Raw genomic sequence first — 229,464 nt, 5'->3', positions numbered from 1 at the left:
GCTCGTCGGCCCAGTCGAATACGGGAGCGTCGGAGACATGATCGCTGTAGAAGCGCACGCGCACGTCGTCGCGCGCGATGCCGTTGCCCTCGACCCATGCACGAATCGCGCGCAGCTTGGCCGCGCCGTAGCAATTCTCGCCATGGATGCGCGGCAGGACATGGCCGTCCTCGCGCCCGACGCTCTCGGTGGCGATCACCGCGTCGAAGCCGAGCAGATCGGCGATCTCCTGCGCATAGAAGCGATAGGAGGCGGTCGCGAGGATCAGCATCCGTCCCTCGGCGCGGTCGGCCTCGATCCGGTCGCGCGCGCCGTCGAGCAGCCCGGTGGCGACCGTCGCCTGCGCGAATCGGCGCGCGGTGTCGGCCAGCCGCTCGCCCGGCACCGCGCGGCCGAGGATCAGCCGCTGGGTCATTTCCTTCAACCGGTCGCGGCCATAGAGTTTGAGCGCATAGCCCGCCACCGCCGCGCCGGCGATCGGCAGCAACAGCAGCGCGCCGCGTCCCCGCTCGCGCGCGGCATGGCGCAGGAAGGGCGTCCACGTCGCGACGCGGGTAATGGTCTTGTCCATATCATAGATGGCGAGATTGCGGTGTCGCATGGGCGAAGCGCGTACCATCTTGCCGCGACGCCGCAAATCGCCGATGGATGGCGGTGATGAGCGCTTCCGCCGATTTTTCGCACGTCCGAACCGATGGCGGGCAGGCGCTTCGCTTCTCGGGCGACCTGTCTCTCGCGCATATCGGCGACCTGCCCGACCGGCTTGGTGCCGTGGAGGAGAAGGTCGACCGGATCGACCTGTCGGGGATCGACCGGATCGATACGGTGGGCGCGTGGGTGATCCACCGCTTCGCCCGCGACCGCGATGTCCGGATCGAGGGGTTGAGCTCCGACAGCCAGCATCTGTTCGATCAGGTGGCGGCGGCCGACGATCCGGTGGTGCGCAAGGAAAAGCCGTCCAGCCCGCCGGTGCGCGTGCTGGAGGAAATCGGCGAGGCGGTGTCGGGCAGCGGGCGGCAGATGCTCGGGCTGCTGGGGTTCATGGGGGCGACGGTCCTCGCCTTCATCAACGTCGTGCGCAATCCCAAGCGGTTCCGCTTCAACGCGACGGTGCAGCGCTTCGAGGTGGTCGGCGTCTCGGCGCTGGGCATCATCGGGCTGATGAGCTTCCTGATCGGTATGGTCATCGCGCAGCAGGGCGCGGTGCAGCTCCGCCAGTTCGGTGCGGAGGTGTTCACGATCAACCTGATCGGGCGGCTGACCTTCCGCGAGCTGGGCGTGCTGATGACCGCGATCATGGTCGCGGGGCGATCGGGGTCGGCGTTCGCCGCGCAGCTCGGCACGATGAAGCTGACCGAGGAGATCGACGCGATGCGCACGATCGGCGTGTCGCCGATGGAGGCGCTGGTGCTGCCGCGCGTGATCGCGGCGATCGTGATGATGCTGCTGCTCGGCTTCTATGCGTCGATCATCGCGATCATCGGCGGCGGGCTGTTGAGCTGGGCGCAGCTCGGCATTCCGCCGATCACCTTCGTCACCCGCATCCGCGAGGTCGTGCCGATCACCGACCTGTATATCGGGCTCATCAAGGCCCCGGTGTTCGGCGCGATCATCGGCATGGCGGGGTGTTTCCACGGCATGCAGGTGGAAAGCGACGCCGAACAGGTCGGCAGCCGGACGACGGCGGCGGTGGTGCAGGCGATCTTCCTCGTCATCGTGCTCGACGCCTTTTTCGCGATCTTCTTCGCATGGATCGGATGGATATGAGCGACACCGACTCGATCATCCGCGTGCGCGGCTTGAAAAACCAGTTCGGCGATCAGGTGATCCACGAGAACCTCGACCTCGACGTGCGGCGCGGCGAAATCCTCGGCGTGGTCGGCGGGTCGGGCACCGGCAAGTCGGTGCTGATGCGATCGATCATCGGGTTGCAAACGCCGAGTGCCGGCAGCATCGACGTGTTCGGCGAGACCACGATTGGCCGCGAGGAAACCGAGGCGGTCGAGATCCGCAAGAAATGGGGCGTGCTGTTCCAAGGCGGCGCGTTGTTCTCGACATTGACCGTCGCCGAGAATGTGCAGGTGCCGCTCAAGGAATTCTACCCCAAGCTGAAACCAGCGCTGCTCGACGAGATCGCCGGGTACAAGGTCGTGATGACCGGGCTGCCCGCCAATGCCGGGCCGAAATATCCGAGCGAACTGTCGGGCGGCATGAAGAAGCGCGCGGGGCTCGCGCGTGCGCTGGCGCTCGACCCGCAGTTGCTGTTTCTGGACGAGCCAACGGCGGGGCTCGATCCGATCGGCGCGGCGGCGTTCGACGAGTTGACCGCGTCGCTCCAGAAGACGCTGGGGCTGACCGTCTTTCTCATCACCCATGACCTCGACACGCTGCATGCTATCTGTGACCGGGTGGCGGTGCTGGCCGACAAGCGGGTGATCGCGGTCGGCACGATCGACGAGCTGCTGGCGCTGGATCATCCGTGGATCCAGGAATATTTCAACGGACCCCGTGGCCGTGCCGCGACCGATGCGCAGGAGCGCATCGCGCGCTCGGCCCCCCAACATGACGAGGCCGGCGTGACGCTGGCCAAGCCCCAAGCCCAGAGGCGCTGATGGAAACCCGGTCGAACCATGTCCTCGTCGGCGCCGTGGTGCTGATCCTGCTCGCCATGCTGGCGCTGTTCACCGTGTGGCTCGCGCGGGTCGGCGGCGGCAGCGAGAAGGAATATGACGTCTTCTTCAAGCAAGCCGTCGACGGACTGGCCAAGGGATCGCCGGTGTCGTTCTCGGGCGTGCCGTCGGGCCAGGTCGAGGACATCGCGCTGTGGCCCAAGGACCCGCAGTTCGTGCGCGTGCGGATCAAGGTGAAGGACGAGACGCCGGTCCTGCTCGGCACGACCGCGACGATCATCGGCAGCTTCACCGGCGTGTCGACGATCACGCTCGACGGCGCGGTCAAGGGTGCGCCGCCGATCCAGTGCCCCGAGGTGAACCCCGAACAGTCGTGCCCGATGGGCGTGCCGGTGATTCCGCCCAAGGCGGGCGGCGTCGCCGCGCTGCTGAGTTCGGCGCCGCAGTTGCTGGAGCGCGTCACGACGCTGACCGAGCGGCTGGCCGACGTGCTGTCCGACCGCAACCAGAATTCGATCGCCGCGATCCTCGACAGCACCAACCGGCTGACCGACGCGCTGGCCGATCGCGGGCCGGAAATCGCAGCGACGCTGGCCGAGACGCGAGTCGCGATCCAGCGCGCCGGCGTCGCCTCGCAGCAGATCGGCGAGCTGGCGGCGACCACCAACGGCGTGCTGGCGAACGACATCCAGCCGACGATCCAGCAGTTGAACCGCACCATCGCCAGCGCGCAACGGAGCGCGGAGACGCTCAATTCGGCGATCGGCGACGCGCAGCCGGGGTTGAAGGCGTTCAGCAAGCAGACCGTGCCGCAGGTGAACCAGTTGGTCGGCGATCTGCGCGCGATGACCAGCGCGCTCGCCTCGGTCGCCGAGAAGGTCGATCAGGGCGGGGCGACCGCGCTGGTCGGCCGGTCGAAGCTGCCCGATTACGAGCCCAAGAAGTGAGAGACGCCATGAAGAAGCTGTCGGTCCTGCTCCTCCTGCCGCTCGCCGCCTGCATCCGCTTCGGCGCCGAACCGCCCGCCGCATTGCTGACGCTGGCCCCGGCCACCGCGATTCCGGCCGGGCAGACCCAGTCGTCGGCAGGAACGAAGTCGATCACGGTGCAGGTGCCGGTGGTGCCGCAGGAGCTGGCGGTGACGCGGGTGCCGGTGCAGTCGAGCGACACCAGCATCGCCTATGTCAAGGAAGCGCAATGGGTCGAACCGCCGGCGCGGCTGTTCGCGCGGCTGCTGTCCGACACGCTTACCGCGCGCAGCGGGATGGTGGTGCTGAGCCCGCGGCAGGGCTTCACCGATCCCGGCGCGCAACTGTCGGGTGAACTCCGCGAATTTGGCATCGATGCGACGCGCAGCGAGGCGGTGGTGACGTTCGATGCCACGCTCCAGCGGGTGGGTGCGACGACGTTCGAGAAGCGCCGCTTCACCGCGCGCGTACCGGTGGCGGCGATCGATGCGACCACGGTCGGCCCGGCGATCAACCAGGCGGCGAACACGGTGGCGGCGGCGGTGGCCGACTGGGCGCGATAGGACCTGTTTGCCCTCTCCCCGGACCAGGGAGAGGGATACCGGAGCTTGCCAGCTTGCTGGCTGGCGCAGGTTGGGAGCGGGGCGAAGCGAGCCAGAGGCTCGCGCGCTCGCTATCGCGAGCGCCAACCCCTCTCCCGGCTCCGACTAGAGCCGATCGACATTCACGCTCCGATCGTCACCCCGGACTTGGTCCGGGGTCCACCGCCGGGCGATCGGTGTGCTTTGAGGCTCTATCGACGGCGTTTGCGGCCCGGTGGACCCCGGAACCAGTCCGGGGTGACGATACGGAAGGCCTTTTTAACCAAGAGCGGCACCGCGAATAGCCGAATGTCGACCGGTCCCAGGCCTTTGCTCGCGCAAAGACCAAGTCTGCGCATCCCTCTCCCCCTTTCGGGGGCGAGGAAGCGAATGTCTTCACGCAACCCGATCGCCGTTGAAGGCGTTGCGCTATCGCAACAATCCCGGCCGTTCGCGGGCGGTCCTTCAAGCTGAAACGGAAACTGCATGGCGATCGTCCGGCACCGCATCGAACGCGGTGGCTTTATCGTGTTCCTGGCCCTCATCACGATCGCGCTGCTGGCGGTCGTCTACAGCTTTCTCGGCGCGTTGCTGTGGGCGGGGTTGGCGGCGCTGCTGTTCCAGGGGTTGTTCCGGTGGCTGCTCGTCCGCTTTCCGGGGCGGCGCAATCTGGCCGCCGCGCTGACGCTGCTCATCATCACCGTCGCGGTGGTGCTGCCCGCGCTCGTCATCGCCAGCATGGTCGTCGAGCAGTCGGCCGGCGTCTATACCCAGATTCGCGGCGGGCAGATCAACTTCGCGACCTATTTCGAACAGGTTCACAACGCCCTGCCCGAGCGGATTCGCGGCTGGCTCGACAGCGCGGGCTTCGGCAGCCTCGAACGCATCCAGACCCGACTGTCGCAGGCGGTGAGCAGCAGCGCCAGTTCGCTGACGCAGCGGGCCTTTTCGATCGGGGCCAATGCCGCCTCGTTCCTGCTGTCGTTCGGCGTCGGGCTGTACGCCACCTTCTTCCTGTTGCGCGACGCCGACCGGATCGGACCGGCGATCGTCCGCACCCTGCCGCTGGAAACGGATGTCGCGCAGCGGCTGGCGCACAAGTTCGTCGCGGTGGTGCGTGCGACAATCAAGGGATCGGGCGTCGTCGCGCTGGTGCAGGGCGCGTTGGGCGCGATCACCTTCTGGATCGTCGGCCTGCCCGCCGCACTGCTGTGGGGCGTCATCATGGTCTTCGCCGCATTGCTGCCGGCGATCGGCCCGGCGATCGTCTGGGGACCGGTCGCGATCTATCTGCTGGCGACCGGCGCGGTGTGGCAGGGCGCGGTGGTGATCGCGTCGGGGGTGCTGGTGATCGGGCTGGCCGACAATATCCTGCGCCCGATGCTGGTCGGGCGCGATACCGGCATTCCCGACTGGATGGTGCTGGTGACGACGCTGGGCGGGATCGACCTGCTGGGGCTGTCGGGGATCGTCGTCGGGCCGGTGGCGGGCGCGCTGTTCATTACCGGGTGGGGGATATTGGCCGAGCAGCGCGGGGTCGCGGCGGAGCGGGACGAGGAGTCGGAGGGTACGGCCAGCGACGCGGGCTAAGCCCGCGTCGTCGGTCGGCGCTTCTCGCGCCGCCGGCCGCGCGCGCCTCGTGCGGCTTGGTGCAGTTACCTGCACCTCGCCCGGCGCGCGTTACCCACTATTCCTCAATGCCGTAGCAATCGCATTGATCGAAAGCAGAATGCCCTCCCCGATCCGCGCATCGTCCTCGCCCGCGCGGTGGCGCTTGAGCAGTTCGATCTGGAGCAGATTGAGCGGTTCGATATAGGGCGTGCGCAGCCGGATCGACGCTTCGAGCGCCGGGCTTTTTTCCAGCAACCGCGTCTGACGGGTGGTCGACAGCAGGCCGTCATGCGTCGCCTGCCAGCCGCCCTGGATCCGCCCGAAGATCGTCTCGCTCAGGGCCTTGTCCTCGACCAGCCCGGCGTAGCGCGCCGCGACGTCCATGTCGGACTTGGCGAGCACCATCTCCATATTCGCCAGCGTCGCGGCAAACAGCGGCCATGCACTGGCCATTTCGCGCAGCAGCCCCTTGTCCTCGAACGATTGCAGCGCCGCGCCGACGCCGTACCAACCCGGCAACATGATCCGCGCCTGCGCCCAACTGAACACCCACGGAATCGCGCGCAAATCCTCGATCGCGTCCGATTTCTTGCGGCTGGCGGGGCGCGATCCGATCTTGAGGCCGGCGATCTCGGCGATCGGCGTTGCCTGGCGGAAGAAGCGGGTAAAGCCGTCGGTGCCATAGACGAGGTCGCGGTACGCGCGGAACGCGGTGTCCGACAGCGTGTCCATCGCGCGGGCGAAGCGGGTCGCATCGGCTTGCGCAAGCAGTTCGGGTTCGAGGCTGGCGAGCAATGTCGCCGAGGTCATCGCCTCCAGATTGGTGACGGCACTCTCGCGCGTGCCGTATTTGGCGGCGATCACCTCGCCCTGTTCGGTGATGCGGATGCGGCCCTGCACCGTGTCGTGCGGCTGCGCGCGGATCGCGGCGAACGACGATCCGCCGCCGCGCCCCACCGCACCGCCGCGCCCGTGAAACAACTGCATGCCGATACCCGCTTCCTCGAACACCGGCGCCAGCGCGGTCGACCCCTTCGACAATTGCCATGTAGAGGTCAGATAGCCGCCGTCCTTGTTCGAATCGGAATAGCCGATCATCACTTCCTGATGGCCACGCGCGCGCGCGATCGCCGCGACCTCGGGCAGCGCCAGCCACCGGGTCATGATCGCCGGGGCGGCCTCCAGATCGGCGACCGTCTCGAACAGCGGGATCGCCATGATATGCGCCTGCGGATCGTCGCCCGGCACGTACAGCCCGCTTTCCTTCATCAGCAGATGCACTTCGAGCAGATCGGACACCGACTGCGCCATCGACACGATGTAGTGGCGGATGCACGCGCGGCCGTAGCGCTGGTGCGCTTCCGCCGCCGCCTTCAGGATCGCCAGTTCGGACGCGGTCTGCTCCGAATAGTCGGCATAGGGGCTGACGAGCGGGCGCGGGCTTTCCAGTTCGCGGCGCAGCAGCGCGACGCGCGCATCCTCGTCGAGCGCGACATAGTCCGCCTCGACGCCGGCGACCTTGAGCAGTTCGGCCACGACGCCTTCGTGGATCACGCTGTTCTGGCGCATGTCGAGCGTGGCGAGATGAAAGCCGAACGTTTCGACCGCGCGGATCAGCCGGCCGAGCGCGCCGCCGGTCGACAACGGGCCATTGCCCTCCTGCACCAGCCCGCGCGCCAGCGTCGCCAGATCGGCGCGGAACGCCGAGGGGTCGGGATAGGGTTCGCCGGTCAGATTGCCGGGACGCGGCGCGGGCTTGCCGGTCAGCGAGGCGTGGGTCGCGGCGAGCCGGGCATAGATGCCGCTGATCGCGCGGCGGAACGGTTCGTCGGCGCGCGACAGGGCATCGTCGCCGCTCTTGTCGGCCAGACCGGCGATCGCCGTATCGACCGCGACATGCTCGGTCGAGATCGACAGTTCGGCGCCGAGGCTGTGCAACTGATCGAGATAATAGCCGAGCACCGCTTCGGCCGCCTTGGCCAGTGCCAGCCGGAGCGCGGCGGCATCGACGAACGGATTGCCGTCGCGGTCGCCGCCGATCCAGCTCCCCGGTTTCAGGAACGACGGCGGCCGTTCGCCCAGCACACGTTCCCATCGCGCGTAGAGCGCGGGGAGCGTGGGGAGGAACACGTCGCGCAGATAGCTGAGCGCGGTTTCGACCTCGTCCGCCACGTACAGCCGCTCGCGGCGCAGCACGCGGGTCTGCCACAGCAGCGCGATCTGGCGCAGGATCGCCTCGTCCACCCGGTCGCCCTCGGGCGTTTCGTCATGGCCCTGATCCTTCAGCAGCATCAGGTCGGCGATGCGGTTCTTGTGATCGATCATCGACTTGCGCCGCACCTCGGTCGGGTGCGCGGTCAGCACGGGGGCGATCAGCGCATGGTCGAGCAGCGCCAGCACCGCCGCCCGGTCGATCCCCTCGGCTTTCAGCTTCTCGATCGCGGTGGCGACGTCGGCCCCCGGCTCGGCGGCGATCCCCTGCCGGTCCTCGGCCAGATTGGCGAGCATCGAGAACAGCATGAACCCGCGCACGAAGGCGATGGTGTCGTCCAGCCCGAGGTTGTCGAGGCCGAGATCGATCGCATCCGCGCCCGCCACGCCGCGATGCCGGTCGACCGAGGTCGAGCGGATATGCTCGATCCGCTTGAACAGCGCCTCCCCGCCATAGGTGCGGATGACATCGCCGAGCAGCCGGCCGAGAAAGCGGATGTCGGGATTGTTCGTGATGGGGGGCAGAGTCGTCATGGGCACACTTGCTGCAATGCGGCAGGGTGCGGGTCAAGGGAGGACGCGACGCCGCTGTCCAAAGTTGCGCTTGGCTGGTAGGGCGGCGGGGCTGCACCGGGTCAGCGAAACGAGGAACGAGCGATGACGACGATACCGATGCTCGCCTGGTGGCAAATCTGGGCCGATGCCGCGCAGACGGGCATGCGCTTCTGGGAGACGATGGCGGCCTCCGCCGTGGTGATCGACAAGCGGATGCCGATGATCGACGCGGGAATGCGCAACCCGTTCACCGCCGACCATGTCGAATTGAGCGGCATGGTGACGGAAAAGACGCAGGCGTTCGCCAAGGCGGGCGAATCACTGGCCAAGGACATGGCGGCGATGCAGGGGCTGTGGATGCAGACGATGCAGGATATGTGGCAGGCCGGGACCAGCCAGCGCCTGCCCTCCGCCCGCCAGATGGCGGCGCGCGGCGACCGGGCAATGCGCCTGACCGACAGCATGATCGGCGCGGGTGGCCGCGCGCTGGCCCCGATCCACGCGAAGGCGACCGCCAACGCGAAGCGGCTGGGCAAGCGCTGACACCCAATCGTCGTCCCCGCTCGCGCGGGGACGACGATAGCGATCACACGTCGAGGTTGGCGACGTTCAGCGCGTTTTCCTGAATGAAGTCGCGGCGCGGTTCGACCACGTCGCCCATCAGCCGGGTAAAGATCTCGTCGGCGACGTCGGCCTGTTCGATCGCGACGCGCAGCATCGAGCGGTTCGACGGGTCGAGCGTGGTTTCCCACAATTGCTCGGCGTTCATCTCGCCCAGCCCCTTGTAGCGCTGGATCGACAGGCCCTTGCGCCCCGCCGCCAGGATCGCGTCGAGCAACTGGCTCGGCCGGGCGACCATCGTCTCGCCCTTCTGCGCGACCGCCGGAATCTCGCCTTCCTCGGTTTCGGCAAGGGGATCGGCGGAGGCGGCGCTGCGCGCGCTCACCAGCCGCGAGACGCCGGCGTAGCTCGCCGCTTCCTCGCCGGCCAGCGTGTGGAGCTTGCGCCCCTCCGCCGACAGCAGGAACGCCGGTTCGATCGCATGGGTGTCGGTGACGCCGCGCCAGCGCCGCTGGAACTGCAATCCGCCGTCCTCGGTCACGCGCGCGGTCCACGTCGCCTCGGTATCGGTGCGGCCGATGCGCGATACGGCGTCGTCGAGCCGCGTCTGGCGGTCAGCGTTCGAAATCTGCGGGTCGAGCACGCCGGCCAGTGCCAGCACCTCGACGATGCCCATGTCGTAGCGCCGGGGGACGTAGCGCATCAGCGTGCGCATTCGCCGGGCGTGGCCGAGCAGGCCCTTGAGATCATCGCCGCTGCGCGCGCCCGCCGGACTTTCCAGCACATGCGCCGCAACGCCCGCCTCGACCAGATATTCGTCGAGCGCGTTGTCGTCCTTGAGGTACACTTCCGAGCGACCCTTGGTGGCCTTATACAGCGGCGGCTGAGCGATATAGAGATGCCCTGCCTCGATGATCTCGGGCATCTGGCGGTAGAAGAACGTCAGTAGCAGCGTGCGGATGTGCGCGCCGTCGACGTCGGCGTCGGTCATTATGACGATCTTGTGGTAGCGCAGCTTGTCGAGGTTGAAGTCGTCGCGGATGCCGGTGCCGAGCGCGGTGATGATCGTCCCGATCTCGCGGCTGGCGAGCATCCGGTCGAAACGGGCGCGCTCGACGTTCAGGATCTTGCCGCGCAAGGGGAGGATCGCCTGGAAATGGCGGTCGCGGCCCTGCTTGGCCGAACCGCCGGCCGAATCACCCTCGACGAAGAACAGTTCGGACTTGGCGGGATCGCGCTCCTGACAGTCGGCCAGCTTGCCGGGGAGCGAGGCGATGTCCATCGCCCCCTTGCGCCGGGTCAGCTCGCGCGCCTTCTTGGCGGCCTCGCGCGCCGCCGCCGCGTCGATCACCTTCATGATGATCGCCTTGGCGTTCGCCGGATTTTCCTGGAGATACTCGGCCAGCTTGTCGGCCATCAGCGCTTCCAAGGGCTGGCGCACTTCGGACGACACCAGCTTGTCCTTGGTCTGCGACGAGAATTTCGGGTCGGGCAGCTTGACCGAGACGATCGCGGTCAGCCCCTCGCGCATGTCGTCGCCGGTCAGCGACACCTTTTCCTTCTTCAACATGCCCGACTTGTCGGCATAGTTGTTGAGCGTGCGCGTCAGCGCGGCGCGGAACGCCGCCATGTGGGTGCCGCCATCGCGCTGGGGGATGTTGTTGGTGAACGCGAGGACGTTTTCGTAATAGCTGTCGTTCCATTCCAGCGCGACGTCGATGCCGACATCGTCGCGGAAGCCGTGGATCGCGATCGGATCGGGCATCAGCGGGTTCTTGGTGCGATCGAGATACTTCACGAACGCGGCGATTCCGCCCTCGTAGAACAGCTCCACCTCGCGCGGTTCCTCATGGCGCGCATCGACCAGCACCAGCCGGACGCCCGAATTGAGGAACGCCAGTTCGCGGAACCGGTGTTCGAGCTTGTCGAAATCGAATTCGAGGATCTTGAACGTGTCGGGCGACGGCAGGAAGGTGACGCGGGTGCCGCGCTTGTCCGACGGGCCGACGACCTTGAGCGGCGCTTCGGCATCGCCGCGGCGGAAGCGCATGTAATGCTCCTGCCCGTCGCGCCAGATCGTGAGGTCGAGGAAATCGCTGAGTGCGTTCACCACCGACACGCCGACGCCATGGAGGCCGCCCGATACCTTGTAGGCGTTGTCGTCGTTGGTATTCTCGAACTTTCCGCCGGCGTGGAGCTGGGTCATGATGACCTCGGCCGCCGACACGCCTTCCTCGGTGTGGATGCCGGTGGGGATGCCGCGACCGTTATCCTCGACCGAGACGGAGCCATCGGCGTTCAGCGTGATGAGGATGCGGTCGCAATGTCCGGCCAGCGCCTCGTCGATCGCGTTGTCGCTCACCTCGAACACCATATGGTGGAGGCCCGAGCCGTCGTCGGTATCGCCGATATACATGCCGGGACGCTTGCGGACCGCGTCCAGCCCCTTCAACACCTTGATCGAGTCCGCGCCGTAATCGTTCTGATTGGGGTTCGTTGCCATAGCAATCCTATAGGGTTGCGGTGGGCCAAACTAAAGCAAAACCCGCATGGCATACGGATCGTATCGGTATGGAGCGAGCGATGCCCACCCCCCTCGTCATTCCCGCGAAGGCGGGAATCCATACCCGCCGACGTTCGTGCCGGAATCGCAACGGTGGCGCATATGGACTCCCGCCTTCGCGGGAGTGACGGACAGGGCCTGTCTACCGCCCCCAACCATGAACGCCAGCTAACAGGTGCATTCAGTATCGGCTCAAGCGAATCGGTGCATACCCCAGATCACAGACGGACTTCCCCACCGGGATGTATCGCCGTCGCCAGATTTTGAGGGAGAAGACCCATGTTCAAGAAGCTGACGCTCGCCGCTGCCGCGCTTGCCACGGTCGCCACCGCCGCCGCCCCCACCGCCGCTTCGGCGCAGAACTGGCGCGGGGACCGCTACGAGCGGGAATATCGTGGGGATCGCGGCTATCGCGAATATCGCGGCGACCGCGGGTATTACAACGACCGCAACTATCGCTCGCGTCAGCGCGGCTGCGAGAACGGCGACGGCGGTACGGTGATCGGTGCGATCGCCGGCGGCCTGCTCGGCAACCAGATCGGTGGCAACGGCAACCGCCTGCTCGGCACGATCCTTGGTGGTGGCGCGGGTGCGCTGGCCGGCCGGGCGATCGACAAGTCGGACGCACCGCGCGGCTGCCGCCGCTGAAAAAGCTTCGCTTCTCCCCCGGTAGCGTAACGGGGCGGAGCAAGATCGGGCCGGTTCCTTCACGGGAGCCGGCCCTTTTCGCGTGCGCCGACGACAAGCGACCGTCTTGCCCACAAGCCTCTGACCCAGGCGGATAATCTGATCGAAGTGCGGGGCCGACCGACCGGTCCGGCGGGGAGATCGACGTTGACAGCGTACGACAAAAGAATTAAACAAACCAAGTTTAATAAATAAAGCGCCACGGAATGAATGGCGCACTTACGGGAGGGTTGGATGCGTTACGCTTCGTCGCCGCTGGTTCGTTCGTTGCTGTCGGGTGCGGCATCGATCACCGTATTGGGCCTCGCCGTTCCGGCCGCCGCGCAGACCCCGACCGGCACCACCCCCGATGCCCCGGCGACCCAGACCGATGGCGCGGGCGACGAAATCGTCGTCACCGGCATCCGCGCGTCGCAGGCACGATCGATCGAGGTGAAGCGCAACGCTGACAGCGTGGTCGACGCGATCAGCGCGCAGGACATCGGCAAGCTGCCCGACGTCACCATCTCCGATTCGCTCCAGCGCATCCCCGGCGTCCAGATCCGCCGCGACGCGGGCGAAGGCGCCGCCGTCAACATCCGCGGGCTGCCGCAGGTCACGACGCTGCTGAACGGCGAGCAGTTCCTCGGCGCCAATTCGGTCACGACGGTCCAGCCGAACTTCACCGACATCCCCTCGCAGCTCTTTTCGGGCGCGACGGTGTTCAAGTCGCCGACCGCCTCGCTGCAACAGGCCGGCCTGTCGGGCACGGTCGACCTGCTGACCCGCCGGCCGATGGATCTGAAGCGGGGGCTGACGATGTCGGCGGCGGTCGAGGGCCAATATGGCGACAAGACCGAGAAGTGGAGCCCGTCGGCCAACGGCCTCATCGCCTATCATGGCGAGCGGTTCGGCGTGCTGGTGTCGGCGGCGTACAGCGACCTGACGCTCGGCAACAGCTTCCGCGGCATTCAGGATTACGGCGTCGCGCTCAACAATGAACGGGGCAGCGATCCGGTGCTGAACCGCGACGGTTCGGTCACGCCCGCCAACCCCGGCAACTTCGCGGTCGGCAACAACGGCGTCAGCCGGGGCCGGCCGATCCGCAATTCGGCCGGCAATCTGCTCGGCTATGACGTGAACGGCGACGGCGACGTCAACGACGCCTTCATCACGCCGCAGTCGCACACCGCATGGAACCGCATCACCAACCGCGAGCGTTTCGGCGCCAACGCCTCGCTCCAGTTCGAGATCAGCGACGCGCTGAAGCTGACCGCCGACGGCTTCTACACGCGCCAGACGCAGTATGACCGCACCGCCGGCTTCCAGTTCCAGAACGTCGACTGGCTGTCGTCGCCGTTCCTGCCGACCAAGTCGCGCGATACCGGCGCGGTCGTGGGCGGCTACAACGTCAACACGGTGCAGCAATATACCTACAGCCTGCCGAGCTTCGACAGCTATTCGGAAACCTTCCGCACGAAGAGCGAGTCGCAGAACTACAATCTGCAGCTCGACTGGCAGCCGAGCGACCAGTTCAAGGGCACTGTTCGCGGCATCTATGGCAAGGCGTCGCGCAAGCGCGATCAGGCCTATACCCAGTTCAGCCTGACCAACGGGTCGCAATGGGCGTATAACGGCGTCGGCAACTATCCCGCCTCGATCGGCGGCGACGTGCGCTTCAACCCGACCGGCTATCAGATCTACAGCCAGACCGCGACCGTCGACTATTCGAGCGGCGCGCCGGTGTTCGGCTTCTCGCCCGCGTTTCTGGCGCAGGCGGCCGATCCGTCGCGCTATGGCCTCAAGACGATCTCGTCGGAGGGCAACCAGTATCAGAACGGCGACCTGTGGGCGGTGCGCGCCGATGGCGAATATACCTCGGACGGCGGTGTCCGCGTCGCGTTCGGCGCGCGCTATGGCGAGCGCAGCGTCGACCAGTTCACCTTCGACCGTGTCTCGCCCTTCTATGCCGGCAACCGCGACAATGCCGCCAATCCGGCGGGCGGCTGCCTCGTCAAGTGGAAGGCGTTCGACGTCAACCTGACCGACGACAAGTGCCGCGTGCGCGACGCGCAGGGCAATGCCTATACCGCCGGCTATACCCGGCAGGCGACCAACGCGATCTTCGACGGCCTCATCAAGCAATACGCCCTGCCCGCCGGCGGCACGCCCGCGCTCTATGCGCTCGATCCCAAGGCGATGGACGACAGCGAGGCGTGGCAGAACAAATTCTACCCCGGCAGCCAGAATCTGGTGAACCCGGCGGATTCGTTCACGGTCAACGTCTCGCAGATCTCGGGCTATGGCCAGGTGTCGGGCGAAGGCGTGCTGCTGGGCCTGCCGTTCCGCGCGAACGGTGGCCTGCAGGTCGTCAACACCCGGCTGAACGTGCGCCAGAACATCGTCGGCGCGCCGCAGCCTTACGGCGTATCGGGCGTCGATGCCGGTGACGTCGTGACCAAGCGCGAGTTCACCGACTTCCTGCCGGCGTTCAACGTCGCGTTCGACCTGACGGACAAGCTGCGCGCGCGCGCCGCCTTCTCCAAGACGATGACGGTGCTCGACTTCCTGCAATGGGGCGGCGGTCTGAACGTCAACTATGCGATCAACACGCAGGTGAACCCGGCGCGGTTCGAGGCGCGGACCGCCGATTCGCGCGGCAACCCGAACCTGAACCCGTGGCGCGCGACCAATGCCGAGGCGAGCCTCGAATATTACACCGGTCGCTCCAGCCTCGTCGCGGTCGGCGCGTTCTACATCGCGGTCGACAGCTTCATCACCACCACCACCGAATTGCGCAGCGACATTCCCGACAACGACGGCGTGATCCGGCGGCAGGTCGTCACCAACACGCTGGCGCAGGGCGAAGGCGGCACGCTCAAGGGCATCGAAGCCTCGGCGCGGCAGTCGCTGGCGGATTATGGCGTGAACGGCCTGTTCGGCGGGTTCGGCGTCGACGCCAACTACACGCTGTCGCTGGGCGATGCCGGCCGCGTCGATCTGGCGGGCAACAACCAGCCGTTCCAGGACAACAGCAAGCATCAGGTGAACGCCGCGCTGTGGTTCGAGCAATACGGGTTGCAGGCGCGCGTCGCCTATAACTATCGCTCGAAGCGGCTCGCCTCGTCCAACTATGGCGGCATCCAGGGGCTGGCGCAGTATCAGCAGCCGACCAACTATCTCGACGCCTCGATCAGCTATGACGTGACGCCGAACTTCAGCCTCTATGGCCAGGCATCGAACCTGACCGGCGAGACGGAACGGTTCTACCTCACGTGGCAGGACCAGGTGTTCAACGAGAACATCTTCGAGCGTCGCTTCATCGCCGGCGTCCGCGCGAAGTTCTGAGGGTCGGAGAGGCGGGTCGGCAGCCTTCGATCCCGCCCAACCTCCCTCATTCCGTCACCCCAGCGCAGGCTGGGGTCTCTATGGGGCGGGTGCCGCGGTTCTCCCCACAGAGACCCCAGCCTGCGCTGGGGTGACGGAGGAGGAGAGGTCGGGCAAGGATCAGAAACCGGGCGTCATCGTCCGCCAAGCCACGAGCGACACAGGGAGGAACCGACGATGCCACACGAACCGGTGCGTTCGATCGTGATCGTCGGCGGGGGAACCGCCGGGTGGATGGCCGCGACCTATTGCGCGCGGCGGCTGGCGCACCTCAAGCTGACGATCACCGTCGTCGAAAGTTCGGCGATCGGCACGGTCGGCGTCGGCGAGGCGACGGTGCCCGCGATCCGCGACTTCCTGCGCGCGATCGATCTCGATGAAAGCGACGTGCTGCGCGAAACCGAGGGCACGATCAAATACGGCATCCGCTTCGACGGGTGGCGCGAGGACGGGCACCGGTTCTTCCATCCCTTCGGCCTGTACGGTGTGGGATCGGGCGGGGTCGCGTTCCATCAATACTGGCTGAAGCTGAACGCGGCTGGACAGGCCGGGCCGCTGGCCGACTATTGCCTTGCCACGCAACTGGCGCGGCATGGCCGGTTTCTGCCACCGGCCGACCAGCCGGCGAACGATCTCGGCGTGTTCGACTTCGCGCTGCATTTCGATGCGGCGAAGTTCGCGGTGCTGCTGCGCCGCCTCGCGCTCACCAATGGCGTGACGCATATCGATGCGCGGATCGACCATGTCGCGCGCGACGGCGAAACGGGGTTGCTGCAAGCGGTGACGCTGGCCGACGGACGAGAGATCGCGGGCGACCTGTGGATCGACTGTTCGGGGTTTCGCAGCCTGTTGCTGGGCGACGCGATGGGCGTGCCCTATGTCGACTGGCGCCACTGGCTGCCGTGCGACCGGGCGGTGGCGATCCCGTGCGTCGCCGCGCCGGGCGATCCGCTACCCTATACCATCGCCACCGCGCGCAGTGCCGGGTGGCAATGGCGCATCCCGCTGCGCCACCGCACCGGCAACGGCTATGTCTATTGTTCGGATCATCTGTCCGACGACGAGGCCGAGGCGACGCTGCTCGGCACGCTGGAGGGCGAGCCGCTGGCCGCCCCCAACCGGCTGCGGTTCACGACCGGGCATCGCGCGCGGTTCTGGGACGGCAATGTCGTCGGCTTGGGGCTGGCGTCGGGGTTTCTCGAACCGCTCGAATCGACCAGCATCTCGCTGATCCAGTCGGGGCTGGAGCGTTTCGTCGCGCTGTTTCCCGATCGCGGGTTCGATCCGCGCCTGGCGGCGACCTACAACCGGCAATCGGTGCTGGAGTTCGAACGGCTGCGCGACTTCCTGTTCCTGCATTACTGGTCGAACCGGCGTGACGGCGAACCCTTTTGGGACCGGATGCGCGGCATCGAGCCGCCCGAGGGGCTGCAAGTGAAGATCGACGCATGGCGAAGCGGGGGAGAGTTTGTGCGCTACGAGTGGGACACGTTTCAGGATCATAGCTGGCTGAGCATGTATGCCGGCTTCGGCGACCTGCCCGCGCGGCATTCGCCGCTGGCCGACCAGTGCGAGACGGCCGATCTAGCCGGCACCTTCGCGCGGATGCGCGAGGCGATCGGCCGGACGCTGGCCCTGAGCGAACCGCATGGCGACTTTCTGCGCCGGAGCGTCGGCGCATGAGCGGCGCGACCCACACCCGCGCGGTCGTCGCGATGAGCCTCGGCGGCCTTCTCTTCGGGTTCGACACCGCCGTCATCTCGGGCGTCACCGATGCGTTGCGCGCGGAATATCTGCTGTCGCCGGGTGGCCTTGGCCTCGCGGTGTCGGCGGCGCTGTGGGGCACGCTGGTCGGCGCGTTGTTCAGCGGGGCCCCGGGCGACCGGTTCGGCAGCCTGGCCGTGCTGCGCGTCATCGGGCTGCTCTATGTCGTCTCGGCGGTCGGCTGCGCGGTTGCCACCTCGCTGCCGGCGTTCATCGCGTTTCGCGTCCTCGGTGGGCTGGCGATCGGGGCGTCGTCGGTGCTGGTCCCGGTCTATATCGCCGAGATCAGCCCGCCGGAGCGGCGCGGGCTGCTGGTCGGGCTGTTCCAGTTCAATATCGTGCTGGGTATCCTGATCGCGTATCTGAGCAATTATCTGGTCGCGCAGATCGCCTCGGCCGATGTCGCATGGCGGTGGAAGCTGGGCGTGGCGGCGGTGCCCGCCGCGCTGTTCCTCGTGCTGCTCACCGGCCTGCCGCAAAGCCCGCGCTGGCTGACCGCGCGCGGACGGGCGGCCGAGGCGAAGCGTGCCGCCGATCGCCTCGGCCTCGCGACGATCCCGGTGGTCGAGAGCGGCGGGACCGGGCGGCTCGACTGGCGGGTCCACCGGATGCCGATCCTACTCGCAATCGCCATCGGGCTGTTCAACCAGCTCTCGGGGATCAATGCGATCCTCTATTATCTGAACGACATCTTTGCCGCCGCCGGCTTTACCGGCGTGTCGGGCGATGTGCAGGCGATCGCGATCGGCGTCGCCAATCTGGTCGCGACGATCATCGGCATGACCATCATCGACCGGGTCGGGCGCAAGCCGCTGCTGATCGGCGGCGGGCTGGTGACGGCGGTGGCGCTGGCGGGCGTCGCGCTGGTCTATGCCGGGGCGGCCCCGGCCAGCCTGTTGCTGCCGTTGCTGATCCTGTTCATCGCCGCCTTCGCCATGTCGCAAGGTGCGGTGATCTGGGTGTATCTGAGCGAGATTTTCCCGACCGACGTGCGCGCGCGCGGACAGGCGATCGGCAGCGCCACCCACTGGGTCGCCAATGCCGTGCTGTCGTTCGCCTTTCCGCTGATCGCCGAATGGAGCCGGCCACTGCCTTTCTGGACCTTTGCGGCGGCGATGCTGGTGCAGGCGGTGATGGTGTGGCGGCTGTTCCCCGAAACACGCGGGCGCGATCTCGAAGCGATCAGCGCCGAATTGACCAACAAGAGGATTTCGGCATGACGATCGTGCGCAAACGGGCCGCGCTATTGCTGGCGGGCGTCGCATGGGGCGGCGCGGCGATCGCGCAGGTGCCGGTGAACGGCGGGCCGTACAACGCCAGTTTCCTCGACGGCGGGATCGGCATCGAACGCCCGGTCGAGGGTGGCGAGAGCGTTGCCGCCGCCGGCGCGCCGTACAGCATGACCGCATGGGTCCGCGCCGGCGAACGCCAGTCGGGCGAGATGCCGCTGATCGCGCTGGGCGATACGCGCGTGCTGGCGCTGGTCGACGGGCGGCTGGTGCTGCGCGACGGAAGCGCCGCGCTGGCCGGGCCGCAGGTGAGTGCCGGACGCTGGACGCAGGTCGCCGCCGTGTCGGACGGAAGCCGCGCCACGCTGTATGTCGATGGTCGCCGGGTCGCCGCCGGGGCGCTGGCGTCCGCCGCGACGACTCCGGTGATCCACATCGCGCGCGCGGTGCCGGGCAAGCCGCATTTCGGGGGTACGCTGGTCGGTGCGACGCTGCACGGCCGCGCGCTGCCCGCCGCCGAGATCGCCGCCCTGCCCCGCCCCGACTTCGCCAACGTGCAACTGTGGCAGGTGGGCGTGCAATGGCCGTTCCAGAAACAGGCGAACATCGGCCTGACCCAGCAGCAGGACCCGTGGACGCTGCCGCAGACGCACGGCGATGCGTACACCGCGCCGGTTGCCAAACCGGTGCCGACCGCCCCCACGGTCCAGCCGACCGCGCCGGGCCGCTGGCAGTTGAACGGCTGGCAACTGGCCGCCGCGCTTGAGGTGGCCGGCGACGGCGCGGCGCTGTCGCGGCCGGGCAGCCCCAATGGCACATGGCGCGCGGCAACGGTGCCGGGGACGGTGCTTCAGACGCTGGTCGATCGCGGGGTCTATCCCGATCCCTATTACGGCCTCAACAACCTCAGGATTCCCGAGAGCCTCGCGCGGCAGGATTACTGGTATCGCACCCGCTTCACCGTGCCGGCGGAGGCGGCGGGCAGGAAGCTGACGATCGTGTTCGGCGGCATCAACTATGCCGCCGACATCTGGGCCAATGGCGTGAAGCTCGGCCAGACGCGCGGTGCGTTCATTCGCGGCCAATATGATCTGGTGCCGGTGGCGGGCGAGAATGTGATCGCGGTGAAGGTATCGCCGCCGCCGCATCCGGGCATCCCGCACGAACAATCGGTCAAGGGCGGCGTCGGCGAGAATGGCGGGCAACTGGCGATCGACGGCCCGACCTTCGTCGCGACCGAGGGGTGGGACTGGATCCCCGGCATCCGCGACCGCAATACCGGGCTGTGGCGACCGGTCGAGCTGGTGGCGCACGGAAGCGTCCGCATTCTCGACCCGCAGGTCGTGACCGACCTGCCGCTGCCGCGTACCGACAGTGCCGACGTCTATGTGACGGTGCCGATCGACAATGCCGGCCCCGCCGGACAGGTCACGGTGAAGGTCGCGTTCGAGGGGGTCGCGGTCGAGCGGACCGTGACCGCGCCGACGGGCAAAAGCGAGGTGCGCTTCACGCCGGCCGACTTCCCCGCGCTGCGCGTCGCCAATCCGAAACTGTGGTGGCCGAACGGCTATGGCGCGCCGAACCTGTACCGCGCGACCTATCAGGTAAGCGATGCGGGCGGCGTGTCGGATAGCAAGACCGGCCGCTTCGGCATTCGCGAGGTCAGCTACGACCTGTCGCTGTTCGATGCCGCCGGCAAGCTGCGCCGCGTCAACGTGCAGACCACCGACGGCGGGCTGGCCGGGCAGAAACTGATCGACGTGCGGCACGAGGCGATCAAGCAGTCGCCGACCGGCTGGGCGGAATCGCTCACCCCGGCGGGCGAAACCTCGCGCGCGGTTACGGCGATCACCGAGACGCTGCCCGAACCGCATCTGACCATCCGGGTGAACGGCGTGAAGATCGCCGCGCGCGGCGGCAACTGGGGGATGGACGATGCGATGAAGCGGGTGAGCTACGACTGGCTCGCCCCCTTCTTCCGCCTCCAGCGCGAGGCGAACATGAACGTCATCCGCAACTGGATGGGCACCAATACCGAGGCGGAATTCTACGATCTCGCCGACGAGAACGGCATGATGATCCTCAACGACTTCTGGCAATCGACGCAGAATTTCCAGATCGAGCCCGATGATTCCTCGCTGTTCCTCGCCAATGCGCGCGACACGATCGCGCGCTATCGCAACCATCCATCGATCATCCTGTGGTTCGGGCGGAACGAGGGCGTGCCCACCCCTGCGCTCAATCAGGGGCTGGACGATGCCGTGTTCCAGCTCGACGGCACGCGCTGGTTCACCGGATCGTCGAACGTCGTGAATTTGCAGGGGTCGGGACCGTACAACTACCGCGCGCCGGTCGGCTATTTCACCGACCTTGCCACCGGTTTTTCGGTCGAGACGGGGACGCCGTCGCTGTCGACCGCCGAATCGATCGCCGCGTATGTGCCCGCCGCCGATCGCTGGCCGCTGGGCGATGTGCTGGCCTATCACGACTGGCATTTCGCCGGGAACGGCGACACGAAAACGTTCATGCAGACGCTGTCGACGATGTTCGGGCCGGGGAAGGATTTCGCCGATTTCGAGCGCAAGGCGCAGATGATGAACCTCGAAACGCACAAGGCGATGTACGAAGGGTTTCTCGGCCATCTGTGGACCAAGAACAGTGGGCGGCTGTTGTGGATGACGCATCCGGCATGGCCGTCGAATGCGTGGCAGATCTATTCGTGGGATTACGACACCCACGCCGCCTATTACGGGGCGAAGAAGGCGGCCGAGCCGATCCACGTCCAGTTGAACCTGCCGGGCAACGAACTGGTGGTGCTGAACACGACGCAGGCCGACCGGCGTGGGCTGACCGCTAGCGTGCGAGTGGTGGGGCTCGACAATGCCGAGTTGTTCACCCGGTCGGACAAGGTCGATGCGCTGGCCAACCGGGCGACACCGCTGGCGGCGGTTCCGCTCGATGCGCTGTTCGCCACGCGGCCGATGGTGCTCGTCAGCCTGAAGCTGACCGATGCGTCGGGGCGGCTGGTGTCGGAGAATTTCTACTGGCGCGCGCGCGATACCGCCTCCTATCAGGCGCTCAACGGCCTTGCCCCGGCGACGATCGCATCGACGATGACCGCGCCGGTGGTCGACGGCAGCGACCGCGCGGTGACGGTGACGCTCGCCAATACCGGGACGGTGCCCGCGCTCAACGCCAAGCTGACGCTGATCGGCGCTTCGGGCAAGCGCATCCTGCCCGCCTTCTACAGCGACAATTACGTCGCGCTGCTGCCCGGCGAACGCAAGACGATCACCATCCGCTATCCCGCCAGCATCGTGACCCGGCCGAGCGTGACGCTGCGCGGGTGGAATGTGGGCGAAGCGACGGTCGGGCGATAGGCGCTACTCGTCGCCCGGCCGCACGGTGACGCTGCGACCGGGACGGCGGCCGTCGCTGCTGCGGGTGCGCAGCTCGACCGGCCCTGACACCGCGACCGGGCCGGTGTAGCGCTGCCACGCGCCGGCACCGGCACGATATTCGATCGTCGTGCCGGGGAACTCGCTCAGCGCTTCCAGCCGGCCGGCGGTGATCCGCGCGCCCGGCGGGGCGAGGCGATAGGCGACCCCTGCCCGGTCGAGCTGGCCCAGCGCCACGCCGACCCGCCCGGCAAAACCGCGCCATTCGCTCAGCAGCACGCCCCGGTCGACCCGCGCGTCGCCCAGCGCATAGGTCGCGCCCGGCACATAGGCCGGCTCCCATGGCGCCGCGCTCCATGCGCGTTCGGCGAGCGACAGCAGGCGCGGGAAGAGCATGTACTCGACCTGCGTGTCGGTGCGCAGCGTCTCGCTCCACAATTGCGCCTGTAGCCCGGCGATGGCGCGGCCCTGCGCCAGCGGGATCGTGTCGGCGACCGGGGTCGGCCGGGCGAGATTGTCGGGGATCAGCGCGCCGTTGGCCGGGAGGTTGCCGGGCATGAAGCCGAACACCTGCAACGGATCGACCCCGCGCGATGCCCAGTCATAGCCGCCCTCGTCGGGGTCGGGAGCATAGGGCATGTCGAAATAGGCGAGGTCGGGGACCGACAGGACGATGTCCCAGCCGCGATTGGCCTGGCCATGCGCCTCGGCGATGGCACCGGTGTGGACGCCGCTCCAGATGTTCGACTGGACGCGCGGCGGCATCGCGGCGGCATCGGTATGGCCCATGCCGTCGCTCCAGCCCGCCGCGCTGATCCCGCGTCTGGCGAGGCCGGCCGACACGCGCTCGATGAAATAGGCGCCGAGTTGCTTGGGTTCGAGCTTGCGCGCGGCCATAATCGTCCGGCACGCGGGCGACCGCGACCATGCGCCCGCCGTCTCGTCCGCGCCGATGTGATAGGTTTTGAGCGGCATCCCCGCCTTCGCATGAAGCGCGGCCATCTCGTCGAGCACGGTGTCGAGGAAGCGGTAGGTGCCTTCGATACACACGTTCAGCGTGTTGTCGTCATAGTTCTGGATGCTGCGATAGGCGGTGGTGTCGCCCGGTTCGACCAGCCGGTAGCGTTCGGCCCCGGCGCGGTCGCCCGCCGCCTGCAACCGGCGATGGCGGACCTCCATCGCCCGGATCGCCGCGCGCGAGTGGCCGGGCATGTCGAACGACGGGATCACCTCTATCCCGCGCGCCTTCGCGGCGGCGAGGATCGTCAGATAGTCGGCTTGGCTCAGATAGCCGTTGGTCGCAGCCCGCCGGTCGGGATCGGCGCCCAGTTGCGGTTGCAGGCAGGTCGTCTCGGTCGCGTCGAAACAGCGATAGGCACCGACGTCGGTCAGTTCGGGCAGCGCGCGGATCTGCATCCGCCAGCCTTCGTCGTCGCCCAGATGCAGGTGCAGCTTGTTGAGCTTGTAGGCCGCCATCTGCTCGATCAGCTTTTCCACCTCGGCACGGCTGTGGAAGTTGCGCGCCAGGTCGATATGCAACCCGCGAAAGGGGTAGCGCGGGGCGTCCTCGATGATGAGCGGGCGTAGGCGACCGCGTTCCTGCGCCGCCTGTTGCGCCAGCGAGCGCAGCGCGTGGCGCGCGCCGTCGGCATCGGCGGCGTCGATCGCGATGCGACCTTCGCCGATCGACAGGCGATAGCCCTCGGGCTTCAGCCCGGCCTTGCGGGTGATGACCACGGGCACGCCCCGCCCCTTGGCATAGGGCAGCGCGTCGAGCGCGGCGCGCAGATCGGCCATGGCGATGCCGCTGGCGGTCATGCGGATGCCGCCGGTCAGGTCGGTGATCGCCCCCGTGCCCCGCACCGCGCTGACCGGCTTGGGCAGCACGACCACGTCGGGCGCGGTCGCGGCACCACGTTCGGCATAGCGGGCATAGGCGCGCGGCGGGGTGAGCCAGCGGGTGCGATCCTCGGCCGACACTTGCGCCAGCTTCGCCTCGTCGGTCATCGGCGCGACGAAGGGCAGCGTTTCGAGGCCGGTGTCGGGATCGATCCGCGCGCGGGTCGCGGCAATGACGCGCGGGGCCGCTCCGGCCACCACCAGATGCGCGTTGGGCATGCCGTGCGCGCGCGACAGATAACGGCCAAGACCGATGATGCCGATGCGATAGGTCTTGCCCGGCTCCAGCCGGCGACCGGGTTTCAGCGTCAGCGCGTTCAGATCGCCATTGACCAGCCGCCAGTCGAAATCCTCGCTGTCGATGCCGATGACCCGGCTGACGAAACCGAAGCGCAGTTCGGGGGCGGCGACCGCCGGGGGCAGGTCGGCGGGGATCGTCAGCGTGATTTCCGAGCGGAAGCAGGCGGCCACCCCGGCCGGACAGGGGGTGAGGCCATTGTCGAGGATCGCGAAGCGATAGCCCATCGTGCCCGCCAGCCGGTCGAGCGCGGCCTGCGCGGGGGTCTGCGCCGAAGCGGGCAGCGCCGTGCCGAGTGCCAGTGCGAGGAGCAGTCGCCGCATGTCGTTCCTTTGCCAGAAAAGTCGAGCGCAGGGTCTGTCAGGGGAGGACGCCATGGTCAATCGCATGGCCGATGGCGTTTGTCCGTGCCGGCTGTACCATGGCCGCCATGGCCATCGATCCCGCTCCCGCCGCCCGCGCGCCCCGGCTCGTCTCGCTCGACGTGCTGCGCGGGCTGACCGTGATGGGGATGATCCTCGTCAACGCCACGGCGGGCATGTTCTATGGCGCGAAGGCCAGCGTCTTTCCGCTGCTGCTGCATGCGTCGTGGGACGGACTGACGATCGCCGACGCGGTGTTTCCAGCGTTCCTGATGATGGTCGGCGTCGCGATCCCGATGGCGGCGCGCGCGCCCGGCGGAAGCGGGCTCGATCGCGACACCGCGCGGCGGATCGGCGGGCGGACGGCGCGGCTGTTCGCAATCGGCTGGCTGTTGTCTAACTTCTACTGGCTGATGGATTTCGACTCGGGCGCCTGGCGGCTGTGGGGCGTGCTGCAACGGATCGCGCTGGTGTATGGCGCATGCGCGCTGCTGTTCTGGACGTGTAAGCCGCGCGTTCGGCTGGCGATCCTCGTCGCCATCCTGCTGCTCTACTGGCCGGTCGCGTTGCTGCCCGCGCTCGACGGGCTGCCGAACGACATACTGCTGCGCGGCCATAATTTCGTGGCCTCGGTCGACCGGGTGCTGCTGGGCGCGGGCGGGCACAATTACGTGCAGGGGCCGGATGGCTATGATCCCGAAGGGCTGCTCGGCACGCTGCCGGCGATCGCCCATGGCCTGATCGGCGTCGCGATCGGCGAGTGGCTGCTGGCACGCCGGGGCACGCGCGCTACCTTGCCGTTGCTGCTGGCGGGTGCGGGGATGCTGGCGGCCGGGCTGGCATGGAGCACCGCTTTCCCGATCATCAAGGACATCTGGTCGAGCAGCTTCGTGCTCGTCACCTGCGGGCTGACGACGATCGCGCTGGCGCTGCTCCACGCGCTGCTCGATCACCGCGCCGGGGCGGCGGAGCGCTGGCCGTGGCGCATCGCGCTCGCCTTCGGATCGAACGCGATCGCCGCCTATGTGCTGCATATGGTGACGGGGGGGCTGCTCAATTGGGACCTGTTGCTCGCGCCGTACGGCGTGGCGCTCGCCGTCCTGCCGCCGATGGTCGCCGCGCTGGTGCCGGTGCTGCTCTACATGGCGCTGCTCTGGGCGGCGATGGCGTGGCTGCGGCGGCAGGGGTGGTTCGTCAAGGTGTGACCACGCCCAGGCAACCCATCGGCGTGACGGCCGTTTCGTACGGGACCGGACATATTCCGGTGGGAAACGACCAACGGGAGACGGGTGGATTCATGGGAACGGACCTTACGATCGTTCGCCCGCAGGCCGTGACCACGCGCCGGATCGATAGTGCCAACATGCTGCTGCGGTCGCTATCGTCCGGCGATCAGGCGCTGCTCACGCCGCATCTCGAACGCGGATCGTTCGCCATGGGCGACACGCTGATCGAAGCGGGCAAGCCGATCGAGCGGGTGTATTTCCCCGAAGCGGGGATCGCCGCCGTGCTCGATACGCTGGGCGGCGACGGGCAATATGCCATCGGGCTGGTCGGGGCCGAGGGCTTCGTCGGCTGGCCGTTGCTGCTGGGCGAGGAACGGTCGTGCCATCAGATCGTGCTGCGCGCCGAACCCGCCACCGCACTGTCGATCGGCGCGGGGCATCTGCGCGACGCGGTGGGGCAGAGCGATACGTTGCGCGATGCGTTGCTGCGCTTCGTGCAGGTGTTCTTCGTGCAGATGAGCCGGACGGTGGTGTCGTCGCTCGCCCATCCGGTCGAACGGCGGCTGGCGCGGTGGATATTGCTGTACCACGACCGGGTGCGCGACGACGACATCCGCATGACCCACGACGAATTCCGCCTGATGCTGGGGGTACGGCGCAGCAGCATCACCGACGCGCTCCACCGGCTGGAGGAACAGCTTGCGATCCGCGCAGTGCGCGGGCGGGTGATCGTGCGCGACCGCGACCGCTTGCTGGCGATGGCGTCGGACACCTATGGCCCGGCCGAACACACCTATGACCGGCTGGTCCGCCCCGCCGGCTGAGCGCCACCATCGACGGACAGTGCGATCTCGAACGCCGCGCCGGTAGCCGATGGAACCAGCTCGATCGACGCGCCCGCCGCCGACAGCAACGACCGGGCGATCGGCAGGCCGAGACCGGTGCCACCGCTTGCCCGGCGGCTGGTGAAGAAGGGTTCGAAGATGCGGTCGCGGTCGCCCGGCGGAATGCCGGGGCCGTCGTCGCCGTAGCGCAGCACCGCCTCGTTCGCGGTAAGCGTCGCGGCGGTCGCGCCCGCCTGCCGGCTGTTGTCGAGCAGGATGCGCAGCACCGCCGCCAGCGTCTCGCCATCGATCGGCACGGTGGCACCGGCGGTGAGCGTGATCGGCAGATGTCCGTCCTCAAGGCCACCGACGATCTTCCGCAGGTCGCAACGTCCGGCCCGCCCGCTCGCCATGTCGGCGCGTGCCAGTTCGAGCAGCCGCCCGACCAGCCGGTCGAGCCGCTGCGTATCGGCACCGGCATTGGCGAGGAACCGGTCGCGTTCGGCCGGGGTCATCTCGTGCTCGCCGAGCAGTTCCAGCGCGCCGCGAATGCCGGTCAGCGGCGTCTTGAATTCGTGGCTCATCGCGGCGGCGAAATCGCGCAGATAGCGCGCGCGGGTGTCGATCCGCGCCGCCATCGTCGCGAAATGGGCATAAAGTTCGCGGATTTCGATCGCGGCGGTGGCGGGGGCTTCGGGGATTTGCGTCTCGCCGTTCGCCACCCGTTCGGTCGCGCGGGTCAGGTCGCGGATCGGGCGGGCGATGCCACGCGACAACAGGCCGGCGAGCAGCAGCAGCGTGCAGAAGATCGCGACGATCCCGACGAGAATCTTGCCGCGATCCTGATACAGACCGACGAACAACCCGCGCGGCGAGCGCGACAGCATCACCATGCCGACCACGCGGCCGTCCACCATCACCGGGCGGACGTGATGCACCCGGATCGCCACCGCGCGGCTGACCCATTCGAGCGGCGAGGACGAGCCCTCGTTCCAGCGCAGCCGCAGCGTCGTCGTCACCCGGCCGCGCCGCGCACGGCGCACCTCGTCCAGCGCAGCATAGCTTTGCCCGACGTCGCGCCCGCCAGCCACCACGACACCGTTGGCATCGAGCAGCCGCATCCCTGACAGCGTCACCGCCGCCGCATCGCGCAGCACCGGGGCGAGTGCGGCCCCGATCGCCGCCGCGCGGGGCTCGGCCGGGGCGGCGGGCGCGGCGCGGGGCAGCGCCGGCAGCACCGGATCGGTCCTGAGGTCGATGCGCGGCGGTTCGGGCGCGGGCGCGCGCGGCGGCGGCACACGATTGTCCCATGCCGCGCGATAGACCGACGCCAGCACCGCGCCCTGCGCGATCAGCTCAGCCTCGGTCTGCTGGACCAGCGTGTTTTCATACACACGCAGGCCGAGCGCGGCGACGCCGGGCAGGGCCGCCACGAACACGAAGGTCGCCAGCAGGATCGCGCGGATCGACAGCGCCGGCCAATAGCGCTTGGCGACCCGCTTGATGGCGGCGATCAGCCGCATTTTCCGATGCGATAGCCGACGCCAGCGCGCGTCTCGACCAGATCGTCCAGCCCGGCGCGGGCGAATTTGGCGCGCAGGTTGCGGATATGGCTGTCGATCGTGCGGTCGGTCATCGCGAAGCCGGGGCCATGCAGCCGGTCGATGATCGCGTCGCGGCTGAACACCTTCGACGGCAGGCTGACGAGCAGGGCGAGCAACTGGAACTCGGTCGCGGTGGTGGCGACCGGCGTGTCGTCGACCCGCGCTTCCCACGCATCGCCGTCGAGCCGCAACCGGCCCTGGCGCAGCACGCTGGCGGGCAGCGGCGGTGGAGCGGGTACGCCGCGCTTCAGGATCGCGCCGACACGCGCCACCACCTCGCGCGGGGAGAAGGGCTTCACGACATAATCGTCGCCGCCGATCTCGATGCCGACGATCCGGTCGACGGCATCGTCGCGCGACGACAGGAACAGGATCGGGAGATGCGCGAGCGTGCCCCCCGATCCGCGCAACCGGCGGCACAGGTCCAGCCCGTCGAGCCGGGGCATGTTGATGTCGAGGATCATCAGGTCGGGGACGGCGCGCCCGACCGCCGCGAACGCCGCCTCGCCATCCTCCGCCTCGCTGACGCGCATCCCCGCCTTGCCGAGCGCGAAGGACAGCAGGTCGCGGATATGCGGATCGTCGTCGACGACAAGGACGTGGTGGGTCATCGTGTACATTGCTGGCGCTTTCGTCGGGGTCACGTCAACCATCCTGCTCGACGGTCATCACCGCCAGCCATGGGCCGGGGCTTCGTCCGGTGAGCGCGGGCCAGTACCAGCCGGGCACGTCGGCATGGACCTGACCGTCGCTCGCGCGGATATGGTCGCAGACGGTCAGGCCCTTGCCATCGCGGGTGGCGCGGAAGCAGGAGGCATGGCCGCCGGGCACGGTTCGCATCGGCAGCGGATCGATCGCATAGCCCAGCGCCGCGAAACAATCGCGCGGCGGGTGGAGCAGCCGCGTCGCGCGGGCGACCTGTCGCAGCACGATCTGGCGGCGGCCGTCGCTGAACCGCGCGACATGGCCGGGAAAGTTGCGGGCGAGCAGCGCGTCGCCCGGCCCGGCGGGCAGGGGGTGGAGCTGCCTGCCCTCATACACCGCCGGCCATGGGGCCAGCGGCGGCCGGTCGACTGGCCGGGCGGGGAGCAGCGGTGCGGTGGCGGCGAAGGCTGCGGCGGCGATCACCGCCAGCCGGGGGATCAGCGCCATGCGACCACCCTCCCCCGCGCGAGTAACGCCACCGCGCCGCCGGCGACGATCGCGAAGGCGGCGAGGCCGATCGCCTCATGCGCCACCGGCCCGCCGATGGCGGTCACGAAGCCGGCTTCGAGGTAGAACAGGCTCGCCGCGCGCAGGGCATTGCCGACGACCGCGACGATGACGGTCGCGGCGAGCAGCAGGGCGAAGCGCGCCGGGGGCATCCGCTGGATCACCCCCGCCGCACACGCCAGCACCAGCAGCGCCCACAGCATCCGCACCCCACTGCACGGCCCGTCGAACAGGAGTTGCTTCCCCTGCCACTGGAGCGCGACACCCTCCAGCGACACGTCGATGCCGTTGCCGCGCAGCAGCCACGTGGTCAGCACCGCCGATATGCGGCGCAGCGGCCCGGCGACCAGCACGTCGAGCGTCGGCAGCATCGGCACGCCGAGCAGCGCGAGCAGCATCGGCGGCCAGCGCCATGCCCCGAGTGCGCACCAGCCGAATGCGGCGACCAGCACGATGATCTCCAGCAGCGTGATCCCGCTGACCGCCGCGCCGCCGAGCGCCAGCAGCGCGACCGTCAGTCCGGTGGACGAAACGCCGTGACCGGCGCGCAGCAAGGCCCAACCCAGCACCGCGAGCAGCGCCAGCGTCGTCGCCAGCCCGGCCCCGTCGGCGCGCCCGGCAAGCTGGACCAGCGCGTGCCATCCCGCCCCGGCGACGATCGCCGCCGCGATCCGCGCCGGGATCATGCCGCCACCGCCCGCCGCTGCCGCCGCCACAACCATAGCGCGGCGAGCGCGGTCAGGATCAGCAGCGCCCAGGTTTCGGGTTCGGGCACGGTCGGCACCGCGTCCGAATCGGGCACCGGCAGGTCGCCGTCCTTATACTCCTTGTCGGTTTCGAGGACGACCGCGCCGCTGACCGGGGTCACGATATTCAGCCGGTGGGCGAGCCGGATCGCGGTTTCGCGCGACTTCGCCGGCGCCTCGCCCTCGCCCGCAAGCTGGTCGGCGGCCCACAGGCGGACGAGGTGCGCCGATCCGGTCGCGGCACCGGGCGACGTTGCCGCGCGTTCGACCTGCCAGCCGGGACCGCTGGCGAGCAGCGCGCGCAGATCGGCGACCGGATCGCCGCCCGGCGTCGGCAGCCGGGCGCTGTCGAACCAGCGTTCGCCGGGCACCACCAGCGCGCGGCCAGCCACCGCCTGATAGCGCACGAGGCGCGGCAGCGCGGGCAGCCGGTCGAGCGCCTGCTCCAGCGCGGGTTCGGTCGCGGTGAAGCGGACCGGCTGCGCGCCGTGCAGCCACAGGATCGTCGCATCGCCGCGCGGCATCGCCCGCAACGCCTGCGCCAGCGCCGCGCGATCATCCTGACCGCCGACCGGGCGGATCGCGGCGAGCGCATCGCGGACGCGGGCCGCCTGCGCCGGCGACCATGGCGCGGGGGCGACGGTCGCGGGCGTGTCGGCCGCCGTCACCATGCCGACGATCCGGCCGGGGGTGATCGCGTCCAGTGCCTTGCCGAGCACGGGGAGCGTGGCGGCCATGTCCGCCGATCCGTCGACGACCAGCATCAGCGGCCCCTGCCCCATCGCACCGCGCTCGATCCGCTGTTCAACCGCGATCGGCCCCGCCTTGCCGACCGCCGCGACGGTCGCGGTGGTGCGGCGCGGCGCGGCGATCTGTGGCAGCGTCAGGCGATGGTGCCCGCCCGTCAACGCGCCATCGCCGAGGTTCGCGCGGACCGGCCGGCCGCCCTCGACCCACAGCGCATGGACCAGCGCGGCGTCGGTGTCGAAATTGCGCTCGACGATGCGCGGCAGCGCCAGCGTGCGCGCGCCGTCGGCGGCGATGGCAAACGGTGCGGTGACGCCGATCCGCAGCTTCATCGTCGCGTTCGGCGGCACCGGAAACGCCTGTACCAGCAGCCGCTGCGCGCCGTCGGTCGTCACCAGCAACGGATCGCGCGAGACACTGACGACTCTTTGATAGGCCGCCTTCACCGCGCCGCGCCCGGCGATGCTCGCCTCGCGCGGTTCGCCGTTCACCCACAGCGTCGCGCGCGAGACGACCGCACCCTCGGGCAGCGCCAGCGTGAAGCGTGCCTCCTGCTGCCGCGCGCCCTTGTTGACGAGATCGATCGTCCATTCGAGATAGGCGAGGCTGTCGCGCTCGTTGACCGATCCATCGATCCGCGACTGGCCAAGCGACAGGCCGGGCACCCGCCCGCCGACATCCTCCCCGCCGCGATCCTCGTCCCATGCGAACCGGTTGTCGCGCCGCGCTGGCCGGGGGACAGCGTTGAACGCCTGTCCGGTCACGCGGTAATAGAGTTCGCGCGCATCGCCGGTGCTGGTGAACGCGTTCCCGAACAGCCCGGTCCGCGAACGGAAGATCAGTCCGCCGACGATACTCGCCGGACGGGTGGAGTCGCCATAGGCCTGTCGCAGCAACAGGTCGCTGTCGCCCATCCGCCGCATCAGCGCGATCGCGTCCGCCCGCTCCGCTCCGCCGCGTTCATAACGATCGAGCGCCACCTGGGTCATCGTCGCCGGCAGATCGGCCAGCACCAGCGCGGCGAGACCCAGCAGCGCGCCGCCCGTCATCGGTCGCCATGCCCGCCGCCCGCCGGCCAGCCATAGCGTCCAGCGCGCAGCATGGATCAGCGCCACGACCGGCGCGAACGGCAACAGCCCGACGCCCATGAACACGATCCCGACCAGCGCGAACGGCAGCAGCGGCAGGAAGATCAGCGCATAGCTCGCCGCGATCACGCTGGCGGCGGTGCCGGCGACGATCAGCCATGATGGCGCTGGCGCATCGGAACGCATTGCCCGCCATAGCAGCACATTGACGATCGGCACCGTCGCGACCATCGCGACATGGCCGGGTGTCGGCAGCGGATCGAAGAACGCCCCCGCGCACAGGCCCGTGATCCATTCGATGACGATGACGACCGTCGGAAAGACCGTGGCGGCGATCAGCGCGAACGTGCCGGGCGGATTCGGTTGGCGATAGGACATGGCGATCGGCTCCCTGAAGTGGCGCCGGTGTGGACCGGTGCGATCGAGTGCCGATGACCGCCGCTCGCAGCGCCGGCGAAAATCCGATGCAGTTTCGGTGCAGACGGGGTCCGGCCTGACCAATTTCTCAATACGGCTTGCTTCGGTCTGACAATCTGCACATAATGGTCATAAATACCATAATGTGGGAGTTAAGGATGCGCTCATGGTTTGCAGCATCGGTCGCCGTCCTTGCACTGGCGTCCCCGGCATCGGCGCATGACACCTCCAGCGTGGTCGCGTCGGGCCGTGCGACCTATAATCTCAATCCCGGCTGGCGGACGATCACCGGCGATCCGGCCGGGGCGCAGGCCGCCGGTTTCGACGATCGCGCCTGGGGCCGTGCCACGCTGCCGCATGCGTTCAACGAACGCGAAGCCTTTGCCCGCGACATCAAGGACCTGTCGACCAGCATCAACTGGTATCGCAAGAGGATCACGCTGCCCAAAGGCGCGCAGGCGGGCAAGGCGTTCCTGGAATTCGAAGGCGTGCGGCAGGCGGCCGAGGTGTGGGTGAACGGACGTGCCGTCGTGCTATCCGAACATGGCGCGATGGCGTTCGGCGCGGACATCACCGCCGCGCTCAAGCCCGGCGAGAACGTCATCGCGGTGCGTGTCGACAGCGACTGGCGCTACAAGGAACGCGCGACGCACAGCGGCTTCCAGTGGAACGACCGCAACTTCAACGTGAACTACGGCGGGATCACCAAGAACGTCCGGCTGCACCTGACCCCTGCGACCTATCAGACGCTGCCGCTGTTCTCGGCGCTGGGCACCACCGGGCAATATGTCTGGGCCGACGCCTTCGACATCGCCGCGCGTACCGCGACGATCCATGCCGAGACGCAGGTCCGCAACGAAGCGACGCGCGCCCGCACGATCGGCTACCGGGTCGAGGTACGCGACGCCACCGGGCGGGTGGTCGCGCGGTTCGATGGCGGCGGCGCGACGCTGGCCCCGGGCGAGACGCGGACGCTCACCGCCGACAAGCGGCTGAGCGGGCTCAACTTCTGGAGCTGGGGCTATGGCTATCGCTACCGCGTCACCACCAGCCTGACCGAAGGCGGCAAGGTGATCGACGCGGTCGACACGCTCACCGGGTTCCGCTCGACGCAGTTCGGCGACGGGATGGTCCGGTTGAACGGGCGGGTGATGCAGGTGCATGGCTATGCCCAGCGCACGTCGAACGAATGGCCAGCGGTCGGCGTGTCGATCCCGCCGTGGATCAGCGACTTCTCCAACGCGCTGATGGTAGAGAGCGGCGGCAACATGGTCCGCTGGATGCACATCACCCCGTCGAAACAGGATATAGAAAGCGCCGACCGCGTCGGGTTGCCACAGGCGATGCCGGCGGGTGACGCCGAGCATGACGTCGAGGGTCGCCGCTGGGACCAGCGCAAGGAATTGATGCGCGACGCGATCATCTACAACCGCAACAACCCGTCGATCCTGTTCTACGAAAGCGGCAACGAGAGCATCAGCGAGGCGCATATGGCCGAGATGAAGGCGATCCGCGACCGGTATGACCCGCAAGGCGGCCGCGCGATCGGATCGCGCGAGATGCTTGACAGCACCACCGCCGAATATGGCGGCGAGATGCTGTACCTGAACAAGAGCGCGAAGCATCCGATGTGGGCGATGGAATACAGCCGCGACGAGGGTGCGCGGCTGTATCAGGACGATTTCACCGCGCCGTTCCACAAGGATGCGCCCGACTATAACCGCAACCAGGACAGCCATGCGATCGAGGATGTCCGCCGCTGGTATGATTACTACCGCATCCGCCCCGGCACCGGACGGCGGGTGAGTTCGGGCGGGGTCAACATCATCTGGTCCGACAGCAACACCCATTATCGCGGCGACAACAACTATCGCCGATCGGGCGAGGTCGATGCGATGCGCCTGCCCAAGCAGGGATATTATGCGCACCGGGTGATGTGGAACGGCTGGGTCGATCCCGAGGCCCCGGCGACGCATGTCATCGGCCACTGGAATTACGCGGCGGGCACGACCAAGCCGGTCAGCGTGGTGTCGAACGGTGCGGCGGTCGAGCTGTTCCTGAACGGCCGTTCGCTGGGGCAAGGCACGCGCTCCAGCGGGTTCCTGTTCCAGTGGCCCGCCGTGGCGTGGGCTCCGGGAACGTTGCGCGCGGTCGCGACCGGGGCCGACGGCCGCCGCTCGGAACATGTCGTCGAGACGGTCGGCGCGCCGGTCGCGCTGCGGCTGACGCCCAGAACCGGCCCGCGCGGCTTCGTGATGGACGGTGCCGACCTCGCGCTGGTCGATGTCGAGGTGGTCGATGCCAAGGGCCGCCGCGTGCCGACCGCCAACGACAAGGTCGCCTTCGCGCTCGATGGCCCGGCCGAATGGCGCGGCGGCATCGCGCAGGGTGACAGCTCGGGCAAGCCGCGTGCGACACAGGCGGTACAGGGCGACGTCATTCCCGGCACCACGCCCACCGCCGGCACCGCGCGGGGCGAGGACAATTACATCCTGTCGCGCACGCTGCCGGTCGAGGCCGGGGTCAACCGCGTGCTGCTGCGTGCCGGGGACCGCCGGGGCACGGTGCGGCTGACCGCCAGCGCGCCGGGGCTGAAACCCGCGACGATCGCCATCCCGACCGTCGCCGCCGCCGCGACGCCGGGCGGCCTGTCGCGCAGCTTCGCGGCGGCGGCGCAACCCGGCCTGCTGACGCGCGGGCCGACCCCGGCGGGCGAATCCTACCGCGTCACCCGGTCGACCGTGGTGCCGGTGCGGGTCGTCGCCGGATCGAACCCCGCCGATGCCGCCCGGACGTTCGACGACAACGAACTGTCGCGCTGGATCAGCGACGGGCGGGCCGACAGCGCATGGATCGAGTATGATTTCGGTCGCGAAGTGAGCTTGAGCGAGATCGAGCTGAAGCTGGTCGGCTGGCGGTCGCGCGCCTATCCGCTCGCTATCACGCTCGACGGGCGCGAGGTATGGCGCGGCGAGACCGAACGCCAGCTCGGCTATGCCGCCGTCGCCTTCGCGCCGGCGTGCGGGCGGGTGTTGCGCATCACCCAGACCGGACCGGTGCAGGACCGCGACGCCTTTGGCAAGATCGTCGAGCTGGCCACCGCGCGGCAGGCGGGCGACACCGGGGCCGACGCGGTGCCCCCCGGCTTCCGCCTCGCGATCGTCGAGGCCGATTTCCACGGGCCGGTGGCGGCACGGTAAGGTTTGATCCATCCATCCTGAAACAGGCGTCATCCCAGCGAAGGCTGGGATCTCCGGCTGATGGCACACGACAGGAGCCGCTTGAGGCCCCAGCCTTCGCTGGGGCGACGATTCTGTTCGGATGGATCAACCCCCGAGGCTTGCGTCGGGATCGGCGGGTCGGCTACAGCGCGATCATTCGCAAGGACCCGGTGAAATTCCGGGTGGCTATTCCGGCCGCCGATCCGCCGGACAACATGCACATCCAACCGATCCTGCGCGCTCCACCCATGGGCGCCATGTGCCTTGTTGTGGATTTCACATGCCGCTTATTTCCAGAACCTATCGCCGTCAGTGGTTCACCGACGGCGCCGCCGCCCGCCGTGACGTGCTGGCCGGCATCGTCGTCGCGCTGGCGCTGATCCCCGAGGCGATCGGCTTTTCGATCATCGCCGGGGTCGATCCGGCGGTCGGCCTCTATGCCTCGGTCGCGATCGCCATCGTCATTTCGCTGATCGGCGGGCGGCCCGGCATGATCTCGGCAGCGACCGCCGCCGTCGCGGTGCTCATCGGCCCGCTGGTGCGCGATCACGGCGTCGCCTATCTCTTTGCCGCGACGATCCTGATGGGGGTGATCCAGATCGCCGCCGGGCTGCTGCGGCTCGACCTCGTCATGCAGTTCGTGTCGCGCTCGGTCATTACCGGCTTCGTCAACGCGCTGGCGATCCTGATCTTCCTCGCGCAGCTCCCGCAACTGACCGGGGTGACGTGGCACAGCTATGCGCTGGTCGCCGGGGGCCTTGCGATCATCTACCTGTTCCCGCGCGTGACGAAGGCGGTGCCATCGCCGCTGGTCGCGATCCTCGTGCTGAGCGCGATCAGCATCGGCCTTGCGCTGCCGGTCAACACCGTCGGCGACATGGGCCGCCTGCCCGACGGGCTGCCAGGCCTTGCGCTTCCGCAAGTGCCGCTGACGTTCGAGACGCTGCGGATCATCCTGCCCTATTCGCTGACCATGGCCGCCGTCGGGCTGCTCGAATCGCTGCTGACCGCGCAGATCGTCGACGACATGACCGATAGCGACAGCGACAAACGGCGCGAATGCGCGGGCCAGGGCGGTGCGAATATCGTCGCCGCGCTGTTCGGCGGGATGGGCGGCTGCGCGATGATCGGCCAGTCGGTCATCAACGTGACGTCGGGCGGGCGCAGCCGGCTGTCGACCTTTGTCGCGGGCGGATTCCTGCTCGTTCTGCTGACGCTGCTCGGGCCGTTCGTCGGCCGGATGCCGATGCCCGCGCTGGTCGCGGTGATGGTGATGGTGTCGATCGGCACGTTTAGCTGGAACTCGATCGCCAACCTGCGGCGGCATCCGGCGACTTCGTCGATTGTGATGTTGACGACGGTCGTGGTCGTCGTCGCGACACGCGACCTGTCGCTGGGCGTGCTGGCGGGCGTGCTGCTGTCGGGCATCTTCTTTGCCGGCAAGGTGCAGCGGATGTTCGCGGTGGAGCGCAGCATGGACGACGGCGTCACCTACCGCGTGACCGGCGAGATTTTTTTCGCCTCGGTCGATCGCTTCACCCGTGCGTTCCGACCGGAGGGTGCGACGACGGTGACGATCGACGTGTCGGGCGCGCATTTCTGGGACATTTCGGGCGTCGGCGCGCTCGACAAGATCGTCGCCCGGTTGCGCCGCGATGGCGCCGTGGTGGACGTCATCGGCTACAACCGCGCCAGCGCCGCGCTGGTCGACCGGTTCGCGCTGCACGACAAGACCGGGGTGGAGCTGGGGGTGGTGCCGCATTGAGCGGCACGCCCCCTCAACTCCGCCGGATCAACGCCCGCGCCAGCCGGCGGTCCTCCAGCGAATAATAGAGCCAGATCGCCCCGTCCGCGACCACGACCGATGCCGCGAACGCGATGTCGGTCGCGCTGCGATCGTCGACCGGCGGCGGGGTGACGAGTGGCTGGAGCCCGCGGGCGACGACACGGCTATAATCGGCGTCGAACGCGACCCAGCCGATCCGCCAGCGCGCGTCGCGCGTGGCACCATTGTAGAACATCACCGGACATGCCGGATCGTCGGTCAGCAGCGGCCCGGTCGACAGATGCCAGTCGTCCCAACTGTCCGCGCGCGGCAGGAACGGTGTCGGCTGTTCCTCCCAAGGCCCGGCGACATCGGCACCGACTGCCATGCCCACCCGCGATGCCTCGTCGGCGGCATATTCGTAGAACAGCCGCCAGCGCCCGTCGGGCGTGCGGTCGATCGTCGCTTCCTTGGTATTGCCCTCCGACTTGGACGAGGCGAGCGCGACGCCGCTCTTGACCAGCCGGTCGAGCGACGGACCGGTCGCATAGGACAGTTCGCCATGCGCGTGATCGGCGAGCACGCCCGAATAATAGACGACATAGCCGTCGTCGCGGCGGACGACCGTCGGGTCCTCTACGCCGCCCGCGTCATGCTCGTCGGGGCCGGGCACGATCGACGGCGTGTCCGCCATGGTGAAGCGCACCCCGTCGTCGCTCCACCCCGCCCAGATCACGCCGGTATCGGTGAGCGGCGCGCCGGGTGGCACGACCGCGCGGACCATGATGCCGTAGCGACCGTCGGGCTCGCGCCAGACATAGGGGCTCATCAGGTCGCGCGCCGCCAGTTCGGGCGGGCCGTCGAGGGTGACAGACTCGATCGCCCGGACATTGAAGTCGAGCGGCAGCCCGGTGTCGACAACGCCGGTCATGCGCCGATCGCCTGCATCAGCGACAGTCCGCCGTCGATCACGATCCGCGCGCCGGTGATATAGCGCGCCTTGTCTGAGGCGAGGAACACGGCGAGATCGGCCACCTCTTCGGGCGCACCGGCGCGGCCCAGCGGAATGTTGTGTTCCAGCGTCCGGCGGTAGGTCTCATCTGCCTGCGCCCGTGCGTTCATCGGCGTCAGGATCATGCCCGGCTCGATCGCGTTCACGCGGATGCGGCGCGGCGCTTCCTCGATCGCCAGCGTCTCGATCAGGTTGGTCAGCCCGCCCTTCGCCGCGCAATAATCCGCCCCGCCGGCGCGCACCGCATAGGCATGGATCGACGAGATGTGCAGGATCACCGCGTCGCCCGCCTCGCCCCGCCCGGTCAGGAACCGGCGCGAGGTGAGGAACGCGCCGGTCAGGTCGGTGTCGAGCAACCGCCGCCACTGGGCCAGCGTCATGTCGCGGACGTTGACCCCGGTCATGTTCAGCCCGGCGGAATTGACCAGTACGTCGGCCGGCCCCCATTGCCGCTCGACCGTGGCGAAGGCGGCATCGACCGACGCTTCATCGTCGACATGCGCCTGCACGGTGATCGCCTCGCCGCCCGCCGCGCGTACCGCGTCGGCGCTGTGCCCGGCGGCGGTGGCATCGGCGTAATAGAGCACCGCCACCCGTGCGCCGGTCGCCCCGAAGGCTGCGGCGCAGGCAGCACCGATGCCCGATTCGGCACCCGTCACGATGATCGTCCGGCCCGTCACATGCCACCTCCCGCAGTCGTTCGGGGGGTGCAACGACCGGCGGGGCGATTGGCTTCACGCCGGGTCGCCGGTCCGGCGATTATCTGACCGGCTGATCCTTCGTCCGCCGCACCCCGCCGCGCACCGCCGCGATCAGCGCCTTGGCGTCATAGGGTTTGGCGAGCACCACCGCGTTCGGTTCGCGCTGCACCGCGCCCGGATCGCCGGTGGCGAACACCACCAGCGCGTCGGGGCGGACGCTGCGCGCGCGTGTCGCCAGCTCACGGCCCGATGCGCCGGGCAGGTTGACGTCGGTGATGAGCACGTCGACCGGCGCGGTCTGGAGCGCCATCAGCGCTTCCTCGGCGCTCGCCGCTTCCAGCACCACGAACCCTGCGTCCTTCAGCATGTCGGCGGTGTTCGTGCGGATCAGATCGTCGTCCTCGACCAGCAGCGCGGTCTGGCGCAGGCTCGGCGGAGTCGTCACCGCGACCGGCGGGTTGGGTTCGGGCGCGGTGCGGGTCGCGACGCCACGCTGTTGCTGGTTGGCCAGCACATGGCGGAATTTGCGCGCCAGCGCCTCGCGCGTGTACGGCTTCGACAACAGCTCGACGCCCTTGTCGAGCCGCCCGCCATGGACGATCGAATTCTCGGTATAGCCGCTGGTGAACAGCACCGCGATATTGGGCAGCCGCTCGCGCGCCTTGCGCGCCATTTCCGGGCTCTTGAGCGGTCCGGGCATCACCACGTCGGTGAACAGCAGGTCGATCGGCACCCCGCTTTCGATCACCGCCAGTCCGCTGGTCGCATCGGCGGCCTTCAGCACGCGGTAGCCAAGGTCGCCCAACAGCGCGACGACGGTCGCGCGGACCTCCTCGTCGTCCTCGACCACCAGCACCGTCTCGGTCCCGCCACGCACCGGCCCGGTATCGACCGCGACCTCGACATCCTCGGACTCCATCGCGCGCGGCAGGTAGAGCTTGATCGTCGTGCCGTGGCCGATCTCCGAATAGATCTTCACATGCCCGCCCGATTGCTTGACGAAGCCGTACACCATCGACAGCCCGAGGCCCGACCCCTTGCCTTCCGCCTTGGTCGAGAAGAACGGTTCGAACACTTTGGCGACGATGTCCGGGGACATCCCGCTGCCGGTGTCGGTGACGGCCAGCATGACATATTGCCCCGGCACCACTTCCTCGTGCGTGCGGGCATAGGCATCGTCGAGGTGCGCGTTCGACAGTTCGATCGTCAGCCGGCCCTGCCCCTCCATCGCGTCGCGCGCGTTGATCGCGAGGTTCAGGAGCGCATTCTCGATCTGGCCGGGATCGATGAAGGTGTTCCAAAGGCCGCCGGCGAACACCGTCTCGATCTCTACGCCCTCACCGATCGCGCGGCGCAGCATGTCGTCCATCCCCTGCACGAAGCGGGTGACGTTGACGACCTTGGGCTCCAGCGCCTGCCTGCGCCCGAACGCGAGCAACTGGCTGGCGAGCTTCGCCCCGCGCGAGACGCCGGCCATCGCATTGGCGACACGGCGCTCGGCACGTTCGTTGCCCGCCACGTCGCGCCCTAGCAGTTGCAGGTTGCCGCCGATCACCTGCAACAGATTGTTGAAATCATGCGCAACGCCGCCGGTCAGCTTGCCGACCGTCTCCATCTTCTGCGACTGCGCCAGCTTCGCCTCGGCCTGACGCCGCTCGGCGATCTCGGCAATCACGCGGGTTTCGAGGGTTTCGTTGAGGCTGCGCAGTTGCTCCTCGGCACGTTCGCGGTGCCGCACCTGTCGCGCCAGGCTTTCGGCCTGATCGCGCAGCGCCGCTTCGGCCGCGCGCTGGTGCGAAATGTCGGTGTGAACGCCGACCCATTCGACGATGCGGCCATCATCGTCGAGGATCGGCAGCCCCCGGATCGCACAGGTGCGCCATTCGCCGTCGTGGCGCCGCACGCGATGTTCGTGGACGAACATGCCGCGGCTCGCCACCGCCGCGTTCCACGCGACGACGGTCGCCGCCGCGTCGTCGGGATGCACCGCCGCCGACCAGCCGAACCCCTGATACTCGTCGAACGACTGACCGGTCAGCGCGCCCCAGCCGGGCTGTTCGCCGAGCATCCGCCCGTCGGCGCTGTTGGTCCACAACACGCCGTGAACCGCCTCCATCGCGGTGCGGAACCGGCGGTCGCTCGCGCGAACTTCGGCTTCGCGCCCGGCACGGTCGGTGATGTCGATGCCGAGGATATAGACGCCGCTCGTCACCCCATCGGCGCCGGTCGCGGGAACGTAGCGGATTTCCGCCCGGCGCGGCCCCGCTTCCCGGTGATGCAGCGTGGTTTCGGCGACGATCGCCCGGCCGCCCAGCGCCGCGTCAATGTCCGCGCGCCGGTCGACATAGGCCGCCTCGCCGATCACGTCGCGGATGTGGCGGCCGACGATCGCTTCGGGCGACGTGCCGAACCATTCCTGATAGCGGGCATTGGCGAAGCGATAGCGATGGTCGGCACCGACATAGGCGACCAGCATCGGCATCGCATCGGCGATGCCGCGCAGTTCGGCCTCGCTCGCCGCCAGCCGCGCCTCGATCGCCACGCGCTCGCTATGGTCGACGATCGTACACAGCACCCCGCCCGCCACGCCGTTCGCGTCATGCACCGGGGTGTAATAGAGGTCGAGGAACAGCGTTTCCGGCCCGTCGCCGCGCTCCAGCACGATCGGCTGGTCGTGGAACGACTGGACTTCGCCGCGCAGACCGGCGGCGAGGATCGGACGGTTCCAGTCCCAGACTTCGGGCAGCGCCTCGGCGACCGGGGTGCCCAGCGCCAGCGGATGGCGATCGCCGATGATCGCGCGATAGGCGTCGTTGTAGAACAGGATATGGTCGCTGCCCCACATCAATACCTTGGCGACCGGCGAATTGACGATGTTGGCGATCGTCGCGCGCATTTCGTGCGACCAGCCATCGGGCGTGCCGAGCGGCGACTGGCTCCAGTCGCGACGGCGGATCAGCGCGCCGCACTCGCCGCCCGCCGCCGGCCAGCCCGGCGTCAGCGGACGTGCCGCCGCCCCCGTCGCGTCGCGCAGCGCGCACAGGCCGGCGCGGACCACCTCGCTGGTGTTGGCATAGTCGCCGGTCGCCATGCGCTCGACGATGAACTGTTTCAGTTCGGGCGTCAGCGAAACGTTGGAGGTCAGGCGTCCGGTCATGACCGCTATTTCGATCGCTGCATATTCCATGTCAACAAGCGACCCGATTCGCCACGCCGGAGCGACCGGGCGCAGCACCTTGCCGATCGTCGCCTTTGGCCACCGGCCATGGTTTCGGACGGGCGATCATCCCGCGAGCCGCCGTGCGCCCTCGTCCTCCATGCCCAGCATCCGCCGGATCTCGCTTTCGGGCACCGGCCGGCTGAAATAATAGCCCTGGATATGGGTGCAGCCCTGTTCGCGCAGGATGTCGAGCTGGCCGGCGTTCTCGACGCCCTCGGCGGTCGTCTCCATGCCCAGCGCCTCGGCCAGCGTCGTGATCGACTTGATGATCGCGGTGGCCCCGTCGCCGTCGAGCAGGTCGAGGATGAAGCTGCGGTCGATCTTGATCTTGTCGAACGGAAAGGCGCGCAGATAGCTGAGCGAGGAATAGCCGGTGCCGAAATCGTCGAGCGCGACGCGCACGCCCAGCGCGCGCAGGCTGTGCAGCGAGGCCAGCGTCGATTTGGGATTGTCGATGAACAGGCTCTCGGTGATCTCCAGCTCCAGCCGCTGCGGGGCGAGGCCGCTTTCGGACAGCGCCTGGAGGATGACGGCGGCGAGGCCCGGATTGCGGAACTGGACCGGCGATACGTTCACCGCGACCCGCACGTCGTCGGGCCAGCGCCGCGCCGCGCGACACGCCTCGCGGATCACCCATTCGCCGATCGGCACGATCAGCCCGGTATCCTCGGCCAGCGGGATGAAGTCGACCGGCGACACTTGCCCACGCACCGGATGGTTCCAGCGCAACAGCGCCTCGAACGCGCAGACGCGGGTTTCGGACAGGTTGAACAGCGGCTGGAACATCAGCGACAACTGCCCCTCGGCGATCGCGTCGTGGAGGTCGAGCTCCATCTGCCGGCGCTTGCGCGCCTCGGCATCCATCGTCGCCTCGAAGAAACGATAGCCGCCGCGCCCGTCGTGCTTGGCGCGGTAGAGCGCCAGATCGGCGTTCTTCGCCAGCGTCACCGCATCCTCGCCGTCGACGCCGAGGATCGCGATGCCGATGCTGGTGCCCGGCACGATGCGGTGGCCGTTGACGATGCACGGTTCGGCCACCACCCGCGTCAGTTCATGCGCCACCCGGTCGAGCGAGCGCTGCGCATCGTCGAGCACGATCGCGAATTCGTCGCCGCCGAGCCGCGCGACGAAGCCGTCGGGCGCGAACCGGCTGAGCCGGCCGGCGATCTCGCACAGCAGCGCATCGCCCGTCGGATGGCCGAGCGTGTCGTTGACGACCTTGAACTGGTCGAGATCGAGACAGAACAGCGCCTGTCGCCGCTCCGGGTGCGGACGGGCGATCACCATGGTCAGATGGTCGCGCAGCAGGACGCGGTTCGCCAGGCCGGTCAGATGGTCGTGCAGCGCCATATGGGTGATCTGGCGCTCGCGTTCGCCGATGTCGTCGACCATGCGGTTGAAGCTGGCGGCGAGCGTGCCGAGTTCGTCCCGCGTGGTGACGGCGACCTGGGTATAATCGCCACGCGCCACCCGCCGCGCGGCATCATCGAGCGCGATGATCGGCCGGGTGATCCGCCGCGCCAGCATGACGCTGCCGATACCGGCGATGACGACGCCGACCGCGCCGCAACCGATCAGCAGCCACAGCAGCGGCCGATATGCCGCCAGCGCGTCGGTGATGCTGTATCGCAGCAGCAGCACCTGCGGCTCGCCGTCGACGAACGAGGCGATCGGCGATGCCTGCACCAGCATCCGCTTGCCGTCGATGTCGCGTTCTACCACCGCGCCGCCGCGCTGCGCGGGGTCGAGCGTCGCGGCGGGGACGATATGCGGCGCAAGGTCGATCGAGGACAGCCGCGCCAGCCGGGCCATCTCCCGCCCGTCGAGCGCGTTGCCGAACACGACCCAGCCGATCGTGACCGGTGCCTTGACCGCCGCGGCGGCGGCGTTGAACCGGGCGTCGCCGATGCGCAGCACGCCGCGCGTCCGCCCGCCGTCGAGCGCGGCGAACAGATCGTCGGCGTCGCGCGGCGACATGCGTCCGCGATAGCCGACGACCGCTCCGTCCGCGCCGACGAAGAATGCCTGGTCGAGCCGCAGGCGGCTGCGCAGCGAATCAAGCGCCGAGACGATCGTCGGCGCGTCGCCGGTTGCCGCCGCGCTGCGAAAGCCGAAGTCGCCCGCCAGCACGGTGCCCGCATCGCCAAGCTGGGCGTAGCGCATCGCCGTCACCCGGTCGAACACCTTGGCGCTGGCGACCATTTCGTTGCGGATCATACCCTCGGCGGTATTGCCGATCCCCGCCTTCACCCCGATCAGGATCAACACGACCGCCAGCGCGAACAGCGCGCCATAGAAGACCGCCAGCTTGGCCGAGAGCGACCCGCGGACGAGCGCAACGACGCGCGGCAGGGACGGGCGCGGCACGGTCGTTACCGGAGCGCGACGGTGATGCGTTTGGCGGTGTCGCCGCTGGCCGGAACGTCGAGCGGGAAGCTGACCTCGCCCAGCTTCGCCTTGAGCCGGGGGTGCCATATCGTCAGCGTCGCCCGCCCGCCGGTGACGCCCGCGATCGACGTATCGCCCGCCGCCGCCGTCTTGCCCGCGAACGGGGTGTCGACCACGCGGATGAAGCCCGACATCGCATCGTGAATGTTGCAGCCGAGCGCGACCGTGCCCGGCGTGGTGAACAGGTAGCTGCGGCTCTGATCCCGTCCGAACAGCTTCAGTTCGAACTTCGCCGCGCGCGAGAAGCTGTAGACGTGATGGCGCACCTTGTCCTGGTTGGGAAAGGTGACGGTCGCGCCGACCGGCACGATCAGCGTGCCGGGATTGAAGGCGATGCCGCGCTGGACCATCGTGCTGGGCCAGGGAAACCGGATCGGCCCGGCCGGAACGCCCGCCGCCGGATGGATGGTGACGACCGCATCGGGCACCGGCTGCCCGGCGGCATCGACGACACGGACCGCGACGGTTCCGGCAACGGCGGGAAGCGGCACGAGGAAGGCAGCCATGGCGGCGGTAGCAGCGAGTTTCATGGACCCAATATGCGTGGAATCCATCAACCTCCGGTTAAGACCACGCTGATTCGCCCGCACGCCGGTTAGCCGGATATTTACCGGCGCGCTTCTACCCTTGGGGAATGACGAGCATCTCCCGGAATGAACTTTGCGCAATTTGCGTAATGACGGTCGCCCTGCCGGCACAGGCGCAAACCGTCGGCGAACCCGGCAAGCTGCTGCTGACCAACGGGATCAGCACGATCGAGGGATCGGCGGGCGGCGGGTTGACGCCATGGGCGGTCATCGCCGGCAATGCGACGAAAGACACGATCGGCGGGCAGGCGGGCGTCACCATCGCCGCGCTGCCCGATTACGACGTCACCGTCCTGTCGGGGGCGATCGGCGCGTGGGACCGGATCGAGCTGTCGTTCGCACGCCAGATTCTCGACACGAACAAGGTCGGCGGTGCACTCGGCCTCGGCAATGATTTCAAGTTCGATCAGGACATCTATGGCCTGAAGGTCCGCGTGGCGGGCGATGCCGTCTATGGATCGCCATGGATGCCCGCCGTCGCGGTCGGCGCACAGTATAAGAAAAGCCTCGATGCGGCCGTCGTCCGCGCGGTCGGCGCGCGCGAGGCCGAAGGCGTGGATTATTATGCCAGCGCGACGAAGCTGTTCCTGAACTGGTCAGTGCTCGCCAATGCGACGGTGCGCGCGACGAAGGCGAACCAGAACGGGCTGCTCGGCCATGGCGGCGCGCTTGGTGACAGCTACCGGGTGCAGGTCGAGGGATCGCTCGCCTATCAACTGTCGCGCCGGCTGGTCGTCGGTGCCGAATATCGCAGCAAGCCCAGCAACCTGGCGATCGCGCGCGAGGACGACTGGGCCGATGCCTTCGCCGCCTATGGCATCAACCGCCACCTGACCGCGACGATCGCCTATGCCGATCTGGGATCGGTCGCGACGTTCGAGAAGCAGCGCGGCGTCCTGTTCCAGCTTCAGGGCAGTTTCTAGACCGGATCGACATTCGGTCGGAGCGCCAACATTATTGCTCCCCTCCCTGAGAAGGGAGGGGAGAAACCGAACATTCGCTCGAATGTCGATCCAGTCCCTCCCACCTCTACCGGACCTCGTCATCATGATCCTTGCCGCCCTCCTCCTCACCCTGTCACCGGTGGCGCAGGACCATCCGCCCGCCCATGCGATGCCCGGCGAAGAACCGGTCGAGCCGTACAAGGTGGACGCCGCGAACGCCGGCGCGACGCCCTTTGCCGGCGAGGGCATGGCGCGCGCGTTCCACGGACAGCCGGGTATCCGCCGGATCGTCGACCGCTTCGTCGCGACGAACTTCGCCGACCGGCACATCGGCGAGGTCTTCGCCAACCACGATCAGGTCCGCTTGAAACGGACGCTGTTCGAGCATTTCTGCTACATCCTGAACGCCGGATGCAGCTACACCGGGCGCGACATGCTGAACGCGCACAAGACCATGGGCGTGCAGCAGGGCGACATGAACCGGCTGGTCGAGAACCTTCAGGCGGCGATGGGTGCCGAGGGCGTGGCCTTCGCCGCGCAGAACCGGTTCCTCGCCAAGCTCGCGCCGATGCGGCACGACATCGTCGAGCGGTAACGCCCGCCGCCGCCAGGACTCATCCGGCCGGGATCGACGCCCCGATCGCATGTGCCGGCACGGCGGGACCCAGACCGGCGGTGGCGAGCAGCGCGAAGGTGGCGAGCCAGTGGCTGCCCATGTAATCATCGTCGAGATGCGGCAGGCTGGCGGCGAGGTGCCGGTCGGCGACCGCGTTCAGCCGGTCCTCCAATGGGTGTCCCACAGCGATGGCGCGCCAGCACCATGCGCGGCTGAGGTTCAGCCCGTCGAGATGGGCGATCTTGCCGTCGCTGCGGTCGGACACGGTGACGGGATGGAACAGCGTCGCCGGCTCGCCGCGATCGAGATCGGGCAGGAAGGCGGCGAACCATGTCGCGAACGCCGGCTCGGGCAGGACGCGGCGCATCAGCAGCGCCTCGGTCAGCGCCGACGACAGGAAATCGTCGCCCGATGGCTCCCATGCCTGACACCCCCGGTCGCCGAGGAACCACGCCTGCGCCCGCTCGTCGATCAGCGCGACCAAGGCGGCGTCGCGGGTCATCGCCCAGTCGCGCGCCAGCACCAGCGCGAAGGCGGTGTTGAAATGGGTGCCGGTGCGGATCGGATAGGTGAGCTTCGGCAGGAAGTCCCGGAACCGCGCGGCGAACGCTTGCGCCAGCGGGGCCAGCGCCTCACCCCACGGCGCGTCGTGGCGGCACGCCTCGGCATGGAGCGCCAGCAGCCACGCCCAGCCATAGGGGCGTTCGAACCCGGCGGCGAACGGCTGGTCGAGCCGGGCGCGCTCGCCCGCCACCCGCTCCGGGATCAGCATCATGTCGGCGCGGGTGGCGATGGCGGCGGCTTCGGGCAGGTCGGGGAACAGGCGGCGGATCGTCAGCAACTGCCACCAACCATGGACGCAGCTATGCCAGTCGAAGCTGCCGTGGAAGATCGGGTGAAGGTCGATCGGCGGGCGCACGTCCTGCGGCCCGGCCAGCACCTGATCGAGCTTGTAGGGATATTGCTGGTCGATGTGGCCGAGCGTGATCCGGGCGAAACGGCCGGCGAGGTCCGGGGTCAGCGTCCTCATGTCAGCACCCACCACAACAGCATGATATTGAAGAGCAGCAGCGGCAGCGCGGTCGCCGCCTGCGCGCGGATCACGCCGTAGCGGTCGCTGAGGTCGAGCAGGGCGGCGGGCACGATGTTGAAGTTCGCCGCCATCGGCGTCAGCAACGTGCCGCAGAAGCCGGCGAGCATGCCGATCGCGGCGACCGGCGCGGGATCGCCGCCATAGTGGCGGACCAGCAGCGGAATGCCGACCGCCGCCGCCATCACCGGAAAGGCGGCGAAGGCATTGCCCATCACGATGGTGAACAACGCCATGCCGAGGCCATAGGCGACGACCGCGCCGAACACGCTACCTGCCGGGATCGCCCCGCCGATCAGCCCGCCGACCACATCGCCGACCCCGGCGAGCGCGAACACCGCGCCGAGGCTGGCGAGCAGTTGCGGCATCACCGCCGCCCAGCCGATCTCGTCGAGCAGGCGGCGACCCGAGCGCAGCCCGGCGAGCGGCGTCGCGCGCAGCGCCAGCCAGCATAAAGCGAGCGCGACGAGAACCCCCGCCGCCAGCGCGACCAGCGTCGCCTGTTTCGGATCGACCAGCGCCGGCACCTGTTTGAACAACACCGTGCCGCCCAGTGCCGCCGCCGGAATGACCAGCGCCAGCGCAAGCAGCGGGCCTTTGGGGGTCGCCGGTTCGACGCTTTCGCCGCGCCGCATCCGCCCCGACGCGGCGGTCGCGACGAGGGCGAGGACGAGGACGCCGTTGCCGATGTCGCCGATCCGGTCGCCCGCGAAGAACGAGAGGCCAAGCAGCGCGTGGAACAGCGCATTGGCGAAGCGCCGGTCGATAATCCCGAGGATCGCGCAGCCGGCGAAGAAACTGCCGGCGACGAGATAGACGAAGCCGAGGCCGATCATCGCTTCGCCCCCGCCAGCCGCCGGTCGAGCAGCCAGAGCCGCAGACCATGGATGAGGAAGGCGGCGATGGCGATCGGGATCGCCCAGACCGACAGGTGGAACGGCTCAATGGCGATGCCATAGCCTTCGAGCACGCCCTTCATCAGCAGGATCGATCCGATCGCGATGAAAATATCCTCGCCGAAGAACAGCCCGATATTGTCGGTCGCCGCCGCCAGTGCGCGGATCTTTTCGGGATCGGCGGTGCCCTGCCCCCCCGCCGCCGCTTCGGCCATCGGTGCCACCAGCGGGCGGACGGTCTGCGCATGGCCGGCGATGGCGGTGAGGCCGAGCGCGGCCGACAATTGCCGGAACAGCAGATAGCCGGCGAGCAGCCGCCCGACGGTCAGCCCCTTCAGACCGAGTACCAGCGAGCGGGCGCGCGCCTGAAGCCCGGCGCGTTCGAGCAGGCCGATCACCGGCAGCACCATGTAGATCGCGGTGACGTAGCGCGTTTCGTTGAACGCATGGCCGAAGCGGGCGAGGACCGCTAGCGGATCGAGCCCGGCGGCAAGGCCGGTGACGGCGGCGGCGACGACGATGACCAGCAGCGGGTTAAAGCGCAGCAGGAAACCGAGCGCGATGACCGCGACGCCCGACAGGACCAGCATCAGCGATCCTCCACTGGACGAGTGCCGTAGCCGCCGCCGCCCGGCGTCTCGATCACGAACACGTCGCCCACGCCCATGTCGGCCGAGGCGACCGCGCCGAGGCGCTCGACACGGCCATCGGCGCGTTCGATGCTATTGGCGCCGACCGCGCCGTCACCGCCGCCGGCCATGCCGAACGGCGCGATGCTGCGATGGTTCGACAGGATGTTGGCGCGCATCGCCGCGCGGAACCGCACCCGCCGCGTCGTGCCGTTGCCGCCGGCCCAAGCGCCGTCGCCGCCCGATCCGTGGCGGATCGCGAATTGTTCGATCAGGACCGGGAAGCGCGTCTCCAGCACTTCGGGATCGGTCAGGCGGCTGTTGGTCATGTGCGTCTGCACCGCGCTCGCGCCGACGAACCCGGGGCCGGCGCCGGCACCGCCGGCGATCGTCTCGTAATATTGGCGATCGGCATCGCCGAAGGTGAAGTTGTTCATCGTCCCCTGACTGGCGGCCATTGCGCCCAGCGCGCCCATCAGCGCGTCGGTGACGACCTGGCTGGTTTCGACGTTCCCGGCGACGACCGCCGCCGGGAAGCGCGGGTTGAGCATCGATCCTTGCGGAACGATCAGCGTCACCGGCCGCAGGAACCCGTCGTTGAGCGGCGCATCCTCGCCGACGAGGGTGCGCAGGACATAGAGCACCGCCGCGCGAGTCACCGCCAGCGGGGCGTTGGTGTTGCCCGGCCGCTGCGCGCTGCTGCCGGTGAAGTCGACGGTGAGCGCGCCTGCGCCCTTGTCGACGCGCACCGCCACCCGCACCACCGCGCCATCGTCGGTCGCATAGGCGAATTGGCCGTCGCCCAGTGTGCGGATCAGCCGGCGCGCCAGCGTCTCGGCATGGGTCTGGACATGCTCCATATAGGCGGTGACGACCGCCAGCCCCTGTTCGGCGACCAGCCGGGCAAGCCCCGCCGCGCCGCGCGCGCATGCGGCGAGCTGCGCTGCCAGATCGGCCATGTTCTGGTCGATGTTGCGCGCCGGATGCGGACCGCTTGCGAACAGCGCGCGCAATTCAGGCTCACGCAGCCGCCCGTCGGCGACGACCAGCACGTCGTCGAACACCACGCCTTCCTCGGCGATGGTGCGGCTGTCGGCGGGCATCGATCCGGGGCTGGTCCCGCCGACATCGGCATGATGGCCGCGCGCCGCGACGAAGAAGGTGGGCGCGTCGCCACCATCGGCGAACACCGGCTGGACCAAGGTGATGTCGGGCAGGTGCGTTCCGCCGCGATAGGGATCGTTCACCGCATAGGCGTCGCCCGGTCGCATGCCCCGCCCGTCGCTGCTGCGCGCGGCGATCAGGTGGCGGACGCAATCGCCCATGCTGCCCAGATGCACCGGAATATGCGGCGCGTTGGCGACGAGATGGCCGTGCGCGTCGAAGATCGCGCAGGAAAAATCGAGCCGTTCGCGGATGTTGACCGATGCGGCGCTGCGCTGGAGCGCCGAGCCCATCTCCTCGGCCAGCCCCATGAACAGCCCGGCGAAGATGGCGAGACGGACCGGATCGACGCCGGCATCGCCGCTGGCCTGCGCGCGGGGCGCGGCGCGGTTCAGCCGCAGCGTGCCGTCGTCCAGCACCACCGCGCGCCAGCCCGGCTGAACCGCGAGCGTCGAGGTGGCGTCGACGATCAGCGCCGGGCCGTCGACGCTTTGTCCGGCGCTGAGCGCCTCGCGCCGGTGCAGCGGGGTGGCATGGCGCGCGCCGGCCATCGCTACCTCGACCGTCTCGGGTGCCTGTCCGGTCGCCGTCACCGTCGCGGCGGCGAGCGGCGTGGTGGGCAGCACCGCCTCGACCTGGAGCCGCTCGACGATCAGCATGTCGTCGCCGTCGAAGCCGAAGCGGTCGCGGTGCGCCGCCGTGAAGGCCGCCGCCATCACCGTGTCGTCGGCCAGCCCCACGTCGATCCCCTGATCGGTGCGGGCATAGCGCAGCGTCGCGCTCGCCTCGACACGCGCCCCGTCGCCAAGGTCGGCGCGGGCGGCGACGACGAGATCGTCCAGCAACGCGCGCCAGTCTCCAGCAAGCGGCAGCCCTACGCTGCGCTGGCGCACGCTCCGCCGGTCGGCTAGCGCGATGCCCCATGCCGACAGGACGCCGGCCAGCGGATGGACCAGCACTTCGGTCATGCCCAGCGCATCGGCGACGAGGCAGGCGTGCTGCCCGCCCGCCCCGCCGAAGCTCATCAGCGCATAGGTCGCGGGGTCGTGGCCGCGAGCGACCGACACCGCCTTGATCGCACCGGCCATGTTGGCGACCGCGATCGCGACCAGCCCTTCGGCAGCGGCATCGCGCCCCGGCCGGGTGCCGGTCGCCGTCGCGACCTCGTCCAGCAGCGTATCGAGCCGGGCAATGGCGACGTCGCGGTCGAGCGGCTGGTCGCGTGCCGGGCCGAACACCGCCGGGAAATGCGCGGGCACGATCCGGCCGAGCACGAGGTTGCAGTCGGTGACGGTCAGCGGCCCGCCGCGCCGGTAGCAGGCGGGGCCGGGATCGGCCCCGGCCGATTCGGGGCCGACGACGAAGCGCCCACCATCGAACCGGCAGATCGAACCGCCGCCCGCCGCCACCGTATCGATCCGCAGCATCGGTGCCGAGACGCGGACGCCGCCGATCACCGCCTCTTGCCGCCGCTCGAAGCTGCCCGCCCACAGCGACACGTCGGTCGAGGTGCCGCCCATGTCGAACCCGATCACGCGCGCCGCCCCGGCGTTGGTCGCCGCCGCCGCCATGCCGACGATCCCGCCGGCGGGGCCGGAGAGCAGCGCGTCCTTGCCGCTGACCGCCGCCGCATCGGCCAGCCCGCCCGACGACTGCATGAACAGCGGCGCGCCGCCAAACGCCGCCGTCAGTCCGTCGACATAGCGACGCAGCACTGGCGACAGATAGGCATCGGCGACCGTGGTATCGCCGCGCGCGACCAGCCGGATCAATGGCGCGGCGCGGTGACTGGCCGAAATCCAGGTGAAGCCGATGCGCCGCGCCAGATCGACCAGCGCCGCCTCGTGCGCCGGATGCCGCCAGCCGTGCATCAGGACGATCGCGACGCTGCGCAGCCCGTCGGCATGGGCTTGGGTCAACGCCGCTTCGGCCGCCGCCAGATCGAGCGGGCGTATGACTGCGCCATCGACATCGACCCGTTCGTCGACCTCGACCACCCGCCCGGCCAGTGGCGCCGGCCGGACGATCGCGCGCGCGAAAATATCGGGCCGGTCCTGATAGCCGATCGCCAGCGCGTCGCCGAAACCGCGGGTGATGACCAGCACCGTCGGTTCGCCGCGCCGTTCGAGCAGCGCGTTGGTGGCGACGGTGGTGCCGATCCGCACGTCGATCGCCGGCAACGGCCCCTTGGGCGTACCCGACAGCCGCCGCACCGCCTCGACCGCCGCATCGTCGTAGCGGCCGGGATCGACCGACAGCAGCTTGGCGACGGCGATGCGCCCGTCGGCATATTCGGCGACGACATCGGTGAACGTCCCCCCGCGATCGATGGCGATACGGCGAAGCGGCGACCGATGGTCCTCAGGGGCTGGCATGGCCGATGTATTGCACCTGCGAACAGGGTTGTCGATCGAGCTTTGGCGGACTACCCCGCGACCGTCACACCTTCGTTATCCGCAGCGCGATGTAAGGTTTGCCGGGCAGGGCGATGCTCGGCCGGGCGGGGTCGTGGACGTCGTATTCGTCGCGCTGGACCATGCGGAACACGCCGTCCACCGGGGTGATCGTCATGTTCCAGGTGTCGAGGATGTCGATGCGGTAGTTGGGGTGCGGATCGGCCGCGCGGGTGGGCAGCGCGACGTCCCAGCGGGTCGGCCGGCTGCTGCCGAAATATTTGAGATACCAGGTGAAGTCCCGCCCGCCGAGATGATAGTCCCAGAATTGCTGGATCGGATCGATCCCCGGCGACGGAACGCTCGCGAGAATGCGGTTCAGGAACGCCAGCCGGGGCGGACTCGTCCCGCGCAGGCTGCCCCCCTGCCCCAGCCACGACTGGTCGGGATTGCCGGTGTCGGTGAACACCTCGCCATGCCCGACATAGGCGCCGCCGAGCGTGCCCCACCAGAACCGCTCGACCAGTTGCTCGCCGGTCAGCCGCGCCCAGCGCTTGTCGGAATTGCCCTCGTAGATCACCTCGTCGAAGATCACCGCCTTCTGCGCGAAATTGCGGTGCGGATGGACGCGCCCGTCGTCGAGCACCGCCGCGCCGTGCTGGATGCTGGCATGGGTGATCCACGGCTTGCGGTGATCGTAATAGACGTTGAGTTGATGGATCGAGCGCAGCCGGTCGTGCGGATCGGCGGCGACCAGCACCGCGAACAGATGATCCCAGTCGGCGACCGTCTTGTCCTCGACGATGTCATATTCATTGGCCATCGCCCACCAGACGTGGCGAAACGCCCCGAACCGCGCCGCGACGTAGCGGACATAGCGTTCGTCGTCCGACCGCCGCATCGCCGAATAGCCGCGCCGCTTATCATAGGGGTGGAACAGGATGACGTCGGCCTCGATCCCCAGCTCGCCCAGCCGGCGGAGGCGATCCTCGAACCGGCGGAAATAGGCGGGATCGAACCGGGCGGGGTCCCAGTCGCGCGGGGCACCGCCGGTCCGCACGAACGGGTCGGTCGCGACCGATGCGACATTGGGGAATACGCACATGCGGATCTTGTTGAACGGTCCGACCTTCAGCGTCGCCAGCGTGCGCGCGCATTGCGCGTCGGATTGCAGCGCCCATGAATAGGCGGTCGTCCCCACCGGGCGGTAGGGCGTACCGTCGGCATGGACGAAATGATAACCGTCGCGCGTCATCCGCACCGGGCCATGGTTGCCAGGCGACGGCGGCACGCTGTCCACCGCGCCGCTTCGCCCGTCGAGCGCGGCGACGTTGCTCGCCGTCGTCCATGTCCATCGCCCGAGCGACGGCGGGCTGAAACGGATGCGGTAGGTGCCGTCGCCGTCGTAGAAGCCGGGCACGACAATGCGCGTCGTGCCCAGCGTGAAGATCGCCGCCAGCGTCACGTCGTCGAACGGATTGCCGCCCGCCGGGCCATCCAGCACGATCTCATGCAGGCCCCAGCGCTCGACCCGCGCGGTGGCGCTCGCCGCTGCGGCGGGGGTCAGCGCGGCGGCCGCCGCTGCCGCGCCGCCGCCCAATATGGTCCTTCGCGAAACCGTCACCATCGCTCTCCAATTGCACCGCAGCCCATAATATCATATGTCGTCATATGATTATAGAACCGGAGGGAGCGGGAATGGAAGGCGCAATCGCGGAGGGGATCGGTTCCGACCGAAACGACTGGAAGAACACGATTCTCGCCGGGCTGGCCAACTATATCGATGCCGGATCGATCGTCGCCGGGTCGGCCGCGCTCGCGCTGTGGATGCAGGCCTATGACCTCAGCCCCGGTTTCGTCGGGCTGATCGGCGCGTTCGGGCCGAACGCGATTTCCGCCGGGATCGGCGCGTTCGTCGGCGGGCGGCTGTGCGACCTGTTCGGGCGCAAGACGATCTACCAATATGACATGCTGTTCTACGCCTTCGGCATGTTGTGGCTGATCTTCGCGATGAATGCGTGGATGGTACTGATCGGCTTTTTTCTGGTCGGGCTAGCGGTGGGCGCGGACATTCCGGCGTCGTGGTCGCTGATCGCCGAAACCGCACCCAAGGGGGCGCGCGGCAAGCACAGCGGCGTGGCGCAGGTGCTGTGGTATCTGGGGCCGGTCGTCGTGCTGCTGATGTTCCTCGCGCTCGAACCGCTCGGGCTGCTCGGCGCGCGGATCGTGTTCGCGCATCTCGCCATCCTCGCGGTCGCGCTGACCTTCCTGCGATCGCGGATGAAGGAATCGCAACGCTGGCTGGATGCGCAGGCGGACAAGGCACCGGCGGCCGGCGCGGCGGCGCAGCCCGCCCGCTTACGCGATCTGATGAAAATGCAGTGGATCGCGCCGATGGCGTTCCTGACCGGCATGTACGGCATGTGGAACCTGTGGGCGGGCACCAACGGTTTCTTCTTTCCCTACATCCTGCGCACCGTCGGCAACCAGAGCCAGGCGATGGCGGTGGCAGTGCAGTCGTTCAGCTTCCTGCTTGGCATGTTGTCGATCTGGCTGATCTTCATGCGGCTGGCCGACCGGGTCAACCAGCGCACGCTGTTTCTGGTATCGGCCATCGTCCAGGTGATCGGCATGTCGTTGCTGGCGATCTTTCCGCTGACGCTGTCGATGGCGCTGGTCCATGTGATGCTGATGAGCATCGGCCAGGGGTTCGGCGCGCAATCCTTCTTCCAGTTGTGGAGCGCGGAGATGTTCCCCACACTGCTGCGATCGACGGCGCAGGGGCTGATGTTCGGGATCGTACGGATCGTGCTGGGCATCTTCAGCTTCTTCGTGCCGCTGCTGACCGCGACCGGGTTCCAGACGCTGGCATGGATCCTGACCGGGTTCCTGGTCCTGAGCGGGCTAATCGGCTACCTCGGCGCACCGCGCAACGAGGGCAAATCATTGGACGAACTCGAAGCGGACATGGATGTCGCCCCGATCGAGGGGCGGACGGCGTAGGGCGGCCTGCCGGACAGGGCGGATGCCCGGTCCGGCACCAAGATCACCCGGCGCGTTCGATCGCGCCGGCCCAGCCGGCCCGCATCGCCGCCCGTGCCGCCGCGTCGATCGCGGGTGCGAACACCTGTTCGGGCACCAGCCGCAGGTCGGTGCCGTCCAGTCCCATCGCCCCGGCCGCCATCCGCGCCGCGCCCAGCGCGCTGGCCTCGGCGGCATGCGGGCGGACGATCGACCGGCCGGTCAGGTCGGCCAGGATCTGCGCCAGCAACGGGTTCTTCGCCGCGCCGCCATCGACCGACACGGTCGCACACGGCCGGCCGAGATCGGCCTCCATCGCCGCCAGCACGTCGGCGATCTGCAAGGCGATCGCGTCGAGCGTCGCGCGGGCGACATGCGCCGGGCGGGTCGCCAGCGTCATGCCGCCGATCAGCCCGCGCGCCTGCGGCCGCCAGTGCGGCGCGCCCAGCCCGGCGAGCGCGGGCACGAACGTCACCCCGCCGGCATCGGGCACGCTCGCCGCCAAGGCTGTCAGTGCGGCTTCGTCGACCAGCCCGAGCAATGTCGTAGCGAACGCCGCCGCCTGTCCCGACACCGAGATATTGCCTTCGAGCGCATGGCGGACGACCCCGCCCCGGCTCCACGCGATCGTGCCGGACAGGCCGTGCGCCGAGCGCACCCGGCCGTCGGTCGGCGTCATCAGCGAACTGCCAGTGCCGATCGTGGCCTTCACCCCGCCGCCCGGGGTTTCGATCCCGTGCGCGAACAGCGCGGCATGGCTGTCGCCGATCATCGCACGGATCGGGGTTCCCGGTGGCAGCGCGGTGATGCCCGGCGCGACGGTGCCGAACGCGGCATCCGACGACAGCACCTGCGGCAGCATGGCGAGCGGCACGTCGAAGATCGCCGCAAGGTCCTCGTCCCAGCACAGCCGGTCGAGATCGAACAACTGGGTGCGCGACGCATTGCTGTGGTCGGTCGCATGGACCGCGCCGTCGGTCAGATTCCACAACAGCCAGCTATCGATCGTGCCGCAGCGCAGTTCGCCGCGCGCCGCGCGGTCGCGCGCGCCGGGCATGGCGTCGAGCAGCCCGGCGATCTTGGCGGCGGGGAACAACGGGTCGAGGCTGAGCCCGGTGCGCGCCAGCACCAGCGGTTCGTGGCCCTGCGCGCGAAGTTCGGCCAGCCGCCCGGCCGATCGCTGGCATTGCCACAACACCGCCGGGCTCAGCGCCTGTCCGGTAGCCGCGTCCCAGAGCACCACCGTTTCGCGCTGGTTGGCGATGGCGACCGCCGCGACCCGCACGTCGGGCGCGGAGGCGACCAGCTCGCCGATCAGCGCGGCGACCGCTTCCCAGATGTCGGACGCCGATTGTTCGGCCCAGCCCGGCCGGGGATAGGTAACGCGCATCGCCCGCGACCGCGACCGCACCACCGTGCCGTCGGTGGCGACCAGCAGCGCCTTGGTATTAGTCGTCCCCTGATCGATCGCGAGGATGACCGGGCGGCTCATCGCGCCGCCCGCTGCCCGAGCACGTCGCGCACCGCCGCGGCGATCCCGCTGGCGGTCAGACCGAAGCGTTCCATCAGCCAGTCGGCCGATCCGGTCGGCAGGAAGCCGGGAAAGCCCAGCATTCGCATCGGCACCGGGGCATGGCGCGCGCACCATTCGGCGACCGCCCCGCCCAGCCCGCCGTGCGCCAGCCCTTCCTCGGCGGTCACGATCGCGCCGGTCGTCGCCGCTGCGGCCAGCGCGGCGGCATCGATCGGCGAGACGGTGGCCATGTTGACGACGCGCGCCGCGATCCCCTCGCCCGCCAGCGTCGCGGCGGCGGCGAGCGCGCGGTGGACCAGCGTCCCGCTGGCGACGATCGCCACGTCGCCCCCGTCGCGCAGCGTCTCGGCCCGGCCGATCGCGAAGGGGGTGTCGTCGCGCTCGAGCGCGGGCACCGGCATCCGGCTGATCCGGATATAGACCGGGCCGTCGTGCGCGGCGGCGGCGCGGATCGCGGCATCGGTCTGCCACGGATCGGCGGGGACGATCACCGTCAGCTTGTCGATCGCGCGCAGCCACGCCACGTCCTCGATACTGTGATGCGTCGCGCCCAGTTCGCCATAGGCGACGCCGCTGGAGATGCCGCACAGCTTGACGTTGGCCTGGCTGTAGCCGCAGTCGACCTTGATCTGCTCCATCGCCCGCGCGGTCAGGAAACATCCCGCCCCGCTGACGAACGGCACCTTGCCGCCATTGGCCAGCCCCGCGCCGACGCTGACCATATTCTGTTCGGCGATGCCGACGTTGACGAGCCGGTCGGGGAAACGGTCGCGGAATTTGCCGAGCTTCGACGATCCGACCGAGTCGTTGACGACCGCAACGATGCGATCGTCGGTAGTCGCCATGTCCTCCAGCGCAGCGACATAGGCGTCGCGGCAGTCGAACATACCTTGGGGCGCGGACGCGGCGGCGCTCACGACGCCATCTCCGCTTCCAGTTCGCGGATCGCCTGGGCATATTGCGCGGCATTCGGCACGCCGTGATGCCAGCCGGCCTGATCGCGCATGAAACTGACGCCATGTCCCTTGGCGGTATCGGCGATGATGCACCGCGGCCGGTCGCGTGGGCGCGCCGCCGCGTCGAACGCCGCCAGCAGCGCGCCCGCGTCATGCCCGTCGACGCCGACGACCTCCCAGCCGAACGCGCGCCATTTGTCGGCCAACGGTTCGAGCGCGTTGGTATCCTCGGTCCGCGCGCCTTGTTGCAGGCGATTGCGATCGACCACCACGGTCAGCTTGCCCAGCCCCCGGTGCCCGGCCAGCATCGCCGCCTCCCACATGCTGCCTTCCTGCAATTCGCCATCGCCGGTGAGCGCGAAGACGCGGTAATCAGCGCGATCGATCTGTCCGGCGATGGCGATGCCCACCGCGACCGGAAAGCCGTGGCCGAGCGGCCCGGTGTTGGTTTCGACGCCGGGCAGATACACCCGGTTGGGATGCCCGTTCAGCCGCGATTCCGGCTGGAGATAGGTGTCGAGTTCGCTTTCCGGGAAGAAGCCCCGCGCCGCCAGCGCCGAATAAAGCGCGCCAGTGCAATGCCCCTTGCTCATCACGAACCGGTCGCGGTTCGGATCGTCGGGACGGGCGGGGTCGATCCGCAATATGTCGAAATACAGCGCGGCGAGAATGTCGGTCGCCGACAGGTCGCCGCCGGGATGCCCCTGCCCCGCCCCGACGATCATCGCCAGCAGCCGCCGACGCATCCAGTTGGCCCTGGCGCGCACCCGATCGGCGCGCGCGGCGAAATCCTCATTGCCTGCGGCGGACATATTATTCATATGACGTCTTATATGTGATTATCGGCGGGACGCAATCGCGTCGCGTGGCGAAAATTCGCGAGAGGATCGATCGATGGGCAAGCAACGCTATGGCGCCGGCATCTGGCATTTCGCCACCTACGTCGATCGCTACGCCACCGATGGCTATGGCGAGACGCGCTCGCTGATCGACATGATCGATCTGGCCGGGCAGGTCGACGATCTGTCGGTGGTCGACATCAACTATCCCTTCGCCGATCCCGGCCTGTCGCTGTCGCAGGTCGACGAAGCGCTGGCGCGCAACGGACTGTCGGTGATCGGCATCACCCCCGAAATCTACACGCGCCAGTTCGCGCGCGGCGCGTTCACCAATCCCGATCCGGGCATCCGCCGCCTCGCCAACGAGATGTGCAACGAGGCCGCCCGCGTCGTCCGCCATTTCGGCGCGGACTATGTGAAGCTGTGGCCGGGGCAGGACGGGTGGGACTATCCGTTCCAGGTCGACCACCGCGAGTTGTGGCGGATGAGCGTCGAGGGCGTGGCCGAACTGGCGGGACAGAACCCCGACCTGAAATTCGTCATCGAATACAAGCCGCGCGAGCCGCGCGTCCACATGAGCTACGACAGCGTCGCGCGCACCCTGCTGGGTATCGAGCGGATGGGCCTGCCCAATGTCGGCATCCTGCTCGATTTCGGCCATTCGCTGTACGGCGGCGAGAGCCCGGCCGACGCGGCGCAACTGGCGATCGACCATGGCCGGCTGTTCGGGATGGACGTGAACGACAATCTGCGCGGGTGGGACGACGATCTGATCGCCGGGTCGATCCACCCGATCGAGCTGTTCGAATTCTTCTACACGCTGCGCAAGAACGGGTGGGAGGGCGTCTGGCAGCTCGACCAGTTCCCGTTCCGCGAGGACAGCGTCGCCGCCGCCAATTCGGCGATCGGCTTCCTGAAGACGGTGGAGCGCGCGCTCGACAAGCTGGACTTTGCTGCGATGCAGGCGGCGCAGGACCGGCAGGACGCGGTGGCCGCGCTCAATCTGGCGCGGCAGGCATTGTTCAGCTCCTACTGATGACGATCCTCCCGACCGGAGCCGCCGCATGCGCTTGAGCGTCGTCGACCTTCGTGCCGAAGCTATCGTCGATCCGATCGGCCTGCACGTCGTCGCTCCACGCCTGTCGTGGCGGATCGAGGGCGACGGCCACGGCATCGTCCAGGCGCGCTACCGCATCCGCGCCGAAGCGGACGGGGCCGTCGTGTGGGACAGCGGCGACATCGCGTCCGATGCCGGTTTCGCCATCGCCTATGGCGGCCCGCCGCTTCGCCCCCGGCGACGGGTGTCGTGGTCGGTCGAGATCGCCACGATCGACGGGCGCACGGCATGCTCCCCGCCGGCATGGTTCGAGGCGGGCCTGTTCGACACATGGCGCGCCGACTGGATCGAGGCGGAGGACGAAATCGCCGCCGCCGACCGCGCGGCGGGCATGGCATGGGTGTGGAGCGACACCGCGCTCGACCCGCGCCCGCACGGCTTCCGCCTCGACCTCATCGTCCCGCCCGACGTGGTGCATGCCGAGCTATGGGTCGCCGGCAAGGATCATCTGCGTGGCGTGTGGGTCGATGGCGTGGCCGCAGCGCTCGACCAGCCATGGGGATATGACAGTCCGCTGCCGTTCTGGGGATCGCTCGCTCCCGTCGTGGCGATGCTGCGTCCCGGCCGGGCCAGCATCTGCGTCGCGGTCGACGCCGATGTCACCGGCTTCTTCCCGGTCGATGGCGGTGCGTTCGCCAGCCTGATCCGCCTGCACCACGCCGACGGCCGCATCGAGCGCATCGTCAGCGGCCCCGACTGGCGGGTGCTGCCCGATCCGCCGGCGGGGTGGCGGGACGCGGCATTCGACGCGGGCGACTGGCCCCGCGCGGTGCCGAGCGGATCGAACGCCCGCAACGATCCGCGCCCGGCCGAACCCGCGATGCTGCTGCGCCACGACTTCGTCGCGCGCGGCGGGATCGTCGCCGCGCGCCTATATGCGACCGCGCTCGGCAGCCATATCGCGACGATCAACGGGCAACGGGTGTCGGACGCGATCCTCTCCCCCGAAATCAGCGTCGCCGATGCCCATGTCTTCTACGAGAGCGTCGACGTTACCGCGCTGATCGTACCGGGCGACAACGCCATCGGACTGACGGTCGGCGACGGATGGTATGCCAGCCCGTTCGGCTGGCGGATCGAACGCTATGCGTTCGGCCCCGCCCCGCGCCGGGTGCGCGCCGAACTGCACATCGATTACGCCGATGGCACCACGCAGCGGATCTTGACCGGTCCCGGCTGGCGCATCGCCCCCTCCCCGATCGTGCGGTCGGAAATCTACGACGGCGAGACGGTCGACGCGCGCCGGACGATCACGGGATGGGATCATGCCGGGTTCGACGATTCGGGCTGGGCCACCGCCGCCATCGGCACCGCGCCGGATGCCGCGCTGCTGCCGCTCGTCTCGCCGCCGCTGCGCGCGGTGGAGGAACGACGCGCGGTGAGCGTCGCCGAGCCGGTGCCGGGCCGGTTCGTGTTCGATTTCGGGCAGAATTTCTCGGGCTGGGTACGGATCGCCGCCAAAGGCGCGGCAGGCACGACGATCACCGCGCGGTTCGCCGAACTGCTCGGCGACGACGGCACGGTCGACATGGCCAATCTGCGCCTCGCCCGCGCGACCGACCGGTTCATTCTGGCGGGGACCGGGGCGCGCGAACGCTTCGAACCCTCGTTCACCTATCACGGCTTCCGCTATGTCGAGGTCGAGGGCTATCCGGGCGTACCGGCTGTGGAGGATGTCGTCGGCATCGTCGTCCACAGCGATTGCCGCATCACCGGCGCGATGCGCTTCGCCGATGCGCCGCTGTTGCAGACGATCTGGCACAACGCGCTGTGGAGCCAGCGGTCGAACTTCTTCGCCGTGCCGACCGATTGCCCGCAGCGCGACGAACGCATGGGGTGGATGGGCGATATTCAGGTGTTCCTCGACGCCGCGGCGTTCAACATGGAGGTTGCCCCCTTCCTGCGCCGCTTCCTGATCGACGTCCGCGCCGCCCAGCGCGCCGACGGCGGCTATCCCATCGTCGTGCCGCAGCCGCAGTCCTACCCGCACGTCGTCACCGCCGGGTGGAGCGAAGCGGGCGTGATCCTGCCGTATCAACTGTGGCAGCGCTACGGCGACACGGCGGTCATCGACGAGAACTGGACGGCGATGACACGGTGGATGGCGCATGTCGCCGCCGCCAACCCTGATGGCGTGTGGCGTCACGATCGCGGGCTCGATCTCGGCGACTGGCTGTCGGTCGACGCGGTGAAGCCCGACGACGAGACGACGCCGCGCGGGCTGTGCGCCACCGCCTATTGGGCATGGACCGCCGATCTGATGGCGGCGATGGCCGACGCGACCGGGCGGCACGCCGAGGCGGCGGACTATCGCGCGCTGCGCCGGCGGGTGGGCGCTGCGTTCGCCGCCGAATATGGCGGCCAGGGCGGCAGGGTCGGCAACGGTAGCCAGACCGGGCAGGTGCTGGCGCTGCACATGGGGCTGGTGCCGCCGGAGCGGCGCGCCGCCGCCGCGCGCGTGCTGGCCGACGATATTCGCGCACGGGGCATGACGCTGTCGACCGGGTTTCTCGGCACGCCCTATCTGCTCGACGTGCTGGCCGATGCCGGGCTGCTGGCCGAAGTCGAGGCGCTGTTGCTCCAGACCGGCTATCCGGGCTGGGGCTATATGGCGGCGCAGGGTGCGACCAGCGTGTGGGAGCGGTGGAACGGCGATACCGGCGACATCGCGATGAACAGCTACAATCATTACGCCTTCGGCGCGGTGGTCGGCTTCTTCTATCGCCGGCTCGCCGGGATCGCGCCCGCCGCGCCGGGGTTCCGCCGGATCGCGGTGCGGCCGCTGTGGCTGCCGGGGATCGGCCGGGTCGAGGCCCGCTATGATTCCTGCGTCGGGCGAATCGCGACGCGGACGCAGGGCGACGCCGACGGGCTCACCGCGCTGGCGCTTTCCGTTCCGGCCAACGCCACCGCCGAGGTCGAACTGCCGATGCGCCGCATGTGGCGCGAGGGCGGCCGCGCGCTGCGCGACCATCCCGCCATCCACGACCTGCGCGAAACCGATGACGTGGTGCGGTTCGGCATCGGATCGGGCGACTGGACCTTCGCGATCGACGATTGACGATCGCGGATACACTAGTTAAACATCATACGTCTTATGATATAGGAGAGGCAGGGTGGTCACGCTGTTCGGCGAGACGATGTCGCGGCGGACGCTGGCGACCCGGACCGGGGCATTGTCGCAGTTTGCCGGCGTGCGGCTGTCGACGCTGGGCGACGGGGTGGAGCGCGGTATCCGCCAGCTCGAATTCCGGACCGGCACCGGGCTGCGCTTCACCGTGCTGGTCGACCGGGCGATGGACATCGCCGAGTGCGAACACGCCGGGCGCGCGGTGGGGTGGCATTCGCCTTCCGGGTTCCGCCACCCCGGCCTGCACGACTATGAGGGCGAGGGCGGGCTCGGCTGGTTCCGGTCGATGTCGGGGCTGAACATCACCTGCGGCCTCGACCACACGCTGTTCATGCACGACGATCCGGCCGGCCATTATCATTACGGCCCCCGCACCAAGGTGTCGTCGTCGCTCCACGGCCGCATCGGCACGATCCCGGCGCGACTGACCGGTTACGGCGAGCGCTGGGACGGCGACGACTGCGTGTTGTGGGCCGAAGGCGTGGTGCAGCAATCGACGGTGTTCGGCGAGGACTTGCACCTGATCCGCCGGATCGAGGCCGATGTCGGCGGGGACGAGATCCGGCTGCACGACCGCGTGGTCAACCACGGTTTCTATCGCACGCCGCACATGTATTGCTATCATATCAACGTTGGCCATCCGGTGCTGGCGCAGGGCGCGCGCTATGTCGCGCCGATCCGCGACGTGATCTGGGCAGCGCACGCCGACCAGTATGACGCGCAAGGGGTGGGCTATCGCACCGCCCCCGCCCCGATCGCCGATTTCCACGAACAGGTGTGGCAGCACGACATGGCCGTCGATTCCCAAGGCCGGGTCAACGTCGCGCTAGTCAACGAGGCGATCGGCTTCGGCTTCGAGGTGGAGACGCTGAAGGCCCAGTTCCCGGCGATGTACCAGTGGCAGAATTTCCACGCCGGCCATTATGCGCTGGGCATCGAGCCATCGACCAACCACGTCATGGGCAAGGATTTCGCGCGTGATCGCGGCGAGCTGATCGAACTGGAACATGGGCAAGAGCGGCGGTACGACACCGTGCTGCGGCTGCTGCCCGATGCTGCGGCGGTGGCAGGTGCCGTCGCCCGCATCGAAGCGGTCGCGCGCCAGCCGGACGAAGAATACCCACAGCCCAGCGGCATCTTCCCGCCGATCGAGGGGCGATCGTGATCGGTCGCACCATTCTCTATACCGGCGCGGCGGGCGGGCTGGGGCTCGACACGACCTTGCTGCTGATGCGGCGCGGGGCGACCGTGATCGCGATCGACAATGATCCCGCCAAGGTCGCGAAGCTGCGCGATGCGGCAAGCGCCGTCGACACCGGGCGGCTGGTGGTATCGACCGTCGACCTGTCCGATCTCGCCGGCTTGCGCGCCGAGCTGAACCGGTTGATCGCCGAGTTGGGCGGTATCGACGTGGTGGTCAACAACGCCGCCGTCTATCCGTCGAAACCGTTCGAGGACTATTCGATCGAGGAGCATCAGTTCGTCCAGCGGGTGAACGTCGATGCCGGGATCGTCGCGGTACAGGCGGCGCTGCCGGGGATGCGCGCGCGCGGTTTCGGGCGGATCGTCAACATCGCCAGCATCACCATTTCGGGCGGCTGGGCGAACCTGTCGCCCTATGTCGCGTCGAAGGGTGCGCTGGTTGGGTTGACGCGGGCATGGGCGCGCGAGTTCGGCCCGTATGGCGTCACCGTCAACGCGATCGCGCCCGGTGCCTTTCCGACCGATGCCGAGGCGATCCACCCCGACCCGGACGGGTACAACCGCATGGTGCTCGACGCGCAGGCGATCAAGCGGCGCGGGACCGCCGCCGACATCGCCGCGGCCATCGCCTTTTTCGCCGCCGACGAGGCGAGTTTCATCACCGGCCAGACGCTGCACGTCAACGGCGGCTGGGTCATGGCCTGAAGGACCGATCCTATGACTATCCTGAAGGGCATCCGCGTGCTCGACTGTTCGATCGCGATGGCCGGGCCGTTCGCGGCGCAGCGGCTGGGCGATCTGGGCGCCGATGTGGTGAAGGTCGAACCGACTTCGGGCGAATGGCAGCGTCATGCCTCGGCCGGCGGGGCGACCGGCAACCTCATCAACGTGTCGTTCCTGTCGCTCAACCGCAACAAGCGCTCGTTCGCGGTCGATCTGAAGGCGGCGGAGGGCAAGGCGCTGCTGCTCGAAATGGTCAAGACCGCCGACGTGTTCCTCCAGAACTATCGCCCCGGCGTCGCCGAACGGCTGGGCGTCGACTATGCCACGCTGTCGGCGATCAACCCGCGGCTGATCTATGTCTCGATGTCGGGCTATGGCGAGGACGGGCCGTATCGCAGCTATCCCGGACAGGACCTGTTGTTGCAGGGCATGTCGGGCGCGATGCTGTCGGCCGGGGCGGAGGGCGAGCCGCCGACCCCCGCCGGGCAATATCTGGTCGATGCCGTCACCGCCTATTCGGCGTTCGAAGGCGCGCTGGCCGCGCTGTTCCACCGCGAGCGCACCGGTGAGGGGCAGTTGGTGCAGATCAACATGCTCGACGCGATCACCACCATCCAGATGCAGGAACTGTCGGTGTTCACCATCGGCAACAAGCCGCAGACCCGCTCGGCCGAAGCCCATGCCCACAGCTATATCCGCGCGCCGTACGGCGTCTTCGCGACCAGCGACGGCTATATCACGCTGGCGATGGCCCCGCTCAGGAAACTGGGCGCGTTGCTCGGCGATCCGTTCTTCGCCGACCTCGACGACGAACGCGATAGCTGGACGCACCGCGATGCGATCTTCGCGCGGGTCAAGGCGGCGCTGCCGTCGGCGACCAGCGCCGAATGGCTCGAACGGTTCCGCGCGGTCGATATTTGGGCGGGGCCGGTCTATGGCTATGCCGATCTGGTCGACGATCCGCAGATCCGCCACAACGGCACCTTCGTCGAATATGACCACCCAACCGAAGGGCGGGTCAAGACGCCGGGCTTCCCGATCCGCTTTTCGAAAACCCCCTCCACGATCGCACGCGGCGCGCCGCTGGTGGGCGAGCACAGCCGCGAGGTGCTGGGCGAGCTGGGGCTGGATGGCGCGGCGATCAACCGGCTGATCGAATCCGGCGTCGTGCGGCAGCACGCATGAGCGTTCGCGGCCTGACCTGGGACCATCCGCGCGGCTACAACGCGCTGGCGGCGGCGGGCGGCACGCTGATCGCATGGGACAAGCACCCACTGGAGGGGTTCGAGTCGCGCTCCATCGCCGAGCAGTGCGCAGCGTATGATCTGGTGGTGCTCGACCATCCGCATGTCGGCGAGGCGGTCGCGGCCGATTGTCTGATCCCGCTGGAATCGCTGTTCGCCGCCGACGAACTGGCGGCATGGGGGCAGGCGGCGATCGGGCCGTCGCTGGCCAGCTATCGCTATGCCGGGCGGCACTGGGCGCTGCCGCTTGATGCAGCGACGCAGGTCATGGCGATCCGTACCGATATGACCGAACCGGTGCCGGCGACCTGGGCGGCGGTGGTCGCGCTGGCCGAGCGGGTCCCGGTCGCGCTGTCGCTGGCCGGACCGCATGCCGCGCTGACGTTCCAGTCGATCTGCGGCGCGCTGGCCGACGCGCCGACGCGACCGGGCGACCGGTTCGTCGACCGCGCGCTCGCCCGTGAGGCGTGGGCGCTGATGGCGCGGCTGACCGGCGATGCGACTCGTGCGGCGGCGGCGATGAACCCGATCGCGCTGCTCGAAGCGATGGCGGCGGGCGACGGTCCGGCGCTGTGTCCGCTGATCTACGGCTATGTGAACTATGCCGCCGCCGGGCAGGTCCGCTATGCCGACGCGCCGACGGCCAAGCGCATCGGATCGACGCTGGGCGGCACCGGCATCGCCGTGTCGCGCCGTGCGAAGGTCACGCCCGAGCTGCTCGACCATCTGCGCTGGCTGCTGTCCGACGCCGCGCAACGCGGTTTCATTCCGGCGCATGACGGGCAGCCGTCGTTCCGTTCGGCATGGACCGATCCGGCGGTCGATGCCGCCGTGCGCGGATTCTATGGCGCGACCCGCGCGACGATCGAGGCGGCGCTGATCCGTCCGCGCCACGACCATGCCATCGCGTTCCAGACGGCGGCATCGGCGGCGATCCGCGACGGGTTGCTGCGCGACCTGACGGCCGACGCGGTGCTCGACACGGTCGATGCGGCGTATTCCCGATACCACCTGCCCGGAGCGGAAACATGACCGACGAGCTGCGCTTCACCATCGCCGACCGCGTCGCGACGATCGTGATCGACCGGCCGCACAAGCTGAACGCGATGACCCCGGCGATGGCCGAGGCGCTGGTCGCGGCGGTCGGCGAGTGCAACCGGTCCGACGCGGTACGCGCGGTGGTGGTGACGGGGGCGGGCGAAAAGGCGTTCAGCGCGGGATCGGACATCACCACGCTCGACGGCTATGCGACGCCATGGGATTTCCGCAACCGTGCCGATTATTGCGACGCGCTGCGCGCCTGTCGCAAGCCGGTGATCGCGGCGGTCAACGGCTATGCGCTGGGCGGCGGGCTGGAAACCGCGATGGCGTGCGACATCCGCATCGCATCGACCAACGCCCGCTTCGCCGCGCCCGAGATCAAGCTAGGCTGGATCGGCGGGGGCGGCATGGCGGCGGGGCTCGCCTATGCCGCCGGGCCGTCGAACGCGGCGATGCTGCTGCTGACCGGCGACATGATCGATGCCGATCGCGCGCTGGCATGGGGGCTGGTGAGCGAGGTCGTCGCCCCCGACCGTCTGATGGCACGCGCCTGTGAGATCGCGGGCGTCATAGCATCACGCGCGCCGATCGCCGCCGAAACCGCCAAGCTGAACCTGCGCGCCGCCTTCTCCATGCCGTGGGACAAGGCGATCGAATATGAACGCGACCTCCAGGCGATCTGTTTCGCGACCGACGACGCACGCGAAGGCCGCGCCGCCTTCGCCGAACGGCGCGCCCCCGAGTTCCGGCGACGCTGAGAGGGCTGGTTTGAAAATGCGTCGGAACGCATTTTGCGTTGCCGGCCCGCTCTCCCGCCCGTCCACCCAATCAGGATACGCTGTGGGTGGATGGGCGGGGGAGCGGGCCGGCACCGCCTCGAAATTCGCTCTACCGCGAATTTTCAAATAGGCTCCACGCGATGACCGGATCACTCGAACGGCTGGAAGCCAGGGTTCGCGACTGGCGCGCGCGAGAGCCGCTGGTCCTCGGCCTGTGCGGTGCGCAGGGATCGGGCAAGTCGACGCTGGCCGCCGCGCTGGCCGGGCGGCTGGCGGCGGACGGCTGGCGCGTCGCCATCCTGTCGCTCGACGACCTGTATCTGGGCGGAGAAGCACGCGCCGCGCTCGCCCGCACCATCCATCCGCTGCTGCGCACGCGCGGCGTGCCGCTGACGCATGACGTGGCGCACGGCATCGCGGTGATCGACGCGATCCGCGCCGGACACAGCGTGCCCCTGCCCCGGTTCAACAAGGCGCGCGACGAACCCGAACCGGTGGAATGCTGGCCGATAGCACCAGCGAAGCTCGACCTGCTGATCTTCGAGGGATGGTGCGTCGGCGCGCGACCGCAAGGGTCGGCCGCGCTGGCCGAACCGGTCAACACGCTGGAGCGCGACGAGGATGCGCAGGGTCGCTGGCGTCGCGCGGTCGATGCGGCGCTGGCGCACGATTATGCCGCGTTGTTCGCGCGGATCGACCGGCTGGTGCTGCTCGCCGCGCCGGGGTTCGAGATCGTGGCGGACTGGCGCGCCGAACAGGAGGAAACACTGCGCCGCCGGCTGATCGCGCAAGGCCGCCCCACGGATGGGCTGATGGACCGCGCGGGCGTCGCGCGGTTCGTCGCACACTACGAACGGCTCACGCGCTGGATCCTGCACGAGATGCCGGCGCGGGCCGACCTTGTCCTGCCGCTCGACCGGCAACGTGGATTGTCGGGGTAAAAAACGGCCGCCGGGCCGGTCGGGCACGCAGCGGCCGAGGAGGAAACCGGGGGGAACCGGTTACGTCGGAACGATCAGCGCCGCACCCCGGCACGCGCGATCACCGCCTGCGCTTCGGCCGGCCAGTCGCTGTCGGGCACGAGGATGTTGTCGCGCGCGACATTGCCGATCTCGCTCAGCCAGCGGCCGCCGGTCGTGCTGGAAGTATGCCAGTTGCCGGTCGCGAGATTGTCGGTCGAGATGCGCCGCCGGAACATCTTGCCGGCGGTGTTGATGTTCAACCATTTGCCGCGCGTCTCGACGACGTTGCCGGTCACGGCGAAATGCTTGCTGCCTTCGTCGAGATAGATGGCGATCTTGCCGGCGATGTCGAAGATGTGGTTGCCGCGCACGATCGCGTTCGGGTTGGCCGACAGATTGTAGATCGCGCCGCCATCCATGAACCATGTCTTCACACCATGGATGCGGTTGTTCTCGACCAGCGTGTCGCGCAGCGTCGTCGGCGTCGCATAGCGGACGTTGTGGACATAGCCCTTCTGGTTCTCGTCGTAGTTCGGGTTGCCGCCGACGTCGTTATAGCCCCAGCCCCAGCCGACCGCGATGCCGTCGTACGGCGCGTCGCTGACGTCGTTGTGGGCGATGCACGCGCCGCTGACATAGGTCGTCAGGATCGCGGCATTGTCCTTGTAATCCTTGCTGACCGAGGCGACGACATTGTCCTCGATCACCAGATCGCGGTTGATGAGCGCGGGGTCGCCGGGATGATGCGCGTCGACGCGCACCCCGCCGGCCATGATCGCGCTGCCCGACACGACCGCGAAATGGTTGCGCGCCACCCGGATACGCGCGGTGGCAAGGCCCGTGCCGCTCAGGTTCGCGGTGGCATCGTTGCCAATGCCCAGCGCGACCTGGCCGATCTGGGTGAAGCGATTGCCCTCGAACGTCACGTCTCGCGCGGCGGCGACCTGGACGGCGGCGGGCATCTGGTGCCATTTCTGCCGCATCGATTCGAATTCGACGCAGCCCCAGCCGCAGCTCTGCCACGCATCCTTCGGCCGGATCGGCGACAGGTCGGACAGGAACGCCCCGCTCTGCTGATTGGCATAGCCGGTGGCGCGCGACGGCCCCATCCAGCTCGTGTACGAAAAGCGCAGGCCCCTGAACCCCAGCCGTTCGACCGGCGCGGCGGGCGTACCGGCGATCGACACCAGCGCTTCGAGCCGGGGCAGCACGACCTTCAACCGGGCGATGTCATCGTCCTGCGCGATCCGCAGGTACAGCTTGCCCGCCTGCGGATCGAGAAACCATTGATAGGGCTTGGCATGCCAGTCGTTGGCCTTGCCGATGAATTCCAGCGCGTTGACGAGGAACAGGCGCGAATCCGCCGGAAAGATCGGCTGGGTGATCGTGTCATAGCCCCAGCTATTATTGTCCCACGCCGGCTGTTGCATCGTCACGCGACGCCCGGCGATCGACTGCACCGGCGAATAGCGGTCGGTGAAGAAGCCGGTCGCCTCCACCTCCATCCGGTCGGGCCGCTTCACGGCGGCGACATAGGCCAGATCGGGGCTGACGATGTCGAATCCGGTCGCCGAGAACGCCACGTCGCGCGCCTTGATCTCGATCCACGGCCGCTCGGCGAGCTGATCGTCGACCCATAGCTGGCGCGCATCCAGCCCCTTGGGCACATCGGCGACCCAGATGCGGCGCTCGGCATCGTGCAGGCGAAACCCGCGCACCGCCATGCCGCCCGACAGCACCGGCCGCGCGCCGTCCGCCGCACGCCATTCGACGCGGTGCCCCGCCCGCCCGCCATCGGCGGCGGTGAAGCGCAGCGGCTGGTCAAGCAGATAGGTCCCGTCGGCGAGCACGACCGTCACGTCGCCACCGGCGCTGGCGGCGCGGACCAGCGCCTGCGCGCGGTCGAGCGACCGCACCGGGCGGGTCGCGCTGCCGCTCGCGCGGTCGTTGCCGTCGGGCGCGACATGGATCACCGCCTGCGCCAGCGCGCTGGCGCTCGCCAGCAGGCCCGTGAGCGCCAGCGTGACGCATGCCGCCGTACGGCGGCGCGGTCGGGGGGCACCAGCGTTCATTGTTCCTGCTCCTGAAAGGCGGCGTTGCTTCCCACCTCTATACATATGATGTCTTATGTTTAGACAGGTTGCAAGACTGTGTTTTACCCGGAGAAGTCTCAGTGATCCCATCGCCCGTCACCGTCGACCGCCGGTTCGTCCTGTCCGCCGCCTGTGCGACGCTGCTGGCCGCCGGCCTTGCCGATCAGGCGCAGGCGGTTGCCGCCGGCGTGGTGGAGGATGTCCGCCGCCACGGCGCGCGCGGCAACGGCACCACGATCGACAGCCCGGCGATCAACCGCGCGATCGCCGCCGCCGCGCGGCGCGGCGGCGGGACCGTCGTGGTGCCCGCCGGGCGCTATCTGTGCTTCACGCTGCGGCTGTGCGACAATATCGCGCTGGTCCTGTCGGCGGGCGCGACGATCGTCGCCGCCGATCCCGCCGTTCACGGCGCGCACTACGACCCGCCCGAAAATTATCTGGAGGAACAGTTTCAGGATTTCGGCATCACCCATGTCCACAACAGCCTGATCCGGGGCGACGGGCTGAACAACGTCGCGATCCTCGGCCCCGGCATGATTTACGGACCGGGACTGGACCGGGAAGGCCCCGGCGACCGCTGGCACGGCCGCGCCGGGTTCCGCTCGGCCGCCGCCCTCGGCGTATCGCCGCGCGACGTGGCGCTACGCGATCCGGCGGAACGCCACGCGGTCGGCCGCGCGAACAAGGCGATCGGCCTGATGCGCTGCCACGGCGTCCGCCTCGACGGGTTCACCATCCTTCAGGGCGGGCATTTCGCGGTCATCGCGCACGGCTGCACCAATATGCAGATCACCGGGCTGGTGATCGATACCGACCGCGACGGCATCGACATCGATGCCTGCCGCGACGTGCGCATCCTGAACTGCACGGTGAATGCACCCAAGGATGATGCGATCGTCCTCAAGAGCAGTTACGCGCTGGGCCGCGCGGTGCCGTGCGAGGATATTCTGATCTCGGGCTGCAAGACCAGCGGCCATGCGATGGGGTCGCTGCTCGACGGCAGCTATCGCCGCTCGGATTATCGATCGCCCGATGGCCTCGGCGTGCTGGGGCGGATCAAGCTGGGCACCGAGAGCAACGGCGGCTTTCGCGGCGTGCGGATCAGCGACTGTATCTGCACCAACAGCCGGGGAATATTGATGGGCATCGTCGATGGCGGAACGCTGGAGGATGTGACGGTATCGGGCATCGTCCTGCGCGATCCGGTCAACCACCCGCTGTTCGTCCATCACGCGGCGCGGATGCGGGGCCCGCGCGGCACCCCGGTCGGTCGCGTCCGCCGCATCCGGTTCGAGGATATCAGCGTATCGGGTGCGGACCCGCGCTTCGCCTGCGGCGTCGAGGGGATCGCCGACGCCCCGGTCGAGGACGTGACGTTTCGCGGGCTGGACATCGCCACCCGCGGCGGCGGCACCGCCGACGACGCCCGGCGAACCCCGCCCTATCGTCGCGAAACCAGCCTTGAGGTCAGCTATCTCGGCACCCTGCCCGCCGCCGGCCTCTATGCCCGCCATGCCCGGCGGCTGACGATCCGCGAGATCACGCTGCGCACCGACCTGCCCGACCAGCGCCCGGTGATCGCGCTGCGTCAGGTGGCAGGGGCGAATATCGACGGCGTCGCCTCGCCGATGCGACGCGATGCCGTGGTCAACGCCCTCGACAGCCGGAACGTCGCGCTGGGCGACAGCATGACGTTCGACGATCGATCCTGAGCAACCCATCCCCGTCCCGGCACCGGCCGGGACGGGGATACGGATCAGAAGCGCACCCGCACACCCGCCGAGACGCGGCGGCCGGTCTGGCGATATTCCTTCGTGCGGTTCTCGCTCACCGAATAGATGAATTCCTTGGCGCTGTTCAGGTTGATCGCATCGGCGAACACCGTGAAGTGCGATCCGACGTCATAGGACAGGCTGAGGTCGAGCTGGCCATAGGCATCGAAATACTCCGGCTCGCCGTTGCGGCCCGAGGCGACCTGCAGGAAATTGTCGCGATAGGTATAGGCCGCCCGCGCGGAAATGCCGTATTTCTCGTAGAAGCCGACGAGGCTGTACGAATATTTGGACAGCCCCTCCAGCCCGAACGATACGTTGGCGACGGTGTTGGTATAGTTCGCGTCGGACTCGGTATAGTTGAAGCTCGTCTGCACGCCCAGTCCGTCGAACGGTGCCGGCAGCCAGTTGTCGAACGACTGGCGATAGCCGACCTCGAACCCCTTGACCTTGGCGCCGTTGCCATTGCCCGGCACCGTCACCTGGAACGATACCTGGTCGACCACCTGCGCCGTCGTCACCAGCGTCACGAATGATTCGATGTCCTTGTAGAACACGGCGGCGTTCAGCAGCGAATTGGGGGCGAAATACCATTCCGCGCCCAGTTCGGCCTGCTTGGCGCGGAACGGTTGCAGGTCGGGGTTGCCGCGACGGATCGTCTCGTTGCCCGGGTTCGTCTGGATCGTCTGGCGCGGCGACAGGTCGGACAGCGTCGGGCGGGTGATGACCTTGGACGCCGCGAAGCGCAGCAGCAGCCGTTCGGTCAGCGACAGGCGGGCGTTGATCGACGGCAGCCAGTCGTCATACTTGCCGCGGAAGCCGACCGGGACGACCGGCGACACGGTGATGATGTTCTGTCCTGCGCCGTTGGGCCGCGCGCTCAGCACGGTGCGCGACGCGCCGGTCGAGGTATAATCGGTATTCTCGTAGCGCAGCCCGACGTTGATCGCGAGCGGCATGTCGCCGATCCGCGTGTCGAGCGCCCCCATGACATAGCCGATGCGCACCTTCTCATCGACCACCGACGATGCGGCGGGGGAGAAAACCGCCGGGTTGAACGTGCGGCCATCCTCGGCGGCGAACCGGTCGATCGTCTGCACCAGCTCGCGCGGGTTGTAGATCAGCCAGTCGCGGATGATGTCGCCGCCCTCGCCCTTGAAGAAATTGCGGTTCGTCGGCTGGAACAGCGATTGCGGCAGCATGCGGTTGGAGTCGCAATAGGCGCATTGTTCGGCGAACGAGGTTTCGTCGGCGGTGATCGTCTTGATCCGGCTCTGCGCCAGTGCGCCGACCGACAGCGTGAACGGCCCGTTACCCGGCTTCCAGTCGACGTCGGCGCGATATTCCTCGATCTCGTCGTCGATGTCGGACCCGCCGCCCCAGATATAGTAATGCGCGGTGATCCCCTGCGGATTGGTCGCGGCATTGGCATAGGTCGGGCTGCTGAACGCATATTGATAGATCGGGCTGCCACCCCGCCGGTCGAACGACAGGTTGACGTTCTTGCGCCGGATGGTGGTGAACAGATTGTTCTCCTTGCCCCGGCGGCGCGCGTCGGACAGCGATCCGTCGAGCCGGACGCGCAGGGCGTCGGTCGGCTTCCAGTCGACGTTGATGCCGAACTGGTCGGTGGTCACGTCGCGGTCGTCATACTGGATGATCTGGTCGACGAAGCCGCCGGTGTAGCGCTGGAACACCGCCTCGCCGCCTTCGACCACCTGTTCGGCAAGGATGCCACCGGCGAAGTCATAGGCGAGGCCGGTCTGCTGCTCGACGAAGCGCGCCTTGGAATACAGGCCGTCGATCGTGACGGTGAACTTGTCGCTCGGCCGCATCTGCACCGATGCGTTGACGCCCCAGCGGGTCAGTTCGCGTTCGAAGAAGAACGGCGACAGGTTCGAGGGCATCGACACCCGCGAGAAGGGCGCGACACCCGCGCCGATCCGGCCACCGCGCACCCCCGCCAGATTATAATAGGAATCGGTGCTGGAGCGGCGGACATGGCCCGCGCCGATCGTGAATTCGTCGATCCGGTTTTCCTGCTTGGAATAGACGCCGGCCAGCGCCACGCCGAAGGTGCCGGCATCGTTCTTCCAACTGCCGACCGCCGACACTTCGGGATTATAGGTGTCGGCCAGTTCCGAATACATGCCGCCGGCCGATCCGGCGAACTTGAAGCCGCGCTTGCCGTCCAGCGGGCGCAGCGTGCGCACGTCGACCGTCGCGCCGATCGACGCGCCGTTGATGTTGGCCTGCGGCGATTTGTAGACGTCGGCGCCCGAGATGATCTCGGACGGCAGCACGTCGAACGAGAATTCGCGGCCGTTGTTGTCGGTGGCAAGCGTGCGGCCGTTGACGGTGACGGCGTTGAACTTCGGCCCGAAGCCGCGGACGGTGACAAACCGCCCTTCACCGCGATTGCGCTCGATCGTGACGCCGCTGACGCGCTGGAGCGATTCGGCGACGTTGTTATCGGGCAGCTTGCCCAGGTCTTCGGCGACGATCGAATCGACCACGCCCACCGAATTGCGCTTGATGTCGATGGCGGCACGCTCGGCGGCGCGGATGCCGGTGACGACGATGTCCTCGGGCTGGCTGGTTTCGCCATCACCGGCGGGGCTGGCGACGGGCACCGGATCGACGGTCTGCGCAGCGGCGGTGCCACCCAGAACGAGCGCGCTGAGCGCCGGAGCCGCCAACAGGCAGGTACGCAAACGACGGGCCGATAACGCCATGATAACCCTCTCCCTTTTTTCTTTGCCCGCTTTGACCACGAAATAGCATCAGTGTCAAATGATGATAATACGTATTACCTTTAGCGGACCGACTTGATGGGGAGGACGCACAATGCCGATCCGAACACGAACAGGATCGCGGCGATGAAGATGGTGCGGTAATCGCCGCCGGTCAGCCCGAGCAGCGTAGCGGCCATCACCGGGCTGATGATCTGCGGAATGTTGACGGCGGTGGTCAGCACGCCGAGGTCGCGCCCCTCGTCGCCCAGCGCGCTTTGCGGCAGCACCTGTGTCATCAGCGCGATGTCGATCGACATGAACATGCCGTAGCCGACCCCGATGACGGCGGCGTAGATCCACATGCCGGTCATCGACGGCAAGGCGAGCGGCGCGACCATCGCGCAGCCCATGATGAGGCTGCCGAGGATCACGAACGGCTTGCGCCGCTGCATCCGGTCCGACAGCCACCCCGACAGCAGCGACGACGCGACCAGACAGACCAGCGTGACGATCGCCATGTTGGCGATGGCGATGTTCGATTCACCATCGCCCAGCCGGATATAGTCGCGCAGGATATAGAGCAGATAGGCCGCGACCCCCTGATACCCCATGTAGATCGTGAACCGGCTGAGAAACGCCCAGGCAAAGTCGGGGTGTTTGGCCGGGCTGATCCAGAAGCCGCGCAGGAATTCGCCCCAGCGGATCGGGCGGTGCGGCGCGCGCGCGCTTGACGGTTCGCGATTGAGCAGGACGAACGCCAGCCCGGATACCGCCACGGCGGCGGCGAACAGGCCGTACGCCAGCACCGCCTGCCCCGCGAGATAGCCCGCGACGACCGTGCCGGCGGTCAGTCCCGCCGTCATCCCTGCGCCAACGATGCCTGACACATTGCCGCGCCCTTCGGGAGCGAAGCGGTCGGCGATCAGCGTCGTCATCGCCGGCTGCATCGCATTATAGGCGACGGCGGCCATCACCCACAGCACGATCAGCGACCAGAAGCTGGTCATCAGCGACACGCCGAACAGCGCCAGCGATCCGAACAGCGATCCGATCGCGATCCACGGCGCGCGCCGGCCCCAGCGGCTGCGCGTCCGGTCGGACAGTGCGCCCGCGATCGGCGTCGCCAGCGTCGAGAAGATCGAGGTGACGGCGAACAGCAGCGCGAGGTTGTTCGCCTTGTTCCCTGCGTCCAGTTCCGCGATCTGGTTGGGCAGCAGGACGCCGAGGACGCCGCTGTACAGCGCCATCAACAGGAAGAAATTGACCATCAGCGAAAGCTGCAACCGGCGCCGCGCGCCGCCGGTGACATAGGCAGATGGCGGCGGGGCCGACGGCGCGACCGGCAAGGTCAACGAACCATCTCCGTATCGGGGACCAGCCGCAGTCCGGCCTCGCGCGGGCGGCGGTGCGGGCCGCCGTTGGCGCTCCAGCTCCCGTCGGCCCGGTCGCGCGCAATCCGTGCCTCGTCGACGACGATGCCGAGGCCGGGCCGGTCGCCCAGCACGATGCCGCCGTCGGCGATGTCCTGATCGATGTCGAGGCCGGCGGGCCATTGCAGGTCCTGCACCTCGATCCCGATCATGTTCGGCACCGCCGCCGCCGCATGGGCGATTGGGTTGCCATCATAGCCGACCGGCGACACCGGCAGGTCGCGGACATGCGCGGCGATGGCGACGCGCTGGAAATGGGTGATCCCCCACACGCTACCCGCCTGCACCACATCGACCGCGCGCGCATCGAGCAGCGGCGCGAACTGTTCCAGCCCGGTCAGATTCTCGCCGGTCGCCACCGCGCAGCGCGCCGCGCGCGACACCGCGGCCAGCCCGTGCGTATCCCAGCGGCGCACCGGTTCCTCGATCCACGTCAGGTCGATGCCGGCCGCCTCGATCTCGGCCAGATGGCGGACCGCCTGCTTGCAGTTCCAGCTTTCGTTGACGTCGAGCATCAGCGCGGGCGCGACGCTGTTGCCGGCCATGATCGTGCGGACGTGCTTCAACCGGCGAATATCGCGCGCGAGGTTGCGGCCGCCCTTGATCTTGGCGGCACTGAACCCGCGTTCGGCGAAGCGCGCGTACAGCGCGGCGAACCCGTCGTCGTCCAGCCCATAGCACAGCCCCGAGGCGTAGCCGCGCACGAACCGGTCGGCAGCACCCAAGGTGCGCCACAGCGCCTCGTCCGCCATCTTCGCCTTCAGGTCCCACAACGCCATGTCGATCGCGGCGACCGCGCCATAGGTCAGCCCGGCATGGCCGCTCTTGAACACGTGCGAGAGCATGCTGTCGTACAGCGCGGGCGCGGCGCGCGGGTCCTGCCCCTCCACTGCGCCGAACACGCGGGCGATGTCGGCATGCTGGCCCAGCCCCACCCCCTCCAGCCCGCCATCGGTTTCGAGGATCAGGATCGGCACGTCGGTGACGCCGGATGCGACCACGCCGTTCACATCGCCGACCGGGCGTCCCCAATCATGCGAAGTGACAAGGCTGCGATAGCCGGTTACTTTCATCCACGCCCTCCCCCAAGCCGACAGACCGACCTGTGGCAGACAAACATATTACGTATTATCTTTGAGCTTGGCAAGGCGTTGACGAAGCCGTGCCGGCCGGGCCACCTGTGCCATCCTGTCCACTCCATTGTGCAACGAGACGCGACACCCATGACCGACATCCTGCCTGCGGAATCGCTGCGTATCCGCCGTCGCCCCCGTCTTGCCGAAGCGGTGGTCGAGGATCTGGTGAAGGCGATCGTGACCGAAACCTATCCGGCCGGCACCGCGCTGCCGCCCGAGGGCATGCTGGGCGAGATGTACGGCGTCAGCCGCACGGTGATCCGCGAAGCGACAATGGCGCTGACCGAAAAGGGGCTGGTGGTATCGCAACAGGGTCGCGGCACGATCGTCCGCGATTCCGGCGCATGGGGGATGCTCGACCCGATGATCCTCGGCGCACTGTTCCAGCGGGAGGACGGACTGGCCTATCTCGACAATCTGTCGGAGATCCGCTCGCTGCTCGAAGGAGCGATGGCCGCCAAGGCCGCCGCACGCCGCACGCCCGAGGCGATCGAGGAACTGACCGGACAGATGGCCAAGCTGGAACGGCTGATCCCGCACCCGGCCGCCTATGTCCACGAGGACGTGGCGTTCCACGACATCGTGATGCGGATTTCGGGCGACAAGCTGAGCAAGGCGGTGATCGACGGCGTCCAGGCCGAGGCGCTGCGCAACCATGGCTACAGCGGCAAGCTGAACGTCGAGCATGTCCGCGAAACCCATGCCGCGCACGAGGCGATCTATGACGCGATCGTGCGCGGCGATGCCGAGGGGGCGTCGCGGGCGATGCGCGATCATATCGAAACGTCGTGGGCCCGCCGCCGTGCCGCGCGCAAGCCGCGCCGTTGAAATTGAAGGGGTCGTAATGCGCATCTTCGACTCGCACGTGCATTTCTGGCGGATCGGCGGTCCGGGGCAAAGCTGGCCCGATGCCGGTTGGCCGGCTCTGTACCGCGATTTCCTGCCCCCCGATCTGCATGCCGAGGCGACCGGGCTGGAACTGACCGGCTGCGTGCTGGTCCAGTCGCAGCCGGACGATCGCGATACCGACTGGATGCTGAGCCTCGACGATCGGTCGATCCGGGGCATCGTCGGCTGGGTCGACCTGTCGGCGGAGGATGCGCCGGAGCGGATCGCCACCCTCGCCCGCGATCCCCGGCTGCGCGGAGTGCGGCCGATGTTGCAGGGGATCGCCGATTCCGAATGGATGTTGCGCGCGGACCTTTCCCCCGCGATCGAGGCGATGATCGCGCACGGCCTGCGCTTCGACGCGCTGGTCGAGCCGCGCCATCTGCCTGTGCTTCACCGGTTCGTGACCCGCTGGCCCGCGCTGTCGATCGTCATCGACCATGGCGCGAAGCCATATGCGGCGCGGGGCGAACTCGATCCGTGGCGCGCCGACATCGCCGCGCTTTCGACGTTGCCGAACCTGTGGTGCAAGCTGTCGGGTCTGCGCACCGAACAGGCGGCGGGACAGCCTCACGCCGCGCTGCGTCCCTATGTGTCACATCTGGTGGCGTGTTTCGGCGACCGGCTGATGTGGGGCAGCGACTGGCCGGTGCTGCGCCATGCCGGCGACCGCTATACCGACTGGATCGCCGCGACGATCGACCTGATCGGCCCGACCACGCCCGACCGGATCGCAAGACTGTTCGAGGGAGCCGCACGCGAGTTTTACGCCATTGACGTATGACGTATGATGTTCTTTAGCGGACGGAACGTCGGTTGGAGCGCATCATGGTCGATTTCGGTACGATGGGGCCCTTGGGGTTCGGCGCGGCGTCGATCGGCAATCTGTATCGCGCGGTCGCCGATGGTGATGCGGATGCGACGCTGCGCACCGCATGGGATGCCGGGCTGCGCTACATCGACACCGCGCCGCATTACGGCTTCGGCCTGAGCGAGAAGCGCGTCGGCGATGCGTTGGCCGACCTCGACCCGCAAGCGCGGGCGATCGTCTCGACCAAGGTCGGACGGCGGCTCGATCCGGTGGCGCCGGGCACCGACCTGTCGGTGGCGCGTCAGGCGTTCGTGACGCCCGAACCGTTCGAAAGCGTGTTCGACTACAGCTATGACGCGGTGATGCGATCCTATGATGACAGCCGGATACGGCTGCGGCGCGACCGGATCGACATCCTCTATGTCCATGATCTGGGTGCGATGGCGCATGGCAGCGATCACCCCCGCCGCTTCGCCGAGTTCATGGAGGGCGGATACCGCGCGCTGCGCGAACTGCGCGACGGTGGCGCGGTGGGCGCGATCGGGCTGGGCGTCAACGAAACGCGGGTGTGCGAGGAGGTGCTGGCGGTCGGCGAGATCGACGTGGTGCTGCTCGCCGGGCGCTACACCCTGCTCGAACAGGACGCGCTCGAAACCTTCCTGCCATTGTGCGAGGCGCGCGACGTAAAGGTGGTGCTGGGCGGTCCGTATAATTCCGGCATTCTCGCCAAGGGCGTGCGCCACGGCGGCGAGGTCCATTACGATTACCAGCCCGCCCCACCTGAGATCATCGCGCGTGTCGGCGCGATCGAGGATCTGTGCGTGGCGCATGGCGTGCCGCTGGCCGCCGCCGCGCTGCAACTGCCGCTGGCGCACGCTCAGGTCGTGTCGGTCATCCCCGGCATGGCCAGCCCGCAGCAGGTGACGCAGGCCGCCGCGCTGATCGACATCGCGATCCCGCCCGCGCTGTGGCGCGACCTGAAGGACCATGGCCTGATCCGGGCCGACACCCCCGTTCCTCTGTAACGAAAGACCCCATCCGATGCGCCTTGCAGGCAAGACCGCCGTCATCACCGCCGCCGCCCAGGGCATCGGCCGCGCCGCCGCCGAACTGTTCGCCGCCGAAGGCGCGCGGGTGATCGCCGCCGACATCAACGCCGACGCGCTCGCCACGCTGACGGGGTGCGAGACGGTGACACTCGACCTGCGCGACGCGGCGGCGATCGCCGCGTTCGGCGAACGGGTGGGCGCGGTCGACATCCTGTTCAACTGCGCGGGGTTCGTCCATGCCGGCACGATCCTGACGACCGACGAGGCGGATTTCGACGTCTCGTTCGATCTGAACGTCCGCTCGGCCTATCGCATGATCCGCGCCTTCCTGCCGGCGATGATCGCGCAAGGGAGCGGATCGATCGTCAACATGGCGTCGGTGGCGGGATCGATCATCGCGGTGCCCAACCGCTTCGTCTATGGCGCGTCGAAGGCGGCGGTGATCGGCCTCACCAAATCGGTCGCGCAGGATTTCGTCGGACAGGGCATCCGCTGCAACGCGATCTGCCCCGGCACGGTGCAGTCGCCGTCGCTCGACGAGCGGCTGGCCGCCACCGGCGACGCCGACAAGGCGCGCGCCGAGTTCGTCGCGCGGCAACCGATGGGCCGCATCGGCGCCGCGCGCGAGATCGCCGAACTGGCGCTGTATCTCGCCAGCGACGCATCGTCCTATACCACCGGCACCGCGCAGGTGATCGACGGCGGCTGGACCAACGCATGACGACGCGTATCTGCCTCGCGCTCGACCTTGTCGATGATGCCGCGCTGATCGCCGAATATGAACACTGGCACCGGGTCGGCAACACCGACCCGGCGGTGACGCGGTCGATCCGTGCTGCCGGAATCGCCGACATGCAGATCTGGCGCGCGGGCAACCGGCTGTTCATGATGATCGAGGCGGACGAACGCTACGACCCGGCGGCAAAGGCTGCCGCCGATGCCGCCAATCCGGCGGTCGTCGCCTGGGTCGCAAAGATGCTGCGCTTTCAGCAGCCGATCCCGGCGGCCGGCCCCGATGGTACGTGGTTTCCGATGGACCGCATCTTCGCGCTGGGCGACCATCCGGCGAACTGACGGGGAGGAGCAGCGGCCCCTCCCCGGCCCTACCGCGCGACGACGTCGATCGCCGAGACGATCGCCTCACCCACCACCCCGGTGAACTCCAGCGACAATCGTCCGCCGACCGATCTGGCCGGCAGCACCACCGTCGTCGCCCGCAGCCCGCCCTCGGCACGGGCCGCCACGTCGATCCGCTCGATCGCACCGCCGCCGGCCTTGACCGTGAACACGCGCTTGCCCGGTGCCGTCTCGACCGGATCGAACAGGTGCAGCGTCACGTGGTAGCGTCCGTCGGGCAGCGGCAGCGCGTAGCGGAACGCCTTGCCCGCGCGCCAACTGGCGTACAGTCGGGGTTCGGCCGCGCCGGCGACGACCTTCGCCGGCTTGCGGGTCTGATCGGCGGCATAGAGTTCGCGCTGATAGGGGTTGAGCGTGTGGCCCAGCCCGCCAGCGAAGAAATCGTCCGATCCGTAGCGGGTGCCATCGGCCAGCGTCACCCCCTCCAGCGTGCCGGTACGGACGTGGATCGCGCGCGCGGGGCCGCCGTAGCGCAGCGTCATGGCGTCGCGCTGTCCCCCCGCCGTCGCGACCACCGCATTCTCGCCTGGCGACAGCCGCACGTCCGGCCACCGGCACACGCTGTCACCGCACGTCGCGCTGCCGATCGAGCGGCCGTTGACGGTGAGATCGGCGCGCGCGGCGTTGGAATAGGCGCGGATCTCGACCACCGGATAGGCGCGGTCGACATAGCGCCGCCCCGCCAGATACAGCACCGGGGCCTTGCTCCATGCCGCCTTGTAGAACCAATAGGCGTCCTTCCTCACCGCCCGATCGAACGTCACCAGCCCCTTGGTGTTGATGTCGGTGCTGTCGCCTTCCTCGCGCAGATCGCTGGTCGCGTCGAACATCTGCCAGACCCAGGTGCCCCACAGGAAGTCGAGCGGTTTCAGTCCTTTCCACGACAGTTCGTGGACGACCGCCTGCACCTCCTCGGCCTGCGGGCGGTAGATGCTTTCGATCCTGCCGCCATCGACATTGTCGGTGTGCTGGGTGATCGCGCCGCCCGCGCCATATTCGCCGACGCCGACCGGCAGCGTCGGATTCTCGCGGTGATAGCCGCGCATCACCTCGCCCAGCCGCGTGGCATCCGCCACCTGGCCCGACCCATACCAGCCATAATAGAGATTATAGGCGACCGTATCGGCGGTTCCGGCGGTACGATCGCGCCCGTCGTCGGCTTCGCCGGGCAACACCTCGCAACAGGCGGCGATAGTGGTCGGCCGCGACGGGTCCTCACGCTTGGCCACCGCGTCCAGCGCGCGCATCAACGGTCGCGCATTCGACGGGGTCAGGCCCTTCGACGCCCAGTTGGTGATCTCGTTGCCGATCGACCAGACCCCGACCGAGGGATGATTATAGTTCTGCCGGATCAGCTCGACCATCTGCGCCTCGGCGCTGGCCTTCATCGCCGGGGGCGTATCGGCCACGCCGGGGACCGAGGCGAGGTTCACCAGCCCCAGTTCGGCCCACAGCACCATGCCGTTGCGATCCGCCAGTTCGTAGAACGGCGTGGCATGGTTGTAATGCGCCAGCCGCACCGAATTGGCCCCCAGTTCCTCGATCAGCGCCATGTCCTGCGCATGGTCGGCGGTACTCAGGGCCCAGCCCTTCTCCTGCCGGTCCTGATGCCGGTTGACGCCGCGCAGCCGCAGCGGCGTGCCGTTCAGCAGGAACCCCCGGTTCGGATCGACCGCAACGGTTCGTAGCCCCAGCGGCTGTTCGACCCGGTCGGCCACGCCCCGCCCGGCGAGTTCGACGACCATCCGGTAGAGATAGGGGTCGGCGATGCCGTTCCAGCGGCGCGGGTTCGCGACGGTCAGCGTCATGCGCTGCTCGCTATCCGCGCCGCGCGTCAGCCGCACCCGTCGTTCGTCGCGGGCCACCGTTCGCCCGGCGGCATCGACGATGCTGGTCCGCAGCGTCACCGCGCCCGACCGGCCGTCGTTGCGCAGGCGCGTGCGCACCGCCACCCGCGCCGCGCCATCGTCGAGCGTCACGACGCTGCCATAGACGCCCGGCCCGCCATGATCGAGCAGATCGACATGCACCGGATCGGTCACGATCAGCGACACCGGGCGATACAGCCCGCCATACATGAAGAAATCGCCCGAGATGGGCACGATGAACTCGGTCGTGCTGTCACGCTCCGGCTTGGAATTGTCGACCTTCACCGCGAGCATGTTCTCGCCTGGGCGCAGCGCGTCGGTCGCATCGACGCGGAAGCGGCTGAACGCGCCTTCATGCCGCCCCAGCTTGCGGCCGTTGAGCCAGACATCGGCGATGATGCTGGCGGCATCGAACTGAAGATAGACGCGCTTGCCCGTCGTTCCGGCTGGGGGCGTGAAACGCAGGCGATACCAGCCGATGCCGCGCGTGGTGTTCGCATCGGCGCGGCGGGTGAGCGCATAATTGCCGACGCGGTTCCACGTATGCGGCACTGCCACCCGCTCCCAGCCCGCATCGTCGTGATCGCGCGCGGTCGCATCGCCCGGCACGTCGCCTAGATGGAACCGCCAGCCGTCACTCAGCGACGTCTCGGTCCGCGCGAACGCCGCGGCGGGCAGCCCCGCCATCAGCAGCAGCATCGCGACCATCAACCACCGCCCCGGCATCATCTTCTCCAGTCCTGCACGTCATTTGACGTATGACGTATTATGACTTAATTGCCTAAAGCTATCGAGTTGGCAAGTAAACGGCCGATGGTTGCCGGATCGCGAAAAAGGGGAACGTCCACGTGAAGCTGTGTCGCTATGGCAGCCCGAATGCCGAAAAACCCGGTATCGTCGATGCCGACGGCCGTATCCGCGACCTGTCGGGCGTGGTCGCCGACCTCGCCGGCGAGGTACTATCCCCCGCCTCGCTGGCACGGCTTGCCGCGATCGATCCGGCCACGCTGCCGCTGGCGACGGGCGATCTGCGCTACGGGCCACCCGTCGCGGGCACGCGCAAGTTCGTGGCGATCGGGCTGAACTATGCCGATCATGCCGCCGAATCGAACCTGCCGATCCCCGACGAACCCGTCGTGTTCAGCAAATGGGTGAACTGCATTCAGGGGCCGAACGACCCGGTCGTTATCCCGAAGGAATCGCAGAAGACCGACTGGGAAGTCGAACTGGGCGTCGTGATCGGCAGCCACGCCAGCCATGTGTCCGAAGCCGATGCGCTGGCCCATGTCGCGGGATATTGCGTCGTCAACGACGTGTCCGAACGGCATTGGCAGGTCGAACGCGGCCCGACGTGGGACAAGGGCAAGGGCTTTCCGACGTTCGGCCCGGTCGGGCCATGGCTGGTGACGCCGGACGAGGCGGGCGATCCGCAAGGCCTGTCGATGTGGCTGTCGGTCAACGACCGGCCGATGCAGAACGGGTCGAGCGCGACGATGATCTTCACCGTGGCGCAGATCATCGCCTATCTCTCGCAGTTCATGACGCTGGAACCCGGCGACATCATCACCACCGGCACGCCCCCCGGCGTCGGCCTCGGCCAGAAGCCCGACCCCTGGTATCTGAAGCCCGGCGACGTGGTGACGCTGGGCATCGAACGGCTGGGCGAGCAGCGACAGGATTTCGTCGCGTGGCAGGCCCCTGCCCCCCGCCTTCCCTGACAGTCCGCCTGGAGACGCCGCCATGCCCGCACGCCGTAGCCTGTTGCGAACCTTGGCGGGTGCCGTACCGCTCGTCGCCTTGCCGGGAAACGCGCTGGGACGGCACCGCCGGACGGTCGACATCCGCGATCACGGCGCGGTCGGCGATGGCCGGACGCTGAACACCGCCGCGATCCAGCGCGCGATCGATGCCTGCGCGCAGGGCGGCGGCGGCATGATCGCGATACCGGCGGGCGTGTTCGTCAGCGGATCGATCCTCCTGCGCCCCGGCGTGGGCATGGAACTGCGGCGCGGCGCGGTGCTGAAGGGGTCGGCGTCGCTGGCCGATTATCCGCTGGTACTGCGCCGCTTCGCCGAAGCCTGGCCCGAACCGCTGCGCCTCGCGCTGGTCAACGCGACGGGCAACCACGGCCTGCGCATCCTCGGCCCCGGCACGCTCGACGGACAGGGCGACCCGTTCTGGCGGAGCTTCTTTACCATGCCCGACGAATATGTCGGCAAGGCCAAGGTGCAATATCACTTGCCCCAGCTCTGCTCGATCGAGGATTGCGACGACGTGCTGGTCAGCGGCGTGACCTTTCGCGATCCCGCCTTCTGGAACCTCCACCTCTATCGCTGCCGCCGGGCGGTGGTCGAGGATTGCGGGTTCGAGGTGCCGCATGTGATCCGCGCGCCGAGCAGCGACGGCGTCGACATCGATAGCTGTCAGGACGTGATCGTTCGCCGCTGCCGCTTCTCGGTCGACGATGATTGCATCGCGCTGAAAGGAACGCAGGGCGCCGGTGCCGCCGCCCATGCCGAAGCGCCGCCGGTCGAACGCATCCATATTCACGACTGCGTCTTCGAACATGGTCTGGGCTGCGTCACCTATGGCAGCAACGCGACGGTGGTGCGCGACGTGCGCGTCGAACGGATCACCAATGTCGGCGACATGCCGACGATCCGCTTCAAGGTCCGCCCCGACACGCCGGGGCAGGTATATGAGAAGCTGCGGGTGAAAGGCGTGCGACTGGCCGAGGCACCGACTTCGGTCAGCCGCTGGCACAATGGCGAGGTGTTCCATGGCACCGACATTCCCAATTTCAGCGTCAACGATCCCGCGATCGGCCTGATCGTCAACGCCCGCCTGACCCATGGGACGAAGGTCGCGCCCCGGCAGCCGGGTGCGATCATCCGCGACATCGTGATCGAGGACGTGCGCGGCACCACGCGCGGCTTCGGCACGATCTCGGGCAATCCGACGACCGCGATCAGCGACGTCCTGTTACGCGACATCGACGTCCGGCTGACCGACCCCGATCGATCCGCGCTGGTCGCACGCGATACGCGGAACGTTCGCATGGAGAACGTGCGGGTGAATGGCGAACCGGGCAGGACCGTGCGGGAGGACGACGGACGTTGATCGGGCGGGCTTTCTTCGGACCGAAGCTCGTCAGGCGGCAGTCGGCGCGTTTCAGGACCGCGCACCGCCCTTCGCCCCGATCACCGCGCCGTCCGTAACGTGATGCGGATCAGCTCGGACGGCACGCCGAGCCTAAGCGCGAAGCCCGGCCACAAGGGGGGGCCGTTGTTCACGTACAGGGTCATGCCGCCCACCGCATAGCGACCGGACACGAAGCCGTTGTTGGCCGGGGCGGAAAGATCGGCCACGGTCACAACGGCCAGTCGCGCCTCGTATCTTTACTGCAGGTGTATCGAAATATGCGATTCTATTATTTGTTATAGCTGGCGCAGGTCTGTCGGAAACGACCGTTTTCGTTAGTTCCGTAAGAATCTGGGTTGCTTGAGGCAATTGACGATTATCTATACGCTTTGCAGCAATTGATGGACTTGGGAGGTCGACGTGGCGGGTGGGCGTAAAAAAGGGCAAGCGGCAGCATTGCCAGCTATGTCAGATGCAGCGCTAGCTGACCTTGAAGTTATCAAAGGCAGGGGTGTCCACGCGGTTTGCTTCTTCAATAACAAGGGCGGGGTAGGAAAAACAACGCTTGTCGCAAATCTTGCTGCTCAACTTGCTATTGGTGCAAATAGTAAAGTTCTAGTCATTGATGCTGACCCACAGTGTAACTTAACTCAATATGTCTTGGACGATGAAGAATTTATAAAGGCTTACGAAACTGAAGAAACGGATAGTATATACAGTGTTATACATCCTCTTTCAATTGGTAAAGGGTATCAAGAAACCCTTCCAATAAGAAGCGTAGGTAACTTTGGGTTTGATATTGTAATAGGCGATCCGCGTCTTGCGCTTAAGGAAGACTTGTTGGCGCAAGATTGGCGAGACGCAAAGGCGGGCGGCACTCGTGGATTGAGGACCACTCTCCTATTTACCGATTTAATTGAGAGAGCAAAGGACTACGATTTTATCATTTTTGATATGGGCCCTTCGCTAGGCGCTATCAATCGCTCTATCTTATTGTCAGTTGATAGCTTTGTAATACCAATGTCTATCGATATTTTCTCTCTTTGGGCCATTCGTAATATAGGCTCGGCCCTGAAAGTTTGGCGTAAAGAGCTTGACGTAGGCATGCAGCTTGCCGAAGATCCAAAAGAAATAGAGTTCTACAAAAGGAAGAACCTTCGCTTGGTCGGCTATGTAACCCAACAACACAAGGAAAAAGTAACTGATGGCGCTGTTCGTGTTGTTGAAGCATACGAGGTTATACGTCGAAAATTGCCCGAAGAAGTATCTCATAATCTAAATCAATTTATAGCAAAGACCGAAATCGAACCTCACCTCGGAGATATTAAGCACCTTGGCAGCTTGGCTCCCAAATCCCAGACGCTGCATACGCCTATGACAATGGTTGCACTAAGCGGTAGCTATACTTCGCTAAGGAAACGTGCGCGCGAAATTTATGCAGATATTGGTGAGCGATTTCTTGCAAATTTAGCCAAATATTGAAGATGAAGGTTATGGTGACCTTCAACCGAGACCTTGTCGACGATTGCGCGCGACGAAAAGTTATTGTGTTTGTCGGGTCAGGCGTGTCCGCAGGTGTAAAAACCCGCAGCGGCCAACATATGCGCGATTGGGAAGGCTTTTTGCGTCATGCTGCGGGCCTAATTAATTCAACTATTGACAAAAAAATTGTGGAAGAGCTTCTCCTTTCCAAAGACTATATAATGGCATGTGAGATAATAAAATCTTCTCTAGACGAAAATTCATGGAATAATTTGGTCTATGAAGAATTTTCTAAAGTAGGATTAGTTTCCGATCTTCATAAATCGATTGCATCGCTAGATCAGCGCATAACACTTACTACAAATTTTGACAAACTTCTTGAAAGCACGTTTCAAGATGCATCGACTGGTACGCACTATCCGATAACTATTTCAAATTTATCAGAAGAAGTATTTCATATCCTTAGGGACGACAAAAAATATATTATCAAGATACACGGTACGGTTGATAGTCCAACATCGATGATATTTGCTAAGACAGATTACGCTAAAAAGGCGTTCTCAAATTGGGCGTATAGCGAGTTTATCGGCACTCTTCTAGTATCGTACACATTCTTATTTGTCGGGTTCTCCATGAACGACCCTGCCATATCACTTCTAGTGGAGCGTTATGCACAAAAATTTCCCAACGCACGCCCACACTATATTTTACAACCAAGTCCAATAAATTCTCGATTTCGAGATGTCTCTAAGAATCTTAGAAAACTCTACGTTATTGAATACGACCCCATCGACAATCACAAGAATTTAGCACTTACTATTGATGCGCTGGCAGAAGTTACTGTTGCTCGTCGAAGAGAGATACTTGCGGAAGAGCTTCGCGCAATGCGATAGAAATTTCGTCTTCGCTGGATGGTACTCATCGGCATTAGTTCGAAGCCGGTAGTTTAAAACGCCCTAACATTTGCAATTCCAGTCATCGGCTCTTCGTCTTTTTGTCGACTGCAAGCTTCGATGGCTTTGCGTGCCTTGTACGCTGCGTCGTCCTTGTCCGACTCATAGTCGGTCTGTACGTCGTAAAACGACCGAAGGTCAGGAAAGGCAGGGCATGATTCGGCCATACGAGGGCTTGCAATGCCAAACTGCACGTTGGCGGCTTTATTGGTTCTGAAACCAGCGGATCGAAAAAATCAATACAGCTCAATGCCTTAGGCAAAAAACTGGCGGAGACGGAGGGATTCGAACCCTCGGTAGGAGTAATCCCCCTACGGCGGTTTAGCAAACCGCTGGTTTCAGCCACTCACCCACGTCTCCCAAGGGGCTATGCCAAGCCTTGGAGTGCGGGCCTATAACGAGGGAATGCCCGGCGATCAACCACAACGTTGCTCGTAATTCGCACACCGCCGGCCGCGCGTTCATTGCGGGGCAAGGGCGAGGCGGCCTATCGTGCGGCATCGGGTTCCGCGTGGGGAGAATGGACAGATGCAACGGGTGATCGGGTGGCTGTTGCCGCTCATGGTGCTGGCGGCACCGGCGCAGGCGCAGGTGCGCACGGTCGACCCGAACGATGCGATCGACGGCGATCTCGCCCCCGCTCCCGTCCCGCCGACGCAACCGCGCGACGTGCCGCCCGCCTATACGCCCGAGCCGGTGCAGCAGGCCGAGCCGCCGACCACCACTCCGCCGAGCAGCACCGCGACCAGTGCTGCGGGCGACACGTTCGAACGCGACGACCTGATCGGCGCAGCCGAGGGTGTGTTCGGGCGCGGCGCCGAGGGGCTGGCCGGGATCATCGAGAATATCCTGAAGGATCAGGGCAAGCCCAACGCCTATATCGCCGGGCGCGAGGCGGCGGGCGCGTTCGTCGTCGGCCTGCGCTATGGCTCGGGCGTGATGAACCACAAGGTGGAGGGGCAGCGCACCGTCTACTGGACCGGGCCGTCGGTCGGCTTCGATGTCGGCGGCGATGCGACCAAGGTCTTCGTGCTGGTCTACAACCTGTACGACTCGCAGGAACTCTACCGCCGTTTCCCCGCCGCCGAGGGGCGTGCCTATTTCGTCGGCGGTTTTTCGGCCAGCTATCTGCGGCGCGGCGACATAGTGATGATCCCGGTGCGGCTGGGCGTCGGCTGGCGGCTGGGCGCGAACGTCGGGTATATGCGGTTCAGCGAGAAACAGCGGTGGCTGCCGTTCTAGGCGCAGCGCGGCAGGCCACTGCCTGACTCGACTCGCGCCAGCCCGGCCGGCGGGCGTAGCCCGGTCGACGACGCGGGCTTCGCCCGCGGCGCTGGGTAGGTTCCCCCCCACCCAGCGCCGCACCCCATCACCCGAACGCGGTCGACTCGAACCGCACCGGCTGACCCTGCGCCTCGCCGACCAGTTGCGCTTCCCACATCGCGGTCCGCCCGCGCACGATCGTGCCCACCGGCCGCCCGGTCAGCGTATCGCCGGTGAACGGCGACCAGCCCGATCGCGACGCCAGCCATGATTCCTCGACGGTCCAGCGCGACTTGAGATCGACGACGGTCAGATCGGCGTCATAGCCGAACGCGATCCGCCCCTTGCCGACCAGCCCGAAGATACGCTGCGCGCCGGCACTGGTCAGGTCGATCAGCCGCGGCATCGTCAGCCGCCCCTCCGCCACATGGTTGAGCAGCAGCGGCAACAGCGTCTGCACGCCCGGCATGCCGCTGGGCGATGCCGGATAGCGCTTGGCCTTTTCCTCGACGGTGTGCGGCGCATGGTCCGAACCGATCACGTCGGGCACACCCTGGGTCAGCCAGTGCCACAGCCCGTCGCGATGCGCGCCCGAGCGGATCGGCGGGTTCATCTGAGCATAGGTGCCAAGCCGCGGATAGGCCTCCTCGCCGGCCAGCGTCAGATGCTGCGGCGTGACCTCGCACGAGGCGATGTCCTTGTTCGCGCCGAGCAGTTCCAGTTCGGCCGGGGTGGTGACGTGCAGGACATGGACCCGCCGACCCGCCTCACGCGCGAGGCGCAGGATGCGCCGCGTCGCGATCAGCGCGCTCTCGTCGTCGCGCCAGACGGGGTGTGACGACGGATCGCCGCTCACCCGCTCGCCCTCGCGCGCGATCATCCGCGTCTCGTCCTCGGCATGGATCGCCACGCGCCGCCGGCCATGGCGCAGCACGCGCAGCAGGTCGGCATCCTCGGACACCAGCAGGTCGCCGGTCGACGATCCCATGAAGATCTTGACCCCGGCGGTGCCGGGCAGGCGCTCCAGTTCGGCCAGATGATCGGCGTTGCGCGCGGTCGCCCCGACGTAGAAGGCGTGGTCGCACCACATCCGGCCCTGCGCGCGGGCCAGCTTGTCGTTGATCGCTTCCGCATTGTCGGTGTTCGGCTTGGTGTTCGGCATTTCGAACACCGCGGTCACGCCGCCCATTACCGCCGCGACCGATCCGGTGGCGAGGTCCTCCTTGTGGACCAGCCCCGGCTCGCGGAAATGCACCTGCGTGTCGATCACGCCGGGCAGGATGTCGAGCCCGGTGCAATCGATCGTCTCGCCCGCGTCGCCGGCCACGCCGATGCCGGCGATCCGTCCGTCGGTGATGCCGATGTCGACCCGCGCCGGTCCGCCGGGAAGGTGGACCGTGCCACCGGTGAGCTTGGTATCGAAGGTCGCCAACGCTGCCGCCTCTTGTCGCTGGGGGGTGGGGCCTCCTACCTCGTCCCCATGACGCTGACCACCCCCGGAACCTGGCTTGCCGATCGCGCCGTGCTGCGCATCGGCGGCACCGATGCACGCGATTTCCTGCAAGGGCTCGTCACGCACGATCTCGCCCTGCTCGCGCCCGACCGGCCGTTATGGGCGGCATTGCTGACGCCGCAGGGCAAGGCGCTGTTCGATTTCATCCTGTGGGCAGACGGCAGCGACGTACTGATCGATGCCGAGGCCGATGCCATCGACGCGATCGCCAAACGCCTCACCGTCTATCGCCTGCGCCGCGCGGTCACGATCGCGCGGGAAGATACCGGCGTTCACTGGTCGGCGGAAGGAACGCAAGGGCTGCCCGATCCCCGCCTGCCGGAGCTTGGCCGCCGCTGGCTGGCACCGCCCGGCGAACCGGCGACCGGCTGGCACGAACACCGACTGCGCCTCGGCATCGTTGAGGGCCGCGCCGAGTTCGGCGATGGCCAAACGCTCTGGCTGGAGTGCAACGCCGCCGAACTGAACGGGGTCAGCTTCACCAAGGGCTGCTATGTCGGACAGGAGAATACCGCGCGAATGCACTATCGCTCGACGGTCAACCGCCGGCTGGTGGTGGTGCCGACCGACACCGCCGGTCCGCGCACCCGCCTGCTCCACGCCGACCTCGGGCTGGCGGTCGAACATCGCCGGGTCGATGATCTTGGCGATACGCTCCGCCCGGCATGGCTGGCGGCCGCCTTGGCCGGCGATCCCGCCTAGGGCCGATCGACATTTCGCATTTCCGACCAATCTTCGTCATTTCCGACCGAGACTGCCGCTCCTTTCGTCACCCCGGACTTGTCCCGGGGTCCACGGCTCGGCAATCGCTACGCCTTGAGCCTTGATTCACCGCATGTGCGGCCAGGTGGACCCCGGAACGAGTCCGGGGGGACGACGCGCGAAGGAAGGTCGATCGGCCCTAAAACAGTTCGTCGAGCAATAGATGGAACGTCAGCCGGTCGGTGTCCGGCTCGGCGATGCCATAGGCCGCGAACATCCGCTCCTGTAGACCGGGTCCGAACTCGCCGAGGCAGTTGAACAGGATCGCAAGGTCCTGATAGCGATCCGCCACCCCGGCCCGCGCCACGTCGATGCAGCCGACCACCGCCCCGCCCTGCACCAGCAGATTGTCGAGCGAGAAATCGCCATGCGTCACCACCGCATCGGGGTCGAGCGGCAACAGCGCCCGCATCGCCGCCCACACCTGCCCCGCCGACCAGCCGAGCCGCTCGTCGTCGAAATCCTCTTCGTCGACCTGGCCCGCGTCGATCCGTGCCCGCGCCGCCGCCATCCGCCGCTGATGGTCGCTCGCGAACGGGCAGGACGCGACCGGGATCGCATGCAGCCGCCGCAGGAACGCCACCAGCGCGTCGACCAGCGCCGCGTCCGGCCGTCGCGACAACGCCTGATACGCCGTTTCGCCCGGCAGCGCCGTCGTCAGCAGCCACGCCGCATCGTCCGCCCCGACGAAGCGGACCACGGCCGGCACCGGCATCCGTCCGGCCAGCCAGCGCAGCCGGATCATCTCGTCGGCGATGTCGTCGGCGACCGGTCCGGTGCCGTGTTTGAGGAACAGGTCAGCCGCCCCCGGCCGACCATGTAGCCGGTACACCGCCCCGCCCGATTCCCCGACCAGATCGCGCGCCCAGTCATATCCCGCCACTGCTTCGGCGATACCGGGCGGCACGTCCACCGGTGCGCAGGGGGTTTCGCGATCCATCCTCCGCTCCGCTACATCCGACACAAACGAAAAGGGAGGCCGGTTGCCCGACCTCCCTCTTTGCGAATGCTATTTTCCCGAAGGAAAGTAGAATTACATGCCCGGACCGTAGGTGATTTCCACGCGACGGTTCTGCAGCTCGCGGACGCCATCGGCAGTCTCGACGCGCGGACGGCCTTCGCCGAACGCTTCGGTCGAGATGTTCGACGCGCCGACGCCACGGCCTTCCATGTACGCACGGACCGAGTCCGCACGACGCTGCGAAAGACCGACGTTGTACGAAGCCGAGCCCGACTTGTCGGCGTGGCCGGCAAGCATGACGCGCGCATTGCCGCACGACTGGTAGTTCGAGATGGCGTTGTCGAGAATGCCAGCCGCTTCCGGCGTGACGTCCGACTTGTCCCATTCGAAGAACACGATGTACGGTCCCGGCGTGCAGACGGTTTCGACGACCGGGGGAGCGGGTTCCGGTGCCGGCGGCGGCGGAGCAACGGGCTCTGGCGGCAGCGGCGGCGGAACCGGGGTCGGCGCGCCGAAGTTGAAGGTCAGGCCACCCAGCAGGCTGTGCGACCGGAAACGACCGTCGTAACCGACGCCACGAACGTTCACGATGCGAACGTCTTCGGCGTTGAAGAAACGATACTTCAGCGAAACGTCGACGTTCTCGCTCAGCGGCGCGCGGATGCCCGCAATCGCCTGCCATGCGAAGACCGTGTCCGAGTCGTCGAGCGCCGAGAAGCGGTTCGAGACGCGATAGTCGTGCGCCTTGACGCGCGCGACACCGGCACCACCGCCGACGAAGCCGCTGATCGCGTCATCGTCACCGAAGTCGAGCATGGCGTTCGCCATGAACGACAGCGCCGAGGTGCGGCCACCGCCGCTGTAGGTGCCGGCAGGCACCGCAGTCGTCGGGCCGGTCGCGACCGAACCGGTGGTCCGGATCTCGTCGACGGTCGCGCTGCGATAGCTGACTTCAGCTTCAACGCGGAGCGCACCGAAGTCGTAACCGACCTGGCCGCCAACGTCATAGCCATAGTCGCTGTCGATGGTGGTAACGCCACCAGCCGGAGCAGTAAGATCGTAATCGATGTCTTCGACGATCATTGCGCCGCCTTCCACACCCACATACCACGCGTTGTCGCGGGCGAGGGCGGGAGTTGCGAGCGCAGTGGTCGCGAGCGCCAATGTGACGGCAAGCTTCCGCATTCTAGTCCCCTTTCACAGTTGTCCTACGGACAGCGCAAACCAAGTACCGAAGCGTTGGTTGCCGCGCAAGCGCACAAAAATCGCGGTGTTGCACAAACGACACGATTTCACCGGCCAATCAGGCCGTGATCGCGGAGTGCCGTCAGTACCGTATCGAGGGTGGCGCGGGCTTCGACATCCCGCACGTTTCCGCCATTCGCCCCCGGAATCGCCGGCCGCTGCGCCCCCACCACGGCGGTTCCCTCGACCATCAGCCGCCGGGCATGAAGCTCGCCGATCCGCCACTGCGCCCCGCGGAACACCACGGTCGTTTCGCCACCGGCCCACCACAAGGCCATGCCCTCGCGTGGGGCAACGAAGCGCCAGCCGCCCGCCGTCATCCCCGCGACCCGGCGCGCGCTTCCCGCCCACGCGCCGACCGGCGCATCGCCCACGATCCAGCATTGTCCGGGCTGCGCGGTGGCCGGGGGCGTGTCTTCGCCGACCCCCTCGATACCGCCGTGCAACAGCAGGTCGATGCACGTCAGCGCCTCGTTATGCGTCATTTCCTTTTGCGCCTGCGAACTGTGCAACAGCGGCAGCGCAAGCCGTGCGGTCCGGTCGGTCATCATGGTATCTCCGGCAGAAAGGGAAGGATCATCGGTCGCGACGCGCCATGCGTGCCGATCTGGCGCACCATGATTTGCGCCGCCGCGCCCGGCACCGGCAGGGTGACGGCGGGCATCGCGACCTCGATCGTCTCGCCACGGCCATCGGCGTGCGCGATCGTCACAAGATACGCCTCGCGTTCCTCGCCCAGCGGCAGGTCGATCGAATCGCGCCACCCCGCCACACCCCGCGCCCGCCGGACCCAGCGGACGGCCAGCACGCCACCCACCCGGTCGATCCGGCCATGCACCGGTGCCGGCGGCACCAACGCGCGGCCGTCGGGTACGATCGCCGTCTCGGCCACGTCGTCGGGGGCGATTCCACTCGCCATCGCGCGGATCGCCCGCCCGACCCTCGGCGGCGGATCGTCGATCGCGCGCAGCGTCGCCGGATCGAGCAGCACGAAGCCCTCGCCCGGACCATGGCTCCCCATCGCCCAGTCGCTCCCCTGCCGCCCGCGCCACAGCAGCGACAATCGCCAGCGTGCCGCACCCATGCGCCGCGCCCGGCCGAACTGGACGATCTCGTCACCGATCAATGCGGCATTGGCCCCCTGGTCCAGCGCCGCCGCATCGGCATCGGCCAGCGTCATCGCATCGTGCAGCAGCACGACATCGATCTCGCTCGTCCGGTCCTCGATCGCCGCCGTGCCCGGTCCCAGCACGCCCGGCACCGTGCCGATCGTCCCCGCCGCCGCCGTCATGCCGATCTCGCGCCACCCTGTCGCATCGTCGCCGGCCAGCAACGTCGCCCGCCGCCAGCCGGGTGCCGTCCCCGCCGCGACCGCCATCACCTGCAGCGTATCGCCCGCGCCCGGCACCTCGATCAGCCGCAACCGGGTGTCGCCCGGCAGCACGTCGGCGGCCAGCACCGGCGCGCCGTCCGCCGCCACCGGCCCCGGCGCGGCGAACGGGATCGGCACCAGATCGGCGGTTATGCCGTCCGCCTCGATCGCGACACGGCGGACGCGCCACCGCCCGTCCTCGCCGGCGATCGTCACCCGCTCGCCCGGGCGCAGGTCGATCGCGTCCCAGCCGAGCATCAGCGTCCGCCCCTCGCCCCCGCTGGCCAGCCGCGCCGCGACCATCCCCGCCAGCGCCGCCGCGTCACCGGCCTGCATCGCAGCGGGCAGCGCGATCCGCTCGGTCGCCCGCGCGCCCGGCGTCCGCACCTGCTGCACTCCTGTCTGATAATCGCGCGCACTGTCGTGATAGGCGACCACGACATCGCGCGGCTCGACCGGAGCCCGCCGCCGGCTGGGCGCACCCGCCCCCGGCGACACCGTCCGCGCCGGCCCCGCCCCGAAACACAGGTCCAGCCCGCCGCCGCCGGCCGCATACCAGCCGCCGATCGGATCTATCAGCGCCGCCACCGCATCGCCGACGCTGGTCCCCTCGGCGGCGAACCCGCCCAGCACCGGCCCCGCCTGCCCGCCGATCACCCCGTCGCTCAACACGCCCGCGATCGTGCCGACCGCGACCGGCGCGGCATCGGCGATCACCTCGAAGGTCAGCGAGGGGATGCGATTGCCGAAATCGGCCAGCGCCAACTCCTCGAACACCACATAGGCGATGCCGCGATAGGCCGGCGCGCTGCCCACCCCCACGACGCTCGCGATCAGCGGATCGGGCATCTGCGCCTCGTCGCCCGGATACCAGCGAAACCCGGTGCGGCTCTTCCAGTCGCCCGCCGCCCCGCGCAGCAGCTTGCCCTCGGCCCAGATGCGCCCCACCCCCCGGATCGAACGCGCCGACAATGCGACGGCGAACGACGCCGAATAGCTGTACTGCGTCGTCCGCCCGCCGGTCTTGCTGCCGGTCGTCGCCGCCGATTCGCGCAGGTCGGTCGCCCAGATCACCGTGCCCGCCACCCGCATCGTCCCGAACAGCTTCGGGATCGCGCTGCCATAGCTTGACGTCTGTACCCTGAGTTCGGTCAGCCGCGGCCCCTCGCGCCGCTTGCCGCCGAACAGCGCGGCATCGATCGTCCGCCCGGCCACCGCCCCCAGCGCCCGGCCGACCGGCCCACCGACCGCTCCGCCCAGCGTCGTCAGCACCACACTCGCCATCAGCCCGCTTCCTCCATCCGCCACACCCCGATCACCGGCCACGGCGGCACGCCCGGCCGCTCGACCACCCGGCGCGCCACGCCGTCGGCGTGGATGATCCCGAGCTCGCTCACGATCGCCAGATGCAACTGCCCCGGCGCGCTCGCCAGCAGCAGCACGTCGCCCGGCCGTGCCTCCCCGACCGCGACGAACCCCGCCGCCGCCAGCGCATCGCCCGCCCGCGCCGCATCGCCACACCGCGCCGGATAACCTCGCGGCACCGCCCGCCCGGTCGCCCAGCCGACCAGCCCGACACAGTCGAACCCGCCCTCCACCGACCGCCCCTGCACCCGGAACCGCGCCCCGATCGCCGCACGCGCCCGCGCCACCACCGCGCTCATGCGCCGGGATAGCGCGTCAGCAGGTCGATGCCCGGCAGATGCGGCTCGCCCCGGAAATTGGCGACATTGCCGAACCGGTCGCGACACGTGGCGAGCGTCCCGTCGCACCCCTCGCCCACCTCGACCAGCGCGCCCGCCCCCTCGAACGCCGGCACCCGCACCAGCACCACGCCAGTGGCATCCCCGACGACGATCCGCTCGGCCAGCCCGCCGTTCGCCCCGCCGATCCAGCGCAGCCGCCCGCCGGCACAGCCCACCCCGCCGCCCGCCAGCACCAGCCGGTTGCCCGCCTGCGCGCTCACCCGCACCACCCTGCGTCGCTCCGCCATCGGTACCCGGCACCGCGCATCGCCCAGCGTCGCGCGACATCCCGGCGACGTCGTCTCGACCACCGCCCGGTCGAGCGCCACCTCCACCCCCAGCAATTCGGCGGTGAAGCCGCCCCGCGCCGTCGCCACGCTGCCGATCCGCCCCCCGGCGACCGGCGTCGCCACCTCCGCGCTCCAGTCCCACGCGAACACGCTGATCCGCGCCCCGTCATAGCGCCCGGCCAGCAGGTCGCGCTCCGCCACCGCCCGGTGGCTCAGTGCCCCGCCCACCTCCAGCGCCGGGGCGCCCGCCGTATCGTCGCGCACAATCGCCGAGGGCATCATCCCCGGCGCGGCACGATAGGTCAGCCCCGCCACCACCAGATCGCGGTCATGCGCGGTCAACCCGATCGTGACGCCATCGACCCGCTCGATCCGCCAGCACCACGCCAGCGTCACCAGCCTGTCCCCACTCATGGTTCGCGCAGCTCGATCAGCGGCACGCTCACCGCCTCGGCCGCGCCATGTGTGGTCCGCGCCACCTGCAACCGGTCCTCGGCGAAGCGCACCGGCACATCGAAGCCGAAGCCGGCCGCCACGCCCACGCCCGGCCCCGGCGCGACATCGAGCAGCACGAAGCCCCCGGCCTCCACACTGAACCCCTGCGTCTCGACCCCGCCGACGCTCACCCGGACGCTGCCCGCCACCGGCCGGGTGATCCGCCGCACCATCGCGCCATAGCGTTTGACGAGCGGATACCGTGTCGTCGCCCCGTCGCCTACTCCCAGCGCCACGTCGCGCGGCCCCACCGGATCGCCGGTCGCGTGATCGAACGGGTCCTGCAACCGGAACCCCCGCGCCGGCCCCAGCCGTGCACGAAAGAACGCCAGCAACACCGCCACATCCTCCTGCGACCGCACCCCCGGCGCCACGTCATAGCGGGTGCGCGGTTCGGCCCAGCCGATGCCGCGCACCTCCGCCCCGCCCGCCCCGGCCGCGATCGCGGTCTGCGTTTCGGGGATCACCTCCGCCTGCGCGCCCAGCGCCAGCGGAAAGCGCACATCGTCGAACGCCTCCACGCCATCCTCCTCGTCGAACCACACCAATCCGTCGCGCAGCACCTGCGGCAGCGCCCACAGGAACACGCCGGCCACCCCGCGCGCCCTTGCCCGCTGCGCTGCCGCCACGATCGCCGTCCATTGCTCCCGGTCCTCGCCCCGCAGCACGAACCCGGCAAAATATTGCTGTTCGCCGACCGGATAGCCCAGCCTTGCCTCGGCCGCCGCGACCGCCCGCACGCTCGCCCCGACATTGCCGGTCGCCGCCCAGTCGTAATCCTCCAGTTGCAGCACATCGAACGCCGGCCGCGCCCACCCCACCGGCAGGTTCGCGCGCTTCACCTGTGGCGCGGCGGGATCGAGAATGGTCGGCAGATAGGCGAGCAGCAGCACCTGCACCGCCCCCGCCGCGCGCGCCGCCTGCCCCAGCGCGGCGGTCGACGCCGCCAGCAGCGCCCCCGCCCGGTCGAGCAGCTCGCGCCGGGCGGCATCCAGGTCCCCGCGCACATCGTCGATCACCACCGGATCGCCGCCCAGCGCGACCTTCGCCGCCGCATCGTACAGGCAAATGCGATGGCCGGGCGTCACCCACCACCACGGCTCGCCCACCTGAAACTTCGGCACCAACCCCGCCACCACCGCGATACCGACGAACGCCCGCGCCACCGCCTGCAAATACGCCATCGCCCCCGGATGCGCCGGCGACAGCAGCGTCGACGGCGGCACCCACCCGGTCAGCGCGGGCGACCCGTCGCTCGCGCGCTGCTTCCAGTCGCCCCAGCAATGCGCGTCGAACAGTTCGTAGCTGAGCGACCAGATGACGCCGTACCCCAGCGCCAGTGCCCGCGCCGCGAAGTCACGATGCCACGCCGCGCACGCCGCGTTCAGCACCCCGCCGGCCAGCGACACGAACAACCCGCCGCCCGCGCGCTCGAGCCGGAAATAATGGCTCATGCCGACATAATGGACGATGTCGCCGCGATACCCCAGCCGCAGCGCATTGTGCAGCAACCGCGCTGGCGTCAGGTGATAGCTGTCGTCATAGCCGCTACAGATGCCCAGCCCATGTTCGGGCACAACCACATCGCCCACCGCCAACACCGATCCCGGCCCCTCGCAGCGCAGGTCCGACAGCTCGACCCACCCCTCGGCCGGTGCCGCCAGCGGCGCGTCGCCCGCGTCATAGCCCGGCGGCACCAGCGACACGAACATCCGGTCGACATCACCCGCCCACACCGGATCGGCCTCCCCCGGCAGCAGGAACCCGCCCTCGACCCTCGCGAAGTCGATGGCGACCACCGCATCCTCCGGGTCGCCGACCGCATAGTTCCACAACCGCACATACCACGCGCGCGGCGCACCGCTCGCGTCGCGTCCCTCGATCGTCAGCACCGGGCCATGCACCACATCCAGCGGCCGCACCCCGCCCGACCGCCACCGGAACGACAGACGGCACCCACGAAAATTGCGATCGGTCGCATAGCGCAGCAACGGATGATCGTGCTTGTCCTCCGCCGCCCAGATCAGCCCGGCCAGATCGTCGCGCCGATAGAAGACGCAATCGACCCGCAGCGCATCCGCCGCCGTCGTCACCACCGACGCCATCATCGGCCGGGGAAAATCGACCGTCCAGTACGCCGCATCGAACCGGGTCAGTACGCCCGCCTCCTGGTCTGTGCGTTCGCTCGCCAGCCAATGGCCCATCTCACGCCTCCATCAGCGCGGCGCGCACCGCGCGCGCGACCTGCCGCCCCGACTGGCGCAGCGCCTGCGCCTCCTGCCCCGGTGGGCCGGTTATCGTGATCGCCACCCGCACCGCGCGCGCCTCACCCGCGCCTGCCGGCATCACCTGCCCGCTGCTGGTCGGCACGAACAGTTCGGGGCCACGCTCGCCGACCCAATAGGGCCGCTGCGGACTGACCGGACCGCCGGTCGCCCGCCCCGGCGCACCGCCGATCAACTGGCCGAGCAACCCGATCAGTCCCCCCGCCCCGCCGCCGCCCGGCGTCCCCGACCCCAGCACGGCGGCGGCCGCGATCTCGCCCAGCACTTTCAGCGCCACATCGCGCAGGTCGTCGAACCCCAGCCTGCCGGTACGGATCGCCCGCGCCAGCGTCGTTTCGATCGCCCGCCCCGCCCGGTCGACCCCGGCAGAAAACGGTCCGTCCAGATTGCCCTGCATCGCCGCCACATCGGCGGCGAAGCCTGCGGTATCGGCGCGCACGCGCACGATCAGCCGTTCGATTTCCTCATCCATCGGGAAAACGCTCCTTCAATTTGGTGATCGTCGCCCGGTCGCACGGCGTCGGCGCATCGCCGGCCACCGCCCGCACCAGCGCCGCCAATTCGGCGGGAGTCGCGGCCCAGAAGGCGTCGGGCGACCAGCCGAACGCCACCCCCGCCAGCCCGGCGGCCCGCGCCGCCCCCTCGGCGAAACTCATCGCCCGCCCAGTATCTGCCCGATCAGCACTTTGAGCGCCGGGGTCGCCGCCGCGATGCCCGCCGCCGTCACCCCCTCGGCAAAGGCATCGCGGTCGACCGGCGGCGGATCGCGCAGGCAATGCCACAGCAGCGCGACCAGCTCGGCGATGCCGATCCGCCCCGCCGCCGCCCGCTCGACCAGCGCCAGCAGCGACCCCACCTCCGCCTCGGCGGCGACCAGCGCGGCGAAGCTCGGCCGCAGCACCAGCGTCTCGCCGCACACGCGCAACGACGCCTCGCCGCGCACCGGATTGGCGGCCATGGTCATGCCGCCACCACCGCGCCCGAGGATTCGAGCGCCAGCGTATAGCTGCGCTCGCCATTGTAATCGCCGGCATAGTCCAGCCGGGTGACGAGGAACCGCCCGGTCATCATCTCGCCGCCCTCGAACGTCAGCCGGTAATCGTCGATCCGCCCGACAAGCGCGCTGCCCCGGATGCGCACCTCGGCCGCAGCCCCGGTGAACACCCCCGCCGCCGACACGCTGACCGACCGCACCCCCGCGCCCGCCAGCAAGTCGCGCCACCCGCCCGAATCCTTGGACGTCACCGCCACCGCCTCGCCGTTGATGCTCAACTGCGTCGTCCGCATCCCCGCCACCGTCGTATAGACGACCGGCAACGCCCCGTTCCCGACTTTGAGCAGGAACGCGCTTCCCTTCTCCACCGCCATGTCATTCTCCTGAAAAGCCGCAGGCCCCCGCCTGCCATTGTCATCGGCAAGGCCACACCACCCGCCCCACCCACTTCGTCATCCCGGCGAAGGCCGGGATCCACCGTCCCGCACATTCCCCAACACCGGCTCGTGCTGAACCATCGACACCAGCCCTCACCGGGATCACTAAGGAGCAAACCGCACCCTCACCCCGCCAGCATCCGCACCCGAAACTCGGCGACCGCGACCCAGCGCCCCTCCCCCTCGCGCGCCAGCCGGCCGCGCAGGAATACCAGCGACGCCACCCGCCACCCCGCCAACTCGGCCGGCGCGCCCAGCACCGCCGCCTCCACCCGCGCCGCCAGGTCGCGCAGCCGTTCGGGCCGCTCGCCCGTATCGAACGCCTGCACCACCACCCGCCCCTCGCGCCCGGCGGCATCCTTGGTGCCCCAGTCGCTCAGCGCCGGCGTATCGATCAGCACATAGGGCCGGAGCCCGCGCACCGGCGGCGCATCGAACACCGCCACCTCGGGGATCGCCGCGCGCACCCGCGCCACCAGCATCGCCTGCATCAACGTGGCGGCGATCATCGCCCCCACTCCGCCACCTGCGCGAACGCCGGATCGGTGATCGACCGCCGCGCCAGCCCCCGCCCCGACAGCACCACCGCATCCCCCTCTACCGCCACTTCGACCCCCGCCACCGCTCCAGCGCGCGCCGCCACCCGCTCGCGCACCGCCGCCGCCCGCGCCGCACCGGCCACGCGCCCCCGTTCGGCGAGCGCCCTCATCGCCGCGCGCTCCCGATCCGCATCCGCCGCCACGGCCGCCACAGCGCCCCCACCGCCGCCGGCGGGGCCAGATCGCGCCCGCGCGCCTCGATCAGATGCGCGGCCAGCAACACCACCCCCTGCGCCACCGCCGCCGGCAGCCCCGCCCAGTCCTCCGCCAGCCCCGCCACGAAGCGCACCTCGCCCGCCGCAGTCATCCGCACCCATCCGGTGCCGGTCGCATCGATGTCCACCGCCGCCACCGCGCCGCCGCCGGTGATCGATCGCACCGGCTGCACCGGCAGCGCGCGCCACTCGCCCGCCGCCGCCATCGCCGCGACATGCTCGCGCACGATCAGCGCCTGTCCGGTGAACCCCTCGGCCAGCGCCAGCGCGGCGGCGGCCACTCCCTCGATCACCCCATCCTCGTCGCGCGCCACGATGCGCAGATACCCGCGCGCCGCCTCGCGCACCTCGGCGACCACCGCCGCCGGCAAAGGTGCCGTCATGTCCGTCTCCTGTTGTTCGATCCGCTCACGCGGATGGTGGCGGTGCCGGCCCGCTCCCCCTCCCCGCCACCCATTCAGGATACTTGCGTGGGTGGCGGGGAGGGGGAGCGGGCCGGCACCGCCCTCACATCACGACACCGCGAACTTCATCAGCTTGATCGCCTCCGAATTGATGACCGCGCCGCCGACCCGCCGGGTCGCGTAGAAATGGACGAACGGCTTGTTCGAATACGGATCGCGCAGCACCTGCGTCTCGGCCCGCTCGGCGATCAGATAGCCCGCCTTGAAGTTGCCGAACGCGATCGCGGAATTGCCCGCCGCGATGTCGGGCATGTCCTCCGCCTCGACGACCGGATAGCCGAGCAGCGTGTCGGGCCGCCCCTCAATCAGCCCCGGCACCCACAGGAACGCGCCGTCCGCCGTCTTGAACTTGCGGATGCGCGCCGCCGTCTGCGCGTTCATCACCCAGCACGCCCCCTGCCGGTACGGCCGCCGCAGCAGGTGGACGAGGTCGATCAGCCGGTTTTCCGGCTCGGTCCCGAAATCGGCTGCGGCCCCGCTCGCCAGATACTGCATCGTCCCGAACGCCCGCGTCGCATCGCCCACCGCGCTGGTCGGATAGCTCAGGAACCCCTTGGGCCGCGCGACCCCGTTGCCGCTGACGAACGCCTGCCCCTCGGCACGGGCGAACTCGCTCGCGATCTCGCCGGCCAGCCAGCCCTCGACGTCGAACGCCGCATCGTCGAGCATCGCCTGGCTCGCCGCCGGATTGGCGTACAGCTCGCCCATCGGCGGCACGATCTCGTTGAAGGTCGGCGTCGCCGTCTCCGGCCGCGCCGCCGTCTCCCCCGCCCAGCCCGACGGCGTACCGCCGTTCGTCACCAGCTTGCGGTATCCCGCACCTCCCACCTGCACCACCTGCGCGATGCTACGGATCGGGCTGGCCGACTTCAGCGTCGATTCGATCAGCTCGTCGATCGCCTCGGGCACCGCATGGCCCCCCGCCGCGTCGCTGGCGCTCGACAACGCCTTCGTCTCGACCGTCGTCCCGGCCCGCACGAACGCGGCGAAACCGCTGCTCACGTTCGCCCCGCTCAGCAGCGGCCGGTTGCCCGGTGCCGCGACGCCCGAAAGTCCGCCCGTCATTCCCTCGATCGTCATATGCCCGTCCCCATGAAAAAGGGCGCCGCAACCGCGACGCCCGTCCAGAAAATTGATGCCCGGCCGAAGCTCACCCGTCCTCGACGGCATGGATCCGCGCCAGCGGCTGCATCGGCTGCGCGACGAGGCTGATCTCGACCAGCTCGGCCCGCGCGATCACCCGCCGCACCCCCTGCCGCACCCGCAGCGCGCGATAGCCGAACGACAGCCCCGTGATCGCCCCGGCCTTCACCAGCCGCGCCGGTTCGTCCGCCGCGATGCGCGCGACGATCCTCACCCCGCGCGCATCCTCGCCGATCCACTCGACCGTCCCGATCGGTGTCCCACAATGCTGCCACAGCAGCGGCACCCGCCCGCCCGCCACCAGCGCGCCGGGCAGCAGCACGTCGCCGCCGCGGTCGGCATGGTGAAACACCGCCGCATAGCCCGCGAACCTCACCGCCCCCATCGCGGCCAGTCCGTCTCGACCGCGATCCCCACCAGCACCAGCGCCACCAGCATCCGCACCACCCAGCCGAACGCCGCGCGCACTGCCGAGCGCCTCGCATCGCGCCACGCCGCCAGCAGGTCGCGCAGTTCCTTCACATCGCCCGCCGCGCCGGCATCGGACAGCCCGATCCGCGCCATCGCCCGCGTCGCCCCCAGTTCGCCCGCCGCCTCCGCCAGCCCGCGCAGCGTCAGCAGGTCGGCGCCATCCTCCGCCGCCTGTCCCATCAGCCGCGCCAGCACCATCTCGTCGTCCATCACTTGCCTCCCCGTGGCCCTCGCCCTAGCCAGACGCGGTGAAACCCCGCCTGCGCATCATCGCCGCCGCCTTCGCCGCCGCACTCCTCGCCTTCGTGTTCGCGCTGCCGATCCTGAAGGCCGACCGCTGCGCCGAACGCGGATTGACCTTCGACCGCAGCACCTTGCGCTGCCGCTAGGCCGGATCGACGTTCGGCAAAGTGCCCTCAGTCTCCTCCCCTCCCTGACTAGGGAGGGGCTGGGGGTGGGTCGGCCGGTTGTGGAACGCTTGCGTTTCCTCTCGGGCCAACCCACCCCCGCCCCCTCCCTAGTCAGGGAGGGGAGGTGCCGGCCCGCTCCCCGGCACCCCATCCGCCGTCCGGCTGCTCAGTCGAACCCCAGCATCCCGCGCTTCTCGGCATCGCTCAGGAAATTCGCCGCCGCGACCTGCCGCCACAACCGCTCGCGCTCCTCGGCCAGCACCGGCACCCGGTTGAGATCGATCGCCAGCGTCACCTCGCCCAGCCACGGCGTGAGGCCCTGCGCCACCGCGCCCAATATCCGCTCGCCCATCGGCACGATCGCCTGCCGCCACAGCGCGCGGTTCGCCTCGCGGTAATTGGCATAGGCATTGTCGCCCGGCAGCCCGAGCAGCATCGGCGGCACGCCGAACGCCAGCGCGATCTCGCGCGCAGCCTGCGCCTTCAGCCCGACGAAATCCATGTCGGCGGGCGACAGGCTCATCGCCTGCCACTTCAACCCGCCGTCGAGCAGCATCGGCCGCCCGGCGTTCGGCGCGCCGGCGAAACTGTCGTCGATCTCGGCGCGCAGCCGGGCATATTGATCCGCCGACAGCACGCCGCCGTCGCCCGGATCATGCACCAGCGCGCCCGACGGCCGCGCGGCATTGTCGAGCAGCGCCTTGTTCCACTTCGCCGCCGCATTGTGGACCGCCACCGCGCCCGCCGCCGCGCTCAGGCATCCGAGGCCATAATGATCGTCGGCGGGATGGAACGCGCGGATATGGATCAGCGCCGGCCGCCCCGCGCCGTCCTCCGCCGCGATCCGCGTCACCCGCTCGCCCACCCGGTAACGATAGGCGACCGGCCACCCGCTCGCATCCGCCTCCACCGAAACCCGCTCGGGCCGCAGCGCATAGAGTTCGCCGACACCCCCCGCCCCGTCCTCGATCACCTGGACATAGGCGTTGCCGTGCAGCAGCAGATGCGCCGCCGCCGTCTCCAGAAACTCCTGCCCCGCCGATCGTGCGCCGACCAGCGCCACCGCCGCCGGCGTCCCCGCGATCGGTGCGGCGGCCAGCCCCTCGGCGACCGTCCGCACCGCGCGCTGCGCGACCGCATTGCCGATATAGCCCTCGCGAAGCCGCCCCGCATAATCCTGCGGCCACTGCCCCGCCGCCGGCCCCGCCCCCTCACGCCACGCGACCGCCCCCGCGCCCCCGCGCGCCAGCACCGGACGCGACCCGTCGCGCCCGGACCTGCGTCCGAACCATTTCATGCCCTGTCTCCCGAAACGAAAAAGGCCCCGCATCGGCGGGGCCTCGTGAAGCCAACCAGTCCATCGTCGGACCATCCCTGCCCTCTCCCCTGACAAGGGGAGAGGGATACCGAAGCTTGCCAGCTTTGCTGGCTAGCGCAGATTTATAGAGGGGTCGGGGAGCCACAGGCTCGCGCGAGCGCACCAGCATGACCATCGCGGACTATCCAGCTCCGGGTTTATTCCTGTCGCGGCTGGTCGCCCTGTCCGGGTGCTGGCCGACATCCGAACTGCCGGATTTCCTTAACCTGCATCCACGCGGCAAAGCGCGCCATGAGCCGGGCCTCGGCACCCCGCATCAATTCGATCTGCTGGTCGCGGGATATGCGCACCGCCACCCGGTCCGTACCGTCAACCATCCGCACGAATGCTTGTCCGTTGCATCGACCGGCGCAGATCATCGCCGATCGCACGCCAATCGGAGGAGGCACTCCCGGCGTCGATCGCACGCCACGTCCGACCCATTCCCGGCACGGCGATGATCTGCGCCATCCCATTCAACAGCGATTTTGCCACAGGTGGCGATCGATACTGGTTCATGCCCCATGTCCTTGGCCGTGTGTCATGAGGATGCGGGACAGGCCGCATATCCGCCGATCCCGTCCACAACGACATTTCACCGATCATCGACCCGCCGGCTACCCGGTTCCACCGAAACGGACCCAATTTCGCCCGCCACCCCCTCGTCGTCCCCGCGCAGGCGGGGACCCATATGCGCCAACGTTCCGGCTTACCCGCACCGTCGGCGTCAATGGATTCCCGCCTTCGCGGGAATGACGGGAGAATCGGTGACGCTCCCCCCTCACAACACCCTAACGCTCGCCATCCCCTTCGCCGCCAGCATCAGCTCCCACAGCGCCCACACCAGCGCATCCGCCCGGTCGGGCGAACGCCCCGGCCCCGCATACCCGCCACCGCGCACCAGACCGCACAGCTCGTCCTCCAGCGCGGGGAACATGCCGACGTGGAACGCCTTGCCCAGCTCGTACAGCGCCATCACCGGCTCGGCCCGCGCCACCTTGCCGCGCGAGGCATGAACCAGCATCACCGGCAACACCGTATCGGCGGCGCGCAGCACGCTTTCGACCATCGCCCCGCCCTGGTTGGACTCCGCCACCACCCGGTCGGCACCGTGCCGTGCGGCGCACGCCGCCACCGCGCGCGCCCAGCCCTCGGGGCTGGCCCCCACCACGCTCGCATCCTCCAGCACATAGGCGCGCCCGTCGGTGCCCAGCATCGCCGCGACGATCCCGCACGCATCGCGGCCGATTCCCGCGGGGGGATCGACCCCCACCACCACCCGCGCGACCGGCGGCGCCTCCGCCACCCGCTGCCGGTCGAGCAGGTCGCGACTCCACAACGCGCCCTCGGCCTCGTCGATCAGCTCGCCGTCCATCTCCTGCCGGCCCATCCGCGTGCCGGCATAGCTCGCCTCGATCTGCTCCATGAAGAACGCCGGCAGATGCGCGTTGTCGTGCGTCCGTCCGGTCGTCACCACCACCTTCTTCATCCGCCGGATACGCTTGAGCAGCGGGATCGCCCTCGGCGTCGTCGTCACCAGCGTCTGCGGCCGCTCGCCGAGTCTCAGGCCCAGCATCAGATTGTCCCATGTCGCCTCGGGCTTGCGCCATTTGGTCAGCTCGTCGCACCACGCGATGTGATGCGCGGGGCCGCGCAGGGCATCGGGCGTCTCGGCGGAAAAGACCTGCGCCTCCGCGCCCGATCCGAACTCGACGACCCCGCGCGACGGCCACCAGCGGACATTGCCGTAATGCCGCCCGACCGCCATCAACCCCGCCTCGCCGCGCACCATCACGCTTTCCACGTCATGCCGCGTCGCCCCGACCAGCGCGATGCGCAACGCCCCGTCCTCGACCGCGCGGGTGCAGACCCATTCCGCTCCCGCCCGCGTCTTGCCGAAGCCGCGCCCCGCCTGGATCAGCCACACGCTCCAGTCGGTATCGGCCAGCGACTGGCCGCGATGGGCATATAGTCCCCAGCGCGTCGCCAGCTCGCGCCGCTGGCTGGGCTGCAGCCTGAGCAGGAAACGGTCGAGCGCGGCGTCGTCCATCCGCGACAGCAGCGCGAGTTCGGCATCGACCCCGCTCACGTCCGCCCCTCGAACTTCTGGCGCAGGCTGCGCAACCGCTTCTTGAGCATCGCATCGGTTTCGGCCTGCGTCGCGCGATACTGGGTGTCGCGCTGCCCCAGATTCTCGTTCTTCAACATCCGGCGATGCCGGTCGAGCAGGGCCAGCGCCTGATCGAACGTCACCGGCCCGGCGATCACCCGATCGGGATCGCCCACCGCCACCTCGTCCAGCGGGTTGAGCGCGCGGTGGAGCAATTCCCCCTCCAGCCGGTCGTATCCGGCGAGCAGCGCCATGCGCCACTGGTCGGCGAACGCCGGGTCGCGCCGCCGCAGCGAATAGAGGCTCGCCTGCGACAGCCCCACCGCCTCGCACGCCGCGCGCACGTTGCAGGTGGCGCTGACATGATCCAGAAACGCCTCGCGCCGCGCCTGCGTCCAGCCATGCCCCACCCGCTGCCGCTGCACCGGCCGCCGGTTGGCCCCGGTCAATCGTTCGTCCGCCATGTCCGCCCCCCAGACGCGCGTCGGGGCCGGCAGCACCCCCGTGCCCGGCCCCGACCCGCAATTCCCAATGTTCCTGTTTTGTGCCATATCAGCGTTGCGATGTCAAGCAGGATTATCCCATCTGGTTCGTTTCGCTGGCGGCATGGTATCCGGCGGCCGGCGACCCCATATACGATCCATCGCTGGCAAGTCGGTCCCGTAGGCGCCAGCGGCCGGGAGACGCACGCGCTTCCGCTTACGCTGCCGGAGCGTCGCTGATGGACCTCAATGATCTGCTACATTCGCACCAGGTCGCGCAGATGCGCGCGACCCGTGCCACCTCGCCCGAAGCCGCCCATTCGCATCGCGGCATGGTGCGCGGCTACGAACATCGCATCTCGGTGATGCGCGCGCTGCTCGGCGCCTCGGGACGGATGGTGAGCGCATGACCGAGTCGACCACGCCTGAATCGGCCGCTCCCGAATCGGCCACCCCCGAGCAGCCCGCCGTCGATACGGCCAAGCCGCGCTCGAAACAGTTTCGCCGCGCCTACACCACCGTGCGCCTGACCCCAGATCAGGCGACGCGGCAGGGTCAGGTCGCGACCAGCGCCTTCCATCATTTCGGCGGCCGCGACGCGGCGATGGCCTTCCTCAACGCGCATGACGAGACGCTCGGCGGCCGCCCGCTCGACCTCGCCATCGCCAGCCCCGACGGCCTCGCCGCGGTCGAAGCGGCAATGCAGGCACGGGTCGCCGCGTAACGACTATCCGGCGGGGCCGCGTTACAGCCCCGCCAGCATCGCGCTCCACGCCGCGACTTCGTCGTCATGCTGGCGGGTGATCGTGAGCGGCCCGGCGATACCGGTGTCGGGATCGACCTCGATCGCCCCTTCCCATGTCACCGTGGCATTGCCGGCGATCGTCACCATGCCGTCGGCATCGGCGCGCGCACGCACCATGCCGCCGGCATTGAAGACACTGGTTTCGACCCCCCAGCCGATCCGCCCGGTCCGCGCGGCGGCATGGGTCGACGCCGCCATCGCGCTGCCGCAACTGTCGGTCAGCCCGACGCCGCGCTCATAGGTCCGCACGAACAGCGCGGGCGCATGCCCCACCTCGCGCAGTTCGACGAAGCTGACATTGGCCCGCGCCGGGATCAGCGCCGGCCCCGCCTCGCACCAGTCGCCCAGCCGGACCAGCTCGTCCTCGTCGACCGCCTCGACGAAGGTGACGAGGTGCGGATTGGGCATCGCCACCGCCGTGAAGCTCCGCGCGCTCGGCAACCCCGGAATCGGCATGTCGACGAACGGCGCGGTCTGCTGCGTCGTCAGCCCGACCTCGCCTGGGTTCAGCGACACCGGCCCGGCGCGCGTCTCGATCGTGGCGACACCCGGTGCGATCTCGGCCACGATCCGCGCCCCGGCATCGCTCTGCTTCAACCGCACCCGCCCCTCGCGTGTCCCCGTCAACGCAAACCCCAGCCGCGCGGTACAGCGCAACCCGTTCAGACATGTCTCCGCCTCCGACCCATCGGGATTGAACATCCGCATCCCGAAAATATGCGAATTATCTGAATGAGTTAGCAATAAAAGCCCATCCCCGCCGACATCGCCCGACCGGTCGGCCAGCGCCCGCGCCACCCGCGCCCATTGCGTATCGTCGAGCGCGATCCCGCGCGCATCGATCAGCGGGAAGTCGTTGCCAGACCCATGGGTGTGGACGAAGGAGAAACGCATGTGGCCGCAATCCCGAACAAGGAGGTTGCGCGCCATATCGCGCCTGCCCCGCCGCAGCGAAAGAGCCGAAAGCGTAAATATGGGCGACATGGCGCGCCGCGCTGTGCCACTATCGCCGGATTGTGAGCGAACTGCTGTCCCTACTGCTGCTAGTGCTGGTGGCCGTTCTCGGTGTGGCGCTGCTGCGCCTGTCGCGCCGCGTCGCCTTGCTCGAAGCGAAGCTCGGCCTCGCCCCCGCGCCGGTCGTCCTGCCCGAGCCGCTGCCGCGCCCCGCCCCCGCCGCCCGCCCCGAACCGCGCATCGAATGGCCCGCGCCGCCGCGTCCCAAGCGCCCCCGCCCCTCGATCGATCTCGAAACGCTGGTCGGCGCGCGGTTGCCGGTGTGGATCGGCGGCCTCGCGCTGGTCGTCGCCGGCATCTTCCTCGTCCGCCTGTCGATCGAGGCGGGCTGGCTGACCCCCGCCGTCCGCACCCTGTTCGCCGCCGGCTTCGCGCTGCTGCTGCTGGCCGGGGCGGAAGGTGCCCGCCGCCTGCCCGCCACCCGCGGCGATCCGCGTGTCGGGCAGGTGCTGGCCGGCGCGGGCATCGCCTCGGCCTATGCCACGCTCTATCTCGCCGCCGCGCTCTATCATCTCGTCAGTCCGCTGACCGGCTTCGTCGTGATGCTCGGCGTCACCGCGCTCGGCCTGTTCCTTGCCCTGCGCCACGGCCCGCCGACCGCCGTCATGGCGCTGATCGGCGGGTTCGCCGCGCCCCTCGTCGCGGGCTATGACGCGGCGGGGATCGGCCCGTTGCTCGTCTATCTCGGCCTGTTCGTCGCCGGGCTGCTCGGCCTCGCCAGCGTGCGCGGCTGGGCATGGCTTGCCGTCACCACGCTCGTCACCGGCTTCGGCTGGTCGGCGCTGCTGATCGCGCTGCTCCCGACTAGCGATCTCGCCGCGCTGGGGCTGTTCGTCGTCGCGCTGGGCATCGGCGGCGCGCTGGCGGCACCGCGCACCGGCGTCACCCATCGCCTGCTGCGCGCCGCGCCGGTGGTGGTCGCGCTGGTCCAGTTGCTGGCCCTCGCCCCCGCGCTCGATTTCTCGGCGCTGGCGTGGGGCTTCTACCTCGTCCTCGCCGCCGCCGCGCTATTTCTGGGCCACCGCGACGGCGCGCTGCTCCCCGCCGGGCTGGCTGCCGCGATCCTCGTCACGCTACTGGTCGCCGCCGGGCTGGCGGCGGGCAGTACGACCACCCCGGTCGCGCTGCCTGTCGCGATCCTGCTGTTCGCCCTGAGCGGGGGCGCGCTGTCGCGCCGCTCGGCGCAGTGGGTGATGATCGCGCTGGTCGGCGGCATCGGCCCGCTGCTCGCCGCGCAACTGGTCGACCCCGGCCTGCTGCCGCCGATCGGCTGGGCCGCCGCATGGGGCCTGCTCGGCGCGGCCGGCGCGCTGCTCGGGCAGCAGCACCGTGACCGGAGGGATGCGGGCGATCTGGGGCTGGTCGGCGGCATCACCACCGCCGCGCTCGGCCTCGCGCTCGCGCTCGCCAATCTCGTGCCGCCCGCCTTCGCCGCGCTCGCGCCGCTCGCCGCGCTCGCGCTGCTGGCGGCGGCGCTGCCGCAGGATCGTGGCGCGCTCGCCCGGCTGGCGGCGCTCCCCGCGCTGGCGCTGCTCGCGCTGATCGCGCCGACGCTGACCGCGATCGGCCACACCATCGCGCTGGCGATCCTGTACGAAGCGCTGCCCTACACCACCCTGCCGCACGCCAGCGACGCGCTGGCCCACGCGCTGCTCCCCGCGCTCGCGCTGCTCGGCCTCGCCCGCTGGCGGCGCGGCCTGTTCGGCCCGGTCGCCGCGCCGATCCTCGCCGCCGCCACGGCCATCGCGATCCTCGGCGGCTATGTCCTGCTCAAACAGCCGCTCGCCATCGCCACCTTGCCCCGCTTCGTCGGCCTCGGCTTCGTCGAGCGCGCCGCGATCACCGACCTTGCGCTGGTCGCCGGCTGGCTGCTGTGGAACCGCATCCCGACGCTGGCACGCGCACTCGTCGCGCTGGCGCTCGCCCGGCTGGTCTGGTTCGACCTGATCGGCCTCAACCCGGCCTGGATCGAACAGGCGGTCGGCCCGCTTCCGCTGTTCAACGCCGCCACCCTCCACCTTGGCCTCTTCGCGCTGATACTATGGCGGCTCCCCGGCCTGCCGCAGCGTCACCTCGCCGCCGCCGCGCTCACCCTGCTGGCGGTCCTCGCCACCATCCGTCAGACGACGCATGGCACGCGCATCACCGGCCCGGTGACGTCGGGCGAGAACTGGGGCTATTCGGCGGCGATGCTCGCCCTCGCCATCCTGTGGCTGTGGCAGGGGGTGACGCGCGACCGGCGCGAGTTGCGCCGCTTCGGCCTGACATTGCTCACCCTCACCACGCTCAAGGTCTTCCTGATTGATGCAGCCGCACTCGGCGGCATCTGGCGGATCGTCTCGTTCCTCGGATTGGGTCTCGCACTGATTGCGATCGGTTGGGGCTATCGCCGCTTCCTCACCCCAGCCGATAATGCGCCGCCAGCCGATCCAGCGCCAGCGTCAGCACCAGCCGCCCCGATCTGATCGGCCAGCCCAGCGCCTTTTCCGCCGCCGGCAGCCCCTCGCCCGCGCACACCGTCCGCCACAGGATGTCCGACAGCCCCGGCCCGACCGCCGCGATCGCCGCATCGAACCGCGCCTTCGCCGCCAACTGCCCGCCCGACGGATCGGCCGGCACCCCCTTGGCCCCGCGCGGCGCGCCGTCCCAGCGCATCGTTACCCGGGGGCCGAGCGATGCCGCCTCATAGGTTTCGCGCAACCGCTCCCCCGCATCATATTGCCGCGTATCGACCAGCCCGCGCGCCTTCAGCCAATCGAGCGGCGATTCGCGCAGATTCACCTGCACCCGCCGCCCGCCCGGCGTGTCCGTCACCCGTCCCGCCTCCAGCCGCCGCTCGACCAACTCCCGCATAGACCCGCTCCTTCGTCGTTGCCGCGAACCCTTGCCACGACGCCGAAGCTGTAGGACAGCACTACAAACCAGATAGGTTGGAGAGACACCGCCATGATAACCGCGATCCGCGAGGTCCGCCGTGCGCGGCGGCTGACGCTGGAAGAGGTCGCCGCACGTTGCGTGCCGCCCACCACCGCGCAGACGATCGGCCGGCTGGAGACGGGCACCCGCACCGTCTCGGTCGGCTGGCTCAACCGCATCGCGCTGGCGCTGGAGGTGGAGGCGGCTGATCTCGTCCGCCTGCCCGACCGCGCCGACATCGCCGTCGCCGCGATCCTGGACGCCGCCGGCGTCACCGCGCCGCGCCGGCAGGCCAGCGTCGTGCCGCCACGCCCCGACGGCGATCTGGTGGCGGTGGTCGTCGATCAGGCATCGGGCGACTATCGCAGCGGCGATACACTGTGGTGCCGCCGCCTCGCCCCGCCGGCCTTCGCGCAGGCGCTGGGCCGCGATGTGCTGGTGCCGATGCCGGCGGGCAGCTTCCTGTTCGGCCGGCTGCTCGGCCTCGACCCCGACCGGCTGACCGTCCTGCCGATCGGCACCGGCGCGCTCCATGTTCTGGCCGTCACGCCATGGCTGGCGGTCGCCGAGCAACTGGTGCGAAAGCTGTGATTTTTGGGTGAAGCGTCGTGACGCTGTGGCACGGCCGTGGTAGCGCATGCGCCATGCCTGTTTCGGCCGCTGCCTCCGCCCGCGAAATCCTGACGAACCTTCACGACGTGATGGCGTCGCGAAGTCCGGCGCAGGCCAAACTCAACTCGGTCGTCCGCATTATCGCCGAAGCGCTCGATAGCGAGGTCTGCTCGATCTACCTGCTGCGCGAGGGGCTGCTCGAACTCTTCGCCACCGTGGGGCTGGCGCAGGAGGCGGTCCACGTCACCAAACTGGCGACCGGCGAGGGGCTCGTCGGCACCATCGTCGCCAATGTCGAGACGCTCAATCTGGCCGAAGCCGCGACCCATCCCGACTTCGCCTACCGGCCGGAGACGGGCGAGGACAAATATCACAGCTTCGCCGGCGTGCCGATCATCCGCCGCGAACGTGCCGTCGGCGTGCTGGCGGTGCAGCATGCCGATCCGCGCCGCTATGCCGATGTCGAGATCGAGGCGCTCCAGACCGTCGCGATGGTCCTGTCTGAACTCATCGCCAACGCCGACCTGATCGACCCGACCGGCGGCACCCCCACGCGTCCGCAGGCGACCGGTGCGATGCGGGTCGACGGGTTCAAGCTGGTCGAGGGCATGGCCTCGGGCGTCGCGGTGTTCCACCAGCCGCGCATCGTCATCGAACACACCGTCGCCGAGGATACCGAGGCCGAGCGCCACCGCGTCTATGCCGCGTTCGACAAGATGCGCGACCAGATCGAACGCATGTCGAACCAAGCCGAATTCGGCGTCGGCGGCGAACATGACGAGGTCCTCGCGACCTACAAGATGTTCGCCTATGACGAAGGCTGGGCGCGGCGCATCAACGAGGCGATCGACAGCGGCCTGACCGCCGAGGCGGCGATCGAGCGCGTCCAGCAACGCACCCGGATGCGGATGCGCGAGATCAAGGACCCGCTCCTCGCCGACCGGATGCACGACCTTGAGGACCTGTCCAACCGGTTGCTGCGCATCGTCTCGGGACAACTGGGCACCGCCGCGCAGATGGGCCTGCGGCAGGACACCATCCTGCTCGCGCGCAACCTGGGTCCCGCCGAACTGCTCGAATACGACCGCCGCCGGCTGAAGGGCGTCGTGCTGGAGGAGGGGTCGCTCACCGCGCATGTCGTCATCGTCGCGCGGGCGATGGGCGTGCCGGTGCTGGGGCGCGTGCGCGACATCAAGCGGCTGATCGCGGAAGGGGATCGCCTGCTGCTCAACTCGGTCGAGGATTTGCTCGTCATCCGCCCGACCCCGGCGATGGAGGAAGCGTTCGAGGCGCGGCTGGCGCTGACGCAGAAGCGCCGCGCCGCCTTCGCCGCGATGAAGGGCGAACCGCCGGTCACGAAGGACGGTCACCGCATCACGATGATGGTGAACGCAGGGCTTCGCGACGACGTGGCGGCGCTCGACCTGACCGGCGCGGACGGCATCGGCCTGTTCCGCACCGAATTCCAGTTCCTCGTGTCCGCCACCCTGCCGCAGCGCGAACGCCAGCAGCGGCTCTACCGCGACGTGCTGGAGGTCGCGGGCGACCGCCCGGTCGTGTTCCGCACCGTCGACATCGGCGGCGACAAGGCGCTGCCCTATCTCGACCACGCCGATGGCCATGTCGAGGAGAACCCGGCGATGGGCTGGCGCGCGCTGCGGCTCGCGCTCGCCCGCGAAGGATTGATGAAGGCGCAGGCGCGCGCATTGATCGAGGCGGCGTCGGGCCGCACGCTCAACGTCATGTTCCCGATGGTGTCCGAACCCTGGGAGTTCGAGGAAGCCCGCACCATCTTCGAGGCGCAGCGCGACTGGCTGCGCGAACGCGGCCGCACGCCGCCGACCGACATCCGCTACGGCGCGATGCTGGAGGTGCCGGCGCTGGCCGACGTGCTCGATTTCCTGTGGCCGAACCTCGACTTCCTGTCGATCGGCACCAACGACCTGACGCAGTTCCTGTTCGCCGCCGATCGCGCCGATCCCCGGCTCGCGGTACGCTACGACTGGCTGTCGCCCGCCATCCTGCGCTTCCTGCGCCGGGTGACGCGCGAGGCGCATGCGGCGGGCAAGCCGGTGGCGGTGTGTGGCGAGATGGGCGGACGGCCGCTCGAAGCCATGGCGCTGATCGCGATCGGTATCGACCGGCTGTCGATCACCCCGGCGGCGGTCGGCCCGGTCAAGGCGATGATCCGCTCGCTCGATCGTGCGGCGGCGATGGCGCAGGTCGAATCGCTGCTGGCTACCCCCTCGCGCTCGCTGCGGGAGCCGCTGGAGGAATGGGCGCGGGCGAACGGTGTCGAATTGAACTGATCGCAAGGCGGTTTGCCGCGCTGCGGCGTTGACACCCGCCGCCGCCTATCCGAAACCGCGTGACAGGTCGAAAGGCGGAAGGTCCGCCGTGGAAGGAGTATCGATGACGGACGGCGAGGGCACCACCGGCACGCCGCGAACGGCGGGCATGATGCTGCGCCAGGCGCGGGAGGCGCAGGGGCTGACCCTGTCCGACATCGCACAGCGCACCCGCATTCCGCTGCGCCACCTCGAAGCGGTCGAGGACGGCAAGTTCCAGGCATTGCCGTCGATCACCTATGCGATGGGCTTCGGCCGGTCCTATGCCCGCGCGGTCGGCGTCGACGAGACGGAGGTGGCGCGCGCGCTGCGGGCCGAACTGGCGATCAGCTATCAGCGGCCCGAACCCCTGCAGGACCTCGAACCGATCGGCGAGCGGCGCGGCCCCTCGATGGGCGTGACCGCGATCGGCGCGGCGGTGGCGATCGTGCTGCTGCTGATCGTCGGGGTCTATTTCGGCACCTCGCTGCTGCGCCGCGACGATCCCGTCACCGCGCCGGCCGCGACCGTCGCCGCCGATCTCGGCATGCTGCCCCCCACCCCGACGCCGGGCGCCGCGCCCGTCGCCGGTGGCGCGACCCCGGCCGCCGTGCCGGCGGGCAGCGGTGGACAGGTGGCGCTCACCGCGACCGGGTCGGTGTGGATTCGCGTGTTCGACGATGGCGGCACCATCACCAACCGCGAACTCAAAGCCGGCGAGCGCTACGACGTGCCGATGACCGCGAAGAACCCGCAGATTCGCACCGGCCGTCCCGATCTGTTGACGGTCACGCTCAACGGGTCGAACATCGCGCCGCTCGGCACCGCCGAACGCGCGATCACCGTCGGGGTCAGCGCCGATGCGCTGCGCGCGCGCGGCACCGCCACGCCGACCCCGACACCGGCGGGTTAAGCGTGGCGACAGGGTGGAGGCCACAGGATAAAGCAATGAAGCATCAACGCCCTGTTCCCATGCGCACGGCTCCCATGCGCGCGCTTGCCGCCCTGCCGTTCCTCGCGCTCGTGCTGAGCGTGCCCGCCGCCGCGCAGCAGACCCAGCTCGACGGCCGCGTCAACAAGCTGGAGCGCGAGATGCGCGCGGTGCAGCGCAAGGTGTTCCCCGGCGGCGCGCCCAACCAGGTCGAACCGCAGATCACCGCGCCGACGCAAACGCTCGACATCCCCGGCACCCCGACCAGCGGCCCCCTCGCGACGCTGGAGGCGCGGCTGAGCGCGCTCGAATCGCAGCAGCAGACGCTCACCAACCAGATCGAACAGGCGCAGTACAAGCAGCGCCAGCTGGAAGAACAGTTCATCGCCTATCGCCGGACGACTGACCAGCGCCTCACCGCGCTGGAAAGCAACGGCGCGACCGTGACCCCGGCCACGCCCGGCGCGATCGCGGCGGCGGGCGACACCAGCGTCAGCCCGCCGGTCGTGCGCGGCCCCGGCAACGGCGGCGGCATGCTGGGCGGCACCCGCCCGGCCACGCCGCGCCCGACGACCCCGGCCGCCGCCGCCCCCGTGGCAACCGATCCGGCCCGCGCCGCGCGCATCGCCGCGATTGAAAAGCCCGCTTCGGGCGACGTGGCGGAGGATGGCTATCTCTACGGCTTCCGCCTGTGGAGCGCGAAACTGTATCCCGAAGCGATCGCCGCGCTGAAACCGGTGGTCGACAAATATCCGCAGCATCGCCGCGCCAGCTATGCCCAGAACCTGATCGGTCGATCCTATCTCGACGACGGCAAGCCCTCGCTCGCCTCGATCGCCTTCTACGACAATTACAAGAAGATGCCCGACGGCGAACGCGCGCCCGACAGCCTGTTCTATCTGGCCGACGCGCTCATCAAGCTGAAGAAGACCAAGGAAGCCTGCGACGTCTATGGCGAGCTGGGCGAGGTCTATGGCGACAAGATCTCGCCGCAGATGAAGGCCGATGTCGTGAAGGGTCGCGCGGCTGCCAAATGCGCTGCCTGATCCGGCCGGGCGGTTCGCGCGCGATCTGATCGCGCTCGCCGCCGCGCCTACCCCTGACCGGCCATTGGCCATTGCCGTATCGGGTGGCCCCGATTCGATGGCGCTGCTCCGACTCGCGGCGATCGCCTTTCCGGCCAGCGTCATCGCCGCGACCGTCGACCACCGCCTGCGCGCGGCGGCGGCGGACGAGGCGGCGATGGTCGCCGGCTGGTGCCGGGCGCAGGACATTCCCCACGCAACCCTCGCCCCCGCGACCCCACCCTCGGGAGCCAGTATCCAGGCACAAGCGCGCCACGTCCGCTACGCGCTGCTCGGGCGTTGGGCGCTGACCGCCGGGGCATGCGCGCTCGCCACCGCGCACCACGCCGACGATCAGGCCGAAACCTTCCTGATGCGCGCAGCACGCGCCTCCGGCCCGGCGGGCCTTGCCGGCATCCGCCCGCGCTGGGACTTCAATCCCGATCGCTGGGCAGCCATGGCCCCACCCCGACCGTACCCCCGCGCAGGCGGGGGTCCAGAGTCCGACAGACCGGACGTAAGCGCGATACACCCTGGCCCCCTGCCTGCGCGGGGGTACGATCGTCCAATCCGCCTCCCCATCGTCCGTCCGCTGCTCGGCTGGCGCCGCCACGACCTGCGCACCATCGCCGCCGCCCTGCCGTTTGTCGACGATCCGTCGAACACCGATCCCCGCCATGATCGCACCGCCGTGCGCGCGCTGCTGGCGACCGGCGCGTTCGACCCCGCGGCACTTGCCGCCGCCGCCGCGCATTGCCGCGAGGTCGATGCCGCACTTGGCGAAACCATCGACTGGCTCTGGCGCACCCGCCGCCTGCCCGCCGATCCGGGCGAAGTCCGGCTCGATCCCACCGACCTGCCACGCGAGTTGTGCCGCCGCCTCGCCCGTCGCGCGATCAGCGCGGTTCGCGCCAATGGCCCGTGCGAGGGCCGCTGGTCCGATTCGGCCAATATCGAGCCGTTGCTCGACGCGCTGACCGCGCACAAACCAGCAACGCAAGCTGGGGTTTTCGTCACGCCGCAAGCCGACGGCTGGCACTTCCGCCCCGCTCCGCCGCGACGATCAGTCTGATCGGCTTTGTTCCATTGCCATTAACTTGCGGCAGCCTATCTTGGTGGCACTGAGAGGTATCACTTCGGCATGAACGATAACGACAAGCAGAACGGCCCCGACGGTGGCGGTGGCGGCAATCCGTGGATGAAGAGCCTGCTGATCTGGGTCGGCATCCTCGTCTCGCTCGCGATGTTCGTGACGCTGTTCGACGGGCGATCGGCGCAGACGCAGGGACAGGTCGTTCCCTATTCGACCTTCTTGGACAAGGTCGACGAGGGTTCGGTGCGCGAGGTCAACATTGCGCCGAACACGATCACCGGCATCTACACCAATGACGAGAAGTTCCGCACCAACGCGCTGAACGATCCCAATCTGATCGAGCGGCTGCGGACCAAGAACGTCACGATGAACGCGCGCCCCGAAGAGGGTCCGAACATCTGGCTCGTCATGCTGTACCAGTCGCTGCCGTTCCTGCTGTTCCTCGGCATCGCCTTCTTCGTTCTGCGCCAGATGCAGAAGGGCGGCGGCGGCGGCGGCGCGATGGGCTTCGGCAAGTCGCGTGCGCGCATGCTCACCCAGAAGGAAGGCAAGGTCACGTTCGACGATGTCGCCGGCATCGACGAGGCGCGCGCCGAGCTGACCGAGATCGTCGACTTCCTGAAGGACCCGACCAAGTTCGCCCGGCTGGGCGGCAAGATCCCGAAGGGCGCGCTGCTGGTCGGTTCGCCCGGCACCGGCAAAACGCTGCTCGCCCGTGCCATCGCGGGCGAGGCGGGCGTGCCGTTCTTCACCATCTCCGGCTCGGACTTCGTCGAGATGTTCGTCGGCGTCGGCGCGTCGCGTGTCCGCGACATGTTCGAACAGGCCAAGAAGAGCGCGCCCTGCATCGTCTTCATCGACGAAATCGACGCGGTCGGCCGTCATCGAGGTGCAGGTCTGGGCAATGGCAATGACGAGCGCGAACAGACGCTGAACCAGTTGCTGGTCGAAATGGACGGGTTCGAGGCGAACGAGGGCATTATCATCGTCGCGGCGACCAACCGCCCCGACGTGCTCGACCCCGCGCTGCTGCGTCCCGGCCGCTTCGACCGGCAGGTCGTGGTGCCGCGCCCCGACATCGAGGGGCGGATCAAGATCCTGCAGGTCCATATGAAGAAGGTGCCGCTGGCCCCCGACGTTGACCCGCGCGTCATCGCGCGCGGTACGCCCGGCTTCTCGGGCGCGGACCTCGCCAACCTCGTCAACGAAGCGGCGCTGACGGCAGCGCGCAAGGGCAAGCGCCTCGTCGCGAATCAGGAGTTCGAGGAGGCGAAGGACAAGGTCATGATGGGTGCCGAGCGGCGCTCGATGGTGATGACCGACGATGAAAAGCGGATGACCGCCTATCACGAAGCCGGCCATGCCATCGTCTCGCTGCACGAACCCGCGTCGGACCCGATCCACAAGGCGACGATCATCCCGCGCGGCCGTGCGCTCGGCATGGTGATGCGCCTGCCCGAACGCGATTCGTACAGCTATCACCGCGACAAGATGTACGCGAACCTCTCGGTCGCGATGGGCGGCCGCATCGCCGAGGAGATCATCTTCGGCTATGACAAGGTATCGTCGGGCGCCTCGGGCGACATCCAGCAGGCGACCGGCCTCGCGCGCGACATGGTGACGCGCTGGGGTATGTCCGACGCGGTCGGCCCGGTCGAATATGGCGAGCCGCAGGGTGAGAGCTTCCTCGGCTATTCGGCATCGGCCCCGTCGCGCATGTCGAACAAGACCGCCGAACTGATCGACAGCGAGATCAAGCGCATCGTCGAAGGCGGCCTGTCGCGCGCACGCCAGTTGCTGACCGACCATGTCGACCAGCTCCACCTGCTGGCAGGCGCGCTGCTCGAATATGAAACGCTGTCGGGCGACGAGATCAAGCGCCTGATCGCGGGCGAGACCATCGACCGCGACATCGGCACGCCCACCACCCCGCTGTCGGCGGGCGGCACCTCGATCCCCAAGACCCGCCGCCCGCGCGGTCCCTTCGGATCGCCGACGCCGCAGGGGGCGTAAGCCCTCCATTACGGGATGCCGCGTGACCGTGCCGGCGCGCGGCATTCCGTCGCACGGGACGAACCCTTTTCGTCAGTAGTACTGGAACCATGCCGATGCGCCGGTTTGTTGTTGCCGCGGTATTATGCAACCTGATGCCCGGCATTGCCGATGCAATGACGGTTAGCGAGTTTCTGGCAAAGACAAGGGCGTTAAAGGCGGAGGGCATGTTGGCGATGTTCTCGTCCGACGCCACTCTGCTCAAGCGGGAGATCGGCGGTATCGCGGCGGAATATCGCGCGAAGCGGCTGGCCGACAAGGCAGGCGGACGACCACCACATAGTTGCCCGCCCGATCATGCGAAAATGAGCGGCGACACATTGCTCGCCGCGCTGGAACAAATTCCGCGCGCGCAACAAGACGTGAGCCTCAAGGACGGGTTCGCGGCGACGATGCATCGCCTGTATCCCTGCGCCCGCTGAAACCGGTCGACCAAACTGACAGCGCGAGAACGAATGTACGCCCCGGTGCGGGGCATCATCCTGGGCGTCTCGCACACTTTCCTCCGTCCTCTGGCAGAACGACACCCTGTTCGCCATGGCACGTGGCACCGCCCTATCGCACCGATCACCGCGCGGAAACCCCGCCCGCGAAGACGGACATCGTCGTCCGCCCCTTGACAACCGCCCGCCCAACCGTGTGACATTGTAACGTCATGTCGGCGTCGGGAGTCCCTATGCGCATCCGTACCCTGTTATTCGCCTGCACCCTATTGGCCGTCACCACGACCGGTCCGGCCCAGACCGCGCCCGGCCCCGACATCTGGCCGCGCAGCGGTGACATTCCCGCGAAGTTCACGCCCCCCACCGACAAGTACAATTATGTCCGGCGCGAGGTGATGATCCCGATGCGCGACGGGGTGAAGCTGCACACCGTCATCATGATCCCGAAGGGCGCGGCGAACGCGCCGATTCTGCTCACCCGCACGCCCTACAACGCCTCGGGCCGGGTCGCGCGCAGCGACAGCACCGATTATGTCGCCGCGCTGCCGCAGGGCGACGAGGTGTTCACCCGCGCCGGCTATATCCGCGTGTTCCAGGACATTCGCGGCAAATACGGCTCGGAGGGCGAGTATGTCGTCACCCGTCCGGTGCGCGGCCCCCTGAACCCCACCACCACCGATCACGTCACCGACGCATACGACACGATCGACTGGCTGGTGAACAAGGCGAACCTGCCCGAAAGCAACGGCCGCGTCGGCATGCTGGGGTCGTCGTACGAAGGGTTCACCGTCGTCATGGCGCTGCTCAACCCACACCCCGCCTTGAAGGTCGCCGCGCCCGAAAGCCCGATGATCGACGGCTGGATGGGCGACGACTGGTTCCATTACGGCGCGTTCCGCCTGGCGAACATCGGCTGGATCGGCAGCCAGACGGGATACAAGGGCCCGGGCGCATCGCCGCCATCGACGACCTATGACGATTACGACCAGTTCCGGCAGGTCGGATCGGCCAACGACTGGGCCAGGGCGTCGGGCTATGCGCAACTGCCCTTCTGGCAGCGCTTCGTCGCCCATCCGGCCTATGACGCCTATTGGCAGGGACAGGCGCTCGACAAGCTGCTCGCCGCCAATCCGTCGAACGTGCCGACGATGTGGGAACAGGGGCTGTGGGATCAGGAGGACATGTACGGCGCGATCACCGCATGGGAAGCGCTGAAGGCCAGGGGCAAGGGCGGCAACAACTTCCTCGTCATGGGACCGTGGCGGCACAGCGGCGCGAACTATGACGGGTCGTCGCTCGGCGATCTGAAGTTCAACGGCGATACCGCGCTGCAATGGCGCGAGAAATATCTGTTCCCGTTCTTCGACCAGTATCTGCGCGACGGCCGCCCGGCGTTCACCCCGCCGCAGGCGCTGATCTACAACACCGGCGAGAATCACTGGGACGAACTGGCGCAGTGGCCGCTCGCCTGCGACAAGGGCTGCGCCGCGCCGATGAAGCCGATCTATCTGGGTGCCGATGGCGATCTCGGCTTTGCCCCCGCGCCGGCGGGTGGTGACAGCTATGTGTCCGATCCGGCCAAGCCCGTCCCGCATCTCTCGCGCCCGGTGAACTTCGACGATGGCCGGTGGAAGGCATGGCTGGTCAGCGACCAGCGCCATGTCGACGGCCGCACCGACGTGATGACCTATCAGACGCCGGTGCTGACGAAAGCCGTGAAAGTCGCGGGTGCGCCGATCGCCGATCTGTTCGCCAGGACCACCGGCACCGATGGCGATTTCGTGGTGAAGGTGATCGACGTGTACCCCGATGTGGTGCCGGGCGAACCGGCCAAGGGCGGCTATCAACTGCCGATCGCGCTCGACATTTTCCGTGGCCGCTACCGCAACGATGTCGCCAAGCCCTCGGCAATCCCGGCCAACAAGACGCAGCGCTACCGCTTCCGCCTGCCGACGGTGAACCATGTGTTCCAGCCGGGGCACCGGATCATGGTGCAGGTGCAGTCGTCGCTGTTCCCGCTCTATGATCGCAACCCGCAGACCTATGTCCCCAACATCTTCACCGCGCCGAAATCGGCGTACAAAAAGGCGACGGTGACGATCGAACGCGGCGGCGCGACGCCGAGCGCGGTGTGGCTGCCGGTGGTGCCGACCAACTGACCTTCGCTTCCTGAACGGAAGCCGTCGGGGGCGGGTCGGGTTGCGATGGCCGCACCGCTCGCCCCGCCCCCGCCGTCACCCCGGACTGGTTCCGGGGGGACGAAGCGTGCGCGACGACCGTTCGGGACCCCCCAAACCCTTCTGTCCTACAGCCATTCGTTCCTGATACGTTCTCCACTCAACGAGGAGAACGACCATGACCATCGACCGACTGATCGACGAGGTGATCGACCGCGAGGGTGGCTATAGCGACCATCCCGCCGATCGCGGCGGTGCGACCCGCTATGGGATCACCGAGCGCATCGCCCGCGCCGAAGGCTATGCCGGCGACATGCGCCATTTCCCCCGCGCGCAGGCGGTCCAGCTCTACCGCCGCCGCTACTGGCTCGCACCCGGCTTCGACCAGGTGGCGAAGCGTGCGCCGCTGCTCGCCGCCGAGTTGTTCGATACCGGCGTCAACATGGGGCCGACGGTCGCGGCGGGCTTCCTGCAACGCACGTTGAACGCGCTCAACCGGGGTGCGCGCGACTGGGCGGACGTGACGCTCGACAGCACGATCGGCACGCGCACGCTCGCCGCGCTCGACGCGATGCTGGCCAGCCGTGACCCGGCGGCCGAAGCGGTGTTGGTCAAGGCGATCAACGCCTTGCAGGGCGAACGCTACCTCCGCCTCGCCGAAACGCGGCCCGCCAACGAAGCCTTTCTCTACGGCTGGCTGGCCCAGCGCATAGGCTGACAAGTGTAAACTTTGTAAACTTTGAACTCACAGGAGCCCATGATGCTGCCGACCCTGATCGCGCCGATCGCCAGCCTGCTCGACAAGCTGATCCCCGACCCACAGGCACGCAACGCCGCCAAGCTCGAACTCCTTCGCCTCGAATCGACCCGCGATCTGGATGCGACCCGCGCCCAGCTTCAGGCGATCGTGGCGGAGGCGCAGTCGACCGACCGCTGGACCGCCCGCGCGCGGCCGGGCTTCCTCTATGTGATGTACGCGCTGCTGCTGTGGTCGATCCCGATGGGTCTGCTCGCCGCGATCGAGCCGCATCTGGCGGAGTCGGTCGCGCGCGGCATGACCGCCTATCTGCGCGGCATCCCGGAGGAACTCTACGCGCTCTTCGGCACCGGCTATCTCGGCTACACCGCCGCGCGGGCATGGGGGAAGGCCAAGGGCGTGGAGAAATAATACGCCATGCACGTTTGACTTATACTTGGCCTAAACCAACCGCCGTGCCATATACACGGCAACAACCAGCGGAGGGTGTATGCGCGTCGCTTCTGATGCCGTTTTGAACCGTGCCGCACGCTTGCGTGAAAGCGGCGACTCTTGGTTGATGCTGACCAGAACCGAAAATACCCGCAAGGATGGCCTTGCCTTTTTCCGGGGTGCGCGTTCGGTACAATCGTCGCAATCTGGCGGCAAAAAGTAACGATCGACAGGCCGGATGCTCGAATCCGGCCTGTTACTGTTTTTCCTCGTACCTGGCCTGCTCGCCTATTGCGCCCTGTACGGCACATTCCATTCTGACAAATCGATAGCGCCCGAGCCACCACAGGCGTCCTCGGTCGAAACGATAACGATTATCCTGCTGTCATCGGCTCTCATTCACGCCGTTTTCGCAGGTCTTCTGCACATCAACGCGGTCGCCTGTCGCAGCCTGCCTTGCCCGATCCCGGTACCGACCGGTTTGCTTGATCCCTATGCCGCCGCGTTCAATGCGATGGATGGTGGCAAGGCCAGTGGAGACGCGGTCGGTGGGCTGATCGCCATTGCGCTGCTGCAAGGGGCGTTGTGCTACTGGGGCGTCCGGCGCTGGCTCAACTACCGGGCACGCGCGGATCGCCTTCCAGCATGGATCTATGGCTGGGCGACCGATATTGCCAATGCGGCAGACAACGACGACAGGTTGATCCTTGCTTACGTGATGACCACCCACGACATCGATCAGAAGGCGATTACCTATGTTGGGGTCCTCTACGATCTGGTGCTCAAGGCCGATGGATGTATCACTCGCCTGACCCTGTGGGATTGCGAGCGTTATCTGGCCGACCTGGCGGTACCGGTGGACCGACCGACGCTACCCGAACCCCTGTCGCGCTTTCCGTTTCTGATGCTGGAAGCTTCACATATTCGGAATGTGGCATTCGAGATCCTCGACGTATCGGGTACACCACCCTCGACGGATTGAAGCGACGTAGCGCCTCCCCATATCGCGCCCCATGAGCAAAGAGACGGTGTGGCACGGCACCACGATTGTATCCGTGCGTCGCGGCGGTCGTGTGGTGATCGCGGGGGATGGGCAGGTTTCGGCCGGACAGACGGTCATGAAACCCAATGCGAGGAAGGTCCGCCCGCTGGGCGACGGCAAGGTCATCGCCGGCTTCGCCGGGGCGACCGCCGATGCCTTCACCCTGTTCGAACGGCTGGAGGCCAAGCTGGAGCGGCATCAGGGCCAGTTGCTACGCGCGGCGGTGGAACTGGCCAAGGACTGGCGGACCGACAAGTTCCTGCGCAACCTCGAAGCGATGCTGATCGTCGCCGACAAGGACGTGACCCTGGTGGTGACGGGCAACGGCGACGTGCTCGAACCCGAAGCCGGGATCGCCGCGATCGGATCGGGCGGGAACTTCGCGCTCGCCGCCGCCCGCGCGCTGTCCGACTATGAAGGCGATGCGGAGAAGGTCGCGCGCAAGGCACTCGCGATCGCCGCCGAACTGTGCGTCTACACCAACGACCGCGTGACTCTCGAAGCGCTCGACAGCGCCAACTGAACCGGACAGTCTATGAACGACCAGCTTACCCCCAAGGCCATCGTCGCCGCCCTCGACGCGCACATCATCGGGCAGCATGATGCCAAGCGCGCGGTCGCCGTGGCGCTGCGCAACCGCTGGCGTCGCCAGCAGCTCTCGCCCGATCTGCGCGACGAGGTGTCGCCGAAGAACATCCTGATGATCGGGCCGACCGGTTGCGGCAAGACCGAGATCAGCCGCCGCCTCGCCAAACTGGCCGACGCCCCGTTCGTCAAGGTGGAAGCGACCAAGTTCACCGAGGTCGGCTATGTCGGCCGCGACGTCGAACAGATCGCGCGCGATCTGGTCGAGGAAGCGATCCGGCTGGAGCGCGAGCGTCGCCGCGTGGCGGTGAAGGACAAGGCCGAGGAAGCTGCGATGGCCCGGCTACTCGACGCGCTGACCGGCAAGGGCGCGAGCGAAGCGACCCGCGAGGCGTTCCGCCAGCGCTTCCGCGACGGGCATATGGACGACAAGGAGGTCGAGATCGAACTCGACGCCCAACCGCAGATGCCGTTCGAGGTGCCCGGGGCCGCGCCGCAGATGATCGACCTGTCGGCGATGATGGGCAAGGCGTTCGGGCAGGGCCAGCAGAAGCGCCGCAAGCTGACCGTGCGTGCCGCATGGGACAAGCTGGTCGAGGAAGAGGCCGACAAGCGGCTCGACCAGGACGAGGTCAGCCGCGTCGCGCTGGCTGATGCCGAGGCGAACGGCATCGTGTTCCTCGACGAGATCGACAAGATCGCGGTCAGCGACGGACGCGGCGGCGGATCGATCAGCCGCGAAGGCGTGCAGCGCGACCTGCTGCCGCTGATCGAGGGGACGACTGTCGCCACCAAATACGGTCCGATGAAGACCGACCATGTCCTCTTCATCGCATCGGGCGCGTTCCATGTGGCCAAGCCCAGCGACCTGCTGCCCGAGCTTCAGGGGCGGCTGCCGATCCGGGTCGAGCTGAAGGGGTTGAACGAGGCCGATTTCATCGCGATCCTGTCGGACACCAAGGCATCGCTGCCCGCGCAATATCGCGCGCTGCTGGCGACCGAATCGGTCGATGTGACCTTCACCGACGACGGCATCGCGGCCGTCGCCCGCATCGCGGCGGAGGTGAATGCCGAGATCGAGAATATCGGCGCGCGCCGGTTGCAGACGGTGATGGAAAAGCTGCTGGAGGAAATCAGCTTCGATGCCGAGGACCGCGCCGGCCATGCGGTGACGATCGACGCCGCCTATGTCGACAAGCAACTGGCGAGCATCGCGCGTAACACCGACCTCAGCCGCTACGTGTTGTAGGCGTCGTGCCGTCCGTCCGGGCTGTCCCGGACGGACGGCAGGCGGTTAACTCGCCTTGTCGTAGGGCACGAAGGTGCCGAAGGTGCAGTCACCCGACGGGATCTGCGATCCCCGGTCGATCAGCCGGAAGCGATCGTTGCGGCACACCTGCGCGCCGTACAGGATCGACACCACGATCTGGTCGTCGCGCAGGAACGGGCAACGGTCGCGCACCTGCGTCCGCCACAATCGCTTGCCGTTCTGGCGATAGACGAGCGAGTCGCCGATCACCTGCGGCCCGTCGATGAAGCCGGTCGGGATGCAGTCCTGCGCCGCGCCGGGCGTCCGCCCCGCCAGCGCGCTGGCAAGCAGCCGGTCGCCGCGCGCTTCGGTTTCCGCCTGCTGCTGCGGGGTCGCGCACGCCCCCAGCATCAACGCCGCTGCCGTCCATGCCAATCGCTTCATGCCGCTTCTCCTGAACCCGCTGACATCAAAACGCATCCTTGGCCGATCGGTGCCGTGCCAGTTCCTCGACCGTTCCCGCGCGCAGGAACGGGTTGGTCGCCCGTTCGGCACCGATCGTCGTTGGCACCGTCGCCTCGCCCCGCTCACGCATCGCACCGACCGCCACCAGCCGCTCGGCGATCGCGGCATTGTCCGGCTCGGCATGCACGGCGTAGCGCGCGTTCGACAGCGTATATTCGTGGCCGCAATACACCCGCGTATCGGCGGGCAGGTCGGCATAGCGCCGCATATTGCCGAACATCTCGGCCGCCGTCCCCTCGAACAACCGGCCGCACCCCATCGCGAACAGCGTGTCGCCGGTGAAGATCACCGCCTCCTCGGCGAAATGGAACGCGACATGCCCCGCGGTATGGCCGGGCACCGCCCACACCTGCGCCTGGTGATCCCCGACGAACAGCATCGCGCCTTCGCCGACGCCATCGTCCATGTCGGCGATCTTGGCGCGCTCCGCCTCCGGCCCGGTGATCCGCGCACTCGTCGCGGCTTTCAGCGCGGCATTGCCGCCGACATGATCGGCGTGCCAGTGCGTGTTCCAGATCGCGGTGATCGTCCACCCCCGCGCCGCCGCCGTATCGACCAGCGGCTGCGCCTCGCCCGGATCGATCGCCACCGTCGCGCCGCTCGCATTGTCATGGACCAGCCATGCGTAATTGTCGGAGAGGACGGGGACCGCCACGATCTCCATCACCATGTTCCCGTGTTCGCCATCGACGCCCATGGTTCGGCGGGCGGCAGCGATCCGTCCTGCAACAGCTCGATCGAGATGCCGTCGGGCGTCTTCACGAACGCCATATGCCCATCGCGCGGAGGACGGTTGATCGTCACCCCGGCATCGGCCAGCCGCTGGCAGGTGGCGTAAATATCGTCGACGCGGAACGCCAGATGCCCGAAATTGCGCCCGCCGGCATACGCCTCCGCGTCCCAGTTATGGGTCAGCTCGACCTCGGCGACACCTTCCTGCCCAGGCGCAGCGAGGAAGATCAGCGTGAAGCGGCCCTTCTCGCTTGTCGTGCGGCGTATCTCCTTGAGGCCCAGCAGGTCGAAGAAGGCGATGGTCGCGTCCGGGTCGCTGACGCGGATCATGGTGTGGAGATAGCGGGTCATGGGCGGCTCCGTTGCAGGTCGCGTCCGCATATCGGCACGATCAACCGCCCCCGCAACTCACGCCGGTGGCAGCGTATCCAGCGCGGCATCGGCCGCATTCGCCTGCGGGCTGCCCGGCGCCAGCCGCGCCACCGCCTCGAACGCCGCGCGTGCCGCCTTGGTATCGCCCGACAGGCCGGCGATATTGCCCGCCTCCAACTGGACCGACGGATCGTCGCCCGACCGGCGCACCGCCTCGGCGATGTCGGTCCGCGCGCGCGGCAAGTCGTTCATCCGCCGCGCCAGTGTCGCCGAGAGCAGCCACGCCAGCGGATCGGCGGGCGCGTCCTTCAACGCCCGGTCGAGATCGGCCCGCGCCCCGGCCATATCCCCCGCCGCGACCCGCACCCGCGCCCGGTCGAGCTGCGCCTCGCCCCGCGCCAGCCCGGTCAACGTGCCGGTCGCCAGCGCCGCGTCGAGCGCGCGGCCCGCAGCCGCCGTATCGTTATCGGCCAGCCGGGCATTGCCCGCCTGCGCCCAATAATTGGCGGCGCGCGGGTCCTTGGCGACCTCCGCCTCCTTCGCCGCCTGCTCGAACGCCTCGGCCGCCGCACTCCAGCGCTGCCGCGACGCATAGCTCATGCCGAGGCACTGGCGCGCAAGGAAGCCGCCGCCGACCAGCCGCCATTGCCCGGCGATCCGCTCGCCCTCCTCCGGGTTACCGGTCGCGGCGTCGACGCAGGCTTCATAGCGCGCCTCGGGTGTCGGCGCGGCCGGGCGCGGCGGCCCGGCAGCGGTGGTGGTCTGGGCGACGATCAGGGCGGCAAGCAACAGGGTCAAAGCACATCCTCGATGGCGCGCAGGATCAGCGCGATGTCCGATTCGCGCGACAGGCGGTGGTCGCCATCCTTGACGAGCCAGGTCTGCACATTCGCTGAACGCAGCCGGCTGGCGAGATGCACCGTCCGCTCCCATGGCACATCGGCATCGCGCTGCCCCTGCACCAGTCGTACCGGGCCATCGATCGGCAGTTCGCCATGCATCACCCGATTGGCCTCGCCCGACGACCAGAAGGCGCGGGTGAACACCGTAGGCGCATCGGCATAGGGCGATGGCCGCTCGATCCGCCCCTGCGTCAGCAGCGTCATCTTCTCCGCCTGGGTAAAGCCCCAGTCGGTGAAGTCGGGCGCGGGCGCGATGCCGACCAGCCCGGCGATCCGCTCGGGCCGCGCCCGCGCGGCGAGCAGCGCGATCCACCCGCCCATCGACGATCCGACCAGCACTACCGGCCCTGCGATCACCTCATCGATCATCGCCAGCGCATCGTCGCGCCAACCGGCGAGCGTCTGGTCCTCGAACTCGCCGGGGCTGTCACCGCAACCGGCATAGTCGAAGCGCAGGAACGCGCGGCCCTGCGCCTTCGCCCATGCCTCGATCGCCAGCGCCTTCGTGCCGGTCATGTCGGAGGCATAGCCCGGCAGGAACAGGATCGTCGGACCGGTGCCGGGGGTGTGGCGATAGGCGAGCGGGCGGGAATCGGTCATGGGGCCGGATCATGCCATGCGGGTCAGTGTGGGGGAAGGGTTGGCGGGCAGAAGCTCGCCGCCTGCGCTACCGTCACCCCGGACCTGTTCCGGGGTCCACCGGGACGCTCACGATGCTGCCGGATCGGGAACGCTACCGCCTGTCGGGTAGGGCGTTCTGGGTGGGGTGGTTCGCTTCCCAAGGCGACGACGGCAAAGCCGCCGTGCGGGTCGGTGTGGGGAAAGGGTTGGCGGGCGCAAGCTCGCCGCCTGCGCTACCGTCACCCCGGACCTGTTCCGGGGCCCACCGGGCCGCTCACGATGCTGCCGGATCGGGAACGCTACCGCCTGTCAGGTAGGGCGTTCTGTGTGGGGTGGTTCGCTTCCCAAGGCGACGACGGCAAAGCCGCCGTCGGTCGGGGGCAGTTTGCCCCCGCCGGCCGTGCCGGACGATCCGTGCCTTGCCGCGCTTCGCCCGGCTTGGCGCGGACCGGCGGGGAAGCTTGCTTCCCCGCCTTCGTCCGTCAGTACATGTGCTGCCCGCCGTTGATGCTCAGCGTCGATCCGGTGACGAACCCGCCCTCTTCCGAACACAGGAACGCCACGCCGCGCGCGATTTCGCTCGCCTGGCCGAGCCGGCCGACCGGAATCTTGGCAACGATCTTTTCCAGCACGTCGGCCGGCACCGCCGCCACCATGTCGGTGTCGATATAGCCCGGCGCGATCGCGTTCACGGTCACGCCGAACCGCGCGCCTTCCTGCGCCAGCGCCTTGGTGAAGCCGTGGATGCCCGACTTGGCGGCGGCATAGTTGACCTGGCCATACTGGCCCGCCTGACCGTTGATCGAACCGATGTTGACGATCCGGCCCCATTTGCGGTCACGCATGCCGGGGAAGGTCGCCTTGGCGAGATTGAAGCACCCGCCGAGGTTGGTGCGGATCACGTCGTCCCACATCTCGTAGCTCATCTTGAGCAGCGTGCCGTCGCGGGTGATGCCCGCGTTGTTGACGACGATGTCGACCGGGCCGAGCGCTTCCTCGATCGCCTTGACGCCCGCCTGCGTCGCTTCGAAATCGCCCACGTCGAACTTGAACGCGGCGATACCGGTGCGCTCGGTGAACGCCTTCGCCTTTTCGTCGTTACCCGCATAATTGGCGGCGACGGTGACGCCCATTTCCTGCAGCGCAAGGCTGATCGCCTCGCCGATGCCGCGCGTGCCGCCGGTGACGATCGCTACCCGTGCCATGCATTCTCTCCCAAATGTTTCGTCCCTGCTAGGCGGGGTCGATCCATCCCGCAAGTTCGCGTGCGATGATGTTGCGCAACATTTTATTGCCGTGCGGCTCGGCATTCAGGCAAGGAAGATAGGCGAAATCCGTGCCGCCCGCTTCCACGAAGCCTTCCTTGCCCCGGATCGCCAGTTCCTCCAGCGTCTCCAGACAGTCCGCCGAAAAGCCCGGCGCGAAGATCGCGACGCGGCGCTTGCCCGCCTTCGCCAGCTCGACCAGCGTCTCGTCGGTCGCCGGCCCCAGCCACTTGGCCGGACCGAAGCGTGACTGGAACGCGATCGTGAGCGGCCGGCCCAGCGCCTCGGACACCAGCCGCGCGGTTTTCTGGCAATGACAATGATAGGGGTCGCCCAGTTGCAGCGTGCGTTTGGGCATGCCGTGAAAGCTGGCGACGATCGTGTCCGGCTCGAAATCGAGCTTCGCCAGGTCCTCGCCAAGCGTCGTGGCGAGCGCGTTGATATAGGCCGGATCGTCGTAATAGGGCGGCAGCGTGCGGATCGCCGGTTGCCAGCGCAGGCCGGACAGATGCGCGAACGCCTTGTCGTTGGCGGTCGCCGTCGTCGCTGCGCAATATTGCGGGTAGAGCGGGGCGAGCAGGATACGGTCGCATCCCTGTTCGCGCAGCGAATCGATCCGGCTGGCGATCGACGGATTGCCGTAGCGCATCGCCCAGTCGATCACGACGCCCTCGCCGAACGCGCCCTGCATCGCCTCCGACTGCGCGCGGGTGATCGCGGCGAGCGGCGACCCACGGTCGCTCCACACCTGTTGGTAGGCATGCGCCGACTTCTTCGGCCGGGTGTTCAGGATGATCCCGCGCAGGATCGGCTGCCACGCGATCGCCGGAAGCTCGACGACGCGGCGATCGGACAGGAATTCGGCGAGGTAGCGCTTCACCGAGCGTGGCGAAGGATCGTCGGGCGTGCCGAGGTTCATCAACAGCACGCCGATGCGGCGGGGCGGGATCGCGGGGTGATTCGTCGGACGGTCCATGGCGCGGTGTAACGCGCGAAGGGCGGGGTCGGGGCAAGCGGTTTCGGTTTTCACGCGAAGGCGCGAAGACGCGGAGGATATAAAGACGAAGTTTTTCGCGCAGAGGCGCAGAGGCGCGGAGGGGATGCGTTCGCGGGACGGTTAACCGCGAAGCGGCCGTCTCGCTTCTTGGAAGCGTGGGCAGGCGTCTACCGGTCGCGAGCGGTTTCCATCAGCGCCCCCTCTCTGCGCTTCTGCGCCTCTGCGCGAACCCATTTCTTCTTCGCGTCTTCGCGCCTTCGCGTGAACCAGAACCGCAAACTACCCCAGCAACGGCAACGACCGATACCGCCGCCCCGTCGCCGCATACAGCGCGTTGGCGATCGCCGGGGCCACTACCGGCACCGCCAGTTCGCTTACCCCACCCGGATCGGCATCCGATTCGACCAGCTCGATCAGCATTTCCGGGCTGTCGGCCAATCGCGGCAGGTTCAGCCCGCCGAAGCCGCGCACATCGGGCAGGTTCGCGGTGAAGCCGGTCGCCGCCCCCGTCGCCATCGCCATCCCGAACAGCAGCCCGCCCTCGATCTGCTGGCGCACCAGATCGGGGTTCACGATCCGCCCGCAATCGACCGCCGCGACCAGCCGGTCGACCTTCACCCGCCCGCCCTCGACCCGCGCCTCGGCAAGACAGGCGATCGCCGATCCGCGCATCCGGTGGCAGGCGATGCCCTGCGCGCTGCCCGGCACCCCGCCCTGCCAGCCGCCCATCGTCGCGACGCTCGACAGGCAGCGGGCCAGCGCCACGTCGCCGCCAAGCATCGCGATGCGGAACGAATGCGCCTCGACCCCGGCAAATCCGGCAAGCTCGTCGAGGAAACATTCGGTGAAGAACGCGGTGTAGCTATGCGCGCCCGATCGCCACCAGCCGGCGGGTAGCCCCAGTTCGGCCGGATGATGATCGACTGCGACATTGGCGATGCCATAGGGCGGCACCGCGCCATCGGTCGCCAGCGCATCGCCATGATCGCCGGGCAGCGCCATGCCGATCGACGCGGCGACATCGCCGCCCAGCAACCGGCGGGCGAGGTCGCGCCCGGTGCGCGGCGCGGCGATCCGCGCCTGCCACCCAGCGATCCGCCCGCCACGCGCCAGCCGCGCCGTCATCCTTGCGGCGGCGGGGGTGCGATACTGGTCGGCAAGACAATCCTCGCCGCGCGACCACGTCAATTGCACCGGCCGGTCGAGCCGCCGCGCCAGCACCGCCACCTGTTCGGCGACGCGGGTGTCGAGGTTCGCGCCGAACGATCCCCCGGCGATCGTCGGGTGCAGCATCACGCGGTTCTCGGCCACCCCGATCGCGCGGGCGGCGGCGGCACGGGCCAGCGTCGGCGCCTGCGTCGGGAGCCACAGCGTCAGCGTGCCGTCGCGCCATACCGCCGTGGCGCTGGTCGGCTCGATCGCGGCGTGGAGCGCGGCGCGCACCCGGTAGGTCGCGGTCTGCGTCCGGGCACCTGCGAAGGCAGCGTCGATGTCACCGCCGGCATGGACCCGCGCACCCTCGACCGCCAGCGCACCGTCGAGCGCGGCGGCGATCGAGGCGTCGTCGATCAGCCCATGCGTCTCGAACCGGGGGGCCATCGCGTCGAGTGCGCGATTGGCCGCCCACCATGTCGTCGCCACCGCCGCGACCCAGCCGGGGTTCTCGACCACCGCGACCATGCCGGGCAGGCGCTCGACCGCCGCCTTGTCGACCGCGATCCGCCGGGTATCGCCGATCGGCCCCTGCCGGACCGAGGCGAAGACCATGCCCGCCAACCGAATATCGCCGGCAAAGGTCGCGCGCCCGTCGACCTTCGCTGGCGCGTCGAGCCGGGGGAGCGGCTGGCCGAGCAGCCGCTTTTCCTCGCCGGTGCGAAACGGCAGTTCCCCGCCCGGCAGGCTTTCGCCCGCCGCCGCCTCGGCCAGCGCGCCGAAGCGCTGGCGCTGCTCGCCCATCACGACGAAGCCGTCCGCCGTGCCGCAACTGCGCCAGTCGCCGCCCCAGCCGCGTGCCGCCGCCTTGCACAACAACACCCGCGCCGCCGCACCCGCTTCGCGTAAGGGCCCCTCGAACCGGCGGATCGAGGTCGATCCGCCGGTCAGCATCAGCGTGTTGCGCTCGGCATAGGCGGTGCGCGTCGCTTCGGGGAGCAGCGCCAGCGCGTCGCCGAACAGGATGCCGGCGGCCAGCGGATTGGCATAGAGCGGGTTGATCGGCGCCGCCTCCACCGCGACGGTGCGCCAGTCGGCGCCCAGTTCATCCGCGACGATCTGCGGCAGCGCGGTATAGACGCCCTGACCATGTTCGGCCTGCGGCACCGCCACCGTCACCTGCCCGTCCGCGCCGATCTTGAGGTACGGTCCGAACACCGTCTCCCCCTCGGCCGCCGCGAGGTTCACCCCGTAGCGGCGCGGCCACACCCCCCATGCCACGATCAGCCCGACCCCCGCACCGCCACCGATCAGTAGCGTGCGGCGGGTGAGCGTGGGGTTGGGCGGCACCGACATGACCCCGGCCCTATCAGATCGTCCGGCGACCGGGGAGGGGTGAGTAACAATGGTTTCCTCCCGCATCCAACCCCGATACTACGCCTGCGACACAGCCGGAGCCTGCCCCTTGATCCTTTCCACCCTCGCCGCCGCCGCCGGCGACATCGGCATGGCCGCGGGCCATATTCGCTATGCCGACCTCGGCATCGGTCCGGTCGCGCTCGACCTCGGCTTCTTCCAGCTCAAATGGTATTCGCTGGCCTATATCGCCGGCATCCTCGTCGGTTGGTGGTATCTGCTCAAGCTGCTCGACCAGCCGGGCGCGCCGATGGCGAGGCGGCATGCCGACGATTTCGTGTTCTACGCGACGCTCGGCATCATTCTGGGCGGACGGCTGGGCTATGCGATCTTCTATGCGCCCGAGATGTTCCTCGATCCGATCAAGATCCTGCGGCTGTGGGACGGCGGCATGTCGTTCCACGGCGGGGTCATCGGCACGATGATCGGCATCATCCTGCTGGCGCGCAAACATGGCCTCAACTGGCTGCGCGTGCATGACTATGTCGCCTGCTGCACGCCGTTCGGGCTGTTCTTCGGCCGGCTCGCCAATTTCGTGAACGGCGAATTGTGGGGCCGGCCCAGCGACGTGCCATGGGCGATCGTGTTCCCGCGCACCGTCGCCGGCGGGATCGATCCGGCGCGCCACCCCAGCCAGTTGTACGAGGCGGGGCTGGAGGGCCTCGTCCTGTTCGCAGTGCTGTGGTTCATGTTCTGGAAGACCGATGCGCGCTATCAGCCGGGCAAGCTCGTCGGCACGTTCCTGCTCGGCTACGGCCTGTCGCGCTTCTTCGTCGAATTCTGGCGCGAGCCCGACGCCCAGCTCGTCGAATTCGCGCAATCGACCGGCCTGCACATGGGCCAGTGGCTGACGCTGCCGATGCTGGCTGGCGGCATCTATCTGATCGCCACCGCCAAGCGCCGCCGCGTCCGCGTCGAGCCGATCGCGGGGACGGAGAGCGTCGCTTGAGCGAGACCGACGGTGCGCTGCCCGATCGGCTGGCGCGGGCGATCACGTTGGCCGGGCCGGTCAGCCTCGCCCAGTTCATGGGTGCGGCCAACGCGCATTATTACGCGACGCGCGATCCGTTGGGCGCGAACGGCGATTTCACCACTGCGCCCGAAATCAGCCAGATGTTCGGCGAGCTGATCGGCCTGTCGCTCGCCGACCAGTGGGATCGCGCCGCCCGCCCGGCGGCGCACTATGTCGAGCTGGGGCCGGGACGCGGCACGCTTGCCGCCGATGCGCTGCGCGCGATGGCGGCGGCCGGTTGCAAGCCTCCGGTGCAGTTCGTCGAAACGTCGCCGACGCTGCGCGCCGAACAGGCGAAACGGGTGCCGCACGCCGAATGGGCGTTCGATTTGGTCGGCGTGGCCGACGACGGCGCGCTGCTAGTCGTCGCCAATGAATTCTTCGACGCGCTGCCGATCCGGCAACTGGTCAAAACGCCCGAGGGGTGGCGCGAGCGGCTGGTGGCGTGTCAGGATACGTTGTTCCTGCCGATCGTCGGCACGCGCGGCTTCGACCCGATCATCCCGCCGCACCTGCGCGAAGCCCCCATCGGATCGGTGCTCGAAACCGCCCCCGCCGCCGTCGCCATTATGCGCCAGTTGGCCAAGCGGATCGTCGCGCAGGGCGGCTGCGCGATCATCATCGACTATGGCTATAGCGGCCCGGCGATCGGCGACACGTTGCAGGCGGTGCGCGGCCACGGCTTCGTCAATCCCTATGACGATCCCGGCGAGCAGGACCTGACCGCGCATGTCGACTTCGCGACGCTGGCCGAAGCCGCGCGGGCCGAGGATGCCGTCGCCTATGGCCCGGCCGAACAGGGCGCGTTGCTCACCGCGCTCGGCATCGACGCGCGGGTGCAGGCGCTGTCGGCGAAATCGCCCGAACGCGCCGACGGCTTGCGCGCCGACCGCGACCGGCTGGTCGAAGGGGATCAGATGGGCAGTCTGTTCAAGGCGATCGCGATCACCTCGCCCGGCTGGCCAGTTCCGGCGGGGTTCGCATGACGCCGGTGCTGCGCCCCGCGACCATCGACGACGCCGATCGGCTGGCGGCGATCGGGCGCGACACCTTCGTCGAGACGTTCGGCACCCTCTATCGCCCCGACGACCTCGCCGCCTTCCTGACCAGCCACACGCCCGAAAGCTGGGCGGGCGAACTGGCCGACCCGCGCTTCCGCATCCTGCTGGCGATGGCCGGAGACGATACGGCCGGCTATGCCAAGCTCGGGCCGCGCTCGTTGCCGTTCGAGCCGCGGGGAACGCCGATCGAACTGCGCCAATTCTATATCCGCCGCGAATGGCACGGCAGCGGCCTTGCCGCGCGGATGATGGAAGCGGTGCTGGCAACCGCGCGGGCGAGCGGCGCGGACGAACTCTATCTCTCGGTCTTTATCGACAACCACCGCGCCCGGCGCTTCTACGAACGCTATGGCTTCGTTCGGGTCGGGAGCTATGCCTTCATGGTCGGCACCCATGCCGATGAGGATCATGTGATGCGGCTGGTGCTATGAACGATGTCGAGGTGATCCGCGCCCGGATGCTGGGCGGCGTGGCGCACGGTTTCCTCGGCCGGCGGGGCGGCGTGTCGCAGGGGCTGGTATCGGGGCTGAACGTGGGGCTGGGGTCGGCCGACGATCCGGCAGCGGTGGCGGCGAACCGCGCGCGGGCGGTCGACGCCGTGCTGCCCGGCGCGGCGCTGTGCGGGCTGTACCAGACCCATTCCGCCTCGGTCGTCCGCGTGCTGACCGCCTATGGCGACGACCGGCGACCCGAAGGCGACGCGCTCGTCACCGACCGGCCGGACATCCTGCTCGGCATCGTCACCGCCGATTGCGCGCCGGTGCTGTTCGCCGATGTCGAGGCGGGCATCGTCGGCGCGGCGCATGCCGGGTGGAAGGGCGCGCTGAACGGCATCACCGACGCGACGATCGCGCAGATGGTGACGCTGGGCGCGCGGCCCGACCGCATCGTCGCCGCGATCGGCCCGTGCATCGCGCGGGCGAGCTACGAGGTCGACCTCGCCTTCGCCGAACGCTTCTGCGCCACCGATCCCGCCAACGAACGCTTCTTCGCCGAGAACCGGCCGGGCCACGCCCGCTTCGACCTCGAAGCCTATGCCGCGCACCGGCTGGCGATGGCGGGCGTGCGCCGGGTCGAGGCGATGGGACTCGACACCTATGGCGACCCCGACCGCTTCTTCAGCTTCCGCCGCGCGACGCATCGCGGCGAGCCGGATTACGGGCGGCAATTGTCGATGATCGGGCTTTCCGCCTGAACCGTCATTCCGGCGAAGGCCGGAATCCATTGTGTCGGGCGGCGGCGATCGGTCGCTATCGTCTCCCCATCCATGGATTCCGGCTTCCGCCGGGATGACGGATCGATCAGGCGGCCCGATTTGGTTTCCAACGAAACTACCGCTAGGCTCGCGTAAAAATACGGAGAGACTCGAAATGACCGACGAAACCGAAGCCGACCTGACCGGCGTACCGCCGCGCCGTCGTCCGAAGCCGACGGTCGACACGATCGGTGGCCGTCGCCTCAAACCCGCGACGCTGATGATGGGCCATGGCTATGATCCGGTACTGTCCGAAGGGTCGCTCAAACCGCCGATCTTCGCGACCTCGACCTATGTCTTTCCGAGTGCGGCGGCGGGCAAGCGCCATTTCGAGGGCGTGACCGGCAAGCGTCCCGGCGGGGCCGAAGGCCTCGTCTATTCGCGCTTCAACGGACCCAATCAGGAAATCCTCGAAGACCGGCTGGGTGTGTGGGAAGCAGCCGAGGACGCGCTGGTCTTTTCCAGCGGCATGTCGGCGATCGCCACGCTGTTCCTGTCGATGGTCCAGCCGGGCGACACGATCATCCATTCGGGGCCGCTCTATGCCGCGACCGAGACGTTGATCGGTCGCGTGCTGGGCCGCTTCGGCGTCCGGTATCTCGACTTCCCCGCCGGCGCGACGCAGGACAAGATCGAAGGTGTGTTGCGCAAGGCCGAGGGCCGCGTGCCGTTGATCTATCTCGAAAGCCCGGCCAACCCCACCAACGCGCTGGTCGATATTGAAGCCGTGGCCGCCGCCCGCGACGCGGTGTTCGGCGATCACGCCGCCGACACGCCGATCGCGATCGACAATACCTTCCTCGGCCCGCTGTGGCAGCAGCCGCTCCGGCACGGTGCCGATCTGGTCGTCTATTCGCTCACCAAATATGCCGGCGGGCATAGCGATCTGGTGGCTGGCGGCGTGCTCGGCTCCAAGGAGCACATCAACACCATCCGCTCGATGCGCAACACCATCGGCACGATCTGCGACCCCAATACCGCATGGATGCTGCTGCGCAGCCTAGAGACGCTGGAGCTGCGCATGAGCCGCGCGGGCGAGAATGCGGAAAAGGTCTGCGCCTTCCTGCGCGATCACCCGAAGGTCGAGCGGGTCGGCTATCTCGGCTTCCTCAAGGACGCCCAGGGCATGGAGCGGCAGGCCGACATCTACGCGCGCCACTGCACCGGCGGCGGATCGACCTTCTCGCTGTATCTCAAGGGCGGCGAGCGGGAAGCCTTTGCCTTCCTCGACGCGCTGACCATCGCCAAGCTGGCGGTCAGTCTGGGCGGCACCGAAACGCTGGCGAGCCATCCCGCCGGCATGACCCACCTGTCGGTGCCCGACGCACGCAAGGCGGCGCTCGGCATCACCGACAATCTGGTGCGCATCTCGATCGGCGTCGAGGATGCCGATGACCTTATCGCCGATTTCGAACAGGCGCTCGACGCGGTCTAGGGTGCGTCATGGATCGGGGGTGACGCTCAACCTCCCCCGATCCCGTCGATCACCTTTCCGGTCCCACCACAATCGGCGCACTCGCCGTCGTCGATCGTGTCGGCGGAGGCGGCGTCACCGGGATTGATCGGTTCGGCTATCGACTCTGTCCTTGTGGCGGCGCGACAATGGTCGACAGAAGGCCAAGGCTCCGGCATGACGGCTCGCCTTATGGCCCCGCGTTTTGCTTTCACCGTCACCGCCACCTCGGGCCGCGCCCGCACCGGCACCATCGCCATGCAGCGCGGGGACATCCGCACGCCCGCGTTCATGCCGGTCGGCACCGCCGCCACCGTCAAGGCGGTGAAACCGCAGGACGTGCGCGCGAGCGGGGCCGACATCCTGCTCGGCAACACCTATCACCTGATGCTGCGCCCCAGCGCCGAACGGGTCGCGCGGCTGGGCGGCCTTCACGCCTTCATGGGCTGGGACCGGCCGATCCTGACCGACAGCGGCGGCTATCAGGTGATGAGCCTGTCCGAACTGACTAAACGCTCGGAAGACGGCGTCGAATTCAAGAGCCACCTCGACGGCACCCGCCACCTGATGAGTCCCGAGCGATCGATGGAGATCCAGCGGCTGCTCGGCTCCGACATCGTCATGGCGTTCGACGAACTGGTCCCGACGACATCGACCCGCGAGGTGCAGGCCAAGGCGATGGAACGCTCGATGCGCTGGGCACGCCGCAGCCGCGCCGGTTTCGATGCGGGCGAAGCGCATGCCTCGCGCGCCGCTCTGTTCGGCATCCAGCAGGGCGCGCTCGACGAAGGCTTGCGGAAAGCTTCGGCCGACGCGCTGATCGACATCGGCTTCGACGGCTATGCGGTCGGCGGCCTTGCGGTCGGCGAGGGGCAGGAAGCGATGTTCGGCGTGCTCGACTATGCGCCGGGCCAGTTGCCGGTGGACAAGCCCCGTTATCTGATGGGCGTGGGCAAGCCCGACGACATCGTCGGCGCGGTCGAACGCGGCATCGACATGTTCGACTGCGTGCTCCCTACCCGCTCGGGCCGCACCGGACAGGCGTTCACCCGCGGCGGACCGATCAACATCCGCAACGCCAAGTTCGCCGAGGATACGGGACCGCTCGATCCAGCCTGCGCCTGCCCCACCTGCGGCAATTTCAGTCGTGCCTATCTCCATCATCTGGTGCGCGCGGGCGAGATTCTCGGCGCGATGCTGATGACCGAGCACAATCTGTATTTCTATCAGGCGCTGATGGCCGATCTGCGCGCCGCGATCGCGAACGACACGCTGGCCGCCTTCGCCACCGATTTCCGGGCACGCTACGCCGCACAGAAGCGTTGAGCCCCAAACCAGAGGGAGAGGACCCCATGACCGACAAGCCCGAACTGAACGAGATCGCCGCCGCCGCGCGCGATGCCAAGCGTGCCGCCGATGCCACCGCCAATGCCAAGACCCCGGCCCGCCCGTCGCACTGGCCGCTGGTGCCGATCGGCGTCGGGCTCGGCATCGGATCGGCGGCGCTGGCGGCCGCGCTGCTCTATGCCAATGCCGGGCGCAAGAAGGGCTGAGGGAAACATCCCTTCCCGCCGGTGGTGGCGGGGAGGCATAGTCGTTGACACCTCCCTGCGCCGCGCGCCACACCTCCGGGCATCGTTTCCGCCCGGAGAATTGCCCCCATGCGTCTCGGCCTCGTGCTGCTGCTCTCGACCGCCTGTCTTGCCCCCGCCCATGCGCGGCAGGCGGCTGCCCCCGTAGCGGCGAGCGCCACCGTGCCGCCGATCGCCTATACCGAACGCACGCTGGCCAACGGGTTGCGCGTCTATGCCATCCGCGACACGTCCAGCGCCAACGTGTCGGTACAGGTGTGGTATGACGTCGGATCGAAGGACGATCCCGCCGGGCGCTCCGGTTTTGCGCATATGTTCGAACATCTTATGTTCAAGGCGACGCGCAATCTCGTTCCCGAGCAGCTCGACCGGCTGACCGAGGATGTCGGGGGGTACAACAACGCCTCGACCGCCGATGACTATACCAATTATTTCGAGGTAGTGCCGGCCAACCACCTGCAACGGCTGTTGTTCGCCGAGGCCGACCGGATGGCGACGCTGGTCGTCGATCCCAAGACCTTCGCATCGGAACGCGAGGTCGTGAAGGAGGAATTGCGCAGCCGCATCCTCGCCCAGCCGTACGGCAAGCTGTTCGGCCTATATTACCCGATGCTGTCGTACAGCTGGCACCCCTATGCGCGGCCGGGCATCGGGTCGATCGCCGATCTGGATGCGGCGACGATCGACGACATTCGCGCGTTCCACGCGACCTATTACCGGCCCGACAATGCGGTGCTGGTGGTCGCGGGCAATTTCGATCCGGCGCAACTCGACCGCTGGGTCGACCAGTATTTCGCGCCCATCGCCAAACCCGCCCGCCCGATCCCGCGCGTGACCGTGCCCGAGCCGGTGCGCGAGCGGGCCGTCAGCAAGACCGTCTATGAAGCCAATACGCCGCTCCCCGCCGTCCTCATCAGCTATCCGATCCCGCCCGCCAGTCACCCCGATCAGGCGGCGCTGGCAGTGCTGACCACGATTCTTTCGGGCGGCGACAATTCGCGGCTGCACCAGAGCCTCGTCTACCGCGACCAGATCGCGCAGGACGTCGGCGTCTTTGCCGAGGACAAGCAGGGACCGGGCACGCTGGCACTCTATGCCATCCTCGCGGGCGGCAAGAAGGTCGAGGATGGCGAGGCGGCGCTGCGCCGCGAGATCGCCAAGCTCGTCGCCACGCCCCCCAGCGCCGCCGAGTTGAGCGAGGCGAAGAACGAGATCACCACCGCCGCGCTGCTCGAACGCGAGACGGCGGAGGGCAAGGCATCGGCGCTGGCGCAGGGCGTGATCGTCGAGCGTGATCCGCAGGCGGCGGACAAGTCGCTCGCCGCCATCGCCCGCGTGACCCCGGCCGATGTCCAGCGCGTCGCCCGCACCTGGCTGGCCGACAACCGGTCGGCGGCGATCCGTTACCTGCCCGACAGCGCCAAGCCGGCGACCGCGACCAGCGATACGATCGCCATCGCCGACACCGTCGTCACCGCGCCGCTGGCCGTGCCCGCCGGCATCGCCATCCATACCCCCGCGCCCGAAGGCCAGCGCGTCCAGCCGCCCGCCCCCGCCGCGCCGGTCGCGGTTGCCATTCCGGTGCCGGTCGAACGCCGGCTGGCCAACGGCCTGCGGGTCGTGGTGGTCGAGAAGCGCGGACTGCCGATCGTCACCGCCGCGCTGGTGGCGCAAGGGGGGTCATCGAGTGACGGCGATGCCAGGGCCGGCACCGCCGAACTCGCCGCCGGGCTGCTGACGCAGGGCACCACCACCCGGTCGGCGACCGAGATCGCGCGCGCGATCGAATCGCTCGGCGGCAGTATTTCGAGCGGTGCCGGCTGGGATTCGCAGAGCGTGACGCTGACCGTCGGGTCGGCGCAGGCCGCCCCCGCGCTCGGCATTCTCGCCGATGTCGCGCGCAACCCGGCGTTCGCGCAAGCCGAGATCGACCGGCTGCGCACCCGCACGATCGATGGCGTCAGTGTCGCGCTGACCGATCCGGGGCAGTTGTCCAGCCTGATCGCCGACCGCGTCACCTTCGCCTCGGGCTATGGCCATCCGGCCAGCGGCACGCCCGCGACGCTCAAGGCGATCACCCGTGCCGACGTGACCGCCGCCTATCGCGCGACATGGGTTCCGGCGCAGACCACGCTGGTGCTGGTCGGCGATCTGACCGCCGATCAGGGTGCCACGCTGGCGCAGCAGTTGTTCGGCGACTGGCGCGCCGCGCCTGGCACCGCCACGCCGCCCGCGCCGCAAGCGGCCCCGCCCGCCCCACGGGTGATTGTGGTCGACATGCCCGGTGCCGGACAGGCGGGCGTCGTCGTCTCGCGGCCAGGGATCGCGCGCAGCGACGCGGCGTATTTCCCCGCCGCCGTCGCCAATGCGACGCTGGGCGTGGGCTTCTCGTCGCGGCTCAACCAGGAAATCCGCATCAAGCGCGGCCTCGCCTATGGTGCCCGCTCCGCACTCGACGCGCGCAAGCTGGGCGGGGCGGTGAGTGCCGCCACGCAGACCAAGAACCCGTCGGCCCCCGACGTGGTGAAGATCATCACCGATGAGATGAAGCGGCTGGGGGCCGAACCCGCGCCGGCGGCCGAACTGACGACGCGCAAGGCGGTGCTGGCGGGTAATTTCGGCCGTACCGTCGAGCGGACCAGCGGCATCGCCGGCACCATCGCCACCTATGTCGCCGACGGCGTGCCGCTGGCGCGGATCGCGACCTTCCTCCCCTGGATCGAGGCGGTCGACCCGGCGGCGGTGCAACAGGTCGCGGGCCGGATCATGGACCCCAAGGCGGCGAGCATCGTCGTGGTGGGCGACGCCAAGCAATTCCTCGCACCGCTGCGCGCCGCCTATCCGGGACTGGTGGTGATCCCGGCGGCGTCGGTCGATCTGGCCCGGCCCGATCTGGGGGTGAAGTAAGGGAATATTGGTCGTCCCGGCGCGGGCCGGGACGACGCAGCCAAGGTGATACGCAATGGACCCGCATCTCTGGCTGGGTTTCGCCGCCGCGTCGTTCGTGATGGGCGTGATCCCCGGTCCCGGCGTCGCGAGCATCATCGGCTTCGCGTTCACGTCGGGGCGGGCTACCGCGCTGGCATCGGTCGCGGGCATGGCGGTCGGCAACCTGATCGCGATGAGCGTGTCGCTGGCCGGCGCGGGGGTGATCCTCGGCACCTCGGCGGTCGCCTTCACGATCCTCAAATGGATCGGGGCCGCCTATCTGATCGGCATCGGGCTGATCGCGATCCTGCGCAGCGGCGACGACGGCGACCCGGCCCGGCCGCCGCGCACCGTCACGCCGCGCGCGGCGTTCCTCACCAATGTCGCGGTCGGCACCTTCCATCCCAAGACGATCCTGTTCTTCGTCGCCTTCGCCGCGCAGTTCATCCGTGCCGACCAGCCGTTCGTGCCGCAGGCGGCGATCCTGATCGCGACCTTCGTCGGGATCGCCGGGGCGACCGATAGTTGCTATGCGCTGGCGGCGTCGCACGCCTCGGGATTGATCCGCCGTACGAGCGTCCGTCGCTGGACCCGGCGGGCGGGCGGTGGCGCGGTGATGAGTGCGGGGGTGGCGATGGCGCTGTTGCAGCGCTGACGGCGAACGATGGTCGCTACCGCATCGGTGCGGATGCCGGTGGCGACGCCCCCTCAGTCATGAACCATGGCGTCGGGCCATTGTCATAGGGTGGCGCGGGGTAGAGCCAGCGCAGCGCTTCCTCGGCGGCACGGTGATAGACGGTGGCGTGCGTCGCATCGGTACGGTGGTCGGCGTAGCGCAGCGTGACCATGCCGGGCGGCAGCGACGCCAGCGCCGCGCGCAGCCGGTCGATGCCGTCCAGCATCGTCCCGCCTTCGTCGGCATGGGCAAGGAACAGGCGGACCTTCGCCGCCCGTGCCAGCCACGTCGCCAGCGCCGGATCGCGCAGCGCCCGGCGATCGTCCCACCACAGGCTGGGGCTGACCGCGATGTAATCACCGAACAACGCCGGTTGGGTCAGCAGCGTGTCGACGACGAACAGCCCGGCCAGAGATTCTCCCATCAGCGCGCGCCTGCCGCTGGTGCGATAGCGTCGTTCGACGAAAGGGATGACCTCGCGTTCGAGGAAGCGGCGGAAGCGCGAGGCGCCGCCACTTGCCGGAAAGGCCGACCGATAGCGCGAATCGACCGGCGGCGGGGTCAGTTCGGCGCGCCGATCGCGGGTCTGGATGCCGACGACGATGAACGGCCCGAACGTCCAGCTCAGCGAGGCAAGGCTGGCCAGCCCCGCGACATGGGGAAAGTCCTGATCGCGCGCACCGTCGAGTAGATAGACGACCGGGTAGCGGGTAGCGGATTTCGCATAGCCTTCGGGCAGCCAGACGTTCAGCTCGCGCTGGTCGCCCAGCACGGTCGAATCGATCCTGTGGCTGGTGCCGATCGCGATCGGCGTGCCTGCCGGGGTGGGTCGGGCCATGGCGATACCGGGCAGCAGGAGCAGGAGGGTCAGGATTGCCAGTATTGGTCGCATCGCGACGATCCTGTCAGGCCATGCGGCCAATACAAGCCACGATCGTCCCATGACGGCACGGTGCGAAAGGCAGGGGAGCCTTGGGTCGCGCGATCGGTTACAGCGCGCACCATGGGTGTTCTGGCGAATCTTCCCCGGCGGACGAAGCTGATCGGCGGCATCGCCATGCTGCTGCTCGGCGGGGCGTTCACCGCGCGGGCGGGAATCGCGACGATCGAGCAGGCCGCCCCGCCCGCGCCGCCGCTGCCTGCGCCGACCGGCTATGAGGCGGATGCGCATTTTCCCGGCGCGGCGTTGCTGTTCGCCGATGCCCCGCCGCCGGTCCGGCCCATGCCCGGCGTGACCGGCACCGCGCCGCTCCCCGCGCTGCCGGTGAGCGAGCAGCAGGCGGCGGTCGACCTGGCCGACACCTCGATCAAGGCGGCGGCCCCGTTCCATGCGCGGGGAACCCCAAGCGACCGGGCGCGCGCGCTGCAATGCCTGACCACCGCGATCTATTACGAAGCGGCGAGCGAGCCCGATGCCGGGCAGCGCGCGGTGGCGCAGGTGGTGCTCAACCGGGTGCGCCATCCCGCCTTTCCCGCCAGCGTGTGCGGCGTGGTGTATCAGGGGTCGGACAAGCCGGTGTGCCAGTTCAGCTTCGCGTGCGACGGGGCGATGGCGCGCACCCCCGCCCCGGCCGCATGGGCACGGGCACGGGCGGTGGCGCGGGACGCACTGGCCGGTGCGGTATTCGCCCCGGTCGGCATGGCGACGCATTATCATACCTATGCGGTCACGCCTTCGTGGAACCGATCGCTGGTGATGACCGGGGTGTTCGGCGCGCATTTCTTCCATCGGTGGAAGGGGTGGTGGGGCACGCCCGCCGCGTTCCGCGACCGCTATGCCGGGGGCGAGCCATTGCCGGGACCGCTACGGCCGGTCGCGCCGGCGGTGGCGGCGCTGCCCGCCGTCGCCGCGCCGGTGCCCTTGACGCCGTTGCCGGCAGTGCCGGTCGTGACATCCGCGCCGGTGCGCCCGGTTGCGGCGGCGGTGCCGTTGCCGACGACCCTGCCAGCCGAATCGCAGGTGCTCGACCGGTGGAAGGATTCGGGCACGCCGCTGCGGTAGGTCGGTCGGTAGCGGCGTTCTGCTCCCCTCCCTGACAAGGGAGGGGTCGGGGGTGGGTAGGTCCGGGGCGGGCGGAACCTGTCCTCACAAGCCGACCCACCCCCAGCCCCTCCCTTGTCAGGGAGGGGAGTGGTCCGCCCCCAACACGAAACGTGACATTCGCGTCACCCGCGCCTAGCTGAAGCGCCAGTCCCAGTCGGAGTTGCCCCATGTCGCTGACCGTCGCCGTGCAGATGGACCCCATCGCCGGAATCAACATCGCGGGCGATTCCACCTTCGCGCTGATGCTGTCGGCGCAGGCGCGCGGCCACCGGCTGTTCCACTATGCGCCCGAGGATCTGAACCAGTCGGGCGACCATGTCTGGACCCACGCCCGCCCGGTCACGGTGCGCCGGGTGGAGGGCGATCACTTTACGCTGGGCGAGTCCGTCCGCCTCGACCTTGGCGACGAGGCCGATGTCGTGCTGATGCGGCAGGATCCGCCGTTCGACCTCGGCTATATCACCGCGACGCATCTGCTGGAGCGGATCGCCGGCCGGACGCTGGTGGTGAACGACCCCGCATCGGTGCGCAACGCGCCCGAAAAGCTGTTCGTGCTCGATTACCGCCACTTCATGCCGCCGACGCTCATCACCCGATCGGTCGAGGAGGCGCGCGCGTTCCTTGCCCAGCACGGATCGATCGTGGTGAAGCCGCTGCACGGCAACGGCGGCAAGGCGATCTTCAAGGTCGATGCCGATGCGCAGAACCTGTCGTCGCTGATCGAGGTGTTCAACACCGCCTACCGTGAACCGCATATGGTGCAGGCGTTCCTGCCGGCGGTGGCGAAGGGCGACAAGCGCATCGTGCTGGTCGACGGCGAGGTGGCGGGCGCGGTCAACCGCCTGCCGGGCGAGGGCGAGATCCGCTCGAACCTCGCGGTCGGCGGCACCGCGGCGAAGACCGAACTGACGGCGCGCGAGCGCGAAATCTGTGCCGAACTGGGGCCGGAGTTGAAGCGGCGCGGGCTGATCTTCGTCGGGATCGACGTGATCGGCGGTGAATGGCTGACCGAGATCAACGTGACCTCGCCGACCGGCATCGTCGCGATCGAACGCTTCGACGGGACCGACGTGGCGGGCATGATCTGGGACGCGATCGAGGCGCGGGTAGAGGGACGCTAGTCTGGTCCGCTAACGCGGATAGCGGTGCCGGCCCGCTCCCCCTCCCCGCCACCCACGCGAGTATCCTGATGGGTGACGGGGAGGGGGAGCGGGCCGGCACCGTCGCAATTCAGCCAGGCTGAATTGCTGAAACGGCACGAAACCCCGCCCCGGACGTTCCCGCCCAATGACCAGCTTTATCCTCGATGCCATCGCCTGGGGTGGATATTTCGGTATCTTCCTGTTGATGGCGCTCGAGAATGTCGTGCCGCCGGTGCCGTCCGAAGTCATCATGGGGCTGGGCGGCATGGCGGTCGCGCGGGGCGACATGGCGATGCTGCCGCTGCTGCTGTGGGGCACCGCCGGCACGACCGCCGGCAATTATTTCTGGTACGCGATCGGGCGGCGCTTCGGCTATCACGGCCTGAAACCCTTCGTCGATCGCTGGGGCCGCTGGCTGACGGTCGAATGGGAGGATGTCGAGAAGCTCCAGCGCTTCTTTCGCAAACATGGCGGCAAGACGGTGTTCGTCTTTCGCTTCATGCCGACGTTCCGCACGCTGATCTCGCTGCCCGCCGGCATGGCGTGCATGCCGCACTGGCGCTTCGTGCTGGCGACCTTTACCGGATCGATCCTCTGGAACGCGGTGCTGGCCTATGCCGGGCTGTGGCTGGGATCGAATTTCGAGCAGATCGACCGCTATGTCGGGCCGGCGGCAATCGCGCTGTCGGTGGCGATCGTCCTCGGCTATCTCTACCGCGTCGTCACCTGGAAACCCCGCGCCCGGCGGTAACGGGGGTTCGCGCCCGCTTGGCGACATAGAGCGCGGCGTCGGCGGCGTGGAGCAGGTCGCGGACGGTCGCCGTCTCCGGCGTGACCGCGGCATAGCCCAGCGTCGCCGAAACCGGCAAAGTCCGCCCGTCGCTGTCGGTCGGTCTGGACAGATCGGCCGCCAGCCGGGTGGCCAGCGCATCGGCCCGGTTGCAGTCGCCATGCGTACGCAGGATCACCGCGAATTCGTCCCCGCCCATCCGCGCGGCAAAGGCGTTGTCGAGATACGGCGCGCACAGCCGCTGCGCGACCGCGCGCAGCACGTCGTCCCCTGCCAGATGGCCATGGGTGTCGTTGATCGTCTTGAAATGATCGAGATCGATCACGATCAGCCCGCACGCCCCGCCGCCGTCGACCGCAAAGGCGATGTCGCGCGCCAGTTCGGCATCGAACGCCGCACGGTTGGCGATACCGGTCAACGGATCGGTCGAGGCCGAGCGGCGAAGCTGCTGTTCGAGCAGATGCCGGTCGGTCACGTCCTGGAACACGCCGGTCAGCGCCACGACCGCACCGGTCGCATCGCACTCCGCCTCGCCGATCGAGCGCACGCGGCGGTGCCGCCCGGTCGCGGTCACGAAATCGGTTTCGAAATCGAACGGCCCGCCACGCCCGATCGCGTCGGCCAGCGAAGCGCCGACAACCTCCCGCGCGTGCGGCGGATAGAATTGCATCGCCTCGTCCAGCGGCAGCAGCGCGTCGGCGGGCAGTTCGTGGATACGGCGGATACCCTCCGACCAGTGGATGTCGTTGTCGGGCAGCCCCAGCCGCCACGACCCGATCATCGCCATCCGCTCGGCATGGCGGAACAGCCGCTCCTGTCGCGCCAGTTCACGGGCGTGATCGTTGGCAACCGTCGCCAGTTCGACCGCGGTGCCGACCGACACCTGGGTCGCGATGACCGTCTCGGCGAGATCGGCGAGCGCGCGCAACGCATCCTGCTTTACCGGGTCGAGCGAGCGCGGGCGCAGGTCGCCGACGCACATCGCGCCGATGGCATGGCGCTCGCCCGTCTGTGGATCGACGGCGTGGAGCGGAACCCCGGCATAGAAGCGCAGGCCCCCTTCGGTCACAAGGCCGAGGTCGGCGAAGCGATCGTCGAGCGTGCAGTCGTCGACGGTCAGCGGCCGATCGTCGAGCACCACCTGATGGCACAGCGATTCGGTGCATGGCATCTCCAGCCGATCGATGCCGATGGTCGCCTTCGACCACAGCCGTTCGCTTCCGATCATGTTGATCGCGGCGATCGGCGTGCCGATCAGTTCGCGGGCGATCAGGACCAACTGCTCGAACTGGCTGTCGGGGGCAGCCCTGAGCAGCGTCAGGACCCGGTCCACGGCGTCGTGCGGATCGACGGGGGCAAGGGATTCGGACATCATAAAAGCCTAATAGCACGCTATTACCGAAAGGTTGCCCCCGGGCGTGCGATAGGCGATGGCGCGACCCATCCCGTTCCCGATTCGATGGACCTGCCCGACATGAAATTCTTCGCCGACACCGCCGACATCGCCGACATCCGCGAACTGGCCGACACCGGCCTGCTCGACGGCGTGACCACCAACCCGTCGCTGATCCACAAGTCGGGCCGCGACTTCCTCGAGGTCGTCGCCGAAATCTGCACCGTCACGTCGGGGCCGGTATCGGCCGAGGTCGTGGCGCTCGATCACGCCGGCATGATGCGCGAGGCCGAAATCCTGCGCAGGATCGCCGACAATGTCGCGGTGAAGGTGCCGCTGACGATCGATGGCCTCAAGACCTGCAAGGCGCTGAGCGACGACGGAACCATGGTCAACGTGACGCTGTGCTTCTCGGCCAACCAGGCGCTGCTGGCGGCCAAGGCCGGCGCGACCTTCATCTCGCCGTTCGTCGGGCGGCACGACGACATCGGCTTCGACGGCATGGGCCTCATCAGCGACATCCGCCTGATCTACGACAATTACGATTTCGCGACCGAAATCCTCGTCGCCAGCGTCCGTCACCCGATCCATGTCCTTGAGGCGGCGAAGATCGGCGCCGATGTGATGACCGCGCCGCCGTCGGTCATCCGCGCGCTGGTGAAGCATCCGCTGACCGACAAGGGCATCGAAGGCTTCATGGCCGACTGGGCGAAATCGGGCCAGACGATCGGCTGAGCGTTCGCTGGGGAATTGGCGGAATAGCCAGTTTCAAGGCGGTTCCCGCCCGCTCCCCCTCTCGCCCGGCCACCCACAGCGTATCCTGAATGGGTGGCCGTAAGACGTGCCGGCACCGCAGGACGTGCATCGGCACGATTCGGGTCAGGACGGATCGACATTGAACAATCCGGGAGGCGTTTGCAGGCCCGATCCGTCGTCACCCCGGAACAGGTTCGGGGTGACGGGTTTGCCAATGGCATCGCTGAAGATTGATCCGCCCGGCTTCCAAGCCTGCGCCGCACCGGTTCCCTCTGCCGCCCTTCACCGCTACCCTGTCGCCCATGTCCCCGCCGCTTCCGCTCGCCTTCGCCACGTATCTGTCGCGCGACCGGCGGCGGTCGGCGCATACCGTGCGCGCCTATGCCGCCACCGCCGAGCGGCTGATCGCCTTTCTCCAGACGCATCACGGCGGCGCAGTCGACGGCCCCCTGCTGGCGGCCCTCACCCGGGCCGATCTGCGCGCGTTCCTCGCCCATCGTCGCGAGGCGGGCCTCACCAACGCTTCCGCCGCGCGCGAATTGTCGGCGGTGCGGGCGTTCCTGACGTTCGTCGGCGGGAGCGCCGCCGTCCCCCGGCTACGCGGCCCGAAAGTGGCGCGCGGCGTGCCCCGCCCGATCGCGCCCGACGAGGTCGTGTCGCTGGCGGAGGAAGTCGCCGACGCCGCCGCCGAACCGTGGATCGGCGCGCGCGACTGGGCGGTGCTGCTGCTGCTCTATGGCGCGGGGCTGCGGATCGGCGAGGCACTGGCGATCACCGGCGCCGCATTGCCGCTCGGCGAAACGCTCAGCGTCACCGGCAAGCGCGACAAGACGCGAATCGTGCCGTTGCTACCGCCGGTACGCGCCGCGATCGACGCCTATGCGGCCCAGCAACCGTGGGGCACCGCGCGCGACGCGCCGCTGTTCCGGGGAGCGAAGGGCGGGCCGCTCGACGCCGGGGTGGTGCGCCGTTCGGTGCGCACCGCGCGGCGCGCGCTGGGGCTGGGCGACCGCACCAGTCCGCATGCGCTGCGCCACAGCTTCGCGACGCACCTGCTCGGGCGCGGCGCGGACCTGCGGTCGTTACAGGCGCTGCTCGGCCATGCCAGCCTGTCGTCGACGCAAATCTATACCGCTGTCGATGCGGCCCATCTGCTCGACGTCTATCGCAGCGCGCATCCGCACGGATAAGAGCCGCGAACGTCAAACGCTCGCGGACAGTCGCTCAGGCCGGGCCGATACCATCGGCATCGACCAGATCGGCGTCGACCAGCGTGCCGACCACGCGGACGCGCTTCTCCACCTCGTCCACCGGGGTACGGTGGAGTTCGAGCCGGTAGCGCCCGCCCCTGTCACGGCGAAGGTAGAAGGCACCGCCGTCGCGCACCAGCGTACCCGTCTCGTCGATCCGGGTGCCGATGGTCGTCACGGGGCGGCGGCGCCGTTGCGATCAGCGATCGCGTTCTGCGCGCTTGCGCTCGGCCTTGCGGGCGCGGCCGATCGCTGCTGCCCGCTCGCGGGCGCGCTTCTCGGACGGCTTCTCGTAGTGGCGGCGCAACTTCATCTCACGATAGACGCCTTCGCGCTGCAGCTTCTTCTTGAGTGCGCGGAGGGCCTGGTCGACGTTGTTGTCGCGGACGATAATCTGCATGACGGGTCTGGCTTCGCTTTCGATACGATATGAACAAGGCGAGAATCACGATCGAGTCGTGTCCCGCAAGTGGCCCCGCCTATGCCGATCGACCCCGTCTTGGCAATCACCGATCGACATTTTGGGGGTCGTGATTGCAATTCTGACGATAGTTTTGCGCGATTTTCCGGGTATCGTGGCGGTCGGCCGGATGGGGCCAAGGCCGCAATGGCCCGCAGGACACGCCTCAATCGTCGGCACTTTCGGGGCGAAGATCGTCGTCGGACGGGTCGTAGCCAAGAATATCGCCGGGTTCGCAGTCGAGGAAGCGGCAGATCGCGGCCAGCGTCGAGAAGCGCACGCCCTTCACCTTGCCCGACTTCAGCAGCGACAGGTTGGATTCGCTGATCCCGACCGCCTCGGCCAGTTGCTTCGAGCGGACCTTGCGCCGTGCCAGCATCACGTCGAGGTTGACGATCACCGGCATCAGACGAACTCGGCCAGATCGCGTTGCGCCCGCACGGCGGCCTCCAGCGCCCAGACGGCGGCATAGGCGGCGAACGCGAGGAGCAAGGTGGTGCCGATCGTGCCGAGATTGATCGTGGGGATGATCGTCGGTCCATCGGGCGTGCCCGGCGACAGGATGGTTTCGACCAGCGACTCATACACCGGCTGGGCCAGCGACCATGTGATCGCGGCAATCGCCGCACGGCGCAGCCAGCGCAGCGCCTGCGGCAACGCATCGCGCGCCGTCCCGCCCAGCCGGCGCAGCGCCAGCCCGACGCTGAGCATCAGCAGGGCGAACGGCACGGTGTCGACCGCATCGATCAGCGCGAGGGCGATCCGCACGTCGCCGCGCGCGGCATAGGCCTCGAACCGGCGCTGCGTCACCGGGGACGCCGCGACCTCGATCCGGGTTTCCTCGGCCAGCAGCACGCCGGGCTGCGCCTTCCACACGCACCCATCGCCGACACCGCAATAAGGCGAGGCGCCCGGCGTGACCCCGGCGGTCACGATGACGAACGGCATCGCCAGCGCCGACAACAGGAACACCGCGCCGGCAAGACGACACAGCTTCGCCTTGGCAGGGGGCAGCAGCGTCGCGTCCGGCATGGTGCTTCTTTCTGTTTTACGGAAATATTTTGCGCTTCTACAGGGCATCGGCGGCACAACGGAAGCCGTCGCGCATCGGCGCGGCAACGAAACCGGCCGGAGCGGGACGTTCGCGTCGCGGAGAATGGGGCAAGCAAGGGCGATCCGCCCGCCGCCAATTCCCAACGCCGCCCGCACGCCCTATCTATCGCGGCGATGTCCCGTGCCCGTGTCCTCCTGCTCAACGCCGCGCTCGGTCCGCTCGACTACCGGGTGCCGCACGGCATGACCGTCGAGGCGGGATCGATCGTCACCGCCCCGCTCGGGCCGCGCCAACTGGTCGGCGTGGTGTGGGATGCCGATCGCCTCGCGACCGAGGAAGTCGGCGACAACCGGCTGCGCCCGCTACTGGCCGTCGCCGACGTGCCGCCGATCGCCGCGCCTTTGCGGCGACTGGTCGAATGGACGGCGGGCTATTATCTGGCGGCGCCGGCGTCGGTGCTGCGGATGTGCCTCGCCTCCAATTCGGCGCTGGAGGGGGCGAAGCTCGCCATCGAATATCGCGCGACCGGCGTGGTGCCCGATCGCATGACGCCGCAGCGCGAACAGGCGCTGGCGCGGATCGGCGAGCGGCGCGGGCTGGTGCGCGAGCTTGCCGGCATCGCCGATGTGTCCGACGCGGTCATCCGCGGGCTGGTGAAGCAGGGCGCGATCGAGGCGGTGTCGGTCGACATCGACCAGCGCTATCCCGAACCCGATCCCGACCATGATGTGCCCGCACTCTCGGCCGATCAGGCAGCGGCGGCCGGCGCGCTGACCAGCGCGGTCGAGGCGGATGCTTTCCACCCCTTCCTGCTCGACGGCGTCACTGGTTCGGGCAAGACCGAGGTGTATTTTGAGGCCGTGGCGGCGGCGATCCGCGCCGGGCGACAGGTGCTGGTGCTGCTGCCCGAGATCGCGCTGACCGAACCGTTCCTCAAGCGGTTCACCGCGCGCTTCGGTTGCGAGCCGGTGCCGTGGCACAGCGACCTGCGCTCGACGCAGCGCCGCCGGGCATGGCGGGCGATCGCGAGCGGACAGGCGAAGGTGGTGGTCGGCGCACGATCGGCGCTGTTCCTGCCCTATGCCGATCTCGGGCTGATCGTCGTCGACGAGGCGCACGAGACGAGCTTCAAACAGGAGGAAGGCGTCCATTATCACGCGCGCGACGTGAGCGTGATGCGCGGCCTGTTCGAACAGTGTCCGGTGATCCTCGCCAGCGCGACGCCGGCGATCGAGACGCGGCAACAGGTGGCGCAGGGACGCTATACCGAACTCAAGCTCCCCGGCCGTTACGGCAAGGCGCAGTTGCCGACGATCGAGCCGATCGACCTGATCGACCAGCCACCCGAGCGCGGCCGCTGGATCGCCGCGCCACTGGTCAAGGCGATCGACGAGGCACTCGGCCGCAAGGAACAGGCGCTGCTGTTCCTCAACCGGCGGGGCTATGCGCCGCTGACCTTGTGCCGGTCGTGCGGGCATCGTTTCCAATGCCCCAACTGCACCGCATGGATGGTCGAGCATCGTCTGATCCACCGGCTGTCGTGCCATCATTGCGGCCATATGATCCCGACGCCGCGCGCCTGCCCCGAATGCAAGGCGGAGGACAGCCTCGTCGCCTGTGGCCCCGGCGTCGAGCGCATCGCCGACGAGGCGGCGGCGCTGTGGCCGACGGCGAAGATCGCCATCGTCACCTCCGACACCATCTGGTCGCCGGCCAAGGCGGCGGAGTTCGTCGGCCGGATGGAGGCGGGCGACATCGACATCGTCGTCGGCACGCAATTGGTGACGAAGGGCTATCATTTCCCCAACCTCACCTGCGTCGGGGTGATCGATGCCGATCTGGGGCTACAGGGCGGCGACCTGCGCGCCGCCGAGCGCACCTTTCAACAGATCGCGCAGGTGGCGGGACGCGCCGGGCGCGGGTCGAAGCCCGGCCATGTCTATATCCAGACCACGCAGCCCTCCGCCCCGGTGATGCAGGCGCTGATCTCGGGCGATGCTGACAGCTTCTATGCGGCGGAGACGGAAGCACGTGCCGATGCCGCCGTGCCCCCTTTCGGGCGCTATGCCGCGATCATCGTATCGTCGGAGGACAAGAGCGCCGCCGAAGCCACCGCGCGCGCGATCGGTCGGGCGCAACCGCAGGTCGAGGGGTGCCACGTCTATGGCCCCGCCCCCGCCCCACTCGCGATGCTGCGCGGCCGCCACCGCTTCCGCCTGCTGGTCCATGCCACCCGTGCGCTCGACGTGCAGGACGTGATCCGCGACTGGCTCGCCTCGGTCGAATGGGGTGCCAAGGTCCGGGTTGCGGTCGACGTGGACCCGTACAGCTTCCTGTAAACCGGATCGACATTCAACGAATTGGCTTCCCAATCTGCTCCCCTCCCTGACAAGGGAGGGGCTGGGGGTGGGTCGGCCCGAGAGGAAACGGTAGCGCTCCACAACCGGCCCACCCACCCCCAACCCCTCCCTGGTCAGGGAGGGGGATGCACGAGCCGCTGTTTGACTGAATGTCGATCGGTCCTAAACCTACGGTACGCCCGCACCCGCTTGGCGAAGCATGCTGCGCAGCATAGCATTGCGTCCGGGGAAAACGGGGGAGCGATACGATCATGATTCGCGCACTGGCGGCGGCGCTGCTGACGCTCTGGCCGGTCGCGGCGCAGGCCGAATGGCAGGAAGCGTCGTCGGACCATTTCACGGTCTATTCGGACGACAAGCCCGCCAATGTCGCGCGCTTCGCGGAACGGCTCGAACGGTTCGACAAGACGTTGCGGATGCTGACCAGCATTCCCGCGACGCCGGTATCGCCGGCCAACCGCGTCACCGTCTATGTCGTCAACGACACCTCGACGGTCGCGAAGCTGTCGGGATCGGCCAATGTCGCGGGCTTCTATATTCCGCGCGCGGGCGGATCGCTCGCCATCGTGCCCAAGAGCGCGGGCCAGAGCGCGGACGATCTGAGCGAGGAACAGGTGCTGTTCCACGAATATACCCATCATTTCATGCTGTCGAACTGGGCCGATGGCGCGTTCCCGGCGTGGTTCGTCGAGGGGTTCGCCGAATTCTTCGCCCCCACCCGCATCCGCGCCAATGATTCGATCGAGGTCGCCCGGCCACCGATGTATCGCGGCTATGCCTTCGCCAACGGCCTGCCCGTCAGCGCGCAGACGCTGCTGACCGGCGATCCGAAGAAGGTGGATGTCGACGCGATCTATGCCGAGGGCTGGCTGCTGACGCACCTGCTGCTGACCGACCCGAAGCGGCGTGGACAGCTCGATGGCTATATGGCGGCGATCAACGCGGGCAAGACCGGCGCGCAGGCGGCGGCGGCGTTCGGCGATCTGACGGCGCTGAACCGCGATCTGCGCACCCACCTGACCTCCGGCCTGAAATACCGGATCATCCCGCCCGGCACGGTCCCGCAGGCGAAGGTGACGGTGCGCGCGCTGGGGCCGGGCGAGGCGGCGACGATGAAGGCGCGCATCCGCTCGAAACGCGGCGTCGATGCGAAGGAGGCGCAGGTGGTGCTGGCGCTCGCCCAGCGGGCCGCCGCCTATTACCCCAATGACCCGGCGGCGCAGGTGGTGCTGGCCGAGGCGGAATATGACGCCGGCAACCATGGTGCCGCCGAAGCCGCCGCACGCCGCGCGGTCGCCGCCGATCCGAAATCGGTCGACGGCCATGTCTATATCGGCATGGCGCGGATGGCGGCGGCGCAGGTTGCCAGCTCGCAGGACGCGGCGCAGTGGCGCGACATCCGCCGGTCGTTCCTTGCCGCCAACACGATCGAGAACGACGATCCCGAACCGCTGATGCTGTTCTATCGCAGCTTCGCCGCCGCCGGCCGCGAACCGAGCGCGAACGCCCGCGAGGCGCTGGCCCGCGCGCAGTCGCTCGCGCCGCAGGACCGGTCGCTGCGCATGGAAACCGCGATGATGCTGCTGGAGACGAACAAGCCGGCCGAGGCGAAGCGGATGCTGGGACCGGTCGCCTATTCGCCGCATGGCGGCGAGATGGCGACGCTGGCGGCCACCGTCATCAAGGCGATCGACGACGCCGGGGCCACGGGCGCGCTCGCCAAATGGCGCGCGGCCGAAACGAAACCGGAGAAGCCCGCCGGCTGAACGCCCGTCGATCGCACGCACGCCCAGCCGTCTTGGCGGCGTCATGCCGCGCCGCTAATCCTTTCGGACGAGAAAACGGAGCGACGTTGATGATTCGCATGGGGTTGGCGGTATTGCTGGCGCTGTGGCCGGTGGCGGCACGGGCCGAATGGCATGAGGCGCGATCGGACCATTTCATCGTCTATGCCGACGATCCCGCAGCCGATGTCGCGCGCTATGCCGAGCGGCTCGAACGGTTCGACAAGGTGCTGCGGCAACTGACCAAGATGCCGTCCGAACCGATCGCGGTGCCGAACCGGGTGAACGTCTACGTCACCGGCGACCTGTCGACGATCAGCAAGCTTGTCGGACAGCGCAATGTCGCGGGCTTCTACATTCCGCGCGCGGCCGGATCGGTCGCGTTCGTGCCCGAACATGGCGGAAACGGCGGCACGAACGGCATCGATTCGCAACAGGTGCTGTTCCACGAATATACCCATCACTTCATGCTCTCGAACTGGGCCGAGGCCGCGTTTCCTGTGTGGTTCGTCGAAGGATTCGCCGAGTTCTTCGCCCCCACCCGCCTGCGCGACGACGGATCGGTCGAGGTGGCGCGCCCGCCGATGTACCGCGCGCGCCAGTTCCAGACCGGCATGCCGGTGTCCGCCACCATGCTCCTGACCGGCGATACGACCACGATCGACCGCGGCGCGCTGTACGCCGGCGGCTGGGCGCTGACGCATATGTTGCTGCTCGATCCGACGCGACGCGGACAGCTCGACCGGTTCATGCGCGCGATCGTATCGGGGCAGAGCGCGGCGAAGGCGGCGGAGAGTTTCGGCGACCTGAAACAGCTCGACCGCGATCTGTCGCGCTATGTCCGTTCGGGGCTGCGCTATTCGATCATGCCGGCGGGCGCGGTGGCCAAGGCCGACGTCAGCGTCCGCGCGCTGACCCCGGCCGAAGCGGCGATGATGCCGGTGCGCATCCGCTCGAAACGCGGCACCGACCGGACGCAGGCGCTGGCGCTGCTGCCGCTGGCCCGGCGCGCCGCCGCTCCCTATCCGAACGACGCGGCGGCGCAGGCGTTGCTTGCCGAGGTCGAGTTCCACGCCGGCAACTTCCCCATCGCCGAGGCGGCGGCGGCCCGTGCGATCGCCGCCGACCCCAAATCGATCGACGGCCATATCCTGCTCGGCCGCGCACGGATGGTGCAGGCGCGCGCCGCGAGGGACGCCGCGCCCGAACGCTGGCGTAGCATCCGCCGGTCGTTCCTCGCGGCAAACACGATCGAGAACGACGATCCCGAACCGCTGCTGCTCTATTACCAGACCTATCAGGTGCCGGGGCAGACTCCGACCGCCAACGCCCGCGACGCTCTGCTGCGGGCGCATCTGCTCGCGCCACAGGACCGGGGATTGCGGATGCAGGCGGCGCGCGTCCTGCTCGAAACCGATCGCGCCGACGAGGCGCGCCGCGTGCTGGGACCAGTAGCCTATTCGCCGCATGGCGGGCGCAGCGGCGTCCTTGCCCAGCAACTGATCGCGGCGATCGATGCCGGCGGCGCGAAAGCGGCGCTGGCGCGCTGGCGTGGCACGCCCGCGCCCGCCGCCGCCGACAGCGAGGATGACGACGACAAGGACGCCAGGACCGGCTGACCCTTGCACCGATGGCCGCTTTGCCCGAAACGGCGGCGCGAAACAGCGTTTGGGGAATGACGATGGTTCGGTGGCTGCTCGCATGGGCGCTGATGCTGGGCTTGGGCGCCGTACTGGCCCCGGCGGCGCGTGCCGACGACGTGTCGGCGGCGGCGCGCGGCGTGGTGCGTGTGCTGGCGATCGCGACGGTCGACGGCGAGATGGTCGACATCGAACACGGCACCGGCTTCGCGGTCGCGCCGAACCGGATCGTCACCAACGCCCATGTCGTCGAACTGCTCGAACGCTATCCGGGCGAGGCGGTGCTGGCGATCGTGCCGTCGGAGGGCGAGCGGTCGTATGAAGGCCGGCTACTGCGGGTCGACACCGCGCGCGACCTCGCGCTGATCGAGGTGCGCGAGGTGCGCCTGCCGCCGCTCACCCTCTACACCGGGGCATTGGGCGAGGGCGATGCGTCGATCGCGCTCGGCTACCCCGGCAACGTCGATCTGGCGACGGCGCGCTCGGCCGACGATTTCGTGACCCCGACCGCGCCGGTCCGTTCGCAGGGTGTGTTGTCGGGCAATCGCCGGCTGGAGGGGACGGCGGTGCTGGTCCATACCGCCAGCATCGCGCGCGGCAATTCGGGCGGGCCGCTGCTCGACCGGTGCGGCCGGGTGCTCGGCGTCAATTCGGCGCTGACCCGCGGCGAGGAGGGCGACGCCAGCTTCGCCTTCGCTATCGCCGATAACGAACTCGTCGCCTTCCTGCGCGACGCCGGGCAACCGGTCGCGACGATCGCCACCCCCTGCGTCACCCTCGCCGATGCCGATGCGCGCGACCGGGCGGATGCCGAACGCCAGTCGGTCGAGGACCGCGAACGCGCCCGCGCCGCCGCCGAGCGTGCGCGCGAGGACCGGCTGGCCGCACTCGACACCGCGCGCGCCGACAATGCCGAACGCCGCGAGAACATGATCGCGCTGGCGGCGCTGCTGCTGGCGTTGTCGGTGCTGGCGGCCGGAGGCGCTGGCCTGTTGGCCAGTCGCGGAGACACGCGCCGGGCGAGATGGGCGGCCGGCGGCGGGGCCGTGCTGCTCGCCGGCGCGATCATCGTGTTCGTGCTGCGCCCCGATTTCGATCCCGCCTCGGTCAAGGGGGGCGACGCCGCAACCGCCGCGACCCGCGCGACGCCGCTTGCCGGCGTACTGCAATGCACGTTGATGCCCGAACGCAGCCGGATCATCGTCTCGCCGGTCGAAACCGTCCGCTTCGACTGGCGCGCCGATGGCTGCATGAACCGCCGCACCCAATATGCCGAGGCGCCGGGCGGCGGCTGGGAGCGTATCCTCGTGCCCGGCGAGGATGCGACCGTCTCGGTCCTGCGCTTCGATCCGGTCAGCGGGAGCTACACCAACAGCCGCTATCTCCTGTCGGCCGAGGCGATGGACCGCGCGCGAACCTTGCGCGGTCAGGTGCAGCAAAAGGCATGCGAGAGCGGCACCGGCGCCCGCGCCGCGCTGGCGACGCAGCAATCGGCGATCCGCACCGCGCTGCCGGCACAGGCCAACGAGCGGCTGGTCTATCGCTGCACCAGGGCGGGGTGATACCGGCCTCCGCTCAGGAAGAACGATCGATCTCGGACACGTCCATCCAACCGGCGCTTCTGGAGTTGGCGTCGAACAGCTCCAGCGTCCGCGCCCGCGCCAAGGCCGCGCTCTCGGGGTCATAATCCTTGCGCCGGTCCGAATTGAAGCCGTGCCCCGCGTCGTAGAGATGGATGGCGGCATTTGCCGGCGGGTGCTTCGCCAGCGCCTCGACCTTCTCGACCGGAATCCCCGCATCATGTCGTCCGAAATGGGCAATCGTCGGCACGCGCGGCACGTCGGTGCTGTCGGGGATCATGCTGCCGTAATAGGCCGATGCCGCCGCGATCCCGTCCACCCGCGCCGCCGCCGCCCACGCAACCGACCCGCCGTAGCAATAGCCGACGACGAACACCGGCTGGACCCCCTCCAGCATCTCGACGCAGGTCGCGACATCGGCCACTGACTGGTCGAAGGGGTGAATCTTGCGCGCCAGTTCGATCGCACGGTCGAAGTCGGGGCCTTCATACCCGGCCTGAAACCCCGGCTGCTCGCGATCGAACAGCGCGGGGGCCAGCACGAGATAGCCTTCCGCCGCATAACTGTCCGCCACCTCGCGGATATGGTCGGTCAGGCCGAAAATTTCCTGCACCACCACCACGCTGCCGCGCGGAAACCCGGCCGGTTCGGCGCGATAGACGTCGATCCCGGCACCGTCGGCCATCGTCATGCGCTGGATGTCGCCCATATCCCGTCCCCTCATCTCCGGTTCAGCTTCGGCCTACGGACGAGTCACCCGGCGGTTCCGCAAAGCTTGCGAAATGATGACACCGATGCTAGCGGGCGCACGACCCATCGGGGGCGCACGGGCCGATTCCAGCAGCCGCGAGACAGACTCGCGCCGCCGGACAAGGGGAGTGCCGCCCCCTTTCACGCATGGGACGACATCGTTGATCCCTCAACCCAAGGACGCGCGCGTGGAGACATCCAGCGGAATGACTGGCAACGTTACCGGCGGCGCTACCACGATTCAGGCGAGTCTGAGCGGCCGTTACGCCACCGCGCTGTTCGGTCTGGCGCAGGATCACGGCCAGGTGCAGGCGGTCGAGGCGAGCTTGAAGTCTCTCCAGGCGGGAATTGCCGAATCGGATGATCTCGCCGCGCTCCTCAAGAGCCCGCTGATCGGCCGTGACGATGCCGCGCGCACCATCGCCGCGCTGGGCCCGGTGCTCGGCCTTGATCCGCTGACCGGCAATTTCCTCGGCGTGCTGGCGCAGAACCGCCGCTTGGGCGACCTGCCCGCGATCATCCGCGCCTTTCGCGATCTCGCCGCGCGCCAGCGTGGCGAGACGAACGCCGAAGTCACTTCGGCCCACCCGCTCGACGACGGGCAGGTCGATGCGCTGAAACAGCAGCTTCGCCACCGCGTCGGCCGAGAGGTCGCGATCGACCTCAAGGTGGACCCCTCGCTCTTGGGCGGCCTGATCGTGAAGATCGGCAGCCAGATGATCGACAGCTCGATCAAGACACGTCTGAACACGCTCGCGCACGCGATGAAAGGTTAAGTCATGGATATCCGCGCCGCAGAAATCTCGAAGGTCATCCGTGACCAGATCGCCAACTTCGGCACCGAAGCACAGGTGTCCGAAGTCGGCCAGGTGCTGTCGGTCGGCGACGGCATCGCCCGCATCCACGGGCTCGACAACGTCCAGGCGGGCGAGATGGTCGAGTTCGGCGGCGGCATCCAGGGCATGGCGCTGAACCTCGAGGCCGACAACGTCGGCGTCGTGATCTTCGGGTCCGACTCGTCGATCAAGGAAGGCGACACCGTCAAGCGCACCGGCACCATCGTCGACGTGCCGGTCGGCAAGGGCCTGCTCGGCCGCGTGGTCGACGGTCTGGGCAATCCGATCGACGGTAAGGGCCCGATCGTCAGCGATCAGCGCAGCCGCGTCGACGTGAAGGCGCCGGGCATCATCCCGCGCACCTCGGTCCACGAACCGATGCAGTCGGGGCTGAAGGCGATCGACGCACTCGTGCCGGTCGGCCGTGGCCAGCGCGAACTCATCATCGGCGATCGCCAGACCGGCAAGTCGGCGGTCGCGATCGACACCTTCATCAACCAGAAGGCGGCGAACGCCGGCACTGACGAGAAGAAGAAGCTGTACTGCGTCTATGTCGCGGTCGGCCAGAAGCGCTCGACCGTCGCGCAGCTCGTCCGCACGCTGGAGGAAAACGGCGCGATGGAATATTCCATCGTCATCGCCGCCACCGCGTCGGACCCCGCGCCGCTCCAGTATCTGGCGCCCTACACCGGCACCGCGATGGGCGAGTATTTCCGCGACAACGGCATGCACGCGCTGATCGTGTTCGACGATCTGTCGAAGCAGGCCGTCGCCTATCGCCAGATGTCGCTGCTGCTGCGCCGTCCGCCGGGCCGTGAAGCCTATCCGGGCGACGTGTTCTATCTCCACAGCCGCCTGCTCGAGCGCGCCGCCAAGATGTCGGATGCGAACGGCGGCGGGTCGCTCACCGCGCTGCCGATCATCGAGACGCAGGCGGGCGACGTGTCGGCGTACATCCCGACCAACGTGATCTCGATCACCGACGGCCAGATCTTCCTTGAAACCGACCTGTTCTTCGCCGGCATCCGCCCCGCGATCAACGTCGGCCTCTCGGTCAGCCGCGTCGGTTCGGCCGCGCAGACCAAGGCGATGAAGAAGGTCGCAGGCAGCATCAAGCTGGAGCTGGCGCAGTATCGCGAAATGGCCGCCTTCGCGCAGTTCGGTTCGGACCTCGACGCCTCGACCCAGAAGCTGCTGAACCGCGGCGCGCGGCTGACCGAACTGCTCAAGCAGGCGCAGTTCAGCCCGATGCCGTTCGAGGAGCAGGTCGCGTCGATCTTCGCGGGTACGCAGGGCTATCTCGACAAGGTGCCGGTGAACGACGTCACCCGCTACGAACAGGCGATGCTGTCGGACCTGCGCGCGAACCACGCGGGCGTCCTCACCAAGATCCGCGATACCAAGGATCTGGGCGACGAAGCCAAGTCGGGGCTGAAGGCGGCGCTCGACCAGTTCGCGAAGACCTTCGCGTAAATCCACTGTAGCCCTCTCTCCTTCAGGGGAGAGGGTTGGGAGAGGGGAAGTGCGGGCCGCTCGGTAACGAGAAGCCCCCTCTCCCCGACCCTCTCCCCGCACGGCGGAGAGAGGGAGCAGGAAGAAGAATATGGCGTCGCTCAAGGCTCTCAAACTGCGGATCAACTCGGTCAAATCGACCCAGAAGATCACCAAGGCGATGAAGATGGTCGCCGCCGCGAAGCTGCGCCGTGCGCAGGAAGCGGCCGAGGCCGGCCGCCCCTATGCGAGCCGGGTCGAGCAGGTCGTCGCCAGCCTGGCGAGCACCGCGCAGATCACCGAGGGCAGCTCGCCGCTGCTCGCCGGCACCGGCCGCGATCAGGTTCACCTGTTCGTCGTCGCGACGTCGGACAAGGGTCTGGCCGGCGCGTTCAATTCGAACATCGCCCGCATGGCCCGCCGCCGCGCGCTGGAGCTGCAGGAGCAGGGCAAGACCGTCAAGTTCCTGACGATCGGCCGTAAGGGCCGCGCGGTGCTGGCGCGCCAGTTCCGCGACGGCTTCATCCATGCGGTCGAGCCGGGCGATCTAGGCAAGCTGACCTTCGCCGATGCCAAGGGCTATGCCGACGACCTGATCCGCCGCTACGAAGCGGGCGAATTCGACGTCGCGCACCTGTTCTATGCCACGTTCAAGACGGTGCTGACGCAGGAGCCGACCGAGCAGCAACTGATCCCGGTCAAGATCCCGGCGCAGACCGGCGCGCCGGCTGCCGACGCGGTCGTCGAGTATGAGCCGAGCGAGGAAGCGATCCTCGACAGCCTGCTGCCGACCAACATCGCGGTCCAGATCTATCGCGCGATGAAGGAAAACGCCGCATCGGAGCAGGGCTCGAAGATGACGGCGATGGACAATGCCACGCGCAACGCGGGCGACCTCATCAACCGGCTGACCATCGAGTACAACCGCACCCGTCAGGCGGCGATCACGACCGAGCTGGTCGAGATCATCTCGGGCGCCGAAGCGCTGTGACGAAGGTAGCCGTCCTGCTGGCGCTCGTCGCTATGCTGGCCGGCTGCGGCCAGCCGTCGCGCGAGGCCGAAAAGCCCCGCCCGACGCCGTCGCCGTTCGTCAGCGGCGGCTGGGCGACGGTGTTCGGCGATGCGCCCAAGGCGATCGAGTTGCTGAATTCGATGGGTTTTCGCCTGTCGGACTATGCCCCGACGCCAGCGGGCAGCCATGTCGCCCAGGCAATGGCGACCCCAATGGGCGACCCGTCGGTCAAGCCGGTCAACACCGCGCATCTGACGGTGAACGGCGATGCGCAGCGGATCGAGCGGATGGTTTTCTCGCTCGACATCGTGAATCTTGATGCCAGCCCGTTCGCCAAGGAACAGTTCGCCCGCTGGGTCGATCGGCCGCTCGCCAGTTTCGGCCTGCCAGGTCGTGACGAGGTGAAGCGCGGCATCATGACCGAGAGTCCGGCGACGGGTACGCTTCCCGGTGCCAGCTACCAGATCACCCGCGAGAAGATCGACGGTGGTCGCCGTCTGGTCGTGACCTTTACCCGCCCCAAGTCCGAGAATCCAGCCGGATCACGGTGAGCACGATGAGAACCGCCGACAGAATATCGGGAACGATCGCGACGATCATGGTGATCGTCCTCGTTGGCTTGCTGGCTTTCGTGGTCGTCAATAATGCCCTGTCGTTTCGTATTTACCGGAGCATCGTTACGGAAGCACCGGAATTGGATCAGCCGCATCTTTTGTGGCTGCTGGTATCGTCGGGTGTCGTCGCGTTTGCCGGCTTGGCGGTGCTGGGCTTGAAGGGCGGAACGAAAGGCTTGCGGACTGCTCTGATTTGCCTTTGGATCGTGGTTATCGGCCTGCCCTTGGCGATTCAGGCTTTTCAAGTCATGACTGTCAGGGAGTTGGCAAACCTGACAACGCTCTGGTCTCTGGTATTCTTGGTCCCTTTGACGCTCTATTTTATGCGTTCCCGCACCATCGCGCAGCGGTTTGGCGGTCGGACACGCCCCGGGCTTCGGGCAGATGCTGCATATTGGTGGCTTCGTGCGCGGGGACGCGAGCCCAAGCCCCCTAGTGTTTTTCCCGAGTTTGAGTAATCAGACGCGCAACGCGCCGAACAGATAAGAAGTTAGGACATACGCATGGCAACCGCCGCAGACACCTACGCGCCCCAGGGCAGCACCAACCATACCGGCCGGATCAGCCAGGTCATCGGCGCGGTCGTCGACGTTTCGTTCGACGGCGAGCTGCCCGCGATCCTCTCCGCGCTGGAAACCGACAACAACGGCAACCGGCTCGTTCTCGAAGTCGCGCAGCATCTGGGCGAGAGCACCGTCCGCACGATCGCGATGGACGCGACCGAGGGTCTGACCCGCGGTCAGGCGGTGCGCGACACCGGATCGCAGATCCGCGTGCCGGTCGGCCCCAAGACGCTCGGCCGCATCCTGAACGTCATCGGTGAACCGATCGACGAGCGTGGCCCGGTCGGTGCGGAAACCACCGCCCCGATCCACGCATCGGCGCCGCTGTTCGTCGACCAGTCGACCGATTCGTCGATCCTCGTCACCGGCATCAAGGTCATCGATCTGCTGGCCCCCTATGCGAAGGGCGGCAAGATCGGCCTGTTCGGCGGCGCGGGCGTCGGCAAGACGGTGCTCATTCAGGAACTCATCAACAACATCGCCAAGGGACACGGCGGCACGTCGGTGTTCGCGGGCGTCGGTGAGCGGACCCGCGAGGGCAACGACCTCTATCACGAATTCCTCGACGCGGGCGTCATCGCCAAGGATGCCGACGGCAATCCGACGAGCGAGGGATCGAAGGTCGCGCTGGTATACGGCCAGATGAACGAGCCGCCGGGCGCGCGCGCGCGCGTCGCGCTGTCGGGCCTGACGATCGCCGAATATTTCCGCGACGTCGAGGGCCAAGACGTGCTGTTCTTCGTCGACAACATCTTCCGCTTCACCCAGGCAGGCTCGGAAGTGTCGGCGCTGCTCGGCCGCATCCCGTCGGCGGTGGGCTATCAGCCGACGCTGTCGACCGACATGGGCGCGTTGCAGGAGCGGATCACCTCGACCAACAAGGGGTCGATCACCTCGGTGCAGGCGATCTACGTGCCCGCCGACGATCTGACCGATCCGGCGCCGGCCACCTCGTTCGCCCACCTCGACGCCACGACCGTGCTGAACCGGGCTATCTCCGAACTCGGCATCTATCCGGCGGTCGATCCGCTCGATTCGACCAGCCGCGTTCTGGAACCGCGCACGGTGGGTCAGGAGCATTACGACACGGCGCGCGCGGTGCAGTCGCTGCTCCAGCGCTACAAGTCGCTGCAGGACATCATCGCCATCCTCGGCATGGACGAGCTGAGCGAAGAGGATAAGGTCACGGTCGCCCGCGCCCGCAAGATCCAGAAGTTCCTCAGCCAGCCGTTCCACGTCGCCGAAGTCTTCACCGGCATCAGCGGCAAGTTCGTCGCGTTGGAAGACACGGTGAAGTCGTTCAAGGCGGTGGTCGAGGGCGAATACGATCATCTGCCCGAAAGCGCCTTCTACATGGTCGGCGGCATCGACGAAGCCGTCGCCAAGGCGCAGAAGATGGCGCAGGAACGGGCGATCGCGCGATGAGCGACCTGATCGTCGGAGTCCTCTACACCGCTCTATGGCGACACCTCTCCGGACAGCCCCTCTCCCCGGCCCTCTCCCCTGAAGGGGAGAGGGGGTAAGGTGTTAGAAATGCTCCACTTTGAACTCGTGACCCCCGAAAAGCTGGTGCGGTCGGAATCGGTCTACATGGTCACCGTTCCCGGCACCGAGGGCGACTTCGGCGTGCTGGAAGGCCATGCGCCGTTCATGTCGACGATCCGCGACGGCGACCTGCTGGTCCAGCGCACCGAAAAGGGCGATGCCGAACGCATCGCGGTGCGCGGCGGCTTCGCCGAAGTGACGCCCAAGGGGCTGACGGTGCTGGCCGAACAAGCCGGTTGACCCGGCCTTTCCCTTGGGGCCAATCGCCCTTGGCGGACGCAGAGCGCCGCGTCGGTCCACCCGGACCGGCGCGGCGTTTGCGTGAAGACGCAGGAACAGTGGTTAGGCAAACGTAAATCCTTGGGTCGTACCCTCGTCGGTGAGAATCGATGGGGTAGGCCAGCGTGAACGGATTCGGGCGACGGAACGGAGTAGGCGGAGGCTCAGGCGGCGGGCGGCCATCGTTCGGTGTCGCCCGGCCGATGCACGGCCCCGGCCCGGCCCGGCCAAGCGACCTCGACAATGGCGGCCAGTTTCCGCCGGTGCCGCTGCCCGGTGGGTCGGCCGATCCGATGCCCGGCGAAAGCGCCGGCGCGATGCCGCAGGGCGACGCGATGCAGCGCCTCGCCGACCGGCAGGCCTTGTCGGGCGAGGCGAGCACCAGCCGGGTCGAGGGGTTCGAAACCTCGATCCACCGCATCAAGGAACAGGTGCTTCCCCGCCTGCTCGAACGGGTCGATCCCGAAGCCGCCTCGACGCTCGGCAAGGACGAGCTGGCCGAGGAATTCCGCCCGATCGTCGGCGAGGTGCTGGCCGAACTGAAACTGACGCTCAACCGGCGCGAACAGTTCGCGCTGGAAAAGGTGCTGGTCGATGAACTGCTGGGACTGGGGCCGCTGGAGGAACTGCTCGCCGATCCGGCGATCAGCGACATCATGGTCAACGGCCCCGAACAGACCTTTGTCGAACGCAAGGGCAAGCTCGAACTCGCCAACATCAATTTCCGCGACGAGGAGCATCTGTTCCAGATCGCGCAGCGCATCTGCAACTCGGTCGGCCGCCGCGTCGACCAGACCACGCCGTTGGCCGACGCCCGGCTGAAGGACGGCAGCCGCGTCAACGTCATCGTACCGCCGCTGAGCCTCAAGGGCACGGCGATCTCGATCCGCAAATTCTCCGCCAAGCCGATCACGATCGACATGATGGCCGGCTTCGGATCGATGAGCACACAGATGGCGACCGCGCTGAAAATCGCGGGTGCCTGCCGGTTCAACATCGTTATTTCGGGCGGCACCGGCTCGGGCAAGACCACCATGCTCAACGCCCTGTCGAAGATGATCGACCCCGGCGAACGCGTGCTGACGATCGAGGACGCCGCCGAACTGCGGCTGCAACAGCCGCACTGGCTCCCGCTCGAAACCCGGCCGGCGAACCTTGAGGGTCAGGGCGAGATCACCATCCGCGACCTGGTGAAGAACGCGCTGCGCATGCGACCCGACCGGATCATCCTCGGCGAAATCCGTGGCAGCGAGTGTTTCGATCTGCTCGCGGCGATGAACACCGGCCACGACGGATCGATGGCGACGCTCCACTCCAACTCCCCGCGCGAATGCCTCGCGCGGATGGAGAACATGGTGATGATGTCGGACATCAAGGTGCCCAAGGAGGCGATCAGCCGCCAGATCGCCGATTCGGTCGACCTCATCATCCAGGTCAAGCGCCTGCGCGACGGCAGCCGCCGCGTCACCAACATCACCGAGGTGATCGGGATGGAAGGCCCGGTGATCGTGACGCAGGAACTGTTCAAGTTCGAATATCTCGACGAGAGCGCCGACGGCAAGATCCTCGGCGAATATCGCTCGATGGGCCTGCGCCCCTATACGCTCGACAAGGCCAAGCAGTTCGGCTTCGATCATGCGCTGCTGGAGGCGTGCCTGTAGCGGCGGTCGTTCGTCCGTCCTACATTGCCGGGTGTGATCGCCCGCCTTGCCCTTGCGCTGCTGCTGCTTGCCGCCGCCCCCGCCCATGCCCAGTCCCGCCTTGCCGCCGATGCAGAGGCGCGCTGGGTGCCCTTCACCCTCACCACCGCCAACCACCTGCGCTTCGAGGCGAGCGTGAACGGCGTGCCGGCGGTGGCGCTGCTCGATACCGGGCTCAACCATTCGGCGGTCAGCGGCGACTTCGCCAAGCGCGCCAAACTGGCGATGGACGCCAAGGGGCCGGCGCAGGGCGTGGCACTCGGCGGATCGGTGTCGGTCGAATGGGCGTCGACCACCGGCGTCGCCTTTGGCGCGCTGACCCGGGGCAGCGGGCGGGTGGCGGTGATCGACTTGCCGCGCCTGCTCGCCGGGGCAACCGGCAATGTCGACATGCTGGTCGGCACCGACCTGATCGCCGCCCATGCGCTCGACATCGATTTCAAGGGCCGCCGCTTCCGCCTGCTGCCAAGCGGTCGCAAGCCGTTCACCGGCGCCAGCGTGCCGCTGTCGCTCCAGGGTGCCAGCCGCCTGTATCTCACCCAGGCGACGCTGAATGGCCGCCGCATCCGGCCGATGCTGCTCGACACCGGCGACGGCGGATCGATGAGCGTGGCGCAGGCCCAGTGGCGCGCGGCGAAGCCGGTGGTGAAGGGCGTGACCAGCACGATCGCGTTCGGCGCTGGCGGGGTGGTCGACGCCGGCCTTGCCGTTACCGACGCGGTGACGCTGGGCGGGCTGAAGACCGGGGCGATCGAGGTACGGATCGAGGGCGACGGTGGCTTCACCAAACAGGTCGGCGTCGCCGGGCGGATCGGCACCGGGCTGCTCCAGCGCTACCGTGTGCTGCTCGACCCCAAGGCGGGACAGATGCTGCTGGCCGCCGTCGGCGACCCCCCGCCGCCGCCGCCGCGATCGACCAGCGGGTTGCTGCTCGGCTATGATCGTGCCCGGCTGCGCGTGTTGCACGTCATGGCCGGCGGCCCGGCGGCCAAGGCCGGATGGAAGGCCGACGAGCTGATCTGCGCGGTCGACGGCAAGCCGGTCGCGCTGACCCCCGAAGGCGGGGTCGACGTCAAATGGGGAACCGACAAACCCGGCCGCGTCGTCGCCCTCACGATCTGTGACGGGGCCGAACGCAAGCTGACGCTGGCCAATTTCTATTGAGCTACCAGACCAGCGACAACGGATAGAGCGCGATCAGCCAGCACAGGCCGGCGAGCACCACCGGCCGCCGCCGCCAGGACAGGATCGCCGCCAGACTGACCGGAAAGAACGACAAGGTGACGATCGCGGTGCGCCACGTCAGCGGCAGCGCCCCGAACAGCGCGATGGTCGCGGCGAGCAGCGCGACGTTGCAGAGCATCACCCCGACCAGCACCTTGCGCCCGTGCTTGTCGAAATGCGTGTCGAGATCGTCCCACGCTTCGGGCTCGTCGGGAAAGATCAGCGCGGTCGCGACATAATAGACGCCGGTGACGACGAAACCGCCGAACAGCACCGGCCAGTTGACCGGCAGCACGTTGCGCAGCGTCCAGCCATACATCCAGAACGTCACGACGTCGCACGACACGAAGATTCCCAGCAGCGCGGTCGAATAGCCGATCCGCACCTTGTGGCTCGCCTTGATCGCGCGCGACAGCCCGCCCAGTCCCTCGGCAAGCGCCAGCCCGAGCAGCAGCCCGAACAGCGAGAACATGAAATTGAAGCCGTCCATGCGATGATCCCCCATCATCCGCGCGCGTCATGTGAAGCTATCGCATGGTCAGCGCCAGCGCGACCGCGAATATCGTCACCAGGATCGCCACCAGTTGCACCATCGTCCACGGCATCCAGCCGACGCGGTCGGGATCGCGGCGCTTGCTGCGGCGATGTTCGGCGAGCACGGCGACCGCGAAGACGGTCGCGCTGGCCGCCGCGATGCTCCATAGCCATTGTCGACCGTCCACATGCCCCTCCCGACTGGAGTACCCCCATGCGTCGAACCGCCCTTGCCGTGCCAGTGCTTTGTGCCGCTGCCCTCGTCGTTTCGCCGCTGCTGGCGCAGGCACCCTCGCAGCCGGTGAAAGCGGCGGTCGCCTCGACCAAGCGCACGCCGGCCAATGTCGCGCGCGACCGCTATCGCCATCCGGCTGAAACGCTCGCCTTCTTCGGGGTGAAGCCGACCGATACCGTGATCGAGATCTGGCCGGGCGGCGGCTGGTACACCGAAATCCTTGCCCCCATGCTGGCGGAACGCGGCACCTACTATGCCGCCGCGCCCTTGCCGCGCGGAGCGGAGGCGATCGAGGCGATCAAGGCGCGCGACCCGGCGTTCGCCAGGATCCGCCTCGCCGCCTTTCCCGCCGCCGCCGGCCAGCCGGTGGTCCCTGCCGGCACCGCCGACAAGGTGCTGACGTTCCGCAACGTCCACAACTGGCGCTTCGGCGGTGCGGACAAGGCGCAGGCGGCGTTCGACGCGATGTTCGCGATGCTCAAGCCCGGCGGCACGCTCGGCATCGTCGAGCATCGCCTGCCCGAGCAGCGCGACGCAGGCGCGGAGGAAAAGTCGGGCTATATGAAGGAAAGCTCGGTCATCGCCTTCGCGACGAAGGCGGGGTTCCGCCTTGCCGGACGGTCGCAAGTGAATGCGAATCCGAAGGATAGCGCCGACTGGCCCGCCGGCGTCTGGACCCTGCCGCCGACCTACCGGCTGAAGGATGTCGACCGCGCGAAATACGCCGCGATCGGCGAGAGCGACCGGATGACGCTGAAGTTCGTCAAGCCGAAGTAACGAGTGGGTTCAACCGAAGGCGCAAGGGGGCGCGACGGGCGGTCGCGCCCGAAGCGCGCCCCCCGCCCGCGCGATCAGCCCAGCTTGTCCATCTTGTCCTGCAACCGCGACAGTTCGGCACGCAGCGCCGCCATCTCGTCGGTCTTGGACGCAGCAGAAGCCGGTGCCGTCGCCGGAGCCGCCGTTTCGGTGCCCGGAGCGCCCGGCTTGAACGCATGCGCCGCCGCCTCGAACATCGCCAGATTGCGCTTGGCGATCTCGGCGAACGGCGAATGGGCGAACGCGCCCTCGACGGCGGTCTTGAACTGCTCCTGGTTGCGACGGAAGCTGTCCATCGACGCTTCCAGATAGCCCGGCACCATCGCCTGCATCGAATCGCCGTACAGGGTGATGAGCTGACGCAGGAAGCTGACCGGCAGCAGCGTCTGGCCGCGGCTTTCCTCTTCCATGATGATCTGGGTCAGGACATTGTGGGTGATGTCGTCGTCGGTCTTGGCGTCGACGACCTTGAAGTCGCGATGCTCGCGGGTCATCTGCGCCAGGTGTTCGAGCGTGATGTAGGACGACGTCTCGGTGTTGTAGAGCCGGCGGTTGGCGTATTTCTTGATGATGACGGGGCTGCCGTCGGCCACTGGCTTCTTCATGCGAAGTCCTTGCGCGAAAGAGTTTTCAGATGGGTACACCTCTTGATACCGCGCCGCAACACGGCCCACGACCGCTGCCGCTGTTTCTGTCGATGCTGCGCAGCGAAACCGCGAACGAACCCGATCGTCGCGCCCGTGCGCTGGCCGGCCTTCGCGCCTATCAGGACGCGGCCCGCACCCCCCGCCCCGCCCCGCCGGCCGCGATCGCCAGCGACGGGCGGGTGACGCTGCGCGACTATGGCGGGCACGGACCGGACGTCGTCGTCATCCCCTCGCTCATCAATCCGCCGTTCGTGCTCGACCTCGCGCCCGACAATTCGCTGCTGCGCTGGCTGAGCGGCCGGGGATTGCGCGTTCTCCTGATCGACTGGGGGACGCCCGCCCCTGACGACCGGGCGATGGACCTCGGCGCGCATGTTCAGGCGGCGGCGCGACTGTGTGCCACGCTGGAGGCGCCGCCGCTGCTGGTCGGCTATTGCCTCGGCGGCACGCTGGCGCTCGGCGTCGCGGCGTTCGCGACCGTCGCCGGGATCGCGCTGGTCGCGACGCCGTGGCATTTCGGCGGCTTCGGCGATCCCGCCCGCGCCGCCATCGCCGATCTGTGGACCATGGCGGAGCCGACCGCGGCGCACCTCGGCCTCGTGCCGATCGAGGTGTTGCAGAGCGCCTTCTGGCAACTCGATCCGGCGCGCACCGTCGACAAGTTCGCGCAATTCGCCGAGCTGGCCCCCGACAGCGACGCGGCGCGGGCGTTCGTCGCGCTGGAGGACTGGGCCAATGCGGGCGCGCCGCTGCCCTATGCGGCGGGACGCGAGATGTTCGACGACTTGTTCGACGCCGACCTGCCCGGCACCGGCCGCTGGCGCATCGCCGGGCAGACCATTTCCCCCCGTCCCGACGTGCCGCTGGTCGAATTCGTCGCCGAAAACGATCGCATCGTGCCCGTCGCCAGCGCGATCGGCCTGCCCGACCGGCGGATCGTCGCCGCGGGGCATGTCGGCATGATCGTCGGCCGGCGGGGTCGCCCGTTGCTATGGGAGCCGCTTGCGCGCTGGCTAAGCGAGGGTTCGCATACTAAATAGCCCCAAAACCCGTTGGAGAAGGATTTTCGAATGTCCGATGTCGTCATCGTCGCCGCCAAGCGCACCCCCGTGGGCAGCTTCCTCGGCGCGTTCGCCGCCGTTCCCGCACATGAGCTTGGCCGACAGGCGATCGGTGCCGCGCTGACCCAGGCCGGCATCGCGCCGGAGGATGTGTCGGAAGTGATTCTGGGCCAGGTGCTGACCGCCGGTCACGGCCAGAACCCGGCGCGTCAGGCGTCGATGGCGGCGGGCGTGCCGAAGGAAGTGCCGGCATGGGGCATCAACCAGGTCTGCGGATCGGGCCTGCGCGCGGTCGCGCTGGCGGCACAGGCGATCCAGACCGGCGATGCGACGATCGTCGTCGCCGGCGGACAGGAAAGCATGTCGCTCGCCGCCCATGCGGTGCAACTGCGCAGCCCGACCAAGATGGGCGACGCACCGATGGTCGACACGATGATAAAGGACGGCCTGACCGACGTCTTCAACGGCTATCACATGGGCATCACCGCCGAAAATCTGGCGGAGCAATATCAGGTGACGCGCGCCGAGCAGGATGAATTCGCCGTCCGCTCGCAGAACCGCGCTGAGGCCGCCCGCAGCGAAGGCCGCTTCGTCGAAGAGATCGCCCCGGTCACGATCAAGGGCCGCAAGGGCGACACCGTGGTCGACCAGGACGAATATATCCGCGCCGGCGCGACCGTCGACGGCGTGTCGGGCCTGCGCCCGGCGTTCAAGAAGGACGGGTCGGTCACGGCCGCCAACGCATCGGGCCTGAACGACGGTGCCGCGGCACTCGTCGTGATGTCGGCCGACGAAGCCGCCAAGCGCGGCCTCGAACCGCTGGTCACGATCAGGAGCTGGGCGACCGCTGGCGTCGATCCTTCGGTCATGGGCATCGGCCCGGTGCCGGCATCGCGCCGCGCGCTGGAAAAGGCCGGCTGGAGCGTCGACGACCTCGACCTCGTCGAAGCCAACGAAGCCTTTGCCGCACAGGCGCTGGCCGTCGGCAAGGACATGGGCTGGACGTCGGACAAGGTGAACGTGAACGGCGGCGCGATCGCGATCGGCCATCCGATCGGCGCATCGGGCGCGCGCGTGCTGACCACGCTGATCTACGAAATGAAGCGCCGCGACGCGAAAAAGGGACTCGCGACGCTGTGCATCGGTGGCGGCATGGGCATCGCCATGTGCGTCGAACGGTAATCGGGCTCATGTGACGAAAGGTTGCTGCGCAGCATTATTAGGTTTTGCGCAGCAACCGAAGCATTATCGAATACGCCGTGTACGCTGCCGTTCCGTTAATGTTGCATTCATGCAACAGGAGTGTATTGAAATTGAAATATCGCGCCGTGGCTGCTTGTCAGCCCGGCGCGTTTGTCATTTCCTGCCCCCACACCGGGTCAACCGGGTTGTAAAACGGGGCACACCATCATGAATTTTTACCGCTTGCTGAGCGCGTCCGCGCTCGCCAGCGCGGCATTGCTGCCGCATGCCGCTTTTGCGCAGACCTCGACCTTGAACACGGGCGGGGAACGCGTTCAGTTTGCCAGCGAGCCTTCGCGGGATTGCGTGCCGAACGACGTCCGCCCGGAATGTCGTACCGAAAACCCGGACGAGGTCATTACCGTCACCGGGTCGCGCATCGCGCGTCCGAACCTTGATTCGGCATCGCCGGTGACGTCGGTATCGGCCGAACTGCTGACCAACACCGCCGATACGTCGCTCGGTGACGCGCTCAACCAGTTGCCCGCGCTGCGCTCGACCTTCAGCCAGGCGAACTCGACCCGGTTCATCGGCACCGCCGGCGTCAACTATCTCGATCTGCGCGGCCTCGGCACCGAACGCACGCTGGTGCTGGTCAACAACCGCCGCCACGTCACCTCGTCGCCCGGCTCGTACGAAGTCGACATCAACACGATCCCGAACGCCCTGCTCGAGCGCGTCGACGTTCTGACCGGCGGCCAGTCGGCTGTGTACGGTTCGGACGCGATCGCGGGTGTCGTCAACTTCGTGCTGAAGCGCGATTTCGAAGGTCTTGATGCGCGGGTGCAGGCAGGCGTGACCGATCGCGGCGATCGCGGCTCGTACATCGCGTCGATCGTCGGCGGCAAGAACTTCAACGACAATCGCGGCAACATCGCGATCTCGGCCGAATACGCCCGCTCGCAACCCGTCTATTTCACCGACCGTGACTATCAGACCGGTGCCTATTCGGGCACGCCGACTTTCGGCACGTCCGAATACACGCTCGACGAAGTGGGTCTGCCCAACGGCAGCGACGGCATTTCGGACACGACGTTCTTCGCGCGTCCCGGTTCGCGCTTCTCGAACCGTTCGATCGGCGGCACCGTCCTGACGAGCTGCCCGGCGAACACCGCCGCCAACGCAACCCGGCGGGGGCTGGTCTGCAGCGGCGGTCGCGGGGCACTTGCTCCGAACCCTGCGAACCCGGCGGCGGCCTTCGGTCCCGGCACCGGTGCCGAATTGTCGGACGTTTATCTGTTCAACGGCGCGGGCGTGCTCGTGCGCAACCGCTTCGACATCGACAACCGTCCGATCGGCGGCAGCATCTATGGCGGACAGACGGCGACCGGCTTGGAAGGCGCGATGCTCTTGCCCGGGCTGGACCGCATCAACACCAATCTGCTGTTCAACTATGAATTCTCGCCGGCCGTACAGGCGTTCGTCGAGGCTAAGTATGTTCACGTCACCGCGAACCAGACGTCGACCCAGCCGACGTTCAACGGCAGCCTGCTGACCAACGTCTTCTTCCTCGACAACCCGTATCTGTCGGCGGAAAATGTCGCGACGTTGCGCAGCATCCTCGCCCCCGGCGCGACGTCGTTCACGCTGAACCGCTTCAATAACGACATCGGCACTCGCGCCGAAGACCACACCCGCGACACCTATCGCGTGGTCGCCGGCCTGCGCGGTTCGCTCAGCACCACCGGCAACCTCACCTACGAAATCTCCGGCAACTACGGCCGCACCGATACCTATTACGAAACCGGCGGCAACGTCGACGTCGCGAAGTTCAACGCGGCCAGCCGTGCCGTCCGCAACGCTTCGGGCCAGATCGTCTGCGCGGTCAACAACGACACCGTCACCACCAACGACATGCCGGGTTGCGTTCCGCTCAACCTGTTCGGCATCGGTCAGTCGTCGCAGGCCGCGCTCGACTATGTTCTGTTCACCTCGTCGCGCAAGCAGTGGGCGGAACAGATCAATGCGGTCGGCTTCATCTCCGGCGATACGAGCGGTCTTTTCACCCTGCCGGGTGGCAACATCGGCTTCTCGCTCGGTGGCGAATATCGTCGTGAAGACGCTTTCTCGGACTATGACGATTTCACCCAGTCGGGTGCGACGTTCCTGAACTCGATCTCGGCGTTCGATCCCAAGGCGGTCGAAGTGTACGAAGGCTTCGGCGAACTTCGCGTTCCGCTGCTCAAGGACCAGTTCATCCACGAACTGACGATCGAAGGCGCCGGGCGTTATTCGAAGTATTCGACGGCGGACAAAGGTGTCTGGGCCTATAACGTCGGTGGTATCTTTGCCCCGGTTCGCGACGTCCGCGTACGCCTGACCTACGCCCGCGCCGTTCGCGCGCCGAACCTGGGCGATCTGTACGCTACCCGGTCGGAAACCTTCGCCAACGGTTTCGTCGATCCGTGCGGCGTCAGCCAGCGTGGCGTGAACCCCAACCGTGCGCGCAACTGCGCCGCAGCCGGGGTGCCGACGCAGATCACCTACACGCAGGACAATGGTCAGACCGTGACCGTGCCGTGGGAGAATACCGCAGGCAGCGGCCTGTCCGGCTTCAACCAGGGCAACCTGAACCTGTCGCCCGAAACCAGCAACAGCTTCACGCTGGGCGCGGTGTTCGAGCCGCGGTTCCTGCCGGGTCTCGCGCTCACCGTCGATTATTACGACATCGAAGTGAAGAACGTGATCTCCGGGCTGAGCGGTCAGGCGATCATCGATCGTTGCTATGACGACCCGGTCGGTATCGACAACCCGTTCTGCGCCGCGACCTTCCGTCGCACGACCACCAATCCGCTGACCAACGGCACGCTCGCCGGCCAGGCCGACCGTGTGTTCCAGGGGGTCGCTACGCCGGTGAACCTTGGCCGCGTCGGTCCGTCGTTCCTGAACCAGCCGTTCAACTATGCCGCCCTCAAGACCTCGGGTATCGACGTCGACCTGTCCTATCGTCGCAAGATCGGCGACCTGACGGTGGTCGCACGCGCTATCGTGAGCTGGCTGGATGAACGCGAACAGTTCATCTACATCACCGCACCGGACCAGTCGTTGCGCGTGAACGGCGTGCTGGGCGATCCCGAATGGCGCGGGCGGTTCAACCTGAGCGCGGCGACCAGCGCGTTCGACGTCAGCTATGATCTGAACTGGACCGGATCGCAGGCGATCACGTCGTGGGAAGTCCAGCACACCCATCAGGGCCGTGGTCCGACCAACCTCGATGCGTTCCCGTTCAAGGACTATCCGGATCAGTTCACCCACGACATCCAGATCGGCCTGCGCGCGAACGACAAGTTCCGCTTCTACTTCGGCGTCGACAACATGCTCGACACGCTTCCGCCCTATGGCCTCACCGGGACCGGTGCCGGCAGCGGCATCTACGGGGTGCAGGGACGTACCTTCTACGGCGGCACGCGCTTCTCGTTCTGAAGTCCGTATCGTCCAATATCGAAAGGGGTCGCCGGCTTCGGCGGCCCCTTTTCATTTGACGGCTTGCCGATCCCGGCCGAACGAGCGTGTCACGTATCGGGAGACGGCGGACATGGACGATCGGGATTTGGCGACGGAATTTGCGACGATGGCTGCCATAGCGCGCTCGGTCGCGCCAACGCTCGCCACGCTGCCGACCGCCACCAAGGCCGCCGCGCTCCACCACGCCGCCGCCGCGATCCGCGACGACCGCGACGCGATCCTCGCCGCCAACGCACAGGACGTTGCCGCCGCTGAGGCAAACGGCTTGTCGGGCGCGATGCTCGATCGCCTGCGGCTCGACCCCGCGCGGCTGGAGGCGATGGCCGCCGGCGTCGAGGCAGTGGCGGGGTTGCCCGATCCGGTCGGCGCGGTGATCGATCGCAGCGAACGGCCCAACGGCCTCGTGCTCACCCGGGTGCGCGTGCCGATCGGCGTGATCGGCATCATCTACGAAAGCCGGCCGAACGTCACCGCCGATGCCGCCGTGCTGGCGGTGATGGCCGGCAATGCCGCGATCCTGCGCGGCGGGAGCGAGGCGATCCGCAGCAACCGGGCGATCCATGCCGCGATCGAACGCGGCCTGACCGCCGGCGGTCTGCCCGAAGGGGCGGTGCAACTGGTGCAGACGACCGACCGGGCGGCGGTGGGCGAAATGCTGCGCGCCGAAGGGTTGATCGACCTGATCGTGCCGCGCGGCGGCAAGAACCTCGTCGCGCGGGTGCAGGCGGAGGCGCGCGTTCCCGTGCTGGCGCATCTCGACGGGCTGAACCACAGCTATGTCGATCGCGCCGCCGATCCGGTGATGGCGCGCGATATTGTCGTCAATGCGAAGCTGCGCCGTACCGGAGTGTGCGGGTCGACGGAGACGCTGCTGATCGACCGGGCGTTCGCCGATCCGCTGCCGATCCTGACCAGGCTGCTCGACGCCGGGTGCGAGTTGCGCGGCGATGCCGACATCCGCGCGCTCCATCCCGATATTCTCGAAGCGAACGACGACGACTGGAACACCGAATATCTCGATGCGATCCTGTCGGTGAAGCTGGTCGATGGCGTGGACGCGGCGATCGCGCATATCGCGGCGCACGGCTCGCACCACACCGACGCGATCATCACCGGCGATGCCGCGACCGCCGAACGTTTTATCGCCCGGGTCGATTCGGCGATCGTGATGTGGAACGCATCGACCCAGTTCGCCGATGGCGGCGAATTCGGGCTGGGGGCCGAGATCGGCATCGCCACCGGGCGGCTGCACGCGCGCGGGCCGGTCGCCTTGGAAGGGCTGACGACGTATAAATGGGTGGTGCGCGGGACCGGCCAGATCCGGCCATGAGCCGCATCGGCCTGCTCGGCGGATCGTTCAATCCGGCGCATCGCGGGCACCGCGGCATCTCGCTTGCCGCCAAACATGCGCTCGAACTAGACGAGGTTTGGTGGCTGGTGTCGCCCGGCAATCCGCTGAAACCGGTGGAGGGCATGGCCCCGCTCGCCGCCCGGCTGCGCTCGGCACAGCGGATCGCGCGGCACGCCCCGATCCGGCCGATGGCGATCGAGACGCGGCTCGGCACGCGCTATACCGCCGATACGTTGCGCAAAATGGTGCGGCTGTACCCGCAGCATGACTTCGTCTGGCTGATGGGTGCGGACAATCTGGCGCAGTTCCACCGCTGGCGCGACTGGCGCAGGATTGCCCGGACGGTGGCGATTGCGGTGATCGCGCGTCCGGGCTATGAGGGGCAGGCCCTCGCTAGTCCTGCGATGGGCTGGTTGCGGCGCCATGCGCGGCCCGCAGGCCAGGCGAGACGATGGACGATGTGGAGTTTGCCGGCACTGGTCCGTTTGCGCTTCCGCCCCGATCCGACTTCGGCGACCGCGATTCGCGCCGCCGATCCCGCCTGGCACCGCGTGGGCGATGGTGCCCGCAACGTCCGGCGCACAGGCATCTGAAAGCGACAATCCCCTTGCCCACCTCCCCTGACACGACCGACGCCGGCATGAACGAAACCGAGGCGCTGCACCGCATGGTGCTGGCCAGCCTTGACGACGATCAGGCGGTGGAAACGGTGTCGATCCCGCTCGCCGGCAAGTCGAGCATCGCCGATTACATGGTCATCGCCAGCGGCCGGTCGAGCCGGCAGGTCGCCTCGATGGCGCAGAAGCTGGCCGAGCGGGTGAAGGCCGAATTCGGCCGTCCGTCGCGCATCGAAGGCCTGCCGACCGCCGACTGGGTGCTGATCGATACCGGCGACGTGATCGTTCACCTGTTCCGTCCCGAAGTGCGCACCTTCTACAATCTGGAACGGATGTGGGCGTTCGGCGACACGCTCAACCCGACCGCGCACGCCTGACCCCCGCCCGCCCGTGCTGCTGCATATCGTCGCGCGCGGGCGGATCGGGCGCAGTCCCGAAGCCGAACTGATCGACCGCTATCTCAAGCGGGTGAACTGGCCGGTGAAGATCACCGAACTGCCCGACACCGGCGGCAAGATGCCGCCGGTCGAGGGGGCGGCGCGAATCGTCCTGCTCGACGAGAAAGGCCGCGACCTGCCGTCGATGGCGTTCGCGACCCAGCTCGGCCGCTGGCGTGACGATGGCGTGCGCGAAACGCGGTTCCTGCTGGGTGCCGCCGACGGGTTCGACGATGCGGCGCGGGGGCAGGCCGACCTGCTGCTCGCCTTCGGGCGGGCGACGTGGCCGCATCTGATGGCGCGGGCGATGCTCGCCGAACAATTGTGGCGCGCGACGAGCATCCTCGCCGGCCACCCCTATCACCGCGAGGGATGAGACGCCGGATCGCCCTTGCGGTGCTGCTCGCGACGCTGGGCGGGGCTGCGGCATGGGCGCAGGATGATCCCGTCGCGGCGGGGCAGGCGCGGCTGCGCACCGCCCGAAGCGCGGCCGGTGCCGCCGCGACTCGCGCCAGGGCATTGGAAACCGCCGCCGCCTCCGCCCGCACCGCCGCGCAGCGCACCCGCGCAGCGCAGGCGGCGATCGGCGCGCGCATCGCGGCGGCCGAGGCGGATCGACAGGCGGCACAGGCGCGGGTCGCGCTGATCGGCGAGTTGCTCGCCCGTCGACAGTCGGCGCTGGGCGACCGGCGCGGACCGATCGCGCGGCTGGTCGGCGCGCTGCAATCGCTCGCCAGCCGTCCGGCATGGATGGCACTCGCCCAGCCGGGGTCGACCGACGATCTGGTCCATGTCCGTGCCGTCCTCGGCACCGTCGTGCCGGTGATGCGGCAACGCACCGCCACGCTGCGCGCCGATGTCGCGCAGGCGGCCCGGCTGCGCGATCAGGCCGGGATCGCGCTTGCCGCATTGGCGCAGAGCAACCGCGCGCTGGAGGCGCAGCGGCTGGCGCTGGTGCAGGCCGAAGCGGCGCAGCGGGCGCGGTCGCGGCAACTCGCGCGCGGGGCGATGGTCGAATCGGACCGGGCGATCGCGCTCGGTGAACAGGCACGCGACATCGTCGACCAGTTGCAGTCGCTCGACAATGCGCGCGATACCGAGGCCGGGCTCCGCGCGCTGTCCGGCCCGCTGCCCCGCCCCGGCGCGGACGACATGCCGCCCGCCTTCGCCCATGCCTATCGCCTGCCGCTCGGCGATGGCGGCCGGCTGGCGACGGGGTTCGGCGAGGTGAGCGACAGCGGGGTGCGCGCGCGGGGCCTCACCTTTACGGTCGCCCCTGGGTCGGACGTCGTTGCCCCCGCGCCCGGCAAGATCGCGTATAGCGGGCGGTTTCGCGGCTATGGCCGGATCGTGATCCTCGACCATGGCAATGGGTGGACCACGCTCGTCACCGGCCTGTCGGCCAGCGTCGGCCCGGTCGGCGGGCGGGTGGTCGCCGGCACCCCGATCGGCCGCGCCGGCGCGGGCGACCTGCCGCAAGTGACGATCGAACTGCGCCGGCAGGGCGTGCCGGTCGACCTCGCGGCGATGCTTTAGGACCGATCGACACTCAGCCGGAACGCCAGAACTCTTGCTCCCCTCCCTGACAAGGGAGGGCTGGGGGTGGGTAGGTCCGTGAGGGGACGTACGTTTTCCACAACCGGCCGACCCACCCCCGCCCCCTTCCTTCCAGGGAGGGGAGAAGCCGGACGTTTCGTCGAAGGGTCGACCCGCCTTACGGCAGCGGCCGCACTCCCTCCACCCGCACCCGCCAGCCTTGCTTCGGGAAGCCCGGCGTCGGGCCGACCGATCCGTCCCAGCCTGCCGCCATCATCCCCACCGCCAGCAGCAGCGATCCGTTCGACGGGACATACAACGCCGCCACCCGCTTCGTGTCGCTGCCGTCCGGCCCCTGCTCGCCCGGTGCCAGCTCAACGCGCGGGGTCAGCCCGGTCGGCCCCCACCGGTTGTTCGCCTGCGGACTGAACAGCCAGTCGACCGCCCCCGCCCGGTCGCCCAGCCGCGCGGCAGTCATCGCGATCATCGGATAGTCCCAGCCCCATGTCTGGCGCAGGTCCCAATGGTCGCGCACCCCCGCGAGCGTCGCGCGCATCACTTGCTGGTCGACCCCACCGCCGCCGATCAGCCCATGCGCCATCAGGAACGAGGGATGGTCGCGGTTGAGGCAGTCCGGCCCCGTCGCATGGCCGCTGCACGCCGCACTCGCCGCCGCGCGCCAGAAGCCCGGCGCGGTCGCGACCGGCAGGTAGCGCCCGTCCGCCTGCGGCAACGACGGCAGCGCGGCGATCGCCCGGTCCCAGTCCGCCCGCCGGGCAAGGCCCCGCCGCACCCGCCACGCCTGCGCGGTTTCCAGCCCCCAGCGGAAATAGGCGATCTCGAACGTCGGATCGGTGGTGGCGAGCGGCGGGTGATTTTCCTGCACCGGCACGATCGGCGGCCCCAGCACCAGCCGGTCGCCGACCCGCCGTGGCCAGCTCGCGAGCAGCGCGGCGGTGCGATCGACCAGCGCGCCATAGCGTTCCAGCGCCGCCCGCCCGCCCCCGGCGCGATAGAGCATCTCCGCCAGATAGATCGGATGCGGCTGCTGCCACATGATGAACGGGTTGATCGGGCTCGGGCTTTCCTCGCCGTCGGGGCCGGTCATCTTCGGCCACCATGCCCCCTCGACTCCGTGGCTCCGCGCCCGTGCCTCCGCCTGGGGCAGATGCGCGAGATACCAGCCCATGCTGCGCTCCAGCAGCGCCGGGCGGCCCCATGCGGCGAAATGCGCCGCGTGCCAGGCGTGCATCTCCAGATGGAATTTGCCGTTCCAGCTATTGCTGAACAGCCCGTCCTCCTGCGGCAAGAACGTGCCCGCCGAATTGATCGCGGCGAGATATTGCGACAGCACGACACGCCGTTCGAGTTCGCCGGCACGCGGGTCGGTGCTGCCCGAAAAGTCGATTACCCCGCCACGCTGCCAATAGCGCCGCCAGTGGTCGGCGACCGCCCGTGCGGTCGCGGTGGCGTCGAGCCGGGGAAGCGGTCGCTCCTGCGCCTCGAACCCCGCCTGCGCGATCAGTTCGCCCTGCCCCGGTGCCGCCGCGCGAAAGCCATGCGGTCCGATTCGCGTCACGGTGCCGCCGGCGACTTGCAGGCTCGCCTGATAGCGGGTGGCGTCGATCGTCCGCCGCAGCCGGACCATGCCGGGTGCCTGTTCGATCACCTCGGTCCGGTGGGCGTCGTCATGCCCCCAGTCCTGCGGATCGGGGTTCAGGCTGGTGCCGACACCCGGATAGCGTGTGTCGAGCGCGATCCGCCCGCTGGCGACCAGCGGCGAACGAATCCGCACCGCGACGATGTCGCGCGCCGGATCGACCCGCGTCTCCACGCGCACCACCGCCCCGTCGAACATGAAACGGCTGGTAAGCGTTCCCGTCCACAGATCGAGCCGCTGGTCGATCGCGGTCAGCGCGCTGACCGGCGCCTGCCGTCCGTCGCGCGTGGCGAGGCGCAGCGACAGCCGCCCGAGCGCGAAGCGGTGCGGGTTCTCGCGCAGCCAGCCAAGCGCCGGCCGTTTCGCGACCTCGGCGAAGTCGGCGATATAGGCATAGGGCTGCACGCCGCGCCCCGGCACCGGTACGCCGACCATCCCGTCAGCCGGGCGATAGCCCTTGGGATTGGGCGTACGGTGCCACGCCCATTGCGCCATCGTCAGCAACGGCACCGGCTTGGCATAGGCTTGCGGATAGGTCTGAAGCCCCGTGACATCGGCGGTGAAGCCAAGCGAGCCGTTGCCCAGCATCACCGGCGTCCATGGATCGATCGCGGTCAGCCGCACCGCATGACGCGCCACCAGCGCGGCACGATCGATCGGTGGCGCGGCCGCCGCGCCGGTCGCCAGCAGAATTGCCGCCAATGCAGCGGATCGAATGAGTCGCATAGCACCTCTCCCGGTGTATTTTCGCTCCGAATGTCCTATTGCTACCGCTGGCACAAGAGAGGATGGCCGATGCGATACGGGGCGATGGCGGGCGTGGCGCTCGCATGGATGGCACTGGCCGGGGCTGCGCCGAGCGGCGACTATGCCAATTATGCCAATCCGGTGCTGTTCGCCGACTATTCCGATCCGGACGTCATCCGCGTCGGTCGCGACTATTATCTGGTGTCGTCCAGCTTCCATCTGTCGCCCGGCATCCCGGTCCTCCACTCGCGCGATCTGGTGCATTGGCGAATCATCGGCCATGTCCTGCCGCGCCTGCCCTTCGCGCCCGAATATGACATGCCGGGGCCGCACACGCTGACCGACCGGATTTCCAAGCCGGTCGGCGGCACGCGCTATGCCGGCGGGGTCTGGGCACCGTCGATCCGCCATCATGCCGGAAAATACTATGTCTATTGGGCGACCCCCGACGAAGGGGTGTTCATGGCCAGCGCCACGAACCCCGCCGGGCCGTGGAGCGCGCCGGTCCACGTCATCGCGCAAAAGGGGCTGGAGGACCCCTGCCCCTTCTGGGACGACGACGGCAGCGCGTGGCTGGTCCATTCGCGCGTGGGGGCGGGGCCGCTGATCCTCCACCGCATGCGCCCCGACGGGACGGGGGTGCTCGACGCGGGCAAGGTGATCGTCGAGGACAAGACGGCGCTGCCGGTGCTGGAAGGACCGAAGCTCTACAAGCGCGACGGCTGGTATCAGATCTGGGCACCGATCGGCGGGGTCGAGACGGGATCGCAGGTCGTGTTGCGTTCGCGATCGATCGAGGGGCCGTACGACCACCGCGTCGTCCTCGAACCCGGCAACACGAACGTGCAGGGACCGCATCAGGGCGGCTGGGTGGAGACACCCGACGGCAAGGGCTGGTTCGTCCATTTCAACAGCACCGGCGCGTTCGGGCGGATCACCCATCTGCAACCGGTGGCGTGGGGGCCGGACGGCTGGCCGGTGATCGGCAATCCGATACCGGGCAGGACCTCGGGCCAGCCGGTCGCGGGCCACCGCCTGCCGGTCGCCGGGCAACCGCGCTGGACGCCGCAGACCAGCGACGGGTTCGATACGCCCCGGCTGGGGCTGCAATGGCAATGGAACCACAATCCCGACGATCGCCGTTGGAGCCTGACGCAGCGTCCCGGCTGGCTGCGGCTGACGGCGGGCCATGCCGAGCATCTGGTCGGTGCGCGGGGCACGTTGACGCAGATGCTGACCGGCCCGGCGATGCGGACGACGGTGCGGATCGATCCCCATGCGATGCGCGACGGGCAACGCGCCGGGCTGACGCTGTTCGGGGTGCGGCCGAGCTGGATCGGGCTGGTGAAGGACGGCGGCCTGACGCGGATCACGCTGGCGATCGAGGGCGTCGAGACACCCGGCGTGGTGGTGCCCGCCCGGCCGTTGCTGCTGCGCGCGGCGGTCGGCTCCGATCAGCAGGTGCGCTATGCCTACAGCATCGATGGCCGCCGCTTCACCGCGCTGGGCGGCGCGATCCCGCTCGCGCGTTTCTCGTGGTGGCGCGGCAGCCGGCCGGGGCTGTTCACCTTTACCCGCGATGCGCAGGCAACGGGCGGCTCGGTCGATATCGACTGGGTACGAGTCGATCCAACCGAGGCGCTCGGCAGTTCCGGCTGATTAGGGCGTGGTCGTCCGCGCGGCCTGACCATCGCCCTGCGGTGCGGCGACGATGTCGCGGGTGGTGGCACCCTTGTCGACGACGTTGGTGCCCGGATCGGCGACGCCCGAGCGGATGCCGGCATCGGCCTGCGCATTGCCCGCCTGTTCCAGCGTCAGCCGCTCGGTCGCGCTGCGCGGGGCCGGGCCGCCGAACAGCGTCTGCATCGCCTGGGTCGAGGCCGACGTATCCTGCGGACGCGGCGCGCCCGGCTGCGGGGGGACGAGCGAATAATCGGGCGGGATCACCAGCGGCGCCTGCCGCGCGACGGCGAACTCGTCGGGACGCGCGCGGTTGAGGCCACCGCCCTGACAGGCGGCAAGGAGCAGGCCGAGGCTGCTGACGACGATAAGGTTACGCATTGGCCTTCTCCACAGGAACGTCGCGCTTCGCATCCTTGGCAAACAATGCCCGGGCGAGCAGGATGATGACGCCGATCGTAATCGCCGCGTCGGCGATGTTGAATACCAGAAACGGGCTGAACCCGCCGAAATGCAGATCGGCATAGTCAACGACATAGCCGAACCGTGCCCGATCGATGATGTTGCCGAGCGCCCCGCCCAGCACCAGCCCCAGCGCGGTCAGCTCCGCACGGCCGGTCTCGCGCCGCATCCACACCGCAACGCCGGTGGCGATCGCGGCGGTCATCGCCACCAATGCCCAGCGCGCCGTCTCGCTGCCGGCCTGCAACAGCCCGAGCGACACGCCAAAATTCTGGACGAAGCGGAGGGTAAAAATCGGCAGCAACTCGCGCTCGGCCCCCGGATAATCGATCCCCAGCGGTCCGGTGACGAGATATTTGACGAGCTGGTCGATCGCCAGCACGGCGACCGCCAGCACGACGGCGACCTTGCGCGCGCGGATCATGCCACCACCTTTTCGCAGCGACCGCACAGCGCGCCGTCCTCGACCACATCGGGCAGATGCCGCCAGCACCGCCCGCACTTGGCATAGCCGGTCCGCTCGACCCCGATCGCATCGTCATCGCCCTGCGTGACTTTCGCCACGATGAACAGTTCGGCCAGTTCGTCAGACGGCAGCGGCAACGCCGGCACGACCACCTCGGCTTCGAGGCTGGAGCGTACCGTCTTGGCGCGGCGCAGCGGTTCGATCGCCTCGGTCGCCTGCTGGCGCAGCGCGCGCACCTCGGCCCATTCGGTGCCGAGCGGCAGGTCGGCGGGCAGGTGCGGCAGCTCGGGCCATTCGAGCAGATGAACCGACCCGTCCTCGCTGGGGAAGCGCGCCTGCCACACTTCCTCGGCGGTGAAGGCGAGGATTGGCGCGGCGTAGCGCACCAGCGCGTGGAACAGCGTGTCGAGCACGGTGCGATAGGCGCGCCGCTTGGGATCGTCCGCCGCATCGCAATACAGCGAATCCTTGCGAATATCGAAGAAGAACGCCGACATGTCGTCGTTGGCGAAATCGATCAGCGCGCGGGCATAGCGGTTGAACTCATAGGCTTCGGCCGCAGCGCGCAGTTCGGTGTCGAGCTGGCCGAGCAGGTGCAGGACATAGCGTTCCAGCCCCGGCATGTCGGCCACCGCAACCCGCTCGGCCTCGTCGAAGCCGTCGAGCGCGCCCAGCAGATAGCGGAAGGTGTTGCGCAGCTTGCGATAGGCATCGCCGGTCCCGGCGAGCACTTCCTTGCCGATGCGCACATCCTCGAAATAATCGGTCTGCGCGACCCACAGGCGCAGGATGTCCGCACCCGACTCGCCGATCACCTTCAGCGGATCGACGACGTTGCCCAGACTCTTCGACATCTTGCGGCCGTTGCCGTCGAGCGCGAAGCCATGGGTCAGCACCGCCTTGTACGGCGCATGCCCCCGCGTGCCGCACCCTTCGAGCAGCGACGACTGGAACCAGCCGCGATGCTGGTCCGACCCTTCGAGATACAGGTCGGCGCGAGTGCCCTTGCCGAAGCGCGCCTCGATCGTGAACACATGGGTGCAGCCCGAATCGAACCACACGTCGAGGATGTCGGTGACGACCTCATAATCGGCCAGATCATGGTCGGGGCCGAGCAACGCCTGATGATCGGCGGCATACCATGCGTCCGCACCCGATTCGCGGAAGGCGGCGAGGATGCGCTCGTTGACGGCCTCGTCGCGCAGATAGTCGCCGGTTTCGCGGTTCACGTACAGCGCGATCGGCACGCCCCATGCGCGCTGGCGGCTGATGACCCAGTCAGGGCGGCCCGACACCATCGCGCCGATGCGGTTGCGGCCCTTCTCCGGCACGAAGCGGGTGTGCTCGATCGCGTCGAGCGCCAGTTCACGCAGCGTCGGACCGTTGCCGATGGGCAGCGGGGTAAGGTTGGTCAGCCCCAGCAGCGGATCGGTCGCGGGCATCGCAGCGGCGGCGATCGCCAGCGCGTCGACGTTCGCGCTGCGGTCCATCGGGATGAACCATTGCGGCGTCGCGCGGAAGATGACCTTCGCCTTCGATCGCCAGCTATGCGGATAGCTGTGCGCGAAATCGTCCGACGCGGCGAGCAGCGCGCCGGCAGCGCGCAGGTCCGAACAGATCGGACCGTCGCTGGCGGTAAACTTCTTGTTGATGACGCTGCCTTGGCCGCCGAGCCATGCCCAGTCGGCGCGGTAGCTGCCGTCGCCCTGCACCGCGAAGACGGGATCGATGCCGTTCGCCTTGCACAGCTCGAAATCGTCCTCGCCGTGATCGGGCGCCATATGGACGAGACCGGTGCCGGCATCGGTGGTGACGAAGTCGCCGGGCAGGAACGGGCGCGGACGCGCGAAGAAGCCGCCGAGTGCGTGCATCGGGTGGCGGGCGGTGGCTCCGGCGAGTTGCGAGCCTTTGCCGCGCCAGATGGGTTCGGCATTAGCTACAAATTGACCCGTCCGCCGCTGGAATGCTTCCAGCAAATCAACTGCCACGAGCAGCGTTTTTTCTGAGTTATCAACTGGTGTATCGGGTGAACCACGCTCGGTCGCCGGAACAGCGTTCATCTCTGTTGCGAGATAGGCGACATACTCGACCTCCGGCGCATAGGCCAAGGCTTGGTTCACCGGGATCGTCCACGGCGTCGTCGTCCAGATTACCGCATACGCCCCTTCCAACTCTGGGGCGTTGGGCGCGCTATCGATCTGGAACGCCACGTCGATCTGCGTCGACACGACGTCCTCATATTCGACCTCGGCCTCGGCGAGCGCGGTCTTTTCGACCGGCGACCACATCACCGGCTTGGCCCCGCGATAGAGTTGCCCGCTCATCGCGAACTTGAGCAGTTCCTCGGCGATCGTTGCCTCGGCGTCGAACTTCATGGTGAGGTACGGATCGGCCCAGTCGCCCATCACGCCCAGCCGCTGGAACTGCGCCTTCTGCACATCGACCCATTTGGCGGCATAGGCGCGGCATTCGGCGCGGAATTCGGCGGCGGGCACCTCGTCCTTGTTGCGCTTCTTGGCGCGATACGCTTCCTCGATCTTCCATTCGATCGGCAGGCCGTGACAGTCCCAGCCGGGGATATACGGCGCATCCTTGCCCATCAGCGACTGGGTGCGGACGACGATGTCCTTGAGCACCTTGTTCATCGCGTGGCCCATGTGGATGTCGCCATTGGCGTAGGGTGGGCCGTCGTGCAGCAGGAAGCGCTCGCGCCCGGCACGTTCGGCGCGGAGGCGATCGTACAGGCCGATCTTCGCCCAGCGATCGAGAATCGCCGGCTCCTTGGCGGCAAGCCCCGCCTTCATCGGAAAGTCGGTCTTCGGCAGGAAGACGGTGTCGCGCCAGTCGCGTGCGGTATCGGGCGTGTCAGTCATAGGAATGTGCGCGATTAGCCGATGCGAGCGCGTGCGCCTAGGACGGAATCTCTTGGGGGGGCGGATGGCGGGAAGAAGGGTTTGTTCGCGCGGAGGCGCAGAGGCGCGTAGGGGGGCCGCCCGGCGGCAACTGCCGCCTTCTCATCCCGACGGTATGGAAAGGAAAGAGCGCTGCCGCGCGCGCAACACCTCTGCGCCTCCGCGCCTCTGCGCGAACCAGGCTTCTTCTACTCGACGAACCGCGCCGCCACTTCCGCGGGCACCCGCAGCAAGCGGCCGCTGGCCCGGTCGATCAGCGCCCATGTCGTTTTAGCGTCGACCTTCACCCGCCCGTCGGCCCCGGTAAAGCGCATCATCCGGTCGAAGCGGGCACCACGCGGTCCTTCAGGAATCCACGTCTCGCCAAGCACCGTCTCGCCGACGCTGACGTTGCCGCGATAGTCGATCTCGTGCCGGGTCACGACCCACAGATACGCCGCCTGCTGTTCGGGCGTGGCGACCGCGCACCAGTGCGCGACCGCCACGTCCTGAATCCAGCGGACCCAGACCGCGTTGTTGACATGGCCCAGTTCGTCGATCGCTTCCGGCCCGGCAGTGATCGACAGCGAGAAGCGCGGCGTCGGGCTCACCGCGCGGCGGCGCCTGTCGGTCGCGGCTTGAGCGCGCTGGCCGAAATCCGCCACGATCGTTGCTCGGCGGTCGCGCCATCGATGTCGCCGGTACGATGCAGCGTCACCGGCCCTTCGAGGACCACCGGCGTTCCGTCGCGCAGCCGGCCGGTCACGCGCACCGGAATGTTGATGTAGCGCTGCCCCGCGCCGGCATCGATCCGGCCGGGGGTGCCGATCGTCGCGCGATACTCGGCATATTTTGCGAAGCTGTCGGCGAACGCCCGCGCGCTCATCCCCGCTGCCTCGCCGCGCCCGTTCCACAACCGATACGCCTCGGCATAGCGTCTGCCCGACAGCGCGGCGAAATAGTCGCGCAGCACCGTGACCGCCGCATCGGCACCGGCTTCGGGCTGGACCGGCAGATCAGGCGACGGTGCCGGCCCCGGCGCCTCGGCCGGTGGCGGCGCGGAGACGCCGGGGATGCCATCCCCCGCCGGCAACGGCGTCGAGGGGGTCAGCGGCGTCGGCGCACCGGCGACCGGAGCCGGCTCGGCCGATGCGGCATTGTCCGCCGCCGCGCCATTGTCGCCCCTATCGTCACCGCCGCCGCATGCGCTCAGCAACAGCGCGGCGGCGACCCCGGGCAGCAGTCTCACGGCTCGATCGCGTCGCGATCGGCATCGTCGAGGTCGTCGTCCTCGGCGAGATTGTCCTCGTCGAAATCCTCCTGCAACTCGTCCTCGGTCTGGTTGCCCTTGCCGGTGACGGTCACGTCGTCATCCTCTTCGGCAAGGTCGTCGTCCGCCATTTCTAGCTCGTCCTCATCCTCGTCATCGGATAGTCCGAGATCGGGTTCGAGGTCGGTCAGAATCGTGCCGTCGCTGGGGCCATCGCGCGTGGCTTCGAGGATTTCGGCGCGCTGGCTTTCGTCATAGCCGTCCTCGTCATAGCCGTCGTCGCCCGTGCCCTGTCCGTTCACCTGATGACCGCCCATCGCCTGACTCCTTGAAAGGTCGTTGAACAGGATCAAACCCGCCGATCGGGGCTGCGGTTCCTAGCACATGATCCGCTCACGCGGACACGGCACCGGCCCGCTCCTGCTTGGCAGGATCAGCCATCAACCACGCTGGAACAGGCGGCCGTGTTCGGTGCGATGGACGACGACGAGCGCGATCAGCCCGAGGATCAGGAACCCGCCGTACAGCGGCACGGTCGTCCCGTCGAACGACTGGCCGATCGCCGCGCCCAGCAGCGCGCCGACGAGCATCGAGACGAACCCCTGCAACGACGAGGCGGTGCCGGCGATCGACCCCATATTCTCCATCGCCATCGCCGAGAAGTTGGAGGTGGCAAGCCCGAAACAGGCCATCATGATCGCCTGCAACACGATGAAGCTGGCCAGCGATTCGACCCCCAGCAGCGTCACCGCCAGATGGACGCCTGCGACCACGACGAGGCCGGTGAGCGCGGCGTGCGAAATCAGCCGCGTGCCGAAGCGCATGACGATCCGCGAATTGAAGAAAGATCCCGCCGCCATCGTCCCCGCGACGCAGGCAAAGACGATGGTGAGGAGCTGCGGCGCGCGGAACGTCACCTCCATGATCTGCTGGATCGACCCGACGAACCCGAACAGCCCGCCCGACAGGAGTGCTGCGGCAACCGTATAGCCGACCGCGTAGCGATCGCGCAGGACGATGCCATAGCCTTGCACGATGCGCCGGAGATCGAGCGAATGACGGTCGCCGACCGCCAGCGTTTCGGGCATGCGCGCGACGAACCATGCGAAAATCACCACGGTGACGATGGTGATTCCGCCGAAGATCCAGCGCCATGATCCGAAGGCCAGCACCGCCTGCCCGAACGACGGGGCGAGGACGGGGGCGGCCATGAAGAAGATGAAGGCAAGGCTCATCACCCGCGCCATCGCCCGACCCGAATAACAGTCGCGCACCAGCGCCACCGTCACCACCCGCGCGCCCGCCACCGCCGCACCCGAGGCAAAGCGCGCGAGCAGCAGCAGCGTGAAGCTGCCGGCGACCGCCGCGACCAGATTGGTCAGCGCACTGGCGACCAGCGCGAAGATCAGCACCGGCCGCCGGCCATAGCGATCGGCGAGCGGGCCATAGGCGAGCTGCGCGACCGAGAAGCCGAGCAGGAACGCGGTGACGACGAACTGGCGGCTGTTCGGTTCGGCGACGCCGAGCGCCTCGCCGATCGCGGGTAGTGCCGGCAGCATCGAATCGATGCCGAGCGCGGTCAGCGCCATCAGCGCGGCAATCAGCGTGACGAATTCCCCGAACGGCAACGGCGCGCGGTCGGCCGATGCGGTCGGTTGCGCGGACGCCAGGTCGGCGGCGGCGTCGACGCCGGTATCGGGACGGGCGAGCGGGGCGGTATCACGGCGATCGAGCATAGCAATATCCCCATGACGGATGTCGTCGTCCGCGTCACGCAAAGGATGGGCCTGTTCGCGGCCCTCGCCACGGTCTATCGTCATCGCTTGTGAATTCCGTGTGTTTGGGAATGGATATGGTCGACACGCCGCTTGCAGAAGTTCCGCTCGTCTCGATGGCGCAGGCCGAAGCGGACCCCGATGGTTTCGCACAGGCGTTCGGGCAGTCGTTCCAACGCTTCGGTTTCGCCATGGTATCCGATCATGGCGTCGACAGCCACGTGATCGATCGCGCATGGGCGATGACCAAGGCGTTCTTCGACCTGCCCGAAGACGAGAAGCGCGGCTATTTCGTCGAGGGCGGCGGTGGTGCGCGCGGCTATACCCCGTTCAAGACCGAGATCGCCAAGGGGGCGAGCCATGTCGACCTGAAGGAATTTTGGCACGTCGGGCGCGAACTGGCCGCCGGGCATCGCTATGGCGATGTCATGCCCGCCAACGTCTGGCCGACACGGCCGGAAGGATTCCGCGAGGCGTTCCTCGACCTGTTCGCCGCGCTCGATGCCGCCGGCGACCGGTTGCTGTCCGCCATCGCCCGCTATCTCGAACTGGCACCCGACTGGTTCGATACGGCGGTGAGGGACGGCAATTCGGTGCTGCGCCTGCTTCATTATCCGCCGGTCGCGGCGGATGCGCCCGAGGTGCGGGCCGGGGCGCACGAGGACATCAACCTCATCACCCTGTTGCTGGGGGCCGAGGAAGCTGGGCTCGAACTGCTCGACCGCGACGGGCGCTGGCTGCCGGTCGCCCCGCCGCCGGGCGCGATGGTGGTGAACGTCGGCGACATGCTCCAGCGGCTGACCAACCATGTGCTCCCCTCCACCACCCACCGTGTGGTCAATCCGCCGGCCGAGCGGCGCGGCCATTCGCGCTATTCGATGCCGTTCTTCCTGCACCCGGCACCAGACTTCCTGATCGAGACGCTGCCGGGCTGCGTGTCGGAGACGAACCCCGACCGTTATCCCGAGCCGATCACCGCGCACGACTATCTGTACGAACGGCTGGTCGAGATCGGGCTTATCAAGAAGTAAGCATTCGTCATTCCCGCGCAGGCGGGAATCCATAGCCGCTGTCCTTTCGCCTCCTGCATGAGCGTCAGCGTATAGGGATCCCCGCCTGCGCAGGGATGACGAAGGTCGGCGGGGAACGCCCTTCCCCTCCGCTTCCCCAGCGACTAGAGACACGAAACCGGCCGGGGCAATGCTCCGGCCGCAATTTTGTTACGTCTGTAATAAGAGGAAGTTATGACCGAACCGCTCCGCATCGCCATCGCCGGTCTTGGAACCGTGGGTGCGGGTGTCATTCGGCTGATCGAAACCAATGGCGACCTGATCGCGCGGCGTGCCGGGCGAAGGATCGAGATCGTCGCGGTATCGGCACGCGACCGCAGCCGGGATCGCGGCGTCGATCTGTCGCGCTACCAATGGGTCGACGATACCGCCGCGCTGGTGACGACCGGCGATGCCGATGTGGTGGTCGAGCTGATCGGCGGGTCGGACGGCCCCGCGCTGACGCTGGCGCGATCGGCGCTGGCGGCGGGCAAGGGCTTCGTCACCGCGAACAAGGCAATGATCGCGCATCACGGCCTCGAACTGGCTGAGGCCGCCGAGGCCCGTGGCGTCGCGCTGAAGTTCGAGGCGGCGGTGGCGGGCGGCGTGCCGGTCATCAAGGGGCTGCGCGAGGGGGCCGCCGCCAACGAGCTGTCGCAGGTGTACGGCATCCTCAACGGCACCTGCAATTTCATCCTGTCGAAGATGGAGGCCGAGGGCCGCGACTTCGCCGGGGTGCTGGCCGAGGCGCAGGCGCTGGGCTTCGCCGAGGCCGACCCCAGCTTCGACATCGACGGGGTCGATGCCGCGCACAAGCTGTCGATCCTCGCCAGCGTCGCGTTCGGCACGCGCCCGGCGTTCGACGAGGTGGCGATCACCGGCATCCGCCATGTGCTGGCCGCCGACATCGCCGAGGCGGCGGCGCTCGGCTATCGCATCCGGCTGGTGGGCATGGCCGAGGCGGGGCCGCGCGGGCAGTTCCAGCGGGTGCATCCGCATCTGGTGCCGCTCGACCATCCGCTGGCGCATGTGACGGGCTCACTGAACGCGGTGGTGGCCGAGGGCAATTTCGTCGGCCGCCTGTTCTTCCAGGGGCGCGGGGCGGGCGATGGCCCGACCGCGAGCGCGGTGGTCGCCGACCTGATCGACATCGCGCGCGGCGAATATGGCGTACCCTACGCCATGCCCGCCGCTGACCTCACCGCCCCCAGCCCCGAAGCGCCGGGCGAACGACGCGGCCGCGCCTATGTCCGCCTGACCGTGGCGGACAAGGTCGGCGTGCTGGCCGAGATCGCGGCGGCGATGCGCGATGCCGGCGTGTCGATCGAAAGCCTGATCCAGCGCGGGGCCAATCCCGGCGGCGACGTGCTGGTCGCGATCGTGACGCATGAAGGGCCGGAACGTTGCGTCGCGCAGGCACTCGACAAGCTGGGCGGATCGCCGAGCGTGATCGGCCAGCCGATGTGGATGCACGTGCTGTAAGGCGCGCCGGGCAAGGGGTAGCAACGCTACGCCGAGCCTCAAGGCGCGCCCGGCCGGCGGCGCTGGCAGCGCCGACCGACGCCACGGGCTTTGCCCGTGGCGGGTCCAAAGTTTACAAAGTTTACACTAACAGCGCAGTTGTTGCGACTGAATCGCAACGATCGGCATGGCTTCTCCCATCGTCGCGGACAGCACCATTTGCGGAGGGCGGACCGCACAACAAAGCCGAAGTTATGAGAACGGGCGAGCGGATCGGGCATGATCCCCGAAGCCTATCCCGCACCCTGCGCTGTAGGACAGCCTCGTGGCAGCGGAATGTCCGCCCTGGCTATGCCAGCGCTATGCGTATGTAGCGTCTTCACCCAGGAATTTGTCAGGCGCTTCCGGCTATCACTCGCTATGTGTGGGACACGCGGCGAATGGGGGCTGCATACAATGGGGCTGGTGAAACGTGAGCGAACGCGGAAGATCGGATGTCATCGCACCGTTGCAATTTCTTCGTGGTATCGCTGCCTGCGGGGTCGTCGTCGAGCATCTGCTGGCACGCTATGAGCGACGTGATGTGCCGCTGTCGGTACTACCCGACCTCATGCGACAATTAGGTCAGACGGGTGTTTTGACTTTCTTCGCGATCAGCGGTTTCATCATGGTGCATATCCTGTTGCGCAAGGCGGCAGGTACAGATCGGACGGCCGCAGGCTGGCGATTCGCTCGTGATCGCTTTACCCGTATCGCGCCGCTCTACTATCTTACCACCGTTCTGAACGTACTGTTCGCTTATGCCACGTTGGGTTTCAGTACGAATTCGAGCTTTCAGTTTCCGGCGGTTGCGGAATGGATCCACTCTTTGTTGTTTATTCCGTACCGTAAAGCCGACGGCCTGATTCAACCGGTCTATGGGCTAGGCTGGACTTTGGAATATGAGATTTTTTTCTACGCGCTGTTCGCGATCGGCATGGTACTCGGCGTTCGGCGGGGACTTCCATTTGTCTTCCTGACGTTACTGGCATTGGCGGCGGCAGGTTCGTGGATTAACGCGCCGCAGCAAGCGTTCGGATTGTCGGTATTTGCCTATTTCTACACCCGACCGGTTCTGCTGTACTTCGCGATCGGAATGGCGATTTCGTTGATCCGGCAGAATCTGGAACTCCGGTTGCCGGTCGTTTCCGCTCCACTGTCCGGCAGCGTTGCGCTGGCGCTGGTTCTGGTTGCCGCGATGAAGTTGTTTCCAGGCATGCAGATGATCGCGATCACTGCCGCGCTGGCCGTCGTAACGTTGGTTCGGCCAACACCGGGTGCCGCGCCGACATTCGAACGTTCGGCACTAGCGCTCGGCAACGCATCTTATGCCATTTATCTGACGCACAGTTTCTTCCTGGGCGCGCTCGCCACAGCAACGGCATCGCTTGTTGGGGGTCGCGACGTACTGATCTATCCAGTAACACTGCTGGCATGCGCGGGATGCGCGGTTGCCGGCTGGCTGGTGTGGCGCTTCGTCGAATATCCGCTGACGCTCCGGCTGCGCGGCCGCCCGCTGGCGGCACCGATGACCGTCGCGCCCTGATGCCCCTTACGGCAGCGGGATGTTCGTCTCGGCATCGCGGCGGGCGCGGCGTTCGGCACGGGCGGCGTTGGCGCGCTGGACGAAGCAACCGGTCTGGCCGCCGGGGCCGACCGTCGAGCAGCTTCCGGTGCCGGTCGCGCCGACATTCTGGTTCGCCTCGGCACGCATCGCCCAGCTTTCGTTCTCGGGCGTCACTTCCAGCTCGCGCAGTTCCTTGGGAATGCGGAAGCGTTCCTGTTCGCTGCGGCGGACGCAGACGACGATTTCCTCACCATTGGTGTTGGTCGGGCATTTGTCGTTGCCGTAGATGACCAGCGTGCCGTTCTGCACCTGCGCGGCGGCAGGCGTGGCCAGAACGGGCATGGCGAAGGCGGTGATCGCGGCGGCACCGGCGAGAAGATAGCGGGTCATCATACGCTCCTGTTCAAAGCCGACAACGCACCGTCGGTCAAATCCGTTTCGATACTTCGATGGCGATGCGACACCCCGCGCGGATCGCCCCCGACAACAGCGGATAGGCGGGCGCGCGTTCGGCCCCATGCGCCAGCGCCGCTTCCTTATGCTCCAGTTCCTCGGCCTGGAACTTCGCGATCGCAGCGCCCAGTTCGGGATCGTCGTCGCCCAGCTCGATCAACTGGTCCTCGTAATGTTTGTCGATCTCGGTTTCGACCGCGGCGGTGCAGGCCATCGCCGCCTCCGGGCCGATCGCCGCCGTCACCGCGCCCAGTGCGAAGCCGGCCACGTCCCAGATCGCCTGGATGATCGTCGGGCGCACGCCGCGTTCGGCCATCAGCGCGTCGAAATAGGCGCGGTGCTCGACCTCCTGCGCCGCCATCCCCTGGATCGCCGCCGACATGGGACTACGATCGCCCATCACCGCCAGTTGCCCGGCATAGATGCGGGTCGCACCATATTCGCCCGCCTGATCCACCCGGATCATCGAGCGGATGCCGCCCGGTTTCCGGTCGCCCGGCCGCCATTTGCTCATGTCCGCCTCCGTGTCGCCAGCCACAGGACCATGAACGCGCCAACGAGCGAAAAGATCGCGTTGAATCCGGCCAGCGAGATGCCGAGGAACGACCATTGCGCCACGTCGCAGCGGATGACCGGCTGCGCGACGATCGCCGCCAACAGGTCGCCGCCGCCGCCGCGCAACGTGTTGGTGCAGGCGGTGACGCCCTGCCACCAGTGATACTCAACGCCGGCATGGAACACGCCGATGAGGCCACTGATCGCGACCGACGCCCCGGCGAGCATCACCAGCGCGCGCTTGGCATGGGTGCGCGGCACCACGAACGACAGCGCGGCGAAGGCGATGGCGGCATAGTGCGGCCAGCGCTGCCAGTGGCACATCTCGCACGGAACCAGCCCGCCCAGATATTGCGAGGCCAGCGCCCCCACAATCAGCGTCAGCGGCAGGAGCAGCGCGATCAGGCGCGCGAGCGGAAGGTCGTTGGCCCGCATCGATCAGCGCTTGGCGGCTTTGGGGGCGGCGGCGGCGGCGGCCATGCGGGTCGCCGGGCCGGTGCGGCCCATCGTCTGCAGCGCGTAATAGAGCTGGAAATCGTCGACCCCGCGCTTCTTCAAGGATTCGGCGGTTTCGGCGAAGCGCGGATCGTCCTTGGTATCCTCGGTCAGCGTCTTGTCGTCGACGCCGGCTTCGTTGACGAGGTGGCGGCGCAGATCGGCCTCGCGGTACACCGGGCGATCCTTGTAGTCGGGATCGGAAATCTGCGGCACCTTCAGGTCGGGGTCGATGCCGCCTTCCTGCACCGACCGGCCCGACGGCGTGTGATAGCGCGCGGTGGTCAGGCGCACGGCGGTGTTCTTCGAGAGATCAAAGATCGACTGGACCGATCCCTTGCCGAAGCTGCGCTCGCCCATCACGATCGCGCGGTGGTGATCCTGCAACGCGCCGGCGACGATCTCGGAGGCGGAGGCGGTGCCGGGGTTGGTCAGCACGATGATCGGCAGCCCCTGCGCCAGATCGCCCGGCACCATCTCCTCGGCGAAATAGCGTTCGGTATCCGCCTTGTCGCGGCCGCGCTGCGAGACGATCTCGCCGCGCGCGAGGAAGGTGTCGGACACCTCGATCGCCTGCGTCAGCAGCCCGCCGCCATTGTCGCGCAGGTCGATGATATAGCCCTTGGGCTTGTGGCCCAGTTGCCGGTCGATCGCGGCGATGGCGGCGCGGGTGTCGGCCCCGGTCGATTCGCTGAAGGTGTTGATGTTGATGACGCCGATGTCGTCCTTCACCTCCCACTTGACCGGCTTCTGCACGATCGTGCCGCGCACCAATGTCAGTTCGATCGGCTTGTCGCGGCCGGGGCGGACCAGCGTCAGCGACACCTTCGATCCCGTCGGCCCGCGCATCTGTGCGACCGCTTCGTCGAGCGTGCCGCCGACGATCAGCTTGCCGTCGACATGGGTGATGTAATCGCCCGACTTGATGCCGGCGCGCGCGGCGGGCGTATCCTCGGTCGGGGTGATGACCTTGACCGCGCCGTCCTCCATCGTGACCGACAGGCCGAGGCCCGAATAATTGCCCGAGGTGGCGATGCGCAGATTCTCGAAATCCTTGGCGTCGAGATAGCTCGAATGCGGGTCGAGTGCTGCGAGCATGCCGCGCATCGCGCCTTCCATCAGCGTCTTGTCGTCGACCTTGTCGACATAGCTCGCCTTCACCCGGTTGTAGACGTCCATGAAGGTATCGAGTTCGCGGAAGCTGCCCGCATCGGCCTGCGCCATCGCCCCCGTGGCGACGGGAACCAGTGCCAGCGCGCCGAGAATGGCGGCGGCGTGGGAGTACGAACGGGACATGACCATAGGAGCTTTCAACTGCGGCACCGGCGCAACACTAGCGGGAAAAGTCCGTACGATCAAAGAACAGAGTGGATGAACGGGAGATGGATGGGGTGCGGGCATGACCGGGGCATCCGTCACCCCGGCAATGGCTTTTCTCAGTAGCGCGTGTCGAGCGGGCCGGCGAGCTGACGGTCCGCCGTCCAGCGGTTGCCGGTGAGCGACAGGTCGCGCACGTCGCGCGTCACCAGCGCGCCGGCCCCGGCGGGCACGCGGATGCGGTGGAGATCGGCGCCCACCACATCCTCCAGCCGCAGCGCCGGGCGCGGATCGGGCGTGGCGACGGCGATCTCGATGTCGCGCAGTTCCAGCCCCCGGACATGGCGCACGAACAGCCCGGTCGCGGGCAGATCGCCGAACATCGTCGCTTCGGGATAGCCCAGTTCGTTCTCCGGCGGCACCAGCGCCGCCATCGCCGGGGCCGCGCCGCCGACATGATGGAGATATAGGCCCGAGATGGTCAGATCCTCGATCGGACGGTCGGCCAGCCCGGCGACGACCGACGGGAGCAGCGTCGCGTCCGAACTGGTGACGTTCTGGATCAGGATGCGCTTCATCGTGCCGATCGGCCGCCCGGCCGGTCCGCGCATCCGCTTGCCCAGCCGCAGGAACAATGGGCCGTTGACGGTGCCGCGCATCGTCACGTTGCTGACGGTGATGTCCTCCACCACGCCGCCGTCGACGGTTTGGAAGGCGAGGCCCCGGCTCTGGTCGAAGATGCAGTTGGTGATGGCGATGTTGCGGAAACCGCCGTTGCTCTCGGTCCCGAACTTGATCCGGCCATGGATCAGCGGGGCGAACTCGGGTGGCATCCGCTTGAAGGTGCCATCGAGGACCGATCCGACCTGATAATTGCCCATCACCAGACAATTGGCGATGGTGACGTTCTCGGTCACGCGCGCCTCGCCCAGCGCATAGCTGCTCTTGGGGCAGATCGCGTCGTCATAGGGCGAGTTGACGGTGCAGTTGCTCACCCGGACGTTGCGGCAGCAATCGATGTCGAAGCCATCGCGGTTGGTGTCGCACAGCACGTTGTCGATCACCAGATTGTCGACCCCGGTCGCCAGCAAGGCGAACCAGCCGCCCTCCAGCATGCGGAAATCCTGCAACGTCACGTTGCGGCAGTTCTTGAGCGCGATCGCCTTGTTGCCGGTCCCCGGACCATTGGGGTCCTTCAGCCAGTCGTCCTTGCCGTCGCCGCGCCCCAGCCCCTTGCCCCAGATCAGGCCGTGCCCCTCGATCGCGATGTCGTGGAGCCCTTCGCCCCAGATCAGACTGTTGCGCCAGTGGCTGTGGCCGTAATCCTGGTACATGTCCCATGGATTGGGTTCGGCGATGTCGTAGCCGGTGGTGCCGACGGGTGCCGCGGCGAGAATGACCGCGCCATTGTCGAGGTGCAGCGTCACCCGGCTTTTCAGGCGGATGGTGTAACAGGCATAGGTGCCCGCCGAAAAATACACGGTGCCGCCGCCGCGCGCCGCGACATGATCGATCGCCTTGTTGACGGCATGGCTGTCGATGGCGATGCCGTCGCCTTTCGCGCCGAAGCGGCGGACGTCGACCATGCCGCCACCGCGCAGGGGCCGGGCCAGCGCGCGGGCGGGATGCGCACCAAGGGTCGCGGCGGCGAGCAGCCCCGCCCCGCCCAGCATGACATGACGACGATCCAGCATCAGCGAGCCTCAAAAGAAAAAGGGGCCGCGCAGGGGATTGCGCGGCCCCAGGGAGGGATCAGAATTTCAGCGTCGCGCCAAGGAAGAATTCCGCCCCGATCACGTCGTAGGTGGCCGAGAAGGTATTGGCGTTCGGCCCCTGCGTCGTCACCGGCGGATCGCGATCGAAGATGTTGTTCACACCGCCGAACAGCTCGATCTTGCGCGTCGCGTCATAGTTGAACGACAGGTCGAAATAATTCTGCGCGGGCAGGCGCGGATAGACCAGCGTGGCACGGTCCGGCACCACCGCCGCGCCTTGGCGCAGCGGCACCAGATAACGGTCGGTATAGACCGGGCCGATGTAGCGATGGCGCAGCGAGAGGCTGAGGCCATCGTTGTTCCACGTCAGCCGGGTGTTGCCGCGCCAGCGCGGCAGCGGCTGGCCGCAGGTGGTGCCGAACGCGCCGACGCATTCGTTGCGCAGGTTGGGGAGTGCGGCGACCGGCGTCGAGGTGAACTCGTTCAGCCACGTATAGCTGGTCGCGATGTCGAGCGAGCTGTCGCTCGCCACACCGGGGAAACCGAAGCCCAGCGGCACGCGGTAGCGCAGTGCGAAGTCCAGCCCCGAGGTCTTGAGCAGGCCGCTGTTGGCGTTGCGCACCTGTACCGCGAACGGCTCGTTGATTTCGCCGTTCAGCGGGTTGCGCTGCACCGCGCGGCAGAACTCGCTGTTGATGTCCTGGATGGTGTAATAGCACAGGTTCAGCGTGTTCTGGAGCCCGCCGCCCAGTTGCGCCACGGCACCTTCCAGCGAGATGTTGAAATAATCGACGCTGGCGGTCAGGCGCGGGGCGAAGCGCGGCGTGAACACGACGCCCAGCGTATAGGTGTCCGACACTTCTTCGCGAAGGTTCGGATTGCCGCCGAGGTCGGACGAGAAGAACGCATTGGGCTGCACGCCGCCGCCGAACACGTTGGCGGCGGGCACGCCGGTCGCCACGCACAGCGCGCGGACGGCGGCGGTCTGCTGCGCCGCCGCCGACCGGCCGGAGCAGGGATCGGTCGCGGTCGCGATCTGCCGGCTGGTGCCGCCGAACAGTTCGGCGACGCTCGGCGCGCGGATCGCGCGCTGATACTGGCCGCGCAACGTCACGTCGCGGTTGATCCGCCAGTCGAGCCCGCCGAGATAGGTCCACACCCCGCCGATGCCGTTCAGGTCGTAGTTCGAATAACGGAACGCGCCGTTGGCGACGAGGCTGTCGATGAACGGCGTGTTGTGGATCAGCGGTACGCGGACTTCGCCGAACACTTCCTTCACGCCCACCTTGCCGGCGGTCGGCAGGCCGGGGTTGAAGCCGACCACGTCGCCCGAAGCGAGGAAGGTGTCGGGGGTGAAGCGCGCGCTCGATTCGCGCCATTCATAGCCATAGGAGAAGCCGACCGGCCCGGCGGGCAGGCGGAACAGATTGCCGGTGACGCTGGCCTGCGCGACCTGCTGCGTCGCCATCGTCGTGTTGGTAGCACCGATCGACACCGCGCTGACGCACGCCGCCGACACGTTGGCGCCAAAGATGTTGCAGACCGGCGCGGCGCCGTTCTGCGACAGGAGCGCCGTCTGCAAGCGGCTGCGCGAGATGGCGTTGCGCAGTTGCAACGTGTCCTCGCTGCGGGCATAGGTGTAATAGACGTCGAACTTCAGGTCGGTCAGGAAATTCTCGGTCGCATCGCCGATCGTGCCGCGCAGGCCCCATGCGCCGCGGAACACGTTGCGCCGTTCGCTGGCGAAGCGCGCGCCATTCTCGACATACCGCCGCCCGGCGGTCAGCACCGCCAGCCCGTCGCCGGCGACGGTCGTGCGCCGCGCCGATCCGCTGGTGACGGTGATCGTCCCCGTCTCCGCCTGGTCGAGCAGGCGCAGCACGTTCTGGAGCTGCGGCGTCAGGAAAGGATTGTTGACGTCGAGCAGCGTCGAGGTGCCGACGTTGACCGGCGCAAGCTGCGCATCGACCGTGTTGTTGCTGTAGTGCAGCTCCATATAGGCGGTGATGTTGTCGTTCAGGTCGTAATGACCGAAGCTGTTAATCATCCAGCGTTCCTGCGGCTGGATGAGATAGTTGAACGGCCCGAGGTTGAAATCATCCTGCGGGGTCAGCGCCGGACGCGCGGCGGTGCCGCCATTGTTGAAGGTGAAGCCGCGCGAGCCAAGACCGGTCAGGCCGGCGGCGGCATAGGCCGCCTGCAACGCGGGGCTGGCGTTGGCGAAGGCGGGGATGCCCGAGAAACGGCCGTTGGGAATATCACCGCTGCCGCCCGCCACGAAGCCCAGTTCGCCACCGTTCGCGGCGCAGTTGGTCGTCGAGCTGTTGCTGAACGGGGTGCCGGCGCGGTTCGGGCTGGCGGTGCCGGGCACGACGCAACCGTCGACCAGCGTGTCGAACGCATAGCCGCCGCGCTGCCCGCGCGTGATCGACCCGCGCTTGAGGTAGTTGCCCGAGACGACGACGTTGCCGCGATCCTCGGCGAAGTTGCCGCCGAGCGTCACGTCGAAGTTGTAGACCGGGGTGGTGGTATGCGCGTCGAGGTTGACCTGGGCGCGTGCCTCCAGCCCCTCGAAATCGTCGCGCATGATGAAGTTGATGACGCCGGTGATCGCATCCGATCCATAGACCGCCGACGATCCGCCGGTCACGACCTCGGTCCGGGCGATCAGCGTCGACGGGATGGTGTTGAGATCCGTTACCTGCTCCGGCCCGAAGATCGCGAAGCGGCGGCCGTTGACCAGCACCAGATTGCGCTGCGACCCGAAGCCGCGCAGGTTCACGTCGGCATAGCCGCCGGGCACGGTGTTCGCGGTCGCGCTGCCGAGCGCCGAGCCGACCGCCTGCGGGATCTGCGCCAGCGTCTTTTCGACGTTGACGTTGCCCGACAGCTTGATGTCCTCCTGCCCCACGACGTTGACCGGGGTCGATGCGTCGAACCCGGTACGGGCGATGCGCGATCCGGTGACGACGATCTCGGCGGCGGCATCGGGTTCGACGGCGGGAGTCGCCTCGCCCTGCGGCGCGGCCTGTTGCGCGAACGACGGCGACGCCAACATTGCCAGCGGTAGCAACGCGACGGAGCAAAGATGGCGAGTGGCCCGGTGCTGTTTCATATGTCCTCCCCTAGTCCCTCCCGTCGCCGCGACTGCGACACGGGTTTCCGCCGCCGATCCTTCGGCTGGCGGAAAGGAATGATAGCGCTACCAGTTTTGGACCGCTGTATCCCTGAGCGAACTGCTACGATTGCCAGCGCTGGCAGTCAATCGGCAAAATGATGGAAATTATGCCCGCGCCGATCGAGCAGCGCGTCGCCGGGATGATGGAGGTGCATCCGCTGCCACCACCGGGCGATCGCGGGACGATGGGTCGCCGCCCCGCCCGCCGCGCCGGCGATGGCGACCGACACGATGGCCGACAGGACGAGGCGGCGGGTCCGGGTCATCGATCGATCGCGTGGGGCCGATGCGGCCGCGTCAGCCAAGGTCGGGCAGCGCGCCCCGGCCGAACGAATCGAGCCAGCCGTCGAGCGCGTTCGCGAGCGTTGGCAGCATCACGATCAGGATGCTGCGCGCGTCGGTCGGATCGGGCCGCCGTTCGACATAGCCGCGCGCCTCGAAATTCTCGATCAGGCGCAGCGCGGTGGTGGTCGACGCGCCGCTCGCCGCGCAGAGCTTGAGGACGTTGGTCCGCTGCCCCTCGGCAGTTGCGACGTACAGCGCGAGGATCATGTCCCACGCCGGTTCGACGAAGCGCAGCCCCGCGAAGGCGGCACCGCGCGCGCGGCGGCCGGCGAGCATCGCGCTCGCCTGTTCCAGACGGCGGGCGGCGGGATCGACCGGGTCGGGCCGGGCGGTGCCGACGAACTGCAGGACGGTGGCGCGCGGCAGGCGCACCAACACGTCGATCATTTCGGTTGCGGTGGCATCCATGACGATCGGAATCCGTTACGAAGGACCGGCCCGGCGTCGCGGGGCAATTGCATCGTGCCGAGCGCCAGCGCCGCGAAGGCGAGATAGGCGTAAAGACCGAGGCCGGTGTGATAGACGAAAGGCGCGACCGCCGGCAGCAGCGCGGCGGCGATGCTGACCAGCAGGTTCGCCAGCGTGAAGCCGAACGCCCAGACCGGCCAGAAGCGCGTCGTGCGCACCGCCAGCCAGAAGAAGCCCGCCGCCACCGCGAAGTCGATCGTCAGGACCGACAGCGCGGCGGGCAGCCATGCCGAGGCCGACAGCAGCCGGACAACCAGCGTCGCGATGCAGCCGATGACGTTGATCGCCGCGCCGATCCGTTCGGGCCGGCCGCCGCGCCACGCGGCATAGCCGTTGACGCCGAGGAACACGGCCCAGAACAGCAGCGCGAAAAGGACGTTCGTCGCCATCGGGAAGCTTCGGCCGCCGGATCAGGCCATGACGGGCACGGGCGCGTCGGCGCTGCCCGACGGTTTGGGCAGCAATTCGCCCCAGCTCGTCTCGGTCAGGCCGAGTTGCCGTCCGGTCCGCTCGATCGCGACATGCGCGCGCATCGCCATCTGCGACTGGCTTTCGACCAGCGAGCCGAGCGCGCCGACCGTCGCCTTGACCGTGCCATGCGTCATCGCCGCCGACAGGCCGTGCGCCGAGGTGGCGTCGAGCGTGGTCATCAGGAACTGCGCGGTATCGCGCATCGCGACGTTGATCAAATGTTCGGCGCGACGCAGATCGTCGGCGACGGTGAGGCTGGTGGCGGTGAGGTGCTGCATGGTCGTTCCCCTCGGCATCTGCATGCCGGCTATGATGCGGTCTGGCCGAACAGCAGCCCCAGTGCCACGATGACCATCGCCGCCACGGTCAACCCGACCGGGGTGGCGATCGCGATGATCGCCCCCCACAGGGCGACCTGTTGCCAGCTCATCATGTTCCTGCGGCCGGTGCTGTCCGGCAACGGCATGGGAAGCGGCCAGAGCGGCGGCGGGGAAGATGGAGAAGATACAGGGTGTATCGATTCCACCCCCGATTCATGCGCCGCGAACCGCCGCGCGGCATCGAACCGGCTGGTCGCGCCGAGGATATTCTTGGCGTCGATCAATTGGTTATCGACATAGCGCGCGCTCAGCCCCAGCATGTGGGCAATCTCGGCCGATTTGCGGTGTTCATGCACCAGCCGCAGCAATTCGCGCTGGCGCGGGGTCAGTTTCGCGAATCGGTCGTCGGCGGGATGCTCCATCACGCGATCATTAACGTCATTTTCAGCGAGATCGACCGGGCGTACGCGGCGGCGAAACCACATTGCTGCCGGGTATATTCTTGGCTACGCATTCATCAGACAAATCAAGGCGGGCCGGAAGCGGCAGCCGCCACGTCAGGAGAGACGAACGATGCTGATTTCCCGTCGCGAGGCGATTGCCGCGGGCGCGCTGGCCGGAGCGGTCGCGCTGCCGGGACTGGGATCGGCGCATGCCGGCGTGTCGGGCGAGGCCCCTGCCCCGGTGTACATCGGTCCCCGGCGGGTCGAACGGCTGGCCGACTGGCGCTTCCACCTCGGCCATGCCGCCGACGTCGAACAGGACTTCGGCTTCGGACGGTATCAGCGGACCTATGCCAAGGCGGGCGTCACCGCCGACGCCTCCAGCCCGGCGTTCGACGACAAGGGCTGGCAGGCGGTGATGGTGCCGCACGACTGGGCGGTGGCGCTGCCGTTCGCCAGACCGGCCGCGGCGGCGACGAAGGAAACCGAGGACGCCGCCGCCGCGCATGGCTTCAAGGCGATCGGCCGCGACTTTCCCGGAAACAGCGTCGGCTGGTATCGCACCCCGATCGCCATCGACGCCGCCGACCGCGACCGCGCGCTCTGGATCGAGTTCGACGGCGTGTTCCGCGACTGCATCGTGTTCGTGAACGGCTATGTCGCCGGCCGTAACGAAAGCGGCTATGCGCCGTTCGCGGTGCCGATCGGCGACTTCCTCGATTACGACGGCGGGCCGAACGTGATCGCGCTGCGGGTCGATGCGTCGCTTGGCGAAGGCTGGTTCTATGAAGGCGCCGGGATCTACCGCCATGTCGATCTGGTGCGCGCCAACCGCGTCCATGTGCCGCAATGGGGCAGCGTGGTGCGCAGCACCGTCGGCAGCGACGGCGCGAGCGTTGCGGTCGTGCTGGAGGTCCGCAACGACGGCCCCGCCCCGGTCGCGGCGGTGGTGCGCCAGCGGATCGTCGGCGCAAACGGACAGGCGGTGGCGACGCTGCCCGAAACGTCGCTGACGGTCGCCCCGCACACCACCGCGACCGCGACCGGCAGCGCGCGGATCGCCGCGCCGCAGCTGTGGTCGGTCGAGACGCCGTATCGCTACCGGCTGCACAGCGAGGTGGCGGTCGACGGCATCACGGTCGACACCTATGTCACCCCGTTCGGCATCCGCACGGTCCGCTTCGACGGCGCGCGCGGCTTCCTGCTCAACGAACGGCCGGTCAAGCTGCTGGGAAGCTGCAACCATCAGGACCATGCCGGGGTCGGCACCGGCATCCCCGACGCGCTCCACGCATGGCGGATCGCGCAGTTGCAGGAGATGGGATCGAACGCCTGGCGCAGCGCGCACAATCCCCCCGCCGCCGCGATGCTCGACCTGTGCGACGCGATGGGCATGCTGATGATCGTCGAGGCCCGGCGCAACAGCAGCGATCCCGCGGCGATGGACGAACTGTCGCGCATCGTGCGGCGCGACCGCAACCATCCCAGCGTCATAAGCTGGTCGCTCGGCAACGAGGAACCGCAGCAGGGATCGCCGCGCGGCGCGCGGGTCACGCAGGCGATGCAGGATCTGGTGCGCGAGCTTGACCCGACCCGGCCGACGACCTTCGCGTTCGACAATAGCTGGGACAAGGGTGCCGCCAGGATCGTCGACACGGTCGGCTTCAACTATCGCACCGACAGGATGCCCGCGTTCAAGGCGGCCCATCCCGGCGTACCGGTCTATGGATCGGAAACCGGCAGCACGGTCGCGACGCGCGGCGCCTATGCCAACGATGCCGCGCGGCAGATCGTGCGCGCCTATGACACCGAACATCCGTGGTGGGCATCGACCGCCGAGGAATGGTGGACGATCGTCACCGACCGGAGCGACATCGCCGGCGGGTTCATCTGGACCGGGTTCGACTATCGCGGCGAACCGACGCCCTATCCGGCGTTTCCCAGCATCTCGAGCTATTTCGGCGTGCTCGACACCTGCGGCTTCCCCAAGGACAATTTCTATTATTACCGCGCGTGGTGGCGGCCCGACCAGCCGCTGGTCCATCTGCTGCCGCACTGGAACTGGCCGGGCAAGGAAGGCCAGCCGATCGAGGTGTGGGTGCATGGCAATTGCGCCGAGGTCGAGCTGCTGCTCAACGGCCGCTCGCTCGGGCGCAAGCCGATGCCGCGCAACCGGCACCTGCGCTGGGACGTGCCCTATGCGCCGGGCCGGATCGAGGCGCGCGGGTTTGACAAGGGCCGCCGCACCGCGCGCGACGTGCGCGAGACGGCCGGGACCGCCGCCGCCGTCGTGCTGACCGCCGATCGCCGCCGGCCGCTGGCCAGCGGGCAGGACGTGGTGATGGTCCGCGCCGAAGTGGTCGATGCGAAGGGACGCATCGTGCCGGATGCCGCCGATCTGCTGCGCTTCGCGGTCGCGGGCAATGCGACGATCATCGGTGTCGGCAACGGCAACCCGACCAGTCTCGAGGCCGATCAGGCCGACCGGCGGAGGGCGTTCGCCGGGCTGGCGCAGGCGATCGTCCGCGTCGGGCGCGGCACCGGCCCGGTCAGGATCACCGCCACCGGCGATGGGCTGACATCGGGGCAATTGATCCTGCTGCCACAGCCGGGGTGACGCCCGGCCGGTTCCCCGCCCGAATCAGATCCATCTGAACGGAAGCGTCGCCCCAGCGAAGGCTGGGGCCTCCCGCGGCTCCTGCCCCGCATATGCGCTGGGATGACGCCTGTTTCGAAGGTGGATGGATCAACCCCTACCCGGGCAGGCCGCCGGTCTGGCGCAGCGCCTCGCCCAGTGCCAGCGCGGCGGAGGTGGCGAGGTTCATCGATCGCACCGCGCCCTTCATCGGCAGGCGGACGAGTGCGTCGCACGCATCGGCCACGCCTTGCGGCACGCCCGCGCTCTCCTTGCCGAACAGCAGCACGTCGCCCGGCGCATAGCCGAAACGATAGGCCGACTCGGTCGCCTTGGTGGAGAACAGCACCAGCCGGCCGCCGTCCAGCGTGGCGCGAAACGCAGCGAAATCGGCGTGGCGGGTGACGGTGACGTGATCGATATAGTCCATCGCCGCGCGGCGCACCCGCCGGTCGTCCCATGTAAAGCCCAGCGGCTCGATCAGGTCGACCGTGGCGCCCAGACAGGCGCACAGGCGCAACACGGCACCGACGTTACCGGCGATCTCGGGCTCGAACAGGGCGATACGCATCGCCGCCGCTTGGCGCGCGCCGGCGCGATTGGCAAGCCGGGCGATCCTTGCCGCCGCCGCCACGCCGGCTTGCCACCGGGGGACGCCCTCCTTATGTACCGGCCGTTATGGAATCGCTTGCAACTCCCCCGCCCAAGGGTCGGCCCCGCGAATTCTGCGTCGATGCAGCACTCGCCAAGGCGCTTGGCGTGTTCTGGGCCAAGGGCTATGACGGCGCGTCGATGGCCGATCTGACCGACGCGATGGGCATCACCAAGCCCAGCCTCTATGCCGCGTTCGGCAACAAGGAAGCGTTGTTCCACAAGGCGCTCGACCTCTACGAAGCCGAGAAGATGGCCTATACCCGCGAGGCGCTGAACCAGCCGACCGCGCGCGCCGTCGCCGAATATTTCATGCGCGGCGCGATCGATGCGCAGACCGACAGCGGCGGCCCCAAGGGGTGCCTCGGGGTCATCAGCACCACTGCGTGCGGCGCGGACGCCGGATCGATCAAGGCCGACATGATCCAGCGGCGCGCCTGCGCGCAGGCGGCACTGGTCGAACGATTCGAACGCGCCAAGCGCGACGGCGACCTGCCCGACCATGTCGATGTCGCCGGTTTGACCGGCTATCTCTACGCCGTGCTGCAGGGGATGGCGGTGCAGGCCGGATCGGGGGCGACCCGCGCCGATCTGGAACGGGTGGTCGCCACCAGCCTGATGATGTGGCCGGGGCGATAAAAAGCTACCGGTCGGTATAAAAGGCGTTGACGACTGCTTCGCCGCTTAATATACCGACCAGTATAGAAGAGGGCATCGTAGCGGTGCCTCCATGGTATCCGCAAAGGCTGCACCATGCCCGACCCTGTGTGTTCGCGGTGATCGCCCGGTAACGTCGGCGACGCCGCAGTCCAATGCTTCAATTTCGGCACGTCCGCCGGCCCGGTACTCGGGCGGGTGGCGGAGGTGCATCTGCACGTCGGCACCATCATGGGGCCGCGACCGCCCGGTCGCGCCCCGATCAAGCCACCGTGCGCCATCCAAAGGGAGGATCCGTTCATGGCCTATGTCGATTTCACCGGTGATCCGATGCTCGCAGTGCAGGCAGGCAGCGTCGAGACCGCCGCTGTGCCGCGTACCGGGCTCAGCGCGCTCGAATGGTCGGTTGTCGCGCTGGCGCAACATGACCGCCTGTCGTCGCTGCGCGAGCCGGGGCGGGTATCGGTCGCGCTCGGCCGGGTGTTCGGCACGCGACGCGGCAGTCCGCACCTCGCCGATCCGCAACTGGAAGCGCTGCGCCGCATGGCGGTGCTGAGCTGGCATCGCGGGTTCGCGGTGCCGGTGCATGAACTCAAGACTTTCCTGCGCGCGGGCTTTTCGACCGACCAGTATGAAACCATGGTCGCCAGCATCGGCACAGCGCGCAGCCGGAACCACGCCCGCGGCTGAGAGGCTGTTGGAAAACGCGCGATTGCCGCGTTTTGCGGTGCCGGCCCGCTCCCTCTCCCGTCCACCCACAGGGTACACTCAATGGGTGGACGGGAGAGGGTAGCCCAGCAAAGTATTACTTTGCTGGGACCCGAGGGGGAGCGGGCCGGCACCGCCTTGAAATTCGCTCTCCCGCGAATTTTCAAACGAACTCCGACACACCGGTCGGTGCAGCGATGGCAGGGTTCGTGCGTTCGCCCCGCCATGGCTTCCTCCCACGATCGTTATCCCTATCGCAGCATCGTCGATCGCCCGGTCTATGACTGGCCGGGCGGCAAGCGCCTCGCGCTCTATCTTGGCGTAAATTACGAGGTGTTCGACTTCGGCGGCGGGCTGGGCGCCGAACTGGCGCCGTCGCAGACCGACCCCGATGTGATGAACTATGCGTGGCGCGATTACGGCAATCGCGTCGGGGCATGGCGGCTGTTCGACCTGTTCGACCGGCTGGAGCTGCGCACCACCGCGCTGCTCAACGCCGATGTGCTCGACCGCTGCCCCGGCCTTGCCGAAGCCTGCCGCGACCGGGGCGACGAGATCGCGGCGCACGGTGGCAGCAACGCGCGGGCGCAGGGCGACATGACGCCCGGCCGCGAAGCACGTCTGATCGCGGACGTGACCGAACGCCTCGCCGCGCTCGGCACGCGGCCGACCGGGTGGCTTGGGCCCTGGATTTCGGAAAGCCACGACACGCCCGACCTGCTGGCGCAAGCGGGCTATCGCTACGTCCTCGACTGGGCGCACGACGACTAGCCGACCCGGCTGTCGACCGCGCAGGGCGGGCTGTCGTCGGTGCCCTATTCGCAGGAGATCAACGACATCCCGGCGATCATCCAGCGCCGGCAGGAGGCGGAGACATTCGCGGCCATGATCCGCTCCGCCGTCGAGCAGCTCCTGTCGGAATGCGACCGCCGCCCGGTCGTGCTGGGCATCGCGCTCCACCCCTATATCATGGGGCAGGCGCACCGCGTTCCCGCGCTCGCCCGGGTGTTGAGCGACCTGCGCGAGGCGGACGATCCGCGCATCTGGTGGACGACCGCCGGCGAGATCGCCGCCCATGTCGAGGCCAACGGGCTGGCGGTGTAGGATCGACATTCGCCGGACTCCGGCAAGTTGCTCCCCTCCCTGACAAGGGAGGGGCTGGGGGTGGGTGGGTCGGAGAGGAAACGTAGGCTTCCCACAACCGGCCGACCCACCCCCGCCCCCTCCCTTGTCAGGGAGGGGAGACGTCGAACGCCTTGTTCAATCCCGGTCCGTCCCACGTCGCGCATGCAGGGCGCGGACCTCGTCGGCGAATTGCTCGACGGGTCCCGCAACCTCGATACCGGGAACCACATCGGTGACGCGCAGCGGCGCGATGCCGAGCGACGGCCTGCCCAGCTCGGCCAGCCATTGCCCCAGTTGCGGCGTCGATGTCGCATAGACGATCCGCCCCAGCCCAACGAGGCCGTGCGCCGCCGCGCACATCGCGCAATGTTCGCCCGAGGTATAGACGGTCGCGCCGCGGCGTTCCTCCGGCGACAGATGCTCCGCCGCGAAGCGGGCGATCGCGAATTCGGGATGCCGCGTCGGATCGCCGCCGCCTGTCCGGTTGCGATCCTCGAACAGCACCGTGCCATCGGCGGACACCAGCAGCGACCCGAACGGTTCGTCCCCCGCCGACACCGCTTCGCCGGCCAGATCGACGCAGCGACGGAGACAGGCAATATCGGTTGCGTTCATGACGGGCCTCGATGGAATTCGTGTGACCGGTCCGCCGCTGCGGCCGGCCCATCGAAAAATCCGATCGGACACATTGGTTCAAATCGTTGGAATACGTGTCCCCGGTCGGTCATCCCACGCGGAATAGTCATGGAGAGAGTTGCGATGGACGCCATCCCCGAAAACAGCCCGATCAACGATCCCAAGAAGCAACCTGCCGCGATGCGCCGCCTGCTGGGCCAGACCGCGCGCGACTGGTGGCCCGAGGCGCTGTCGATCGACATCCTCCATCAAAAGGGCGTCAGCGGCAATCCGTTCGGCAACGACTTCGACTATCGCGCCGAATTCGCAGGCATCGATTATGATGCGCTCAAGGCCGATCTGACCGCGCTGATGACCGACAGCCAGCCGTGGTGGCCGGCCGATTACGGCCATTACGGCCCGTTCTTCATCCGCATGGCGTGGCATTCGGCCGGCACCTATCGCACCGGCGACGGGCGTGGTGGTTCGTCGGCGGGGCAGCAGCGCTTCGCCCCGCTCAACTCGTGGCCCGACAACGGCAATCTCGACAAGGCACGCCGCCTGTTGTGGCCGATCAAGCAGAAATACGGCCGCCAGTTGAGCTGGGCCGACCTGTTCATCCTCGCCGGCAATGTCGCGATCGAATCGATGGGCGGGCCGACCTTCGGCTTTGGCGGCGGACGCGAGGACGTGTTCGAGCCCGAAAAGGACGTCTACTGGGGCACCGAGGAAGAGTGGCTCGGCCAGACCCGGATCGACGAGGAAGCCGGCCTCGCGCTCGAAAGCCCGCTCGCCGCGATCCAGCACGGCCTGATCTATGTGAATCCCGAAGGTCCGGGCGGCTGCCCGATGCCCAAGGGTTCGGCGCGCGACATGCGCGAGACGTTCGCGCGCATGGGCATGAACGACGAGGAGACGGTGGCGCTGACCGCCGGTGGCCATACCTTCGGCAAGGCGCATGGCGCGGGCGACCCCGCCCATGTCGGCACCGAGCCCGAAGGCGCGGACATCGCCGCGCAGGGTCTGGGCTGGGCATCGACGCACGAGAGCGGCATGGGCGATCACACGATCACCTCGGGCCTCGAAGGCGCATGGACGCCGACGCCGACGACGTGGGACATGACCTATTTCGACATGCTGTTCGACCATGAATATGAACTGGTGAAAAGCCCGGCGGGCGCGCACCAGTGGCAGCCGGTCGGCAACCCTGAGGATACGCTGGCCCCGGCGGCGCACACCCCGGACAAGAAGGTGCCGACGATGATGTCGACCGCCGACATGGCGCTGAAGGTCGACCCCGCCTATAACGCGATCTGCCAGAAATTCCGCGCCGACCCGGCCTATTTCGCCGATGTCTGGGCGCGCGCGTGGTTCAAGCTGACCCACCGCGACATGGGGCCGAACGTCCGGTTGCTCGGACCGGAAGTACCCAAGGAAGACCTGATCTGGCAGGACCCGGTCCCCAAGCTGGCAGGCGAGGCGATCGGCGATGCCGAGGTCGCCACGTTGAAGGAAGCGATCGCCGCGTCGGGCCTGTCGATCGCCGAACTGGTGACGACCGCGTGGTCGTCGGCCTCGACCTATCGTGGGTCGGACAAGCGTGGCGGTGCCAATGGCGGCCGCATCCGCCTTGCCCCGCAAAAGGACTGGGACGTCAACGAGCCGGAACAACTGGCGAAGGTGCTGTCGGTCTATGAGGGCATCAAGGCCGGTTTTGACGGCAAGGGCGGCAAGACCGTGTCGATCGCCGACCTGATCGTGCTGGGCGGGGTCGTCGGCCTCGAACAGGCAATCGCGCCGACCGGTCACGACGTTGCGGTGCCGTTCGTCGGCGGCCGGACCGACGCGACGCAGGACTGGACCGATGTGGAGAGCTTCGCGGTGCTCGAGCCGAAGGCCGATGCATTCCGCAACTATCTGCAGGTGCAGTTCAACGTGCCGACCGAGGAGCTGATGATCGACCGGGCGCAACTGCTCGGCCTGTCGGCACCCGAAATGGCGGTGCTGGTCGCGGGGCTGCGCGTGCTGGGGGCGAATCACAGCAAGGCAAAGGACCACGGCGTGTTCACTACCCGGCCGGGACAGCTCACCAACGACTTCTTTGTCAACCTGCTCGACATGGCCACCGCATGGAAGCAGGTCAGCGACGACAGCGATCAGGAGTTCGTCGGCACCAACCGCCACACCCACGAGCAGAAGTGGACAGCGTCGCGCACCGATCTGGTCTATGGCTCCAATTCGCAGTTGCGTGCGATTTCGGAAGTCTATGCCTGCGACGACGCCGGCGAGAAGTTCGCCAAGGACTTCGTGGCGGCATGGACCAAGGTGATGATGGCCGACCGGTTCGATCTCGGACAGGCATGATCGCCTTCTGATCCGCGCGACAGCGTGACGGGGGTGCCCGGACATAAGGTCCGGGCACCCCTTTTCATGCGCGTCGATCAAGTCGCTTGACGCTTAACTCTACATATGTTGTGTTTGATGCATGGCCCGGACCCGTCGCCCTTCGCCACAGATGCTGACGCTGATCGAAGCACTGGCGGGACGCGCGCCCGAATCGTGGCATGGCTATGAGCTGATGAAGGCGACCGGGCTGATGTCGGGGACGATCTATCCGTTGCTGATGCGCATGACCGATCAGCGACTGGTCGAGGCAGAGTGGTGTGCCCCCGAGCACCCCGGCCGGCCGCCGCGCCATGCCTATCGATTGACCGCCGCCGGACGGCAACTGGCGCGGGACCTCGCCACCGATCGCCCCGCGCCCGACGGCGTGCCGTTTCCGGCATGAGCGCGCCGCTTGCCCGGCTGCTCCTCGCGCTCGCGGTCCGCAGCCTCGGCACGCGCCATGCGGCATGGGGTGCGGCGATGCTCGCCGAACAGCCCGCCGCCGCCGCCGATGGACGGTCGCTCCGCTTCGCGCTGGGCTGTCTGATCGGGGCATGGCGCATGCTGCCACGGCATGGCGAGGGGCGCCGGTTGCTGGCCGGCTATGCGCTGGCGTTGGGGCTGCTGTTGCCGGTGGCGGCGATGCTGGTGGTCGCGACGCTGTTCGGCTTTCCCTTCGTCGCGGCGAGCGACGGCCTCGGCGGCTTCCTGACCGGCAGCGGCACGCACGTCTCGCTGCTGAACGCGGGCACGCGGTCGACCGGCCCGGTGCTGGCGGTGCTGTTGCTGGCGCTGGCGGGTTGCCACCTGCCGCTGGCGTGGTGGGTGCTCGACCGGAACTGGGCACGGGTCGCGACCGCGATGCGCTTCGGCGCGGCGACGATCACGACGCTCGCGCTCCTGACGGCGTGCGCGATGCTGGACGTGACCACGCTGCTGCTGCCGGTCGCGGCGGTGGTGGCCGAACTGGCGGCGGTGTCGGCCTTCGCATGGTGGCACGACGCGGCACGGGAGAATATCGGGACGGCATCCTGACCGCCCCGATCCAGCGGGAGAGGAACGATGACGGGCGCGTTGAACCTGATGCGGCTGGCGGCGGGGCTGTGCCCGGTGCTGATGCTGGGCGGATTGTTGCCACCGGCCGGCGATGCCCGGCCGGTACGGATCGCCGTGCGCTCCGCCGGCACGACGAGCGACGTGCGGATCACGTCCGAACCGGGCGTCGTCCTGGCCGGCACGCTGCATCTGCCGACCGCCGCGCATGGCGCGCGGGTTCCGGTGGCGGTACTGATCCAGGGTCACGGCCGCAACGGACGCGGTGGCTATGACGAGCTCATCCGGCGATTGAACGCCGACGGCATCGCCGCGCTGGAATATGACAAGCGCGGCGTCGGCCAGTCGAGCGGGACGTACAAGGAGGATCTGGCGCGTCTGACCGCCGATGCTACCGCCGCCGTCGCGGCGATGCGCGCGCGCGGCGACATCGACGGGCGGCGGATCGCACTGGTCGGGCACAGCCAGGGCGGGGTCGTCGCCCCGGCGGTCGCGGCAGTCGATCGGGGGGTCGCGGCGGTCGTGACGCTGGCCGGATCGGTGGGCGACGGCCTGCCCTATCTCACCCGCGCGATCCGCCACCAGATGATCGCCGCCGGCCGCGCGCCGGCGGTGGTCGACCCCGCGATCGACGCGATCACCGCGCTGCTTCAGGCGCGGATCGACCGGCGGGACATGGCCGCGATCACGCCGCTGCGCATCGCGGCGATCGCGCGGTTCGAGGATGCCGGCTTCTCGCCCGCGCAGGCGCAGAGCGCACTGGCGATGATCGATACCGAGGAAGCATGGCAGGCCGACCGGCTACGCTCCGCCTCCGACCTGAAGGCGCTGCACGTCCCGGTCCTCGCGGTGTTCGGCGAGAAGGACCCGCTGATCTCCGCCGCCGAGGAATCCGCCGCCGCGCGGGCAGCGTTGCGCGACAACCCGCGTGGCAAGGTGGTCGTACTCGCCGGCCTCAGCCACTGGTTTCAGGACGGTGCCGTGACCGGTGGCGAGGACGAGGTGGCACGGCTTGGCCCCAACTTCGGCTCGCCGCGCGCCGTCGCGCTGGTCGGCGACTGGCTGGACGATGCGCTGTCGGTGAAGCGATAACCGGGTCGGCGTTGGCGGCGTAACTGATATAACATCTCATTGACGATGGTGTAACGTGCCGCCATGAGGCGCGCTCCTGTCGCCGGTCCTGCCCGCGCGGCCTGGCCAACAACGGGGGTTGATATGCTGCGCCACGCTTCGCGCGCGAGTTTGATGATGTGCCTCGCCGGTTCGGCGCTGCTGGCGGCGGCACCGGCGGCGGCGCACGAGCCGGGGGACGATGCCGCGCCGGCCGATCAGGAAATCACCGTCACCGGCGTGCGACAGGCCTATCGCGGCGACTTCACCCTTGCCGAAATCCCGCAGTCGATCGCGCAGATCGACGAGGAAACGCTCAAGGAAAACAATTTCCTGCGGCTGGGCGACGCGCTCGATCTCAACGCGTCGGTTTCGCGCCAGAACACGCTCGGCGGCCTGTTCGACAGTTTCGCGGTGCGCGGCTTCGCCGGTGACGAGAATATCCCGACCGGCTATCTCGTCAACGGCTTCAACGGCGGACGCGGTTTCGGCGGCCCGCGCGACGTCGCCGGGATCGAACGGGTCGAGGTGTTGAAAGGCCCGGCGGCGGCGCTGCTGGGACGCGGCGAGCCGGGCGGCACCGTCAACCTCGTCACCAAACAGGCGGAGATCGGCCGCACCTTCGGCAGCACGTCGCTGCAACTCGGCAGCTTCGACCGGCTGCGCAGCGAAGCCGACGTCAATCTGGCGCTCACCGACACGCTCACCGCCCGGTTGATCGGCTATGCCGAGGATGGCGACACGTTCCGCGACAGCGTCGACCTCCACCGCCGGGGCTTCCTTCCTTCGGTCGGCCTCGCGATCGGGTCGCGGACACGGCTGACCTATGATTTCGAATGGACGCGGGTCGAGACACCGTTCGATCGCGGCATCGTCGTGCTGAACGGCGACTTCGCCACCGTGCCCCGCACGCGCTTCCTCGGCGAGCCGGGCGACGGCGATACCATCGCGCGCGCGACCGGCCACCAGCTCCGCGTCCAGCACGACCTGAGCGGCGACTGGAGCCTGCTCGTCGGTGCCAGCCTGCGCGACACGCTGCTCACCGGCTTTTCATCGGATGCCGAACTGGTGCCGGCCCGCCAGAAGCTGTTCCGCGACGGCCGCTCGCTGTCGCGCCAGCGCCGCTCGCGGCGGTATGATTCGCGCCAGTGGGTCGTGCGCGCCGAACTGTCGGGTGCGTTCGACACGGGCACGCTCCGCCACCGCGTCCTGATCGGTGCCGATCTCGACCGGTTCGACAACGACCAGCAGTTCGGCCGCGTCCGCCCCGCCGTCGTCGGCGCGACGACCACCGACCGCGCGGGCTATGTCCTCGACATCGCCGATCCGGTCTATGGACGCTTCCCCTTGCCGACCCCGGGGCCGCAGAACGATCGCCTCGACGTGCAGGAATCGAACGGGGCGTTCGTGCAGGACCAGATCGCGCTGACCGACCGGCTGCAACTGCGCGTCGGCGGGCGGTATGATTCGGTCCGCCTGCGCACGCTCAACCGCCTGACCGGGATCGACAGCGACCGCAGCGTCGGCCGGTTCAGCCCGCAGGCCGGGCTCGTCTATCGGTTGAGCGATCCGCTCACCCTCTATGCCGCCTATGGCGAGGGGTTTCGCGCCAACATCGGCACCGACGTGACCGGCGCGATCTTCGATCCCGAGATCAGCCGGTCGAAGGAAGTCGGCATCAAGCTGGCCCTGCCCGGCGGCCGGTGGAACGCCACGCTGGCGGCGTTCGAACTGACCAAGTCGAACGTGCTGGCCAGCGACACCGGCAATCCCGGCTTTTCGGTCGCGATCGGCAAGGCGCGCAGTCGCGGTGTCGAACTCGACCTGACCGGCCGCCTGCCGGGCGATGTCGAGGTGCTGTTCAGCTATGCCTATCTCGATGCCGAGGCGCGATCGACGTTGCTCGAACCCAATTTCAACTTCCAGATCCGCCCCGGCGACCGGCTCGTCAACATTCCCGACCACACTCTGAACGTGCAGCTTGCCAGGGACTTCACCCTCGCCGGCCGCAAGGCGCGCGCCGGGGGCGGCATGCACCATGTCGGCGATCGATCGGGCGAAACCGGCACCGCCTTCACCCTGCCCTCGCACACGCTTGCCCGCATCTTCGGTGAGGTCGAGCCGGTCGACGGCGTCACGCTGTTCGCGGCGGTGCAGAATCTGTTCGACGCGCGGTGGTACGCCAACAGCTATTCGCCGCTGTGGGTCCAGCCCGGTGCCCCGCGCACCGCCGCGATCGGGCTGCGCACGAGTTTTTGAGGAGGAGGAAACCGGCCCCCCTCCACCGCGACACCGGCTGGCCACCGCAAGACCGGGCGGAGCGGATGCTACGGCTGTTCGTCGTTCCCGCGCAGGCGGGAACCCATAGACGCAACGGGCTCGGTTCGATCACCAGCGTCGGCGTGTATGGATTCCCGCCTGCGCGGGGATGACGCGGAGGGGGGCAAGGGCAGATTTCCCCCTGCCAAAGCTGAATGTCGATCCGCCCTAAAACCCGAGCTTCGCCTTCAGGCGCAGGTTCTGGACCGTCGTCGTCCTGCCCCATTCCGCGCGATAGCCTGCATCGACCGAGAAACGCTCGGCGCGCACCAGCGTCAGGTCGACGCCCGCCGCCCATCCGGTCCGGTCGAAGCCCGAGCGGATCATGGCCGGCGCGGCGCTGGCGTCCGCGCCGAGCAAACGGAACGGAGCGGCATAGCTCGACTTGTCGTGCAGCACCGCCGCACCATTGGCCGAGAGTTGCACCCCGTCGCTCAGCTTCACGCCCAGCGTCACGCCCGGTGTCGCCGTGGCGATCCAGTCGCGATGGCGCACTGCCTGCACACCAAGGCCGAGCAGGCCCTTCTCCGCGAACTCGCCCTGGCCCAGCCCGACATAGGACAGGTTCAGTTCGGGCCGTGCGAACACCCGGCCCGCCGTCAGCGTGTAGGCGGCGTTGGCGTTGAACGCGACATAGTCGTTGCGGACGCGCGACTGACCGACCGCATCGACGAACACCGTCTGGCGCCGGTCGATGTCGCCGCGTTGCAGGCCACCCGCGACGCCCAGCGACACCGCGCCCTGCGCGTCGCCGCCGATCGCACGGCGGACCGCGACACCGGCATGGACGGCGTTCCAGTCGCCGTGCGCGCGACCGCCGCCGACGTCCAGCCGCCCGCTGTCGTCATAGCCGACCGCCCCGGCCAGCGCCCAGGCTTCCGCGAAGGGCAGTTCGAACCCGGCGCGCAGATGCGCATTGTCGTCCTGCGCGATCGTGGAATCGCCGGCCTTGTCGTTGCGGTCGTACTGGTTCCGCTCGACCCGGCCCCAGACGCACCGCGTACCCGCGGCGAGCGCGTCGCAGCCGGACAGATGGCCGGCAAAGGTGCGGGCGGCGGCGAACTGGACCAGCCCCGGCGCCAGCAGCGGTTCGGGGTCGAGTTCGGCCATGATCCGCTGATAGGTTGCCTCCTGCCCGGCCCCCAGATTGCCGAGCAGCGCCATCAGCCGGCCGATGCCCGCCGCATTGCCGACGGTCAGCGCGGAGTCGAGCGACCGCCCGATCGCCTGCTGGTTGGCGGTCAGGAACGACAGGCCGAAATTGCTGGTGAGGCCGAGCTTGATGCCCTGCGCATCGGCGATCGTGCGATAATCGATCGCCAGCGTGTCGGGGATCGACAGTCCGTTGTCGACCCCGCCGCCCGCCGCCGCCCACAACAGCACCGGCGCGCTGTTTTCCAGCCAGGTGAGCGTGATGCCAGCGGTGCCGTTCACGCTCGCCCGCCCGGTCATGTCGAACCGGTCCGACGCATAGGGGCCGAACGCGACGTCGAACGTCGTGTTGCCCGTCTTCGTCTGGACGAAATCGCCATCGAGCGCGACCTGGCTGATGACCCGCGTACCGTTCAGCAGGTCGGTCTTCGCATCGGCCACCGTCCGCACCGGCTGGGTCGCCCCGGCGAGCAGGTCGACGGGGTAGGCACTGGCCGACAGGCCGAGGTTGATCTGCCCGGCGTTGGTAAAGGTGCCGCTGCTGCCGGCCCCGTCGCGCAGGTCGATCGTGTCGAGCGTGACCAGCGTCGCGCCGGCCGCATTCTCCAGCGCGTTGGTGCCGCCGCCGAGCGTGAAGTTGCCGATCGCCATGCCGGTGTTGACCACCCGGTCGTTGCCGGCACCGCCGACGACGGCAAGGCCCGACACCGCCGACAGCGTCCCTGCGCTGCGCACGACATTGTTCGCACCGCCCGCAAGGCGGATCGCCGCGCCCGTGCCGCTGCCGCCGCGAACGTTGCCGGAGGTCGTGACGAGGATGTCGCCCGCCCCCTGCGACCCCATGCTCTGCGCGACGATCGCGGTCGAATCGACGCCCACCGCCATCACCGATCCCTGCACGTCGAGCGTGAGCGCACCGGCCGAACCGACGCCGCCCGCCGACCCGGCGAAGCTGTCGCCGATCAGGCCGCCGCCGCCGCCGAGGCTCTGCGCGACGATGCCGAACGCGCGGTCGCCCCCGGCGATCACGTCGCCCTTCTGCGTCACGGCGATCGTGCCGCCATTGCCGCTGTTGGCCGCCGACAGCGTCGCCGCCGTGCGCGCGAAAGCACCCGAGACGATGCCGCCGCCGCCGCCGATCGACTGCACGACCATGCCGTGCGCGCCGGTGCCCTGCGCCGTGACGGCACCGGTGTTGGCGACGCGGATCGCACCCCCCGAACCCCCGGCCCCGTTGACGCCGCCGACGATCAGCGATGTCGGCTGCAACCCGTCGAGCGACACCGATCCGCCGCCGGCCCCGATCGACTGGACGATCAGGCCATGGGCCTGTGCGCCCTGCGTCGCGAAGCCGCCGTTGAACGTCACGTCGACCACGCCGCCATCGTTGCGCGCGCCGCCGTTCGCGCCGAGCGAGACGATCGCAGCGGCGATCGGCGTCGAGGTCACGGCTGCCGCCGCCCCGCTGGCCGGCGTCATCGCCACCCGCCCGATCGCGGAACCGCCGCCGCCGCCGATCGACTGGATCAGCGCGCCATGCGACAGCGCCTGCGTCGTCGCGACGATGCCGTTCTGCGTCCGGGTAATGGCCCCGCCCGACGACCCCGACGTGCCGACCCCGCCCAGCCCGAAGCGGACGCTGTCGATCAGCGTCGCATCCTCGGTCGTGACGTTGACCAGCGCCGATCCGCCGCCGCCGCCGATCGTCTGCACCATGATGCCGGGCGTCGCCGCGCCGGTGGTCACGACGTCGCCGGTCTGCGTCGACACGATGTCCGCGCCCGAACCGTCGGTGCTGTTCTTCGCCCCCAGCCCGATCGCGTAGATCATCTGCGCGCTGAACGTCTCGGGCGTGGCGGCCGCGAGCCGCGCCAGTGCGTCGCCGGGGACGGACGCGGTCGCCGTGGCGGCGAGCGGCACGACCGCCTTGACCAGATTGCCCTCGATGGTCAGCGCACCGCCGCCGCTCCCCACGGAGATTTCGGTGATGCCCGCGCCGTAATCGCCGGCAGTGCGGACCGTGCCGGTATTACTGACCGTCACCTTGCCCGCGTTCATCGACGCGACCCCATCGGCACCGAGGCGCGTGGCGACGATGACCGGCGTGACCTTCCGGTTGACCGGTTCGCCCGCGACCAGATTGGGGATGCCGTCCAGTTCGCCGAGCGGCGGAATGGCGACGCCCGGAATCGCGACGCCGACGCTCGGCAGTTGCAGGTCGGCGAGCGAGAAATGCGTGCCGCCGCCGCCGCCGTTGATGCTTTGCGCGACGATCGCCTTTGCGCCCGCGCCGGTGACGGTGATGTCGCCGCTGTTCTCGACGAACACCTCGCCGCCCTTGCCCGACCCGCCGCCGCCGACCGCGCCGACCGTCAAGGCCAGCAGGTTGGAGGCAACCAGCGTGCGAACCTCTCCGGTCAGGCCGACCGCGAGGCCGGCATTGCCGCCGCCGCCGCCGATCGACTGGGCGACGATGCCGTCGGCGCGCGCGCCGGTGGTGAAAATCTGCCCGGTGTTGACGACGCGGACCGTGCCGCCGTCGTTGCCGGTGCCGCCGATCCCGCCGAGCGCGAGGATCGGTGCCCGCTTGGTCGCGCCGCCCCAGAAGCCGTTGGTCGCCACGGTGACGCCACCGTTGCCGCCGCCCCCGCCGATCGACTGGGCAAGGATGCCATGCGATTCGACACCGTCGGTATAGATGCGCCCGCTGTTCTCGACGGTAACGCTGCCACCGAGGTTGCCGTCGCCGCCCGCGCCGCCAAGGCTGAGCCCCGCCGAAACGCTGTCGGCGCCGGCCGAACCGAACAGCAGCGACAGGACCGACGATCCGTTGCCGCCACCGCCGCCCAGGCTCTGCGCGAAGATGCCGTGCGCCTTGGCACCGCTGGTGGTGATCGTCCCTTCGTTGATCGTCGCGCCGGCGACGTTGGCGACGCGCACCGTGCCACCTGAACCGCCCGAGCCGCCCGAACCGCCGATCGCCACCTGGACGACGGTCGCGTCGCCGCTGCCCGCACCGATCTTGGTGATGTTGCCGACCGACCCGGCATTGCCGCCGCCGCCGCCGATCGAATTGGCGCCGATACCGTGCGACCCTTCGCCGGCGGTGCGGATCAGGCCGTAGTTGGCCACATCGACCCGACCCGCCGCATTGCCCGCCCCGCCGCTGCCGCCCAGCATCAGGCTGAACGACTTCAGTTCGGTGCCCGACGCCTTCTGTACCATGTACGCGGCACCGCCCGACCCGCCACCGCCGCCGATCGACTGGGCGCGAATGCCCAGGCTGTCGTCGGCCGTGGTCGACAATTGTCCGAAATTGTCCACCTGCACATCGCCCGCGACCGCGCCGGACCCGCCGCTGCCGCCGACGGTCACACCCACCGTCGCAAAGGTCTTGCCGGCAGGCGCCTCGCCCTGCCGCAACGTCGCGGCGGCCCCGGCGATACCGCCGCCGCCGCCGATCGACTGGGCGAAGATCGCATCGCCGCTCACCCCCGTCGTCACGATCGTGCCGAGATTGCGGACCGACACCTTCTGACCGCGCGAACCGCCGCCACCGCCGCCGCCCAGCGCCAGCGAGACGCTCTGCGCCTGTCCCCGGCCCAGCACCGACGCGCTGCCACCGACGCCGCCGTCGCCACCGATCGATTGCGCGAGGATACCGCGCGCGT

The 229,464-nt window shown here is 68.3% G+C and carries 198 protein-coding genes, 1 tRNA gene and 1 other annotated feature (2 of these 200 only partly in view); of the genes, 105 read left to right on the top strand and 94 right to left on the bottom strand.

Going from position 1 to position 229,464, the window contains the following annotated elements; genetic code table 11:
* Positions 1-601, bottom strand: partial view of an HAD family hydrolase gene (locus ASG37_RS07945; RefSeq protein ID WP_055757942.1) — the 5' portion only. 80 nt of this gene lie to the left of the window's left edge; only the first 601 of its 681 coding nucleotides appear in the window; it begins with the start codon at positions 599-601; the stop codon falls past the left edge of the window.
* Positions 602-657: 56 nt separating this feature from the next.
* On the opposite strand from ASG37_RS07945, the gene ASG37_RS07940 reads away from it, so the two are divergent.
* The 5 genes from ASG37_RS07940 (at position 658) to ASG37_RS07920 (ending at position 5,769) form a co-directional block, all read left to right on the top strand.
* A complete protein-coding gene (locus tag ASG37_RS07940) occupies positions 658-1,767 on the top strand; it encodes an ABC transporter permease (RefSeq protein ID WP_055758741.1) in 1,110 nt (369 codons plus the stop codon).
* The gene (locus ASG37_RS07935) at positions 1,764-2,612 is read left to right on the top strand and encodes an ABC transporter ATP-binding protein (protein WP_156351547.1); all 849 of its coding nucleotides are present in this window, start codon (positions 1,764-1,766) and stop codon (positions 2,610-2,612) included. The genes ASG37_RS07940 and ASG37_RS07935 overlap by 4 nt, the downstream gene beginning before the upstream one ends.
* The gene (locus ASG37_RS07930) at positions 2,612-3,577 is read left to right on the top strand and encodes an MlaD family protein (protein ID WP_055757939.1); all 966 of its coding nucleotides are present in this window, start codon (positions 2,612-2,614) and stop codon (positions 3,575-3,577) included. Before ASG37_RS07935 ends, ASG37_RS07930 begins: the two co-directional genes overlap by 1 nt.
* 8 nt (positions 3,578-3,585) lie before the next feature.
* Positions 3,586-4,161: an ABC-type transport auxiliary lipoprotein family protein gene (locus tag ASG37_RS07925; RefSeq protein WP_055757937.1), complete on the top strand. Its 576-nt coding sequence runs from the start codon at positions 3,586-3,588 to the stop codon at positions 4,159-4,161.
* Positions 4,162-4,665: 504 nt separating this feature from the next.
* On the top strand, positions 4,666-5,769 hold the full coding sequence (locus ASG37_RS07920) for an AI-2E family transporter (RefSeq protein WP_055757934.1): 1,104 nt from the start codon (positions 4,666-4,668) through the stop codon (positions 5,767-5,769).
* Between the two features lie 90 nt (positions 5,770-5,859).
* Here the strand turns inward: ASG37_RS07920 and ppc are convergent, their stop codons facing one another.
* Positions 5,860-8,535, bottom strand: coding sequence for a phosphoenolpyruvate carboxylase (ppc, locus tag ASG37_RS07915; protein ID WP_055757931.1), 2,676 nt, complete (start codon positions 8,533-8,535; stop codon positions 5,860-5,862).
* Between the two features lie 123 nt (positions 8,536-8,658).
* Here ppc and ASG37_RS07910 point away from each other — a divergent pair, with 123 nt between their 5' ends.
* On the top strand, positions 8,659-9,099 hold the full coding sequence (locus ASG37_RS07910; RefSeq protein WP_156349074.1) for a hypothetical protein: 441 nt from the start codon (positions 8,659-8,661) through the stop codon (positions 9,097-9,099).
* Between the two features lie 43 nt (positions 9,100-9,142).
* Here the strand turns inward: ASG37_RS07910 and gyrB are convergent, their stop codons facing one another.
* A complete protein-coding gene (gene gyrB / locus ASG37_RS07905) occupies positions 9,143-11,620 on the bottom strand; it encodes a DNA topoisomerase (ATP-hydrolyzing) subunit B (protein WP_055757926.1) in 2,478 nt (825 codons plus the stop codon).
* 339 nt (positions 11,621-11,959) lie between these two features.
* Here gyrB and ASG37_RS07900 point away from each other — a divergent pair, with 339 nt between their 5' ends.
* The 5 genes from ASG37_RS07900 (at position 11,960) to ASG37_RS07880 (ending at position 22,106) form a co-directional block, all read left to right on the top strand.
* Complete coding sequence (locus ASG37_RS07900; protein WP_055757923.1) at positions 11,960-12,328, top strand: glycine zipper 2TM domain-containing protein; 369 nt, start codon at positions 11,960-11,962, stop codon at positions 12,326-12,328.
* Between the two features lie 273 nt (positions 12,329-12,601).
* Positions 12,602-15,694 (top strand): TonB-dependent receptor, encoded by a 3,093-nt coding sequence (locus tag ASG37_RS07895; RefSeq protein WP_055757920.1) that lies wholly within the window; start codon positions 12,602-12,604, stop codon positions 15,692-15,694.
* A 216-nt stretch (positions 15,695-15,910) separates the two neighbouring features.
* A complete protein-coding gene (locus ASG37_RS07890; RefSeq protein ID WP_156349073.1) occupies positions 15,911-17,416 on the top strand; it encodes a tryptophan halogenase family protein in 1,506 nt (501 codons plus the stop codon).
* Positions 17,413-18,717, top strand: a complete 1,305-nt coding sequence (locus ASG37_RS07885; RefSeq protein WP_055757917.1) for a sugar porter family MFS transporter — start codon at positions 17,413-17,415, stop codon at positions 18,715-18,717. Before ASG37_RS07890 ends, ASG37_RS07885 begins: the two co-directional genes overlap by 4 nt.
* Positions 18,714-22,106, top strand: coding sequence for a glycoside hydrolase family 2 (locus ASG37_RS07880; RefSeq protein ID WP_055757914.1), 3,393 nt, complete (start codon positions 18,714-18,716; stop codon positions 22,104-22,106). The genes ASG37_RS07885 and ASG37_RS07880 overlap by 4 nt, the downstream gene beginning before the upstream one ends.
* A gap of 3 nt (positions 22,107-22,109) precedes the next feature.
* Here the strand turns inward: ASG37_RS07880 and ASG37_RS07875 are convergent, their stop codons facing one another.
* The gene (locus tag ASG37_RS07875) at positions 22,110-24,644 is read right to left on the bottom strand and encodes a family 20 glycosylhydrolase (RefSeq protein ID WP_055757911.1); all 2,535 of its coding nucleotides are present in this window, start codon (positions 24,642-24,644) and stop codon (positions 22,110-22,112) included.
* 98 nt (positions 24,645-24,742) lie between these two features.
* Between ASG37_RS07875 and ASG37_RS07870 the strand changes: the two genes are divergently transcribed.
* Both ASG37_RS07870 and ASG37_RS07865 read left to right on the top strand, forming a co-directional pair.
* Positions 24,743-25,888, top strand: a complete 1,146-nt coding sequence (locus ASG37_RS07870; protein ID WP_235532989.1) for an acyltransferase family protein — start codon at positions 24,743-24,745, stop codon at positions 25,886-25,888.
* A gap of 128 nt (positions 25,889-26,016) precedes the next feature.
* Entirely contained in the window at positions 26,017-26,733 is a 717-nt protein-coding gene (locus tag ASG37_RS07865; protein ID WP_162233457.1) for a Crp/Fnr family transcriptional regulator, read from the top strand.
* Here the strand turns inward: ASG37_RS07865 and ASG37_RS07860 are convergent.
* From ASG37_RS07860 to ASG37_RS07840, 5 genes are read right to left on the bottom strand one after another with little or no spacing between them, the layout of a single operon-like run.
* Positions 26,703-28,256 (bottom strand): histidine kinase dimerization/phospho-acceptor domain-containing protein, encoded by a 1,554-nt coding sequence (locus ASG37_RS07860; protein ID WP_055757909.1) that lies wholly within the window; start codon positions 28,254-28,256, stop codon positions 26,703-26,705. The two genes, ASG37_RS07865 and ASG37_RS07860, sit on opposite strands and share 31 nt — an antisense overlap.
* Entirely contained in the window at positions 28,247-28,948 is a 702-nt protein-coding gene (locus ASG37_RS07855; RefSeq protein WP_055758732.1) for a response regulator transcription factor, read from the bottom strand. The genes ASG37_RS07860 and ASG37_RS07855 overlap by 10 nt, the downstream gene beginning before the upstream one ends.
* 34 nt (positions 28,949-28,982) lie before the next feature.
* Positions 28,983-29,489 (bottom strand): hypothetical protein, encoded by a 507-nt coding sequence (locus tag ASG37_RS07850; RefSeq protein ID WP_055757906.1) that lies wholly within the window; start codon positions 29,487-29,489, stop codon positions 28,983-28,985.
* Positions 29,480-30,271: an exosortase/archaeosortase family protein gene (locus ASG37_RS07845; RefSeq protein WP_082448104.1), complete on the bottom strand. Its 792-nt coding sequence runs from the start codon at positions 30,269-30,271 to the stop codon at positions 29,480-29,482. The genes ASG37_RS07850 and ASG37_RS07845 overlap by 10 nt, the downstream gene beginning before the upstream one ends.
* On the bottom strand, positions 30,232-32,508 hold the full coding sequence (locus ASG37_RS07840; protein ID WP_055757901.1) for a VIT domain-containing protein: 2,277 nt from the start codon (positions 32,506-32,508) through the stop codon (positions 30,232-30,234). The genes ASG37_RS07845 and ASG37_RS07840 overlap by 40 nt, the downstream gene beginning before the upstream one ends.
* A gap of 197 nt (positions 32,509-32,705) precedes the next feature.
* Between ASG37_RS07840 and ASG37_RS07835 the strand changes: the two genes are divergently transcribed.
* Both ASG37_RS07835 and ASG37_RS07830 read left to right on the top strand, forming a co-directional pair.
* On the top strand, positions 32,706-35,747 hold the full coding sequence (locus tag ASG37_RS07835) for a sugar-binding domain-containing protein (protein ID WP_235525148.1): 3,042 nt from the start codon (positions 32,706-32,708) through the stop codon (positions 35,745-35,747).
* Between the two features lie 181 nt (positions 35,748-35,928).
* Positions 35,929-35,984, top strand: a sequence feature (sul1 is cis-regulatory element that is thought to sense ions involved in sulfur or methionine metabolism; They are found in Alphaproteobacteria).
* A 64-nt stretch (positions 35,985-36,048) separates the two neighbouring features.
* Complete coding sequence (locus ASG37_RS07830) at positions 36,049-37,533, top strand: SulP family inorganic anion transporter (RefSeq protein ID WP_055757895.1); 1,485 nt, start codon at positions 36,049-36,051, stop codon at positions 37,531-37,533.
* Positions 37,534-37,546: 13 nt separating this feature from the next.
* On the opposite strand, the gene ASG37_RS07825 is transcribed toward ASG37_RS07830, so the two are convergent.
* The 5 genes from ASG37_RS07825 to ASG37_RS07805 form a co-directional block, all read right to left on the bottom strand.
* Entirely contained in the window at positions 37,547-38,464 is a 918-nt protein-coding gene (locus ASG37_RS07825) for a glycosidase (RefSeq protein ID WP_082448102.1), read from the bottom strand.
* A complete protein-coding gene (locus tag ASG37_RS07820; protein ID WP_055757893.1) occupies positions 38,461-39,225 on the bottom strand; it encodes an SDR family oxidoreductase in 765 nt (254 codons plus the stop codon). The genes ASG37_RS07825 and ASG37_RS07820 overlap by 4 nt, the downstream gene beginning before the upstream one ends.
* Positions 39,226-39,304: 79 nt before the next feature.
* Positions 39,305-42,403 (bottom strand): PAS domain-containing protein, encoded by a 3,099-nt coding sequence (locus ASG37_RS07815; protein WP_082448188.1) that lies wholly within the window; start codon positions 42,401-42,403, stop codon positions 39,305-39,307.
* A gap of 126 nt (positions 42,404-42,529) precedes the next feature.
* Positions 42,530-44,833, bottom strand: coding sequence for a putative bifunctional diguanylate cyclase/phosphodiesterase (locus tag ASG37_RS18190; protein ID WP_055757890.1), 2,304 nt, complete (start codon positions 44,831-44,833; stop codon positions 42,530-42,532).
* A 5-nt stretch (positions 44,834-44,838) separates the two neighbouring features.
* Positions 44,839-45,420, bottom strand: a complete 582-nt coding sequence (locus tag ASG37_RS07805; RefSeq protein WP_235525147.1) for a methylamine utilization protein — start codon at positions 45,418-45,420, stop codon at positions 44,839-44,841.
* Between the two features lie 170 nt (positions 45,421-45,590).
* On the opposite strand from ASG37_RS07805, the gene ASG37_RS07800 reads away from it, so the two are divergent.
* Entirely contained in the window at positions 45,591-46,424 is an 834-nt protein-coding gene (locus tag ASG37_RS07800) for a DUF3034 family protein (protein WP_235525146.1), read from the top strand.
* Positions 46,425-46,548: 124 nt separating this feature from the next.
* Positions 46,549-47,040, top strand: coding sequence for a group I truncated hemoglobin (locus ASG37_RS07795; RefSeq protein WP_082448098.1), 492 nt, complete (start codon positions 46,549-46,551; stop codon positions 47,038-47,040).
* A gap of 19 nt (positions 47,041-47,059) precedes the next feature.
* On the opposite strand, the gene ASG37_RS07790 is transcribed toward ASG37_RS07795, so the two are convergent.
* From ASG37_RS07790 to ASG37_RS07770, 5 genes are all read right to left on the bottom strand, one after another.
* Positions 47,060-48,091 (bottom strand): DUF2891 domain-containing protein, encoded by a 1,032-nt coding sequence (locus ASG37_RS07790; RefSeq protein ID WP_055757878.1) that lies wholly within the window; start codon positions 48,089-48,091, stop codon positions 47,060-47,062.
* A complete protein-coding gene (locus ASG37_RS07785) occupies positions 48,088-48,987 on the bottom strand; it encodes a DUF979 domain-containing protein (RefSeq protein ID WP_055757875.1) in 900 nt (299 codons plus the stop codon). The genes ASG37_RS07790 and ASG37_RS07785 overlap by 4 nt, the downstream gene beginning before the upstream one ends.
* Positions 48,984-49,637 carry a DUF969 domain-containing protein gene (locus tag ASG37_RS07780; RefSeq protein WP_055757872.1) on the bottom strand — a complete coding sequence of 218 codons (654 nt, stop codon included), beginning with the start codon at positions 49,635-49,637 and terminating at the stop codon, positions 48,984-48,986. Before ASG37_RS07780 ends, ASG37_RS07785 begins: the two co-directional genes overlap by 4 nt.
* Complete coding sequence (locus ASG37_RS07775) at positions 49,637-53,215, bottom strand: hydantoinase B/oxoprolinase family protein (protein WP_055757870.1); 3,579 nt, start codon at positions 53,213-53,215, stop codon at positions 49,637-49,639. The genes ASG37_RS07780 and ASG37_RS07775 overlap by 1 nt, the downstream gene beginning before the upstream one ends.
* Before the next feature lie 64 nt (positions 53,216-53,279).
* Complete coding sequence (locus ASG37_RS07770; RefSeq protein ID WP_235525145.1) at positions 53,280-54,860, bottom strand: DUF5060 domain-containing protein; 1,581 nt, start codon at positions 54,858-54,860, stop codon at positions 53,280-53,282.
* A gap of 71 nt (positions 54,861-54,931) precedes the next feature.
* Between ASG37_RS07770 and ASG37_RS07765 the strand changes: the two genes are divergently transcribed.
* Positions 54,932-56,236 carry an MFS transporter gene (locus tag ASG37_RS07765; RefSeq protein ID WP_055757867.1) on the top strand — a complete coding sequence of 435 codons (1,305 nt, stop codon included), beginning with the start codon at positions 54,932-54,934 and terminating at the stop codon, positions 56,234-56,236.
* A gap of 43 nt (positions 56,237-56,279) precedes the next feature.
* On the opposite strand, the gene ASG37_RS07760 is transcribed toward ASG37_RS07765, so the two are convergent.
* From ASG37_RS07760 to ASG37_RS07750, 3 genes are read right to left on the bottom strand one after another with little or no spacing between them, the layout of a single operon-like run.
* On the bottom strand, positions 56,280-57,746 hold the full coding sequence (locus ASG37_RS07760) for an FGGY family carbohydrate kinase (RefSeq protein WP_055757865.1): 1,467 nt from the start codon (positions 57,744-57,746) through the stop codon (positions 56,280-56,282).
* Entirely contained in the window at positions 57,743-58,675 is a 933-nt protein-coding gene (locus ASG37_RS07755; RefSeq protein WP_055757862.1) for a transketolase family protein, read from the bottom strand. Before ASG37_RS07755 ends, ASG37_RS07760 begins: the two co-directional genes overlap by 4 nt.
* 26 nt (positions 58,676-58,701) lie before the next feature.
* Positions 58,702-59,565 (bottom strand): transketolase, encoded by an 864-nt coding sequence (locus tag ASG37_RS07750; RefSeq protein ID WP_082448096.1) that lies wholly within the window; start codon positions 59,563-59,565, stop codon positions 58,702-58,704.
* A gap of 73 nt (positions 59,566-59,638) precedes the next feature.
* Here ASG37_RS07750 and ASG37_RS07745 point away from each other — a divergent pair, with 73 nt between their 5' ends.
* The 8 genes from ASG37_RS07745 to ASG37_RS07710 all read left to right on the top strand — a co-directional run bounded on the left by ASG37_RS07745 (position 59,639) and on the right by ASG37_RS07710 (position 69,761).
* The gene (locus ASG37_RS07745) at positions 59,639-60,619 is read left to right on the top strand and encodes a sugar phosphate isomerase/epimerase family protein (RefSeq protein ID WP_055757859.1); all 981 of its coding nucleotides are present in this window, start codon (positions 59,639-59,641) and stop codon (positions 60,617-60,619) included.
* A 28-nt stretch (positions 60,620-60,647) separates the two neighbouring features.
* A complete protein-coding gene (locus ASG37_RS07740) occupies positions 60,648-63,761 on the top strand; it encodes an alpha-L-rhamnosidase (RefSeq protein WP_055757856.1) in 3,114 nt (1,037 codons plus the stop codon).
* A gap of 55 nt (positions 63,762-63,816) precedes the next feature.
* A complete protein-coding gene (locus ASG37_RS07735) occupies positions 63,817-64,995 on the top strand; it encodes an aldose 1-epimerase family protein (RefSeq protein WP_055757854.1) in 1,179 nt (392 codons plus the stop codon).
* Entirely contained in the window at positions 64,992-65,738 is a 747-nt protein-coding gene (locus ASG37_RS07730; protein ID WP_055757851.1) for an SDR family NAD(P)-dependent oxidoreductase, read from the top strand. The genes ASG37_RS07735 and ASG37_RS07730 overlap by 4 nt, the downstream gene beginning before the upstream one ends.
* 12 nt (positions 65,739-65,750) lie before the next feature.
* Complete coding sequence (locus ASG37_RS07725; RefSeq protein WP_055757848.1) at positions 65,751-66,941, top strand: CaiB/BaiF CoA transferase family protein; 1,191 nt, start codon at positions 65,751-65,753, stop codon at positions 66,939-66,941.
* The gene (locus tag ASG37_RS07720; protein WP_055757845.1) at positions 66,938-68,032 is read left to right on the top strand and encodes an extracellular solute-binding protein; all 1,095 of its coding nucleotides are present in this window, start codon (positions 66,938-66,940) and stop codon (positions 68,030-68,032) included. The genes ASG37_RS07725 and ASG37_RS07720 overlap by 4 nt, the downstream gene beginning before the upstream one ends.
* Positions 68,029-68,799 carry an enoyl-CoA hydratase/isomerase family protein gene (locus ASG37_RS07715; RefSeq protein ID WP_055757843.1) on the top strand — a complete coding sequence of 257 codons (771 nt, stop codon included), beginning with the start codon at positions 68,029-68,031 and terminating at the stop codon, positions 68,797-68,799. Before ASG37_RS07720 ends, ASG37_RS07715 begins: the two co-directional genes overlap by 4 nt.
* A 161-nt stretch (positions 68,800-68,960) precedes the next feature.
* Positions 68,961-69,761, top strand: a complete 801-nt coding sequence (locus ASG37_RS07710) for a kinase (protein ID WP_055757841.1) — start codon at positions 68,961-68,963, stop codon at positions 69,759-69,761.
* 74 nt (positions 69,762-69,835) lie between these two features.
* On the opposite strand, the gene ASG37_RS07705 is transcribed toward ASG37_RS07710, so the two are convergent.
* Positions 69,836-71,854 carry a right-handed parallel beta-helix repeat-containing protein gene (locus ASG37_RS07705; protein ID WP_200909717.1) on the bottom strand — a complete coding sequence of 673 codons (2,019 nt, stop codon included), beginning with the start codon at positions 71,852-71,854 and terminating at the stop codon, positions 69,836-69,838.
* A gap of 101 nt (positions 71,855-71,955) precedes the next feature.
* Here ASG37_RS07705 and ASG37_RS07700 point away from each other — a divergent pair, with 101 nt between their 5' ends.
* A complete protein-coding gene (locus tag ASG37_RS07700) occupies positions 71,956-73,587 on the top strand; it encodes a glycoside hydrolase family 28 protein (RefSeq protein WP_055757837.1) in 1,632 nt (543 codons plus the stop codon).
* A 44-nt stretch (positions 73,588-73,631) separates the two neighbouring features.
* Here the strand turns inward: ASG37_RS07700 and ASG37_RS07695 are convergent, their stop codons facing one another.
* The 3 genes from ASG37_RS07695 to ASG37_RS07685 form a co-directional block, all read right to left on the bottom strand.
* Positions 73,632-76,382 carry a TonB-dependent receptor gene (locus ASG37_RS07695; protein ID WP_082448092.1) on the bottom strand — a complete coding sequence of 917 codons (2,751 nt, stop codon included), beginning with the start codon at positions 76,380-76,382 and terminating at the stop codon, positions 73,632-73,634.
* An 80-nt stretch (positions 76,383-76,462) separates the two neighbouring features.
* Complete coding sequence (locus ASG37_RS07690) at positions 76,463-77,734, bottom strand: MFS transporter (protein ID WP_055757834.1); 1,272 nt, start codon at positions 77,732-77,734, stop codon at positions 76,463-76,465.
* Positions 77,731-78,885, bottom strand: a complete 1,155-nt coding sequence (locus ASG37_RS07685) for a mandelate racemase/muconate lactonizing enzyme family protein (RefSeq protein WP_055757832.1) — start codon at positions 78,883-78,885, stop codon at positions 77,731-77,733. Before ASG37_RS07685 ends, ASG37_RS07690 begins: the two co-directional genes overlap by 4 nt.
* 150 nt (positions 78,886-79,035) lie before the next feature.
* Between ASG37_RS07685 and ASG37_RS07680 the strand changes: the two genes are divergently transcribed.
* The 5 genes from ASG37_RS07680 to ASG37_RS07660 are packed head-to-tail and all read left to right on the top strand — an operon-like array spanning position 79,036 to position 82,770.
* The gene (locus tag ASG37_RS07680) at positions 79,036-79,776 is read left to right on the top strand and encodes a FadR/GntR family transcriptional regulator (RefSeq protein ID WP_055757829.1); all 741 of its coding nucleotides are present in this window, start codon (positions 79,036-79,038) and stop codon (positions 79,774-79,776) included.
* Positions 79,777-79,792: 16 nt separating this feature from the next.
* Complete coding sequence (locus ASG37_RS07675) at positions 79,793-80,620, top strand: amidohydrolase family protein (RefSeq protein ID WP_055757825.1); 828 nt, start codon at positions 79,793-79,795, stop codon at positions 80,618-80,620.
* Positions 80,621-80,664: 44 nt separating this feature from the next.
* The gene (locus ASG37_RS07670) at positions 80,665-81,672 is read left to right on the top strand and encodes an aldo/keto reductase (RefSeq protein WP_055757823.1); all 1,008 of its coding nucleotides are present in this window, start codon (positions 80,665-80,667) and stop codon (positions 81,670-81,672) included.
* 16 nt (positions 81,673-81,688) lie between these two features.
* The gene (locus ASG37_RS07665; protein WP_055757820.1) at positions 81,689-82,417 is read left to right on the top strand and encodes an SDR family oxidoreductase; all 729 of its coding nucleotides are present in this window, start codon (positions 81,689-81,691) and stop codon (positions 82,415-82,417) included.
* Entirely contained in the window at positions 82,414-82,770 is a 357-nt protein-coding gene (locus ASG37_RS07660) for an L-rhamnose mutarotase (protein WP_055757817.1), read from the top strand. The genes ASG37_RS07665 and ASG37_RS07660 overlap by 4 nt, the downstream gene beginning before the upstream one ends.
* 29 nt (positions 82,771-82,799) lie before the next feature.
* On the opposite strand, the gene ASG37_RS07655 is transcribed toward ASG37_RS07660, so the two are convergent.
* Positions 82,800-85,430, bottom strand: coding sequence for a glycoside hydrolase family 2 TIM barrel-domain containing protein (locus ASG37_RS07655; protein WP_055757814.1), 2,631 nt, complete (start codon positions 85,428-85,430; stop codon positions 82,800-82,802).
* A 119-nt stretch (positions 85,431-85,549) separates the two neighbouring features.
* Between ASG37_RS07655 and ASG37_RS07650 the strand changes: the two genes are divergently transcribed.
* Both ASG37_RS07650 and ASG37_RS07645 read left to right on the top strand, forming a co-directional pair.
* Entirely contained in the window at positions 85,550-86,419 is an 870-nt protein-coding gene (locus ASG37_RS07650; RefSeq protein WP_055757812.1) for a fumarylacetoacetate hydrolase family protein, read from the top strand.
* A 22-nt stretch (positions 86,420-86,441) separates the two neighbouring features.
* A complete protein-coding gene (locus ASG37_RS07645) occupies positions 86,442-87,821 on the top strand; it encodes a glycoside hydrolase family 28 protein (protein WP_082448090.1) in 1,380 nt (459 codons plus the stop codon).
* 80 nt (positions 87,822-87,901) lie between these two features.
* On the opposite strand, the gene ASG37_RS17310 is transcribed toward ASG37_RS07645, so the two are convergent.
* Positions 87,902-88,069, bottom strand: coding sequence for a hypothetical protein (locus tag ASG37_RS17310; RefSeq protein ID WP_235525144.1), 168 nt, complete (start codon positions 88,067-88,069; stop codon positions 87,902-87,904).
* A 193-nt stretch (positions 88,070-88,262) separates the two neighbouring features.
* On the opposite strand from ASG37_RS17310, the gene ASG37_RS17305 reads away from it, so the two are divergent.
* Positions 88,263-89,324 (top strand): ParA family protein, encoded by a 1,062-nt coding sequence (locus tag ASG37_RS17305; RefSeq protein ID WP_200909716.1) that lies wholly within the window; start codon positions 88,263-88,265, stop codon positions 89,322-89,324.
* Positions 89,325-89,326: 2 nt separating this feature from the next.
* Positions 89,327-90,217, top strand: a complete 891-nt coding sequence (locus tag ASG37_RS17300; protein ID WP_082448086.1) for an SIR2 family protein — start codon at positions 89,327-89,329, stop codon at positions 90,215-90,217.
* A 327-nt stretch (positions 90,218-90,544) separates the two neighbouring features.
* Here ASG37_RS17300 and ASG37_RS07635 read toward each other — a convergent pair.
* Positions 90,545-90,637, bottom strand: a tRNA-Ser gene (locus ASG37_RS07635).
* A gap of 168 nt (positions 90,638-90,805) precedes the next feature.
* Here ASG37_RS07635 and ASG37_RS07630 point away from each other — a divergent pair.
* Entirely contained in the window at positions 90,806-91,519 is a 714-nt protein-coding gene (locus ASG37_RS07630; RefSeq protein ID WP_055757802.1) for a DUF1134 domain-containing protein, read from the top strand.
* A gap of 127 nt (positions 91,520-91,646) precedes the next feature.
* Here the strand turns inward: ASG37_RS07630 and ASG37_RS07625 are convergent, their stop codons facing one another.
* On the bottom strand, positions 91,647-92,972 hold the full coding sequence (locus ASG37_RS07625) for a dihydroorotase (protein ID WP_055757800.1): 1,326 nt from the start codon (positions 92,970-92,972) through the stop codon (positions 91,647-91,649).
* Between the two features lie 48 nt (positions 92,973-93,020).
* Between ASG37_RS07625 and ASG37_RS07620 the strand changes: the two genes are divergently transcribed.
* Positions 93,021-93,755 carry a YgfZ/GcvT domain-containing protein gene (locus ASG37_RS07620; protein ID WP_055757797.1) on the top strand — a complete coding sequence of 245 codons (735 nt, stop codon included), beginning with the start codon at positions 93,021-93,023 and terminating at the stop codon, positions 93,753-93,755.
* 199 nt (positions 93,756-93,954) lie between these two features.
* Here the strand turns inward: ASG37_RS07620 and ASG37_RS07615 are convergent, their stop codons facing one another.
* The 17 genes from ASG37_RS07615 to ASG37_RS07535 all read right to left on the bottom strand — a co-directional run bounded on the left by ASG37_RS07615 (position 93,955) and on the right by ASG37_RS07535 (position 106,741).
* Positions 93,955-94,755 carry an APH(3')-I family aminoglycoside O-phosphotransferase gene (locus tag ASG37_RS07615; RefSeq protein WP_055757794.1) on the bottom strand — a complete coding sequence of 267 codons (801 nt, stop codon included), beginning with the start codon at positions 94,753-94,755 and terminating at the stop codon, positions 93,955-93,957.
* Positions 94,756-94,848: 93 nt separating this feature from the next.
* Positions 94,849-95,961 carry an OmpA family protein gene (locus ASG37_RS07610; RefSeq protein WP_055757791.1) on the bottom strand — a complete coding sequence of 371 codons (1,113 nt, stop codon included), beginning with the start codon at positions 95,959-95,961 and terminating at the stop codon, positions 94,849-94,851.
* A gap of 107 nt (positions 95,962-96,068) precedes the next feature.
* Positions 96,069-96,569 carry a DUF2793 domain-containing protein gene (locus tag ASG37_RS07605; protein WP_235515125.1) on the bottom strand — a complete coding sequence of 167 codons (501 nt, stop codon included), beginning with the start codon at positions 96,567-96,569 and terminating at the stop codon, positions 96,069-96,071.
* Positions 96,569-98,677: a phage tail protein gene (locus tag ASG37_RS07600; protein ID WP_055757785.1), complete on the bottom strand. Its 2,109-nt coding sequence runs from the start codon at positions 98,675-98,677 to the stop codon at positions 96,569-96,571. The genes ASG37_RS07605 and ASG37_RS07600 overlap by 1 nt, the downstream gene beginning before the upstream one ends.
* Entirely contained in the window at positions 98,677-99,057 is a 381-nt protein-coding gene (locus tag ASG37_RS07595) for a hypothetical protein (RefSeq protein WP_082448085.1), read from the bottom strand. Before ASG37_RS07595 ends, ASG37_RS07600 begins: the two co-directional genes overlap by 1 nt.
* On the bottom strand, positions 99,054-99,842 hold the full coding sequence (locus ASG37_RS07590) for a DUF2163 domain-containing protein (protein WP_055757782.1): 789 nt from the start codon (positions 99,840-99,842) through the stop codon (positions 99,054-99,056). Before ASG37_RS07590 ends, ASG37_RS07595 begins: the two co-directional genes overlap by 4 nt.
* A complete protein-coding gene (locus ASG37_RS07585; protein WP_055757780.1) occupies positions 99,839-102,127 on the bottom strand; it encodes a DUF2460 domain-containing protein in 2,289 nt (762 codons plus the stop codon). Before ASG37_RS07585 ends, ASG37_RS07590 begins: the two co-directional genes overlap by 4 nt.
* 1 nt (position 102,128) lies before the next feature.
* A complete protein-coding gene (locus tag ASG37_RS07580; RefSeq protein ID WP_055757778.1) occupies positions 102,129-102,680 on the bottom strand; it encodes a hypothetical protein in 552 nt (183 codons plus the stop codon).
* Positions 102,673-102,864 carry a phage tail assembly chaperone gene (locus tag ASG37_RS07575; protein ID WP_055757775.1) on the bottom strand — a complete coding sequence of 64 codons (192 nt, stop codon included), beginning with the start codon at positions 102,862-102,864 and terminating at the stop codon, positions 102,673-102,675. The genes ASG37_RS07580 and ASG37_RS07575 overlap by 8 nt, the downstream gene beginning before the upstream one ends.
* Positions 102,861-103,172 carry a GTA-gp10 family protein gene (locus ASG37_RS07570; RefSeq protein ID WP_200909715.1) on the bottom strand — a complete coding sequence of 104 codons (312 nt, stop codon included), beginning with the start codon at positions 103,170-103,172 and terminating at the stop codon, positions 102,861-102,863. Before ASG37_RS07570 ends, ASG37_RS07575 begins: the two co-directional genes overlap by 4 nt.
* Complete coding sequence (locus ASG37_RS07565; RefSeq protein ID WP_055757771.1) at positions 103,169-103,576, bottom strand: phage tail tube protein; 408 nt, start codon at positions 103,574-103,576, stop codon at positions 103,169-103,171. The genes ASG37_RS07570 and ASG37_RS07565 overlap by 4 nt, the downstream gene beginning before the upstream one ends.
* Positions 103,577-103,764: 188 nt before the next feature.
* Complete coding sequence (locus ASG37_RS07560) at positions 103,765-104,148, bottom strand: DUF3168 domain-containing protein (RefSeq protein WP_156349071.1); 384 nt, start codon at positions 104,146-104,148, stop codon at positions 103,765-103,767.
* Positions 104,145-104,348: a hypothetical protein gene (locus tag ASG37_RS07555; protein WP_156349070.1), complete on the bottom strand. Its 204-nt coding sequence runs from the start codon at positions 104,346-104,348 to the stop codon at positions 104,145-104,147. Before ASG37_RS07555 ends, ASG37_RS07560 begins: the two co-directional genes overlap by 4 nt.
* Positions 104,345-104,836, bottom strand: a complete 492-nt coding sequence (locus tag ASG37_RS07550) for a hypothetical protein (protein ID WP_082448083.1) — start codon at positions 104,834-104,836, stop codon at positions 104,345-104,347. Before ASG37_RS07550 ends, ASG37_RS07555 begins: the two co-directional genes overlap by 4 nt.
* A 129-nt stretch (positions 104,837-104,965) precedes the next feature.
* A complete protein-coding gene (locus ASG37_RS07545) occupies positions 104,966-105,997 on the bottom strand; it encodes a phage major capsid protein (protein WP_082448081.1) in 1,032 nt (343 codons plus the stop codon).
* 70 nt (positions 105,998-106,067) lie between these two features.
* Positions 106,068-106,445 (bottom strand): HK97 family phage prohead protease, encoded by a 378-nt coding sequence (locus ASG37_RS07540; protein WP_055757767.1) that lies wholly within the window; start codon positions 106,443-106,445, stop codon positions 106,068-106,070.
* Entirely contained in the window at positions 106,433-106,741 is a 309-nt protein-coding gene (locus ASG37_RS07535) for a DUF6127 family protein (protein WP_055757765.1), read from the bottom strand. The genes ASG37_RS07540 and ASG37_RS07535 overlap by 13 nt, the downstream gene beginning before the upstream one ends.
* 38 nt (positions 106,742-106,779) lie before the next feature.
* On the opposite strand from ASG37_RS07535, the gene ASG37_RS17640 reads away from it, so the two are divergent.
* On the top strand, positions 106,780-106,920 hold the full coding sequence (locus ASG37_RS17640) for a hypothetical protein (RefSeq protein ID WP_156349069.1): 141 nt from the start codon (positions 106,780-106,782) through the stop codon (positions 106,918-106,920).
* Positions 106,921-107,107: 187 nt separating this feature from the next.
* Here ASG37_RS17640 and ASG37_RS07530 read toward each other — a convergent pair whose 3' ends face one another.
* The 5 genes from ASG37_RS07530 to ASG37_RS07515 all read right to left on the bottom strand — a co-directional run bounded on the left by ASG37_RS07530 (position 107,108) and on the right by ASG37_RS07515 (position 110,872).
* A complete protein-coding gene (locus tag ASG37_RS07530) occupies positions 107,108-108,238 on the bottom strand; it encodes a phage portal protein (protein WP_055757763.1) in 1,131 nt (376 codons plus the stop codon).
* 218 nt (positions 108,239-108,456) lie between these two features.
* Positions 108,457-108,636, bottom strand: coding sequence for a hypothetical protein (locus tag ASG37_RS07525; protein ID WP_055757761.1), 180 nt, complete (start codon positions 108,634-108,636; stop codon positions 108,457-108,459).
* Positions 108,629-108,817 carry a hypothetical protein gene (locus ASG37_RS17635; RefSeq protein WP_156349068.1) on the bottom strand — a complete coding sequence of 63 codons (189 nt, stop codon included), beginning with the start codon at positions 108,815-108,817 and terminating at the stop codon, positions 108,629-108,631. The genes ASG37_RS07525 and ASG37_RS17635 overlap by 8 nt, the downstream gene beginning before the upstream one ends.
* A 262-nt stretch (positions 108,818-109,079) precedes the next feature.
* A complete protein-coding gene (locus tag ASG37_RS07520; protein ID WP_055757759.1) occupies positions 109,080-110,387 on the bottom strand; it encodes a DNA-packaging protein in 1,308 nt (435 codons plus the stop codon).
* Complete coding sequence (locus ASG37_RS07515; protein WP_156349067.1) at positions 110,384-110,872, bottom strand: hypothetical protein; 489 nt, start codon at positions 110,870-110,872, stop codon at positions 110,384-110,386. The genes ASG37_RS07520 and ASG37_RS07515 overlap by 4 nt, the downstream gene beginning before the upstream one ends.
* A gap of 257 nt (positions 110,873-111,129) precedes the next feature.
* Between ASG37_RS07515 and ASG37_RS17900 the strand changes: the two genes are divergently transcribed.
* On the top strand, positions 111,130-111,300 hold the full coding sequence (locus ASG37_RS17900; protein ID WP_200909714.1) for a hypothetical protein: 171 nt from the start codon (positions 111,130-111,132) through the stop codon (positions 111,298-111,300).
* Positions 111,297-111,614, top strand: a complete 318-nt coding sequence (locus ASG37_RS07510; protein WP_055757755.1) for a DUF2384 domain-containing protein — start codon at positions 111,297-111,299, stop codon at positions 111,612-111,614. The genes ASG37_RS17900 and ASG37_RS07510 overlap by 4 nt, the downstream gene beginning before the upstream one ends.
* Positions 111,615-111,635: 21 nt before the next feature.
* Here ASG37_RS07510 and dapF read toward each other — a convergent pair whose 3' ends face one another.
* Entirely contained in the window at positions 111,636-112,589 is a 954-nt protein-coding gene (gene dapF, locus ASG37_RS07505) for a diaminopimelate epimerase (RefSeq protein ID WP_055757753.1), read from the bottom strand.
* Between the two features lie 122 nt (positions 112,590-112,711).
* Here dapF and ASG37_RS07500 point away from each other — a divergent pair, with 122 nt between their 5' ends.
* On the top strand, positions 112,712-115,174 hold the full coding sequence (locus ASG37_RS07500; RefSeq protein WP_055757752.1) for a DUF2339 domain-containing protein: 2,463 nt from the start codon (positions 112,712-112,714) through the stop codon (positions 115,172-115,174).
* Here ASG37_RS07500 and ASG37_RS07495 read toward each other — a convergent pair.
* Complete coding sequence (locus ASG37_RS07495; RefSeq protein ID WP_055757750.1) at positions 115,107-115,562, bottom strand: DUF6456 domain-containing protein; 456 nt, start codon at positions 115,560-115,562, stop codon at positions 115,107-115,109. The genes ASG37_RS07500 and ASG37_RS07495 overlap by 68 nt on opposite strands.
* Before the next feature lie 93 nt (positions 115,563-115,655).
* Between ASG37_RS07495 and ASG37_RS07490 the strand changes: the two genes are divergently transcribed.
* The 13 genes from ASG37_RS07490 (at position 115,656) to hslU (ending at position 130,389) form a co-directional block, all read left to right on the top strand.
* Positions 115,656-116,216 (top strand): helix-turn-helix domain-containing protein, encoded by a 561-nt coding sequence (locus ASG37_RS07490; protein ID WP_055757748.1) that lies wholly within the window; start codon positions 115,656-115,658, stop codon positions 116,214-116,216.
* A 53-nt stretch (positions 116,217-116,269) separates the two neighbouring features.
* Positions 116,270-118,546 (top strand): phosphoenolpyruvate--protein phosphotransferase, encoded by a 2,277-nt coding sequence (gene ptsP / locus ASG37_RS07485; RefSeq protein WP_055757745.1) that lies wholly within the window; start codon positions 116,270-116,272, stop codon positions 118,544-118,546.
* Positions 118,547-118,649: 103 nt separating this feature from the next.
* Positions 118,650-119,477: a helix-turn-helix domain-containing protein gene (locus ASG37_RS07480; RefSeq protein ID WP_055757743.1), complete on the top strand. Its 828-nt coding sequence runs from the start codon at positions 118,650-118,652 to the stop codon at positions 119,475-119,477.
* A 59-nt stretch (positions 119,478-119,536) separates the two neighbouring features.
* On the top strand, positions 119,537-120,541 hold the full coding sequence (locus ASG37_RS07475) for a tetratricopeptide repeat protein (RefSeq protein WP_055757742.1): 1,005 nt from the start codon (positions 119,537-119,539) through the stop codon (positions 120,539-120,541).
* Positions 120,522-121,631, top strand: coding sequence for a tRNA lysidine(34) synthetase TilS (gene tilS, locus ASG37_RS07470; protein ID WP_414888052.1), 1,110 nt, complete (start codon positions 120,522-120,524; stop codon positions 121,629-121,631). Before ASG37_RS07475 ends, tilS begins: the two co-directional genes overlap by 20 nt.
* A gap of 69 nt (positions 121,632-121,700) precedes the next feature.
* Positions 121,701-123,665, top strand: a complete 1,965-nt coding sequence (gene ftsH, locus ASG37_RS07465) for an ATP-dependent zinc metalloprotease FtsH (RefSeq protein WP_055757738.1) — start codon at positions 121,701-121,703, stop codon at positions 123,663-123,665.
* A gap of 134 nt (positions 123,666-123,799) precedes the next feature.
* Positions 123,800-124,126, top strand: coding sequence for a hypothetical protein (locus tag ASG37_RS07460; protein WP_235525142.1), 327 nt, complete (start codon positions 123,800-123,802; stop codon positions 124,124-124,126).
* A gap of 254 nt (positions 124,127-124,380) precedes the next feature.
* The gene (locus ASG37_RS07455) at positions 124,381-126,306 is read left to right on the top strand and encodes a CocE/NonD family hydrolase (protein ID WP_055757736.1); all 1,926 of its coding nucleotides are present in this window, start codon (positions 124,381-124,383) and stop codon (positions 126,304-126,306) included.
* Between the two features lie 196 nt (positions 126,307-126,502).
* Positions 126,503-127,042: a glycoside hydrolase family 108 protein gene (locus tag ASG37_RS07450; RefSeq protein ID WP_055757734.1), complete on the top strand. Its 540-nt coding sequence runs from the start codon at positions 126,503-126,505 to the stop codon at positions 127,040-127,042.
* A 39-nt stretch (positions 127,043-127,081) separates the two neighbouring features.
* Positions 127,082-127,492 carry a holin family protein gene (locus ASG37_RS07445; RefSeq protein ID WP_055757732.1) on the top strand — a complete coding sequence of 137 codons (411 nt, stop codon included), beginning with the start codon at positions 127,082-127,084 and terminating at the stop codon, positions 127,490-127,492.
* A 259-nt stretch (positions 127,493-127,751) separates the two neighbouring features.
* On the top strand, positions 127,752-128,495 hold the full coding sequence (locus ASG37_RS07440; RefSeq protein WP_156349066.1) for a hypothetical protein: 744 nt from the start codon (positions 127,752-127,754) through the stop codon (positions 128,493-128,495).
* A 31-nt stretch (positions 128,496-128,526) separates the two neighbouring features.
* On the top strand, positions 128,527-129,078 hold the full coding sequence (gene hslV / locus ASG37_RS07435) for an ATP-dependent protease subunit HslV (protein WP_055757729.1): 552 nt from the start codon (positions 128,527-128,529) through the stop codon (positions 129,076-129,078).
* Between the two features lie 12 nt (positions 129,079-129,090).
* Positions 129,091-130,389 carry an ATP-dependent protease ATPase subunit HslU gene (gene hslU / locus ASG37_RS07430; RefSeq protein ID WP_055757728.1) on the top strand — a complete coding sequence of 433 codons (1,299 nt, stop codon included), beginning with the start codon at positions 129,091-129,093 and terminating at the stop codon, positions 130,387-130,389.
* Between the two features lie 45 nt (positions 130,390-130,434).
* Here the strand turns inward: hslU and ASG37_RS07425 are convergent, their stop codons facing one another.
* The 8 genes from ASG37_RS07425 to ASG37_RS07390 form a co-directional block, all read right to left on the bottom strand.
* Positions 130,435-130,833 carry a hypothetical protein gene (locus ASG37_RS07425; RefSeq protein WP_055757727.1) on the bottom strand — a complete coding sequence of 133 codons (399 nt, stop codon included), beginning with the start codon at positions 130,831-130,833 and terminating at the stop codon, positions 130,435-130,437.
* 25 nt (positions 130,834-130,858) lie between these two features.
* Positions 130,859-131,584 (bottom strand): hydroxyacylglutathione hydrolase, encoded by a 726-nt coding sequence (gene gloB / locus ASG37_RS07420; protein ID WP_082448182.1) that lies wholly within the window; start codon positions 131,582-131,584, stop codon positions 130,859-130,861.
* Positions 131,578-131,997, bottom strand: coding sequence for a VOC family protein (locus tag ASG37_RS07415; protein ID WP_055757725.1), 420 nt, complete (start codon positions 131,995-131,997; stop codon positions 131,578-131,580). Before ASG37_RS07415 ends, gloB begins: the two co-directional genes overlap by 7 nt.
* A gap of 57 nt (positions 131,998-132,054) precedes the next feature.
* On the bottom strand, positions 132,055-132,816 hold the full coding sequence (locus ASG37_RS07410) for a tetratricopeptide repeat protein (RefSeq protein ID WP_055757723.1): 762 nt from the start codon (positions 132,814-132,816) through the stop codon (positions 132,055-132,057).
* Complete coding sequence (locus ASG37_RS07405; protein ID WP_055757721.1) at positions 132,813-133,520, bottom strand: alpha/beta hydrolase; 708 nt, start codon at positions 133,518-133,520, stop codon at positions 132,813-132,815. Before ASG37_RS07405 ends, ASG37_RS07410 begins: the two co-directional genes overlap by 4 nt.
* 503 nt (positions 133,521-134,023) lie before the next feature.
* A complete protein-coding gene (gene phbB, locus ASG37_RS07400) occupies positions 134,024-134,746 on the bottom strand; it encodes an acetoacetyl-CoA reductase (RefSeq protein ID WP_055757720.1) in 723 nt (240 codons plus the stop codon).
* A gap of 28 nt (positions 134,747-134,774) precedes the next feature.
* Complete coding sequence (hemH, locus tag ASG37_RS07395) at positions 134,775-135,782, bottom strand: ferrochelatase (protein ID WP_055757718.1); 1,008 nt, start codon at positions 135,780-135,782, stop codon at positions 134,775-134,777.
* Positions 135,783-136,082: 300 nt separating this feature from the next.
* Entirely contained in the window at positions 136,083-138,311 is a 2,229-nt protein-coding gene (locus ASG37_RS07390; protein WP_055757716.1) for a xanthine dehydrogenase family protein molybdopterin-binding subunit, read from the bottom strand.
* A 109-nt stretch (positions 138,312-138,420) separates the two neighbouring features.
* Here ASG37_RS07390 and lgt point away from each other — a divergent pair, with 109 nt between their 5' ends.
* From lgt to ASG37_RS07345, 9 genes are all read left to right on the top strand, one after another.
* On the top strand, positions 138,421-139,320 hold the full coding sequence (lgt, locus tag ASG37_RS07385) for a prolipoprotein diacylglyceryl transferase (protein ID WP_414887972.1): 900 nt from the start codon (positions 138,421-138,423) through the stop codon (positions 139,318-139,320).
* Positions 139,317-140,369, top strand: coding sequence for a class I SAM-dependent methyltransferase (locus tag ASG37_RS07380; protein WP_055757712.1), 1,053 nt, complete (start codon positions 139,317-139,319; stop codon positions 140,367-140,369). Before lgt ends, ASG37_RS07380 begins: the two co-directional genes overlap by 4 nt.
* Positions 140,366-140,875, top strand: coding sequence for a GNAT family N-acetyltransferase (locus ASG37_RS07375; protein WP_055757711.1), 510 nt, complete (start codon positions 140,366-140,368; stop codon positions 140,873-140,875). Before ASG37_RS07380 ends, ASG37_RS07375 begins: the two co-directional genes overlap by 4 nt.
* Positions 140,872-141,639: a peptidoglycan editing factor PgeF gene (gene pgeF, locus ASG37_RS07370; protein ID WP_055757708.1), complete on the top strand. Its 768-nt coding sequence runs from the start codon at positions 140,872-140,874 to the stop codon at positions 141,637-141,639. Before ASG37_RS07375 ends, pgeF begins: the two co-directional genes overlap by 4 nt.
* A gap of 175 nt (positions 141,640-141,814) precedes the next feature.
* A complete protein-coding gene (locus tag ASG37_RS07365) occupies positions 141,815-143,134 on the top strand; it encodes a cystathionine gamma-synthase family protein (RefSeq protein WP_055757706.1) in 1,320 nt (439 codons plus the stop codon).
* A gap of 210 nt (positions 143,135-143,344) precedes the next feature.
* Entirely contained in the window at positions 143,345-144,478 is a 1,134-nt protein-coding gene (tgt, locus tag ASG37_RS07360; RefSeq protein WP_055757704.1) for a tRNA guanosine(34) transglycosylase Tgt, read from the top strand.
* Positions 144,479-144,504: 26 nt separating this feature from the next.
* The gene (locus ASG37_RS07355; RefSeq protein WP_055757703.1) at positions 144,505-144,705 is read left to right on the top strand and encodes a hypothetical protein; all 201 of its coding nucleotides are present in this window, start codon (positions 144,505-144,507) and stop codon (positions 144,703-144,705) included.
* Positions 144,706-144,813: 108 nt separating this feature from the next.
* Positions 144,814-147,651, top strand: a complete 2,838-nt coding sequence (locus ASG37_RS07350; RefSeq protein ID WP_055757701.1) for a M16 family metallopeptidase — start codon at positions 144,814-144,816, stop codon at positions 147,649-147,651.
* A gap of 55 nt (positions 147,652-147,706) precedes the next feature.
* The gene (locus tag ASG37_RS07345) at positions 147,707-148,327 is read left to right on the top strand and encodes a LysE family translocator (RefSeq protein ID WP_055757699.1); all 621 of its coding nucleotides are present in this window, start codon (positions 147,707-147,709) and stop codon (positions 148,325-148,327) included.
* Positions 148,328-148,343: 16 nt separating this feature from the next.
* Here ASG37_RS07345 and ASG37_RS07340 read toward each other — a convergent pair whose 3' ends face one another.
* On the bottom strand, positions 148,344-149,240 hold the full coding sequence (locus ASG37_RS07340; protein WP_057687638.1) for an alpha/beta hydrolase: 897 nt from the start codon (positions 149,238-149,240) through the stop codon (positions 148,344-148,346).
* A 111-nt stretch (positions 149,241-149,351) separates the two neighbouring features.
* Here ASG37_RS07340 and ASG37_RS07335 point away from each other — a divergent pair, with 111 nt between their 5' ends.
* The 3 genes from ASG37_RS07335 (at position 149,352) to ASG37_RS07325 (ending at position 152,285) form a co-directional block, all read left to right on the top strand.
* A complete protein-coding gene (locus ASG37_RS07335) occupies positions 149,352-150,350 on the top strand; it encodes a cell wall hydrolase (protein WP_055757695.1) in 999 nt (332 codons plus the stop codon).
* Positions 150,351-150,559: 209 nt separating this feature from the next.
* On the top strand, positions 150,560-151,513 hold the full coding sequence (gene gshB / locus ASG37_RS07330; protein WP_055757693.1) for a glutathione synthase: 954 nt from the start codon (positions 150,560-150,562) through the stop codon (positions 151,511-151,513).
* Positions 151,514-151,679: 166 nt separating this feature from the next.
* On the top strand, positions 151,680-152,285 hold the full coding sequence (locus ASG37_RS07325) for a DedA family protein (RefSeq protein WP_055757692.1): 606 nt from the start codon (positions 151,680-151,682) through the stop codon (positions 152,283-152,285).
* Here the strand turns inward: ASG37_RS07325 and ASG37_RS07320 are convergent.
* Entirely contained in the window at positions 152,257-153,696 is a 1,440-nt protein-coding gene (locus ASG37_RS07320; RefSeq protein WP_055758696.1) for a diguanylate cyclase domain-containing protein, read from the bottom strand. The two genes, ASG37_RS07325 and ASG37_RS07320, sit on opposite strands and share 29 nt — an antisense overlap.
* Positions 153,697-153,798: 102 nt before the next feature.
* Between ASG37_RS07320 and fsa the strand changes: the two genes are divergently transcribed.
* Together fsa and ASG37_RS07310 are read left to right on the top strand one after the other, a co-directional pair.
* The gene (gene fsa / locus ASG37_RS07315; protein WP_055758693.1) at positions 153,799-154,452 is read left to right on the top strand and encodes a fructose-6-phosphate aldolase; all 654 of its coding nucleotides are present in this window, start codon (positions 153,799-153,801) and stop codon (positions 154,450-154,452) included.
* A 323-nt stretch (positions 154,453-154,775) separates the two neighbouring features.
* Positions 154,776-155,663: a tyrosine recombinase XerC gene (locus ASG37_RS07310; RefSeq protein ID WP_055757690.1), complete on the top strand. Its 888-nt coding sequence runs from the start codon at positions 154,776-154,778 to the stop codon at positions 155,661-155,663.
* A 34-nt stretch (positions 155,664-155,697) separates the two neighbouring features.
* Here the strand turns inward: ASG37_RS07310 and ASG37_RS07305 are convergent, their stop codons facing one another.
* From ASG37_RS07305 to ASG37_RS07290, 4 genes are all read right to left on the bottom strand, one after another.
* Entirely contained in the window at positions 155,698-155,901 is a 204-nt protein-coding gene (locus ASG37_RS07305; protein ID WP_055757688.1) for a DUF5818 domain-containing protein, read from the bottom strand.
* A gap of 21 nt (positions 155,902-155,922) precedes the next feature.
* Positions 155,923-156,123 (bottom strand): 30S ribosomal protein S21, encoded by a 201-nt coding sequence (gene rpsU / locus ASG37_RS07300; protein ID WP_055757686.1) that lies wholly within the window; start codon positions 156,121-156,123, stop codon positions 155,923-155,925.
* Positions 156,124-156,349: 226 nt separating this feature from the next.
* A complete protein-coding gene (locus ASG37_RS07295) occupies positions 156,350-156,589 on the bottom strand; it encodes a helix-turn-helix domain-containing protein (protein ID WP_055757684.1) in 240 nt (79 codons plus the stop codon).
* A complete protein-coding gene (locus ASG37_RS07290; protein ID WP_055757681.1) occupies positions 156,589-157,215 on the bottom strand; it encodes a hypothetical protein in 627 nt (208 codons plus the stop codon). The genes ASG37_RS07295 and ASG37_RS07290 overlap by 1 nt, the downstream gene beginning before the upstream one ends.
* A gap of 195 nt (positions 157,216-157,410) precedes the next feature.
* On the opposite strand from ASG37_RS07290, the gene ASG37_RS07285 reads away from it, so the two are divergent.
* The 4 genes from ASG37_RS07285 to ASG37_RS07270 all read left to right on the top strand — a co-directional run bounded on the left by ASG37_RS07285 (position 157,411) and on the right by ASG37_RS07270 (position 164,583).
* On the top strand, positions 157,411-159,576 hold the full coding sequence (locus ASG37_RS07285) for a primosomal protein N' (RefSeq protein WP_055757680.1): 2,166 nt from the start codon (positions 157,411-157,413) through the stop codon (positions 159,574-159,576).
* Between the two features lie 272 nt (positions 159,577-159,848).
* Complete coding sequence (locus ASG37_RS07280; protein ID WP_055757678.1) at positions 159,849-161,363, top strand: hypothetical protein; 1,515 nt, start codon at positions 159,849-159,851, stop codon at positions 161,361-161,363.
* A gap of 86 nt (positions 161,364-161,449) precedes the next feature.
* Positions 161,450-163,000, top strand: coding sequence for a tetratricopeptide repeat protein (locus ASG37_RS07275; RefSeq protein WP_156349063.1), 1,551 nt, complete (start codon positions 161,450-161,452; stop codon positions 162,998-163,000).
* A 56-nt stretch (positions 163,001-163,056) separates the two neighbouring features.
* Positions 163,057-164,583, top strand: a complete 1,527-nt coding sequence (locus tag ASG37_RS07270; RefSeq protein WP_235525140.1) for a trypsin-like peptidase domain-containing protein — start codon at positions 163,057-163,059, stop codon at positions 164,581-164,583.
* Positions 164,584-164,596: 13 nt separating this feature from the next.
* On the opposite strand, the gene ASG37_RS07265 is transcribed toward ASG37_RS07270, so the two are convergent.
* A complete protein-coding gene (locus ASG37_RS07265; RefSeq protein WP_164490765.1) occupies positions 164,597-165,310 on the bottom strand; it encodes a dienelactone hydrolase family protein in 714 nt (237 codons plus the stop codon).
* A gap of 247 nt (positions 165,311-165,557) precedes the next feature.
* Between ASG37_RS07265 and ASG37_RS07260 the strand changes: the two genes are divergently transcribed.
* The 9 genes from ASG37_RS07260 to ASG37_RS07220 all read left to right on the top strand — a co-directional run bounded on the left by ASG37_RS07260 (position 165,558) and on the right by ASG37_RS07220 (position 174,555).
* On the top strand, positions 165,558-166,127 hold the full coding sequence (locus ASG37_RS07260; protein WP_055757671.1) for a F0F1 ATP synthase subunit delta: 570 nt from the start codon (positions 165,558-165,560) through the stop codon (positions 166,125-166,127).
* A gap of 3 nt (positions 166,128-166,130) precedes the next feature.
* Positions 166,131-167,660 carry a F0F1 ATP synthase subunit alpha gene (gene atpA / locus ASG37_RS07255; protein WP_055757670.1) on the top strand — a complete coding sequence of 510 codons (1,530 nt, stop codon included), beginning with the start codon at positions 166,131-166,133 and terminating at the stop codon, positions 167,658-167,660.
* A 130-nt stretch (positions 167,661-167,790) separates the two neighbouring features.
* Entirely contained in the window at positions 167,791-168,669 is an 879-nt protein-coding gene (locus tag ASG37_RS07250; RefSeq protein WP_055757668.1) for a F0F1 ATP synthase subunit gamma, read from the top strand.
* Positions 168,666-169,241 (top strand): hypothetical protein, encoded by a 576-nt coding sequence (locus ASG37_RS07245; protein ID WP_055757666.1) that lies wholly within the window; start codon positions 168,666-168,668, stop codon positions 169,239-169,241. Before ASG37_RS07250 ends, ASG37_RS07245 begins: the two co-directional genes overlap by 4 nt.
* Positions 169,242-169,246: 5 nt before the next feature.
* Positions 169,247-169,762 (top strand): hypothetical protein, encoded by a 516-nt coding sequence (locus ASG37_RS07240; protein ID WP_156349062.1) that lies wholly within the window; start codon positions 169,247-169,249, stop codon positions 169,760-169,762.
* Between the two features lie 45 nt (positions 169,763-169,807).
* Positions 169,808-171,292, top strand: a complete 1,485-nt coding sequence (atpD, locus tag ASG37_RS07235) for a F0F1 ATP synthase subunit beta (RefSeq protein WP_055757662.1) — start codon at positions 169,808-169,810, stop codon at positions 171,290-171,292.
* A 108-nt stretch (positions 171,293-171,400) separates the two neighbouring features.
* Positions 171,401-171,652: an ATP synthase F1 subunit epsilon gene (locus ASG37_RS07230; protein WP_055757661.1), complete on the top strand. Its 252-nt coding sequence runs from the start codon at positions 171,401-171,403 to the stop codon at positions 171,650-171,652.
* 242 nt (positions 171,653-171,894) lie between these two features.
* Positions 171,895-173,352, top strand: coding sequence for a CpaF family protein (locus tag ASG37_RS07225; protein WP_055757660.1), 1,458 nt, complete (start codon positions 171,895-171,897; stop codon positions 173,350-173,352).
* Positions 173,353-173,385: 33 nt separating this feature from the next.
* Positions 173,386-174,555, top strand: coding sequence for an aspartyl protease family protein (locus tag ASG37_RS07220; protein ID WP_055757658.1), 1,170 nt, complete (start codon positions 173,386-173,388; stop codon positions 174,553-174,555).
* 1 nt (position 174,556) lies between these two features.
* On the opposite strand, the gene ASG37_RS07215 is transcribed toward ASG37_RS07220, so the two are convergent.
* Both ASG37_RS07215 and ASG37_RS07210 read right to left on the bottom strand, forming a co-directional pair.
* Positions 174,557-175,105 (bottom strand): hypothetical protein, encoded by a 549-nt coding sequence (locus tag ASG37_RS07215; RefSeq protein ID WP_055758687.1) that lies wholly within the window; start codon positions 175,103-175,105, stop codon positions 174,557-174,559.
* 37 nt (positions 175,106-175,142) lie between these two features.
* A complete protein-coding gene (locus ASG37_RS07210) occupies positions 175,143-175,337 on the bottom strand; it encodes a hypothetical protein (protein WP_055757656.1) in 195 nt (64 codons plus the stop codon).
* A 26-nt stretch (positions 175,338-175,363) separates the two neighbouring features.
* Here ASG37_RS07210 and ASG37_RS07205 point away from each other — a divergent pair, with 26 nt between their 5' ends.
* A complete protein-coding gene (locus ASG37_RS07205; RefSeq protein WP_055757654.1) occupies positions 175,364-176,161 on the top strand; it encodes a class I SAM-dependent methyltransferase in 798 nt (265 codons plus the stop codon).
* 74 nt (positions 176,162-176,235) lie between these two features.
* On the opposite strand, the gene phaR is transcribed toward ASG37_RS07205, so the two are convergent.
* A complete protein-coding gene (gene phaR, locus ASG37_RS07200) occupies positions 176,236-176,805 on the bottom strand; it encodes a polyhydroxyalkanoate synthesis repressor PhaR (RefSeq protein ID WP_055757653.1) in 570 nt (189 codons plus the stop codon).
* A gap of 29 nt (positions 176,806-176,834) precedes the next feature.
* On the opposite strand from phaR, the gene ASG37_RS07195 reads away from it, so the two are divergent.
* The 8 genes from ASG37_RS07195 (at position 176,835) to ASG37_RS07160 (ending at position 186,556) form a co-directional block, all read left to right on the top strand.
* Positions 176,835-177,887 carry an alpha/beta fold hydrolase gene (locus ASG37_RS07195; RefSeq protein WP_235525139.1) on the top strand — a complete coding sequence of 351 codons (1,053 nt, stop codon included), beginning with the start codon at positions 176,835-176,837 and terminating at the stop codon, positions 177,885-177,887.
* A 30-nt stretch (positions 177,888-177,917) separates the two neighbouring features.
* Positions 177,918-179,090, top strand: a complete 1,173-nt coding sequence (locus tag ASG37_RS07190; protein WP_055757651.1) for an acetyl-CoA C-acetyltransferase — start codon at positions 177,918-177,920, stop codon at positions 179,088-179,090.
* A 366-nt stretch (positions 179,091-179,456) separates the two neighbouring features.
* Positions 179,457-182,573 carry a TonB-dependent receptor domain-containing protein gene (locus tag ASG37_RS07185; RefSeq protein WP_162233456.1) on the top strand — a complete coding sequence of 1,039 codons (3,117 nt, stop codon included), beginning with the start codon at positions 179,457-179,459 and terminating at the stop codon, positions 182,571-182,573.
* Between the two features lie 112 nt (positions 182,574-182,685).
* Positions 182,686-183,945, top strand: coding sequence for a glutamate-5-semialdehyde dehydrogenase (locus ASG37_RS07180; protein ID WP_055757647.1), 1,260 nt, complete (start codon positions 182,686-182,688; stop codon positions 183,943-183,945).
* Entirely contained in the window at positions 183,942-184,559 is a 618-nt protein-coding gene (locus ASG37_RS07175; protein ID WP_055757645.1) for a nicotinate-nucleotide adenylyltransferase, read from the top strand. The genes ASG37_RS07180 and ASG37_RS07175 overlap by 4 nt, the downstream gene beginning before the upstream one ends.
* A gap of 47 nt (positions 184,560-184,606) precedes the next feature.
* Positions 184,607-184,960 (top strand): ribosome silencing factor, encoded by a 354-nt coding sequence (rsfS, locus tag ASG37_RS07170; RefSeq protein ID WP_055757643.1) that lies wholly within the window; start codon positions 184,607-184,609, stop codon positions 184,958-184,960.
* A gap of 13 nt (positions 184,961-184,973) precedes the next feature.
* Positions 184,974-185,396 (top strand): 23S rRNA (pseudouridine(1915)-N(3))-methyltransferase RlmH, encoded by a 423-nt coding sequence (locus tag ASG37_RS07165; protein ID WP_055757641.1) that lies wholly within the window; start codon positions 184,974-184,976, stop codon positions 185,394-185,396.
* Complete coding sequence (locus tag ASG37_RS07160) at positions 185,393-186,556, top strand: murein hydrolase activator EnvC family protein (protein WP_082448071.1); 1,164 nt, start codon at positions 185,393-185,395, stop codon at positions 186,554-186,556. Before ASG37_RS07165 ends, ASG37_RS07160 begins: the two co-directional genes overlap by 4 nt.
* A gap of 178 nt (positions 186,557-186,734) precedes the next feature.
* Here the strand turns inward: ASG37_RS07160 and ASG37_RS07155 are convergent, their stop codons facing one another.
* On the bottom strand, positions 186,735-188,942 hold the full coding sequence (locus ASG37_RS07155; protein WP_055757639.1) for a hypothetical protein: 2,208 nt from the start codon (positions 188,940-188,942) through the stop codon (positions 186,735-186,737).
* Between the two features lie 69 nt (positions 188,943-189,011).
* Between ASG37_RS07155 and ASG37_RS07150 the strand changes: the two genes are divergently transcribed.
* Positions 189,012-190,622: a glycoside hydrolase 43 family protein gene (locus tag ASG37_RS07150; RefSeq protein WP_082448067.1), complete on the top strand. Its 1,611-nt coding sequence runs from the start codon at positions 189,012-189,014 to the stop codon at positions 190,620-190,622.
* On the opposite strand, the gene ASG37_RS07145 is transcribed toward ASG37_RS07150, so the two are convergent.
* From ASG37_RS07145 to ASG37_RS07115, 7 genes are all read right to left on the bottom strand, one after another.
* The gene (locus tag ASG37_RS07145) at positions 190,623-191,024 is read right to left on the bottom strand and encodes a DUF3035 domain-containing protein (RefSeq protein WP_055757637.1); all 402 of its coding nucleotides are present in this window, start codon (positions 191,022-191,024) and stop codon (positions 190,623-190,625) included.
* The gene (gene lspA / locus ASG37_RS07140; RefSeq protein WP_200909712.1) at positions 191,017-191,529 is read right to left on the bottom strand and encodes a signal peptidase II; all 513 of its coding nucleotides are present in this window, start codon (positions 191,527-191,529) and stop codon (positions 191,017-191,019) included. The genes ASG37_RS07145 and lspA overlap by 8 nt, the downstream gene beginning before the upstream one ends.
* Complete coding sequence (ileS, locus tag ASG37_RS07135; protein WP_055757635.1) at positions 191,526-194,444, bottom strand: isoleucine--tRNA ligase; 2,919 nt, start codon at positions 194,442-194,444, stop codon at positions 191,526-191,528. The genes lspA and ileS overlap by 4 nt, the downstream gene beginning before the upstream one ends.
* 227 nt (positions 194,445-194,671) lie before the next feature.
* Positions 194,672-195,073, bottom strand: coding sequence for an acyl-CoA thioesterase (locus tag ASG37_RS07130; protein ID WP_055758675.1), 402 nt, complete (start codon positions 195,071-195,073; stop codon positions 194,672-194,674).
* Complete coding sequence (locus tag ASG37_RS07125; protein WP_055757634.1) at positions 195,070-195,711, bottom strand: hypothetical protein; 642 nt, start codon at positions 195,709-195,711, stop codon at positions 195,070-195,072. The genes ASG37_RS07130 and ASG37_RS07125 overlap by 4 nt, the downstream gene beginning before the upstream one ends.
* Positions 195,708-196,049 (bottom strand): hypothetical protein, encoded by a 342-nt coding sequence (locus ASG37_RS07120; protein ID WP_055757632.1) that lies wholly within the window; start codon positions 196,047-196,049, stop codon positions 195,708-195,710. Before ASG37_RS07120 ends, ASG37_RS07125 begins: the two co-directional genes overlap by 4 nt.
* A gap of 123 nt (positions 196,050-196,172) precedes the next feature.
* Positions 196,173-197,468 carry a multidrug effflux MFS transporter gene (locus tag ASG37_RS07115; RefSeq protein ID WP_082448065.1) on the bottom strand — a complete coding sequence of 432 codons (1,296 nt, stop codon included), beginning with the start codon at positions 197,466-197,468 and terminating at the stop codon, positions 196,173-196,175.
* A 116-nt stretch (positions 197,469-197,584) separates the two neighbouring features.
* Between ASG37_RS07115 and ASG37_RS07110 the strand changes: the two genes are divergently transcribed.
* The 3 genes from ASG37_RS07110 to ASG37_RS07100 all read left to right on the top strand — a co-directional run bounded on the left by ASG37_RS07110 (position 197,585) and on the right by ASG37_RS07100 (position 201,602).
* Entirely contained in the window at positions 197,585-198,538 is a 954-nt protein-coding gene (locus ASG37_RS07110) for an isopenicillin N synthase family dioxygenase (protein WP_055758670.1), read from the top strand.
* A 213-nt stretch (positions 198,539-198,751) separates the two neighbouring features.
* Positions 198,752-200,038, top strand: coding sequence for a homoserine dehydrogenase (locus tag ASG37_RS07105; protein WP_055757630.1), 1,287 nt, complete (start codon positions 198,752-198,754; stop codon positions 200,036-200,038).
* A gap of 451 nt (positions 200,039-200,489) precedes the next feature.
* Positions 200,490-201,602, top strand: a complete 1,113-nt coding sequence (locus ASG37_RS07100) for an acyltransferase family protein (protein WP_156349061.1) — start codon at positions 200,490-200,492, stop codon at positions 201,600-201,602.
* A gap of 6 nt (positions 201,603-201,608) precedes the next feature.
* On the opposite strand, the gene ASG37_RS07095 is transcribed toward ASG37_RS07100, so the two are convergent.
* From ASG37_RS07095 to ASG37_RS07045, 11 genes are all read right to left on the bottom strand, one after another.
* Complete coding sequence (locus tag ASG37_RS07095; protein ID WP_414887959.1) at positions 201,609-202,016, bottom strand: hypothetical protein; 408 nt, start codon at positions 202,014-202,016, stop codon at positions 201,609-201,611.
* A 34-nt stretch (positions 202,017-202,050) separates the two neighbouring features.
* Positions 202,051-202,590, bottom strand: coding sequence for a demethoxyubiquinone hydroxylase family protein (locus tag ASG37_RS07090; protein ID WP_055757626.1), 540 nt, complete (start codon positions 202,588-202,590; stop codon positions 202,051-202,053).
* Positions 202,587-203,066 (bottom strand): disulfide bond formation protein B, encoded by a 480-nt coding sequence (locus ASG37_RS07085; RefSeq protein WP_055757624.1) that lies wholly within the window; start codon positions 203,064-203,066, stop codon positions 202,587-202,589. Before ASG37_RS07085 ends, ASG37_RS07090 begins: the two co-directional genes overlap by 4 nt.
* 3 nt (positions 203,067-203,069) lie before the next feature.
* Complete coding sequence (locus ASG37_RS07080; protein WP_055758663.1) at positions 203,070-204,422, bottom strand: S41 family peptidase; 1,353 nt, start codon at positions 204,420-204,422, stop codon at positions 203,070-203,072.
* Between the two features lie 140 nt (positions 204,423-204,562).
* Complete coding sequence (locus tag ASG37_RS07075; protein ID WP_082448063.1) at positions 204,563-206,137, bottom strand: glycoside hydrolase family 28 protein; 1,575 nt, start codon at positions 206,135-206,137, stop codon at positions 204,563-204,565.
* Positions 206,138-206,195: 58 nt separating this feature from the next.
* Entirely contained in the window at positions 206,196-209,216 is a 3,021-nt protein-coding gene (locus ASG37_RS07070; protein ID WP_235525138.1) for a TonB-dependent receptor domain-containing protein, read from the bottom strand.
* A gap of 203 nt (positions 209,217-209,419) precedes the next feature.
* A complete protein-coding gene (locus tag ASG37_RS07065; RefSeq protein WP_055757620.1) occupies positions 209,420-209,602 on the bottom strand; it encodes a hypothetical protein in 183 nt (60 codons plus the stop codon).
* A 31-nt stretch (positions 209,603-209,633) separates the two neighbouring features.
* Positions 209,634-210,068, bottom strand: coding sequence for a MarR family winged helix-turn-helix transcriptional regulator (locus ASG37_RS07060; protein ID WP_162233455.1), 435 nt, complete (start codon positions 210,066-210,068; stop codon positions 209,634-209,636).
* Complete coding sequence (locus ASG37_RS07055) at positions 210,065-210,538, bottom strand: hypothetical protein (protein WP_055757615.1); 474 nt, start codon at positions 210,536-210,538, stop codon at positions 210,065-210,067. The genes ASG37_RS07060 and ASG37_RS07055 overlap by 4 nt, the downstream gene beginning before the upstream one ends.
* 21 nt (positions 210,539-210,559) lie before the next feature.
* Positions 210,560-210,898, bottom strand: a complete 339-nt coding sequence (locus tag ASG37_RS07050) for a hypothetical protein (protein ID WP_055757613.1) — start codon at positions 210,896-210,898, stop codon at positions 210,560-210,562.
* Between the two features lie 29 nt (positions 210,899-210,927).
* A complete protein-coding gene (locus ASG37_RS07045; RefSeq protein ID WP_082448062.1) occupies positions 210,928-211,362 on the bottom strand; it encodes a LuxR C-terminal-related transcriptional regulator in 435 nt (144 codons plus the stop codon).
* Between the two features lie 151 nt (positions 211,363-211,513).
* Between ASG37_RS07045 and galA the strand changes: the two genes are divergently transcribed.
* Entirely contained in the window at positions 211,514-214,000 is a 2,487-nt protein-coding gene (galA, locus tag ASG37_RS07040) for a beta-galactosidase GalA (protein ID WP_055757611.1), read from the top strand.
* A gap of 136 nt (positions 214,001-214,136) precedes the next feature.
* On the opposite strand, the gene ASG37_RS07035 is transcribed toward galA, so the two are convergent.
* Complete coding sequence (locus ASG37_RS07035; protein WP_055758654.1) at positions 214,137-214,589, bottom strand: tRNA (cytidine(34)-2'-O)-methyltransferase; 453 nt, start codon at positions 214,587-214,589, stop codon at positions 214,137-214,139.
* A 107-nt stretch (positions 214,590-214,696) separates the two neighbouring features.
* Between ASG37_RS07035 and ASG37_RS07030 the strand changes: the two genes are divergently transcribed.
* From ASG37_RS07030 to ASG37_RS18010, 4 genes are all read left to right on the top strand, one after another.
* Positions 214,697-215,308 carry a TetR/AcrR family transcriptional regulator gene (locus tag ASG37_RS07030; RefSeq protein ID WP_055757609.1) on the top strand — a complete coding sequence of 204 codons (612 nt, stop codon included), beginning with the start codon at positions 214,697-214,699 and terminating at the stop codon, positions 215,306-215,308.
* A gap of 318 nt (positions 215,309-215,626) precedes the next feature.
* A complete protein-coding gene (locus ASG37_RS07025) occupies positions 215,627-216,016 on the top strand; it encodes a hypothetical protein (protein WP_055757607.1) in 390 nt (129 codons plus the stop codon).
* A 243-nt stretch (positions 216,017-216,259) separates the two neighbouring features.
* Complete coding sequence (locus tag ASG37_RS18015; RefSeq protein ID WP_235525137.1) at positions 216,260-216,805, top strand: polysaccharide deacetylase family protein; 546 nt, start codon at positions 216,260-216,262, stop codon at positions 216,803-216,805.
* 39 nt (positions 216,806-216,844) lie between these two features.
* Positions 216,845-217,138 carry a hypothetical protein gene (locus ASG37_RS18010; RefSeq protein WP_235525136.1) on the top strand — a complete coding sequence of 98 codons (294 nt, stop codon included), beginning with the start codon at positions 216,845-216,847 and terminating at the stop codon, positions 217,136-217,138.
* A gap of 156 nt (positions 217,139-217,294) precedes the next feature.
* Here ASG37_RS18010 and ASG37_RS07015 read toward each other — a convergent pair whose 3' ends face one another.
* Entirely contained in the window at positions 217,295-217,774 is a 480-nt protein-coding gene (locus tag ASG37_RS07015; RefSeq protein ID WP_055757605.1) for a nucleoside deaminase, read from the bottom strand.
* Positions 217,775-217,918: 144 nt separating this feature from the next.
* On the opposite strand from ASG37_RS07015, the gene katG reads away from it, so the two are divergent.
* From katG to ASG37_RS06990, 5 genes are all read left to right on the top strand, one after another.
* Positions 217,919-220,138, top strand: a complete 2,220-nt coding sequence (gene katG, locus ASG37_RS07010) for a catalase/peroxidase HPI (RefSeq protein ID WP_055757603.1) — start codon at positions 217,919-217,921, stop codon at positions 220,136-220,138.
* Between the two features lie 121 nt (positions 220,139-220,259).
* A complete protein-coding gene (locus ASG37_RS07005) occupies positions 220,260-220,562 on the top strand; it encodes a PadR family transcriptional regulator (RefSeq protein WP_321163611.1) in 303 nt (100 codons plus the stop codon).
* Positions 220,559-221,194: a hypothetical protein gene (locus ASG37_RS07000; protein WP_055757598.1), complete on the top strand. Its 636-nt coding sequence runs from the start codon at positions 220,559-220,561 to the stop codon at positions 221,192-221,194. Before ASG37_RS07005 ends, ASG37_RS07000 begins: the two co-directional genes overlap by 4 nt.
* Positions 221,195-221,221: 27 nt before the next feature.
* The gene (locus ASG37_RS06995; RefSeq protein WP_055757596.1) at positions 221,222-222,304 is read left to right on the top strand and encodes an alpha/beta fold hydrolase; all 1,083 of its coding nucleotides are present in this window, start codon (positions 221,222-221,224) and stop codon (positions 222,302-222,304) included.
* 153 nt (positions 222,305-222,457) lie between these two features.
* A complete protein-coding gene (locus ASG37_RS06990; protein WP_235525135.1) occupies positions 222,458-224,581 on the top strand; it encodes a TonB-dependent siderophore receptor in 2,124 nt (707 codons plus the stop codon).
* A 228-nt stretch (positions 224,582-224,809) separates the two neighbouring features.
* On the opposite strand, the gene ASG37_RS06985 is transcribed toward ASG37_RS06990, so the two are convergent.
* A protein-coding gene (locus ASG37_RS06985) for an autotransporter outer membrane beta-barrel domain-containing protein (protein WP_055757591.1) crosses the window boundary here: on the bottom strand, positions 224,810-229,464 show its end. Its footprint extends 11,479 nt past the window's final position; the window shows 4,655 of its 16,134 coding nt (coding positions 11,480-16,134); its start codon lies off the right edge, out of view; its stop codon occupies positions 224,810-224,812.

Origin of the sequence: Sphingomonas sp. Leaf407, assembly GCF_001425385.1 — a bacterium.
Classification (GTDB): domain Bacteria; phylum Pseudomonadota; class Alphaproteobacteria; order Sphingomonadales; family Sphingomonadaceae; genus Sphingomonas.
The sequence above is the reverse complement of the archived record's forward strand: the minus strand, read 5'-3'. Positions and strand labels throughout refer to the sequence as shown.

What these genes read in the sequence shown, in the direction of transcription:
- ASG37_RS07335 (WP_055757695.1), top strand. Translation starts at nt 149,352, where the DNA reads ATGGGTGTTCTGGCGAATCTTCCCCGGCGGACGAAGCTGATCGGCGGC.
- galA (WP_055757611.1), top strand. Translation starts at nt 211,514, where the DNA reads ATGCTGATTTCCCGTCGCGAGGCGATTGCCGCGGGCGCGCTGGCCGGA.
- ASG37_RS07710 (WP_055757841.1), top strand. Translation starts at nt 68,961, where the DNA reads ATGACCGGATCACTCGAACGGCTGGAAGCCAGGGTTCGCGACTGGCGC.
- ASG37_RS07675 (WP_055757825.1), top strand. Translation starts at nt 79,793, where the DNA reads ATGCGCATCTTCGACTCGCACGTGCATTTCTGGCGGATCGGCGGTCCG.
- ASG37_RS07840 (WP_055757901.1), bottom strand. Translation starts at nt 32,508, where the DNA reads ATGTCCTATCGCCAACCGAATCCGCCCGGCACGTTCGCGCTGATCGCC.
- ASG37_RS07620 (WP_055757797.1), top strand. Translation starts at nt 93,021, where the DNA reads ATGACGCTGACCACCCCCGGAACCTGGCTTGCCGATCGCGCCGTGCTG.
- phaR (WP_055757653.1), bottom strand. Translation starts at nt 176,805, where the DNA reads ATGAAGAAGCCAGTGGCCGACGGCAGCCCCGTCATCATCAAGAAATAC.
- ASG37_RS07150 (WP_082448067.1), top strand. Translation starts at nt 189,012, where the DNA reads ATGCGATACGGGGCGATGGCGGGCGTGGCGCTCGCATGGATGGCACTG.
- ASG37_RS07725 (WP_055757848.1), top strand. Translation starts at nt 65,751, where the DNA reads ATGACTATCCTGAAGGGCATCCGCGTGCTCGACTGTTCGATCGCGATG.
- ASG37_RS07290 (WP_055757681.1), bottom strand. Translation starts at nt 157,215, where the DNA reads ATGCCGGACGCGACGCTGCTGCCCCCTGCCAAGGCGAAGCTGTGTCGT.
- ASG37_RS07000 (WP_055757598.1), top strand. Translation starts at nt 220,559, where the DNA reads ATGAGCGCGCCGCTTGCCCGGCTGCTCCTCGCGCTCGCGGTCCGCAGC.
- ASG37_RS07875 (WP_055757911.1), bottom strand. Translation starts at nt 24,644, where the DNA reads ATGCGGCGACTGCTCCTCGCACTGGCACTCGGCACGGCGCTGCCCGCT.
- ASG37_RS07860 (WP_055757909.1), bottom strand. Translation starts at nt 28,256, where the DNA reads ATGCGGCTGATCGCCGCCATCAAGCGGGTCGCCAAGCGCTATTGGCCG.
- ASG37_RS07565 (WP_055757771.1), bottom strand. Translation starts at nt 103,576, where the DNA reads ATGGCGGTGGAGAAGGGAAGCGCGTTCCTGCTCAAAGTCGGGAACGGG.
- ASG37_RS07390 (WP_055757716.1), bottom strand. Translation starts at nt 138,311, where the DNA reads ATGTCGGTGCCGCCCAACCCCACGCTCACCCGCCGCACGCTACTGATC.
- ppc (WP_055757931.1), bottom strand. Translation starts at nt 8,535, where the DNA reads ATGACGACTCTGCCCCCCATCACGAACAATCCCGACATCCGCTTTCTC.
- ASG37_RS07570 (WP_200909715.1), bottom strand. Translation starts at nt 103,172, where the DNA reads ATGACCATGGCCGCCAATCCGGTGCGCGGCGAGGCGTCGTTGCGCGTG.
- ASG37_RS07695 (WP_082448092.1), bottom strand. Translation starts at nt 76,382, where the DNA reads ATGGCGTTATCGGCCCGTCGTTTGCGTACCTGCCTGTTGGCGGCTCCG.
- ASG37_RS07180 (WP_055757647.1), top strand. Translation starts at nt 182,686, where the DNA reads ATGGACGATCGGGATTTGGCGACGGAATTTGCGACGATGGCTGCCATA.
- ASG37_RS07850 (WP_055757906.1), bottom strand. Translation starts at nt 29,489, where the DNA reads ATGGCGCTGATCCCCCGGCTGGCGGTGATCGCCGCCGCAGCCTTCGCC.
- ASG37_RS07935 (WP_156351547.1), top strand. Translation starts at nt 1,764, where the DNA reads ATGAGCGACACCGACTCGATCATCCGCGTGCGCGGCTTGAAAAACCAG.
- ASG37_RS07050 (WP_055757613.1), bottom strand. Translation starts at nt 210,898, where the DNA reads ATGCAGCACCTCACCGCCACCAGCCTCACCGTCGCCGACGATCTGCGT.
- hslU (WP_055757728.1), top strand. Translation starts at nt 129,091, where the DNA reads ATGAACGACCAGCTTACCCCCAAGGCCATCGTCGCCGCCCTCGACGCG.
- ASG37_RS07075 (WP_082448063.1), bottom strand. Translation starts at nt 206,137, where the DNA reads ATGCTGGATCGTCGTCATGTCATGCTGGGCGGGGCGGGGCTGCTCGCC.
- phbB (WP_055757720.1), bottom strand. Translation starts at nt 134,746, where the DNA reads ATGGCACGGGTAGCGATCGTCACCGGCGGCACGCGCGGCATCGGCGAG.
- ASG37_RS07855 (WP_055758732.1), bottom strand. Translation starts at nt 28,948, where the DNA reads ATGACCCACCACGTCCTTGTCGTCGACGACGATCCGCATATCCGCGAC.
- ASG37_RS07475 (WP_055757742.1), top strand. Translation starts at nt 119,537, where the DNA reads ATGCGCACGGCTCCCATGCGCGCGCTTGCCGCCCTGCCGTTCCTCGCG.
- ASG37_RS07120 (WP_055757632.1), bottom strand. Translation starts at nt 196,049, where the DNA reads ATGGGCGGTCATCAGGTGAACGGACAGGGCACGGGCGACGACGGCTAT.
- ASG37_RS07895 (WP_055757920.1), top strand. Translation starts at nt 12,602, where the DNA reads ATGCGTTACGCTTCGTCGCCGCTGGTTCGTTCGTTGCTGTCGGGTGCG.
- ASG37_RS07340 (WP_057687638.1), bottom strand. Translation starts at nt 149,240, where the DNA reads ATGCGACCAATACTGGCAATCCTGACCCTCCTGCTCCTGCTGCCCGGT.
- ASG37_RS07025 (WP_055757607.1), top strand. Translation starts at nt 215,627, where the DNA reads ATGGCCTATGTCGATTTCACCGGTGATCCGATGCTCGCAGTGCAGGCA.
- katG (WP_055757603.1), top strand. Translation starts at nt 217,919, where the DNA reads ATGGACGCCATCCCCGAAAACAGCCCGATCAACGATCCCAAGAAGCAA.
- ASG37_RS07085 (WP_055757624.1), bottom strand. Translation starts at nt 203,066, where the DNA reads ATGCGGGCCAACGACCTTCCGCTCGCGCGCCTGATCGCGCTGCTCCTG.
- ASG37_RS07900 (WP_055757923.1), top strand. Translation starts at nt 11,960, where the DNA reads ATGTTCAAGAAGCTGACGCTCGCCGCTGCCGCGCTTGCCACGGTCGCC.
- ASG37_RS07045 (WP_082448062.1), bottom strand. Translation starts at nt 211,362, where the DNA reads ATGGAGCATCCCGCCGACGACCGATTCGCGAAACTGACCCCGCGCCAG.
- ASG37_RS07815 (WP_082448188.1), bottom strand. Translation starts at nt 42,403, where the DNA reads ATGACCGGACGCCTGACCTCCAACGTTTCGCTGACGCCCGAACTGAAA.
- ASG37_RS07365 (WP_055757706.1), top strand. Translation starts at nt 141,815, where the DNA reads ATGACCGACGAAACCGAAGCCGACCTGACCGGCGTACCGCCGCGCCGT.
- ASG37_RS07835 (WP_235525148.1), top strand. Translation starts at nt 32,706, where the DNA reads ATGCGCTCATGGTTTGCAGCATCGGTCGCCGTCCTTGCACTGGCGTCC.
- ASG37_RS07375 (WP_055757711.1), top strand. Translation starts at nt 140,366, where the DNA reads ATGACGCCGGTGCTGCGCCCCGCGACCATCGACGACGCCGATCGGCTG.
- ASG37_RS07445 (WP_055757732.1), top strand. Translation starts at nt 127,082, where the DNA reads ATGATGCTGCCGACCCTGATCGCGCCGATCGCCAGCCTGCTCGACAAG.
- ASG37_RS07755 (WP_055757862.1), bottom strand. Translation starts at nt 58,675, where the DNA reads ATGTTCGACTGCCGCGACGCCTATGTCGCTGCGCTGGAGGACATGGCG.
- ASG37_RS07345 (WP_055757699.1), top strand. Translation starts at nt 147,707, where the DNA reads ATGGACCCGCATCTCTGGCTGGGTTTCGCCGCCGCGTCGTTCGTGATG.
- ASG37_RS07830 (WP_055757895.1), top strand. Translation starts at nt 36,049, where the DNA reads ATGCCGCTTATTTCCAGAACCTATCGCCGTCAGTGGTTCACCGACGGC.
- gyrB (WP_055757926.1), bottom strand. Translation starts at nt 11,620, where the DNA reads ATGGCAACGAACCCCAATCAGAACGATTACGGCGCGGACTCGATCAAG.
- ASG37_RS07785 (WP_055757875.1), bottom strand. Translation starts at nt 48,987, where the DNA reads ATGATCGGCCTCGGCTTCGTCTATCTCGTCGCCGGCAGTTTCTTCGCC.
- ASG37_RS07350 (WP_055757701.1), top strand. Translation starts at nt 144,814, where the DNA reads ATGCGTCTCGGCCTCGTGCTGCTGCTCTCGACCGCCTGTCTTGCCCCC.
- ASG37_RS07270 (WP_235525140.1), top strand. Translation starts at nt 163,057, where the DNA reads ATGACGATGGTTCGGTGGCTGCTCGCATGGGCGCTGATGCTGGGCTTG.
- hemH (WP_055757718.1), bottom strand. Translation starts at nt 135,782, where the DNA reads ATGGACCGTCCGACGAATCACCCCGCGATCCCGCCCCGCCGCATCGGC.
- ASG37_RS07550 (WP_082448083.1), bottom strand. Translation starts at nt 104,836, where the DNA reads ATGACGGCACCTTTGCCGGCGGCGGTGGTCGCCGAGGTGCGCGAGGCG.
- ASG37_RS07530 (WP_055757763.1), bottom strand. Translation starts at nt 108,238, where the DNA reads ATGAAATGGTTCGGACGCAGGTCCGGGCGCGACGGGTCGCGTCCGGTG.
- ASG37_RS07740 (WP_055757856.1), top strand. Translation starts at nt 60,648, where the DNA reads ATGCGCTTGAGCGTCGTCGACCTTCGTGCCGAAGCTATCGTCGATCCG.
- ASG37_RS07280 (WP_055757678.1), top strand. Translation starts at nt 159,849, where the DNA reads ATGATTCGCGCACTGGCGGCGGCGCTGCTGACGCTCTGGCCGGTCGCG.
- ASG37_RS07715 (WP_055757843.1), top strand. Translation starts at nt 68,029, where the DNA reads ATGACCGACGAGCTGCGCTTCACCATCGCCGACCGCGTCGCGACGATC.
- ASG37_RS07145 (WP_055757637.1), bottom strand. Translation starts at nt 191,024, where the DNA reads ATGCGTAACCTTATCGTCGTCAGCAGCCTCGGCCTGCTCCTTGCCGCC.
- ASG37_RS07110 (WP_055758670.1), top strand. Translation starts at nt 197,585, where the DNA reads ATGGTCGACACGCCGCTTGCAGAAGTTCCGCTCGTCTCGATGGCGCAG.
- ASG37_RS07925 (WP_055757937.1), top strand. Translation starts at nt 3,586, where the DNA reads ATGAAGAAGCTGTCGGTCCTGCTCCTCCTGCCGCTCGCCGCCTGCATC.
- ASG37_RS07670 (WP_055757823.1), top strand. Translation starts at nt 80,665, where the DNA reads ATGGTCGATTTCGGTACGATGGGGCCCTTGGGGTTCGGCGCGGCGTCG.
- ASG37_RS07805 (WP_235525147.1), bottom strand. Translation starts at nt 45,420, where the DNA reads ATGGCTGCCTTCCTCGTGCCGCTTCCCGCCGTTGCCGGAACCGTCGCG.
- ASG37_RS07790 (WP_055757878.1), bottom strand. Translation starts at nt 48,091, where the DNA reads ATGAGGACGCTGACCCCGGACCTCGCCGGCCGTTTCGCCCGGATCACG.
- rpsU (WP_055757686.1), bottom strand. Translation starts at nt 156,123, where the DNA reads ATGCAGATTATCGTCCGCGACAACAACGTCGACCAGGCCCTCCGCGCA.
- ASG37_RS07215 (WP_055758687.1), bottom strand. Translation starts at nt 175,105, where the DNA reads ATGGACGGCTTCAATTTCATGTTCTCGCTGTTCGGGCTGCTGCTCGGG.
- ASG37_RS07535 (WP_055757765.1), bottom strand. Translation starts at nt 106,741, where the DNA reads ATGGACGACGAGATGGTGCTGGCGCGGCTGATGGGACAGGCGGCGGAG.
- ASG37_RS07845 (WP_082448104.1), bottom strand. Translation starts at nt 30,271, where the DNA reads ATGGTTGTGGCGGCGGCAGCGGCGGGCGGTGGCGGCATGATCCCGGCG.
- hslV (WP_055757729.1), top strand. Translation starts at nt 128,527, where the DNA reads ATGAGCAAAGAGACGGTGTGGCACGGCACCACGATTGTATCCGTGCGT.
- ASG37_RS07015 (WP_055757605.1), bottom strand. Translation starts at nt 217,774, where the DNA reads ATGAACGCAACCGATATTGCCTGTCTCCGTCGCTGCGTCGATCTGGCC.
- ASG37_RS07540 (WP_055757767.1), bottom strand. Translation starts at nt 106,445, where the DNA reads ATGGGGGCGGTGAGGTTCGCGGGCTATGCGGCGGTGTTTCACCATGCC.
- fsa (WP_055758693.1), top strand. Translation starts at nt 153,799, where the DNA reads ATGAAATTCTTCGCCGACACCGCCGACATCGCCGACATCCGCGAACTG.
- ASG37_RS07745 (WP_055757859.1), top strand. Translation starts at nt 59,639, where the DNA reads ATGGGCAAGCAACGCTATGGCGCCGGCATCTGGCATTTCGCCACCTAC.
- ASG37_RS07760 (WP_055757865.1), bottom strand. Translation starts at nt 57,746, where the DNA reads ATGAGCCGCCCGGTCATCCTCGCGATCGATCAGGGGACGACTAATACC.
- ASG37_RS07585 (WP_055757780.1), bottom strand. Translation starts at nt 102,127, where the DNA reads ATGGGCCATTGGCTGGCGAGCGAACGCACAGACCAGGAGGCGGGCGTA.
- ASG37_RS07480 (WP_055757743.1), top strand. Translation starts at nt 118,650, where the DNA reads ATGACGGACGGCGAGGGCACCACCGGCACGCCGCGAACGGCGGGCATG.
- ASG37_RS07610 (WP_055757791.1), bottom strand. Translation starts at nt 95,961, where the DNA reads ATGCGGAAGCTTGCCGTCACATTGGCGCTCGCGACCACTGCGCTCGCA.
- ASG37_RS17300 (WP_082448086.1), top strand. Translation starts at nt 89,327, where the DNA reads ATGAAGGTTATGGTGACCTTCAACCGAGACCTTGTCGACGATTGCGCG.
- ASG37_RS07780 (WP_055757872.1), bottom strand. Translation starts at nt 49,637, where the DNA reads ATGCTGGTCCTGTCGGGCGTCGCGGTCATCGCGCTCGGTTTCCTGCTG.
- ASG37_RS07115 (WP_082448065.1), bottom strand. Translation starts at nt 197,468, where the DNA reads ATGCTCGATCGCCGTGATACCGCCCCGCTCGCCCGTCCCGATACCGGC.
- atpA (WP_055757670.1), top strand. Translation starts at nt 166,131, where the DNA reads ATGGATATCCGCGCCGCAGAAATCTCGAAGGTCATCCGTGACCAGATC.
- ASG37_RS07490 (WP_055757748.1), top strand. Translation starts at nt 115,656, where the DNA reads ATGATAACCGCGATCCGCGAGGTCCGCCGTGCGCGGCGGCTGACGCTG.
- ASG37_RS07515 (WP_156349067.1), bottom strand. Translation starts at nt 110,872, where the DNA reads ATGGCGGACGAACGATTGACCGGGGCCAACCGGCGGCCGGTGCAGCGG.
- ASG37_RS07065 (WP_055757620.1), bottom strand. Translation starts at nt 209,602, where the DNA reads ATGACCCGGACCCGCCGCCTCGTCCTGTCGGCCATCGTGTCGGTCGCC.
- ASG37_RS07160 (WP_082448071.1), top strand. Translation starts at nt 185,393, where the DNA reads ATGAGACGCCGGATCGCCCTTGCGGTGCTGCTCGCGACGCTGGGCGGG.
- ASG37_RS07310 (WP_055757690.1), top strand. Translation starts at nt 154,776, where the DNA reads ATGTCCCCGCCGCTTCCGCTCGCCTTCGCCACGTATCTGTCGCGCGAC.
- ASG37_RS07910 (WP_156349074.1), top strand. Translation starts at nt 8,659, where the DNA reads ATGACGACGATACCGATGCTCGCCTGGTGGCAAATCTGGGCCGATGCC.
- ASG37_RS07510 (WP_055757755.1), top strand. Translation starts at nt 111,297, where the DNA reads ATGACCGAGTCGACCACGCCTGAATCGGCCGCTCCCGAATCGGCCACC.
- ASG37_RS07655 (WP_055757814.1), bottom strand. Translation starts at nt 85,430, where the DNA reads ATGATGCCGGGGCGGTGGTTGATGGTCGCGATGCTGCTGCTGATGGCG.
- ASG37_RS07230 (WP_055757661.1), top strand. Translation starts at nt 171,401, where the DNA reads ATGCTCCACTTTGAACTCGTGACCCCCGAAAAGCTGGTGCGGTCGGAA.
- ASG37_RS07195 (WP_235525139.1), top strand. Translation starts at nt 176,835, where the DNA reads ATGGGTACACCTCTTGATACCGCGCCGCAACACGGCCCACGACCGCTG.
- atpD (WP_055757662.1), top strand. Translation starts at nt 169,808, where the DNA reads ATGGCAACCGCCGCAGACACCTACGCGCCCCAGGGCAGCACCAACCAT.
- ASG37_RS07005 (WP_321163611.1), top strand. Translation starts at nt 220,260, where the DNA reads ATGGCCCGGACCCGTCGCCCTTCGCCACAGATGCTGACGCTGATCGAA.
- ASG37_RS07645 (WP_082448090.1), top strand. Translation starts at nt 86,442, where the DNA reads ATGCCCGCACGCCGTAGCCTGTTGCGAACCTTGGCGGGTGCCGTACCG.
- ASG37_RS07415 (WP_055757725.1), bottom strand. Translation starts at nt 131,997, where the DNA reads ATGACCCGCTATCTCCACACCATGATCCGCGTCAGCGACCCGGACGCG.
- ASG37_RS07405 (WP_055757721.1), bottom strand. Translation starts at nt 133,520, where the DNA reads ATGACCGATTCCCGCCCGCTCGCCTATCGCCACACCCCCGGCACCGGT.
- ASG37_RS07225 (WP_055757660.1), top strand. Translation starts at nt 171,895, where the DNA reads ATGCACGGCCCCGGCCCGGCCCGGCCAAGCGACCTCGACAATGGCGGC.
- ASG37_RS07775 (WP_055757870.1), bottom strand. Translation starts at nt 53,215, where the DNA reads ATGCCAGCCCCTGAGGACCATCGGTCGCCGCTTCGCCGTATCGCCATC.
- ASG37_RS07720 (WP_055757845.1), top strand. Translation starts at nt 66,938, where the DNA reads ATGAGCGTTCGCGGCCTGACCTGGGACCATCCGCGCGGCTACAACGCG.
- gloB (WP_082448182.1), bottom strand. Translation starts at nt 131,584, where the DNA reads ATGGTGATGGAGATCGTGGCGGTCCCCGTCCTCTCCGACAATTACGCA.
- ASG37_RS07285 (WP_055757680.1), top strand. Translation starts at nt 157,411, where the DNA reads ATGTCCCGTGCCCGTGTCCTCCTGCTCAACGCCGCGCTCGGTCCGCTC.
- ftsH (WP_055757738.1), top strand. Translation starts at nt 121,701, where the DNA reads ATGAACGATAACGACAAGCAGAACGGCCCCGACGGTGGCGGTGGCGGC.
- ASG37_RS07440 (WP_156349066.1), top strand. Translation starts at nt 127,752, where the DNA reads ATGCTCGAATCCGGCCTGTTACTGTTTTTCCTCGTACCTGGCCTGCTC.
- ASG37_RS07825 (WP_082448102.1), bottom strand. Translation starts at nt 38,464, where the DNA reads ATGACCGGCGTTGTCGACACCGGGCTGCCGCTCGACTTCAATGTCCGG.
- ASG37_RS07060 (WP_162233455.1), bottom strand. Translation starts at nt 210,068, where the DNA reads ATGATCGACGTGTTGGTGCGCCTGCCGCGCGCCACCGTCCTGCAGTTC.
- ASG37_RS07055 (WP_055757615.1), bottom strand. Translation starts at nt 210,538, where the DNA reads ATGGCGACGAACGTCCTTTTCGCGCTGCTGTTCTGGGCCGTGTTCCTC.
- ASG37_RS07885 (WP_055757917.1), top strand. Translation starts at nt 17,413, where the DNA reads ATGAGCGGCGCGACCCACACCCGCGCGGTCGTCGCGATGAGCCTCGGC.
- ASG37_RS07560 (WP_156349071.1), bottom strand. Translation starts at nt 104,148, where the DNA reads ATGATCGCCGCCACGTTGATGCAGGCGATGCTGGTGGCGCGGGTGCGC.
- ASG37_RS18015 (WP_235525137.1), top strand. Translation starts at nt 216,260, where the DNA reads ATGGCTTCCTCCCACGATCGTTATCCCTATCGCAGCATCGTCGATCGC.
- ASG37_RS06990 (WP_235525135.1), top strand. Translation starts at nt 222,458, where the DNA reads ATGATGTGCCTCGCCGGTTCGGCGCTGCTGGCGGCGGCACCGGCGGCG.
- ASG37_RS07595 (WP_082448085.1), bottom strand. Translation starts at nt 99,057, where the DNA reads ATGAGCGCGGTGGTGGCGCGGGCGCGTGCGGCGATCGGGGCGCGGTTC.
- ASG37_RS07450 (WP_055757734.1), top strand. Translation starts at nt 126,503, where the DNA reads ATGACCATCGACCGACTGATCGACGAGGTGATCGACCGCGAGGGTGGC.
- ASG37_RS07105 (WP_055757630.1), top strand. Translation starts at nt 198,752, where the DNA reads ATGACCGAACCGCTCCGCATCGCCATCGCCGGTCTTGGAACCGTGGGT.
- ASG37_RS07615 (WP_055757794.1), bottom strand. Translation starts at nt 94,755, where the DNA reads ATGGATCGCGAAACCCCCTGCGCACCGGTGGACGTGCCGCCCGGTATC.
- ASG37_RS07190 (WP_055757651.1), top strand. Translation starts at nt 177,918, where the DNA reads ATGTCCGATGTCGTCATCGTCGCCGCCAAGCGCACCCCCGTGGGCAGC.
- ASG37_RS07575 (WP_055757775.1), bottom strand. Translation starts at nt 102,864, where the DNA reads ATGAGTTTCGCCGAGGGGGCGGCGCGGGCCGCCGGGCTGGCGGGGGTG.
- ASG37_RS07425 (WP_055757727.1), bottom strand. Translation starts at nt 130,833, where the DNA reads ATGAAGCGATTGGCATGGACGGCAGCGGCGTTGATGCTGGGGGCGTGC.
- ASG37_RS07460 (WP_235525142.1), top strand. Translation starts at nt 123,800, where the DNA reads ATGCCCGGCATTGCCGATGCAATGACGGTTAGCGAGTTTCTGGCAAAG.
- pgeF (WP_055757708.1), top strand. Translation starts at nt 140,872, where the DNA reads ATGAACGATGTCGAGGTGATCCGCGCCCGGATGCTGGGCGGCGTGGCG.
- ASG37_RS07660 (WP_055757817.1), top strand. Translation starts at nt 82,414, where the DNA reads ATGACGACGCGTATCTGCCTCGCGCTCGACCTTGTCGATGATGCCGCG.
- ASG37_RS07080 (WP_055758663.1), bottom strand. Translation starts at nt 204,422, where the DNA reads ATGTCCCGTTCGTACTCCCACGCCGCCGCCATTCTCGGCGCGCTGGCA.
- ASG37_RS07795 (WP_082448098.1), top strand. Translation starts at nt 46,549, where the DNA reads ATGATCCTTGCCGCCCTCCTCCTCACCCTGTCACCGGTGGCGCAGGAC.
- ASG37_RS07555 (WP_156349070.1), bottom strand. Translation starts at nt 104,348, where the DNA reads ATGAGGGCGCTCGCCGAACGGGGGCGCGTGGCCGGTGCGGCGCGGGCG.
- ASG37_RS07680 (WP_055757829.1), top strand. Translation starts at nt 79,036, where the DNA reads ATGACCGACATCCTGCCTGCGGAATCGCTGCGTATCCGCCGTCGCCCC.
- ASG37_RS07325 (WP_055757692.1), top strand. Translation starts at nt 151,680, where the DNA reads ATGACCAGCTTTATCCTCGATGCCATCGCCTGGGGTGGATATTTCGGT.
- ASG37_RS07930 (WP_055757939.1), top strand. Translation starts at nt 2,612, where the DNA reads ATGGAAACCCGGTCGAACCATGTCCTCGTCGGCGCCGTGGTGCTGATC.
- tgt (WP_055757704.1), top strand. Translation starts at nt 143,345, where the DNA reads ATGGCCCCGCGTTTTGCTTTCACCGTCACCGCCACCTCGGGCCGCGCC.
- ASG37_RS07035 (WP_055758654.1), bottom strand. Translation starts at nt 214,589, where the DNA reads ATGCGTATCGCCCTGTTCGAGCCCGAGATCGCCGGTAACGTCGGTGCC.
- ASG37_RS07770 (WP_235525145.1), bottom strand. Translation starts at nt 54,860, where the DNA reads ATGGTGACGGTTTCGCGAAGGACCATATTGGGCGGCGGCGCGGCAGCG.
- ASG37_RS17900 (WP_200909714.1), top strand. Translation starts at nt 111,130, where the DNA reads ATGGACCTCAATGATCTGCTACATTCGCACCAGGTCGCGCAGATGCGC.
- ASG37_RS07750 (WP_082448096.1), bottom strand. Translation starts at nt 59,565, where the DNA reads ATGAATAATATGTCCGCCGCAGGCAATGAGGATTTCGCCGCGCGCGCC.
- ASG37_RS07295 (WP_055757684.1), bottom strand. Translation starts at nt 156,589, where the DNA reads ATGCCGGTGATCGTCAACCTCGACGTGATGCTGGCACGGCGCAAGGTC.
- ASG37_RS07070 (WP_235525138.1), bottom strand. Translation starts at nt 209,216, where the DNA reads ATGTTGGCGTCGCCGTCGTTCGCGCAACAGGCCGCGCCGCAGGGCGAG.
- ASG37_RS07705 (WP_200909717.1), bottom strand. Translation starts at nt 71,854, where the DNA reads ATGAACGCTGGTGCCCCCCGACCGCGCCGCCGTACGGCGGCATGCGTC.
- ASG37_RS07320 (WP_055758696.1), bottom strand. Translation starts at nt 153,696, where the DNA reads ATGTCCGAATCCCTTGCCCCCGTCGATCCGCACGACGCCGTGGACCGG.
- ileS (WP_055757635.1), bottom strand. Translation starts at nt 194,444, where the DNA reads ATGACTGACACGCCCGATACCGCACGCGACTGGCGCGACACCGTCTTC.
- ASG37_RS07590 (WP_055757782.1), bottom strand. Translation starts at nt 99,842, where the DNA reads ATGAGTGGGGACAGGCTGGTGACGCTGGCGTGGTGCTGGCGGATCGAG.
- ASG37_RS07155 (WP_055757639.1), bottom strand. Translation starts at nt 188,942, where the DNA reads ATGCGACTCATTCGATCCGCTGCATTGGCGGCAATTCTGCTGGCGACC.
- ASG37_RS07545 (WP_082448081.1), bottom strand. Translation starts at nt 105,997, where the DNA reads ATGACGATCGAGGGAATGACGGGCGGACTTTCGGGCGTCGCGGCACCG.
- ASG37_RS17635 (WP_156349068.1), bottom strand. Translation starts at nt 108,817, where the DNA reads ATGAACCAGTATCGATCGCCACCTGTGGCAAAATCGCTGTTGAATGGG.
- ASG37_RS07090 (WP_055757626.1), bottom strand. Translation starts at nt 202,590, where the DNA reads ATGAGCAAATGGCGGCCGGGCGACCGGAAACCGGGCGGCATCCGCTCG.
- ASG37_RS07205 (WP_055757654.1), top strand. Translation starts at nt 175,364, where the DNA reads ATGCGTCGAACCGCCCTTGCCGTGCCAGTGCTTTGTGCCGCTGCCCTC.
- ASG37_RS07665 (WP_055757820.1), top strand. Translation starts at nt 81,689, where the DNA reads ATGCGCCTTGCAGGCAAGACCGCCGTCATCACCGCCGCCGCCCAGGGC.
- gshB (WP_055757693.1), top strand. Translation starts at nt 150,560, where the DNA reads ATGTCGCTGACCGTCGCCGTGCAGATGGACCCCATCGCCGGAATCAAC.
- ASG37_RS07030 (WP_055757609.1), top strand. Translation starts at nt 214,697, where the DNA reads ATGGAATCGCTTGCAACTCCCCCGCCCAAGGGTCGGCCCCGCGAATTC.
- ASG37_RS07630 (WP_055757802.1), top strand. Translation starts at nt 90,806, where the DNA reads ATGCAACGGGTGATCGGGTGGCTGTTGCCGCTCATGGTGCTGGCGGCA.
- ASG37_RS07250 (WP_055757668.1), top strand. Translation starts at nt 167,791, where the DNA reads ATGGCGTCGCTCAAGGCTCTCAAACTGCGGATCAACTCGGTCAAATCG.
- ASG37_RS07095 (WP_414887959.1), bottom strand. Translation starts at nt 202,016, where the DNA reads ATGATGACCCGCTATCTTCTCGCCGGTGCCGCCGCGATCACCGCCTTC.
- ptsP (WP_055757745.1), top strand. Translation starts at nt 116,270, where the DNA reads ATGCCTGTTTCGGCCGCTGCCTCCGCCCGCGAAATCCTGACGAACCTT.
- ASG37_RS07260 (WP_055757671.1), top strand. Translation starts at nt 165,558, where the DNA reads ATGACTGGCAACGTTACCGGCGGCGCTACCACGATTCAGGCGAGTCTG.
- ASG37_RS07580 (WP_055757778.1), bottom strand. Translation starts at nt 102,680, where the DNA reads ATGGATGAGGAAATCGAACGGCTGATCGTGCGCGTGCGCGCCGATACC.
- ASG37_RS07600 (WP_055757785.1), bottom strand. Translation starts at nt 98,677, where the DNA reads ATGGCGAGTGTGGTGCTGACGACGCTGGGCGGAGCGGTCGGTGGGCCG.
- ASG37_RS07685 (WP_055757832.1), bottom strand. Translation starts at nt 78,885, where the DNA reads ATGAAAGTAACCGGCTATCGCAGCCTTGTCACTTCGCATGATTGGGGA.
- ASG37_RS07355 (WP_055757703.1), top strand. Translation starts at nt 144,505, where the DNA reads ATGACCGACAAGCCCGAACTGAACGAGATCGCCGCCGCCGCGCGCGAT.
- ASG37_RS07800 (WP_235525146.1), top strand. Translation starts at nt 45,591, where the DNA reads ATGACGGTCGCCCTGCCGGCACAGGCGCAAACCGTCGGCGAACCCGGC.
- ASG37_RS07495 (WP_055757750.1), bottom strand. Translation starts at nt 115,562, where the DNA reads ATGCGGGAGTTGGTCGAGCGGCGGCTGGAGGCGGGACGGGTGACGGAC.
- ASG37_RS07870 (WP_235532989.1), top strand. Translation starts at nt 24,743, where the DNA reads ATGGCCGCCATGGCCATCGATCCCGCTCCCGCCGCCCGCGCGCCCCGG.
- ASG37_RS07890 (WP_156349073.1), top strand. Translation starts at nt 15,911, where the DNA reads ATGCCACACGAACCGGTGCGTTCGATCGTGATCGTCGGCGGGGGAACC.
- ASG37_RS07175 (WP_055757645.1), top strand. Translation starts at nt 183,942, where the DNA reads ATGAGCCGCATCGGCCTGCTCGGCGGATCGTTCAATCCGGCGCATCGC.
- ASG37_RS07765 (WP_055757867.1), top strand. Translation starts at nt 54,932, where the DNA reads ATGGAAGGCGCAATCGCGGAGGGGATCGGTTCCGACCGAAACGACTGG.
- ASG37_RS07455 (WP_055757736.1), top strand. Translation starts at nt 124,381, where the DNA reads ATGCGCATCCGTACCCTGTTATTCGCCTGCACCCTATTGGCCGTCACC.
- ASG37_RS06995 (WP_055757596.1), top strand. Translation starts at nt 221,222, where the DNA reads ATGACGGGCGCGTTGAACCTGATGCGGCTGGCGGCGGGGCTGTGCCCG.
- ASG37_RS07920 (WP_055757934.1), top strand. Translation starts at nt 4,666, where the DNA reads ATGGCGATCGTCCGGCACCGCATCGAACGCGGTGGCTTTATCGTGTTC.
- ASG37_RS07240 (WP_156349062.1), top strand. Translation starts at nt 169,247, where the DNA reads ATGAGAACCGCCGACAGAATATCGGGAACGATCGCGACGATCATGGTG.
- rsfS (WP_055757643.1), top strand. Translation starts at nt 184,607, where the DNA reads ATGAACGAAACCGAGGCGCTGCACCGCATGGTGCTGGCCAGCCTTGAC.
- lspA (WP_200909712.1), bottom strand. Translation starts at nt 191,529, where the DNA reads ATGATCCGCGCGCGCAAGGTCGCCGTCGTGCTGGCGGTCGCCGTGCTG.
- ASG37_RS07880 (WP_055757914.1), top strand. Translation starts at nt 18,714, where the DNA reads ATGACGATCGTGCGCAAACGGGCCGCGCTATTGCTGGCGGGCGTCGCA.
- ASG37_RS07605 (WP_235515125.1), bottom strand. Translation starts at nt 96,569, where the DNA reads ATGACCGACCGGACCGCACGGCTTGCGCTGCCGCTGTTGCACAGTTCG.
- ASG37_RS07940 (WP_055758741.1), top strand. Translation starts at nt 658, where the DNA reads ATGAGCGCTTCCGCCGATTTTTCGCACGTCCGAACCGATGGCGGGCAG.
- ASG37_RS07265 (WP_164490765.1), bottom strand. Translation starts at nt 165,310, where the DNA reads ATGGGCGACATCCAGCGCATGACGATGGCCGACGGTGCCGGGATCGAC.
- dapF (WP_055757753.1), bottom strand. Translation starts at nt 112,589, where the DNA reads ATGCGTTTCTCCTTCGTCCACACCCATGGGTCTGGCAACGACTTCCCG.
- ASG37_RS07525 (WP_055757761.1), bottom strand. Translation starts at nt 108,636, where the DNA reads ATGGTTGACGGTACGGACCGGGTGGCGGTGCGCATATCCCGCGACCAG.